Origin of the sequence: Ancylobacter sp. WKF20 (assembly GCF_029760895.1) — a bacterium.
Taxonomy (GTDB): Bacteria; Pseudomonadota; Alphaproteobacteria; order Rhizobiales; family Xanthobacteraceae; genus Ancylobacter.
The window spans coordinates 1-220,154 of the sequence record NZ_CP121679.1; the positions used below are offsets into that span (position 1 = coordinate 1).

Sequence of the window (220,154 nt, forward strand, 5' to 3'; positions counted from 1 at the left end):
ATGACGGCGACCGCTCAGGTCGAAGATGTTGCAGCCGAACTGCGTGAGCTGGCGGAGACCGCCGGCGCCTGGCCGTTCGAGGAAGCCCGCAAGATCGTCGAGCGCCTGAAGCGGAAACCCAAAGCCGAGGTCCTGTTCGAGACCGGCTACGGTCCCTCGGGCCTGCCCCATATCGGCACCTTTGGCGAGGTGGCGCGCACGACCATGGTGCGCCACGCCTTCCATGTGCTGACCGAGGGCAAGATTCCGACGCGGCTGCTGTGCTTCTCGGACGACATGGACGGGATGCGCAAGATCCCCGAGAACGTGCCGGACCCGGTGGCGCTGAAGCCCTATCTGCAGATGCCGCTCACCAAGGTTCCGAACCCGTTCGGCGGCGGCTATGAGAGCTTCGGCCACCACAACAACGCCATGCTCCGGCGCTTCCTCGACACGTTCGGCTTCGACTACGAGTTCGCCAGCGCCACCGACTATTATTTCTCCGGCAAGCTCGACCCGATCCTCTTGAAGGCGGCCGCGCATTACGAGGCCATCATGGAAGTGATGCTGCCGACGCTGGGCGATGAGCGGCAGGCGACCTATTCGCCCTTCCTGCCGATCTCGCCGACCTCCGGCCGCGTGCTCTATGTGCCGCTGAAGGCGGTGGACGCCACCGCCGGCACCATCACCTTCACCGACGAGGATGGGGTGGACAAGACCGTTCCGGTCACCGGCGGCAATGTGAAGCTGCAGTGGAAGCCCGATTTCGGCGCCCGCTGGGCGGCGCTCGACGTCGATTTCGAGATGTTCGGCAAGGATCACCAGACCAACGCGCCGATCTATGACGCGATCTGCAACATCCTCGGCGGCGTGGCGCCCGAGCACTTCGTCTATGAGCTGTTCCTCGACGAGAACGGCCAGAAGATCTCGAAGTCCAAGGGCAACGGCCTGACCATCGACGAGTGGCTGACCTATGCCAGCCCCGAGAGCCTGGCGCTGTACATGTTCCAGTCGCCGCGCTCGGCCAAGAAGCTGCATTTCGACGTGATCCCGAAGGCGGTGGACGAGTATTTCAATTTCCTCGCCCGCTATCCCCAGCAGGACTGGAAGACCCGGCTCGGCAACCCGGTCTGGCACATCCACTCCGGCAACCCGCCGGTGGAGGAACTGCCGCTCACCTTCGGGCTGATGCTCAAGCTCGCCTCGGCCGCCAATGCCGAGGACAAGGCGGTGCTGTGGCGCTTCATCGAGCGCTACGCGCCGGGCACCTCGCCGGAAAGCCACCCGACGCTCGACCAGCTCGCCGGCTATGCCGTGCGCTACTTCATCGACCGGGTGAAGCCGCGCCGCGCCTTCCGTCTGCCGGACGAGGTGGAGGCGAAGGCACTTGCCGCGCTCGACGCCGCGCTGGCGCAGGTGGATGGCGAGGACCGCGAGGCCATCCAGAACGCGGTGCTCGATGTCGGCCGCGCCGAGCCGCGCTATCAGGACCACAAGCGCAAGAGCCCGACCGGCGGGCCGGGCGTCACCTTCGCCTGGTTCAGCGCCCTCTATGAGCTGCTGCTGGGCGAGAAGGAAGGCCCGCGCTTCGGCTCCTTCGTCGCCGCCTATGGCATCCCGGAGACGCGCGCGCTGATCGCCCGCGCGCTGGCCGGGGAGCTGGCCAAGGGCGCAGCCTGATACGGCGCCGTCAGGCCCCTATCGTCTGAACGAACGGCGCGTCCTCACCCGAGGGCGCGCCGTTCGCGTGTCACGCCGGGCGGAAATCGGCGGCGAAGGTCTCCGCAATGGCGAGGATCGCCGCGTGGACCGGGCCGGAGGTGATGGTGGGGATCACCGAGGCATCGACGATGTGCAGCCCCTCGAAGCCGCGCAGCTTGAGGTTGGCGTCCACCACGCTCGCCTCATCCGCCCCCATGCGGCAGGTGCCGACCGGGTGGTGATGGGTGATGACGGCGCGGGCGAGAAAGGCGTCGATCTCCGCCTCGCTGCGCAGGTCGATGCCCGGATAGATCTCCTCCGCCCGCCAGTCATCCAGCGCCGCCGCATGGCCGATCTCGCGGGCGAGTTCCAGCGCCCGGCGGGCGAGGCGCCGGTCATGCTCGGTGGAGAGATAGGCGGGGTCGATGAAGGGGGCGTCGTCGAGATTCGGCCCGGTGACGGTGAGTCGCCCCCGGCTGGTCGGGTGGGTGACGCCCGACAGAATGGTGAAGGCCGAGCCATAGGCGGGGGCCTCGAAGCACTCCGAGACGGTGGGCGCGGCGACGCAGCCGAGCACGACATCGGGCGCGCCCTCCGCCCGCGTCGGATCGTCCGCGTTCAGATACATCAGCGATTCCGAGTGCTGGAGCTTCGAGGGCGGCACGGGCTTCTTGGCGCGGTAGACATTGCCGGCGGTGAGCAGGTGGTCGTGCAGATTGCCGCCGACGCCCGCCCGGTCCGCCACGCAGGCGATGCCCGCCGCCTTGAGGTCAACCGCCGGGCCGATGCCGGAGCGTATGAGCAGCAGCGGCGAGGCGATGGCGCCCGCGGCAAGCAGGATCGTGCCGGCGGAAAACATTTGTCGCGCGCCGCCCAGCTCCGCCTCGACGCCGGTGATGCGCGTGCCGGCCAGCACCAGCCGGTGGACCCGCACGCCGGTGATCAGGGTGAGGTTCGGCCGGTCGAGCACCGGCACGAGCCAGGCGTCGGCGGCACTGACGCGCTTGCCGTCGCGGATGGTCAGCGAGTTGGGCGCGACGCCGTTGAGCGGGCCGGCATTGTGGTCGCCGATCGCGGGCACGCCGCGCGCCACGCCGGCCGCCATATAGGCGCGCACCACGGGGCTGACTTCCTCATCGGGCAGATAGACGGTGAGGGGGCCGTCGGCGCCATGGGAGGCATCCGCCCCGCGGGAAAAAGCTTCACTGCGGCGGAAGGCGGGCAACAGGCCCTCATAGGACCAGCGCGCATCGCCGGTCGCCAGCGCCCAGGGCGCGAAGTCGTCCGCATGGCCGCGCACATGCGCCATGGCGTGCAGGCAGCTTGAGCCGCCGACAATGCGCCCGCGCGGCCAGGGGTGGATGCGGTTCGCCGTGCCGGGCTGGGGGATGGTGCGGTAGGCCCAATCATAAGGCCGATCCTGCAGCGCCGGCCATTTCTGCGGAATGGCGATGTCCGGGTCGCTCGGGTGCTCGCCGGCCTCCAGCAGGCCGACCGAGACATCCGGGTTCTCCGACAGGCGCGCGGCGAGCACGCTGCCGGCCGAGCCGGCGCCGATGATGAGGATATCGAAGGAAGTCATCGAAGGCGTCTCCGGGAGCGAACGGACAAGAAGGGGTGTTCCGCGTGCGGTGGCGCGCGGTGGGGAAGGCTCGGAAAGCGAAAGGGCGTGGGCGGGCTAGAGGGCGCCGCCCGGCGCGAGGCGTCCCATGATCTTCTGCTGCAGGGTCGCGAGGTGCTGCCACATGCCGCGCTCGGCCGCTTCCGGGTCGCGGGCGGCGATGGCCTCGGCGATCTGCCGGTGCTCGGCATCGCGCAGCCGCACGCGCTCGGGGACCAGCGTGGCGTCGCTATCGGTGAAGCGCAGGCGGCCGTCATTGGCGACGCGGTGCAGCAGCACATAGAGCTCGGAGGCCAGCGCGTTGCGGGCGCCGGCGGCGATGGATTTGTGGAACACCATGTCGGCGTCGATCGGGTCGGCATCGGGCGCGGTGGTGGCCGCGCGCAGGATGCGGTCGATCTCGACCGGGCTCGCCCGCAGCGCCGCGAGGCGGGCCAGCGAGGGCTCCAGCATCAGGCGCAGCTCCATCACCTCCAGCGGGTTGGTGGAGTTGACGAGATTGCGGTTGCTGTCGATGGCGGTGGAGGCGCGCCGGCCGGCCCGCGCCGGCTCCAGCTCGCCGCTCGCCCTGAGCACGCCGAGCGCCCGGCGCAGCGTGTGGCGCTTCACGCTCAGCTCTTCCGCCACCACGCGCTCGGGTGGCACGCCGCCGGTGCGGGCGATGATGGCGCGGATCGAGTCGACGAGTTCCTCGATGCCGGCGGCCTCGGCGGCGCCGATCCCTGCTTCGCTGCGCGTCCTGCGTCCGGTCTTGTCCGCTATCGCGTCCATCGAGGTCACTTCCGTTCTGCTGTTGGGCCGGCCCGCCGCGCCGCCGCACGGGCGAGCGCAGGGCTGATCGCGAGGCTCCACCGAACCCCGGCCCGCCGCCAAATGTATGGGCGGTGCGCCCCAGTTACAATATTGGTTGTCTTCTGGTCGAGAGCCTGCGGGGTATTGCGTACAATTTCGCCCGCCAAAGCGGAGCGGCCACCCCGGCCGCGGGCGCCTGGCGCGGAGCGCTGCATGGGGCAGAAGCGAGGCTCTGCATATGAAAGCCGCCCGCTGCGGTTCCCGGTTGCGGCGCAACCCGGCTGGTGCCAATCTGGAACCATTGTAGCCGGTTCGGTTGGATTTTGGTTGAAATCGTCCCCGGCTGCGTGTCCATCCCGTCGAACAGCCAGAGCAACGCCATGCGGTACGCGCCTTCCGACCTTCCGGTCTTCACCCTGACGACGGGCCCCGTCGACGCCTACCCGGCGGTGCTGCGCGGCCTCGCCGCGACCGTGCTGTACGATTACGACCCGGCCTTCCAGGCGACCTACCAGCGCGTCAGCGAGAAGCTCGCGACCGTGGTGAAGGCTGAGACGATCCCGGTCATCCTGCAGGGCGAGCCGGTGCTGGGGCTGGAAGCCGCCGCCGCTTCGCTGATCGGCCCCGATGATGTGGTGCTGAACCTCGTCAACGGCGTCTATTCCAAGGGCTTCGCGCCCTGGGCGGCGCGCAGCGGCGCCACCATCGTCGAGCTCGCCGTGCCCTATGACCGGGTGATCGACCCCACTGAGGTCGCCCGCGTGCTGGCCGAACGGCCGGACATCACCGTGGTCGCCGCCTGCCACCACGACACGCCGTCGGGCACCATCAACCCGATCGCCGAGATCGGCGCGGTGGTGGCGGCCCATGGCGCGCTGTTCCTGGTCGATGCCGTCTCGTCCTTCGGCGGCATGGCGGTCGATTCGGCCTCTGCCAAGATCGACCTGCTGATCACCGGCCCGAACAAGTGCTTGGGCTGCCCGCCCGGCCTGTCCATCCTCGGCGTGTCCAACCGTGCCTGGGCCAAGATGAAGGCCAACAAGCTGGCGCCGCGCGGCTCGATCCTGAGCATTCTCGACTGGGAAGACGCCTGGCGCGCCGACAAGCCCTTTCCCTTCACGCCCTCGGTCGCCGAGATCAACGGGCTGGAAGCGGCCATCGACCTTTATCTGGCGGAAGGGCCGGAGAAGGTCTGGGCCCGCCACGCGCTCACCGCCGCCGCCTGCCGCGCCGGGCTGAAGGCGATGGGGCTGGCGATCTGGGCGGCGGATGACGCCTTCGCTTCGCCCACCGCCACCGCCGTGCGCACGCCCGAAGGCATCGACGAGGCCGAACTGCGGGCGTTGGTGCGGGCGCGCTACGGCGTGGTGCTCTCCTCCGGCCGTGGCGAGACGCTCGGCAAGCTCACCCGCATCGGCCATATGGGCCCGACCGCCCAGCCGCTCTACGCCGTGGTGGCGCTGACCGCCTTCGCCGGTGCGCTCGGTGCGCTCGGCCATACGGTCGATGTCGGCGCCGGTGTCGCCGCCGCTCTGGCGGTGATCGACGCGGGCTGAGAGCAAGCGGGGCGTGTTCATCGCGCGCCCCGCACATAATGGGTGCCGAGCGCCGGCGGCAGGCTCGCCTTGCGGCCGAACAGCACCAGCACGGTGAGCACGGCAGCGAAGGGCAGCATCTGGATCACATCGGTCGGGATGCTGACGCCCGCCACCTGAAGCGCCGTGGTGGCCGAGAGGCACGCGCCGAACAACAGCGCGCCGCACAGGACCCAGAGCGGTTTGCCGCGCGCCTGCATGGCCAGCACGATGCCGATGAAGCCGGCGCCATTGGTCATGAAGGGCACGAAGATGCCGGCGCCGACCTCGGCCATGAAGGCCCCGCCGACCCCGGCGAGGCCACCGGTGATGAGCACGGCGATGGTGCGCACGCGCACCACGTCGACGCCCGCCGCATCCAGCGCCGCCGGCTTGTCGCCGGCCGCCTGAAGCGCCAGGCCGAACTGGGTCGAACGGAAGACGTAAGCCGTGACCGCCACCGCCAGCACCGCGAGATAGACGATGGGCGGCCGGTCGAACAAAGCCGGGCCGACGACCGGCAGGCTCGACAGGCCGGGAATCGGCAGCGTCTCCACCGCCGGCAGGCGCGGATAGCTCTGCGCGAACTGGAAATGATGCAGCAGGGCGGTGAGCCCTTCCGCGCCGAGGGTGAGCGCGATGCCGATGACGATCTGGCTCAGCCCCATGCGGATGCACAGCACCGCCATCGGCACCGCCACCGCCATGCCGCCCACGGCGCCGCCGAGAAAGCCGAGCCAGATGGAGCCAGTGTGATAGGCGACGAGGAAGCCGGCATAGGCGCCGAACAGCATCATCCCCTCAATGCCGATATTGAGCACGCCGGCCTTCTCGGAGATCTGCTCGCCGAGGCCCGCCAGCATTAGCGGGATGCCGGCGGTGAGCGCGCCGAGCACGAGGGAGGTGAGGAAGGCGTCGGTGAACAGAGCGGACATGGTCTCTCCCCCTCACTTGCCGGCGGCGCGGCGGCGCTGGTCGAGATATTCGGCGACGCCGAGCATCACGAGCAGGATGGCCACCACGACGAGGGTGAAGAAATTCGGCACGCCGGTGCGCCGGGCCGCGCTCTCGCCGCCGATCGACAGCACCGAGAACAGGAAGACGAAGGCGATGGTGGCGAAGCCGTTGAAGCGGGCGAGGAACACCAGCGGGATCACCGTCATCGCGTAATGCGGGTTCCAGTCGGCGCGCACATTGCCCTGCACGCCCAGGATCTCGACGGCGCCGGCAAGGCCGGCCAGCGCGGCGGAGATGGCGAAGACGGCGACGGTGAGCGCCGGCACCGGCAGGCCGGCATGGATCGCCGCGCGTGGATTGGCGCCGACGATGCGCAGCTTCAGCCCGAAGGCGGTGCGGGTCATGACGAGATGCACCGCGATGACCGCGACGAGGCCGATAAGGAGGCCGCTCGACACGGTGGTGTCGAACAGGCGCGGCAGACGGTCGGCGACCGCCAGCGTGCGGGTCTGCGGCACGGTCGTGGCGGGGTCGCGGAAGGCGAGCTTCACCAGCACATTGGCGAAGGAGACGCCGAGAAAGGTCATCATCAGCGTGGTGATGATCTCGTTGACGCCCTGATAGGCCTTGAGCAGCGCCGGCAGCACCGACCAGACGGCGCCGATGAGCGCGCCGACCAGAAGGCCGACCACCAGCACAAGCCACGCTGGCAGATGCGGCGCCAGCAGCGGGCAGAGCGCGGCGACCACCACGGCGCTGAGCAGGAACTGCCCGTCGCCGCCGAGATTCCAGATGCCGGCGCGGAACGCCACGATGAGGCCGGCGGCGAGCAGCAGCAGCGGCCCCATGCGGGTCAGCGTCGCCTGAAGGCCGTAAGGATTGATCAGCCCGCGCTCGATGACGAAGCCGTAATAGGCCAGCGGATCGACGCCCAGCGCCAGCAGCACGAGGGCCGACAGCAGCAGCGCGCCGATGACCGGGCCGATGCCGAGCAGGGCGACGCGGCCACGGGCGCGCCAGATCTCCGCACGAGCGGCGGACGCCGCCGCGCGGTCGAGCCGGGCGGCCTCGGTGAGATCGGGGGTGGAAGTGTGGGTATTGCTCATGCCGTCACGCCGCTCATCAGTTCACCGACCCGGCCACGGGCCGCGGCATCGTTCTCGACCACGCCGACCACCGCGCCGCGCGACATCACGGCGATGCGGTCGGACAGCTCCAGCACCTCCTCAAGGTCCGTCGAGATCAGGATGACGGCGAGCCCGCGATCAGCCGCCTCGCGGATGCGCTGGCGGGTGGCGCGGATATTGTTCACGTCCAGCCCATAGGTCGGCTTGGCGAAGATCACCGCCTTGGCCGCGCCGGAGAGTTCGCGGGCCAGCAGCGCCTTCTGGATGTTGCCGCCGGAGAGCTTGCCGATGGGCGTCTCGATGCCGGGCGTGCGCACGTCGAATTCGCCGACGAGCCGGCGGGCATGGGCGGCGATGGCGTCGGGCTGGTCGAATCCGGCGCGCCAGAAGGGCGACTCGCCCACCTGTTTCAGCAAAAGGTTGAGCGAGATGGCGAAGCCACCGACCGTGCCCTCGCCGAGACGATCGTCTGTGACATAGCGCAGGCCGCGCTCGCGCCGGGCGCCGACGTCGAGCCGCTCGATGGATTCGCCGCCGAGCAGGATACGGCCGGCCGAAAGCGGGCGCTGGCCAGCGAGCGCCTCGGCGAACTGTTTCTGGCCGTTGCCGTCAATGCCGGCGAGGCCGAGAATTTCGCCCGGTGCCACGGTGAGATCGACAGGCTCGACCGGCACGGCGGGATCGTCCACCGTCAGCCCTTCCAGCACCAGAAGCGGCGGCTGGGGCGCGCGGGGCGCGCGCGGGGCGGCGCTCGCCTGCGCGCTTGCATCGGTGCCGAACATCAGCCGGATGATTTCCGCCGTCGCCGCGGCCGGGCCGAGCGCGGCAAGCCGCTCCGGCGCGATCTCGCCGACCTTGCGGCCGAGCCGCAGCACGGTGATGCGGTTGCCGAAGGACAGCGCCTCATTGAGCTTGTGGGTGATGAAGACGACGGCGATGCCGAGCCGGGTCAGCCGGCCCATCAGCGCGCCGAGATCCTCCGCCCCCTTGGGCGTCAGCATGGCGGTCGCTTCATCGAGGATGAGCACGCGCGAGCCGCGCATCAGCGCGCGGACGATCTCCACCTGCTGCTGCTCGCCGAGCGAGAGCGTGCCGACCTTGGCGTCGGGGTCGATGGTGACGCCGATATCGGCGCAGACCTGCGCCATGCGGCGCGCGACGCCCGCGCGGTCGGGCCGCGACCACCAGGGGCCGCCGAGCGCCATGTTGTCGGCGACGCTCAGCGAGGGCACGAGCATGGAATGCTGGAACACCGTGCCGATGCCGAGTTCCAGCGCGCGGGCGGGGGAATTGATGCGCACCTCGTGATGGTCGATGAGAATGCCGCCCTCATCGGGCGTCTGCAGGCCGGAGAGCATGCCGACCAGCGTCGATTTGCCGGCGCCGTTCTCGCCGAGCAGCACATGCACCTCGCCCGGAAACAGATCGAAGGACACGCCATCATTGGCGACCACGCCGGGAAAGCGTTTGGTCACATGGTCGAAGGTGACGATCGGGCGGGGCGGCGCCGATGGGTCACTGTGCGGCGGGTGCGCGGGGGCGGGCTGGGTCATGATCTGCTGCTGGTCGTCCCGGCGCCGGAGGGAGCAGGGCAAAAATCGGTAAGGAAGGCCGGGCGATGAGACGTCGCGGGGCGTTCCGATGGGCAATGGCGGGAGGCCACGGCCGGCCCGACGGCAGGCCGTGGCCCGCTCGTCACGGCGTGGTGGTGAGCTGCGACACCATCTTGTGCACGGTGTCGGCATCGTAATGCGCGGTCACCTTGATCTTGCCGTCGATGATGTCCTTCTTTAGCGCCTCGATCTGCGCCCACACATCATCCGGGATGTGCTTGGTCTTGAGCAGCGTGACCGAGCCGTCCTTCAGGTTGATGTCGTAGTTGTGGGAGCCGTATTTGCCGGCCTTCACATCCGCGATCATCGCCGCATAGACCGGGGTGAGGTTCCACACCACGGAGGAGAGCAGGTTGCCCTTGTCGATGGCGGTCTTGTCGCCGATCACGTCGATGAAATAGACCTTGCCGCCATTGGTCGCCTTGTTGGTCTCGACCGCCTGCAGCATGCCGAAGCTCGAGCCGTTGCCCTGGCCGAAGATGATGTCGGCGCCGGCCGCGATCAGCGCCTCGGTGACGCGCTTGCCGCCCGCCGCGTCCGAATAGGCCGCCGGTCCGATCACCGCGTAGCGCACATTGATGCCGGGCTTCTCGGCCTTGGCGCCCTCGGCGAAAGCGGAGGACTGCGAGTTCCAGGACGGGGGCTCGCCGGAGACGACGATGCCGACCGTGCCGGTCTTGCTCATCTTGGCGGCGAGGCGGCCGGCGAGATAAGCGCCCTCATGGCCGCTGGCGGTATAGTCGGCGACCGCGCCGGGCTTGCGGGCGTCCGGCAGGTCGACGATGGCGACCGGCACCTTCATCTCGGCGCCGATTTCGGGGGCGGCGGTGTTGTAGCCGCTGGCATGGGCGATCAGCAGGCCCGCGCCGTCCTGCGCCATTTCGCGCAGGGTGGGACGCACATCGCCATAGCCGAGATTTTCGGCCACCAGCACCTCGACGCCCGCCGCCTTGCCGGCGGCCTTGGCGGCGTCCACGCCCTGCTGGTTCCAGCCATAATCCGTGCCCGGCTCAGGGGTGAGGATGGCGATGGACTTCAGCTCGGCGGCCTGCGACATCGGCGTCATCGCCGTCGACATCAGTGCAATCGACGTCAGGCTCAGAATGGTCAGGGCGGCACGTTTGATGGTAAACTTTCCCATGGAAGGCCCTCTTTATGTTATGATTTGATTTTTACTGTTGCACTTCTACGTTTCTGCGATCATCGATAGGTCGATTTGTCGGAGATTACGTAAAATGTATCGACTTGTGTTTGCCGTAACTGTCGGTCTGGCCGGATTGCTGCTTTCGCCCCTGCCGCGCGCCGGTGCCGAGGAGGCGCTGGTGGTCGAGCGCGGGGTGGAGGGGCTGGTCGCCGTGCCCTTCCAGGTCCGCAATGCGAGCGACCGGCCGCTCACCTGCGCCGCCGCCATCGCCCACTGGTATTCCGCCGACATCGGCACCGTCGCGCCGGGCCAGCGTCTCGACGCCCGGCTCTGGTCGAAGCCGGCGACCGGCGAGGTCTTCCTGCTCAACGCGCAGCAGGACCGGATGCCGATCCAGTCGCTCTGGTGCGGCTACGCGGGGGCGGACGTGTCCACCCGCAGCGTGATAGGCTTGCAGCGGCGCGCCGGGGCGGGCGAGCCGGCGATCAACCTGACCTGCCATGTGGGGAAGGGTGCGCCGGCGCTGGAGTGCCAGCGCGCGGCCGAGTGATCGGTCGGTTCCCTGTCCGGCGCTGCGCATGCCGACCTCTCCGGCGGTGACGAGTCCACCGCGCTGAAACTGTCCGTCGTCCTCAACCAAAAAGCCAGAACCAATTTTTTTGGTCAAGCGGCGAAACGGTTGAGATGCGTCGTTTTCAGGGAGATTTCGCTGCTGCATCGCAGCGACTGCATCATTTTTAATCGAAATTTTGGTGCTTCCCAAACGGAGAATCGAGCGGAATTCGCCAATTGGAAGCCTTTCTGCATAATAATCTTTCGTTTCGGCGGCATGTGCCCGAATTTTGTGCCGTGGAATGGCTTTGATTTGGGGCTTGACCATTTCGGCCAATCAATGGTTGGATCATCTCACCCGAGCCCGAGAGGCGACGCAGGCCAAGGTTTCGACCGCAAGGTTTCGACCTACCGCCTGCGGCGTTGCCGATGTGCCGACGAGTTGGATGAAGAAGAGCGTCCGGGGCGGGCCTTCCACAGGAGATCGGACGATGAACGCGCATACGGCGAAGCGGGATCTGCCCGTAGGCCACAAGCTCAAGACCGGTGAGGAATTCAAGAAGTCGCTCGATGACGGTCGCGCCTTGTGGGTTGGCGGCAAGCGCATCGCCCGCGTCTTCGACAACCCGGCGCTCTCCGCCGGTGTCGACCTAATTGCCTCGATGTTCGATGACCAGTTCACGCCGGAATTCGCCGACGCCACGACCTATATCGACGAGAGCGGCGCCGTGGCGAGCCGGTCCTGGCAGGTGCCGCGCACCAAGGAAGACCTCGCCGATCGTCGCAAGATGATCGAGTATACCAGCCTGAAGACCGCCGGCACTTTCGGCCGCCCGCCGGATCTCGCCCCGGCCATCGCGGTGGGCCTGCTGGCCTATCTGCCGACCTTCAAGTCGAAGAAGTCGATGATCGAGGGCTGCAATCCCGATTTCGCGGAGAATATCGAGCGCTATGTCGCCTATGGCCGCGACACCAACCTCACCGCCTCGGAAAGCCTGACCGGCCCGCAGAACGACCGCTCCAGCGCCAAGGGCGCGGAAGCCTCGCTGCTCAAGGTCAAGAGCGTCGAGAAGGGCGGCATCCGCGTTTCCGGCGCCAAGACGGTGGGCTCGATCTCGGCGCAGGCCAATGAGATCTTCTTCACCAATCTCGGCGGCATTCGCGAGACCCCGGCGGAAGCCTGCATCTGGGCCTCGGTGCCGATCAATGCCGAGGGCATCAAGCTGATCTCGCGCGAGATGGTCTCCCATCCCGGCGCCGACCCGTTCGATCATCCGGTCGCCCGCCTCGGCGAGGAAGCCGACCAACTCATCATCTTTGACAACGTCTTCGTGCCGACCGATCGCATCTTCAACCTCGGCGACCCGACGGCGATGTCCTATTACGGGCCGGTCTGCGTCTTCGCGCACTGGCACGTGCTGACCCGCCTCACGGTGAAGGCCGAGCTGTTCGTCGGCGCCGGCCAGCTGGTGCTCGACATTCTCGGCACCTCGCACATCCCGGCGGTGCAGGGGATGCTCGGCGAGATCATCCAGTACGCCCAGACGCTGCGCGCTTTCGTGACCGCCGCCGAGGCGCTGGCCAAGCCCACCGAGGGCGAGGTGATGGCGCCGGATGTCGGCATGCTCACCGCCGGCCGTCTGTACTCGATCGAGCACTATCCGCGCATCATCCACACGCTGCAGGAACTGTGCGGCCAGGGTCTCGTCATGCGCTTCGGCAAGGCGGCGTTCGACAACCCGGAGATCGGCCATCACCTGCATGACCTGCTACCCGGCAAGGGCGTCAGCGCCGAGGTGAAGGAACTGCTGATGAACTTCATCTGGGACATGACCTCGTCCTCGCTCGCCGGCCGCGTAGCCCTGTTCGAGAACGTCAATGCGAGCCCCGCCCCGCGCCTGCGCGAACGCCTCTATAATGAGGTGAAGCGCGATGCCTTCATCGGCCAGGTGAAGAAGCTCGCCGGCATGCCCTGATCAGGTGCGCCCGGCCTCATTGGCCGGGTTCCCTGTCGCGCCCGCCCCCCGTGCGCGTCGCCGGGCCCTCACTGAGGGTCCGGCATCCCCTTCGCTTGAACCGACCGGAGGCCGACATGGCACCGTCCATGGCCCCAAGCCCGGCCGCCCCCGCTGCCGGGCGTGCCGCTGACGCGCCCGACGTCGTGGACGTGTTCTACGCCGCCTATAACCGGGGCAATGTCGAGGCCGCGAGCGGCCTCTATCTCTGCGATGGTTGGCATGAGGAAGCCCATAACGGCACGCGCCGTCAGGGCCGCGAGGCGCTGCGCGAGGGGCTGGAGCGCTTCTTCGGCTTCATCACCGAGGCCCATTGGCAGGTGCGCGAGCGGATCGATTCCGGCCCGCGCGTCGCCGTCGTCTACACGCTGACCGGCCGGCTCGGCGTCGATCTGCGCGGCGCGCCGACGCGCGGCCTGCCGATCGAGCTGCGCGGTATCCACCTGTTCGACCTCGCCGACGGCGCCATCGCCGGCACGCGCGATTATTGGGATCCGGCTGAGTTCCAGCGGCAGATCAGTGGCGCCGGGGCACGGGTGGGGATGACGGCATGAGCACGGTGTCCAAACATGCCGGCTTCGCCGATTACGAGGATTATGACGCCATCGGCCTCGCCGAGCTGGTGCGCGCCGGCGAGGTGAAGCCGGTCGAACTGCTCGACGCCGCCCTGTCGCGCGCCGACGCGCATGAGCCGGTGCTCCATGCCCTGGTGCATCGCTTCGACGATCTGGCGCGGCAGGCCATTGCCGACGGGTTGCCGGACGGGCCGTTCACCGGCGTGCCCTTCATCCTGAAGAACACCGGTTTCGAGATGGCGGGCACGGTGCTGTCCACCGGCTCGAACCTGTTCCGCGACAATGTCTCGGCCCGCGACGGCACGCTGGTCGCCCGCTACAAGGCGGCGGGGCTGGTCATCCTCGCCAAATCCAACACGCCGGAATTCGCGCTGAGCTTCACCACGGAGCCGGACGCCTTCGGCCCCTCGCGCAACCCGTGGAACACGGCGCTGAGCCCGGGCGGCTCGTCCGGCGGCTCCACGGCGGCGGTGGCGGCGGGCTACCTACCCATGGCCAACACGTCGGATGGCGCCGGCTCGACCCGGCTGCCGGCCTCGCATTGCGGGCTGTTCGGCTTCAAGCCCAGCCGGATGCTCAACCCCCTCGGCCCGGTGGTCGTCGAGGCCATCGCTGGCATGTCGACCCCCCATGCTGCCAGCTGGAGCGTGCGCGACAACGCCGCGCTGCTGGATGCGACCGCCGGGCCGGACATTGGCGACCCTTATTTCGTGCCGGTGGGCAAGGAGAGCTACCTGTCGCAGGTGGCGCGCGATCCCCGCCCGCTGCGCATCGGCTTCACCCCCGATTCGCCGCTCGGCACCCCGGTCGACCCGGAATGCCGGCGCGTGGCGGAAGCTGCCGCGCGGCTGTGCGAAGCGCTCGGCCACAAGGTCGAGATCTGCGAGCCCGGTTATGACGCCCATGCCCTGAAGGTAGCCTGGCGCATCATCGTTGGCGTCAACGTCGCTCCGGCGGTCGAAGGGCGCGGCCGGGCACTGGGACTTGCCGAACCGCTCGATGGCATCGAGCCGGTGAACGCGGACTGGGTGCGTGAGGCGCGCGAGTTGCCGGCCACCGCCTATCTCGGCGCGGTCAACACGCTGCATCAGACAGCGCGCGCCCTCGGGCGCTTCTTCTCCCGCTACGACGTGCTGCTTTCGCCCACTGCCGCCGAACTGCCGCCCCCGCTCGGCAAGCTGGCGGGCGCGGGCAAGAGCCTCGACGCCTTCTATGACGCCTTCTGGACCCATGCGCCCTTCACCTGCGCCTTCAACGCCTCGGGCTGTCCGGCGATGAGCGTGCCGCTCGGCATGTCCGGCAACGGCCTGCCCATTGGCGTGCAGTTCGGCGCGGGGTTGGGCCAGGATGGCCTGCTGTTCAGCCTCGCCGGGCAGTTGGAGCGGGCGCGGCCCTGGTTCTGCACCCGGCCGCGCCTTTCCGCCGGAGTTGCCTGATGACCGACATGTCCCTCGCCGATCTCTCCGCCCGCGAGACCGCCCGTCGTGTGAGCGCGGGTGAGGTGACGGCCGAAGCCGTGGCCGCCGCCTTCGCGGACCGCATCGCGGCCGCCGAGCCCGAGGTGCAGGCCTTCGCCTTCTTCGACCGTGACCGCGCGCTGGCGGAAGCCAAGGCCGTGCCCGCCGGGCCGCTGGCCGGTGTGACCTTCGGCGTGAAAGACGTGATCGACACGGTGGATATGCCGACCAGCTATGGTTCGACGGTCTATGAGGGGCATCGCCCGTTGTGGGACGCGCCGTCCGTGGCGCTCACCCGCGCCTTTGGCGGCGTGGTGATGGGCAAGACCGTTACCGTCGAATTCGCCATGAAGAGCCCCGGCAAGACGCGCAACCCGCACAACACCGCCCACACGCCCGGCGGTTCGTCGAGCGGCTCCTGCGCGGCGGTGGCGGCGGGCATGGTGCAGGTTGCCTTCGGCACGCAGACGGCGGGCTCGATCCTGCGGCCGTCCTCCTATTGCGGCGTTGTCGGCTACAAGCCGAGCTTCGGCACGCTCAACCGCGCCGGGGTCAAGCCGCTCTCCGACACGCTGGACCATCTCGGCCTCGTCACCCGCGATGTGCGCGATGCCGCCTTCGTCACCGCGGCCCTCGCCGAGCGCCCTGAGCTGGCGCAGGGCTCCGCGCCGACGGCGCCGCGCATCGGCCTGTTCCGCACCTCCCGCTGGGCGCAGGCGGAACCGGCCACGCGCGACGCGCTCGCCCGCGCGGCGGCGGCCATCGAGGCGGCCGGCGGCACGGTGCGCGAATTGGAGGTGCCCGAGAGCTTCGAGCGGCTCTATGCGCTGTTCGACGCGGTGATGGGCTTCGAGACCCCGCGTACCCTCGCTTATGAGCATCGCGTGCTGGGCGCGCGCATCTCGCCGATCACGCTCGACTTCATCGAGACGCTGTCCCAAGCGACGCGGTCCGACTATGACGCTGCGCTTGCGGCGCTGAAGGACCGCGACGTGCTGGTCGAGGAACTGCTCGCCGGCTGCGATGGCCTCATCACCCCCGCCGCGCCCGGCGAGGCGCCGGTGGGCCTGCCGACGGGCGACCCGGTGTTCAACAAGCCGTGGACGCTGCTGCATGTACCGGCGCTGTCCGTTCCTGCCGGTGTCGGCCCGCTCGGCCTGCCGGTCGGCGTGCAGGTGATCGGGCGCATCGGGGCGGATGCGGAGACGCTGGCGCTCGCCGCCTTCATCGAAGACGCGCTGAAGGCGGCGGCGTGATGGGGGCGCTCGCCATATCATCCATCGAAGCGGTCGACCCGGCGCTGGTCGAGGCGTTCAAGCGCGCCATGGGGCTGACCGCCAGCGCTGTCACCGTCATCACGGCGGGCGAGGGCGAGGCGGTCCGGGGGCTTACCGCCACGGCGGTGTCCAGCGTCTCCATTGCCCCGCCGACCCTGCTCATCTGCGTCAACCGCGAGGGCGACGCGCACCGGGCGATCTCCCGCGCCGGCGCCTTCTGCGTGAATGTGCTGGCGGAAGCGAACCAGCCGGTGGCGGATCGCTTCGCCGGCCGGCAGGGCCTCACTGGGGCCGAGAAGTTTCAGGGCGCCGACTGGTCCCGCCTCGTCACCGGCGCGCCGGCGCTTGATGGGGCGCTGGTCAGCATCGACTGCACGCTGGCCGAGAGCGTCGAGGCCTACACCCACACCGTGTTCTTCGGCACCGTCCGGGCGGTGCGGCTCGGCCCGGCCGCGCCCCCGCTCATCCATTTCGACCGCGCCTATCGCTCGCTGGCGTGAGACGCCGGCGCGCAGGTAAATTTCGCAGGATTCCCAACAGGGAAGGCAGATATGGCTATCAGTGATCTGGCGCTCATCGAGGCGTGGAAGGACGTGCTCACCTTGTCGAAGCTGACGGCGGGCGAGCAGGTGTCGCTCCTCATCAGCGACGACAGCAACCCGCAGCTCGTCTCGACCGCGCGCACCGCGGTCGGCCAGCTCGGCGGCGTGCTCACCATCCTGCATTTGCCGCCGCTGAACGGCGACGTGGCGCTCTCGCGCGACAAGTCCGGCTATGTCGGCCACACCGCGCTGAAGGGCAACCGGGCGGCGCTGGAGGCGATGAAGCACTCCGATCTCGTCATCGACACCATGCTGCTGCTGTTCTCGCCCGAGCAGGACGAGATCCTGAAGACCGGCGCCCGGATGTTGCTCGCCTGCGAGCCGCCGGAGGTGATGCTGCGCATGAAGCCGACGCTGGACGATGCCCGCCGCGCCACCAACGCCGCCGCCCGCCTCGCCACGGCGAAGACGCTCACCGTCACCTCCAAGGCCGGAACGGATTTCCGCTGCGCCATCGGCCAGTACCCGGTGCTGAAGCAGCAGGGCTTCGTCGACAAGCCCGGCGGCTGGGACCATTGGCCGAGCTGTTTCGTCGCCACCTGGCCGGATGAGGGCTCGTGCGAGGGCACCATCGTCATCGACACCGGCGACATCCTGCTGCCGTTCAAGCGCTACGCCCGCGAGCCGATCCGTCTGACCATTGAGGGCGGCTGGATCCGCAAGATCGAGGGCGGCTTCGAGGCGGAGTACCTGAAGAGCTACATGGACAGCTTCGATGACCCGGACGCCTATGCGATGGCGCATGTCGGCTGGGGCCTGCACAAGCGCGCGCACTGGACGACGCTCGGCCTTTATGACCGCGAGGCGGGCCTTTCCATGGATGCGCGCTCCTTCTGGGGCAACTTCCTGTGGTCGAGCGGCCCGAACACCGAGGCTGGCGGCACCCGCAACACGCCCTGCCACATGGATATCCCGCTGCGCGGCTGCTCGCTCTCGCTGGATGGCGAGCCGATGACCATCGACGGCAAGGTGATCCCCGAGGATCAGAAGTAGGCGGCACTCCCTCTCCCCGTCGGGGAGAGGGTTGGGGTGAGGGGCCTTCGACCGCTCCGCGACCGGGCTCCCCCCTCACCGACCCGCTGCGCGGGCAAGCCCCAAAGCTCAGCCCTTTGCGGCGGTGGCCTTGGCGTCTTCCTCGGCGAACACCTCGCGGGCGACGCGGAAGCTGTCGAGCGAGGCGGGGACGCCGCAATAGATCGCCACCTGGAGGAACACCTCCCGGATTTCATCGCGCGTCAGCCCGTTATTGAGCGCGCCGCGCACATGGAGCTTCAGCTCATGCGGACGGTTCAGCGCCGCGATCATGCCGAGATTGAGCAGCGAGCGGTCGCGGCGAGCAAGCCCCTCGCGGCCCCACACCTCGCCCCAGCAATATTTCGTCACCAGCTCCTGCAGCGGGCGGGTGAAGTCGTCGGCCTCCGCCAGCGACTTGTCGACATAGGCGCTGCCGACCACGGCGCGGCGGATTTCCAGCCCCTTTTCGAAAAGGTCGTCGGTCATTGAGTGGTCTCCGGATCATGGGATGGGGAAGAAGCGGCGGGGCCAAGCGCGGCCTCAGCGGCCGCCATGACATGGCGTTCGGCGAGAGCTGCCGCGCGCGGGGCGTCGCGGGCGAGCAAGGCGCTGACGAGGGCGTCGATTTCCGCGACCGACGCGACCTTCCGGCCGGGATCGGCCAGCGAGCGGGCGCGCAGCAGGCTGATGCGGGCGTTGAGCCGGCCCAGCAGATCGCGCGCCACGCTGTTCGCCGCGCCGGCGCACAGCGCCTCGTAGAAGGCGAGCTTGGCATCGAGGATCGCGCCGAGATCGCCCGCCGCATAGGCGCGGGCGAGCGTGCCATGGGCGGCGGTCAGCGTGTCCCGCGCCGCCTCATCCGCCCGCTGGCAGAACTGGCGGGCGACCACCGCCTCCAGCGCGGCGCGCACGGCATAGATGTTCTCGGCCTCGCCGCGCGCGAGCACGGCGACGGAGAGCCCGCGCGGCCCGGCGGCGAGAAGGCCATCCGCCTCCAGCTCGCGCAACGCTTCGCGCAGCACGGTGCGGCTGACGCCCAGCTCGGCGGTGAGATCCTTCTCGATGAGGCGCTGGCCGGCGGCGAGCACGCCGGTCTCGATAAGCCGGCGCAGCGTCGCCACCAGTTTGCGGCGCAGCGGCGCGCTTTCCTGACTGAGGGGACCGATGCCGAGCGGTGCGCTCATCACGCGCGCTCAGCCCAGCAGGAAGGGGTCGACTGCCGCATGGAAGGCGGCCGGACGGTCGAGATTGGCCAGATGCCGCGCGCCTTCGATCTCGGCATAGGTAGCGCCGGGGATGAGCTGGACGATCTCCTGCGACAGGCGCGGCGGCGTGCGGTTGTCGCGCGAACCCACCACGACCTGCGTCGGCACCTTCACCGCTTTGTACAGCTCGACCACATCGGCGGTGAACACCGACTGGGCGGCCTCGACATAGGCGGCCGGCTCCATGCCGGCAATGCTGGCGACGAGCTCGGCGACATGGGTGGGGTCGTCCTCCACCAGCGTGTCGGCGGCATAGGCGCGGGCATAGGCGTCCATCGAGCCATTGGAGATGGTGCTGGCGATGGCGGCCGCGCGGGTCGCGCCCGCCTCGCCCTGCGTGGCGAAGCTGTCGGCGATCACCAGCCGGCTGACCAGATGCGGCGCGATATCGGTGAGATGGGCGGCGATCGGCCCACCCATGGAAATGGCGACGACGCGGGCCGGCGTGCGGCCAAAGGCCTCCAGTACGGCGGCGAGATCGCTCGCCACATTGCGCACGGTGAAACCACCGCGACGGCTGGAGCGGCCATGGCCGCGCGCATCCACCGCGATCACATCGAAGGACGAGGACCAGCGGCGGATCTGCTCGCGCCACATCCACGCGGCCGTGCCAAGGCTATGGATCAGCAGCAGCTTTTCGCCCGCACCCGCCCGGTCATAGCCGAGGCTTTCCCCGTTCAGCTCGATCAGCGCCATCGCCCCGTGTCCTTTCCTGCGTCCCGCTATGCATCTCGGCTCAGCGCGGCGCAGCATATTACTGTCGTACAATACGACAAGCGAAAACATGCCGGCAGTTCGACCGCCCGGCTGGTTCAAGGAGAGTGAGAATGAAGATCGAGGCGCATGGCGACGGCATTTACGGCGTCACCTTCACCCACACGGCGGATGGCAACCACATCTCCTCCGCCCAGCTCGCACAGTTCGCGGCCGCGCTGGACGAGGTGCTGGCCAAGCCCGATCTCACCAGCGTGGTGCTGGCGGGTGAGGGCGAGCATTTCTGCGCCGGGCGCGTGGGCCTGCGCGGCCTCACTTCGGCGGCGGATGTGCGCGATGATCTCGGCCTGATCCTGGAGGTGAACGCCCGGCTGCGCGCCTCGCCCGTGCCTTTCATCGCGGCGGTGGAGGGCAAGGCGCTCGGCTTCGGCTGCGGCTTCACCACCCAGTGCGACATCGCCATTGCCGCCGAGGATGCGGTGTTCGCACTGCCGGAAATGTCGCACGGGCTGCCGCCGCTGATCGTGCTGTCCTATTTCGCCAAGTTCGTGCCGTTCAAGCGCGCCTTCGAGCTGGCGCTGACCAGCCGGCATTTCGGCGCGGCGGAAGCGAAGGAAATCGGCATCTTGACCGAGGTGGTGCCGCGCGGCACCGCGCTCGCCCGTGCCCTCGACTTCGCCCGCACCATCGCCGCGCTGGATGGCGAATCCGTGCGTCTGCTGCGCGCCTTCTCCCGCCGGGTCGCCGGCCTGTCGGACGAGACGGAAGCGCGCAACGCGGTGGCCACCATGGCGATCTCGCTGGCGGCACGCGCGCATTGAACGGTGCGCGCAGGGCAGGGGAGGCAAGCATGAGCAAGGATAGCGTGCTCTTCATCGGCGCGGGCCGTATGGGTGGGCTGATGGCGGCGCGGCTGGCCGATCAGGGCGTGCCGCTGGCCGTGGTCGACCTGTCGGACGAGACGCTGGCCCCGTTCCGCGCGCGGGGCATCCCGGTCGCCACGGCGGCGGCGGGGATGCCGGGCGATGTCGTCATCACCATGCTGCCGACCGACCGTCATGTGCGCGCGGCGCTGCTGGGCCCGCAGGGCGCCCTCGCCGGGGCGCCGCGTTCCCTTGTGGTCGACATGTCCACCGCCGCGCCCGCCAGCATCGTCGCGCTTGCCGAGGAACTGGCGCCGCGCGGTATCGCCGTCGTCGATGCGCCGGTGAGCGGCGGCATGGCGGGGGCCCGCGCCGGCACGCTCACCGCCATGTGCGGCGGCACGCCCGAGGCGTTTACTCGTGTGCAGCCGCTGCTGGCGCTCATGTGCGGCGAGGTGGTGCGGGTGGGGCCGGTCGGCTCCGGCCATGTGCTCAAAGCGCTGAACAACTACCTCTCCGCCGCGACGCTGTGGACCGCGACGGAGGCGCTCATCATCGGCCAGCGGCTCGGGCTCGATCCGCAGGTCATGCTCAAGGTCTGGAGCGCTGGCTCCGGCAAGAGCCACGCGACAGAAGTGAAGCTGCCCAACCATGTGCTGACCGGCACCTATGATTTCGGCCAGACGCTCGAGCTGTTTTGCAAGGACATCTCCATCGCCGTCGATCTCGCCGCGCGTGCGAAGACCGAGACCCCGGCACTGGAGGCGCTGCTCGCCACCTGGTCCGCCGCGCGTGACGCGCTGGGCGGGCAGGAGGACATCACCGCCATCGCCCGCATGATCGGCGCCAGCGCGCGCGGCGCCGGCTCGATGTTCGATACGGAGGAGAGCGGGGACTGACCCGGCTTTAGCTCACCGAGCGCTCGCCGAGCGACTTCTCGCGCAGGGCGGTGAGGGTGGTGGAAGGCGTGATCGCCTCCGGGTCGAGCTTCACATGCACGATCGCCGGCAGCCCCGATCCGAAGGCGGCGTTGAGCGCCGGCACGAAGTCTTCGTCGCGCTCCACCGTCACGCCGAAGCCGCCAAAGGCGCGGGCATAGGCGGCGAAGTCCGGGTTCTTCAGGCTCGTGCCGAAGACGCGGGTGGGGTATTCGCGCTCCTGATGCATGCGGATCGTGCCGTACATGCCATTGTCGACGACAACCGCGACCACGGGCACGCCATACTGCACGGCGGTGGCGAACTCCTGCCCGGTCATCAGGAAATCGCCGTCACCGCACACCGCGACCACCGGCCGTTCCGGCTGCGCGCGCTTGGCGGCGATGGCGGCCGGCAGGCCATAGCCCATCGAGCCTGAGGTCGGCGCGAGCTGCGAGCCGAAGGAGCGGAAGCGGTGGAAGCGATGGACCCAGATGGCGAAATTGCCGGCGCCGTTGCAGATCGTCGTCTCCGGCGGCAGGGCGCGCAGATAATGCACCAGCGTCGCCATCTGCACCGCGCCGGGATTGGCCGGGGGCGCCTCGGTCCAGCCGAGATAATCGGCGCGCGCGCCCTCCCGCCACGCCCCCCAGACGATGCTGTTCGGCGGCTGCACGCCTTCCAGCGCGGCGGCGAAGGCGGCGGACGAGGCGTTGATCGCGAGGGTGGGCTGATAGACGCGGCCCAGCTCGTCCGGGTCGGCATGGACATGGACCAGCGGCACGCCGGGGTCAGGAATGCCGAAGAGGCTGTAGCCCTGCGAGGGCACCTCGCCGAAGCGCCCGCCGGCGAGGATGACGAGGTCCGCCTCCTTCAACCGCGCGCCGAGCTTCGGGTTGAGCGAGAAACCGATATCGCCGGCATAGGACGAATGGTCGGCCGGAAACAGCATCTGCCGGCGGAAGGACACGGCGACCGGTAGGTCGAAGCGCTCGGCAAAGCGCGTCACGGAGGCGATGGCCTTCGGGTTCCAGCGCGCGCCGCCGAGGATCATCAGCGGCTTCTTGGCCGCCCACAGCATCTTCTGCAGCCGCATCATGTCGGTGAGGCCCGGCCAGGTCTCGGCGGGCTCGACGGCAGGGGCGTCCGGCACCTCGGCGATCTCGCTCAGCACGTCTTCCGGCAGGGCGATGACCACGGGGCCGGGGCGGCCCTGCATCGCGACGCGGAAGGCGCGGGCGATGATTTCAGGAATGCGGGCGGCCTCGTCGATCTCCACCGCCCATTTGGCGAGCGGGCCGAATACGGCGCGGTAATCCACCTCCTGAAATGCCTCCCGCCCGCGCATGGAGCGGGCGATCTGGCCGACGAACAGGATCATCGGCGTGGAATCCTGCTGGGCGATGTGGACGCCCGCGCTGGCATTGGTCGAGCCCGGCCCGCGCGTGACGAAGCAGATGCCCGGCCGCCCGGTGAGCTTGCCGACCGCTTCCGCCATCATCGCCGCGCCGCCCTCCTGCCGACAAATGACGAAGTCGACGTCGGTGTCGGAGAGGGCGTCGAGCACGTCGAGATAGCTCTCGCCGGGCACGCCGAAGGCGCGGGTGACGCCATTGGCGACGAGCGCATCGACGAGAAGACGGGCGCCGGTGCGGGCGGAGGCGGAGAACACGGTCATGATGGCTCGGGACTCGCGGCAGACGGAAAGGCCGGCACTTTAGAGCCGGATGGGAGAGGAGGCGAGTAGGGCTTCAGGCGAAGCCGATCCAGCGCCCGGCGACCAGCACCGCGATCCACAGCAGGGCGGAGAAGGCGGCCAAGAGCCGTATGCCCGCGCTTGGCTCCGCTCCTGCCAGCACGTCTCGGGTCGCGAGCTGCCGGTGCTGGAGGCCCACATTCGCCAGCGCGAGCACGATGAGCCCGAGCTTGGCGAGGAAAGCGGGGTTGGCGAGATACTCTGCCGGGCGGACCGTGAACAGCCAGACGCCGGTGAACAGCGCCAGCCCCAGCCCGCCGGCGGCGACGCGGGTGAGCAGCGGCGTCAGAACCGCCAGCGGCACGCCGCGCCACAGCCCCAGAAGCCGTGCATCGAGCGTCAGGATCGGCCCGATGAGCAGGGCCAACCCGAGGATATGGGCGGCATTGACCAGCAGATAGGCCACCCAGGACGCATGCAGCGCCCGCGCGCCCGGCCAACCGGCGATGGTCGCGAGAAGCCCCTCCGGCGTCTCCACGGCGCGTCAGTTGCTGCCGAGACGCTCGGGATACATGTCGTAATTCTTACCCCCGATGGTGATGCGCACCGCTTTCATATGCGCCTCATTCGTCTCGCGCGAGCGGTTGCCCAGCACGGTGATGGCGTCGCCGGCCTTGGCCGTCTCGCCGGTGAAGCCGGAGGCGGCGGTCTGGCGGGGATTGCCGAGATCGACCTGCCAGTCCCGCCCGTCAGTGGCGCGCACGCGCAGTGTCGGGTGCGGCGGGGCCATGGAGATGGCCGTGATCGTGCCCTCGAGCGTCATCTTCTCCGATTCCGCCCAGCTCCAGCCGTGGTGAGCGAGGGCGGGCGCGGCGGCGATCATGAGGCCGGCGGCGAGGGCGGCAGCAAGGCGGGCGTGGATGAGGCGTGGCCGCGTGTGGTGAAGCATGGCGCGTCTCCTGTCGTAGCGGAAGGTTCGCAAGAGACTATGGCGCGCCCGGCGCCATCGGCGAGAGGCCGTCGGCTCACTTTTCCGCCAGAGATCCAAAGCCGGCGATCCTGCGTAGCAGAGCAAGGTTGGCATGTTCCATCACGCTGCACAGGAGGTTCCCATGCCGCTGAAGGCACAGACGCTCGCAGGTGTCGCTCTCATTCTGGCCGGTGCCGCCGCCACCGCACCCGCGCGCGCGTCCGAACTCAATGCGGAGGACATCCGCCGCGAGATCATCGGCCGGCAGATATTCCTCGCCGTGCCACTCGGTGGCGAGTTCCCGCTGAACTACTTCCCCAACGGCCGGGTGAATGGGGATGGCGACGCGGTCGGCCTCGGCCGGCTCGCCCAGCCCAAAGATGAAGGCCGCTGGTGGATCGCCGAGGACCGGCTCTGCCAACGCTTCGAGACCTGGTATGATAGCAAGCCGATGTGCTTCGTCATTACCCGCCTCGGCGACGGGCAGGTGGCCTGGCTTCGCGACAATGGCGAGAAGGGCACCGCCCGCATCGGCGGGCAGATTGCCTCGCGCTGACGGGAAGCCCCGTCAGCCGTCGACCGCGCGAGACCCCTACCGGACTAGACGTCCACGCTGGCGCGCAGCGCGTTCTCCTGGATGAACTCGCGGCGCGGCTCGACCACATCGCCCATCAGTCGGTTGAACAGGTCGTCGGCGTCCGCGACTTCCTTCACCTTGACCTGCAGCAGTGAGCGGGCGTTGACGTCCAGCGTCGTCTCCCAGAGCTGTTCGGCGTTCATCTCGCCGAGGCCTTTGTAGCGCTGGAGCGCGATGCCCTTGCGGCCGGCATCGGTGACGGCGTCGAACAGGTCCATCGGGCCATGCACGAGCGCCTCAGTGCCCTTGCGGCGCAGCGCGGCAGGCTCGGCATGCACTTCCTGCAGATCGGCGGCGAGGGCGTCGAGCCTGCGCGCCTCGGCGGAACCGACCAGAGCGGCGTCGAGCACCGCGACTTCCTTCACGCCGCGCACTACGCGCCAGAAGGTAAAGCCGGCGGCATCCGCCGTCCCGGTCCAGCCGCGCTCGGTGTCATCGGCGATGCCGTCGAGCCGCTTGGCGACGATGGTTGCCACCTCGGCGGCGCGCTCCTCGTCAATGAGCAGGCCGGGCGCGAAGGCGCCGGCAATGGCCGCCTGTTCCACCACGGCGCGGTTGTAGCGCGGGTGCAGGCCATTCATCACATTGCGGAAGGAGCGGGTGCTTTCCAGCACGTGATGCAGGTCGCCGCCAGCGCGCACTTCGCCCGAGGCGAGCACGAGCGAGGCATCTTCGAGGCCCTGGGTGATCAGGTAGTCTTCCAGCGAGCGCTCATCCTTGAGGTACTGCTCGGACTTGCCGCGCGTGACCTTATAGAGCGGCGGCTGGGCGATATAGATGTGCCCGCGCTCCAGAAGCTCCGGCATCTGGCGGAAGAAGAAGGTCAGCAGCAGGGTGCGGATGTGGGAGCCGTCCACGTCCGCGTCCGTCATGATGATGATCTTGTGGTAGCGCAGCTTGTCGACATTGAAGTCGTCGCGGCCGATGCCGGTGCCCAGCGCGGTGATCAGCGTGCCGATCTGGTCCGAGGACAGCATCTTGTCGAAGCGGGCGCGCTCGACATTCAGGATCTTGCCGCGCAGCGGCAGGATGGCCTGGAAGGCGCGGTTGCGGCCCATCTTGGCGGAGCCGCCGGCCGAGTCACCCTCGACGATGAAGATCTCGGACTTGGCCGGGTCGCGCTCCTGACAATCGGCGAGCTTGCCGGGCAAGGAGGCGACGTCGAGCGGGTTCTTGCGCCGGGTGAGCTCGCGGGCCTTGCGGGCGGCTTCGCGGGCGGCGGCGGCTTCCACCACCTTGGTGACCAGCGCCTTGCTCTCGCCGGGGTGCTCTTCCAGCCAGGAGCTCAGCGCCTCGTTCACAAGCGCCTCGACGACCGGGCGGACTTCCGACGAGACCAGCTTGTCCTTGGTCTGCGAGGAGAATTTCGGGTCCGGCACCTTCACCGAGAGCACGGCGGTCAGGCCCTCGCGGCAATCCTCGCCGGTGGGGTCGACCTTTTCCTTCTTGGCGATGCCCGAGCGCTCGGAATAGCCGATGATCTGGCGCGTCAGCGCGGCGGCGAAGCCGGTGAAGTGTGTGCCACGGTCGCGCTGCGGGATGTTGTTGGTAAAGCACAGCACGTTCTCGTGGTAGCTGTCGTTCCACGAGAGGGCGCATTCCACGGTGATGCCGTCCTTCTCGGCGCGGATCACGATGGGCTTGGGCAGCAGCGCCTGCTTGGAGCGGTCGAGATACTGCACGAAGGCCTCGACGCCGCCCTCATAGACCATCTCCTCGCGCTTCACCTCGGCATGGCGCGCATCGGTCAGCACGATGCGCACGCCGGAGTTCAGGAAAGCCAGCTCGCGCAGGCGGTGCTCCAGCGTGCTGTAGTCGAACTCGATCCGGGTGAAAGTCTTGGGCGAGGGCAGGAAGGTCACGCAGGTGCCGCGCTGCCCGGCCGGGGCGGGGCCAACCTGCTTCAGATCCTCGCGTGCATCGCCGTCGTGGAAGCGCATCGTGTATTCATGGCCGTTGCGCCAGATGGTCAGGTCGAGCCAGGTCGAGAGCGCGTTCACCACCGAGACGCCGACGCCGTGCAGGCCGCCGGAGACCTTGTAGGAGTTCTGGTTGAACTTACCGCCGGCGTGGAGCTGGGTCATGATGACCTGCGCCGCCGAGACGCCTTCCTCGGCATGGATATCGGTCGGGATGCCCCGGCCATTGTCGGTGACGGTAACCGAGCCATCCGCGTTCAGCGTGACGGTGACCTTGTCGGCATAGCCGGCCAGCGCCTCGTCGATGGCGTTGTCGACGACCTCATAGACCATGTGGTGCAGGCCCGAGCCGTCATCGGTGTCGCCGATATACATGCCCGGCCGCTTGCGCACGGCGTCGAGGCCCCGCAGCACCTGGATCGACTGCGCGCCATACTCTTCCCCGTCGGAGTTCGGGGAGGCGGCGTTGTCGGAATCGGCCATGGGTGCAGCCCTTCGAATCGCTTGAATTGACAGGTTCTTTTGTAGCGCAAACGCGCGTTTATTTCGTGGCTACCAGCACGGCGGCGCCAGCCATGGCGGTGCCGCAGGCCCGGTTGATCAGCTTGGCGCCCCAAGCGCTGCCGGCAAAGCCGCGCGCCCGGTGGGCGAGGGCGACATAGCTGCCGAACACGCCGGCGATCACCAGCGCGATGATGCCGCACAGTTCGGCAAAGCCGAGCAGGGTCAGCCGGTTAAGGTCGACGATGGTGGGCAGCAAGGCGAGGTAGAAGGCCATCGCCTTGGGATTTCCGAGCGTCATGCCGAGGCCGGTAAGGAACAGCCCAAGGCGGGAATCGCTCTCGCGGATCGGCACGGCCTCGGCCGGGGTGCCGGTCGACGTCCACAGCTTCCAGGCGAGATAGATCAGATAGGCGGCCGCCGCGAGCCGCACGATGACGAAGAACGAGCCCAAGGTGGCGGCGAGGGCGGCAAGGCCCATCACGGCGGCCGCCAGCCAGACCATGTCGCCCAGCACGATGCCGGCGACCAGCGGGCCGGCTCCCTCGCGTCCACGCACCAGCGTGCGGGCCACCAGCGCGATGACGCTCGGCCCCGGCGAGGCGGCGGCAAGAGCGAGGGCGGCGGCGAAGACGGCAAGGTCGAGCAGGTTCATGATGGCGCACTTCGTGCGCGCACGCGCGAAGGAGGTCAAGTGCTCATATCGGGGGGCTGTCCGGCCACCCATGCGGGGGCGGGCGCCGCGTGGCCCGGCGTGACGAGGAAGCGCTCGGCGCGGTCGCCCAGCGCGGCGAAGGCGGAGGGGTCGGCGCCGGTCATCCACACCTGCCCGCCCAGGCGCTCCAGCGCCTCGAACAGCGCGGCGCGGCGGGCGGGGTCGAGATAGGCCACGACATCATCGAGCAGCATGACCGGCGCCAGCCCCGCCATCTCGCCGACGAGGCGCGCATGGGCGAGGGCGAGGCCGATCAGCAGCGCCTTCTGCTCGCCGGTGGAGCCGAGGGAAGCCGGTATGCCCTTCGGTCCATGGCCGACGGCGAGGTCGGACAGATGCGGGCCGTCGAGCGTGCGGCCGGCGGCGCGGTCGCGGGGGCGGGCGGCGGCGAGCGCCAGCCGGTACTCGTCCTCCACCAGCGTCGCCGGGCGCTCGGCCAGCGCGCGCTCCACCTCGCCCTCCAGCGCGACGCTCGCCCAGGGAAAAAGCGAGGCATCGTCGCGCCCGCGGGCAATCCCGGCGGCGAGGCGGCGCACCGTCTCCAGCCGCGCGGCGGCGACCGCGATGGCGAGAGCGGCGAGTTCCTGCTCGACGGCGTCGAGATAGCGCGGGTCGGTGCCAGGCTCTTCCAGAAGCCGGTTGCGCGAGCGCAGGGCGCGTTCCAGCGCGTTGACCCGCGCGCCGTGCTCGGCATCGACCGCCAGCACCAGACGGTCGAGAAAGCGGCGGCGCTCGGAGGGTGGTCCGGTGAACAGTCCGTCCATATCCGGCGTCAGCCAGACCACGCGCAGATGCGCGGCAAAGGCGGTGGCCGAGCCGACGGTCTCGCCGTCGATGCGGCAACGGCGGGCCCGCGTCTCCTCGCCGCCGGCCTCGATGCCGGTGCCCAGCATCACCTCGCCATAGGCGCCGTCGACACGGGCCGACACCGCCCAGCCGGCGGCGCGCGTGCCATCGGGCGCGCGGGCGGCGAACTGGTCGAGATTCGCCCGGCGCAGGCCGCGTCCGGGCGAGAGCAGCGAGATGGCTTCGAGGAGATTGGTCTTGCCGGCGCCATTGGCGCCGATCAGCACCACCGGCCCATCGCCGGCGCGGATTTCCGCGGCGTGGTAGCTGCGGAAATCGGTGAGCTGCAACCGGGTGATGCGGGCGCGGGGGCCCCCGGCCGCGCTCACACGCGCATCGGCATCAGCACATAGAGCGCGCCGCGCTTCTCGGGATCCTGCAACAGGGTCGGGGAGCCCGGATCGGCGAGCTTGAGCTCGGCGGTGCCGCCTTCGATCTGCGAGGTGATGTCGAGCAGGTAGCGGCTGTTGAAGCCGATATCGATCGGCTCGGAGCCGTATTCGACTTCCAGTTCTTCCGTGGCGCTGCCCGAATCCGGGTTGGTGACGGAAAGCGTCAGCTTGCCATCGGCGATGGAGAGCTTGACTGCCCGGCCACGCTCGCTCGCCACGGTGGACACACGGTCGACGGCGGAGGCGAACTCGCTCTTGTCCACCACCAGCGTCTTGTCATTGCCCAGCGGGATGACCCGGCCATAGTCCGGGAAGGTGCCGTCGATCAGCTTGGAGGTCAGCACCACGCGGTCGAGCGAGACGCGGATCTTGGCGGTGGAGAGCTCCACCGTCACCTCGGCGTCGCCATCCTCGGCGAGGCGCTGGATCTCGGCCACCGCCTTGCGCGGCACAATGACGCCCGGCATGCCGATCGCGCCCGCCGGGGCGGAGGTCTGCGCCTGCGCGAGGCGATGCCCATCGGTCGCGACCGCGCGCAGCACCGGGCCATTGGCGTCGGCGACGTGGAAATAGATGCCGTTGAGATAGTACCGGGTCTCTTCGGTCGAGATGGCGAACTGCGTCTTGTCGACGAGGCGCTTCAGCTCCCCGGCCGGCAGGGTGAAGCGGTGCGTCATCTCGCCGGCGGCGAGATCGGGGAACTCGTTCTCCGGCAGGGTCTGCAGCGCGAAACGCGAGCGGCCGGCCCGTACGGTGAGCGTCCCACGATCACCGGAGGTCTCGAGCTGAACCTGCGCGCCTTCGGGCAGCTTGCGCACGATGTCATAGAGCGTGTGCGCGGGCACCGTGGTGGCGCCCTCCTGCCCGACCTCGGCGGAGATGGTCTCGACGATCTCGATATCGAGGTCGGTCGCCCGCAGCGCCAGCCCGCGCGCATCCGTGCGCATCAGCACGTTGGCGAGGATCGGAATGGTGTTGCGCCGCTCAACGACACGATGAACGTGGGCGAGGGACTTGAGCAGCTCGGCCCGCTCGACAGTGACCTTCATGGCCGCGACACCCGTGCATTACGAGAAACGGAAGACGCACGGGGCACACCGGCGAGGGCATCGCCCCGCGTCGCGCCCCGGGCGGACGGCGCGGGCGCGCCGCCGGGGGCGTCGACATTGCCGCCCCGGCCCCGCCAAGGCAAGCGGGGGGTGCTGCGATGCGGCGAAATAATGGGGATAGAAGCGGGGATAGCGGGCATGCCGCCTCCCCGGCGACGAGAGGCCTGCGCCTACTCGTCGCTGACGAGGCGCTTCAGCGTCTCGATCTCGTCGGCCACCGCGCGGTCGCTGCCGACGAGGCCCTCGATCTTGCGCACGGCGTGGAGCACCGTGGTGTGGTCGCGGCCGCCGAAGCGCCGGCCGATTTCCGGCAGCGAGCGCAGGGTCAGCATCTTGGCGAGGTACATCGCGATCTGGCGCGGCTTCACCACATTGGCGGTGCGGCGCTGCGAAAGGATGTCGGCGCGGGTGACGTTGTAGTGCTTGGCGACGATGCGCAGGATGTCGTCCACCCGCACGCGCTTGGGCTCGGAGGAACGCACGAGGTCGCGCACGGCGGTCTCGGCCATTTCCAGCGTGATGGCGCGGGAGGTGAGCTGGTTATGCGCCAGAAGCCGGTTCAGCGCGCCGTCAAGGTCGCGGCCGTTCTGGCCGCAATTGCGGGCGATGAAGCTCAGCACGTCCGGCGGCACGTTGAAGCCGGGATGCTGCTGGGACAGGGCGGCGACGCGGGCGGCGAGGATCTCGACACGCAGCTCCTCGTCGAGTGGCGCGATCTCCACGACCAGACCACCGGCAAGGCGCGAGCGCACGCGCTCTTCCAGCGCGTCCAGCTCCGCCGGCGGGCGATCAGCGGCGATCACAACCTGGCGGCCGGAATCCATCAGCGCGTTCAGCGTGTGGCAGAACTCCTGCTGCACGCTCTTGCCCTGCAGGAACTGCAGGTCGTCGATCACCAGCGTGTCGATGCCGCGCAGCTGTTCCTTGAAGGCGATGGCCGACTGGGTCTTCAGCGCGGCGACGAAGCCATACATGAAGCGCTCGGCCGTGAGGTACACGACGCGGCGGCCATGCTCCGGCCCGGCAGCGGCAATGGCCTGCAAAAGGTGCGTCTTGCCGAGGCCGACCGCGGCGTGGAGATAGAGCGGGTTGAACACCGGACCGCTGCCCGAGGGCGCGGCCGCGACCTTGAGCGCCGCCGCATGGGCGAGGCGGTTGGAATCGCCGAGCCGATAGGCCGCGAAGGTGAGGCGCGGGTCGAGCGGCGAGCCCCCGGCGACATCGCCCGAGGTGGTGGCCGGCGCGACGGGCGCGCTGGCGGCAAGGCGCGGCTCCGCCGCCGGGCGGACCATCGGCGTCGCCGCGACGCGCACGGGCGCGTTCGGCGCCCGCATCATGGCGGTGCGCACAATGAGGTCGACGCGGCCGACGCCCATTTCCTCAAGCCACAGCGTGGAAAGGCGCTCGATATAGTGCTGCTGGATCCAGGTCTTCAGGAAGCGGGTGGGCACCGAGAGGCGCACCGTGTCGCCAAAGATGCCGTCGAGCTCGAGGCGCGGGAACCAGCTCGAATAGACCTCTTCGCCGATCTCGGCGCGCAGGCGCCGGCGCACCTTTTCCCAGGCATCGCGGGGGGCGGTATCCAAATCGACAGAAGGGCCGGAGGCGGTTACCGGACCGGGAAAGGCTCCGCTGTCCGAAGACTGGAGGCTATTGGATTTGAACATCGTCGCTCCGCTGGTTTTTTGCGGTTCTTGGGAAGGCAAAGACATGGACCCACCACGGCCGAAGCACCGTGCGAGCACGGCAGGGCCGAGAGTGTCCAGGAACGTTGCCGATGGAAAGTGATGGCCGTCTGGGCCGCGGATGGCTGTCTAGCTTGTGAGATCAGCAGCGCGGCCGGACACGGGCGCGGTCAGGTCGGAGGCCCTGCCTCCGGCGACCGGGAACAAGCGCAGAAATCCAGAGGCTCGATCACCTCGCCGGTCGATGCCGGCCGGCTGCGGAGCAGCCCTGATCCTGAATCTCCGTTCACGCTCATTCGCGCAGTCATAGCAGCCCCTTCGCGGCAATTGTATTGCCGTCCCCGTCTCAAGATATCGTTTTTTGAAATTCTACTGGAAACAAACGCGGATAAAACTCATTCCGCCAAGTCTGCTCCTGACATGCCTGCCCCTGTCGCAGAACATGTCATGTAATGGCTGGCCATCTGAGGCCGTGCCGCGAGGAGCGGTAGTAAAACAGCCACGCAACTACCCCCTCACGCCGGAATGAGTTGAACCTAAACTCAACTTTTCGCTGAAGTGCCCGGCAGAACCGGATGACCACACCATACACAGGGCCCCCCCGTGGTGCAACGCCGTTGGCGGGTGAGGGGTGGCTCGCAGGGGCGAATCGACTGCCCAAATTTAGACCATCAGTCGGCAAATCTCTGACTCGCTTGCAAGATTCCCCGGTGCACCATGACGGGTGTTTCCTCACCTATTTTTCGCCCTCCGGTGAGGCAGGGGTGACCGGGTGCGGCGATTCCGGAGGCGCCGTAGGCTGTGGGATACAAGCATATGAAATAAAAGGAGAATTTCTGCGCGCCCGAGTCCGGGGTAGGCGGCCTTTTGGGGCGATTCGCCCCTGCGCCGGGCGGTCGGGTGAGTCAAGCGCCGCCGCCTGTGCATCTCGTGAATCATCCACATCCAACGGCGTGATGTGACGGATTTGCAACGCTGCCATGACGCCGCCGCGCCGCCGCGAAGCGGCGTGTGCACTTGCTGCACAGAGGCGGCCCGGCCCCGGCTGGGGCGGCTTTGCACAGCGCCAAAATGCAAAAAGCCCGGCGCGGGCGCCGGGCTTGCAAACTACTTGAAGTTGCTTTGCGTCGGGGGCCGTCAGGCGCCGAGCTTGGCCACGCGGCTGGCAAGGCGGGAGACCTTGCGCGACGCGGTGTTCTTGTGGAGCACGCCCTTCTGGGCAGCCCGCATGATCTCCGGCTCGGCCACCTTGAACGCGGTGGTCGCAGCTTCACGATCGCCGGTGGCGAGCGCGTCTTCGAGCTTACGCACAAAGGTCCGCATCCGCGAGCGGCGGTTCTTGTTGACCTCGGTACGGCGCTCGATCTTGCGAGCCGCCTTCTTGGCGGAGGGCGTATTGGCCATCGGCCGTCCTCTTCATCATCGCAAGCCCGGTACGAACCGTTACTTGCCAGAATTTGGTTGCAAAAGACAAAGCGGAGCCAACCCGGAGGAGCCCCGCGCGAGTGGCGGGCTTATAGTCGGCGCCCGCCGCCACGTCAATACGTAAGCGCCAGGCCAGCCCCTCTGGCAACGCTTCCTTTACCCATTGGTGAAGGAAGCAGAACGCTTTTCGACGAAAGCGGCCATGCCTTCCTTCTGGTCGGCGGTGGCGAACAGGGCCTGGAACAGCCGGCGCTCGAATCGGATGCCCTCGGCCAGCGTGGTCTCGAAGGCGCGGTTGACGCTCTCCTTGGTCATCATCACCGAGGCCAGCGAGAGGCCGGCGATGGTGTCGGCGACCTTCATCGCCTCGCTCTTCAGCTCGGCCAGCGGCACAACGCGTGAGACGAGGCCGTAGCGGTCAGCATCCTCCGCCGTGAGCTGGCGGCCGGTGAGGCACATCTCCATCGCCTTGGCCTTGCCGATGGCGCGGGTGAGGCGCTGCGAGCCGCCCGCGCCGGGCATGATGCCGAGCTGGATCTCCGGCTGGCCGAAGCGGGCATTGTCGGCGGCGAGGATGATGTCGCACATCATGGCGAGCTCGCAGCCGCCGCCCAGCGCGTAGCCCGCCACGGCGGCGATCACCGGCTTGCGGCAGCGCGACAGCCGCTCCCAGGAGGTGATGAAGTCCTCCGTATAGGTGGCGGGGAAGCCGAGCGCCTGCATCTCCTTGATGTCCGCACCGGCGGCAAAGGCCCGCTCGGAGCCGGTGAGGACGATGCAGCCGATGCCGGCATCCGCCTCGAAGCCGTCCAGCGCCCGCGCCAGTTCGGCGATCAGCGCCCCGTTAAGCGCGTTGAGCGCCTTGGGCCGGTTCAGCGTGACGATGCCGACCCGGCCATTGGTCTCCACCAGGATGTTGTCATAGGCCATGGGCGTTCCCTAGCGTTGGCAGGATGCACAATAGAAGGTGGAGCGCCCGCTCTGCACAAGCCGGGCGATGGTGCCCCGGCAGCCCGGCGTGAGGCAGGGCGCGTGCTCGCGGTCATAGGCGCGGAAGGTGTGCTGGAAATAGCCGAGCGTGCCATCGACCTGCGCATGGTCGCGCAAGGTGGAGCCGCCGGCCGCGATGGCCTCCTCCAGCACGAGGCGGATGGTCTCGACGAGCCGGCGCGTGGCCGCCGTCGGCTTGCCGGTCGCGGTCACCAGCGAGGCGGCGAGCCGATCCGGCGCGATGCCGGCGCGGTGCAGCGCCTCGCACACATAGATGTTGCCGAGCCCCGCCACGACCTTCTGGTCGAGCAGCGCCGCCTTGATCGGCGTGCGCCGCCCCGCCAGCGCGCGGGCGAGGCCCTCGGCGTCGAAGGCATTGCCGAGCGGCTCCGGCCCCAGGGCGGCGAAGAGCGGGTGGCTCTCCAGCGCCGTGCGCGCGGTGAGCAGCATGGCGCCGAAGCGACGGGGATCGTTGTAGACGACCTCATGCCCGCCCTCGAGGCGGAACACCACATGGTCATGCGCCTCCGCCTTGGAGCGCGGCAGGTGGAAATCGCCGGGGACCACGGCCGGGGCGTGCGCCTCCTCAATGCGGAACGAGCCGGACATGCCCAGATGCATCACCAGCACCTCCGCCTCGCCCGTGGGGCCGGCATCGAGATCGGCCAGCAGGTACTTGGCTCGCCGTCCGAGGCTGATGATGCGACGGCCGGTCAGCCGCTCGGCGAAGCGCTCGGGCAGCGGCCAGCGCAGATCGGGCCGGCGGGCGATGGCCTCGCGGATGAGGCGGCCCTCCATGACCGGCGCGAGGCCACGGCGGACGGTTTCGACCTCGGGAAGCTCGGGCATGGGTTTCCTGCTGGCGCGCGGGTTTTCTGCTGACGCGCACTGGCGCGTCCACGGCTCGCGGTGACGGTCCCTCTATATAAGAGAGAGAGCGTCGAGGAACGAGCGCAGCTCGCCGGCGCTGCGGAAGCTGTGGCCCGTGAGGCCCGCCGCGCGGGCGCCTTCGATATTGACGGGCTTGTCGTCGATCATCGCGGCTTCGGCAGGCGCGACGCCGTAGCGGGCGGCAAGCCGGGCATAGATCGCCGGGTCCGGCTTCTTGGTGCCGAACTCGGCGGCGACATGCATGGCCGAGCCGAACACGGCCCGCAGCTCCGGCACCAGCGCGTCGAAATGCTCGCCCATGATGAAGCCGTTATTGGTCAACAGCGCCAGCGCGGCCTTGTCCTTGACGGCCTGCGCGAGCGCGACCGCTTCCGGGTCCAATGTCATGGCGAGGGCGCGGGTGCGGAACCAGTCCGCGCGCCCGAAGGGAATACCGAGCGCCTGGGAGCAGGCGGCAAGGTAGGCGTCCGCCGACAGCCTTCCCGCGTCGGAGGCGTCCTCTATGCCGCTGTCCCAGATGAGACGCGCCACCTCATCGACCGTCAGCCCCGCCATCGCGGCGATAGCGGATTGCCGCGCCTCGACGTCGTAGTGCAGCAGCACGTCGTCCATGTCGAAGATGACGAGACGGATGGGGGAGGGGAGTGCCATCGCCGCGCCTCAGGGAAGCGCGTCGAAGCCCTCGCCAAACCCCTTGAGGCTGAGCGGGATGCCGATGCCTTCCTCAGGCGTCTGGAAGACGATGAAGGTGGCGTTCTGGCCGTTGCGGAGCTGGTTGATCAGCTTGTCGTCCATCACGACCTCGGCGACGCAGCCATTGGGCACGCAGCGCACGAAGCCGGCGCGGCCGACATCCGTGTCGTCGATCTTGAGGCCGAGGCCGGAAGGCAGCAGCACGCCGAGCGGGGCGAGCACGCGCAGAAGGCGGCTCTGCTGGTCGGCTGTCTTCAGCACGATGACGGTGAGGCCGACATTTGGCCGGTCATCGGCCTGCACGCTTTGCAGCAGCACGCACTGCTCGGACTGCGCACCGGGCGGTGTGTCGCAGCGAATCTGCCACTCACCATGGACCGAACGCACGACCCCCTGCGCCTGCGCCCCGCCGCTGGCCACCGCCATAAGGGCGAAGGCAGCGAAGGCCGCAAGAAAGGACGAACGGAGGGCCGCGAAACCGCGCATGGGCTGTCTCCCGAATAACTGACTGAGGAGTCTTCTAAAGAATCGCCACGGCGGGACAAGGCGAATCGTGCGTGAGCTGCGTATGAGCAGCACAGGAGGGGTGCCGGGCACCTCGCATCACATGCGTGTCAACAATGCGGCAGAGCAAGCCTTGCCCCAGCGGCATTGCAGATAGAACGGTTCCAGGCACCCGACGTCATGTCGCAGGAGCAGAAGGCCCCAGGCGCGTTGCCCGCGTGTTCTTTTTGTGTTTGATGAAGATCAAATGCCACTGGCCCGACGGGCGGCTTGGTTGTGCCTAGGCCGGGGTACAGGGGAGTTGATGGGAGTGACGATCGCGATGAAATCGTGGATCCGCAACGCTGGACGCACCGCCGCAGGCTTTATCGGTGCAATGGTCGCCGCGCTGGGCCTGACGCTTGTCGCCATGGGCGGCGCTGTCGCCGGCACGGGCCAGCCTTCGCCGTGGCAGATCAACCTGCAAGGCGCGGCCTCGCCGGTGATGGAGACGATGCACTCCTTCCACGCCTTCCTTCTCGCCATCATCGTGGCGGTGGTGCTGCTGGTGCTGGTGCTGCTGATCATCGTGGCGGTGAAGTTCAACGAGAAGGCCAACCCGGTGCCCTCGCGCACCACGCATCACACCCTGATCGAAGTGGTGTGGACCGTGGTGCCGGTGCTGATCCTGGTCGCCATCGCCATTCCGTCCTTCCGGCTTCTGTTCCAGCAGCTCGACATTCCGAAGGCGGACCTGACGGTCAAGGTGACCGGCCACCAGTGGTACTGGTCCTATGAGTATCCCGACAACGGCCAGTTCAGCTTCGACAGCCTGATGGTGCAGACCGCCGACCTCCAGCCTGGCCAGCCGCGTCTGCTCGCCGTCGACAACGAGGTCGTGGTGCCGGTCGGCAAGATCGTGCGCATCCAGGTCACCGCGGCCGACGTCATCCACTCCTTCGCCATGCCGTCCTTCGGCGTGAAGATCGACGCCCTGCCGGGCCGGCTCAATGAGAGCTGGTTCCAGGCCACCAAGGAAGGCGTCTATTATGGCCAGTGCTCGGAACTGTGCGGGCGTGACCACGCCTTCATGCCGATCGCCATCCGTGTCGTGAGCGAGGCCGACTTCGCCACCTGGGTGGAGGATGCCAAGAAGAAGTTCGCGTCGGCCGACCAGCCGGCCCGCGTCGTGGCGCAGAACGAGGTCGTTCCCGCCGGCGCGGCCGAGGCGCGCTGAGCGCCTCTCCCACGGGGCGCCGGTCGCCCCGTGCAATCAGAGTTTCGGTGCGTGTGAAAGCGCGCGAATGAGGGACGGTTCCATGGCATACGCAGCCGGTCACGCGGGCGATCCGACGGGTTGGAAGCGCTGGGTCTATTCGACCAACAACAAGGACATCGGTGTGATGTACCTGATCTTCGCCATCGTGGCGGGGATCGTGGGCGGCATCCTCTCGATCGGCATCCGTGCCGAGCTGCAGGAGCCGGGTCTCCAGATCTTCTCCGATCCGCAGACCTTCAACGTCTTCACCACCGGCCATGGCCTGATCATGATCTTCTTCATGGTCATGCCGGCGATGATCGGCGGCTATGGCAACTATTTCATTCCGTTGATGATCGGCGCGCCGGACACGGCCTTCCCGCGCATCAACAACGTTGCCTTCTGGCTGCTGCCGCCGTCCTTCGCGCTGGCGATCCTCTCCCTGTTCGTCGAAGGCGCGGCCGGCTCCAACGGCTTCGGTGGCGGCTGGACGATCTACCCGCCGCTCTCCTCCAAGCTCGGCCACCCCGGCCCGGCGATGGATCTGCTGATCCTCTCGCTGCACATTGCCGGCGCGTCCTCGATCCTCGGCGCGATCAACCTGATCACGACGATCCTGAACATGCGCGCCCCCGGCATGACGCTGCACAAGATGCCGCTCTTCGCCTGGTCGCAGCTCGTGACCGCCTTCCTGCTGCTGCTGTCGCTGCCGGTTCTGGCGGGCGCCATCACCATGCTGCTGACGGACCGCAACTTCGGCACGACCTTCTTCGATCCGGCCGGCGGCGGTGACCCGATCCTGTTCCAGCACCTGTTCTGGTTCTTCGGTCACCCCGAGGTGTACATCCTCATCCTGCCGGGCTTCGGCATCGTCTCGCACATCGTCTCGACCTTCTCGAAGAAGCCGATCTTCGGCTATCTCGGCATGGCCTATGCGATGGTAGCGATCGGCGTCGTCGGCTTCGTCGTGTGGGCGCACCACATGTACACGGTCGGCCTGTCCTCCTCGACGCAGGCCTATTTCGTGGCCGCCACGATGATCATCGCGGTGCCGACGGGCGTGAAGATCTTCTCCTGGATCGCGACCATGTGGGGCGGGTCCATCTCGTTCCGCGTGCCGATGCTCTGGGCGATCGGCTTCATCTTCCTGTTCACGGTCGGCGGCGTCACCGGCGTCGTGCTCTCCAACGCCGGCATCGACCGCGCGCTGCACGACACCTATTACGTCGTGGCGCACTTCCACTACGTACTCTCGCTCGGCGCGGTCTTCGCGATCTTCGCCGGCTGGTACTACTGGGCGCCGAAGATGTTCGGCTACATGTACAGCGAAGGCATCGGCAAGCTGCACTTCTGGCTGACCTTCGTGGGCGTGAACCTCGTGTTCTTCCCGCAGCACTTCCTCGGCCTCGCCGGCATGCCGCGCCGCTATGCGGACTACCCGGACGCGTTCCACGCCTGGAACTTCATCTCCTCGATCGGCTCGTACATTTCGGGCTTCGCGGTGCTGGTGTTCCTGTACGGCGTGTACCGCATGTTCGCCGCCAAGGTGCCGGCGGGTGCGAACCCGTGGGGTGAAGGCGCGACCACGCTGGAGTGGACCCTGCCGTCCCCGCCGCCCTACCACCACTTCGACGTCCTGCCGAAGATCAAGTGATCGGCTGGATGTGACGTGACTGGCCTCCGGCGGCTGGCCGCCGGAGGCTCCCCACCCCGACTGGACGTGCCTTTCCACCGTGCCGACCCGCAGCGACGCATCGCCACGCGCGATGCCGGAGTGACCTGATGACCGACCTCGCCTCGCGCGATTACGACCTGACCCGCACGGAGCAGCGCCCGCTCGAGGCGCCGCACTATGCGTCGGTGTCGGACTATGTCGCGCTGCTGAAGCCGCGCGTGATGTCGCTCGTTATCTTCACCGCGCTGGTGGGTATCGTGCGCGCGCCGGGCGACGTGCATCCGGTGATCGCCTTCACCGCCCTGCTGTGCATCGCCATCGGCGCCGGCGCGTCGGGCGCGCTGAACATGTGGTGGGATGCCGACATCGACGCGGTGATGAGCCGCACCAAGAACCGCCCGGTTCCCTCGGGGCGCGTGGCGCCGGGTGAGGCGCTGGCCTTCGGCATGACACTGTCCGTCGGTTCGGTGCTGGTGCTCGGCCTCTTGGTCAATGAGCTCTCGGCCGCGCTGCTCGCCTTCACCATCTTCTTCTATGCCGTCATCTACACGATGTGGCTGAAGCGCTGGACGCCGCAGAACATCGTCATCGGCGGTGCCGCCGGCGCCTTCCCGCCCATGGTCGGCTGGGCCGCGGCCTCGGGTGGCATCGGGCTGGAGAGCGTGCTGCTCTTCCTCATCATCTTCTTCTGGACGCCGCCGCATTTCTGGGCGCTGGCGCTCTACAAGTCCGGCGACTATGCGCGCGCTGGTGTGCCCATGCTGCCCGTCGTGGCCGGTACCGCCGAGACGCGCCGCCAGATCCTGCTCTACACGCTCATCCTCGTGCCGCTGGCCATGTCGCCCTTCTTCCTGGGCATGGCGGGCCTCGCCTATGGTGTCGTGTCGGGTGTCACGGGTGGTCTCATGCTGCTGCTCGCCATCCAGGTCTATCGCCGCCGCGAGGGTGCACCGGCAGAGCAGGCCGCCAAGCGGCTCTTCGCCTTCTCCATCCTTTATCTTTTCCTGCTCTTCGCCGTCCTCCTCATCGAGGCCGTCGCGCCGGCCGGGTTCGGGCTGTGAGCACATGGCACGGGGAGGAACGGTGATGGCAGACAAGGACAAGCGGCCCCGGCCTGAGAATGAGGGTGTCGTGCTCACCGACGAGCAGAAGCGCCGCCGTCGCCAGCGTTCGGTCGCCATCGCCGCCGTTCTCGCGGCGCTCTGCGTGCTTTTCTACGTCGTCACCATCGTGAAGCTCGGCCCGGCCGTGCTGATCCGGCCGCTGTGAGGCGTCATGGCGAACGAACCCGACATCCACACCGCTGAACCCGCCCCACGGGCCAGCACGCCGCGCAGCCACCGCATCGTCGCGCTGAGCTGCGTCGCCTTCGTCGCCACGATGGTGGGCGCGTCCTATGCGGCGGTGCCGCTCTACGAGATGTTCTGCCGCGTGACCGGCTTCGGTGGCGCAACGGTCGTCGCTGCCGCCGCGCCCGCCGAGACGCTGGAGCGGACGGTCGAGGTCCGCTTCGACGCCAATGTCGCGCCGGGCCTGAACTGGAGCTTCGCCCCGGAAATGCGCTCCATGCAGGTGCGCGTCGGCGAAACCAAGCTCGCCTATTACCGCGTGAAGAACCGCGGCACGACGCCCGTCACCGCCGCCGCCACCTATAATGTGACGCCCGCCCAGTCCGGCCCCTATTTCGCGAAGATGCAGTGCTTCTGCTTCACGGACCAGACGCTGCAGCCGGGCGAGAGCCTCGACATGCCGGTCATCTTCTTCGTCGATCCCTCGCTGGCCGAGGATCCGGAGATGAAGGCCCTCAAGACGATCACCCTGTCCTACACCTTCTTCCCGAAGGCGGCTCCGGTCGCCGCGGGCAAGCCGGAGCCGGGCAAGACCCCCTTGTGACCCGCACGGTCCCCGCGCCGGGGACAATGCGCGGACGCGACGTGATGCGAGCAGAACGCCACCTTGCCGCCACCCCGGTGACGGCGCGAGAATAAGACCGAACGGAGAGCGCGACCCATGGCCGAGGCCCACGCGAAACACCACGACTACCATCTCGTCGACCCGAGCCCGTGGCCCTTCGTCATCTCGGTCTTCGCCTTCGTCATGGCGGTCGGCGCGGTCTTCTGGATGCATGGCCAGCTCACCTCGCTGGTCATGATCGTCGGTCTGCTCGGCATCATCTACACGATGATCGTCTGGTGGCGGGACATCATCCGCGAGGCCGAGCACCAGCACGCGCACACGCCGGTGGTTCAGCTCCATCTGCGCTACGGCATGATCCTGTTCATCGCCTCCGAGGTGATGTTCTTTGTGGCGTGGTTCTGGGCGTTCTTCGACGCCTCGCTCTTCGCCGGCGAGGCGATCAACTACACCCGCGCCGAGTTCACTGGCGGGCACTGGCCGCCGACCGGCATCGAGGTGTTCAACCCGTGGCACCTCCCGCTGCTGAACACGCTGATCCTGCTCACCTCCGGCACCACGCTCACCTGGGCGCACCACGCGCTCGTCCATGGTGACCGTCAGGGCGCCAAGTGGGGCCTGTGGCTTACGGTCGGCCTCGGCTTCATCTTCTCGCTGCTGCAGGCCTATGAGTACAGCCACGCCGCCTTTGCCTTCTCGGGCAACATCTATGGCGCCACCTTCTTCATGGCGACCGGCTTCCACGGCTTCCACGTCATCGTCGGCACCATCTTCCTCGCCGTGTGCCTGGGCCGTATCTATGCGGGCCACTTCACGCCGACCCACCATTTCGGCTTCGAAGCGGCGGCCTGGTACTGGCACTTCGTCGACGTGGTGTGGCTGTTCCTGTTCACCTTCATCTATGTGTGGGGCGCGGCCGGCGCGGCTGCTGCCGCTGCCTGAGGGTGACCCCATCGCGTGAGATCAGGGCGGCGAGAGCCGCCCTTTTCTTTTGGCCCGAGCGCGAGCCGTTGCCGCGCGGGCAACCCTGCCTGCGGCATAGCGGCAGGGCCGATGGTCGGGATTTCACTTCTGCCGCCAAGCGGAGTAGAAGCCGGACATGGACCTGCAACCGTTCCATTCGGGCGTCTCGCCCTATCAGGCCGGCTTCACCTGCCGCTGTCCGCGCTGCGGGCGGGGCAAGCTGTTCAACGGCTTCCTCACCGTCGCACCAAGCTGCGAGTCCTGCGGTCTCGACTACAGCTTCGATGATTCCGGCGATGGCCCGGTGGTCTTCATCATCCTGCTCGCCGGCTCGCTCGTCGTGGGGCTGGCGCTCTGGGTGGAGATCGCCTTCGCCCCGCCCTTCTGGGTCCATGCCGTGCTCTGGACGCCGCTCGTGCTGATCTCGACGCTGGGCCTGCTCCGGCCGCTCAAGGCGACGATGATCGCCCTGCAATACGCCAAGAAGGCCCAGCAGGGCCGCCTCGATTCGGGTGATGCGTGACGTCCACTGCTGCCAACTCTGGGGCCAAGAGACCAGCCTCGCCGCTGCGCCGCCTCCTGCCCGTCAGTCTGGTGGTGCTCGCGGCCTTCCTCGTGCTGACGGGTCTCGGCACCTGGCAGTTGGAGCGGCTCGCCTGGAAGCAGGATCTCATCGCCAAGGTTGAGGCGCGCATCCACCAGCCGGTGCAGCTTGCGCCGGAAGAGGCGGACTGGCCGGCGATCGCCTTCGAGGCGGATGAATACCGCCCCGTACAGGCGCAGGGCCGCTTCCGGCACGATCTCGAGGTTCAGGTCTATGCGCTGGTGGACAAGACGTCCGACGGCGGGGGCGGGCCCGGCTATTGGGTGGTGACGCCGCTCGAAATGGCGGATGGGGCGACGATCCTCGTCAATCGCGGCTTCGTGCCGCTCGACCGGCGCGATCCCGCCAGCCGGGCCGAGGGGCAGGTGCCCGGCCTCGTCACCGTCACCGGGCTGCTGCGCATGCCGGAGGAGGCCGGGCTGTTCACCCCGGGCAACGAGCCGGAGAAGAACAGCTGGTTCGTGCGCGATCCCGTCGCCATCGCCGGGGCCAAGGGCCTGCTGCGCGTCGCGCCCTTCCTCATTGACGCGGATGCGACGCCCAATCCGGGCGGGCTGCCGCAGGGCGGGCTGACCCGTCTCAGCTTCTCGAACCGGCATCTGGAATATGCGCTGACATGGTACGGGCTTGCGGCAACGCTGCTGGGCGTGTTCGCCGCCTATGCCTGGCCGCGCCTGCGCCGGGGTTGACCGACGCCGCGTCGCGCTTGCCTCGCGCCCGCCGCACCACTAGTTTGCCGCGACTTTTCCAGCCGGAGGCGCGCGTGCGCTACATCTCGACCCGGGGCGAGGCGCCCATTCTCGCCTTTTCCGATGCCCTGCTCGCCGGTCTCGCCCGCGATGGCGGCCTTTATGTGCCGGACGCCTTCCCGGCGCTCAGCAAGGCTGACATCACTCATTTCGCCGGCCAGTCCTATGCGACGATCGCCGGCAAGGTGATCGCCCCCTTCGTGGATGCGGCCTTCACCCCCGCGGTGCTCCAGCCGATGCTGGAGGAAGCTTATGCCAGCTTCCGTCACCCGGCGACGACGCCGCTGGTGCAGATCGCGCCGAACCGCTTCGTGCTGGAGCTGTTCCACGGCCCGACGCTCGCCTTCAAGGATGTGGCGATGCAGCTGCTCGGGCGGATGATGGACCATGTGCTCATCCAGCGCGACGAGCGTGCCACCATTGTCGGCGCGACCTCCGGCGATACCGGCAGCGCGGCCATCGAGGCCTTCCGTGGCCGCGAGCGGACGGACGTGTTCATCCTCTACCCGACCGGCCGCGTCTCCGAGGTGCAGCGCCGGCAGATGACCAGCGTGCCGGATGCGAATGTCCACGCCATCGCCATCGAGGGCACTTTCGACGACTGCCAGGCGCATGTGAAGGCGATGTTCAACCATCATGCCTTCCGCGACAGGCTGCGCCTTGCCGGCGTGAACTCGATCAACTGGGCGCGCATCGTCGCGCAGGTGGTCTATTATTTCGTCGCCGGGGCCGCGCTGGGCAGCCCGCACCGCCCGCTGTCCTTCATCGTGCCCACCGGCAATTTCGGCGATGTGCTCGCCGGCTATGTCGCCAAGCGCATGGGCCTTCCGGTCGACCGGCTGACCATCGCGACCAATGTGAACGACATCCTCGTGCGCACGCTTGCCACCGGGCGCTATGAGGTGACGGGCGTCCACCCCTCGTCTTCGCCCTCCATGGACATTCAGGTCTCCTCGAATTTCGAGCGCGTGCTGTTCGATGCGCTGGACCGCGATGCCGGCGCGCTGCGCGGGCTGATGGCGAGCCTCGCCCAGTCCGGCGCCTTCGCCCCGCCCAATGAGGCGATGCGCGCCATTCACGCCGATTTCGACGCCGGCCGCGCCGACGAGGCTCAGACCGGCGAGACCATTGCCCGCGTTTGGCAGGAGACCGGCTATCTGCTCGACCCGCACACCGCGGTCGCGGTCTCCGTCGCCGAGCGCGCCGCGCATGATCCGCGTGTGCCGCAGGTCGTGCTCGGCACCGCTCACCCCGCCAAGTTCCCCGATGCCGTGGAGCGCGCCAGCGGCGTGCGGCCGGCGCTTCCCCCGCATCTGGCGGATCTGATGGAGCGGCCCGAGCGTACGCCGACGCTGCCGAACGACCTTGCCGCCATCGAGGCCTACATCGCCGCCCATGCGCGCGCGGCCGAGCACGCGGCATGAGCGGGATGAGCGACGACAAGGGACCGCGCATCACCCATCTCGACAATGGTGTGACCGTGGTGACGGACGCCATGCCGCATCTGGCTACCGCCTCGCTCGGCATCTGGGCGGGGGTGGGCTCGCGCGACGAGGAAAGCGACGAGCACGGCATCTCGCACTTGCTCGAGCACATGGCCTTCAAGGGCACGCGCCGGCGCAGCGCGCGGGGCATTGCCGAGGAAATCGAGGCGGTTGGCGGCGACATCAACGCGGCGACCAGCGTCGAGCACACCAGCTACAATGCGCGCGTCCTCGCCGAGGACATGCCGCTCGCCATCGACGTGCTCGCCGACATCCTGACCGAGCCGGCCTTCGATCCCGAAGAGCTGGAGCGCGAGCACAATGTGATCGTGCAGGAGATCGGCGCGGCGCTCGACACGCCGGATGATCTCGTCTTCGACCTGTTTCAGGAGCGGGCCTTCCCCGGCCAGCCGATCGGCCGCTCGATTCTCGGCACGCCGCAGACCGTGCGCTCCTTCGGGCCGGACAGGCTGCGCCGTTATCTCGACCGCAATTACCGCGCCCCCAAGCTCATCGTCGCCGCCGCCGGCGCCGTGGAACATGAGCGCGTGGTCGCGGAGGCGCAGGCGCGCCTTGGTGGAATTCCCAATGCTGACAAGCCCTTGCCGGTCCCCAGCCGCTATGAGGGCGGCGTCGAGATTGGTGGCGGGCGGGAGCTGGAGCAGGCGCATCTGCTGATCGGCCTGGAGGGTCTGTCCTACCGCGATCCCGGCATCCACGCGTTGCAGGTGTTCACCAATGTGCTGGGCGGGGGCATGTCCTCGCGCCTGTTCCAGGAAGTGCGCGAGGCGCGCGGGCTTTGCTACGCGGTCTACTCCTTCCACTGGGGCTATGGCGATACCGGCCTGTTCGGCATCTATGCCGGGACGGATGGCGGGGACGTGGACGATCTGGTCGATGTGGTGATCGATCAGATCGAAGAGACCATCGAAACGATGAGTGAGGCCGAGCTCGCCCGCTCCAAGGCGCAGGCCAAGGTGGGCCTGCTCGCGGCGCTGGAAAGCTCCGGCGCGCGGGCCGACCAGCTCGCCCGGCAGATGCTCGCCTTCGGCCGGCCGATCCCGCTCGAGGAGATCGTCGGCAAGGTGCAGGCGGTGACGCTGGAGGATGCCAAGGCCGCCGGCCGGGGGCTGATCGCCCGCGCCCGCCCCACCTTTACCGCTCTCGGTCCTGGCAAGGCTCTTGAAACGGCCGCGCGTATCGCGGAACGTCTGAGGCCGTCCTAACCTTTCCCGGCAGGCTCCATGGCCCTGTTCCGCACGGTCTCCTGGCCCGAGCCGCCCTCGCTGATCGAAGGCGAGGGCGTGGTGCTGCGCATGCCGCATATGTCGGACTTCGCGGCCTGGTCGAGCCTGCGCGAGCAGAGCCGGGCGTTCCTCACGCCGTGGGAGCCGATCTGGCCGCCTTATGATCTCACGCGCGGTTCGTTCCGCCGGCGGATCCGGCGCTATCAGCGCGATGTGCGCGAGGACAGCGCTTATCCCTTCCTCGTCTTCCGTGCGGGCGACCGCGTGCTGCTCGGCGGGCTGTCGCTGTCCAATGTCCGGCGCGGCGTGACTCAGACGGCCAGCCTCGGCTACTGGATGGGCGCGCCCTTTGCCGGCAAGGGGCATATGAGCGCGGCCGTGCGGGCGCTGCTGCCTTTCGCCCATGGCGCGCTCGGCCTGCGCCGCATCGAGGCGGCCTGCCTGCCGACCAACACGCCGTCGATCCGCTTGCTGGAGCGCTCCGGCTTCCGGCGCGAAGGGTATGGGCGCGAATATCTCTGCATCAATGGCAGCTGGCAGGACCATCTGCTCTACGCCCGCCTCGCCACCGATCCGGTCGGGACGAGTGAGGCAATGCCGCTTCTTTAGTGGCGTTCAAAAGTGGAGGCAGGCAAATACGGCCTCTATTCTGGAACGACTAAAAGCTGCGCGGGTATTCGTCGCCATTATGCATTTACGTGATCGGTAGATCGTGTTTTCCCGATTGACGCATGGCCGGTTTAGGGCGAAAAACTAAGCAGAAGGCTGTCTTTAGAATAATTCTAGACAGCTGGTCACTTGGGTTCAGCCCCGCGATGATCGTTTGCTCTTGTAATGTTCTGTCGGATCGGCAGATCCGCAACGCAGTGACGGAAACGCAGCCGACCGTGCGGACGGCTGGGCAGGTGTATCGTTGCCTGGGCTGCAGCGCGCAGTGTGGCCGATGCGCCCGCACGATCCGCCAGCTCATCGCCGATGTGAACGCCAGCGCCTGCGGCGCCTGCCCGCGCGAATGCCCGGCCAATCTCCAGAACGATGCCAGCCCGGGCCATGCCGGCCACGGCCATCCGGCGCATCATCACCCGCATCACAATCTTCTCGCCGCCGAGTGAGTCCGGCGCCGCGGTTCGCCTGTTGATGGCGTGTCCGTGATGCCTGCCGGTACCAGAAACCTCCTTGCCGGATTCTTGGAATTATTCTAAAAGTTCAACGGCTCAATTCCAAGGAGAGGTCGCGGCCATGAAGGGCGATCCCAAAGTCATCGAATATCTCAACCGTGGCGTCCGCTCGGAGCTGACGGCCATCAACCAGTACTGGCTGCATTACCGCATGCTGGACAACTGGGGGTACAAGAAGCTCGGTGCCAAGTGGCGGGCCGAGTCGATCGAAGAGATGCATCACGCCGATCGCTTCATCGACCGCATCCTGTTCCTCGAAGGCTTCCCCAACCTGCAGGTGCTCGATCCGCTGCGCATCGGCCAGGACGTCAAGGAAGTGATCGAGTGCGATCTCGCCGCCGAGATCGAGGCGCGCGCGCTCTACCAGGAAGCCGCGACCTATTGCGAGACGGTGCAGGACTATCCCAGCCGCGACATCTTCAAGGCGCTGATGGCGGATGAGGAAGGCCATATCGACTTCCTCGAGACCCAGCTCGACCTGATCGACAAGCTCGGCCTGCCGCTCTACGCCCAGCGCTATATCGGCGATCTCGACGACTGATTGCCGTCGCCACACCAGACAACACAAGGCCGGTCGCGAGACCGGCCTTTTTGTTTGCGTAGCGCCGACGGGTGATCCTGCGCCCGCCAGTCGGGCGATACCTGCGGTTATCGTCCCAGCTACCCCAATACCCACGCAGCTTCGGCGGCGCAGCATGCAGATTGGAGTCGTTCTGTTTTAGATCTTCTCTAAGGTATTGAAGTAACGCGCGTTTTTGTTGACCAATGTTGCCGGCTCTCGTACCGCCCACTGTACCTAAGGTAATGGCGGCACGACCGCCCCAACAGGAGGAGACGAGAATGGCGATTCGCCGGATCCTGGGAACGCGCCGTGGGGCGCTCGGCACGATCCTCGCCGCGAGCCTGGCGCTTGCCGCGCCGGCCTCGGCCGAAGAGGTCGTGAACGTCTACACCACGCGCGAGGTCGCGCTGGCCAAGCCTCTCTTCGACGCCTTCGCCGAGAAGACCGGCATCAAGGTCAATGCGGTATTCGTGAAGGACGGCCTCGCCGAGCGCGTGAAGGCCGAAGGCGCGGCCTCGCCGGCTGACCTGCTGATGACCGTCGATGTCGGCAACCTGATGGACCTGGTCGATCAGGGCGTGACGCAGCCGGTGACCTCCGACGTGCTGTCCAAGGCGATCCCCGCCAATCTGCGCGGCGCCAATGGCGAGTGGTTCGCGCTCTCCATGCGCGCCCGCGTCGCCTATGCCTCCAAGGACCGCGTGAAGCTCTCCGCCATCACCTATGAGGATTTCGCCGATCCCAAGTGGAAGGGCGAGATCTGCATCCGCTCAGGCAAGCATCCCTACAATGTGGCCCTGGTCGCCGCCTACATCGTCCATCACGGTGAGGCCAAGGCGGAGGAGTGGCTCAAGGGCGTGAAGGCCAACGTAGCCCGCAAGCCGGCCGGCGGCGACCGTGATGTCGCCCGCGACATTCTCGGCGACCTCTGCGACATCGGCCTCGCCAATTCCTACTATGTCGGCCTGATGCGCTCCGGCAAGGGCGGTCCCGATCAGGAGAAGTGGGGCGCGGCGATCAACGTGATCGTACCCACCTTCCAGAATGGCGGCACGCATGTGAACATCTCCGGTGCCTCGGTGGCCAAGGCCTCGCCGAACAAGGCGAACGCCGTCAAGCTGCTGGAATATCTGGTCTCGCCGGAAGCTCAGGCGATCTACGCCCAGGCCAATTACGAGTACCCGGTCGTTCCCGGCGCGCCGATCGACCCGATCATCGCCGCCTTCGGCCCGCTCAAGGTCGATCAGGTGGACCTCGTCGCCGTCGCCAAGGCCCGCAAGGCCGCGACCGATCTCGTCGACAAGGTCGGCTTCGACAATTGATCCACGCCGGCTTCCGGCTTAATCGCTCCCCCGCGTGGCCGAGAGCCGCGCGGGGGAGCCGCATGTCGGCACGAGGAACAGCGCATCCGCATGAGCAGCGCCGTCACCGATAGAAGCGACGCGGCGGACAGTGGGCGGGCGTTGCGCTGGGGAGCGATCGCCGTGGCGGTCGTCGTGCTGCTGCCGCTCGCCTCGCTCGTCTGGACGGCGGCGCATGGCTCGGGCGATCTCTGGCCGAACCTGCTGCGTCATGTTCTGCCCCATGCGCTCGGCCAGACGCTGCTGCTGGTGATCGGCGTTGGCATCATCGCCGGGGGCATCGGCACCGGCACGGCCTGGCTGGTCGCGGTGTGCCGCTTTCCCGGTCGCGGCATCTTCGAATGGGCGCTGCTGCTGCCGCTCGCCATTCCCACCTATATCCAGGCCTTCGTCTATGTGGACGCGGTGCATCCGCTCGGGCCGATCCCGACGCTGATCCGGGGCCTGCTCGGCATTTCAAGCCCGCGCGGCCTCTGGCTGCCGGAGGTGCGCTCACTGCCCGGCTGCATCGTGCTGCTCGGGCTTGTGCTTTACCCTTACGTCTATCTCACCGCCCGTGCGGCCTTTCTGGTGCAGGGCTCCTCGGTGCTGGAAGCGGCGCGCACGCTGGGGGCGGGGGCGTGGGAGACCTTCTTCCGCATCGCCCTGCCGCTCGCCCGCCCGGCGTTGGCGGTCGGCGTGACGCTGGCGCTGATGGAGACGGTGAACGATGTCGGCGCCTCCGAATTCCTGGGCGTGCAGACGCTGACGCTGTCGATCTACTCGACCTGGCTCAACCGTTCGAGCCTGCCCGGCGCGGCGCAGATCGCGCTGTTCATGCTGGTCATCATGATGGGGCTGGTAATGCTGGAGCGCTGGGGGCGCCGGCATCTGAGCGTTGCCAATGTCGGGGCGCGGCTGCGCCCGCCGGCGCGCCGTGACCTGACGGCGGGGGCGGCCGGGCTCGCCATGCTCGCCTGTTTCCTGCCGCTGCTGTTCGGCTTCCTGCTGCCGGCCGGCCATCTCGCGCATATGGCGTGGGCGCGCTGGCAGTTTCACGGTTTTCCGGTGAGCGTCGCGCAGGAGGCGCTGAACACCGCGCTGTTCGCCGCGGCGGGCACCTCGGTGGCGGTCGGGGCGGGGCTTCTCATCGCGCTGGCCTTGCGCACCGGGGCGCTGCGCTCGGGGCTGGTGCCGCGCCTCGCCGGGCTCGGCTATGCCGTGCCGGGCACGGTGCTGGCGGTGGGGCTCCTGGTGCCGCTCGCCGGCTTCGACAATCTCGTCTCCGCCGCCAGCGCCCAGCTTTTCGGCGTGCCCACCGGGCTGCTGCTCTCCGGTTCCGGCGCGGCGCTGGTGATCGCCTATGTCATCCGCTTCCTCGTCATCCCGGTCGGCGGGCTGGAGGCGGGCTTCGGCAAGATCACGCCCAGCCTCGACATGGCCGCGCGCAGCCTCGGCGAGCGGCCACGCGGGGTGATGCGGCGCATTCACCTGCCGCTGCTGCGCCCCGCGCTCGGCACGGCGGCGCTGCTGGTCTTTGTCGACTGCATGAAGGAACTGCCGGCGACGCTGATGCTGCGCCCGCTGAACTTCGAGACGCTGGCGAGCCATGTCTATGCCGAGGCGGCGCGCGGCACCTATGAGGACGGCGCCATCGCCGCCCTGCTCATCGTCCTTGTCGGCCTCGCGCCGGTGATCCTGCTGGCGCGGCTGAGCCGTCCCGCGCAGGGCTGAACGCTCACACCGCGAGCTGCGGCAGGTCGCGGTAGAGGTCGAGGCATTCCGGGTTGGCGAGCGCCTCGGTGTTCTTCACCGGCCGGCCATGCACCACTTCGCGCACGGCGAGTTCGGTAATCTTGCCCGAACGGGTGCGCGGGATATCGGTGACTGCGACGATCTTCGCCGGCACATGGCGCGGGCTGGCGCCGGTGCGGATCTGCGTGCGGATGCGCTTTTCCAGCGCCTCGTCCAGCACCGCGCCGGGCTTCAGCCGGACGAACAGCACGACGCGCACGTCGTTGTCCCATTCCTGGCCGATGGCGATCGCCTCGACGATCTCCGGCACCTGCTCGGCCTGAGCGTAGATCTCCGCCGTGCCGATGCGCACGCCCTGCGGGTTCAGCGTGGCGTCGGAGCGGCCATGGATGATGAGCCCGCCATGCACCGTCCACTCCGCGAAGTCGCCATGGCACCAGATGTTGGGGAAGCGGTCGAAATAGGCGGCGTGGTACTTCGCGCCTTCCGGGTCGTTCCAGAACATCACGGGCATGGAGGGGAAGGGCCGGGTGCAGACCAACTCGCCGCGCTCACCCGTGACGGGCTGACCCTCATCCGACCAGACCTCCACCGCCATGCCGAGCCCCGCGCACTGGATCTCCCCGCGATAGACCGGCGCCGTCGGGTCGCCCAGCACGAAGCAGGAGACGATGTCCGTGCCGCCGGAGATCGAGGCGAGGTGCAGGTCCGGCTTGATCGCCTCATAGACATAGGCGAAATCCGCCGGTGCCAGCGGCGAGCCGGTGGAGGTGAGCGTCTTCAGTGCTGAGAGGTCATGCGTGTCGACCGGCCGCAGCCCCTCCTTGCGCAGCGAATCGATGTACTTCGCCGAAGTGCCGAACAGTGCGAAACGCTCCTTGGCCGCATAGTCGAACAGCACGGACGGGCCGGGCGCGAAGGGCGAGCCGTCGAACAGGCAGAGCGTGAGCCCGCTGGCGAGGCCGCTCACCAGCCAGTTCCACATCATCCAGCCGCAGGTGGTGAAATAGAACAGCCGCTCGCCCGGATGCAGGTCGCAATGCAGCCGGTGCTCCTTGATGTGCTGGAGCAGCGTGCCGCCCGCCCCATGCACGATGCATTTCGGCACGCCCGTGGTGCCCGAGGAGAACAGGATGAACAGCGGGTGGTTGAAGGGCAGCCGCTCGAAAGTGAGCGGGGCCGGGGCGAAGGGCGCGATGAAGGCCTCAAGGCTCACCCCGTTGGGCAGGCCCGCCGCCACCTCGTCCGCCTCGCCGAGATAGGGCACGATGACGGTCTTCACGGCGCTCGGCAGATGCGGGACGACCGCCTTCAGCTTGTCGCCGATGCTGACGCGCTTGCCGGCATACCAGTAGCCGTCGCAGGCGACATAGACCTTGGGTTCGATCTGACCGAAGCGGTCGAGAATGCCGCGCTCGCCGAAATCGGGCGAGCAGGAGGAGAAGATAGCGCCGAGCGAGGAGGCCGCCAGCATCACCGCGATGGTCTCCGGCAGGTTCGGCAGGGTCGCGGCTACCCGGTCGCCGACACCCACGCCCGCCGCCTTCAGCGCCTGTTGCAGACGCGAGACGAGATCGGTGAGTTCACCGAACGAGATGTGGCGCTCGACCTTGTCCTCGCCGCGAAAGATGAGGGCGAGGCTTGCCGGGTCGCGCGGGCGCAGCAGGTTCTCGGCATAGTTCAGCTGCGCCTCGGGGAAGAATCGGGCGCCCGGCATCTTCTCGCCATCGACCAGGGCCACGTTCCCGCGTTCGCCGATCACCGCGCCGAGATCCCACACCTGCTCCCAGAAAGCGTCCGGCCGCAGGATCGACCAGGCGTGCAGGTCGCGGTAGGAGGCGAGGTCGGTGCCGTGCCGCTCATTGGTCGCCCGGAGGAAGGCGGTGACGGCGGCCCGCTCGATACGATCCCGGCTGGGGGTCCAGAGTGCTTCCTCGGTCGCGACGGCCATTCTGTGCTCTCCTCCCGCTGTGCCGGCCTATCTTCGCAGGCGCGGCAATCGCGACAATTCATAGCCGCGCGCTCGCTTTCTGTCAGGCCATCAAACAGACACAGACGCCCAACATGGTGCGCTGAACGAAGGATGGCTTTCCACCGGTTGGCGCGGCGCTTGCGCAGCCTGTCGTGGCTGCGCTAGGTCCACGTCCGGGTGGCATTATCGACATTTGATGAAAAGACTGGTCCCCATCCTGCTGCTGCCGGTGGCGCTCGTCCTGTTCGGGGCGGCGCTGGCGCCGAAGCTTGCCTCGGAGGAACGGCTGCGCACCGAGGTGGCGGCGCTCCTTGAGCATGCGGCCGGGCAGCCCCCGCGCATTGACGGTCCCGTCAGCTTCTCGATCTTTCCCTGGCCCGCGCTTGAGGTGAACGAGATTCGTTTCGGCGAGGGGGCGGCCACTCTCACCGTGCCCCGCGCCCGCGTCGTGCTCGACCTGCTGCCACTGCTGACCGGACAGGCGCGAGCCGACCATATCGAGCTCGACCAGCCGGAACTGGCGCTCGCTGGCGGGGTAGACATCGACCCCTTTTCCACCGGCGTGCTGCGCCTCGCCTCGGCCAAGTTCAACGCCGACCTCGTCGTTACCAATGGCCGCCTCGTCCTGACGCATGGCGGCACGCGCGACGTGGTGATTCCCGCGGCGGATCTGCGCATTGGCTGGCGCGGCGGACGCGATGCGGCGATCGAAGGCCGAGTGGTCTGGCGCGGCGAGCCGATCAATGTCGATCTCGCCGCCTCCAGTCTTGGCGTGCTGCTCACCGGTGGCGCCAGCCCGATGCGGGTCAAGCTCTCCGGCCCGCCCTTCGACATGGCCTTTGACGGCACCGGCAAGCTCGCCGGCGGCCCCGTGGCCAATGGCACCCTCACCGTCGCCTCGCGCCAGCTCCGCCAGACGCTCGCCTGGCTGGGTCTTGAAGCGCCGACCGCGCAGGGCTTCGGCAGCTTCTCGCTGCAGGCGCAGTCCGTCCTGTCCGGGCAGGGCGCGACGCTCTCCGGCGCGCGGCTGGAACTCGACGGCAATGTCAGCGAAGGCGGCTTCAACCTGCGGCTCGACGGCGCCCGTCCGGTGATCCAGGGCTCGCTGGCGGCGGACCGGCTGGACCTCAGCCCCTATGGCGAATTGTCGATCTCCGATGCCGCCGGCGACAATTGGAGCGCCGAGACGATCGACCTCTCCCGCCTGTCGCAGCTCGATGTCGATCTGCGCCTGTCGGCCACCGAGGTGCGCGCCGGAACCGGCCGCCTCGAGCGCATGGCGGCGAGCGCGACGCTGAAATCCGGTCGCCTCCTGCTGGCGATTGGCGAGGCCGAGGCCTGGAACGGGATTTTCCGGGCAGCTCTGCATGTTTCGCCCGCGACCAATGGCGCCGAGGCGCGGCTGGATCTGTCCGCCGACGATGTCGCGCTTGCCGGCGCTATGGGCGACCTGTTCCGCATGGGGCGGCTCGAAGGCACCGGCTCCTTCCGCTTCACCGCGGGTGGCACCGGCGCCAGCATCGCCGCCATTGTGGGCGGGCTGAACGGCAGCTTTTCCCTCTCCGGGGCCAATGGCTCGCTGGTCGGTTTCGATGTCGGGCGGATTCTGGCCCGGCTGGAGCAGCGCCCGCTCTCGGCCACTGGCGACCTGCGCGGCGGGCGCACGCCCTACAGCCAGATCGAGCTCGAGAGCACCATCCGCACCGGCATCGCCACCCTGTCGCGGCTCCATGTCGCCAGCGACCAGCTGCGCATCTCGCTGGCCGGGGAAAGCTCCATCGCCGACCGCGACCTCGATTTCGTCGGCGTGGCGCAACTGGTGAGCGCCGCCAAGACCGGTGACGCGCCGCCGCAGGGCGCGGCCAGCGCCTATGTCGCGGGCGCCGCCCCCGGCACGCCGCAGAACGTCTCGTTCGAGCTGCCCTTCATCGTGCGCGGTAATTGGGACCAGCCGGTGGTGCTGCCCGACCCGCAGGCACTGATCCGCCGCTCCGGCGCGGCGCGCCCGCTCTTCTCCAAACCTGCCGCCTACGGCTCGGTCGCTCCCGCGCCCTGACCTATTCGGCCAGCACGCGCGTCGAGGGGAAGGTGATCTCGACGATGGTGCCGACATCCACCGCGCTGCGGATGTTGAAGCTGGCGCGGTTGGCTTCGGCCAGCGCCTTGGTGAGCGGCAGGCCGAGGCCGGTGCCGCCGGAACCCGCGCGGCCGGACGTGGCGAGCTGGCGGAACGGCTCCATGGCGACGGAGATGTCCGCCTCCGACATGCCGATCCCGGTATCGCGCACGCGCAGCACCACCTCGCCCTCCTCGGTGAAGGCGGTGGAGAGGATGACCTGACCGCCCGGCCGGGTGAACTTGATCGAGTTGGAGACGAGGTTCAGCACGATCTGCCGGATCGAGCGCGCGTCCGCCACCACGGGCGGCAGTTCGCTCGCCAGCGAGGAGCGGATGATGATGCGCTCGCGGTTCGCCTGCGGCTGCATGATAGCCATGCTCTGCTGCACGATCTCGTTGAGCGGGACGCTGGTGAAGGCCAGGTCCAGCTTGCCGGCCTCGATCTTGGAGAGGTCGAGCAGATCATTGATCAGCGAGATGAGATGGCCACCGGAGGCGTGGATGTCGCGCAGATAGTCCCGGTAACGCTGGTTCTCGATCGCGCCGAAACGCTCCTCCATCATCACTTCCGAGAAGCCGATGATGGCGTTGAGCGGGGTGCGGATCTCGTGGCTGATCTTGGCGAGGAAGTCGGACTTGGCCATGTTGGCGCGCTCGGCGAGGCGCTTGGCTTCGGTCAGTTCCTCCTCGGCGCGCTTCCACTGGGTGATATCGCGCAGCACGGCGCAGAATTTGGTGGCGTCCTCACCGACGCGGCCAATGGTCATGAAGAGCGGGATGAGCCCGCCCTCGCGCACGCGGCCGATCACCTCGCGCCCGTCATTGAGCACGCTGGCGACACCGTTGGCGGCGAGCCCGTCGAGATAGTCCACCGCCGCGCGCTGGCTCTCGGGTGCGAAGAGCAAGGTGAAGTTCTCGCCCGTGACCTCCGGCGCGGAGAAGCCGAACAGCGCCTCCGCCGGGTGGTTCATGCTGAGCACGGTGCCGGCGGCGTCGATCAACACCACGCCATCGGTGGCGGTGTCGAGAATGGAGCGCAGCTCGCGGCTGGCGGTCTCGGCCTCGCGCAGGGCGAGTTCCGCCTGGCGCAGCTTTTCCTCGCCCGCTGCATCCGCCACCGGCTCGCTGCGGTGGAGGACATAGAGCATGGCCGTGCCGCCCTCCCAGGGGGAGGACATGAGGCGGGCGTCCACCGCGATGGTGCCGCCATCGGCGGCGGCGAGGCTCAGGGTGCGGCCGTTCTCCGCCCCCGGCGTCATCGCGCCGGTGAACAGGGTGGCGAGCCCGCCGGCCTGTTCGATGGCGGCGAGGTCCGGGTGGCCGATCCATTCCAACAAAGCGCGGTTGGCATAGAGCAGCCGGTCACCACGGAAAGCCAGGAGGCCGACCGGTAGACGGTCGAGAATGGGGCGCTCGCCCTCGGCCATAAGGCGTTGCAGCCCATCCGGCTCGCGGCGGGCGGGTTCCGGCGCGGGCAGGGGAGCGGTTTCGGCCGGATCGGCGACCCATGAGGTTTCGGCCGGGATGGCGGGTGCCGGCGTGTCCTTGGCCGGCACGTCCTGTTCCGTCGCGGGCACGGTGGAGGCGGGGGCATCGCTGGGGCGGGCGGGCTCGGGGAAATCCTCGACGCCTTCCAGCCGCGCGCCAAGGGCACGGGCGATCTCGCGAAACGCGTTGCGCTCGCCGGTGGACAGCCCCTCCCAGGAGGTACGCACGCCGTTCTCCGCCGGCCCGCGCAGCGGCACGACGTTCGGCGAGGAGGGCACGATGCTGAGCGTCACCCGTACCGGCGTGGGTTCCTCCGGCTCGGCCACCGGGGCACGGGGGGCCTCAACCACCGGTTCCGGCGGGAGCACGGGAGGCGGACCGACAGGGGCAGGGGGCGGCGGGACAGGCGTTGGCGCCACGCTGGCGGGAGCCATGACCGGCGGCAGATGCGGGAGCGTCGAGGCGCCCGGGGGTAGCGGGCGGCGGCCCTTGACGAGGCCATAGCCGCGCATTCCCTCGCCACGCACCGGTGCGCCACCAAGTTCGACTTCCAGCGCGTCGCCGCGCGGGGTGCGCAGCAGGACGGGCAGGCGGGTGAAGCTGCGGCCTTCGAGAATGGCGCGATGGGCGTCGAGAGCGCCGAGCAGGCTCCAGTCGCGGCCGATCAGGCTGTCCGCCGGCTGCTCCAGCGTCTCGGCCAGACGGGCGTCGAGCTGGGTGAAGCGCGCCTGAAGGTCCGTGCGCCAGGTGAAGCGCAGCGGCGCGGGGGCGGCCTCCGTCGCGGGCGGCGCGACCGGCGCCTCCGCCTCGGGGGAGGGCGTGGGGCGGCTGGCGGGGGCGGCGTCGAGAGAGATCATCAGCAGGGCGCGGGCGGAGCCGGCCGCGAGGAGCGAGCAGGCGAGCGTTGTGGGCGTGAGCCGGCCGGCGAGACGCAGACGCTCCAGCCGCGCCGGGCGGCCGGGGCGCAGCGTCGCGGCGATGCGAGCGGCGGCGGCGCTCACCTCGTCCGGCGGCGGTAGGCGCCCGAGCAAAGCGCCCCCGCCGGCATTGGCGGCGATCAGCGAACCGTCGAGGCGCAGCAGCACGGCCGGGGCGGGCGCGGCAAGGCTCGCGGCAGCGAGCGCACGCAAGGCGGCGTCCGCGCCAGCGGCCGAAGAAGGATGCCCGTCCGTCGGTATGCTCATAACCGCCCGAGTCGTGTCCCCAGGGGACATTGAAGGAAGCAGGCGCGCGTCCGGCGGACAGGCGCCCTTCCGCAAAGGATAATGCGCCCCCCGCCACGGCGCCACGCCGGCGGGCAAGACCACGCGCACCTTCGTACTTTCCGGTTAACCGGACGCCACCGATCCCGGTTAACCAGCCGTTGCACCGGACGGGGCTTTCGCGGCCGAATTTTGTTGCGCGGAGGCTGCGGGTCAATACTTTAGTCGTAGGCAGCAACGCGAATGGACCGCCCACAGGTTGCCGCTAGGATGATGGCTGCGACGCGCAGGAGAATGCACGATGGCCAATGGCTCGAAGCTGGACGTGCCGCCGGAACTTCGCAACCTCGCCGAGCAGGGCGTCGATCAGGCCCGTGCGGCGATCGATGGCTTCATCAGCGCCGCGCACAAGGCGCTGGACGATGCCGGCCGGCAGGTCGATGTCGCCCATGACAGCGCGCGCGATATGGGGCGCACGACCCTGAAATTCGCCGAGGACAACATCGCGGCCGGCTTTGACTTCGCCGCCCGGCTTGCCCGCGCCTCCAGCGTCGAGGAGTGGTCGCGGCTGCACGCCGATTATGTGAAGGAGCAGGCCGAGCGCCTGACCGAGCAGGCCAAGCTGCTGGGCTCCCAGGCGGCAGCGACGGCGCCTGGCGCCGCGCCGGCGTCACCCAAGCCCCGCGCGTCCAAGGCCAAGAGCCTCTGATCGCGTGCTCAGGCCGGCGACTTTCCCCTGCGTTCCGGCCTGTATGTGCCGTAACGTCAGTGTGTGCGCATTTTGGCGCCAGAGCGCAAAAAAATCGGCCAAACGGACTTGATTGTGCATTGCAATATGATATTGCATTGCACAATTAGAGTGTGCGACTTGGGTGGGCTCCTCGGGATGCCGTGTCGGCCAAGTCGAAGGCGGTCGCAGCCATGCGCGGATGCGCTGGCCGCCTTGTTTGTCACGACCCGCGAACGCGAGGAGAAAAATCATGGTTGACGCCACCACCGTTCCGCCGTCAGCGAAGAAGACTGCCAAGGCGGCCACCGCCGCTTTTGAATCCGCCCTGCCGAAGATCGACCTGGCCAATCTCGAAGTGCCGGCCGTGGTTCGCGAAATGGCGGAGAAGAGCGTCCAGACCGCTCGTGAGGCGTATGAGAAGATGAAGACCAACGCTGAAGAGACCACCGACCTGCTCGAGGACACCTACACCACCGCCTCCAAGGGCGTGGCCGAGTACAATGCGGTGGCGCTCGAGTCCCTGCGCGCCAATGTGAACGCGGCCTTCGACTATGTCGGCGCGCTGCTCGGCACCAAGAGCGTGTCCGAGGCTGTCGAGCTCTCGACCGGCCACATGCGCAAGCAGTTCGATGTTCTCTCGGCGCAGGCCAAGGAACTCTCGACGATTGCCCAGAAGGTCGCCGCCGAGACCGCCGAGCCGATCAAGGCCTCGGTCGAGAAGACCATCAAGAAAGCCTCCTGAGCTCCGGTCCGCCGGAACGCTCATGCCGCTTCGCAAAGCCCGGCCCGCCACGGCCGGGCTTTTTGCGTGAATAGCGCCTCGCCGCCGCTGCCTCGTCCCTATTTTCGCCGCAGCGGGCGGCTTGACTCCCCACCTGCCGCTACCTATCTCCGCACCGGCTTTGGCACTCGGAACGAAAGAGTGCTAAAGCCATTCCAACGGCGCCAACGGCGGCGCCAGAGCGGAAGATCCGAGGAGCGCCAGATGGCCAAGCTGAAGTTTCGTCCCCTGCATGATCGTATCGTGGTGAAGCGCCTCGATGCGGAAGAGAAGACCGCAGGCGGCATCATCATCCCCGACAGCGCCAAGGAAAAGCCGTCGCAGGGCGAGGTCATCGCCGTCGGCCCGGGTGCCCGCGACGAGGCCGGCAAGCTCGTCCCGCTCGACGTGAAGTCCGGCGACAAGGTGCTGTTCGGCAAGTGGTCCGGCACCGAAGTGAAGATCGACGGTCAGGACGTCCTGATCATGAAGGAATCCGACATTCTCGGCATCGTCGGCTGAGGCTCTGCCTCGCCTGACGAACCGACCCTGATGTCCCGTGCCGTGATGCCGCCCTCCGGGCGCCGCGCCGGGACTGACCCTCTTTCCAAGGAGTAGGCCTGATGGCTGCCAAGGACGTAAAATTCGGGAGCGATGCGCGCGACAAGATGCTGCGCGGCGTCGATATCCTCGCTAATGCCGTGAAGGTGACGCTCGGCCCGAAGGGTCGCAACGTCGTCATCGACAAGAGCTTCGGCGCTCCGCGCATCACCAAGGACGGCGTCACTGTCGCCAAGGAGATCGAGCTCGAGGACAAGTTCGAGAACATGGGCGCCCAGATGGTGCGCGAAGTGGCCTCGAAGACCAACGACCTCGCCGGTGATGGCACCACCACCGCGACCGTTCTGGCCCAGTCGATCGTCCGCGAGGGCGCCAAGTCCGTGGCCGCTGGCATGAACCCGATGGACCTCAAGCGCGGCATCGACCTCGCCGTGATCGAGGCCATCAAGGATATCCAGAAGCGCGCCAAGAAGGTGAAGAACACTGAGGAAATCGCTCAGGTCGGCACCATCTCGGCCAATGGCGATGCCACGATCGGCGAGATGATCGCCGGCGCGATGCAGAAGGTCGGCAACGAGGGTGTCATCACCGTCGAGGAAGCCAAGACCGCCGAGACCGAGCTCGACGTCGTCGAGGGCATGCAGTTCGACCGCGGCTACCTCTCGCCGTATTTCGTGACCAATCCCGAGAAGATGACGGTGGATCTCGAAGATCCGTACCTGCTCATTTTCGACAAGAAGCTCTCGGGCCTCCAGGCCATCCTGCCGGTTCTCGAAGCCGTGGTGCAGTCGGGCAAGCCGCTCGTCATCATCGCCGAGGACGTCGAGGGCGAGGCTCTGGCCACGCTCGTCGTCAACAAGCTGCGTGGCGGCCTCAAGGTCGCGGCCGTCAAGGCTCCCGGCTTCGGTGATCGCCGCAAGGCCATGCTGGAGGACATCGCCATCCTCTCGGGTGGCCAGGTGATCTCGGAAGAGCTCGGCATCAAGCTGGAGAGCGTCACGCTCGCCATGCTCGGCCGCGCCAAGAAGGTCGTGATCGAGAAGGAAAAGACCACGATCGTCGACGGCGCCGGCAAGAAGAAGGACATCGAGGGCCGCGTCGCCCAGATCAAGCAGCAGATCGAGGAGACCTCCTCGGACTACGACCGTGAGAAGCTCCAGGAGCGTCTGGCCAAGCTCGCCGGCGGCGTCGCGGTGATCCGCGTCGGCGGCGCGACTGAGGTCGAGGTCAAGGAGAAGAAGGACCGCATCGACGACGCCCTCAACGCCACCCGCGCGGCGGTCGAGGAAGGCATCGTCCCCGGCGGCGGCATTGCCCTGCTGCGCGCCAAGAAGGCGGTCGAGAAGATCACCTCCGACAACCCGGACATCACCGCCGGCATCAAGATCGTGCTGCGCGCGCTTGAGGCCCCGATCCGTCAGATCGCCGAGAATTCCGGCGTGGAAGGCTCGATCGTGGTCGGCAAGGTGCAGGAGTCGAAGGACCAGAACTTCGGCTTCAACGCCCAGACCGAGCAGTTCGTCGACATGATCGCCTCCGGCATCGTCGATCCGGCAAAGGTCGTGCGCACCGCCCTGCAGGACGCCGCCTCGATCGCCGGCCTGCTCATCACCACCGAAGCCATGGTTGCCGACCTGCCGAAGTCCGGCGGCGGCGCCCCGTCCATGCCGGGCGGCGGTGGCATGGGCGGCATGGACTTCTGATCGAAGCCCACCGGCACAGCCTGTGACAAGAATGAAGGGCGTCGCGCGAGCGGCGCCCTTTTTCGTTGTGGCGCGATGATACCGCTCCCGGAATTCTGATGTGCCCCTGCGTCGCCGCCGGGCCATGCTGCGCGCCGATCATCCGAGAGCAGCGGGAGGGCAGCTTGGACCAGCGCATCATCGATCTCTATGACCGCTTCACCCATGGCCAGTTGGACCGGCGCGAGTTCATGGACCGGCTGGCGACACTGGCCGGCTCGGTCGCGGCGGCAAGCGCGCTGCTGCCGGCGCTGATGAACGACTATGCCCGCGCGGCCATCGTCGAGGACAACGATCCCCGCGTGGAGATAACGACGGCGAGCTATGAGTCCGGCGGCGCGACGGTCAAGGGATACCTCGTGCGGGCCAGGCGCGTGGCGGCCAAGCGGCCGGGCGTCATCGTCATCCATGAGAATCGCGGTCTGAACCCGCACATCAAGGACGTGACGCGGCGCATGGCGCTTGCCGGCTATCTCGCCTTCGGCGTCGACTTCCTTTCCGTCGATGGCGGCACGCCGGAGAATGAGGATCGCGGGCGCGAGATGATCGCGGCGCTCGATCGCCCGACCACGGTGAAGCGCGCGGTGGATGCCGTGACCTTCCTTGCCGCGCACCCGGAATCGACGGGCGCCGTGGGGGCCGTCGGCTTCTGCTGGGGCGGGGCGATGGTGAACCTGCTGGCGGAGAACAGCACCGCGCTGAAGGCGGGCGTTGCCTATTATGGCATGCAGCCCCCGCTCGACCGCGTGCCGGACATCAAGGCCGCGCTGCTGCTGCATTATGCGGGCCTCGACAACCGCATCAATGAGGGCATCCCGGCCTATGAGGACGCGCTGAAGAAGGCGGGCAAGGAGTACACGATCTATGTCTATGAGGGCGTCAACCACGCCTTCAACAATGACACCAGCCCGACCCGCTTCGATCCCGCCGCCGCCGAACTCGCCTGGGGCCGCACGCTCGACTTCTTCGCCAAGCATCTCGGCGCGCCGCCGCCGGTGGAGACGTGACGGCGGCGGAGAGCTGAAGCCGGTTCAGATCGGCGGCAGGTGCAGCCAGTCCGCGGCGGCGCTCAGGCCGAGATCCACGGCGAGCGCCGCCAGGATCATGCCCATGACGCGGCTGATGATCGAGGCCCCGCCGCGCCCGATGAGCCGGCCGAGCGGGCCGGCGGCCAGCATGATGGCGAGTGTAATGAGCAGCACGATGCTGAACACGATGATGGTCAGCATCCGGTCGGGGAAATTGTGCCGGGCATTGTCCGTCAGCACCACTGCCGCCAGCATGGCGCCGGGGCTGGCGATGGAGGGGATCGCCAGCGGGTAGATGGCGATTTCCATCGGGCTGGTCTCGGCTGGCGCCTGCGCGTCGGTGTGGCTCTTGCCATGGATCATGGTGAGCGCGAACAGGAAGAGGACGATAGCGCCGGCGATCTGGAAGGAGTGGATGGACACATCCATCGCCCGCAGCAGCCAGTGGCCGGCCATGGCGAAGAACACCAGCACGCCGAAGGAGACCAGCGTCGAGAGCACCGCCGCCTTGCGCCTGGAGGCGGCGTCGAGCGTGGCGGTCACGGCGAGGAAGACCGGCAGCGTGCCGAGGGGGTCGATCACCACCCAGAGCGTGACGAATTCCTCAATGCGTTCCGACATGTTCATGGGGCTTCTCCCGCCGAAGGCGGCAGCCTTAGGCGTATTCCCGCGCCTTGCCAATGGTGCCGTTGCGTCTGTCGTGCGCCGGCGCCATGGTGCGCCCGCTCCCATCTCCGGGGGCGTGAGTCGTGCCGGTATCACGGAATCCGATGGCTGCGAGACCTAGGGCGGAGCCCCGCCGCAAACCTGATTTCTCCCATGAGCGCGCCGCCTGGGCGGCCGGCGAGGTGCCGGTGGCGGGCGCCGACGAGGTGGGTCGCGGGCCGCTTGCCGGGCCGGTGGTCGCCTGCGCGGTCGTGCTCGATCCCGAGCGCGTGCCGGAGGGGCTGGACGATTCCAAGCGCCTGACGCTGGCCCAGCGCGAGAAGCTGTTCGAGGTGATCTGCGCCACCGCCGAGGTGTCGCTCGCCTTCGCCCCGCCGGTGCGGATCGACACCCACAATATCCGGCAGGCGACGCTCTGGGCGCTGGCACGGGCAACCGCCGGCCTGCCGCGCCGGCCGCGTCTCGTGCTGGTCGATGGCAATGATATACCGCCGGTGAATTGCGCGGCCCGCGCCATCATCGGCGGGGACGGGCTTGTCGCCTCCATCGCCGCCGCCTCCATCGTCGCCAAGGTCACGCGCGACCGGCTGATGGCCTCGCTCGGCGTTGCCCATCCCGGCTATGGCTTCGAGCGGCACATGGGCTATGGCACGCCCGAGCATCAGGCCGCGCTAGCTGAGCTCGGCGTGTGTAGGCATCATCGCACCTCCTTCGCGCCGATCCGCGCGCGGATGACGCCGGCGGAGTGATCACCCGCCGGCGGGAGGTTCGTACGGGAAGCTAGTGGTAGCTCTCGCCCTCGCGTACCTTGCCGCGGAACAGCCAGTACACGAAGGCGACATAGCCCAGCACGATCGGCAGCATGAAGATGGTGCCGATCAGCATGAAGATCTGGCTGGCGGGTGCGGCGGCGGTCTCCCACACCGTCAGGCTCGGCGGGATGAGATAGGGGAAGATCGAGATCCCGATGCCGAGATAGCCGAGCAGGAACAGACCGATGACGCCGAAGAACGGCCGGTTCTCGCGCCCTTCCTCCAGCCAGCGCCAGACAAACCAGGCGAGCAGCAGCGTCAGCAGCGGCACGGGGGCGAGGTAGAACAGGTTCGGCGTGGTGAACCAGCGGTCGGCGATGCGCGGGAAGGCGATCGGCGTCCACAGGCTGACAATGGCCATGAACACCAGCACGGCCGGCAGCAGCATCTTGGCGTGCGCACGGGCATGGCGGGCGGCGGCGCCCTCGGTCTTCATGATGATCCAGGTGCTGCCGATCAGCGCGTAGCCGGCGACGACGCCGAGCCCGCAGAACAGGGCGAAGGGGGTCGCCCAGTCGAGCGGGCCGCCGGCAAAGGCGTTGTTCTCGACCTTGATGCCCTGCACGAAGCCGCCCAGCAGCACGCCTTGGAAGAAGGCCGCCAGCGTCGAGCCGCCGGCGAAGGCGATGTTCCAGATGAAGCGGCTGGTATCCGCCACATGGCGGAATTCGAAGGCCACGCCCCGGAACACCAGCGCCAGCAGCATGAAGATGACCGGCAGGTAAAGCGCGGGCATCACAATCGAATAGGCGAGGGGGAAGGCGACCAGCAGCCCGCCGCCGCCGAGGATCAACCAGGTCTCATTGCCGTCCCAGAACGGGGCGACGGAGCTCATCATCTGGTCCTTTTCCACGTCGCTCCGGGCGAAGGGGAAGAGGATGCCGATGCCGAGATCAAACCCGTCCAGCACCACATACATGGCGATGGCGACCGCCAGCAGCAGCGACCAGATGACGGGCAGGTACCAGACCATTCCGACGCTCATATCCATGGCTCATTCCCCCGGGGCGTTGATGGCGGCACGGGTCGCCTCGTGGGCCGAGGCGAGGGGACGGCTGGGCATGCCCTCATTGGGCGCGTCCACCGCTTCGTCTTTCGGGCCGCGGGCGATGAGGCGGTTGATGTAGTAGATGCCGCCGGAGAACACGACGGCATAGACCACGACGAACAGAGCGAGCGTAGTGGCCACCGCCCAGCCGGCGACGGGCGAGATGGCGTCCACCGTGCGCAGGATGCCCGTGGCGACCCAGGGCTGCCGGCCGACCTCCGTCACGAACCAGCCGGACAGCACGGCGATGAAGCCGAGCGGCCAGACGAACTGCGCCGGCGCCAGATACCAGTCGGTCTCGAACAGCCGCCGACGCCAGAGAAGCCAGGCGCCGCACCAGCCGATGCAGATCATCAGTATTCCGATACCAACCATGATGCGGAAGGCGAAGAACGGGATGACCACGGGCGGGCGGTCGTTCGGGGCGTATTCCTTCAGGCCCGGAAAGGTGCCCTCCCAGCTATGGGTGAGCAGCAAGCTGCCGAGATGCGGGATGGCGATCTGGTAATCATTGCGTTCGGCCGCCTCATTGGGAATGGCGAACAGCACCAGCGGGATGCCGTTCTCGCCCGGCACATTCTCCCAATGCGCCTCCAGCGCCGCGATCTTGGCCGGCTGGTGCTCCAGCGTGTTGAGCCCATGGGAATCGCCGATATAGGCCTGCATGGGGGCGAAGATGGCGATGAGGCCGATGGCCATGCGCATCATGGTGCGCCCGTCCTCGCCGAAGCGGCCCTGATAGACATAGCGCGCGCCCACCGCGAGCACCACGAAGGCGGTGGTGAGGTAGCAGGCCGTCAGCATATGGGCGAAGCGGTAGGGGAAGCTGGGGTTGAAGATGATGGCCAGCCAGTCCACCGGATGGGCGATGCCGTCGATCACCTCATGGCCCGCCGGGGTCTGCATCCAGCTATTGGCGGAGAGGATCCAGAAGGCGGAGAGCGAGGTGCCGAGCGCCACCATGATGCAGGAGAACACGTGCAGCCCGCGCGGCACCCGGTTCCAGCCGAACAGCATGATGCCGAGGAAGGTCGCTTCCAGGAAGAAGGCGGTCAGCACTTCATAGCCGATCAGCGGGCCGATGACATTGCCGACGACGCGGGAGAAGTGGCTCCAATTCGTGCCGAACTGGTAAGATAGTACGATGCCGGACACCACGCCCATGGCGAAGGACACGGCGAAGATCTTGGTGAAGAAGCGCGCGATGCGGTGATAGCGCTCCTGCCCGGTGGCGATCCACAGCACTTCCAGCGTCGCGACATAGGCGGCGAGGCCGATGGTGAAACCGGGGAAGATGACGTGGAAGGAGATCGTGAAGGCGAACTGGATTCGCGCCAGAAGGACGGGATCGAATTCCATCGTGCTCCCCATGCTTGTCGTCGCCGCGTCGGGCGTGACGTTGCGACAGTAAGCCGGGTTACCGCTGGATGGAATGACTCAAATGTGCTCGCCTATTCAATTCGCGCGGCCCTTCGACGCGCGCCGGCTCAGGGGCGCGGATTGGCGCCGAGTTCGGCGAGCTTCGACTCGATTGCCATAAGATCTCGCCACGCCATGCGTTTTCCCAGCGGGCTGCGCAACAGATAGGCCGGGTGGAAGGTCGCCAGCGCCGGAATGGTCCGCGTGCCGGTATTATATTCCTGCCAGCGTCCCCGCGCCTTGGTGATGCCGTCGGTGATGCCCAGCAGCGTCTGCGCGGAGGGGCCACCGAGGCACACGAGAATATCCGGGTCCGCCAGTTCGATCTGCCGGCGGATGAAGGGCAGGCAGATCGCGGTTTCCTGCGGTGTCGGCGTGCGGTTGCCCGGCGGGCGCCAGGGCACGACATTGGCGATATAGGCGCGCGTCCGGTCGATGCCGATGGCTGCGAGCATGCGATCGAGCAGCTTGCCGGAGCGCCCGACAAAGGGCTTGCCTTCGATGTCCTCGTCGCGACCCGGCGCTTCGCCGACCAGCATGAGACGCGCGCGCGGATTGCCGTCGGCGAAGACGAGACGGGTCGCCGTGTGCTTCAGCGGGCAGCCGTCAAACCCTTGCAGAAGCTCGAAAAGCGCCTCCAGCGTCGGGGCTGAGGCGGCGGCTTCGCGCGCTTCGATGGCGGCGATGTCCGGGGGCGGCGGGGCTTCGCTTGGCAGGGCGGGAGCGGTCGGGGCAGGGGCGCGGGAGGTAACATTTGCCGGGCGCGCGGGCGTCGGAGCGCTCGGCGTGGGCCGCGATTCGGCGACCTGCGGGCGCGGCCGGACCATGCTGCGCTCGCGGGCGCTTTCCTCGAAACGGTCCACCGGCGCGTCGCCAAGCGCGACATCGACGCCCGCCTCCACATGGAAGGCGAGGATGTCGGCAATCAGGTCACGCTCGTTAAGTCTCGGGTCCATAAGGGCCTTCTTCCGTCCAAGGGATGACCTTATCGCGCCGCGGGATGGTTGTCAGGGGGCGGCAAGCGTGGAAGAAGTCCAGAGAACATGCGGGAGCGCCGGAGGCAGCTATGGACGCGGCGGAATTGCCGGATCGCGAGGCCATGGAATTCGATGTCGTCATCGTCGGGGCGGGCCCGGCGGGGCTGGCGGCGGCGATCCGGCTGAAGCAAATCAACGCCGATCTCTCGGTCGTGGTGGTGGAAAAGGGCTCCGAGGTCGGCGCCCACATCCTCTCCGGCGCGGTGATCGATCCCATTGGTCTGGATAGGCTTTTTCCCGATTGGCGGGAGGATGCCGACGCGCCGCTGAAGACGGCGGTAACCGATGACCGCTTCTATCTGCTCGGGCCCGCCGGCGCCCTGCGCCTGCCCAACGCGCTGATGCCGCCCTTGATGAGCAATCACGGCAATTATGTCGGCTCGCTCGGCACTGTCTGCCGCTGGCTGGCGGCCAAGGCCGAGGGGCTCGGGGTCGAGATCTACCCCGGTTTTGCCGCCGCCGAATTGCTGGTCGACGAGTCCAGTGAGGTGACCAGTCAGGCCAGTGAGGTGGACAGTCAGGCCAGTGGGACCGGGAAAGGCCGCATCGTCGGCATCGCCACCGGCGATATGGGCATCGGCCGCGACGGGGCGATCACCGACCGCTACACGCGCGGCATGGAACTCAGGGCGAAGTATACCCTGTTCGCGGAAGGCGCGCGCGGGCAACTCTCCAAGCAGCTCATCGCCCGCTATGGGCTGGGCGAGGGGCGCGAGCCGCAAAAGTACGGGCTCGGCCTCAAGGAGCTGTGGACCGTGCCGCCGGAAAAGCACCGGCCGGGTCTCGTCCAGCACTCCTTCGGCTGGCCGCTCGACAATGCCACCGGCGGGGGCTCCTTCCTCTACCATATGGAAGACAACCAGGTGATGGTGGGCTTCGTCGTCCACCTCAACTACGCCAACCCGTATCTGTCGCCCTTCGAGGAATTCCAGCGCTTCAAGACCCACCCGCTGGTGCGCGAGACGCTCGCGGGCGGCAAGCGCATCTCCTATGGCGCGCGCGCCATCACCGAGGGCGGCTGGCAGTCGGTGCCGAAGCTGGTCTTCCCCGGCGGGGCGCTGATCGGCTGCTCGGCCGGCTTCATCAATGTGCCGCGCATCAAGGGCAGCCATAACGCCGTGCTCTCCGGCATCCTCGCCGCGGAGGAAACCGCGGCCGCGCTCGCCGCCGGGCGCGAGCATGACGTGCTCGCCGGCTATGAGGCGAGCTGGCGCGGCTCCGACATCGGCCGCGACCTGTGGAAGGTGCGCAACGTCAAGCCGCTCTGGTCGAAGCTCGGCACCTTTGCCGGCATCGCGCTGGGCGGGCTCGACATGTGGCTGAACACCGCCTTCGGCATCTCGCCCTTCGGCACGCTCAGGCATGGCAAGGCCGACCATGAGACGCTGCAGCCGGCGGCGGCCTCCCGGCGCATCGAGTACCCGCGCCCCGACAACATCGTCTCCTTCGACCGGCTCTCCTCGGTGTTCCTGTCCAACACCAATCACGAGGAAGACCAGCCGGTGCATCTGAAGGTCGCCGACATGGCCTTGCAGAAGCGCTCGGAGCACGATGTCTATGCCGGGCCGTCCTATCGTTACTGCCCGGCGGGCGTCTATGAGTGGGTGGAGAAGGATGGCGAGGAGGTCTATGTGATCAACGCGCAGAACTGCGTCCACTGCAAAACCTGCGATATCAAGGACCCCAACCAGAACATCACCTGGGTCGCCCCGGAAGGCGGCGGGGGGCCGAACTACCCGAATATGTGAGGCAATCATGCGGCGCGGCCTTCCCACCATCTTCGGAACGCTCATCGCCGCGTCCCTCCTGGTTTCCGCTCCGCTCGCCGCGCAGGAGGCGCCCGGCGGCGCGCCGGATTACAGCGCCTTCCGCGAGGGGCTGTTCCTGCGCTACCTCGATGCGCAGCCCGGCGGCATTGCCCGCGTGCCGCGCATCGGCCTGTCCTTCGGCGGCGAGGTGCTGAGCGCGGATCTCGATTCCGGCTCCACCGGCATCGTGGTCGCCGCCACCTACATCCCCGGCCTGAACCAGCTCCCCGTGCAGGGGCCGGGCGAGCTGACCTATACGAGTTCCGGCCGGGTGATGGTCGGCCAATGGGTGGTGACCCCGGTCACGCTCTCCGGCAAGGAAGGCGCGAGCCTCACCACCGCGCCGCTGCCGGTGCTGGCGGTGACTGAGGTGCGCTGCCTGTCGAGCGCGCGCGACTGCACGCCCTCCAGCGACCCGCGCCATATCGCCATGGTCGGCGTGGGCTTTGCCCGCGAGGCCGACCGGCAGAGCCAGAGCACGCCGGACAAGAACCCGCTGCTCAACATCGCGCCGGGCGAGCGCCCGCGCCGGCAGGGCTACATCCTCACCACGGAGGGCGTGCATATCGGCCTCACCGCCGCCAATACGCGCGGGCCCTTCCGCTACCTCAAGCTGGAGCGCCGGCCGGATGGCACGGACTGGCAGCCGACGCCCGCTTGCATCAGCCTGAATGGCGCGACCCCGCCCGCCTGCGGCAGCGCGCTGGTCGATACCGGCGTCGGCGCCATGTTCATGACCGTGCCCGCCGCGCAGGCCGGGGCCGCGGGGGTAGGTGCGGACGGGTCACCCGCCCGCACGCTGCCGGAGGGCACGCAGGTCGCCATCAGCGTCGGCGCGGGAGTGCAGGCTTTTCCGCTCTACGCCTTCACCGTCGGCGACGGCTCCCCGCTCGCCCCCGAGGCGATCCATCTGCGCGTCGCCCCGGACCGGGTGTTCGTGAACACCTCGTTCCACCTGCTGAACGGCTATGACGTGCTGTTCGACGGGGAGGGCGGCTATGTCGGGTTTCGCGGGCGGTAGGGCGAGCTAGCCCGTAAAGCCAAGAGCTGCCGCGACCTGTTCGGGCGTCTCCGCGACGTCCTGTTGTCCCCGGCTGCGAAACGTGACCCGCGTCAGGCCGGGCTTCGCCGCCGTATCTGGCGGCGCCTCCGCGAAAGACTGGATTTCATCGGCATTGATGAAGACGGCGGATTTGTCGGGTCGGGTCAATTTGATCAGGATCATGGCTCTGCCCCCATCTGACAGCTCATGAAACGCTACCACAGGTTGTTTTGCAATCCGTGTGCATTGCCCTGTGTCCACGGACCCTTGCCGAGTATAGTCCTCACACCAGGCTGAGCAGCAGTGCCGCCAGCAGGATGATCGCCGCCCAGAGGTCGGAATACATGGCGACCGTCTCGCGCAGGTTGCGGTGCGGGCGGCGGGCGTGGTTGAGGCCGGCGAGGCCGAGGAACAGGCCGCCGACCAGCGCCACCGGCAGCACCCAGGCGGAAAACACCAGCGACAGCAGGCCGGTCAGGCCGATGGCGACATTGGCGAAGCCAAGCTCCTGCGCCAGTACATGGGCGCGCGGCTCGTCGATGCCGAGAATGCCCTTCACGGTGAAGGCCGGCTTCCAGATCTGCGTGACGCCGGCGAGCAGCAGTCGCACGCCCACCGCCCAGAAGGCGAACCATTTGATGGCGACCACGACGAAGGCGCCGACGCCGCTGGTGGTCGCGAGTTCGCCGGCGATGCTCACCACTGGCAGGATCACCATGGTGAGCAGAATGATCGCGTAATACATGCGTCCCCCGATAGAAGCGTCCCTGCGCGGCCGCGCCGTCCGCGCCCTGCGGCGCGCGCCCCGCGCCATGGTGGGGGCGGGGAGAGCGGGGGTCAATGCGGGGAGGCAGCTCACCCGTTCCCCGGACAAGCCGCGCAGGGCGCGGCGATGATCCGGGGCCCAGGGGAGACTCCGCCGCAGGCGGCTTTGTTGTTCTCTGCCGTCACGAGAGACGGCCAAAGACTCGTCCGCTGGGTCCCGGCTCGCCTTCCGCTGGCGCTGCAGGCGTCCGGGACACGGGCCCCACAGCCGTCATCCCGGCCGGAGCGCAGCGGAGAGCCGGGATCGTACGCCACGCTTTCCTGGTCAGTGGCGGCTCGCGATCCCGGATCGGCCTTTGGCCGTCCGGGATGACGTTAGGTCCGGGAGGTTCACGGAACTGTCGCATGGGCTTCATCGACGTGTCATCGCCCGGGACTACCCCAAGCCGGTCTTTCACAGGCCGGCGGAGATCCGATGGCGGCAGCGCTTCAACTCGACCGTGTGAGCAAGACCTATGGCGCCATGCGCGCCGTGGAGAATGTCTCGCTGACCATCCAGCCGGGCGAGCGCGTGGCGCTCATCGGGGCCTCCGGCTCCGGCAAGTCGACGCTGATCCGCCTCGCCGCGGGCCTCATTCTCGCCGATCCGCAGGGGCAGGGCTCCGGCGCGGTGCATTCCTTCGGCGTGAAGGTGCAGGAAGGCGGCAGGCTCGCCGGTGATGTGCGCGCGGCGCGCCGGCATATCGGCCTCGTGTTCCAGCAATTCGCGCTCGCCGGGCGCATGTCGGTGCTGACCAATGTGCTGGTCGGCGCGCTCGGGCGCATCAGCGTGCTGCGCGGCACGCTCGGCCTGTTCAACGACGATGAGCGCCGCACCGCCTATGCCGCGCTGGCCGAGGTCGGCATCGCCCAGCACGCCATGAAGCGGGCGCGCGAACTCTCCGGCGGCCAGCAGCAGCGCGTCGCCATTGCCCGCGCGCTGGTGCAGGGCGCCAAGCTCGTGCTGGCGGACGAGCCCATCGCCTCGCTCGACCCGAAATCCGCCAAGCGGGTGATGGACACGCTGGTGACGATGAGCCGCGACCACGGCATCGCGCTGGTCGTCTCGCTGCACCAGGTGGACTACGCCACCGCCTATTTCGACCGCGTGGTGGCGATGAATGCCGGCCGCGTCGTGTTTGACGGCCCGGCGTCGCAGATCAACGCCGCGTTCCTGACCGAGCTCTACGGCGCCAGCGCCGAGGAGCTGATCCTGCCCAGCCAGTTCGTCGTCGGCGCCTCCGTGCCGGCCGAGACCCCCGACATCCAGACCGTATCCTGACAGGAGCGACATCCATGAAGCGCATTCTCGCGGCCGGCCTCGTGCTCGCCGGCCTGACCGCCCCGCTGGCGGCGCAGGAAGTCAAGGAGCTGAACTTCGGCTTCATCTCCACCGAGTCCTCGGCGAACCTCGCCAAGAGCTTCGAGCCCCTGCTCAAGGACATGGAAAAGGCCATCGGCGTGCCGGTGAAGCCGTTCTTCGTCGGCGACTATGCCGGCGTCATCGAGGGCATGCGCTTCAAGAAGGTCGATATCGGCTGGTTCGGCAACAAGTCGGCCATGGAAGCGGTGGACCGCGCCAATGGCGAAGTGTTCGTCAAGACCGCCAAGCCGGACGGTTCCTCGGGCTATTACTCGCTGATCGTCACCAATGTCGACCGCAGCGACATCAACAACCTCAAGGACATCCTTGATTGCTCGAAGGGTTATAACTTCGGCAATGGCGATCCGAACTCGACCTCGGGCTTCCTGGTCCCGAGCTACTACGTGTTCGCGATGAACAATGTCGACCCGGTGAAGTGCTACAAGCGCGTCGTCAGCGGCAACCATGAGAGCAACCTGCTCGCGGTGGCCAACAAGCAGGTCGACTTCGCGACCAACAACACCGAAAACATGACCCGCCTGCAGATGACCCGCCCGGAAGAGGCGAAGAAGATCAAGGAAGTGTGGCGCTCGCCGATGATCGCCGGCGACCCGATCGTGTGGCGCAAGGACCTGCCGGCCGACCTGAAGGCGAAGATCTACACCTTCTTCATGACCTATGGCCGCAACGGCACGCCGGAAGAGATCGAGGCGGCCCGCGCCGTGCTCGCCAAGACCTCGGACGGCTGGGGCCCCTTCCTCGCCTCCTCCGACGCCCAGCTGATCCCGATCCGCCAGCTCGAGCTGTTCAAGGCGAAGGTCAAGGCGCAGAACGACGAGAAGCTCTCGGCTGACGAGAAGGCCGCGAAGATCAAGGAAATCGACGCCAAGCTCGCCGCCCTCGACGAGCAGCAGAAGAAGCTCCCCTCCATGTGAGGTGGCATAGGGGCGGCGCCTGCGCCGCCCCGTTCTCTACCCAAGAAGCGGCGGCGTCTGCGCCGCCCCGTTTCTCGCCGATCCGGGGCGGCCCGCGTGCCGCCCCGTCTTCGTGGCAGCCGGTTTCGGCTGCTCCCGCCCTCGGATCTCCCGGACGGATTGTCTCGCCCCATGACCAGCTCTGCTGCCGCCCACCGCTCCGCCGTCGCCGCGCTGCCGGCCCCGCCGCACACGCCGCTGACCACGCGTCTCGCCCGCCTCGCCATCGCGGCGGCTGGCGTGACGGTGCTGGTGTTCTCCTGGCATGAGGCGGAGATGGACCCGGCGCAGCTGGTGCGCGACGCCGGCAACATGGCGACACTGGGCGCCGACTTCCTGCGGCCCGACTTCACCGACATCGACGTCTATTTCAACGCGATGCTGGAGACGCTGGCCATCGCCATCTGGGGCACGCTGCTGGCGGTGATCGCCGGCATCCCCTTCGGCATCCTCTCGGCCGACAATGTCGTGCCGCGCTGGGTCGCCTTCCCGATCCGCCGGGTGATGGATGCCTGCCGCGCCATCAACGAGCTGGTCTTCGCGCTGATCTTCATCGCCGCCGTCGGCCTCGGCCCCTTCGCCGGCGTGCTGGCGCTGTTCATCCACACCACGGGCGTCGTCGCCAAGCTGTTCTCCGAGGCGGTGGAGGCGATCGACCCCGCCCCCGTCGAGGGCATTCGCGGCACCGGCGGCACCTGGCTGCAGGAGATCATCTATGGCGTGCTGCCGCAGGTGCTGCCGCTGTGGATCTCCTACGCGCTCTACCGCTTTGAATCGAATGTGCGCTCGGCCACCGTGCTCGGCATCGTCGGCGGCGGCGGCATCGGCATGACCTTCAACGAGACGATGCGCGGCTTCCTTTACTCGCAGGCGGCGGCGATCCTCATCATCGTCATCCTCACCGTCTCGCTGCTGGACATGGTGAGCCAGAACATCCGCAAGCGTTTCATCTGAGCACGGGGTGACGCAGCGGGCCCAAGGCTCGGCGCTTCACCTAACGTCATGATATTTATGGATTTTCTGTCATAATCTTCAGGGTTTCGTGAGCGCCTCTGGCGCAGCGCCGTGCGTTTCCGACATGCTCCCCAGAGGGCGCGATGACGCCCCGAACACGGAGCACGTGATATGAACCGCCTTGCTCTCGCCGCCACACTGATCGCCGCCCTGGCCCTGCCGGCGCTTGCCACCTCGCCCGCCTCCGCCAAGGGGCGCTCGAAGGATGAGCGGATCGCCTTCTGGCAGACGCTGCATCAGGAGGCCGAACCGCTGAAGGCGCTGTTCGGCCTCAATCCCGCGCCGACCGCGCCGGCCGGGCCCCCCACGGCGCATGCCGCGAAAGCCGCGCCGCTCCACCCCGCCGGTTGATCGCCGCGCGCGGGGCGGGCGCCTCCACCCGTCCCGCCACGGCCATTCCCGCCATGCGCCCAACCCGCTGATGCCGCAGAGCGAGCCGATCTGCAACGTACAGCGCGACGCCTCGAACAGCGGCGGGACCGTCACCATCACCTTCCTCGGCTATAGCGACATCGCGTCCTGACGTGATGCGGTCGCCGAAAGGCGCCGGGACACCCGCCCTAAGTGCCCTTGCGGCACATGAGACGGCGGCCGGTCGTGTAATCAGCGGGCGTTTTGCTTTCCAAAGTTTAATGCATTCGCCACGATCCCGGCGGTATTGCTTCGGCTAATGGTCACGCGGCGTCGTTCGCGCCCGGCCTGAGCATCCAGCCCAAGCATCTTCCACGCATCCCTCCCGCCGGAGACTTTCCCTTGCGCGCCATTCTCTCTTTGCTCGCCGATGTCTGGCGGCTGTCCATTCCCTATTTCCGTGGCGAGGACAAATGGCGCGGGCTGGCGCTGCTCGGCGCGGTGATCGCGCTGGAAGTCGGCTGGGTCTATGCCACCGTGCTGATCAACTCTTGGAACAACGTGTTCTACAACGCGATCCAGGAGCGCGATTACCCCGCCTTCACCCATCAGCTCTGGCTGTTCTCCTTCTACGCCGCCGCCTCCATCGCCATCGCGGTCTACCAAATCTATCTGCGGCAATGGCTGCAGATCCGCTGGCGGACCTGGATGACCGACAAGTATCTGTCCGCCTGGCTGGCCAACGAGACCCATTACCGGCTGCGGCTGAAGGGCGATCAGGCGGATAACCCCGACCAGCGCATCGCCGACGACATCAGCGCCTATATCTCGCAGACGCTCAGCATCTTCATCGGCCTGCTCAATGCGGTGATGACGCTGGCCTCCTTCGCGGTGATCCTGTGGGGGCTGTCGGGCGACTTCGCCTTCAACCTGTTCGGCGGCGAATGGCGCATTCCCGGCTATCTTGTCTGGGCCGCCTTCGCCTATGCGGCGCTCGGCACCTTCCTCGCCCATCTCATCGGCCGGGTGCTGGTGAAGCTGAACTTCGACCAGCAGCGCTTCGAGGCCGATTACCGCGTCGATCTGGTGCGCGTGCGCGAGAATGGCGAGCAGATCGCGCTGATGAAGGGCGAGGGCGTGGAGCGCGCCCGGCTGCTCGATCGCTTCGGCCATGTCGTGCATAATTACTGGGGCATCATGATCGCCCAGAAGCGGCTGACCTGGTTCACCGCCGGCTATGGCCAGCTCTCCATCATCTTCCCCTTCGTGGTGGTGGCGCCGGCTTATTTCGCCGGCACCATCCAGCTCGGCCAGCTCATGCAGACCTCCTCGGCCTTCGGGCAGGTGCAGGGCTCCTTCTCCTTCTTCATCAACGCCTATGCGACGCTCGCCGAGTGGAAGTCGGTGGTCGACCGTCTCATCGGCTTCCAGCGCCATGTCGAGACCACGCAGGCCGAGACGCTGAAGGCGAGCTACCGGCAGGTGCCGGCCACCGGCGCGGCGCCGCTCGGCGTGCGCGACATGGAGGTGCGCCTGCCGGATGGGCGCGCGCTGGTCGCCATCGACGCGCTGGGCGTGAAGCCCGGCGAGCGGGTGCTGCTCACCGGCGCCTCCGGCACCGGCAAGAGCACGCTGTTGCGGGCCATTGCCGGCATCTGGCCCTATGGCCATGGCGTGGTGGAAACCGGCGGGCGCGTGCTCACTTTGCCGCAGCGGCCCTATCTGCCGGTCGGCTCGCTGCGCGGGGCGCTGGCCTATCCCGATCCGATGGAGCGCTTCGCCGACGAGGATCTGCGTGAGGTGCTGGAAGCGGTCGGCCTGCCCGCCTTCGCCGGTCGGCTCGACGAGCGCGGCCTGTGGGGCGCGGAACTCTCCGGCGGCGAGCAGCAGCGCTTCGCCATTGCCCGCGCGCTGCTGGTGAAGCCCGACGTGCTGCTGCTGGACGAAGCCACTTCGGCGCTGGACGAGGCGAGCGAGGCCGCGCTCTACCGCCTGCTGCGCGAAAGGCTGCCGCAGGCGGCGATCCTCTCCATCGGCCACCGCTCGACGCTGCTAGAGCTGCACGAGACCCATATCGCGCTGGAGCGGCGCGAGGACGGGCCGGCGCGCCTTGTCCCGCACGCGCTCGCCGCGGCGGAATAGGCGATCAGCCGTCGCTGACGGCGGTTATGGCGATCAGCCGCGCAGCGTGTTGGTGACGCCGCCTCCGGCGGCCGCGCCGTCGTCGAGGCTAGAGGGCGACGCGGTGGGGGGATGGGCTCCCTGCCGCGCCTTCGCCTCCAAGGCGAGGGTGCGCTCCAGCAGCACCTCATAGATCGGCCGGTTGCCCAGCGCGAGCGCGACCATGTTGGCGATGATGGTGGTGAGCATCACCGGCACCAGCGCCGTGTAGGCGCCGGTCAGCTCCATCACCAGCACCATGCCGACCAGCGGCGCGCCGATGGTGGCGGCGAACAGCCCGCCCATGGCGGCGATCGCCAGCACCACTTCCATGCGGTCCGGCAGCGGCAGGAAAAGCTCCAGCGCCGCGCCGTAGCAGAGGCCGATGGTGGTGGCGAGCGCGAGGATCGGGGCGAAGATGCCGCCGGCGACGCCGGTGGAATAGCTCGCCATGGTCATGACGAAGCGCAGCAGCACGATGAGCGCCAGCGCCAGTACGGTGCGGTTCTCCTGCGCGAGCTGCACGGCGAGCAGTTCCCCGCCCTGCGTCGCCTCCGGCAGGGCGAACATCAGCACGCCGACGACCATGCCGACCACGAGGGGGAACAGATAGAAGGAGCTGCGCTGGCCGAGGTCGCGCACCCGGTCGAGCGAACCGATGAGCGTGCGGTTGAACACCGTGCCGACGCCGCCGAGGATCAGCCCCAGCCCGGCGAAGGCCGGCAGCACGGCGAGCGGCAGCGTATCCACCGCAAGGCGCATATAGGGGATGTCGCCGGTGAACATCTGGGTGACGACCGCGCCGGTGAGCGAGGCCAGCACGACGCCGATATAGGTGCGGGCGCTGTAGGGAAATTGCCGGCGGGTTTCCTCGATGACGAAGAGCACGGCGGCGAGCGGGGCATTGAAGGCGGCGGCAAGGCCCGCCGCGCCACCGGCGGCGAGCAGGCCGCGCATGTCCTGCGCCACCATTTTGGTGAGGTCGGCGGCGGCCTTGGCGACCGAGGCGCCCATATGGATGGTCGGCCCCTCGCGCCCGAGCACCATGCCCGAGGAGAGCGCCAGCAGGCCGCCGAAGAACTTCACCGGCAGCACGCGATGCCAGCGCACCTCGCGCAGCCCCTCCATCGCGCCCTCGATTTCCGGCACGCCGGAGCCGCCGGCTTCCGGCGCGAAACGGCGCACGAGGAACAGCGCCGCCACCGCCATGCTGGCGCCGATGGCGGCGCCCGCCAGATAAAGCGGCGCGCCGCTGAGCCCGACGCTGCCGGACAGCCAGGCCGGCCAGGCGGCGCTCAGCCATTCCACGCTGAGATGGAAGGCGGCGCCGATGACGCCGACCACCGCCCCGACCAGAACCGCCACGCCATAATAGAAGCCGTTGCCCATCATCCCGCCCCATCCTGCGCACCCCGTTGGGGTTAGCATTGCCGGGCGGTATCGTCATCCCCGTGCCGGGGGGCGATCCCGGATCGGCCTTTGGCCGTCCGGGATGACGGCATGAAGGGCCGCGCCCCCGTTCCCCGGACGAGCTGCGCGAAGCGCGGCGATGATCCGGGGGCCAGGGAAGACTCTTCGGCCAACGACTCTCCCGCTGGGTCCCGGCTCGCCTTCCGCTGGCGCTGCAGGCGTCCGGGACACGGGCTGAGGCTGGTCGAGCGGCCTACTTGATCGCGGTGGCGTAGGTGGAGACCGGCTCCACCGTGTCGATCAGCTTGTGGCTCTTCATGAACTCCCCGAAGCGCGCATAGCGGCCCTCGTCCAGCGCGGCCGGCGCATGGGCGAAACGGCGCAGCGTGTCGGTCCAGGCGGTGCGGTTCAGCTCGTCGTCGAGCTTGGGGTTGGCCTTGACGAACACGCCCCATGCCTCCTGCGGGTGGTTGAGGATGTAGATCGTCGCCTCCTCGACCGCCGCGAGAAAACGCTTGAGGCGGGGATCGCCGACCTTGTCCTTGTGGGCGAGATAGATCAGCTCGTCGAACACCGGCACGCCGTGCTCCTCGGGGAAGAAGGCGATGCCCTCCTTGCCCTCGAGCTTGATCTGGGTGAGCTCGAAATTGCGGTAGGCGCCGATCACCGCGTCCACCTTGCCGGCGACCAGCGCCGGGGACAAGGCGAAATTGACGTTGATCATGGTGACGTCGTCCGGCTTCAGCCCGGCGCTCGCCAGCATGGTGCCGAGCAGCGCGTCCTCAAGGCCCGCCACCGAATAGCCAACGGTCTTCCCCTTGAGATCGGCGATGGACTTGATCGGCCCGTCCTTCAGCGCCACCAGCGCGGTGAGCGGGGTGGAGACGAGCGTGCCGAAGCGGATGAGCGGCAGCCCTTCCTTCACCGACAGATAGATGTTCGGCTGGTAGCTCACCGCGACATCCGCCTGCCCGGCGGCGACGAGGCGCGGCGGGGCGGAGGGGTCGGAGGGCGGGATCAGGTCGACATCGAGGTCGTGCGCTTTGAAGTAGCCCTTCTCCTGCGCGATGATCAGCGGCGCGTGGTCGGGGTTCACATACCAGTCGAGCAGGACGGTGAGCTTGTCCGCGGCGCGTGCGGGGGCGCTGGCGAAGGGGGCGGCGGTGAGTGCCAGCGCGAGCGCGGCGGCGGCGATTTTTTTGAACATGGATCTCCTCGCGTGTTGGAGATCCGGCGCATGAGCTGTCGGGGGAATCCGGCGCGGGTTGTCTGTGCCGACAGGGCCCCGCCGTCGTTCCGTCCCTTCGCCGGCATGACCCGGATCAGGTTCAAAGGGTCTGGCGGTTGCCATCTCAGCCCCTTGGCCCGTTCGGGCCGCGGGACACCCCTCGGACGCGGTCACGCTAGCAGAGCTGGCATGCCAGGGGAAGTGGGGGCTAAGAAGCGTGTGCGCCCGTGTCCCGGACGCCTGGAGCGCCAGCGGAAGGCGCGCCGGGATCCAGGGGGAGAGTCTTCGTCCGTGGTCTTCTTCGCGGGCGAGAGACATGGCCGCCTGCGGCGGGGTCTCGCGCTGGGCCCCGGATCATCGTTGCGCTGCGCGCAACGTGTCCGGGGAACGGAGAGCGCGCGTCGTCCGCGTCGTGCCTGCAACGTCTCCGCCATAACCACGTCATGGCCGGGCTTGGCCCGGCCATCCACGACTTGGGCACGTCGGTCGAGAAGAAAGTCGTGGATGCCCGGCCCAAGGCCGGGCATGACGGCATTCTGCGACGGCCGGGTCTCTCTCGTGCCGGGAAGGGCGGCGCCCTTACGCCAGCCAGCCCTCGGCATAGACGGTGCGTTCCACGCCGGCGAAGGTGCCGAGGCGGGTGAGTTCCGCGTCGAGCGCGTCGAGCCGGCCCTTGGAGGCGCGCACACCCGGCTCCAGCCAGAGGCGGCGCACGTCGAGCGTGCCGGCCTTGCGGTCGGCCTTCATGTCGATGCGCCCGATCAGCCGGTCGCCTTCCAGCAGCGGGAAGACATAGTAGCCATAGAGGCGCTTGGGCGCCGGCACGAAGACCTCGATGCGGTAGGAAAAGCCGAACAGCCGCTCCGCCCGGTTGCGGTCGCGCAGCGCCGGATCAAACGGGCTGAGCACGCGCAGCCGCGACGGTGGGGAGGGCAGCGCCGCGAAAGCCGCGCCGGCGCCGGCAAAGGCGTGGCTCGCCCGCTCGCGCCCATCCGCGCAGGTGATGAGCACGGGTTCCAGTCGGTCGCGGTTCGCCTCCACCCAGGCTTTCGCCTGTTCCGGCGAGACCAGATCCCAGAAGGCGGCGATCTCGCCATGGGTGGCAAAGCCCAGCCGCTCCAGCGCCGAGGTGCAGGCCCAGTCGATGAAGGCGCTCGCCTCCACCTCCGCGGCGCGGTGATGGGCGGGGATCACGCGCTCGGTGAGGTCATAGACCTTCTGGAAGCCCTCGCGCCCGGCAATGGCGAGCGCGCCGGTGCGCCAGTGATACTCAAGCGCGGTCTTTTCCGGGTGCCAGTTCCACCAGCCGCCGGGCGGGCGCTTCTCGGCCTCGAAATGCCGGGCCATCAGCCGGCCCTCCTGGCGCACGCGCGCCAGCACATGCTCAAAATAGCCCTCGAAGCCGTTCTCGTGCCAGCTGCGCCAGCGCTCCGCGAGGCTGGCGCGTTCCTGCGCGAAGCGGTGCTTCCAATAGGGGAAGAAGGCGGTCGGGATGATCGCCGCGTCATGCGTCCAGTGCTCGAACAGCGCGCCGTCCTTTTCCAGGAGCGCGGTGAGATGCTCGCGCCGGTAGGCGGGGGCGCGGCTGAACAGGATGTGGTGATGCGCCCGCTCGACCGTGGCGATGCTGTCCACCTGCACGAAGCCGAGCCGGGTGATGAGCGCGAGCAAGGCCGCCTTGCCCGCCGGCGCGCGTTCGCTCAGCCCCTGCATGGCGAGGAAGACGCGGCGGGCATCGGCATTGGCGAGGCGAATCGTCATGGCTCATCCTGCCGAAGTTCTCGCTTCGTTCCAAGCGGATCGGCATGCTGGATGGGTCAGGGAGCCGCGGTCTCCGGCGCCCAGGGCAGCAGGCGGGTCAGCGCCCGGTCGACCAGCGCGAACAGGATCAGCGCCACCGCGAGGAGGATGGCGAGGGCGGCGAACACCATGTCGGTCTGCATCCGCGCGTTGGAGTACAGCATGAGATAGCCGAGCCCGGCCGAGGCGCCGACCCATTCGCCGACCACCGCGCCGATCGGCGCGACGGCGGTGGCGACCCTGAGGCCCGAGGCGAGCTGGGGCAAGGCGGCGGGAATGCGGATGAAGCGTAGCGTCGTGAAGGTGCCGGCCCCGCCGAGCCGGGCGAGATCGAGCAGCCCCTGCTCGGTGCGCGCGAGCCCGTCATGAAAGGCCGAGGCGACGGGGAAGAAGATGATGAGGCTCGCCATCACGATCTTCGAGGCAAGGCCGAAGCCGAACCAGATCACCAAGAGCGGGGCGATGGCGAAGACCGGCAGAGCCTGCGCCACCAGCAGGACCGGGCGCATGGCGCGCCGGGCGAGCGGGGAGCTTGCCATGGCGAGCGCGCAGGCAATCCCCAGCGCCGACCCACAGACGAGACCGAGCAGCATCTCGCCCAGCGTGATCAGCGCATTGTGCCCGAGAATGGCGGCATTCGCCCAGCCGGTCGTCGCGATGCGCAGGGGCCCCGGCAGGATATAGGCGGGAATCGCCAGCACCCGCACCACGACCTCCCAGAGGCCGAGCAAAATGAAGGAGATGGCGAGCCCGCGCCCGATACCGGCCATGCGGTGAATTCCTAGATGAGGGTGAATGCTTATAGTGACCGGCGCGGGGCTGCGCGAGGGTAGGGATGCGCGGTTCATCGCGGGGGTCGCGAGGCTGACGTTTCAGGCTTGACGTTGATGGCCAGCGCGTCACTTGCATGGGGTCAAGCTGACCAAAAGGAAAAAGTGGAGGCGCCAATGATCAAGGACATTCTCGTCAGTCTTCGTCTGGGTTCGGGGCCGGATGCGACGGTCGACTACGCGGTCTCGGCCGCGACGGCCCTGAACGCTCATCTCACTGGCGTGGCGGTGAGCTATGAGATCGACATTCCCCCGGTCTATACCGAAGCCTTCTCGACCGATTTTCTTGAGGCGCAGCGAGCGGAGAGCAAGAAGCTGGCCGACCATGCCGTCGCCTATTTCGGCGAGGCGTCGCGCTCGGTCGGCCTCACCGGCGAGGTGCGGGTGATCGACGGCACGCCGGGCGGCGCGGCCGAGCAGATCGGCGTCATGTCGCGGCTCTACGACCTCACCATTGTCGGCCAGTCCGACCCGGAGAAGATGGGCGCGGAGGAGGTCATCGCCGAGGCGGTGATGTTCGATTCCGGTCGTCCGGTGCTCTTGGTGCCCTGCAAGCAGCAGAAGCCGTTCTCCGCCAAGCGCATCCTCGTCGCCTGGGATGGCGGGCGCTCGGCGGCGCGCGCGGTGGCGGAAGCCCGCCCGCTGCTCGCCCATGCCGATCTCGTCGAGGCGGTGGTGGTGGAGAGCGGGCGCACCCGCAAGCCGGATTCGCTGCCCGGCGCGGACCTCGCCCGCCATCTCGCCCGCCACGAGAAGACGGTGGAACTGCGCCGCCTCGTGCCCGGCGCCGGCGAGAGCGTGGCCGACGTGATCCTGAAGGAAGTGGCGGCGCGCGACATCGACCTGGTGGTGATGGGCGGCTACGGCCATTCGCGCCTGCGCGAATTCGTCCTCGGCGGCGTCACCCGCGACATGCTGGAGCGCATGCCCGTGCCGCTCTTGCTGGCGCATTGAGGCGGGGCTGCGGGTAAAGAAAAAGCCCGGCGCGCGAGCGCCGGGCTTTGTGGCAGCGTAGCCGCTCTCAATGCCGCCGGTCGATGCAAAGGGGCACGTCTACCTGTTGAGCTTATCGAAGGCATACTTCCAGAACGACTTTTCCCGCGCGAGCTGCAGACGACGCCTCGACCGACGGATGCGGTATGGCTGGCGCGCCGCCAAGGGCAGGCGGGTCGAGGTGCTTCCTGCGCCGTCTGAATGAGACAGGTCCGCTAAAAGTGCCATTTCTCGTGCGGTTGGGTCCGTTACCAGGCGCTCGAAGGGGCGCGACCAGGTAACAGAAGCGAGAATATCCGGATTGTAGATGTCCAGAAGAAATAGGTGGTCATCAAAAAACTTACGAATACCTGCTTGGACAGACATTGCGCGCTCGCGATATATTGCTTCTGCGGATTTCAATTCTTCCAGTACAGGAATGACAACGCCGTCTTCATTTATTTCGTATCCCAGCGTCGTTCCGTGGTCCGCGGTCAAAGCGAATTCAAGAAGTTCGACGCCACCCGACTGGAGATAGTGGTCGGCCGAGGGGTTGCTGCCGAAATTGGTAAGCCAGCCCTCCATATTCAGGCCGCTCTGCCGGTTGTTGGTGGCGCTGGAGAAGAGGCCAATAAAAAGGCCCATGAAATCCGCCTTGTCGAAGTCCGGTGGCAGGCAGTCCATCAGCAGGCGTTGAATGTTCCCGTTCCAGCCAATGTCGATAATGCCCGTGCGTTGACCCCTGCGGAAATGGGTCTCGAAGTACGACTGAAACTTGATTCGCCTGCGGTGAGCCTCGCGCAAGTCAGCCGCAAAGTTACAGCCAACCAGCGCCACGGCATCGAGAATGACGCTGTCGGAGATATGCTCGACCGTATCAAGCCCGTGCCTTTCCAGAAGGTGCTCGACCGAATGTCTCTCGTAGCCCAGCGTCTTGAGACTGTCGGTCAGCGGGCGGCCCGTGCGACTGGCGACGGGGAGGAAATTCATCGAAACATCCCAGCCCTTACGTCCGATCTGATAGCCAGTCGCGCGGGAGAAGTGGATATAGGTCGACGTCACGTCTCCGAAGAGGCCCCGCTGCTGTACTTTCTTAAAAAGAAGATAGGGTAGCCAGCCATCGCGTGCGACGAAAACGGCATGGTTCAGGCGATGCAAGCGGATATTCTTGAGTGTCCAGATCAAAAAACCGAAGATCAGCGGACCAGCTATCCGATAGCCAATCTCTTCATATTCGTTATTCGGTATTAGATGAGACGCTTGAGGCTGGTCAAGAAAATCAAGTATACTTGTTATCAGATAGTTGTCGCCGCGGTGGCGAGGGCGCTGGCGGCGGTTGTCGACAATCGCCCAGTCTGCAAGCTTCGTTTCAATGCCGCGCGCTTTTGCCTGGGCGATGTCCGCCACCGGATTGTCGCCGACATGCAGCCAGCGAGCTGTAGTAGGAAGCCGTAACGTCTCCCGAACTACATCATATAGAGCGCCTGTATGCTTGCTTTTGCGATGCTCTCCAGAAACGAAGATTGGTAGCTGTGGCGCGCCTGCGTAACCGACACGCTCCAATGTCTCTCCAAGCCAAGCCGACGGCAAATACATATCAGATATAAGGATTATTTCTTTATTAAATGCCTGCAACTCATTAAAGAGTCTAAGTCCGGCGATGCTGGCAAAAAGAAAAGATCGCTCTGCGTCCAGCTCGGTCTGTAGCAGAAAGTCCCTTAGATCATCTCCACACTGAGATATTTCTCGATATAATTCATATATCTCATCGAGCGTTACCTCTGTTTCTCCCCCAAGGGCCGTGGCATGTCGAGTGCGGGCCTCGCGTTCTGCATAGGAGCGCTGATGGCTGAATGACGCAATCTGGTCATGATAAATCAGTGCAAGTGGATGCTGCAGCGCCGCGACCCGCACCGCTTCAAAAATGTCCACCGGAGCTCTCAGTCGGCGATGAACTAGGGTATCGAAAATGTCAAAGGAGACCAAGTCATAGTCTACGAGTTTCATTGATATTATGCCTGCACGATGCGTTTGAATAGAGATTCAATACGCCTAGTTAACGACCTGAGTGGTTTGCGATGTGGTCGCTTTAGAGCATTTATTGAATTGTCAATTTGATATGATTTCCAGATCAGGTGTCCAAATTCCAATTTTAATGTTTCATATATTTCCATGGACATAATGAGGTTGGCTATGTCTGTGCCGCTATGATTGTTTGTCGTGCGGATTATTTTGTTACGTAATAACTGATTATAAAGTCGGTGTTTTTGCGCGCCATATAAAACATTATTGCCGAGTGAGCCTGTGGCGCTGCTGCGATGATGATGAAAACTTAAGAATTCGGGACACATCCATATATCGCTGTGCATAAGAAAGCGCGTATTGAAATCCCAATCGCCCAGAACAGGCAGGGATTCGTCGAAAAGTCCAATATTCCGGGCGACAGAAAGATCAAATATGAAGCATATAGATGGAAACAAGTTTCTTAGTATCATCGGCTGAATGCTAAGAATACCGTTGTATATATTGTCAAAGTCCCATGAATTATGAGGTTCGACGCGCTCAATTATAATCTCGTTCCCGATAACGGTTTCATGAACGCGGTTGGCTCGGCACGCTATTCCGCGAATGGAAGGAAATTCTCTCTGGCGATGTTGTAGGGTTGTGAGCATGGTCGCCAGGAACTCAGGCGCCCAGCTATCGTCATCGTCATGGATAGCGGCGTAATCGGTATCAAGCTGGGCGAGGCCAGCGTTGGATGCGGCTTCCATGCCCCGCGACGACGCGTGATGAATGACAAGGACGCGTGGATCATGCGCGAACATCCGGTCTACGAGCCAGTCCACCTGTTCAGGTGCACTGCCATCGTTGACGACGACAAGCTTCCAGTCGGCATGGGTTTGGTCGCGAACGCTTTCCAGAGCGCGGCGCAGGAGGACCGCCCGGTCCTTCGTGCGCATAACGATGCCGACCGTAGGCAGTCTGCTGGGCGTAGCAACAACCTGCTCGCCGTTAGAGGAATCCTGCTGGACAACCAGGCGGCGTGAGATCGGCTTGCGCGAAATTATAGACAGAGGAAGCGTTTCTGTTTTCTCTTTACGGGCGTCGCTGGTCGTCATTTCTGCAGGCATGATTGAAGCCAATCAAAATTTCTTTGTCGATGTAAACGGGGTCGGCAAAGAAGTAGAGCCCATGCGCGGCGAGTCATTCACTCGCCGGGAAGTGAGTTTAGCTGGTATCAAAGAGATGCAGTTCGTCGCAAACTCTCAGGGTACCCTTAGGGCGCCAATGATGGCATGGCAATGAATGTATTTTTTAAGCAATAAAAATCAATGTGTAGTAATTGCACATAGCAAGTGCATTTAATTCACATCATTATTATTGAGTCTGATTAAGTATTTGGAATTAAAAGGTAAATTAAAATGTTGCAAATTTGCAACTCGGCATAAAAAGTACCGTCTGGCGGTTCCCTGCCGATGCGCGAAGGAGTTGCATTTTGGCGCCCGCCCCAGCCCATCCGCCAGCGGCAAGCTCACTCCGCCGGGATGGCTTCCGGAAGCGGGAAGGTGACGGCGACGCAGGTGCCGCGGGGGCGGGGGCGCCATTCGAGGGCGCCGTTGATGCTGCCGGCCATGGAGCGGACGATGCGGCTGCCGAGGCCGCTGCCCACCGCCTTGCCCTCGCCGGTCCAGCCGATGCCGTCATCCTCGACCGACAGCTCGGCGGTGCCGGCCTCCGCATCGACCCGCAGGCGCACCCGCACCTCGCCGGCGCCGTCGCTGCCATAGGCGTATTTGAAGGCGTTGGTGACCAGCTCGGCGACCATGACGCCGATCGGCACGGCGCGGTCGGTCGGCAGGATCAGGTGATCGGTGGCGAGGGTGAGCTGCGAGGTGTGCCCGGCCTGGCGCATGGAGGCGCCGATATCCTCGATCAGCCCGTGCAGATACTCGTCGATGGCGACGACGCGCACATCGGCGGAAGTGTAGAGGCGGCGATGCACGCCGGCGATGGCGAGGATGCGCGCCTGCGTCTCGGCCAGCGCCGCGCGGCACTCCTTGTCCTCGATGGCGTTGGATTGCAGGCGCACCATGGCCGAGACCATGGCGAGGCTGTTGGCGACGCGGTGATTGACCTCGGCGAGTAGCGCCTCGGCGCGGTCGCGGGCCTCGCGCACTTCCTGCTCGGCCTGCTCCTTGGCGCGGCGCAGCCGTGCGGTCTCGATCGCCTGGTCGATGGCGGAGACCAGCAGCTCGATGAACTCGACCTCGATGGTCTTCGGCACATAGTCCACCGCGCCGGCCTTGAGCGCCTGCACCGCCACCGTCGTCTCGGAGGAGGCGGTGACATAGACCACGGGCGGCGCGCCGGGCCGGCCGCGCAGCGCCGCCAGCACGTCGATGCCGGTGCCGGTGGGCAGGAAATGGTCGAGCGCGACGACATGAATGCCGTCCTCGTCGATCCGCCGCAGGCCGCTCTCGGCGTCGCCCGCGAGTTCCACCTCATAGCCGCGGCGCGTCAGCGCCTTCTGCACCAGACGCCCCATGCCCGGATCATCGTCGATATAGAGCACACGGTGGGCGCTGGCGGCCATGGAGCGGGCTGTCCCGGTATCGGTCGTTGCAGAGGGGCGGTGTCGCGCGGGCCGCTTGCCGGATCAGGTCGTCTCGGGAACCTGCATCACCGAGAAGAACAGCCCGAGCTGGCGGATGGCGTGGGCGAAGCTCTCATAGTTCACGGGCTTGGTGATGTACACATTGGCCCCGAGATCGTAGCAGCGCTGGATCTCGCGCGCGTCGTCGGTGGTGGTGAGCACGACCACGGGGGTGCGCTTGGTGTGCGGGTTGCGCTTCACCTTTTCCAGGATCTCGATGCCGGTCATGTCCGGCAAATTGAGGTCGAGCAGGATGAGCAGCGAGCGCTTGGTGCTCACCTCGCCCGAGCCGTCCGGCCCGAACAGATAGGCAAGGCCGTCCGTGCCATTGGTGAAGGGCAGGATCTCGTTGTTGACGCCGGCGCGGCGGATGTTCTTCTCGATGAGGCGCGCATGGCCCTCATCGTCCTCGATCATGATGATCGTTACGGATTTGGCGTTCTCGGTCACGCGGCCACACTCCCTGCTACGGCCCGCGGATAGGCGGGCAGGCTCAGGGTGAAGACGCTTCCCTGGCCAAAGGTTGACTTAAGCGAAATATCGCCGCCGAGGTTCCGGGCCATGGTGCGCACATGGGCGAGGCCGATGCCCTCGCCCGGCTGGTCCTGCTGGCCGGAACGGCGGAAAAGTTCAAAGACGCGCTCATGGTCGCCGGGGTCGATGCCGCGGCCATTATCCTCCACCGCGATATCGACCAGCCCGCCGGGCCGGGCGGTGGCGCGGATGGCGATGCGCAGCGGCACATCGCGGCGGCGGTACTTCACCGCATTGTCCAGCAGATTGCCGATGATCTGCTCGACCGAGAGCCGGTCGGCGACGAGGCTGGAGACGCGCGCGTCGATGGTCACCTCGCCCTGCGCTTCCGTGACCTGATGCTGGATGGCGGCCGCCGAGGTGTCGAGCAGCGCCGGCAGGTCGATGCGCTCGGGCTTGGTGACGCGCCGGCCCTCGCGCGAGAGCTTGAGGATGGCGTTGATGAGCCCGTCCATCTTGCGGGTGGAGGAGCGGATGAAGCCGAGCGCCTCGGGCAGATCCTCGCGCGCGGCGAGGCGCACGGCTTCGAGGTCCGGCGTGTGGGCGTCCCCGTCATGGCGGTCGACGAAGGCCTGCAGCGTCGCCACGCTCTGCTCCAGCTCCGAGGTGAAGCCCATGATGTTGACCAGCGGCGCCCGCAGGTCATGCGTGACAATATAGGCGAAGCGCTGGATTTCCTCATTCGCCCGGCCGAGTTCGAAGGTGCGCTCGCGCACGCGCGCCTCGAGGCTGGCGTTGAGTTCCTCCACCTCGCGCCGGGTCTGCGCGAGCTGGCGCAGATAAACGAAGATGGTGGCCATGCCGGCGATGGTCACGCCGAGCACCAGCAGCCCGCCGCCGACCGAGACCCACCAGAGCGCGTTGGCGCTCGAGGCCTGTTCGGCGTTGATATCGAGCAGGTGGTCCTCCGCTTCCTTGACGATCGCCGCGAGGGAGTTTCGCGCCCGGTCCATCAGCTCCTTGCCGGTGTCGCTGCGCACGATGTCGACCGCCTGCGCGAGCTGGCCGGCCTCGGTGAGGTCCACCGTCTGCTTCAGCTCGGCCATCTTGGCCTTTGCCGTGGCGACGAGATCGGGCGCGAGCTCGCGGGCAACGGGATCGACCTGCGCCGCTTTCTCGAAAGCCTCCATCTGCGCGGGAAGCTTCTGCGCCGCGGCGCGGAACGGGGCGAGATAGGCCGGGTCGCTGGTGAGCAGATAGCCGCGCTGCCCGGTTTCCAGATCCTGCAGCAGCGACCGGAAATCCACCGTGGCCGCGCGCAGGCGGCGCATCTGCTGGACTTCGACCACCAGCGCCTGCGTGCGCTGGACCAGCCACACATTGCTCGCCACGACGCCCGCCAGCGCGACAAGGCCGAGCAGCAGGAGCAGCAGCGTCGAGACGATGAAGGAACCGCGCGAGATGGGCATGAAGGCTCCGGCGACGTATCATTCAAAAAGGCGGCGATGAGCCCGCGAAGGCCGATCCGGGAGGCTGACCCGATGGGATGGCGGCGTCCCGGCGCGGACGATAATCATCAATGCACGGTGGCGCCGATAACTGGCATCATCTAGCGAAGAAAATGACAAAACAGGAGGTACCCCAATGTTGCGCCTTGCGGCTACTGCGCTTTCGCTGCTCGCCATGGTGAATGCGGGCCTCGCCTGCACCGCTGTCGACATCATCGCCGCCGACAAATCGGTGGTGGCCGGTCGGACCATGGAATGGGCCTATGAGATGAAATGGACGCTGGTGAGCCAGCCCAAGGGCACCACGCTCACCCTGTCCGCGCCCAAGGCAACCGGCCTGCCGGACCTGAAGGTGACGACGAAGTTCTCCGTCGTCGGGGTGAGTGCCGGCATCATTCCCGGCGGCGCGCTGCTGGACGGGCAGAACGCCGAGGGCCTCTCGATGAGCGGCAATTTTCTGCCCGGCTTCACCCAGTACCAGACCGTGACGCCGCAGGACACGCAGTACCAGTCCGTGCTGACCTTCGGCGCCTGGGCGCTCGGCAGCTTCGCCAATGTGGCCGATCTGCGCGCCGGGCTGGCGACGATGAAGGTGTGGGCCGATGCCAGCCTGCCGAGCGGGCCGACGCCGCCGACCATCCATTTCGTCTTCGTCGACCGCAGCGGGGCGGGCATCGTCGTCGAATATGTCGGCGGCGAGGTGCGCATCCACGACAACGCCGCCCATGTGCTCACCAACGCGCCGACCTATGACTGGCACCTCAACAATCTGCGCAATTATCTGAGCCTGTCGACGGTGGCGGTGGCGCAGCGCCCTGTCGGCAACCTCAACGTGACCGAACTCGGCGCGGGCGGCGGCGGCATCGGCCTGCCGGGCGACTACACCCCGCCCTCGCGCTTCGTGAAGGCGGCGTTCCTGCGCCATTACGCCGAACAGCCGAAGGACGCGGCCGGCGCGGCGCAGATGGTCGGCCACATCCTCAACAATGTGGACATCCCCGTCGGCATCGCCCAGTTCAAGAATCCGGACGGCTCGCTGAGCTCCGACTACACGCAATGGGTCGTGGTGAAGGATCTCACCAACAACCGGCTGAGCATCGCCAACTACGCCAACCGGCTGAACTACCTGACCATCGACCTCAACCCGCTCTTCGCCGACGCGAAGCCCGGCGCGAAGCTGGTGGACGATCTGCCTTATCCCAAGCCGCTCGCCGCGCCCGGCGTGCTCGCTCCCTGACCGATGGGGCCGGCGGCGCGGCAGCTCTCGCGCCGCCGGCTTCCTCCGGACCGTGCCGTGGTGCGGTCTGGCCGTCCGCTTGCATGGCCGTTCCCGGACGTGAACCGCGACGTCCGGCAGTCGGGAGTGAAGTCATGTCGGCCGAGGAAGCCCACGCGGCGGATCAGTTCGCCGTCGCCTATGCCCGCAAATACGGATCGCGCCTGCGGGTGCGCGCCGATGTCTGGCTCAAGCTGAAGGAGGCGGGGGCGGACACGTCGCTCTATATCTGCCTGACGCAGACGGGCGGCTGAGCGTGCCGGACAAACATTCTGGTACAGCTGGGTGGGCTCGAACCACCGACCTCCGGTTCCACAGACCGGCGCTCTAACCAACTGAGCTACAGCTGCGTGCCAGAACGGCGCGGAACCTAATTGCGCGGCTTGCGCTTGGCAAGAGCGCCTGTGTGTAAGTTATGGCCCTGTCGGAGCCGCGCATGGTCGAAGATGTGGCGTTCCCACACACTGACTGAAAAATAGACTTGTTCACCGAGATTGTATGCAATCTAATACCATCCGGTGTGGAGGGCGACCATGGCGGACAGGGACATCACCGACGAGGCTCTGGCGGCGCTGCTGGATGGCGGGCTGGCGGTGCAGGCTCTGCCGCTTGAGGAGGCGCTGCGCCCGCGCGTTCTCATGCACCTCAAGACCGCCGTGGCCATGGCGGCGCTGGTGACGGACTTCCCGCTGCCCGACGAGGCCGAGCCCGCGCCGGTCTACCGGCCATGAGCATGACCGAAGTGGATAGCGACCGGGTGATCGAACTTCTGGGCGGCAGCGCCCTGGCTCTCGCCGCCGCCGTGCGGGCCGGCGAGGTGACCGCGCGCGCGGTGGTCGAGGCGGCGCTGGCCCGTATCGCCGTGATCGACCCGGTGCTCAATGCCTTCACCGACGTCACCGCCGCCCGCGCCCGTGCCGAGGCCGACGCGATCGACGCCCGCCGCGCCGCCGGCAAGCCGCTCGGCCCGCTGGCCGGCGTGCCCTTCGCGGTGAAGAACCTGTTCGACCTCAAGGGCCTGCCGACGCGGGCCGGCTCGAAGATCAACCGCGACCGCCCGCCCGCGCCGCGCGACGCGACGCTGGTGGAGCGGCTCACCGCCGCCGGCGCCGTGTGTCTCGGCGGCCTGAACATGGGCGAATATGCCTATGACTTCACCGGCGAGAATGTGCATGACGGCATTTCGCGCAACCCGCACGCCATCGGCCACATGGCCGGCGGTTCGTCCGGTGGTTCCGGCGCGGCGGTGGGCGGCAAGCTGGTGCCGCTCTCCCTCGGCTCGGACACCAATGGCTCGATCCGCGTGCCCGCCTCCTTCTGCGGCATTTTCGGCCTGAAGCCGACCTATGGCCGGCTGTCGCGCGCCCGCAGCTTCCCCTTCGTGGCGAGCCTCGATCATCTCGGCCCCTTCGCGCGCAATGTCGGCGACCTCGCCGCGAGCTATGACGCGCTGCTCGGCCCCGACGCGGATGACCCGGCGCTGGCCGACATGCCGGCGGAGCCAGTGCTGGAGCGACTGGACGCGCCGGGCGATCTCAAGGTCGCCGTGCTTGGCGGCTGGTTCGCGCGGCAGGGCTCATTGCAAACCTATGCGGCGGTGGCCGCCGCCGCGCGGGCGCTCGGTGCCACGCGCTCGGTGGAATTGCCGGAGGTGGAGCGGGCGCGGGCTGCCGCCTATCTCATCACCATGGCCGAGGGCGCGGCGCTGCATCTCGACCGCATGCGCACGCGGCCGGGCGATTTCGACCCGGCGGTGCGCGAGCGGCTGCTGGCCGGCGCGGTGCTGCCGGCCGCGTGGATCGCGCGGGCGCAGATCCTGCGCCGCTGGTTCCGCGAGCGGGCGCTGGAACTGTTCGCCGATCATGACGTGCTGATCGCCCCCGCTTCGCCCGTGCCAGCGCCGAAGAGCGGGCAGGTGACCTTCGTGCTCGACGGGCGCGAGATGCTGGTGCGGCCAAATATCGGCATCTACACCCAGCCCATCTCTTTCATTGGCCTGCCGGTGGTCGCCGCGCCCATCCCGCTCAATGAGCGTCTGCCGGTGGCGGTGCAGCTCATCGCCGCGCCCTGGCGCGAGGACGCGGCGCTGAAGGCGGCGCGGGTGCTGGAGCGCGCTGGTGTCGCCGTCGCGCCCGAGCCGGCGGTGTAGCGCGGGCCGTCAGGCCGCGCGGGCCTCCGCCGGGTTTACCTCGACGGTGACGTGCGAGAGCCCTTCAATATGCTCGAGCTCGTGCTTGTAGGCGGCCGGCGCGCGCGGCGTCGCGCTGCGCAGCGCCACCACCGCGGCGTGATGACCGGGGCCGACCTGCCAGACATGAAGGTCCGTCACCTCGGCGCCCTGCTCCTCCAGCGTCGCGCGGATGGTCTGCGGCAGGCCGGCGCGCGGGGTGAAATCGAGCAGCACGCCGGCCGTGTCGCGCAGCAGGCCGAAGGACCAGCGGGCGACGACCAGCGCACCGACGATGCCGATCACCGGATCGAGCCAGAGGAAGCCGTAAAGGCTGCCGCCGAGCAGAGCGAGGATGGCGAAGACCGAGGTCATCGCGTCGGTCAGCACGTGCAGATAGGCGGCACGCAGATTGTTGTCCCGCGGGCGCGCGGCGGGCGTCGTCGGGTTTGCGGCGTGCGGGTGGCCATGGTCATGCCCGCTATGATGGCTGTGCGCATGGTCTGCCTCGTCATGTGCGTGATGCTCGTCATGATCGTGCGCGGCATGGTGAGCGTGGCCGTGGGCCTCGGCATGATGATCGTGGTGGTCGTGGCCGTGACCGTGATGCCCCCCATGACCATGCCCGTGACCGTGCAGATGGTCGTGGTCGTCGCGCAGCAGCCAGGCGCAGACGAGGTTCACCACCAGACCGAAGGCGGCGACGGCCATCGCCTCGTTGAAGTCGATGGAGACGGGCGCGGTGAGGCGCAGGGCGCTCTCCCAGCCGATCAGGATCGCCACAATGGCGAGAACCACGGCGCTGGCGAAGGCGGCGAGGTCGCCCACCTTGCCGGTGCCGAAGCTGAAGCGCGGATCATTGGCGTGCCGCGTCGCGTAGCGATAGGCCAGCGCGGTGATCAGCATGGCGGCGGCGTGGGTCGACATGTGCCAGCCATCGGCCAGCAGCGCCATGGAGCCGAACAGCGAGCCGGCAACGATCTCCAGCACCATGACGCTCGCGGTGATGGCGATGACGATCCAGGTGCGGCGCTCATGGCGGCGGTGACCGTCGCCGAGGAAGTTGTGGGCGTGGCGGTCGGACAGCGGGCCGGCGGGTTGCAGCGCGGCGGGGGTGGGGGCGTGCATGGCGGGCTCCGGGCTCAGGTGAGGCGGCTTATTTGAGATAGGTGCGGATGACGTCCATCAGCTCGGCGGCGCCGCGCGCGCGGTCGCGGTCGGTGTCGGTCGCGGGATCGACGACATGGTGGCGCATGTGATCCTCGATCAGCTCCACCGTCAGCCCGTTCATCGCCCCGCGCACGGAGGCGACCAGCTGGAGCACGTCGGCGCAGCCAAGCTCCGCCTCCAATGCCCGCTCGACCGCTTCGACCTGGCCGCGAATGCGTCGCACACGTGCCAGCAGACGGGACTTTTCCTTGATGGTGTGGGACATGATCCGCTCAAATATAGGGTACCCCCCTATATTATGCCGATAGCGCGCCGAGTCATCCCTCTCGTTGCACCGGGCCTAAAATCAGTCGCGGCGGAAGGCGACGCTGGCGATGAAGCCGACGGCGAGGGCGCCCAGCGCGCTTGCGAGGCCATAGAGCCAAGGATGGTCGAGCGCGGCGGTGGCGACCGTCTGCTCGAAATCGACCTTGGCGACTTCCAGCGGCAGCAGGCCTCGGCTTTCAAGATCGCCGTCGATGAAGGTCTTCACCGAGACCTGATAGGTGCCGATCGGGGCGGTGCCGGGGATCGGGATGACTGCGCGGAACACATGCGGGGCGATGAATTCCACGCCCTGCTTGTTCTCCACATAGAGGTGCTCGGCCTGCTTGACCCGCAGGAATGCCTGCCGGAACGGGTCATCCGGCACGACATCCGCGTAGTCGGCGCCGACCCGCTGGAGGAAGCGGTTATTGGCGAGGCCCAGCTGCTCCTGCCGCAGCGTGTCGGCGTCCGACATCAGCGCCGGATCGCGGCTGCTCAGCACGGCGAGATAGGACGGCGCGGCCAGGAAAGCGCGGCTGTCGACATTGACCCAGATGCCGAAACGCTGCGCCTTGCGCCAGGCGACGAAGCTCTCCTCCGGCCCGCGCACGGTGACGACGACATCGCGCGGGCGGTCCGGCTCGCCGGGCGCGCGCTCGACCACGCCGAACAGCACGATGCTGTCGCCGGAAAAGCTGGAGGTGATGGTGATGCGCGATTTCGACAGCGAGAGCACCAGCGGGGGCGGTGTCTGCGCCAGCGCGAGGCTGGCGGGTGCCAGCAACAGGGCGAGGGCGAGAAGCAGGCGGCGGGCGGCGCTCATCACCGCGCCCGCTCATTGATGGTGACGCTGTACAGGTCCGCCGGCTGCCGCGTCTGGTCATAAGCGACGCGCAAGCCAACGCCGAGCACGAGCAGGCCGAGCAGCAGGCGCAGATTTTCCGCCTTGAGCGCCTGCCCGGCCCGGGTGCCGAACTGGGCGCCAATGGTGCCTCCGACCATGAGGATGAGGCCGAGCACCGCGTCCACCGTCTGGTTCAGCACCGCCTGCATGATGATCGCCGCCAGCATGGTGGCGAGCGTCAGCATCAGCGAGGTGCCGACCGAGGTGAGGGTGGGCACGCGCAAGAGGTAGATCAGAGCCGGCACCAGCAGGAAGCCGCCGCCAATGCCCATCAGCGCGCCGAGGAAGCCGATGAGGAAGCCGATGGCGAGCACCGGGATGACCGAGACATAGATGCGCGACTGGCGAAAGCGCATCTTGAACGGCATGCGCAGAAACCAGGGATGCGCGCCCGGCCGCTTCACCATGGGCGGCTCGCCCCGCCAGCGCCGGGTGAGCGCGCGCAGGCTCTCCACCACCATCAGCGTGCCGATGGTGCTGAGCAGCGCGATGTAGGAGACCGCGATCACCAGATCGAGCTGGCCGAAGCGCCGCAGCATCATGAAGGTGAGCACGCCCCCCAGCGTGCCGGTGAGGCCGCCAATCAGCAGGACGAAGCCGAGCTGCGTGTCCACCTGCTTGCGCCGCAGATAGTTCAGCGTGCCGGAGAAGGAGGACGCGGCCATGTGGGTCGAGACGCTCGCCACCGCCACGGCCGGCGAGACGCCGAGGAAGATGAGCAGCGGCGTCATCAGGAAGCCGCCGCCGACGCCGAACATGCCAGAAATGAACCCGACCCCGAGGCCCATCGCCAGCAGGGTGAAGATGTTCACCGGCAGTTCCGCGATCGGCAGATAGATCGTCATGCGCGCCGTGGCCTCCCGAGCCGGCGCCTCTTCGCGAGGCGAGGGGCTCTGCGCCAACGACTTAGCAGGATTCGCCGCCGGGAACATGACCAGCCGGTACGGGTCGGGGTGCGGTGGTATGCGTTATAATGTAGAAATCAAGTCATCGCGGCTCGATTGTAGTAGTGAAATGTTACATTGGCCGGAGATGGCAAGTTTCTTGGCCGCGGTAAAAAGAAATAACCAATAACGTCATCATGCCTGACTTAACGTCAGCGGCGCGCGTGCTAGCGTGCCGGCGCAACGGGCCCGTTCGAGGCCCGGCACTTAGGAGGAACCCCATGTCCAAGAACCGTTTCGGCGGGCGCGCTGGCGCGCTGCTGGCCTCGACCATGCTCGCCGGCGTGCTGGCGCTGGCCGCGACCGGCGCCGCCCGCGCCCAATCGACCGACAATCTGGAGAAGCTGTCCAACTTCCAGTCCACCGGCGCCTCCATGGAGATGGAGACGGTGCCGCAGACCGGCCCGCGCGTCGACGCCTTCAACAAGACGCTGGCCGGCATCAAGCTGCCCGATGGCTTCAAGATTTCGCTCTACGCCATCGTACCGGATGCGCGTGAAATGGCGATCGGGCCGACCACCGGCGTCGTCTTCGTGGGCACGCGCAAAGCCAAGGTCTGGGCGGTCACCGACCGCGACAAGGACCGCGTGGCTGACGAGGTGAAGGTCTTCGCGCCCTCCGTGCAGTTCAAGCTGCCGCACGGCGTGTGCTTCTCCAAGGATGGCTTCCTGTTCGTCGCCGAGCAGAACCGCGTGCTGCTGTTCCCGGCGGCGGAGTATTTCTATGAGGGGCCGGACGTCGCCGCCTTCCAGGTGGTCAAGCAGGGCGACCTGATTCCGAGGGCCGAAGAATCCTACAACCACACTACCCGCGTCTGCCGCATCGGGCCGGACGACAAGCTCTACATATCGCTTGGCCAGCCCTTCAACGTGTTCCCGCAGGAGAAGTACGACCTCTACAAGAAGGTCGGCATCGGCGGCATCATCCGCATGGACCGCGACGGCAAGAACCGCGAGGTCTATGCTTGGGGCGTGCGCAATTCCGTCGGCATGGACTTCAATGCCAAGGACAAGACGCTTTGGTTCACCGACAACCAGGTGGACGGCATGGGCGACGACATCCCGCCGGGCGAGCTGAACCGCGCCACCAAGGCCGGGCAGAATTTCGGCTTTCCCTATTTCGGCGGCGGCTCGGTGCGTACCGTCGAGTACAAGGACGCGACGCCGCCGGCGGATGCGGTGAAGCCGGAGGTCGAGATGGTCGCGCATGCCGCCGATCTCGGCATGACCTTCTATACCGGCCAGCAATTCCCGGAGAAGTATCGCGGCGGCATCTTCTCGGTGCAGCACGGCTCCTGGAACCGCACCGTGCCGGTGGGCGCGCGGGTGATGTTCACCACGCTCAACGAGGATGGCACGGCGGCCAAGGCCGAGCCCTTCGCCGAGGGCTGGCTGACCGGCAATGGCGAGTATCTCGGCCGTCCGGCGGCGGTAGCGCAGCTCAATGACGGCTCGCTGCTGGTCTCGGACGACACGTCGGGGGCGATCTACCGTATCTCCTACGGCAAGTAGCGCGCTCCATCAGATCGACGCCCGCGGCCCACCCCGGTCGCGGGCGTTCCTCACGCATCAATGCCGGGAAAGCCGATGCCATCTTCACCCCTCGCGCCGCTTGCCACGGCGGCGCTTCTTCTCGCCTCCACCGCACTGGCCACGACACCCGCCCATGCGCAGGACGCCAAGGCCGGGCGCGCCAAGGCTTCCGCCCAATGCGCGGTCTGCCATGGCGCCAACGGCCTGTCGCAGCATCCCGAGGCGCCGAACCTCGCCGGTCAGGTCGAGATGTATCTGATGAAATCGCTGGAGGATTTCCGCGCCGGCCGGCGCAGCAACGAGATGATGACGGTGGTGAGCAAGGATCTCACCGATGCCGACATCGCCAATCTCGCCGCCTGGTACGCCTCGATCCGCATCACCGTCGAGCCGCCGCAATAGGCGCCGCGCACCGCTGCGCGACCAGCCTCCGCAGCAGCGCCTCCAGCGCGCGGTGCATCTGCGCCAGCGTCAGGCCGGGGCGGGGCAGCGGGACATGGATGAAGACGGCGCGCCGTCCCTCGGCCCGCGCCCAGCCATAGGCGCGGTAGGCCAGCGCGTTGCAGATGTAGCGCCCGGCATCGCGCGACAGCCGGGCGGGTACGCCAGCGCCGGAGAGGGCGTGAAGCAGCGCAGCCGATGGGGCGGGGCAGGCGATGCGGGCCGGGCCACCGGGAGCGATGACGCGCGAGACGGGGCGCCGCCGGGCCACATCGGGAAAGCTGCCGCCACCATTGCGCCCGCTGATTTCGATGCACAGCGCCCGCCGCCGGGCGGCGAGGCCGATCATCAGCACGATGTCCGGCGCCTCCTGCGCCAGAAGCGCGGGAAAATCCTCGGCCGCCTTCCACTCGGTCGGCAGCGTCAGGGCGCTGAGCCGCACACCGGGCAGCCGGCGGCTGCGGGCGAGTGTCCGCGCCAGCGTCGCGGAGGGATTGGAGGGCGCGCCGGGGAAGGGGCCGAAGCCGGTGATCAACACCCGCAAGGGAGGGGGCGCCGGCGGCATGGCGGGAAGGGTCAGGCGGTCTGGGCGTCGAGCGCGCGCAGGAGAGCGCCTTCGAGCTCGGCGAGCTGGAACGGCTTGGTCAGCACCGGCCGGGTGCGCCAGTCCTCGATGAGGTCGTCATCGGCATAGCCGGTGGCGAACACCACGGGGATGCCATGACCGCTGGCCGCCGCGGCGACGTCATAGGACCGCTTGCCGTTCAGATTGAGGTCGAGCAGGGCCACGTCGATCTCGGCATGGCGCTCGGCGACGAAATTCAGCGCGTCGCTGACCGCCGATGTGGTGCCGACGACGGTGCCGCCGAGTTCCTCGACCATGGACTCGATCATCATGGCGACGAGGGCTTCGTCCTCGACGAGAAAGATGCGGCGTCCGCTGAGGTCCACCTTGCTCATGAAAGCCTCCGGCCTGCTTCGGTACGTTGAACCAAGCGGGCTGAACCTCCCGCTCCGGGCAGCATCCGATCGCCAGGATGGTGGAGAGCGGACCTTAACACGTTCAATCCGGCATTTTGAGGGTATGATTTCTCACAAACCCAGACGCAGGGCGATGCGGCCAGCGCCGAGGGATGGCGAGAGCCGGCCCGTGCCGACCTCCGCCTCGATCTGCGTGAGCTCGGCGCGCAGGGCGGCATCGGCGCGCAGCCGGGCGCGCAGGCGCTCATCGAACAGCGTCCACATCCACTTCACCTGCTGCGCGCTGCGCTTGGCCTCGAAGCTGCCAGCGGCCTGAGCGCGGCTGCGATGCAGCGTCACCTGCTGCCAGAGATCGTCGACCCCCTCGCTGGTGAGGCCGGAATAGGTGAGCACCGGCACGCTCCAATGCGCCTCGCGTCCCCCCAGCACATGCAGCGCGGCGCGGTACTCGGCCGCCGCCGCGCGGGCGCGCGTGGCGTTCTCGCCATCGGCCTTGTTCACCGCGACGATGTCGGCGAGTTCGATGATGCCCTTCTTGATGCCCTGAAGCTCATCGCCGGCGCCCGGCAGCATCAGCACCAGGAAGGTGTCGGTCATGTCCGCCACCGCCGTCTCCGACTGGCCGACGCCGACCGTTTCGACCAGCACGATATCGAAGCCGGCGGCCTCGCAGATCATTAGCGTCTCGCGGGTGCGGGCGGCGACCCCGCCCAGCGTGCCGGCGGCGGGCGAGGGGCGGATGAAGGCGCGCGCATCCATGGAGAGCCGCGCCATCCGCGTCTTGTCGCCGAGGATCGAGCCGCCGGATCGCGAGGAGGAGGGGTCGACCGCCAGCACGGCGACGCGGTGCCCCTGCGCGGTCAGGTGCGTGCCCAGCGTGTCGATGGTGGTGGACTTGCCCACCCCCGGCACGCCGGTGATGCCCACCCGCATGGCCGTGCCGGTGAAGGGCAGGAGCCGTTGCAGCAACTCCTCCGCCCGCGCGCGGTGCTCGGCCTTGCGCGATTCCACCAGCGTGATCGCCCGCGCCAGCATCGCCCGGTTGCCGGCGCGCACCCCCTCGACCAGCGCGTCGAGCGAAGGGAGGGCGTGCGCGGCGTCGGAGGCGCGGGTCATGGCGGGGGGCGGGAGCGGGTCAGCTATGGGCGAAGTCCCAGTAGAGCTTGCGGGCGCGGCGATAGACCGGGCCGGGCTGGAGCTCGCGCTCCTCGATGCGGGTGATCGGGGAGACCTTCGAGTAGTTGCCGGTGGTGAACAGCTCGTCCGCGCCGCGAAAATCCTCCCAGCGCAGCGAGGTCTCGACCACCTCGACGCCCGCCTCGCGCAGAAGGCCGATGGTGCGGGTGCGGGTAATGCCGGCGAGGAAGGTGCCGTTGGCGGCGGGAGTGAAGGCGACGCCGTCCTTGACCATGAACACATTGGCGGTGGCGAGCTCGGCGACATTGCCGAGCATGTCGCACAGCGCCGCATTGTCGAAGCCGCGCTTATGCGCCTCGACCAAAGCGCGGGCATTGTTCGGGTAGAGCGCGCCGGCCTTGGCGTCGGTCACCGCGCATTCCACCGTCGGCCGGCGGAAGGGCGAGAGGGTGATGGAGGTGCCGTGCGCCGGGTCGGGCATGCCGGCCTCATAGAGGCTGAGGCACCAGCGGGTCGACTCGGCGTCCGCATCCACCGTGCGCGCGCCGGGATATTCGGCCCAGTACATCGGCCGGATATAGAGCGCGGCGTCGGGCGCGAAGTGCTTGAGCCCCTGATGGGTCAGCTCGATCCACTTTTCTACCGGCACCACCGCCTTCAGCCCCATCGCCACCGCCGAGCGGTTGACGCGCAGGCAGTGCAGTTCGAGGTCCGGCGTCACGCCCTCAAAGGCGCGGGCGCCGTCGAACACCGAGGTGCCGAGCCAGGCGGCGTGGGTGCGCACGCCCATGATCGGCACATTGCCCTCATGCCAGGCGCCGTCGAGATAGGTGAAGGTGCGGGTCCAGCTATGGGACATCGGAAGGCTCCGCGCGTCGCGGCCGCCTCACGCGGCCGGCAGTTTCGGGTGAGCGGTTCTGGCATGGCGGGGAAGACCCCGCCACGCGACTTTAGATCTTTGGCGGGGAAGACTCCGCCACGCGACTTTCGATCCGGGGCGGGGGCCGTCCCCGCCTCGCAGCGTTCGGTGCCTCAGGCGGCCAGCGCCGCCAGCACGCGCACCCAGCTGCGAATGCCCTTGTGGAAGGAGGCGAGGTCGTACTTCTCGTTTGGCGAGTGGATACGGTCATCATCCAGCGCGAAGCCGATGAGCAGCGTGTCCTGATCCAGCGTCTTCTTGAAATGACCGACGATCGGGATCGAGCCGCCCGCGCCGACCGTCACAGCCGGCTTGCCCCATTCATCGCCCAGCGCGGCACTGGCCTTGGCGAGGTTCGGGTTGTCATGGGAGACGGCGACCGCCGGCGAGCCCTCGCCGCCGCGGAACTCGACTTTGCAGTCGGCCGGGATGAGGCTGCGCACGAAAGCGCGCACCGCGTCGCGCACATGCACCGGGTTCTGCCCGGCGACGAGGCGGCAGGAGATCTTGGCGGTGGCGATTGAGGGGATGACGGTCTTCGAGCCCTCGCCAATATAGCCGCCCCACATGCCATTGACCTCGAAGGTCGGGCGCGAGGTGGTCATCTCGACCAGCGAGCGGCCCTGCTCGCCAATCGGCTGCGACAGGCCGATCGGGCCGAGGAACACTTCGGGCGTCAGGCCGAGCGTGTTCCACTGTGCCTTCACCTCCTCCGGCGGCTCGACCACGCCGTCATAGAAGCCGGGAATCGTGATGCGCCCGTCCGGCCCGTGCACCGCGCCGATGACCTTGGAGAGCACATGCAGCGGGTTGGCGGCGGCCCCGCCATAATAGCCCGAATGCAGGTCGCGATTGGAGCAGGTGACGACGATCTCGTCATGCATCAGCCCGCGCAGCGAGACGGTGATGGCCGGGGTCGTCGCGTTCCACATCGAGGTGTCGCAGACCAGCGCGAGGTCGGCGGCAAGCACGTCGCGGTTCGCCTGCAGGAAGGGTGGCAGGTTGCCCGAGCCGTTCTCCTCCTCGCCCTCGACCATGATCGTGACGTCGACGGGCAGCGTGCCGGTGACCTTGAGATAGGCGCGGCACGCCTCGACGAAGGTCATGACCTGGCCCTTGTCGTCGGAGGAGCCGCGCGCGACGATGCGCTTCACCCCGTTCGGGCCTTCGACGATCTTCGGCTCGAAGGGCGGGTTCTCCCACAGTTCCAGCGGATCGACCGGCTGCACGTCGTAATGGCCGTAGAACAGCACGCGCTTGCCGGTGCCGAGCTGCGAGATGCCGGTGACGACCGGGTGACCGGGCGTGTCGTTTAGCTTGGCAGTGAGGCCGAGGCCGACGAGATCGTCCACCAGCCACTGGCCGGCGCGGCGGCACTCGCTCGCATAGGCGCTGTCGGTCGAGATCGAGGGAATGCGCAGGAAGGCGAAGAGCCGTTCCAGGGCGCCGTCGAGATCGGCATCGACGGCGGCGAGGACGCGATCGAGATCGCTCATCAGAAGATTCCTTGTGCGAGTGGCCCCGCCGGGACGGGGGTAGGGAAGGCTAGCGCCGACGCGCCCCGCCGAGAATGTTGCGCAGGATGGCCTTGGTGACCTGATTGGTCACCTCGCGCGTCACCTGCCTCGTGACCTGTTCGCTGATCGTCATGCGTCCGCGCGTGCGCCCGCCGCCGAACAGCCCGCCAAGCACATCGCTGATCCAGCCGCCGCCGGCGGCATCGGCCTGTGTGGGGGCGGGCGTCTCCGGGGCCGGGCTTTCGGCGGCGCGGCGGGCGAGCATCTCATAGGCGGAGTCGGCGTCGAGCGTCTCATCATAGATGCCCCGGACCGGGCTGCGCTGGATCGCCACCCGCCGCAGCTCCGGCGTGATCGGTCCGACGCGGCCGGCGGGCGGGGCGATGAGCGTGCGCTGGACGATGGAGGGCGTGCCATTGCCTTCCAGCGTCGAGACCAGCGCCTCGCCCTTGCCGAGCTCGGTGATGACGCGGGCGGTGTCGAGCGCCGGGTTGGGGCGGAAGGTGTCAGCGGCCGATTTCACCGCCTTCTGGTCGCGCGGCGTGAAGGCGCGCAGCGCATGCTGCACCCGGTTGCCGAGCTGGGCGAGCACGCTTTCCGGCACATCCAGCGGGTTCTGCGTGACGAAATAGACGCCGACACCCTTGGAGCGGATGAGCCGCACCACCTGCTCGATCTTCTGCAACAGCGCCTTGGGCGCGCCGTCGAACAAGAGGTGCGCCTCGTCGAAGAAGAACACGACCTTGGGCTTGTCGGGGTCGCCGACCTCGGGCAGTTCCTCGAACAGTTCCGACAGCAGCCAGAGCAGGAAGGTGGCGTAGAGCTGGGGCGCGCCCATCAGCTTGTCGGCGGCGAGGATGCTGATCGTGCCATAGCCCGAGCGCGGCTCGACGCGCATGAGATCGCTGATCTTCAGCGCCGGCTCGCCGAAGAATTTGTCGGCGCCCTGATTCTCCAGCACGAGGAGCTGGCGCTGGATGGCGCCGACTGTGGCCGTCGAGACATTGCCATAGCTGGTGGTGAGCTTGCCCGCATTCTCCGCCACGAAGGCGAGCATGGCGCGCAGATCCTTGAGGTCGAGCAGCAGCAGGCCCTGCTCGTCGGCGACGCGGAAGACGACGTTGAGCACGCCTTCCTGCACCTCGTTGAGGTTCATCAGCCGCGCCAGCAGAAGCGGCCCCATCTCCGAGACCGTGGCGCGCACCGGATGGCCCTGCTCGCCGAACAGATCCCAGAAGATCACCGGGAATTCGTCCGGCACATAGTCAATGCCGATTTCCGCGCAGCGCTTGACGATCCAGTCCGGCCCTTCGCCGGGCATGGCGATGCCGGAGAGGTCGCCCTTGATGTCGGCGGCGAAGACCGGGACGCCGGCGCGCGAGAAGCCTTCCGCCAGCGTCTGCAGCGTCACCGTCTTGCCGGTGCCGGTCGCGCCGGTGGCGAGGCCGTGCCGATTGGCGAGCTTGAGCGAGAGATATTCGGGTTTGTCGCTGCGGCCGAGAAAGATCTTGCCGTCGATGTCACCGGACATGGTGGTCCTCTGCGGGCGTGTCTGACGCCACTTTAGAGCGCGCCGCGTGCGGCGAGGCAAGCCGGGGAATGGCGGACGCACCGCCCAGGTGAGCTCCGGCCCTTGCCTTCCGCCGCGTGGCGGGCGATTTGGTGGGAACGACACGCGACGCCGGAACCGCCATGGCTGCACTTCCTCCGCCCACTGACCGCCTTTTCGATGCGCGTGGCCGCCGGCTCGATTATGCGGGCCGCACGCTCATCATGGGCATCCTCAATGTGACCCCCGATTCCTTCTCCGATGGCGGGCGCAGCGCGGCGCTGGACGATGCGGTGGCGAATGCGCACCGCCTGGTCGCGGAGGGCGCCGATATTCTCGATATTGGTGGCGAATCCACCCGGCCGGGCCACACGCCGGTACCGATGGAGGAGGAGCTGCGCCGCGTGCTCCCGGCCATCGAGGCGCTGGCGGGGCTGCCCGTGCCGATCTCCATCGACACGCAGAAGGCCGCCGTCGCCGAGGCGGCGCTGAAGGCGGGCGCGGTCATCGTCAACGACATCTGGGGGCTGATGGGTGACCCGGACATGGCGCGCGTCGCCGCCGCTCATGAGGCCGGCGTGGTCGCCATGCACAACCGGGCGAGCGTCGATCCGACCGTCGATATCGTTGCCGACATCATCGCCTTCTTCGAGCAGGCGCTGGAGCGGGCGGCGCGCGCGGGCATCCGGCCCGACCGCATCGCGCTCGATCCCGGCATCGGCTTTGGCAAGAGCTTCGAGCAGAATCTGAAGGCCATCGGCTCGCTGGCCGAGATCGGCAAGCTCGGCTTTCCGCTGCTGCTCGGCACTTCGCGCAAATCGCTGATCGGCAAGGTGATCGAGACCACGCCGGCCGAGCGCCTGCCCGGCACCATCGCCTCTAACGTCATCGGAATCATGGCCGGCTGCGCGATGATCCGCGTGCATGACGTGGCCGCCCATGTGCAGGCCGCGCGGGTGACGGAGGCGATCCGTGGCGCCACCTGACTTCTTCATCCGCCGGCCGCGCAAGGTCGAGAAACGCACCGCCTATCTCTGCCTCGGCTCCAATCTGGGCGACCGGGCGGGCACCATGGCGAAGGCGGTGGGAGTGATCGCCCGCACCGGGCTCACCATCATCGCCCGCTCCTCGCTCTATGAGACCCCGCCCTGGGGGCCGGTGCCGCAGGGGCCCTATCTCAACATGGTCGTGGCGGTAGAGACCGAGCTGTCGGCGCGCGAGCTGCTCCACATGCTGCTGGGGGTCGAGCACGCCTTCGGGCGGGACCGCACGCGGGAGGTGCGTTTCGGGCCGCGCACCATCGACATCGACATTCTGCTCTATGGCGAGGACCGGGTGGATGAGCCGGACCTCGAAATTCCGCATCCGCGCATGATGGAGCGCGCCTTCGCGCTGATCCCGCTGGCCGAGCTGGCGCCCGATCTGGTGGTCGGCGGCGTGGCGGTGCGCGCGGCGCTGGAGACGCTGGACCGCTCCGGCATCGTCAGCGTCGAGCCACAGCCGGTCATCTACTGACAACGAAGGCGGCGGATCGCTCCGCCGCCCTGTTCATCCGGTGCTGTATGGCTCAGCGGCACACTTCCACGTCGCGCGAGCGGGGGTAGCCCCAGCGATTATAGAAGGTCTGGGTCTCCACCCAGCAGCGCGGGCGGTAGGGGCGGTAGCCCGGCCCGTAGGCCGGCACATAGCGCGGGCCGTAGCCGCCACCATAGCCACCGCCGTAGCCGTAACCACCACCACCGTAGCCATAACGCGGCGGGGGAGGCGGGGGCGGGGCATAGTAGTTATTTCCGCGGTCATAGTCGCTGGCAGCGGCGGCGGCGATGCCGCCGAGCAGCAGCCCGCCGGCGATCCCGGCCGCCACGGCGGCGCCGGTGTTGTTGCGCGCATAGGACGCGGTGGGAACCGAGGCCAGCGTCGCCCCGATCAGGGCAAGCGCGGCGAGCTTGGTGGGCTTTGCGAGGCGGATCATGGCGGTCCTCGTCGGAACTCTGCGGGTCGCTCGCGGCCGGTATTGGCCGTTGATGAAGTCAAAGCTAGAACGGTGCCCCAGAACCCAAGCTGAACCGGCTGTTGCAATAGGTTCATCAAACTGAACGCATTCCAATGCAGCCGTTCATCGGCTGTTCATGCCGAGCCGGAGGAGTGCGCGCGTGCCCGATTTCGATACGGAAGGCCTGGTCAGCGCCTGGATCTTCGACGGTGCCGGCGGCGCGCGCCGCGCCGGCTGGGAGGAGATCCATCAGGGTTCGCCCCGCGCGCCGGCCTTCATCTGGATCAGCCTGCAGCAGCTCGACCACCGCCACGGCCAGAGCTGGCTGAACAACGCTGCCGGCATCGATCCCGGCATCGTTGAATCGCTGGTGGCGGCGGAGACGCGCCCGCGCTGCGCGCTCTATGAGCACGGCGCGTTCCTTAATCTGCGCGGCATCAACCTCATGCCCTATTCGCTGCCGGACGAGATGCATTCGGTGCGCTTCTGGGTGGAGCCGAACCGCATCGTCTCCGTGCGCAAGCGCCCGCTCTCGGCCATGGGCGATTTCGAGGACGCGATCCAGCGCGGCCGCGCCCCACGCACGCCCGGCGAGTTCGTGGCCGACATCTCCATGCGCCTCGTCGACCGGATGGACACCGTCATCACCGCGCTCGCCGAGCAGGCGGACGAGCTGGAGGAGCAGGTGTTCAAGGCGACGCTGTCCAATCTCAGCATGAAGGTTTCGGAGGTGCGGCGCGTCGCCATCATCCTGCGCCGCTACATCGCCCCCCAGCGCGAGGCGCTGAACCATTTCTCGCTGGAGGATGCCGAGTGGCTCTCCCCGCGCGACCGGAACCGGCTGCGCGAGGCGGCAGACCGGGTGACGCGCTTCGCCGAGGAACTCGACTCGGTGCGCGACCGCGCGGCGGTGATCTACGACCAGATGGTGGAACGCCGCGCCGAGCAGATGAACCATTCCATGCTGGTGCTGGCGGCGGTGACGGTGGTGTTCGCGCCGATGACGCTGATTACCGGGCTGATGGGCATGAATGTGGAGGGCATTCCCGGCGCGCAGGATCCGAACGGCTTCTGGGCGGTGACCCTCATCGCCGGGCTGCTCGGGGCGGGACTGGTGGCGCTGCTGCGGGCGGTGCGCTGGCTCTAGCCGCGCGTCGCCGGTCGCCAGCCTCCTGTGCCCCCGCTAGGATGGGGCATCCGGCAGGGAGGGCGTGTCATGCGGGCTATGATGGCGATGGTTGTTGCGGGCGCGGCGCTCGCCGCCGGCGCGGGCGCGGCGCGGGCCTATGAGTTTACCGGCGCGTTTCCCGGCGGCGACTGCAAGGTGATGGCCCAGACCATTCCGCCCAACAAGCTCTGGTACGGCCATTTCACCGGCCAGCGCGAATGGGGGCTCTATCTCAACCGCCTGCAGACCCGCACGGTGGAGGGTTGCTTCCGCACCAAGGCGGAATGCGAGAACTGGCTGTACCAGTGGCGCTCGACCTACCAGTACAATTTCTGGGCGGATTACTGCGTCATCAGCGACCAGCCGCGCCCGCGCCGGCCCTATGCCGGGTAGGGCGCAGCAAAAAGGCGCCGGCCGGTGGGGCCGACGCCTTGAAAATGCTGATCGTCGAGGTGATCAGACGGCCTTGGAATAGAGCTCGGCCACGTAGTCCCAGTTCACCAGGTTCTCGACGAACGCCTTGAGATAGTCGGGACGACGGTTGCGGTAGTCGATGTAGTAGGAGTGCTCCCACACGTCGACGCCGAGGATCGGGGTCGCGCCGGAAACCAGCGGGCTCTCGCCGTTCGGGGTCTTGGCGATGACGAGCTTGCCGTCCTTGACCGCGAGCCAGGCCCAGCCGGAGCCGAACTGCGTCACGCCGGCCTGGATGAAGTCTTCCTTGAACTTCTCCACCGAGCCGAGATCCTCGACGATCTTCTTCTCGAGCTCGCCCGGGATGGCGCCGCCGCCATTCGGCTTCAGCCAGTTCCAGAAGTGCAGGTGGTTGTAGTGCTGGCCGGCATTGTTGAAGAGGCCGGCATTCTTGCCATAGGAGCCCTTCACGATCTCTTCCAGCGACTGGCCTTCCCACTCGGTGCCCTTGAGCAGGTTGTTGCCGTTGGTGACATAGGCCTGATGGTGCTTGTCGTGGTGATACTCAAGCGTCTCGCGCGACATATAGGGGGCGAGGGCGTCGTAGGAGTAGGGAAGCTCGGGAAGCGTGAAGGACATCGAAACTGTCTCCGCGAAATGAAATCCGGCGCCGCTCCGGCATCGGTTGCGGGTGCGTCGGCACCACGCCCGGCGGCTCCGTCTAGATAGGGCGGACCGCCGCGCCCGACAACCAAAAGCATCGCGTGCGCCGAAATTCTTCTCCGCCGAAGGTCGTAGGGGTGAAGGCGGTGGATAGACTGTCCACGAATTACCCGTGGAGGGGTGCATTTTCCTGTGCAGCTTTTGTAAAAGCAGGTCTGGACGTAAAGTCGACGTGAACAAGGCCGAGCGCGAATCGGTCGGGCGGAGTGAGTTGATGGGTGCAATTGTCATCGGCGTCGGCATGGCGGTAGCCGTTATCGGCATCGTCTGCGGCGTGTTAGGCCTGAACAGCTCGGAAACGACTTCCGGCGCGGCGGTGCTCACATCCGGCAGCATCGTTTTTGTCGGCGGGTTGCTGCTGGTGGCGCTGGGCCTGGTGCAGCGGGCGCTGGTGGACGTTGCCAACCGGCTCGACGGCATCATCCAGTTCGAGGAGGAGGAGGCGACCCACCTGCATCATGAGTTGCAGGAGCACGCCCACGCGCATCCGCTGGCCCTCGACGCCGACGGTTTCGATCCCTTCGCCGCCGAGCCGGAGCCCGCCGTGCCGGCCCCGTCCCGTCCCGCGAAGCCGGCCCGGCCGGCTCACGCCGCCGAGCTGGAACCCATCCCCGTGCCCAAGCCGGCGTCCCGCCCGGAGCCGAAGCCCGAGGCCCGGCCTGCTCCGAGGAGCGAGCCCAAGCCCGAACCTAAGGTCGAGGCCAAGCCGGAGCCGAAGCTCGAGCCTAAGCCGGAGCCGCGCCTCGAGCGCGCGCCGGACCTCGCGGCCGAGGCCGAGAGCCCGGTCGAGGCGGTCGAGACCGACGAGCGTCCGGCCCCCGCCGCCGGTGGTCTTCCCTCCTGGTTCCGCCGCAAGCGCGAGGCCGAGCCGGTGGTCGAGCCGGAGCCGCTGGTCGAGCCCGAGGCCCCCGAGACGGCTCTGCCCTTCGAGCCGCTGCCGCCCCCGCGTCCCGCCTCCGAGGTGGTGCGGGAGCCCGAGCGCGAGGTTCCCGTGCGGCGCGACCCGCCGCCCTTCTTGCGCAGCAGCCTGCCCGAGCGCGCCCCGGCGCCGGAACGTCCCGCCGCGCCGGCCGAGCGCCCGTTCTTCCCCGGCCTGACGCCGGACAAGCTGGAGCCGCGTGCCGAACCCCGGCGGGCTGCCCCCGAGCCGCGTGCGCCGGAACCGCGTGCGCCGGAACCGCGTGCACCCGAGCCGCGCCTCGCCGAGCCGGCGGTGCGCGAGCCCGTGCTGCAGGAGCCGCTGGTGCGCGATCCCTTCCCCCGCGCCGATCTCGGCCCGGATCCGGGCGCCCCGCCCGCTTTCCTGCGCGAGGCGGATCTGCTGGGCGACGACGAACTGGCGCCCGAGCCGGAGATCACCGTGCTCAAGTCCGGTGTCATCGGCGGCATGGCCTACAAGCTCTATTCGGACGGCTCGATCGAGGCGGACCTGCCGGATGGCACGCTGCGCTTCGCCTCGCTTCAGGATCTGCGCGACCACGTCTCCGGCGTCGCCCCGCGCGAAGGCTGAGACCGCCGGTCATCACCCACGAAAAAAGGGGCGCCATTGGCGCCCCTTTGCTTTTGGGAGGTGTCGCGCGTTTATTTTCCGCCGGCGACCGCTAGCGCAAAGGCATAGACCTGCGCGGTTTCCTCCAGCCGGTCGAACCGCCCGGCGGCGCCGCCATGCCCGGCTTCCATGTTGGTGCGCAGGAGCAGCGGATGGCTGTCTGTCTTTGTCTCCCGCAGCCGCGCCACCCATTTGGCCGGCTCCCAATAGGTCACGCGCGGATCGGTCAGCCCCGCGAGGGCAAAGATCGCCGGATAATCCTGCGCGCTCACATTGTCATAGGGCGAATAGGACCGGATATACGCGAAGGCCTCCGCGTCGGTGATCGGGTTGCCCCATTCCGGCCATTCCGGCGGGGTCAGCGGCAGCGTGTCGTCGAGCATGGTGTTGAGCACGTCGACAAAGGGCACTTCCGCGACGATCCCGGCGAAGAGCTCCGGGCGCAGATTGGCCACCGCCCCCATCAGCATGCCGCCCGCCGAGCCGCCATGGGCGACGATGCGGTCGGGCGCGACGATCTTCTCGCGCACCAGATGTTCGCCGGCGGCAATGAAATCGTGGAAGGTGTTGGTCTTCGCCGCCAGCTTGCCCTCGCGATACCAGCGCCAGCCCTTCTCCGTGCCGCCGCGAATATGGGCGATGGCATAGACGAAGCCGCGATCGACCAGCGACAGGCGCGAAGTCGAGAAGCTCGCGGGGATCGAGATGCCATAGGCGCCATAGCCATAGAGCAGGCAGGGCGCCGTGCCGTCGAGCGGCGTATCCTTGGCATAGAGCAGCGACACCGGCACCAGTTCGCCATCGGCCGCCGGCGCGAGCAGGCGCCGGGTGACATAGCGCGCCGGATCATGGCCGGAGGGCACCTCCTGGCGCTTCCGCAGCACGCGGGCGCGGCTCGCCACGTCATAGTCCCACACTTCGGTCGGCGTGGTCATGGAGGCGTAGGTGAAGCGGATCTCGGTCTTGTCGAAGCCATAGCCGGCATCGAAGCCGAGCGAATAGGCTTCCTCGGCGAAGGCGACCGCCTGTTCGCTGCCATCGGCGAGGGCGCGCACGACGAGGCGCGGCAGGCCGTCCTCGCGCTCCAGCCGCAGCAGATGGCCGCGCAGCACGGCAACCGAGAGAATAAGCCGGCCAGGCTTGTGCGGCACGATTTCCCGCCAGTTGCTGCGGCCGGGCGTGGCGAGCGGGGTGGCGACGATCTTGAAGTCTTCGGCGCCATCGGCATTGGTCTCGATGACCAGGCTTTCCGTGCCGTCGAGATCGGGATGATGCTCGACACCGTACCGCAGGCCCGCCGCGCGCGGCTCCACCAGCACCAGCGGAGCCCGCGGGTCGTGCCGGTCGATGAGCCAGGTTTCGCTAGTGTCGTGGTCGCCGCAGGAGATGAGGCCGAAGCGGCCGGACTGGGTCTGGCCGAGCGAGACGAAGAAGCCCTTGTCCGGCTCTTCATAAATCAGCACGTCATCGGCTGGGTCGCCGCCCAGAAGGTGGCGGTAGACAAAGCTAGGCCGGTGCTCGGGATCGCGGCGGATATAGAACAGATACGCCCCATCGGCGCTCCACAGCACGTCGCCGGTGGTCTCCTCGATCACGTCTGGGAGGTCGGCACCGCTGGCGATGTTGCGGACCCGCAGCGTGTAATACTCCGAGCCCGCCTCATCCGCCGTCCAGGCATAGAGCGCGTGGTCGGGGGACTGGTGGGCGTCGCCGAACTGGAAATAGGCCTTGCCCTCGGCGAGCGCGTCGCCATCCAGCAGGATAGTCTCACCGGCGACCGCGCCAGCCGGGCGGCGGCAGATCAGCGGATGCTGGCCGCCTTCGCGGAAGCGGGTGAAATAGGCGTAGGGCCCATCGGTGGCGGGTACGGACGAATCGTCCTCCTTGATGCGCCCGCGCATCTCCTTCACGAGGTCGCGGCGCAGATCGCCGAGCGGGCCGAACCACGCCTCCGTCGCCGCGTTCTCCGCCTCCAGCCATTGGCGGATGTCTGGCGCCAGAAGCGAGGGATCGCGCATGACCTCGCGCCAGTTCTCGGCGCGCAGCCAGGCATGTGGATCGCTCAGGGTGACGCCATGGATGGTGCGCACCAGCGGGGGGTGAGCGAGAGCAGAGGGCGTCTCGCTCACGGCGTGGCGTCTCCGGCCCGGTCGGGCGTGAAGGTCATCGCCACGCCGTTCATGCAGTAGCGCAGGCCCGTGGGGCGCGGCCCGTCCGGAAATACATGGCCGAGATGGGCGTCGCAGGTGGCGCAGAGCACCTCGACCCGGTGCATGCCGTAGGAGAAATCGTGCTTTTCCGTCACGGCCTGAGCGTCGACCGGCTGCATGAAGCTCGGCCAGCCGGTGCCGGACTCGAACTTGGCATCGGAGCGGAACAGCGGCGCATCACAGCACACGCAGCGATAGAGACCCGGCTCCTTCTGGCTCAGATGCGGGCCGCCGAAGGCGCATTCCGTGCCGTGCTCGCGGGTCACGCGATATTGCTCCGGGGTGAGCTGGGCGCGCCACTCGGCATCGCTTTTTATCACCTTGGGTCGACGAATAGCCTCGTTCATGGGATTTCTTCCTGATGATCTTCCATGAGATAATTGGACAGCCCCCATGCCGCAAGTGGGTGCGCCGTGGCGGGATCGCTCCGCGGCCGATCTACGCCGCGCTCGCCTTGATAATTCGTCGTAGGCTGGCGAGCTTTGCATGAGGCGACATAAAACACGCGACGAAAAGATGCGAATTTAGGTCGAAATATCTTGCGTGACATGTTTTTGAATTTTATCTATCCATCCATGTATCCTGACTAAGTGGTCTAGGATTAGTATGTCACGTATTGTTACGGATCTCGGCGCGAGCCTGCAGCTGCTGTGCGCCGGGTGGACCAAATTCCGTATGTCATCCAAAGAATGAGCCATGAGCGACACTCCGGACGTTGCCAATTATATAGAGCTTGCCGCCGATATCGTCTCCGCTTACGTGAGCAACAATACCGTTCCGGCGAATGATCTGGCCAATCTGCTGAGCGAGGTGCACAGCGCGCTGCAGCGTGTGACCAAGGTGGACGCCGAGCCGCCGGCGGAGCCGCTGCGCCCGGCCGTGCCGATCAAGAAGTCCATCGCGCCGGAATATCTGGTGTGCCTGGAGGACGGCAAGAAGTTCAAATCGCTGAAGCGCCACCTGCGCACGCAGTACAATCTCACGCCCGAGCAGTACCGCGAGAAGTGGGGCCTGCCGGCCGACTATCCCATGGTCGCCCCGAACTACGCCGCCGCGCGCTCCGCGCTGGCGAAGGAAATGGGTCTCGGCCAGCAGCGCCGGCGCACCGCGCGCTGACCCAATCCGCGGCCGGCCCCGCCGCTGTCGCCTGAATGAACGGCCGTCGCGCTCATCCGCGGCGGCCGTTTTCGTGTGGCGCAGGGCTCCTCGCCCGGCACTCAGCCAGCAGGCGGTTCAATGCCGCGTGGCGGCAGGCATCGTAGCCCGCGCCCTGAGCGGCTGCCCGGCGCTCCTGCCGCAGCAGCCGCGAGATGGCGGTGATCCGCTCCGCTGGTGTGCGCCCGATGAACGGGCGCAGCGCCGCCGCTCGCGCGGCGATCTGGGTTGCCGGCTCCTCCACGCGCGTGGCCCGGATACGCCGTGACCTGTCTCCCATGCGCCGTCCTCCCTCGTTGGTGAAGACCCGAGGATACGGCGCGTGAGAGATGCGAGGATAAAAATCCTAGAATTATGACGCGTCGCCGGTACGACGTCGCCCATTGATGTGGCGTGCATAGATCCAGAATGTTCGTTATTTGTTCTTGTCTCTCCTGCCGCGCCGAACTAGGCTTAAATTCCTAGTTCGTGGAGGCTGTCATGTATCACGCGTCACAGGGGCCCGGCCATTCCTCCGAGCTTCCGCCGCCCGTCTTCGCCCTGCCCGTTCCATTCACTATCTGCGCCGAGGCCGCCGCTCGGGCCAGCGGCGTCGCGCTGGCTGATTTGCTGGCGGCCGGGCGCGGGCCGCGTCGTGTGTCGAGCGCACGGGCGCTGGCGCTCTATCTCGCCCATGTCGGCCTCGGCATTCCGCAGGCCGAGGTCGCCGCCGCCTTCGGGCGTCACCGCACCAGCGTCGACCATGCGTGCGGACAGATCGAGGAGCGGCGCGAGGTCGCTGGATGGGACGGCTGGGTCGGCCGGCTGGAGGACGAGGTGCGCGCCCGCCTCATGGGGGAGTGTGGCCATGGGGCGTGAACGGGCGCTGGAGACCATCGAGGTCATGGTGGATGGCGTGTGCGCCCGGGTCGAGATCGATCTCGATGAATCGCCGCTTGGCTGGCTCGCCCGGCGTCGGGGGCGCGACGGCAGGGCGTTGATCGCGCCCGCCCAGTTGCTGGCCGGCGAGCGGCTGCGGGTCGATTTCACCCGCGCGCAGATGACGCCGCGCCTCACCGCCGACTGGAACGCCCCCGCCCGGCGCGGGCGAGGCAGTTCGCCGGGGCTCACCTTTTCCGAGGCGGCGCTGGCGGCGCGCGAGCGGCTCGGCGGCGCCGTGGAGGCGGTCGGGCCGGAGTTTTCCGGCCTGCTGCTCGATGTGTGCTGCTTCCTCAAAGGTCTTGAGGAGGTCGAGCGCGAGCGCGCCTGGCCCGCGCGCACCGCCAAGGTCGTGCTGGCGCTCGGGCTCGACCGTCTCGCCCGCCATTATGGCCTCGGGGATGCGGCGCAGGGGCCATCCCGCACCAAGGTGCGCGGCTGGACGGCGCCGGAGGAGACCGGACCGGCCTGAGCGCGGACGCTTCAGGCGGCGGAGGTCGCTAGCGCCTGCCGGGCATCGGCGCGGATGCGCTCGACCATGGAGCGCAGCCCGTTCGAGCGCTGCGGGGTGAGATGATCCTTGAGGCCGATCCGCTGGAACACGGCGGCCGGGTCGGCGGCGAGGATGTCCGGCGCCGGTCGGCCGGAGTAAAGCGCCAGCAGGATGGCGATCAGCCCGCGCACGATATGCGCGTCGGAATCGCCGAGGAAGGCGAGGGCCGGTCCTTCGGGGGCGGCGGCCGTCTCGCTGACCAGCCATACCTGGCTGGCGCAGCCCTGCACCTTGGTGGCCTCGCTGCGCGCTTCCTCCGGGAAGGGCGGCAGGGCGCGCCCGAGCTCGATCAGGTAGCGGTAGCGGTCGTCCCAATTATCGAGGAGCTCAAAATCCTCGATGATGCTGTCGATCGTGCGTGTGCTCATCAGCGCCTCTCAGGGGGCGCATATAGGGGCGCGGCAGGGCCCGGCGCAATGGCCGTCGGCGTCTCAGGCGGGCCTTTTCGGCGGCAGCGGCACGGATGAGCCGGGGGCGCCGGGCGTCGCCTCGACCGGAGACTGGGTCGGCGTGTTCGCGCCCGTGGCGGTGGGAGCGGTGGGCAACCTCGGGCCCTGCCAGGCCGGGCTGAGATCATGGGTGGTCAGCGTGTCGCCCGCCGGGGCACCGAGCGCGCGCGCGGCGGCCTTGCGCTTCTCCTCGACCAGCTGCTCGCTGATATAGGCAAGGGCGAACTGCGCGCCCGCCTGAGCCCGCTCGCCGATCATCTCGATCAGACCGGCGCCGATGGCGCAGGCCTGCGGCTGGCGGGAGCAGAAGCCCCCGGCATCCGCCACGGCGGAGGAGGCGGCGGAGAGGGCCTCCATCGGGCTCACCTTCGGCTCGCCCGTCGGCGCATGGCTCGAGGAGCCGCCGGTGATGCCCGGCAGCAGCAGGAGCACAAGCCCCAACCAGAAACACATGCGCAACAGAAAGAACATGACGCGTCCTGCGGCCGTCACCCACTACCTCAATGGCGTATCCTAGCGGCAAGACATTGCCCAACCGATGTCGCAAAGGCGCGAAATCGCTGGATTTTCGCAAGGGCTTGTTAAGCACGGCGGATCTTTTAGGGTTCGCTTAAGCCCCGCATGACACAGTGCGGGATCAACGCGCCAGGGGGGCGCGCCGGTTGGGTGGACATGCCGCGTTCCTACGCCAGCGACCTGCTCGTCGACGACATTGACCTGCCCGGAGAGCGCTTCGCCGGGCAGCCCTATCGCTCGGGCCGTCGCCGGTCCGATCTGTTCATGCTGTCCCTCGCGGCGGTGGCCAGCGCCGGCTTCCTGTTCAACGCGCTGTGGCTTCAGGGCGCCCGCCGGGACGTGCCCAAGCCCGTCAGCGCCCCCAATGAGCTGCGCCACGTGCCGATCCCGCCCGCAGCCCAGCCGGCGACGGCGCCCGAGGCCGCGCCGGAGCCAATGAATGCGGAGCCTGCCGCGCCGCCGGCCGCCGCGCCCGTCGCCGCCCCGGCGACCCCGCTGCCGCCAGTAAAGCCCGCTGCCCCGCCGCGCCCGGCGGCGCCCGCCGCCCCGGCTGCCGCCGTGGCTCCCGCGCCCGCCGCCGCCATGGTGCCGCCGGCCGACGTGGCGGTGTCGGCCCGTGTGATGGAAGTGCAGAAGGCGCTGGCGCGGCTCGGTTATGGCCCAATCCGCATCGACGGGCGCACGGGAGACGCGACGCGCGACGCCATTCAGCGCTTCGAGCGCGACCGCCGCCTGCCCGTCACCGGCGATATTTCCGACCGGCTGGTGCGCGAGCTCAACGCCGTCGCCGGCCTCACCATCCAGTAGGAAAACGAGCGGATCGATGCGGCTCAAAAGTGCCATCTGGGTCTCGGCGCTGATCCGCCGGGCCAATGGCGCGGGGGCCTTCGCCGCCGTGCGTCGGCGCGGGGCGGAGGAGGCGGGGGCCGTCTTCGTCAAGGCGACGCGGCTCGACGGCACGGCGACGCTGTACGGGCCGGCCATGCCCTCGCTCGACGGCGATTATGAGCCCGGCGAGCGGCTCTTCGCCGCCATCGTTCCCGAAGGCTCGACCGAACTCGACTGCGAGGAGCGGATGCGCCGGGAGATCCGCTTCGATCCCGACTTGTGGTTCGTCGAGATCGAGGACCGTGAGGGCCGGCATTTCCTCGACACCGTCAGCCAGTAAGCTTCAGCCGCGCTCGCGCTGGCCCTCGGTCTCGCCCGTGGCGAGCGGCGCGGGCCGCGCCGCCGCATAGCTGCGGATCGGCGGGACATCCTCGGCGCGCTCGCTTCGCCCCCGGCGGGCGCCGCGCCACTGCGCGACGAGGTGCTGGGCGCTGCCGACCGGCAGGGAATCGAACATTTCCGCCAGCCGGGTCATCTCGCCCGCCGAGCGTCCGGTCGCCGGGTGGAGCCGGAACAACATGCGCGAGAGGATGGCGAGTGACAGGCCGAGCACGCGGGCGGCGACGGCCAGCGCCTGCCCGCTCTCATCCGCGACGATCCGCTGGCCGGTTGCCGGCGCAAGATCGAGCGCCTCAGCCAGCAGGCCGGCGAGCCGCGCCTTGTCGTCCCCCTTGGCGGCGTCCAGCAACGCCTCGGTCAACGCATCGCCGCCCCCGCTGACGCGCTCGGCCAGCGGCAGCGGGGGGAGGGTCACCAGCCGTGCGAGCAGGGTCGTGCGTTCTTCCGGGCTGGCGTTGAAGAAGGTAAGGTCGGGCGAGGCTTCCGGGGTACGTGGCATAGGAGCCTCCGCGCGGGCCGGCGCCGCTTCCTGCCGGGGAGAGGGCGCCGGGGGCGCAGGCGGCGTCGCTGTGGCGGCAGCCGACATCCCGGCCGTGTCGGCCTCGTGCGGGCGCTCTGCCGGCTCGGCCGTGGTGGGCATGGGCTCGGAGCCTGCCGCGGGTGCCGTGTCGGCGTGTACGGCCATCAGCGTGTCGGTCAGAGCGTGGAGGGCAGGGCCGTCTTTCACAGCGAGCGTCGCGCCCGCTGCAGTTTCGCCGGTTACGGTTTCGCCTGACACGGTTTCGCTCATCGCGGGAGCGGTCGCAATCGGAGGCTCATCCAGCAGCGCGGCGAGCCGCTTGGCGAGGTCCGGCGAGACATCCCGCCGGGCACCGATAGCGGCGCGGTGATCCGGCGCGGCGGTGCGGGCGAGTTCGACCAGATCGTCATCCGTCAGCACCGGTGAGAGGCGCAGCACCGGCCCGGCTACCGCCAACGGTCCACGGGCCAGATGCAGCATGAGCTGACGGGGCAGATCGGTGCGCGCGGCGATCTCGCGCACATGCTTGGCTGCTACCGGGATATCCACGGAATCGAACAGCCGCCGTGCCAGCGTGGCAAAGCGCGCCTGCTCGGCCGGGCCGTGATCGGGGGCCTGGATGTAGAGTTTCACCAGCGCGCGCAGCATCTCCGGCCGCGTGTCCTCGTGCCGGCGACGCGCATCGTCGATCAGGTCTTTGAGGCCGGAGCCGGGTGTGGAGGGCATGGGCAGGCTGGCTGGAGAATCGGGTGCGGCGGGCCACAACAGCCTCGCGAAACCAAGCTAGGGCTGGATCGTTAGCAAGCCGTTAACCATGACCCTTTGTTATGGTGGCGTGCGGTTGACGTAACGCAGCGTCCCGGCCGGGACAGACCGGTCACGGGGCGACAGCTACGGAGGGCGAGATGGGCTCGATCGTGCCGTTCCCCACACGTCGCAACCCGGCGGACGGCCGTCCGCGCCGGGTGATCCTCGGCGATGCGGCGGAGGTCATTATTCTGCCGGTGGTGCAGATGGTGCGGACATCCCCCGCGCTGGCAGCACCACTTGTCGCCTCGGCCGTCCCGCGCGAGACGCTATGAGGCGCTGCTGCAGCGGGCCATGTCGAGCCGCGTGCGCACCTGCTCGCGGGCGCCGCGCTCGCGCACCAGCGCGCGAATGAGCACGACGCCCTCCAGGCTCGGTGATTCCACCACGAGCCGGTCCGCCGCCGTCACATCCGCATCCTCCGGCAGCGCGGCGCGCTGCTTGGCGGTCATCAGGTCGAGCACGATCAGGCTGCGGCCGGCCGAGCGGTCATTGATGGCGTAAAACGGCAGGCCGTAGCGGGTGTAGAACGAGATCGAGGTGTAGTCGTCGGTTGGCGGCACCTGGATTTTCACCGGGCCGTCCGCGAGATCATAGAGGCAGACGGCGGTCACGAAGGCCGGGTCACTGGCCGGCAGAACCGCCCCGTCGACGCCCGGATCGTCGATCCCGGTAACGGTGTTGAGCTCGCCGACCGCCGCGAGACGGGCATAGGCGTCCTGGTCGGCGACATAGGGCATGAGCAGCACGCCGACGAGATGGACGATGCCGCCAAGCACCACGCCGGCGAGAATGGGCAGGATCAGCCGCTTCATGGACACCGCTCCGTCATGAGCTTCGGCATGGCCGGCGCGTCGCTGGTGCGGCTGGCGAGGCCGACGGGGGTGTCGTAGAGGCGGAGTGTCAGGACGATGTGTCCGCGCGCGCCGGTCGGCAGCCAGTTGCCCGCCCGGGCGCGAGGGCCAAGCGCGACATCAAGCGTGCCGTCGCGGTTCCATACCACCTCCGGGCTGGTGAAGCCGCTGCGCTGGGCGGCGTTCTCGATCAGCCGGCCGCGCTCGTCGGTGACGGTCAGCGTCCAGAAGCGCGCCTGCGGCACGGTGCCGGAGAGGCGCAGGTCGCAGCGCCCGTCAAGCGCCTTGCCGGCATCGTCCGTGGTGGCGACGAAGGCGATGCCATCGGCCAGTTCCAGCGGCAATTCGCCGGCGCGGGCGAGCGCGGCGCGCGCATAGGGGTCGGCATCCTCGGTCCCCGCCTTGGGCCAGGCCTCCCACGCGCCGGAGCGGATCGCCGTCGGGCCATAGCCGCGCACCGTGGTCACCCAGGTGAGGCCGAGGCCGATGACGGCGCCGATGGCCAGCGTCAGGAAGAAGAGCAGGGCGCGCAAGGGCGGATCAATCCGAGGCGGTGACGGGGCGCCCATGCATGGGCGCGCGGGTGCGGAAGGTCAATCCGGCCGACACGAACATCACCGCCCTCAATTGCTGCCCGTCGCCACCGGGGTGGCGATATCGGCGGCGGCGGTCGGGCGCCGAACCGGCTGGCTGGCGGCGTCGCGCATCCGGGCGGAGAGGCCCATCAGCCGCTCGGCGGCGGCGGGAGACAGGGTGACCGGCCGGCGCACGCCCTCGATCTGCAGGGCGGAGGCTTCCGCGACGGCGCCGTCGAGCACCGGCGGAGGCTGGTTGCCGAGGCCGGGCGTCGGCTTGATCTCGATGCCCTGATGGGCGAACGCCATCACCTTTTGCCACGTCATGGCCGGCAGCGAGCCGCCGGTCATCTTGCGGGTCGAGGTGTAGTCGTCATTGCCGAACCAGATGGCGCCGACATAGTTGCCGGTGAAGCCAACGAACCACGCGTCGCGATAGGCATTGGTCGTGCCGGTCTTGCCGGAGACCTTGGTGCCCGGGATCATCGCGCGTCGGCCGGTGCCGTTCTCCACCACGCTGTTCAGCATGGGGTTGATCATGGCGATGATGTTGGGCGGGATGACCTGCTTCGACTTCGGCCCGTCCTGCGCGAAGTTCCACACCGGCTCGCCGGCGGGGGTGCGCATCTCGATCACCGCATGGGGCGAGACCGACATGCCGCCATTGGCGAAGACGGCGTAGCCCGTCGCCTGGTCGAGCACCGTCACCTCGGCGGCGCCGAGGGGCAGGGCGCGGGTGATCTTGAGCTCGCTCTTCACGCCCATGGCATGGGCGAGATCGACGATGCGGCCGCGACCGATATTTTCGGCGAGCTTCACCGCCACCGTGTTCAGCGAGCGGGTCAGCGCGTTGATGAGGGTGATCGAGCCGGCATAGGAGCGGCCATAATTCTGCGGGCACCAGTTGCCGATGCAGATCGGCCCGTCCACCACGATGGTCTGCGGGGTGTATTTCCCGGTCATGAGCGCGGCGGTATAGACATACGGCTTGAAGGACGAGCCGGGCTGGCGCAGCGCGTCGGTGGCGCGGTTGAACTGGCTCTCGCCATAGTCGCGCCCGCCGACCATGGCGCGCACCGCCCCGCTCGGCTCCATCACCACCATGGCCGACTGGCTGGCGCCATAGTCCTTGCCGAACTGGCGCAGGCTGTCGCGAATGGCGGTGTCGGCGGCCTTCTGGATGTTCGGGTCCAGCGCCGTGCGTACGATGAAGGAGCGCTCGGCATAGCTCTTGGGCAGCGTGTCGACGATGCCCTTCACCTCGTTGAAGGCGTAGTCGAGGTAATATTCCGGGACGTCGTCCTGCTTGCGGTCCACCGGGGTGGCCGGGTTGCGGCGGGCGCCGAACACCTGGCCTTCGGTCATGAAGCCGGCATCGACGAGGTTGTCGAGCACCACCGAGGCGCGCCCGCGCGCCGCCGGCAGGTTCACATGCGGGGCAAATTTCGAGGGCGCCTTGAACAGGCCGGCCAGCATGGCGGCTTCCGCCAGATTCACGTCGCGGGCGGACTTGCCGAAATAATACTGCGCCGCCGCGTCCACGCCAAAGGCGCCGCCGCCCATATAGGCGCGGTCCAGATAGAGCTTCAGGATCTGGTTCTTGGTCAGGTGGAATTCGAGCCAGAGCGCGAGGAAGGCTTCCTTGATCTTGCGCTCCAGCGTGCGCTCATTCGACAGGAACAGGTTCTTGGCGAGCTGCTGGGTGAGCGAGGAGCCGCCCTGCACCACGCCACCGGCCCGCGCATTGGACAGAACCGCGCGGAAGGTGCCGGGGATGTCGATGCCGAAATGCTCGTAGAATCGCCGGTCTTCGGTCGCCAGCACCGCCTTGATGAGGTGGTCCGGGAATTCTTCCAGCGGCACCGTGTCATTGTGGCGGATGCCGCGTTCGCCGATGGTGTTTCCGTACCGATCAAGGAAGGTGACGGAAAGCTCGGCCCGCTTCAGCCAGTCGTCGGAGGTTTCCTTGAAGGCGGGGATGGCCAGCGCCAGCATGAGCACGGCGCCGACCGCGCCCCAGGTCATGCCTTCGGAAGCCAGCGCGATGGCCCAGCGGCCGGGTCCCTGCACGTTGAAGCGTTCGGTGAAGGCGACGAAGCTGTCCCAGCCCGAGCGCAGATTGACGCCGCTGGAATAGATCGTGCTGTCGATCCAGGAATCGATGGCGAGCAGGATATTGCGCAGGCGTCGTCCCCCGCGCGGGCGCGGTGCGTCCTGCCCGGCCGGGCTCTCCCCGGTCGCGTCCTCGTCCGGTCGACGCTCGCTCACGCCGTCGTCTCCATGCCACCCGCCCCCGCGCCCTTATAGCGAAGCCCGGCAGGGCAGGCGAGGGCTGTCGCGGATCGCCCGTGATGCCGGGGTGATCCCGATATTTCACAAACGTGAAAATATGTCTTGCGAATCTCTCCATGATTCCACGATGATGAAATTCAATAAGGGCAGGCGCGAGGGGCCGTCATGGAGGAGAGGGCAGAAACCCGCGAGGACGCCGCCGGCGCGGCCGATATCGGCACCCGGCTCGGGCAGATGATCCGCGCGTTGCGGCGGGACCGGAAGCTCACGCTGGCGGCGCTGTCGGAGGCGACGGGCCTCTCCCTCGGCCTCCTCAGCCAGATCGAGCGTGGCCTATCCGAGCCCTCGGTGAAGGCGCTGCACCTGATCGCCGGGTCGCTTGGCGTCACCGTCGGCTGGTTCTTCCGCGAGGACGCCGCGCCGGCCGAGCCCGCGCCTGATGAGGTGGTGGTGCGCCGGGGCGCCCGCCGCCAGCTCACCTATGCCGGCGGCATCAGCGACGAGTTGCTGACCCCGCAGATGGGCGGCCAGCTCGAATTCCTGCTCTGCCGCATCGCCCCCGGCGCGGGGATCGAGGAGGGCTATGCCCATGAGGGCGAGGAGGGCGGCTATGTCGTCGCCGGCACGCTCGAACTCACCGTCGAGACCCAGAGCTGGACCCTGCAGGCCGGCGACAGCTTCGGCTTCGCCTCGCACCGGCCGCACCGCTACCGCAACCCCGGCACGCACGAGACCGTGGTGATCTGGGCCGTCACGCCCGCCTCCTTCTGATCCCCTCACCACCGCCAGCCAGAGGCTTCGCCATGTCTGCCCGCCCCGCCAGTGCCTCACCCGCCTCCGCCGCCAGCGCGGCGCTTGCCGGCCGCGACTTCGATGCCGTCATCATCGGCGCGGGCCATAATGGGCTCGTCTGCGCCAATTATCTCGCCCGCGCCGGGCTGCGCGTGGCGGTGCTGGAGCGCCGCGACGTGGTCGGCGGGGCGGCGGTGACCGAGGAGTTCTCGCCGGGCTTCCGCGCCTCGATCTTCTCCTATCTGATGAGCCTGCTGCACCCGCGCATCATCCGCGACCTGCGCCTGCGCGAGCATGGCCTCGAGGTGCTGCCCTGCTCCGACATGGTCTCGCCCATTGGCGATGACGACTACATCGCCTTCTCCGACGATGTGGCCAAGACGCAGGCCTCCTTCGCCCGCTTCTCCGCCCATGACGCGGCGATCTATCCCGCCTTCAACGACTATCTGGTGGAAGCCACGCAGATCGTGCGCCGGCTGCTCTGGGAGACGCCGATCGACCCGGCGCGGCGCGACTGGAAGACCTTCCGCGACGGCGCGGCGCTGCTGTGGAAGTACCGCAAGGTCGGCCGCAAGATGTACCGCATCGTCGACATGCTCTCCATGTCGGCCTACGACTTCCTGCGCGAATGGTTCGAGGACGACCGCGTGATGGCGGTGCTCGCCTATTACGCCTCGATCGGCACCTTTGCGGGGCCGAAATCGCCCGGCTCGGCCTATGTCATCATGCACCATGTCATGGGCGAGCATGAGGGCGCCGGTGGCTGGGGCTTCATCAAGGGCGGCATGGGGGCGATCACCCAGGCGCTGGCCAGCGCCGCCCGCCAGTCGGGCGTGCACATCGTCACCGGCGCGCCGGTCGCCGAGATCCGCATCGCCAATAACCGCGCCACCGAGGTCGTCACTGCCGTCGGCGACATCTACCGGGCGCGGGCGATCATCTCCAATGCCTCGGCGCCGCATCTCTACCGCGATCTGGTGGGCGAGCAGCATCTGCCGGCCGAGGTGGTGCGCGAAATCCGCGGCTACCGCACCTTCAGCACCGCCTTCAAGATGAACATCGCCTGCGAGCGCCCGCCGCAATACCGCATCCTCGACCGCGTGCGGCGGGAGGGCGCCATCGGCTCCTTCAGCTACCCGACCTACATGCATATCGCGCCGGACATCGACTATCTCGAGCGCGCCTATGACGACGCCAAGCATGGCTGGTATTCGGCGGCGCCCTTCATCACCCCGGTGGTGCCGACCATGGTGGACGACACGCTCGCCCCGCCCGGCAAGCACGTGGTCAACCTTTTCGGCGGTCATGCGCCCCACACGCTGAAGGGCGGCGACTGGGCGACGGAGCGGGCGAATTTCGAGAAGAACGTGTTCGATGTGATCGAGCGCTTCGCCCCCGGCTTCCGCAATGACGTGATCGACGCCCAGCTTCTGCTGCCGCCGGACATCGAGCGGATCGTCAATCTGCCACAGGGGCACATCTTCCAGGGCGAGCTGTCGGCGGACCAGCTTTTCTTCCAGCGGCCGGTGTCCGGCTATGCCGATTACCGCACGCCGATCGGCGCGCTGTACATCTGCGGCGCCTCCATGCATCCGGGCGGCGGCGTCTCCGGCATTCCCGGCCACAATGCCGCTCGCGAAATCCTGAAAGACATGGGCCGCAAGATCGGCTAGCCACGCAGGCTCAAGCGGGCGGGCGCAGGGCGCCCGCCGCCCACCCCAGCCTGATGGACCCGCAATGACCCCGGCCGACGAACCTTTCTGGCGCGCCAAGTCGCTCGAAGAGATGGACGCGGCCGAGTGGGAGAGCCTGTGCGATGGCTGCGGGCGCTGCTGCCTCGTCAAGCTGCAGGACGAGGACAGCGAGGCGATCGCCTATACCGATATCGGCTGCAAGCTGCTGGACGATGATGGCTGTCGCTGCCGGGATTATCCCAACCGGCAGGCGCAGGTGCCCGATTGCGTGCGGCTGACGCCGGAGACGGTGCGCGCGCTCGGCTGGCTGCCGCCCTCCTGCGCCTACCGGCTGGTCGAGGAGGGGCGCGATCTCTACTGGTGGCACCACCTCGTCTCCGGCAACCGCGACACCGTCCATCAGGCCGGCGTCTCGGTGCGCGGCAAGGTGGCGGCGCTGGAGGACGACCTGCCGCTGGAAGATTTCATCGAGCACATGGTGCGCTGGCCGCTGCGCCTGCCGCGCGGCGCCGATACAAGGCTGCGGCCGGCCGCTAGCGCAGGAAGGGCGTCCCCAGCATCATCACCGCGAAAGCGCTGACCGCGGCGGCCCCGAGGCGCGGCACGAGGCTCGCGCGTCCCGCCGCCTGCGCGGCCCGGCCCATCGCGACGCCGACGCTGATCCAGCCCAGCGCGACGCCCGCCACAAGCGCGGCGAAGGCGCCCATGTAAGCCGGCCAGAGCGGGCTCTCGAAGGGCACGACGCCGAGCGCGAAGATGATCGCCTTGGGGTTCAGCAGCGTGGTCATGAAGATGCGGGCGGGGGTGATGACTGCCCCGTCGGCGAGGGGGCGTGACGCCCCGCGCCAGAGCTTCCACGCGACATGAAATAGGTACAAAGACACCGCAACGCGCAGCGCCATGCCGAGCGCCGGAGAGGCCGCGACCACCGGGCCGAGCGCGAGACCGATGGTGGTGATGGCGATGAGGTAACCGCCTGCCTCCGCCGGGATCAGCGGCAGCGCCCGGCGCATCCCCAGCCCCGCGCCCGCTGTGGCGAGCAGCGTGTTGGTCGGGCCGGGCGTCGCGAGAATGGCGAGCACGGCGAGGGCGAAGAGCAGCGGGTCGGTCATGCCCCTCGTCTAGCCGCTCGTGCCGCGCCCGACATCGGGAGCACCCCGTAGCGGCTCAGAGCGCCAGCACGCTCCGGTCGACCGTCTCGATGTCCTTGACGCCGGTCAGCGCCATGGAGACGTCGAGCTCCCGGCGCATGATGTCGATGGCCTGGGCGACGCCCGCCTGACCGCCCGCCGCCAGCGACCAGAGGAAGGCCTTGCCCATTAGGCAGCCGCGCGCGCCGAGCGCTCGCGCTTTCAGTATGTCCTGACCGGAGGTGACGCCGCCGTCGAACCAGATCTCGGTCCTGTCACCCACGGCTTCCACCACCTTGGGCAGCGCCGAGATGGAGGAGACGGCGCCATCCAGCTGGCGCCCGCCATGGTTGGACACGACGATGGCGTCGGAGCCGGTGGCGGCGGCGATCTTCGCATCCTCGACATCCAGCACGCCCTTGAGGATCAGCTTGCCCGGCCAGATCGAGCGCACCCACTCGACATCCTTCCACGACAGCGACGGGTCGAACTGACCGGCGATCCACTGCGAAAGGGTGGTGAGGCTGTCGGCCTCCTGGCGCACGGCGAGATTGCCGAAGGAATGGCGCTTGCCCATCAGCACGCTCATCGCCCAGCGCGGCTTGGTGGCGATGTCGAGCGCATTGGCCAGCGTCAGCTTGGGCGGTACCGCAAGACCGTTCTTGATGTCCATGTGGCGCTGGCCCTGGATCTGAAGGTCGAGCGTCAGCACCAGTGCCGAGCACTTCGCCGCCTTGGCGCGCTCGATCAGCGATTCCGAGAACTTGCGGTCGCGCATCACATAGAGCTGGAACCAGAACGGCTTATCGACGGCCGCTGCCACGTCCTCGATGGAGCAGATGGACATGGTGGAGAGGGTGAAGGGAATGCCCGCCGCATGGGCGGCGCGGCAGCCATGGATCTCGCCGTCGCCGTGGAACAGGCCGGTGAGGCCCGTAGGGGCGATGGCGAGCGGCAGCGAAACCTTCTCGCCGATCATCGTCGTCGCGGTGGAACGCTCGGACACGTCGATCATCACCCGCTGGCGCAGCGGGATGGCGGCGAGGTCCGCCTTATTGGCCTTGAGCGTCACCTCGTCATAGGAGCCGCGATCGGCGTAATGGAAAATGGCCCGCGGCACCCGGCGCTTGGCGATGGCGCGCAGATCCTGAATATTGGTGACGGTGCTCATATCGGGCCTTTCTCTGCGCCTGCCGCGTGACCGGGCGCCGCTCAAGGTTGAAGGAAGGCGCCCGGCCTCCCCTGATCCTGCGGAACGTCGCGTTCCCCGCTGTTCTGCCATCCCGCCGCGAGGGATGCCACCACCTTGGACGGGGCACCCATCCGGTCCGCATGGCTCTGCTCTGCGGGGAACTGATGCTGTTCTGGTAAAATTATTTGACCACTCCTGTCAATCGGCCAAGATCCCACTCCTTGGTTGAACGCACCGGCCCGCTGTCGCATACATCGGGAACCACCGACCCGAGCCCTTCCGGAGCCGCCATGATCGAGCCGCTGCGCACGCGAAAGCTCGCCGAGACCATCGCCGAGCATATCGAGCGCATGATCCTGGAAGGCGTGCTGCGGCCGGGCGAGAAGCTGGCGAGCGAACGCGACCTCGCCGAGCGGCTGGAGGTCTCACGCCCCTCGCTGCGCGACGCGCTGCAATTGCTGGAGGCGCGCGGCCTGCTCGCCACCAGCCGCGACGGCACGCGTGTCGCCCAGTTCCTGGCGCCGCTGACCGAGCCGCTGGTCGCGCTGCTGCAATCCAGCGAGCAGGTAACCGGCGACTATTTCGAGTACCGTGCGGCGGTGGAGGCCAAGGCGGCCGCGCTGGCGGCGGTGCGCGCCACGGATCCCGAGCGCGCCGCCATCGCCGCCTGCATCGAGGCGATGGAGGCCGCCCATGTCGCCGAGGACGCGACGCTGGAGGCGGAGGCCGACATCGAGCTGCACCGCCTCGTCTACGAGGCCTCGCACAATCTGGTCATCCTGCACGTCATGCGGGCCTTTTCCGACATGCTGAGGCGGGACATTTTCTTCAATCGCGAGAAGCTCTTCGCCCAGCCGGACTTCCGCGTGGCGCTGCTCGCCCAGCACAAGGCCTTCGCCGGCGCCATCATCGCCGGTGAGCCGGAGACGGCGGAGCGGGCGATTGTCGATCACCTGAACTATACCGGCGCGGCGGTCGAGGCGTTCCGCCGCGATGAGGCGCGGGCCGGGCTGGCGCTGCGCCGCCTCAACCGTTCGACGCTGCTGGCGGGGTAATCTCTTCGGGCCTCTTGCCGCGCGGCAGGCGGACGAGACCAAGCACCAGCGCGCAGCCGAGCCCGATCACCACCGCGCCGGCGATCTGCGGCACGGAAAGTGGCTCTCCAAGTAATATAGTACCGACAAGCACGGCGACGCCGGTAACGGCGAATTCGACGCTGATCGCCCGCGTCGGGCCGATGCTGTTGATGAGCCCGAAATACAGCACATAGGTCGCCGCGCTCATCACCACGCCCAGCGTCACCAGCGCGGCGATGTCGGCAAGGCCCGGCACGCCCGGCACGGGGGCGAGGATGAGCAGGGGCAGGGAGATCAGGCCGCCGGATATGAAGGCGCCGATGGTGGCTTCGCTGGTGCCGACGCCCTTCAGCCGGCGCCCGGCATAGACGCTGCCGAAGGCGGCGGAGAAGGTCGCGACCAGCGTCGCCGCGCAGCCGATGACGAAATCGGCGGTCACGGGCACGGCGGGGAAGCCCACCAGCAGCAGGATGCCGAGCGCGCCCAGCGCGATGCCGGCCACCGCCCCGCCATTCAGCCGCTCGACGCCCCAGACCCTGGCGATCAGCATGGAGAAGACCGGGATGGTGGCGACGAGGATCGCCGACATGGCGGTGCCGATGAGCGGCATGCCATAGGACAGGAACACAAGCTGGCCCGCCACGGTGGTTGCCCCCACGATAGCCAGCGGCTTGATCCCGCAGGAGAAATCCAGCCGCTTGCGGCGCAGGCGTGCAATCAGCAGCAGCGTGCCGGCGGCGATGAAGGCGCGGAACGCCACCGCGCCCGCCCAGCCGAAGCCGTGCACCGCCTGCACCACGCACATGAAGGACAGGCCCCAGGCGATGGCCAGGAACAGATAGGCGGAGACGTCTCTCGGTGTCATGCTACGGCCACGCGCGCCCGGCCCACCCAGCGGAATCGCCCGAGCGGCGGCAAGGCGCTCTCCCTTCCAGAAGATCGCGGGTTTTGAAACCGGGCGCGGCGATCAAATTTCGCGTCGCCCTGTGGCGCTGCCTCAAATCGGCGGGCAACACCAGCAAAATCGCCTTCCCCGGCTGTTAATCCGGCCGTTCTGGGGTTAAAGAACGCGCATGAAAACGATCGACTCTTTCCACGACCGCCAGAAGAACGCCGCTGCCGCCAAGGCCCGCCTGCTGGAACAACTCGCCAAGCGTCCCGCCGCCGATGATCCGGCCGTGCTTGCCCGCGCCGCCGAGCGCAAGGCGCAGGCTGAGGCCCGCGCCGCGGCCGCCGAGGCCAAGCGTATCGCCAAGGAAGCCCGTCTCGCCGAGGAAGCCGCCGCCCGCGAAGCCGCCGCCGCCGCTGAAATCGCCGCGCGCACGGCCGCGCTGGACGAAGCTAAGGCTGCCGTCGCCGCCGCCAAGGCCAAGCGTGACGAGCGCTACGCCGCCCGCAAGGCGCGCACCGGCAAGCGGTAATATAATCCGGTCAGCTTTCGGGCCGGATCAGCCGGCCGCCCGCTGGCCGGCGAATTGCCCGCCATAGCGGCGCTGGGGCACGCCCAGCGTCTGCTCCAGGATCAGCTGGCACACCTTCATACCGCTGCGCAGGCGGATCGGGCGCGGGCCGAGATTGATGATCTCGAGTTGGATGCGGCCGGTCGATCCGGCGTGGATGGTCGGTGCAGTCAGGTGGACGATCAGGCCGATGCGGGCGAGCGAGCTCTTGCCCTCGACGCGCGCGGCGAGCCGCGCCCCGGCGCCGAAATCGACCCGCTCCAGAGTCCAGCCCAGCACCAGCCGGCCGGGATCGAGCACGAAGCCCTCCTCGCCGATCTCGATGTCATCCGCCATCCGGGTGATGGCCTCGCGAAAACTGTAGCCCGGCCCCGCCGGGTCGATCACCGGATCTTCGCCCGGCCCCGGCTCCCGGTAGAGGGTGAGCCGGCTGTCGAGCCTGAGGTCCACGCCGTTCGGCGCGTAGAACTCCGCCGGGGGCGGGGGCTCGATGCTGAGCGTGCCGGCGGCGAGGGCGTCGAGAATGTCGCGGTCGGTCAGAATCACAAGCGGGCCTTCCTGCTGCGCAACTCCCGCGAATCGGTAGCACGCTTCGCGGAGCGGGCAAACGCGCGCCCCCGCCGCAGGTTCCCGCCGCGCGCCACGTCCTCAGCAAGCGCTTTATGGTCGTTGCCGCAAGGTCATGCGTTCCGCGCAAGCTTTTGTGTGCGGATTTGCAAACCTGCCCCCTTGAGTTCCGTCGGCGCGGCCGTGATCTTGCACGCGATCCGCGTTCCCATACCGGCGGCGCGCCGCCCAAGGAGTAGAGCTTTCATGACCGACCGCCCGAAGATCCTCGGCATTTCCGGCAGCCTGCGCGCCGGCTCCTTCTCCACCGCCGTCCTCGAGGCGCTGAAGGTCGCGCTCGCCGACACGGCGGACCTCACCGTGTTCCGCCTGAACGGCGTCGAGATGTACAATCAGGACGAGGACACCGAGACGCCGCCGGCCCATGCAGCGGCGCTGCGCGCGGCGATCGCGGCGGCGGATGGCGTCATCCTCGCCTCGCCGGAATATAATTACGGCACCTCCGGCGCGTTGAAGAACGCCATCGACTGGGGCTCGCGCCCCTATGGCAAGGGCGCGCTGCGCGGCAAGCCGGCGCTCGTGCTCACCTCCTCGCCCGGCTCCACCGGCGGCATCCGCGCCCAGGCGCAGGTCCGCGAGACGCTGAGCGCCGCCGGCTCGCGCGTCATCGACTACCCGCACCTCGCCATCCCCTCGGTCGGCGAGAAGGTGAAGGACGGGGTGTTCACGGACGACAAGACCAAGGCCTTCGTGCTCGGCGGCGTCGAGGCGCTCTTGAAGGAGATCAAGCTCCTCGCCCTCGCCAAGGCGCACGGGCTCTGAGACGACGGCCCTGAGGGCCGTTCACCTCTCCCTGTCGGGGAGAGGTCGGCGCGATCAGCTGGGTGAGGGGGAACGGCGGGTTCCGCTTGAAGCGTCCCGGCCCCTCACCCCACCCCTCTCCCCGACGGGGAGAGGGAGCCCGGCGCGCCCCGCGATGCGACGCGCCCGATGAAGGGGCGTCGGCCCCGCATGAGAGCTCCATTCCGAGCATCAGAGCGTCATCCCGGACATCGCCACTGGCGATGAGCCAGGATCGTGTTCCGTCTTCGTCAGCTCTTCCATGTGAACGCCCGCCCTTCACCTCTCCCCGGCGGGGAGAGGTCGGCGCCAAGCGCCGGGTGAGGGGGCGCTTGGGGGCCAAGGAAAGGCGTGGATGCCCGGGCCAAGCCCGGGCATGACGTTGCACCGAAATGATGAGTGTTCGTGCCTTCTGTCAGGCTGAGTTGTTCCGTCATGGCCGGGCTTGGCCCGGCCATCCACGACTTCGGCTCAGCATTCCGAAGACAGAAAACACATAATAGGAAAATAGTCCTTGACAGCGTGACGCTGGCGAGGTAGCTTTCGGTCATGCTCCACAGTTGCGTCGCGAGGCGGCCCGTCGGGCCGGCCATCAAGGCCGGGCGCGGCGGGGTGGTTCCCTCACGCGTCATCCCGCACAGCCGGCCCTCGGGCCGGCTTTTTCATGCCTGAACGTTCCCGCCGCCCCTGTGGCGGCCCCGTCCTCACCCCACGCTCAGGAGGCGCCATGTCGGTTCCTGCTCATGTCATCACGCCGGAAGCGCTTGATGAGGCGCGCCGGCTTTATGAGCGCAGCAATGTGCCGGTGCAGCAGATCGCCGACATGCTCGGCATCTCCAAATCCACCCTGAACACACGCATTCGCGGCTGGGGCTGGACCCGGCGGGCCGGGCGCATTCCCCCGCCCGACGCCGACCCCGCGCCCGCCCCGGCGCCCACCGAGGCGGCGCCGCCCCTGGTGCCCGCCATTCCTACGGCGGGCGGGGCGCTGCGCGGGAATCTCATCACCCGGCTGGTCGCCCGCATCGAGAGCGAGATCGGCGCGGTCGAGCGCATCGTCGCGCGGGCCGGGCTCGCCGCAAATGGCGTCACCCAGGCCGAACGGGCCGCGCGCACGCTGGCCATTCTCGTGCGCTCGCTGCGCGAACTCGCCGCGCTCGCCCGCCAGGAGCCGGAAGAGGAGGACGAGGATGCCGGACGCGACACCGACGCCTTCCGACGCGAGCTTGGCGCGACGCTTGAGCGCGTGCTGGCGGGCGGGAAAGCTCCCTGAGGCGCTCGCCGCCCTCGACCCCGCCGCCTGCCGCTGGCTGCTGCACCACTGGCCGCTGATCGGCCGCCCGGCGCAGCACCCGCCCGCCTGCGCGCAGGGCGGGGGCGACTGGCTGACCTGGCTGGTGCTGGGCGGGCGCGGCGCCGGCAAGACGCGGGCGGGCGCCGAATGGGTGCGCGCCCTCGTTCATGGCCGGGCCGGCCCGAAGGCGGGGCGCATCGCGCTCATCGCCGAGACCTTCAACGATGTGCGCGAGGTAATGGTGGAGGGCGTCTCCGGCCTTCTCGCCATTCACCCGCGGGCTGAGCGCCCGCGCTGGGAGCCAACCCGGAGGCGCCTCGAATGGCCGAATGGCGCGGTGGCGCAGGGCTTTTCCGCCGAAGACCCGGAGGCGCTGCGCGGCCCGCAATTCGACGCCGCCTGGTGCGATGAACTCGCCAAATGGCGCCAGGCGCAGGCGAGTTTCGACATGCTGCAATTCGGCCTGCGCCTCGGCGCCCGGCCGCGCCAGATGGTGACGACGACCCCGCGCCCGACCGCGCTGATCCGCGCTTTGCTGGCTGATCCGCGCACGGCCGTCACCCGCATGGGCACGGCGGAGAACGCCGCCCATCTCGCCCCGAGCTTCCTCGACACGGTGGTCGGGCGCTATGCCGGCACGCGGCTCGGCCGGCAGGAGCTGGCGGGCGAGCTGATCGAGGACCGGCCGGACGCGCTGTGGAACCGCACGGCGCTGGAGGCCGCGCGGGAAGACGCCGCGCCGGAGATGATGCGCGAAAAGCTGACCCGTATCGTCGTGGCGGTCGATCCGCCCGCCTCCTCGCGCCGCACGGCGGATGCCTGCGGGCTGGTCGCGGCGGGGATCGACCGCGACGGCGTCGTCCATGTGCTGGCCGATGAGAGCGCGCAGGGCCTGACGCCAACCGCCTGGGGCGCGCGGGCGGTCGGGCTGTTTCATCGTCTGTCCGCCGACCGCGTGGTGGTGGAGATCAACCAGGGCGGGGAGATGGTGCGCACCATCCTCGCCGGCATCGACCCCGCCGTGCCGGTGCGCGAGGTGCGGGCGACGCGCGGCAAATGGCTGCGCGCCGAGCCGGTCGCCGCGCTCTACGAGCAGGGCCGCGTGCGCCATGCCGGGGTGTTCCCCGCGCTGGAGGACGAGATGTGCGACTTCGCCCCCGAGGGCCTGTCCAATGGCCGCTCGCCCGACCGGCTCGACGCGCTGGTCTGGGCCGTGACGGCACTCGCGCTGGGCCCCCAGTCCGCGCCTCGGGTGCGGCGGGTGTGAGGGGCGGGAGGTGCGCCGCCGTGTCCCCGCCAAGTGACGGCGAAGCCGGAGCGCCGAGCCGGGACCCAGCGCAAGAGGCTTTGGCCAACGTGTCTCCCCTGGGCCCCGGATCATCGCCCCGCTGCGCGTGGCTTGTCCGGGGAACGGGTTCCCGCGCTCACGCGGTCATCCCCGGGCTTGACCCGGGGATCCACGACTTCAGCGGCGCACCCGGCGCAAGTCGTGGATGGCCGGGTCAAGCCCGCCATGACGGGACCGTGCAACCCCGTCCCGTGTCCCGGACGCCTGAAACGTGAGCGGAAGGCGAGCCGGGATCCAGCGCAAGAGGCTTTGGCCAACGTGTCTCCCCTGGACCCCGGATCATCGCTCCGTTGCGCGGGGCTCGTCCGGGGAACGGGTTCTCTTTTGGCGTCATCCCGGACGGCCGCAGGCCGAGCCGGGATCGCGTGCCGTCTGTGACGCACCCTTTCCAACCGGAGCCCTCTGATGCCGCTCTTTCCCTTCACCCGCCGTCGCGCGGCGTCCGGCGCGCCGGAGGCCAAGGCCTCGCGGACCCATCCGCTGGTGGCGTTCCTCGCCGGGAGCCGGCCGCAATGGACGCCGCGCGATTATGGCGCGCTGGCCCGCGAGGGCTATCAGCGCAACGCCGTCGCCCATCGCTGCGTGCGGCTGATCGCGCAAGGGGTGGCCGAGACGCGCTTCATCCTCAGCGACGGCGGACGCGAGATCGACGATCACCCGCTTATCGCTTTGCTCGCGCGGCCGGGCGGAAAACTCTCCGGGCCGGAGCTGCTGGAGGCGGTGGCGGCGCATCTGCTGATCGCCGGCAATGCCTATGTCGAGGCGGTGCAACTCGCCGGCGCGCCGCGCGAACTCCATGTGCTGCGCCCGGACCGTATGCGCGTCGTGCCCGGCGCGGATGGCTGGCCGGAGGCCTATGAGTACAGCGCCGGCGGGCGCAGCGTGCGCTTCGCGCAGAGCGGCGAGGTGCCGCCGATCCGCCATATCGCGCTGTTCAACCCGCTGGACGACCATTACGGCGCGCCCCCGCTCGAGGCCGCGCTCACCGCGCTCGACCTGCACAACGCCGCCGGCGCCTGGAACAAGGCGCTGCTCGACAATGCCGCCCGGCCCTCCGGCGCGCTGGTCTATGCCGGGGCGGGCAATCTGTCGGACGAGCAGTTCGACCGGCTGAAGGAGGAGCTGGAGGCGAATTTCTCCGGCACCGCCAATGCCGGGCGCCCGCTGCTCCTGGAGGGCGGGCTCGACTGGCGGCCCCTGTCGCTCAGCCCCAAGGACATGGATTTTCTGGAAGCCAAGAACGCGGCGGCGCGGGAGATCGCGCTCGCCTTCGGCGTGCCGCCCATGCTGCTCGGCATTCCCGGCGACGCGACCTACGCCAATTACGCCGAAGCCAGCCGCGTGCTGTGGCGCCAGACCATCCTGCCGCTCGCCCGCCGCATCGGCCATGATCTCTGCGGCTGGCTCGCCCCCGCCTTCGGCGGCACCGGCCTGAAGCTGGAGCCCGACCTCGACGCCGTCTCCGCGCTCCACGGCGAGCGCGAGGCGCTGTGGCGGCAGGTGAACGAGGCGAGCTTCCTCACCGAGGACGAGAAACGCCAGGCGGTGGGCTATGGGGTGCGCGGGTAGGGGGCGATGTGCCGCCGTTTCCCGGACGCCTGAAGCGCCAGCGGAGGGCGAGCCGGGATCCAGCGGAAGAGTCTTTTGCCGAAGAGTCTCCCCTGGGCCCCGGATCATCGCTGCACGCTGTGCAGCTCGTCCGGGGAACGGGGTTCGCGGTCACTCCATTACGTGGTCACGCTGTCACGCCGCCATCCCCGTCACCCCGTCATCCCCGGGCTTGACCCGGGGATCCACGACTTCCTGACCGCTCGCCCGGCCGAAGACGTGCATGGCCCGGCCAAGCCCGGCCATGACGGCGCTTTCAGGGGGGCATGGCCCTTCATGCCGTCATCCGGGACGGCCGCAGGCCGATCCGGGATCGCGTGCCGTCTTCACGCGGAGAACGCCCCGACGAGACGCCCCAAGGAGACCCCCATGGACACGCTGATCACCGCCTTCGCGGCCAGGGCGGACCTCGCTCATCTCGCGCTGCTGATGTGGGCGCTCGGCGCTTCGGCGCTGGCGGCGGGGGCGGTGCGCGAGCTTGCCCGCGCGGTGCGCCGCTTCGACGACTTCGTGCGCGAGATCGCGCGCTTCAACGCCCAGTTCGGAGACGAACCATGACCTCCACCCCGCGAATCCGGGCCTTTCTGCCCGGCCGCGTGCGTTTGCCTGTCCCCCTGCCGACCTCCAGCCGCGCCGGGCAGGCGCCGCAGGTGTTTCGCGAATTTGGCCAGACGCTCGGCCGGCTGGAGCGCGCCGCCGCCACCCGCCGCCCGCGCGGAGACGGCGCATGAGCGCGCCCGCATCCGCAGGCACGCCGCTGGAGATCAAGGCCGCCGGCAGCCTCGCCACCATCGCCGAGGACGGCACCTTCGAGGGCTATGCCGCGCTGTTCGGCCGGGTCGATCTCGGCCGCGATCTCATCCTGCCCGGCGCCTTCGCCGCCTCGCTGAATGAGCGCGGCACGGGCGGCGTGCGCCTGCTGTTCCAGCACGATCCGGCCGAGCCGATCGGTGTCTGGGAGGAGCTGCGCGAGGATGCGCTGGGGCTGAAGGTGCGCGGCCGCCTCACGCTCGAGGTCGCCCGCGCCCGCGAGGTGCTGGCGCTGATGCGCGCCGGGGCGATTGACGGCCTGTCGATCGGCTTCCGCGCCGTCGAGGGCCGCACCGAGCCGCGCATGCGGGTGCGCCGGCTCTCTCGCATCGATCTGTGGGAGATTTCCATCGTCACCTTCCCCATGCAGCCGGAGGCGCGCATCGCCGCGGTGAAGGGCGGCTGGAGCGCGGGACGCCTCGCCGCCACCATCCGCCGCGGCGCCCGCCGCTTGCGCGCGCTGCCGGCGCTCGCGCCGGTGGGGTAGGGGCGCCCGTGTCCCGGCCAAGCGACGGCGAAGCCGGAGCGCAGAGCCGGGATCCAGCGGAGAGTCTTTGGCCAAAGAGTCTCCGGTCAAAGAGTTTCTCCTGGGCCCCGGATCATCGCCACGCTGCGCGTGGCTCGTCCGGGGAACGGGTTTCCGCAGTCCCGTCGCCAACCCCGTCACGCCGTCATCCCCTCACACCGTCATCCCGGACGGCCGCAGGCCGATCCGGGATCGCGTGCCGCTCCTCCCTCCTCACGTGCCGGACGAGCGCGGCGGACGATCCCGGCTCTCCGCTTCGCTCCGGCCGGGATGACGGCGGGGAGGTCTCCACACCCCATCCCCTCAACAGGACACGCCCATGACCGCCATGTCCCTGCCCGCCACGTCCCAGACTGCGCCCGAAACCAAATCCGCCGGCCCGGAGGTCTCCGCCGCCTTCGAGGAGTTCATGAGCGCCTTCGAGGCGTTCAAGGATGCCAATGACCAGCGCCTCGGCGAGCTGGAGCGGCGCGGCGGCGACCCGATCACCGCCGACAAGGTGGAGCGCATCAACGCCGTGCTCGACACCCAGAAGGCGCTGATCGACGAACTGGTGCTGAAGGCCCGCCGCCCGGCGTTGGGCGGGGGCGACCTCGTGACCGACCTCGCCGCCCGCGAGCACAAGGCGGCGTTCGACACCTATGTGCGCACCGGCGAGGCGGCCGGGCTGAAGCGGCTGGAGGCGAAGGCGCTCTCCGCCGGCATCGGCGCCGATGGCGGCTATACCGTGCCGGTGGAGACCGAGCGCGAGATCGGCAAGCGCCTCGCCGCGCTTTCGCCGATCCGCGCGCTGGCCGATGTGCGCACCATCTCGCAGGGCACCTACAAGAAGCCCTTCATGACCTCCGGCCCGGCGGTCGGCTGGGTGGCGGAGACCGCCGCGCGCAGCCAGACCACGAGCCCGGTGCTGGACGAGCTGAGCTTCCCGGCCATGGAGCTCTACGCCATGCCGGCGGCGACGCAGACGCTGCTCGACGATTCCGCCGTGAATATCGATGAGTGGCTCGCCATCGAGGTGGAGGCCGCCTTCGCCAGCCAAGAGGGCACCGCCTTTGTCACCGGCGACGGCGTCGGCAAGCCCAAGGGCTTCCTCGCCTATGACACGGTGGCCGAGAGCGCGTGGGTCTGGGGCAAGCTCGGCTTCGTCGCCACCGGAACGGCGGGCGATTTCCCCGCCGCCAACCCCTCCGACCCGCTGGTCGATCTGGTCTACGCGCTGAAGGCCGGCTACCGGCAGAATGGCAGCTTCCTGATGAGCCGGCGCACGCAAGGCGCGGTGCGCAAGCTGAAGGACGAGAACGGCCAGTATCTGTGGGCCGCGCCGACCGCGCCGGGGGCCCAGCCGAGCCTGCTCGGCTTCCCGGTGTTCGAGGCGGAGGAAATGCCGAACCCGGCGGCCAACGCGCTCGCCATCGCCTTCGGCGATTTCCGCCGCGGCTATCTGGTGGTCGACCGTGCCGGTGTGCGGGTGCTGCGCGACCCCTATTCCGCCAAGCCCTATGTGCTGTTCTACACCACCAAGCGCGTCGGCGGCGGCGTGCAGGATTTCGACGCCATCAAGCTGCTGAAGTTCGCGGCGTGAGGGGCGCTCGCCCCCTCTCCCCGTCGGGGAGAGGGGTGGGGTGAGGAGCGCCTGACGCGACAGGCGGTCGGCTATGGGGTGCGGTGGTAGGGGGCGCGACGTGCCCCCGTGTCCCGGCCAAGCGACGGCGAAGCCGGAGCGCAGAGCCGGGATCCAGCGGAGAGTCTTTTGCCGAAGAGTCTCTCCTGGGCCCCGGATCATCGCTGCGCTGCGCGCAACTCGTCCGGGGAACGGGTTTTCGCACTCTCGCCGTCATCCCCGGGCTTGACCCGGGGATCCACGTCTTCCTCGCGCGTCCGGCCAAGTCGTGGATGGCCGGGCCTGATCCCCGGATCAAGTCCGGGGACGGCCATGACGGCCTGCTAATTCACACCGCCGCCTACCGCCCCATCGCCCGTGCGGTCGCGTCGATCCAGGCGCGCTGCGGGCCGATCAGCGTCGCGCCGGTGACGCCGCCGCAGCCGCGCGCGCCGCCGGCGGCGGTCGACCAGCCGATGATGCCGGCGACCGTGCCGTCGAGCAGCACCGGCCCGCCGCTGTCGCCGGTGCAGCCGCCCTTGGCGGCGCCATCCGACAGGCGGACCATGATGCCGCCCGTCGTGCCGATGCTCGGCAGGCTCGCCATGCGCAGCGTGCCGGCGGATTTGCCGTCGCCATCCTTCGTCACCCCGAAGCCGGCGATGACGAAGCCGGTGCGCTGGGCCGGCAGCGCGACCTCCGCCGTGAGCGTCGCCGGGCGGAAGCTCGCCGGCAGCGCTTCGGAGAGCCGAACCAGGGCGAGGTCCGGCGTCGGCCGGCGCGTCGCGAAGGAGTTCGGGTCGAAGCTCGGATGCACGGCGATGCGGCTGATGGGGATGAGGCGCGGCCCGGCGGCCTCGAACACCGCCACCGCATAATCGGCCGCCGGCTGCACGCAATGCGCCGCCGTCAGCAGCACCGTCGGCGCCAGCACCACGCCGGTGCAGGCGGCACCGCGCGTCGAGACGATCATCGCCGTCTCCGCCTTCAGATCGGCATCCGCCGGCACGCCGCCGACAATGGCGCGCGCGGGCAGGCTGAGGCAGGCGAGAGCGGCGAGGGAGAGGACGAGGCGGCGCATCGGCTTGTTCCGGCGAGAGGCGGGGGAGGAGCGGGCGAAGGGGGCGTGCCAATCGGGCGGGCCCTTGTCGCCGCGCGCGTCGGTCCCGTCAATCGGCCGGGCCGACCCGCCCGTGTCCCGCCCGTTTCCCGGCCAAGTGACGGTGAAACCGGAACGCCGAGCCGGGACCCAGCGGAAGAGTCTTTGGCCAAAGAGTTTCCCCTGGGCCCCGGATCATCGCTGCGCGATGCGCAGCTCGTCCGGGGAACGGGGCTCCATCTGGCTCACCGTCATCCCGGACGGCCAAAGGCCGATCCGGGATCGCGTGCCGCCCCGCCCTCCTCACGTGCCGAACAGCGCGGCGGACGATCCCGGCTCTCCGCTTCGCTCCGGCCGGGATGACAAGGTTCGTACCGCAAGCCGTGCCGTGCCGGGTCTGATCCCCGGATCAAGACGCTCCACACCCCCAACCACGAGGCACCCATGCCCGCTGTTCTTCTCGCCGGGCCGCCGGCGGAGCCGCTGACGCTTGCCGAGGCCAAGGCCTATCTGCGCGTCGACCATGAGGCGGAGGATGGGCTGATCGCCTCCCTCCTCACCAGCGCCCGCGCGACCGTGGAGGCGCTGACGCGGCGCGTGCTGATCGACCAGAGCTGGCGCCTCGCCCGCGATGCCTGGCCGGCCTCCGGCCTGATCCCGGTGCCGGTGAACCCGCTGCGCGTGGCTCGTCCGGGGAATGGGGCTCCATCTGGCTCACCGTCATCCCGGACGGCCAAAGGCCGATCCGGGATCGCGTGCCGCCCCTCCCTCCTCACGTGCCGAACAGCGCGGCGGACGATCCCGGCTCTCCGCTTCGCTGCGGCCGGGATGACAAGGTCCGGACCGCAAGCCGTGCCGGGTCTGATCCCCGGATCAAGACGCTCCACACCCCCAACCACGAGGCACCCATGCCCGCTGTTCTTCTCGCCGGGCCGCCGGCGGAGCCGCTGACGCTTGCCGAGGCCAAGGCCTATCTGCGCGTCGACCATGAGGCGGAGGATGGGCTGATCGCCTCCCTCCTCACCAGCGCCCGCGCCACCGTGGAGGCGCTGACGCGGCGCGTGCTGATCGACCAGAGCTGGCGCCTCACCCGCGATGCCTGGCCGGCCTCCGGGCTGATCCCGGTGCCGGTGAACCCGCTGCGCGAGTTGCTGGCCGTCAAGGTCATCGACGCGGCGGGCGGGGAGACGGCGCTGCCGCTGGGTGCCTTCACGCTCGACACCGCGCGCCTGCCCGGCCTGATCCGGGTGGACCGCGCCGCCGTGCCGGCGCCGGGTCGGGCGCTCGCGGGCATCGTGCTCGACATCACCGCCGGGCATGGGCCGACCGCCAACCATGTGCCTTCGCCGCTGATCGAGGCGGTGCGGGTGGTGCTGGCGCATTTCTACGAGCATCGCGACGTGCCGGGCGCCGGCGCCGCCTTTCCCGCCCGGCTCGATGCGCTGGTCGCGCCCTTCCGGGTGACGCGGCTATGAGCGCGCTCCCGGTTTCGGCGCTGCGCCACCGGCTGGTGCATGAGACGCCGATCGAGACGCCGGACGGGCAGGGCGGCGTGACCCGCACGTTTCTCTCGGTGGATGCGCTGTGGGGTGCGGTCGAGACCGTGGCGAGCGCGGGCGAGATCGCCGACCGGCCGGGCGCCGTGCTCGCCCATCGCGTGACCATCCGCGCGCCCGCCACGGTGCAGCCTGGCGACCGGCTGCGGCTGGGGGCGCGGCGCTTCACCGTCGAGGCGGTGAGCGACCCCGAGGGGCGCGGGCGCCGCCTCGTCTGCGACTGTCGGGAAGAGGCCCCGTGAGGAGGACGCCATGAAGTTCGAGGTGCGGATGAAGGGCCTCGCGGCGCTGGCCCGCCGGTTGGCGCAGATCGCCGCGCGGGGGCGCCGATGAGCGCGAGTTCTACCGTGAGCCCCGCCAATGCGCTGCGCGCCGCCGTCCATGCCGCGCTCATCGCGGATGCGTCGCTCACCGCCGCTCTGGGCGGGCCGCGCATCCATGATGTGCCGCCGGCGTCGCCGGAATTTCCCTATGTCACGCTCGGCGAGGCGCAGGTGATCGACTGGTCGACGGCGACCGAGACCGGCCATGAGCACCGGCTGACGCTCAACGTCTGGTCGCGCCAGGGCGGGCATGGCGAGGCGCATCATCTCGCCCATCTGGTGCAGGCCGTGCTGCATGATCAGCCGCTCGCCCTCGACGGCCACCTTCTGGTCAATCTGCGCGCGACCAGCGCTGAAATCCGCCGCGAGGCGGGCGGGCGCACCTATCGCGCGCTGCTGCGGCTGCGGGCGGTGACGGAAACCGGTTGAGGTTTTCCGGAGCTGTCAGCAAACCGCGCCAAGCGATTCCGCCGACTCGTGAATCCGCATGAAGTTGATTCAGAAGATGAGCTCACTTGCGGCGATTTCTTGAATCAAGCCGCGAAGCTGTGCGGCGGCGTCTCAGTGCCGTCACGTTCTTAAACTGCCACATCAGGGTTAACGCTCCCTGAATACACGCCATTACCAGCAAATGCCAGAGAAGGAGGCCCGCCATGGCGGCGCAGAAGGGCAAGGACCTGTTGCTGAAGCTCTCGGACGGCAGCGCCCTCGTCACCGTCGCAGGGTTGCGCTCGCGGCAGATCGCTTTCAACACCGAGCCGGTCGACATCACCCATGCCGAGAGCGCCGGGCGCTGGCGCGAGCTGCTCGCCGGCGCCGGGGTGAAGCGCGCCTCGATCGCCGGCTCCGGCCTGTTCAAGGACGCCGCGTCTGACGCGCTGATCCGCCAGAGCTTCTTCGACGGCGATGTGCGGCAGGGGCAGGTGGTGGTGCCGGATTTCGGCACGCTGACCGGCCCGTTCCAGATCACCAGCCTGGAAATCGCCGCCGAGCATGACCGCGAGGTGACCTTCGACATCACGCTGGAAAGCGCCGGCGAGATCGTCTTCGCGGCGCTGTGAGGAGCACCATGGCCAACCGGCATCGCGGCGAGATTGCCGCTGACCTCGACGGGCGCAGCCGCACCCTCGTGCTGACGCTGGGCGCGCTGGCGGAGCTGGAGGAAGCGTTCGGGGTGGACGACCTCGTGGCGCTGACCGAACGCTTCGGCCGCGGCCGGCTCGCCGCGCGCGACGCCATCCGCCTTGTCGCGGCGGGCTTGCGCGGGGCGGGGGAGGCGGTCACCGAGGAGGAGGTGGCGCGCATGACCACGCCCGGCGGCGCCGCCGGCTTCGCGCGCCTTGTGGGCGACCTCATCGCCGCGACCTTTGGCGGGGAAACGGCCGCGCCGGCGGCCGCGCCGGGAGACCCCGCCCGCCCTTTCTGAGCCCGCGCCCCACGCCGTTCCAGTCCTCCAAGCCGTTTCCTTGGGGCGCGGCGATGGGGTTCGGGCTCGGGCGCCTCGCTCTGCCGTCCGAGGCGTTCTGGCGCATGACCCCGCGCGAACTCGCTTGCGCCATGGAAGCCGTGCTCGGCCCCGCCCGCACCCCGCTCGACCGCGCGGGTCTTGCCGCGCTGATGACGCGGTTCCCGGATTGAGGGGAGCCATGAGCGCCGTCATCCCGGACGGCTGAAAGCCGATCCGGGATCGGTCTCAGGTTGGGAAGCGATCCCGGCTCTGCGGCTTCGCCTTGGCCGGGATGACGATGTCCATCATCCACGGGCGGGGCTGGCGAGGTGTCGCTGAAGACTCTCCCCTGGGCCCCGGATCATCGTTGCGCTCTGCGCAACTCGTCCGGGGAACGAGGTCCACACCTAGAGCAACGTCATCCCCGGGCTTGGCCCGGGGATCCACGACTTCTCCCGCTCCACCTGCGCACGCAAGACGTGGATGGCCGGGTCAAGCCCGGCCATGACGGCGCGCGGGCGGGCCCGGCGCCCCATCACCTTCCCCCCAACCCCCGGAGACCCCCATGGCCGAGGACAGCTTTGAGGCCGAGACCGTCACCGTCGCCATCGCCGCCGATACCAGCGCCTTTCGCCGCGAACTGTCGGAGGCGGAGCGACTGGCGCGGGGCTTCGGGCGGGTGGTGGGCGATGCGCTGACCGGTGCGGCGGTGAAGGGGCGCGAGGCGGACGATGTGTTCCGCTCGCTGGTCACGCGCCTCTCCAGCCTCGCCATCAACGCCGCCTTCCGCCCATTGGAGCAGGGCGTCGCTGGCCTGTTCCAGAATCTGGGCGGGTCGCTCGGCTTCGCGCAGGGCGGGGCGTTCCAGAGCGGGCGCGTCGTGCCCTTCGCCAGCGGCGGGGTGGTGGCGGCGCCGACCTATTTTCCGCTCGCCAATGGCCGCACCGGCTTGATGGGCGAGGCCGGCGCCGAGGCGATCCTGCCGCTGCGGCGCGGGCCGGACGGCACGCTGGGCGTCGCCTCCGGTGGCGGCGGGCGGGCCATGAACGTGACGGTGAATGTCGCGACGCCCGACGCCTCGTCCTTCCGCCGCTCCGACGCCTATCTCTCCGGCCTCGTCGCCCGCGCCGTGGCGCGCGGGGAAAGGAGCCTCTAGATGCCCGCCTTTCACGAGACGCTGTTCCCGCTCGACATCGCGCTCGGCGCGGCGGGCGGGCCGGAGCGGGCGACGGAGATCGTCACCACGCTCACCGGGCGCGAGGAGCGCAACACGCGCCTGAAACATTCGCGCCGGCGCTGGGATGCCGGCTATGGCGTGACCTCGCTGGCGCAGCTTCAGGCCGTGGTCGCCTTCTTCGAGGAGCGGCGCGGCCGGCTCTATGGCTTTCGCTGGCGTGACCGGCTGGACCACGCCTCCGCCGCGCCCGGCGCCACCGTCACGCCGCTCGACCAGGCCCTCGGCACGGGCGACGGGGCGCGGGCCAGTTTCCCGCTCATCAAGACCTATGGCGGCACCCACGCGCCCTATGCACGGCCCATCGTGAAGCCGGTGGCCGGCTCGTTGCGGGTGGCGGTGAATGGGGTGGAGAGTACCGCCGGCACCCATTTCGCGGTCGATGTGACCACGGGCCTCGTCAGCTTCCTCGCCGGCCATGTGCCGCCGGTGGGCGCGAGCGTCAGCGCCGGCTTCCTGTTCGATGTGCCGGTGCGCTTCGACACGGATTTTCTCGAAGTGAACCTCTCCGCCTTCGAGGCGGGGGCCATTCCGCGCATTCCGGTGGTGGAGATCCGGCTATGAGGGACATTCCGGCCGGGCTTTCCGCCGCGCTGGCGGAAGGGGTGACGACGCTCGCGCGCGGCTGGCGGATCACACGGCGCGATGGCGCGGTGATCGGCCTCACCGAGCATGATGACGACCTGTTCGCGGACGGCACCGTCTTCCGCGCCGCCGGCGGCGTCACCGGCTCGGAGGAAGCCTCCGCGCTCGGCTTCGCGGTGGGCGGGGGCGAGATGGCGGCCGCGCTGTCCTCCGATCTCATCGACGAAGCGGACCTGCTTGCCGGGCTCTATGACGGGGCGAGCGTCGAACTTGTGCTGATCGACTGGGCGGCCCCGGCGAATTTCCTGCGGCTGCGGCGCGGCACCATAGGCGACGTGCGCCGCGAGGGCGGCGCCTTCACCGCCGAGCTGCGAGGGCTCGCCAGCGCGCTCAATGTGGTGCGCGGGCGGCTGTTCACCCGCGCCTGCGACGCCGATCTCGGCGATGCCCGCTGCGGCGTCGCGCTCACCGGCGCGTTCCGCGCCGAAGGGACAGTGGCGGCGGTGGAGGGCGCGGGGCTGTTCGTCGCTGGCGGGCTCGGCGCTTATGCGGCCGGCTGGTTCACGCAAGGTCGGCTGGCGATGGACAGCGGCACCAATGCGGGCTTTGCCAGCGAGGTGAAGGCCCATGCGGTGGCTGGCGGCGTGGTGCGCGTTGAGCTGTGGCAGCGCCCGCCCGAGCCGCTCGCGGCTGGCGACGCCTTCACCGTCACCGCCGGCTGCGACAAGCGGCTTGCCACCTGCCGCGACCGCTTCGCCAACGCGCTGAACTTTCGCGGCTTCCCGCACATGCCCGGCAATGACGCCGTGCTGCGCGTCGCCACGCCCGGAGGGTGAGATGGAAAGCGAGAATGTGCGCGCCCGCCTCGTTACCGAGGCGCGGGAATGGATCGGCACGCCCTATCTGCACCGCGCCTCCTGCAGGAATGAGGGGGCGGACTGCCTCGGCCTCATTCGCGGCGTGTGGCGGGCGGTGATCGGCGCCGAGCCCGAGGGCCTGCCGGCCTATGCGCCGGACTGGGCCGAGGCACTGAAGGCCGAGACGCTGGCGGCGGCGGCGGGGCGCCATATGCGCGCCGTGCCGCTGGAGGCGATCCAGCCGGGGGATGTGCTGCTGTTCCGCTGGCGCGCGCACCTGCCGGCCAAGCACGCGGCCATTCTGGTGGCGGGATGGGAAGCGGGAGAGGGGCGCATGGTCCACGCCCATGACGGCGCGGCGGTGGCCGAGGTGTTCCTCGCCCCCTGGTGGCGCCGGCATCTGGCTTACGCCTTTGCCTTTCCGGGGACGTGAGGGGGTGCGCCCACCTCCGTTTCCCGGACGACTGTAGCGTGAGCGGAAGGCGAGCCGGGACCCCGCGCAAAACATTTTGGCGATGTCTCTACTGGGCGGCTCACGGAGGGCGGCCGAAGACTCTCCCCTGGACCCCGGATCATCGCTGCGCCTTGCGCAGCTTGTCCGGGGAACGAGGGCCTTTGCCGTCATCCCGGACGGCCGGAGGCCGATCCGGGATCGCGTGCCATGCTGGCTCCTTAGGCGGGGCGACGGCGGCCGACGATCCCGGCTCTCCGCTTTGCTTCGGCCGGGATGACGGTTCCTCGATCATCCCCGGGCTTGATCCGGGGATCCACGACTTGGGCCGGGTGCACTGGCAGGGAAGTCGTGGATGGCCGGGTCAAGCCCGGCCATGACGACGCTCAGAGGCGGCACCGCCGGGCGGCGGGGCAACGCTTTGGCCGTCATCCCGGACGGCCAGCGGCCGATCCGGGATCGCTCGAGGTCGTAGAGCGGTCCCGGCTCGGCGGCTTCGCCTGTGGCCGGGACGACGCCTTTCACGAATTGGAGCTTCCATGGCCACTCTCATTCTCGGTGCGGCGGGCGGGGCGTTGGGCGGGGGGCTGCTCGGGCCGGTGGGCGCGCTGGCCGGGCGGGCGCTGGGCGCTATCGGCGGCTCGGCGCTCGACAATATGCTCCTCAGCGGCAAGCGGGTCACCGGCCCGCGCCTCACCGATCTCGGCACGATGACTTCGACCGAGGGCGCGCCGCTGCCGCGCCTTTACGGCCGCGCGCGGCTCGCCGGTCAGGTGATCTGGGCGGCGCCGGTGGAAGAGGTGGTCTCGACGCAGACCCAGTCCTCCGGTGGCAAGGGCGGGATCGGCAGCGCGCTCGGCGGGTCGTCCACCACGACGACGACCTACAGCTATTTCGGCAGCTTCGCCGTCGGGCTGTGCGAGGGGCCGGTGAGCCGGATCGGCCGCATCTGGGTCGATGGCGAGTTGCTGGACGAGCCGGGCCTTGCCATCCGCCGGCATCTCGGCGGCGAGGGGCAGCTGCCCGACCCGCTGATCGAGGCACGCGAGGGGGCGGTGCCGGCCTATCGCGGCCTCGCCTATCTCGTCTTCGAGCGCCTGCCGCTGGCGCCTTACGGCAACCGCCTGCCGCAGGTGACGGTCGAGATCGTCCGCGCGGTCGGCGAGCTGGAGAGCCGCCTGAAGGCGGTGACGCTGATCCCCGGCGCCAGCGAGTTCGGCTATGACCCGCTGGAGGTGCGCCGCGTCGACCGGCCGGGCGTCTACCAGCCGGAAAACCGCCATGTGACGACCGCCGACAGCGACATCGACGCCGCGCTCGACGACCTGATGGCGCTGTGCCCGAACCTTGAGCGCGTCGCGCTGGTGGTGAGCTGGTTCGGCACCGATCTGCGCGCCGGCACCTGCCGCATCGAGCCTTCGGTGGAGCGGCGGGACAAGACCACGGAGGTCGCCGGCATGCGCGCCCCGCTCGCTTGGCGGGTGGCGGGGCGTACGCGCGCTACCGCCCGGCTGGTGACGCAGCATGCGGGCAAGCCCGCCTATGGCGGCACGCCGTCGGATGCGAGCGTCATCCGCGCCATTGCCGCGCTGAAGGCGCGCGGGCTCAAGGTCACGCTCTATCCCTTCGTGATGATGGACATCGCCGCCGGCAACGCCCTGCCGGACCCGTGGGGCGGGGCGGAGCAGGCGGCCTATCCCTGGCGCGGGCGCATCACCTGCCACCCCGCGCCGGATCGGCCGGGCTCGCCGGATGGGACGGCGGCGGCGGGCACGCAAGTCGCGGCGCTGTTCGGCACGGCGAGCGCCGTCCATTACGCGGTGACGGGCGAGGGTGTGAGCTATGCCGGCCCGGACGAGTGGACGCTGCGCCGCATGGTGCTGCACTGCGCGGCGCTGGCCGAGGCGGCGGGTGGGGTGGAGGCCTTCCTGATCGGATCGGAAATGGCCGCGCTCACACGCGTACGGTCGGCCTCGGGCGTCTATCCGGCGGTGCAGGCTTTCGCCGCGCTGGCCGGCGAGGCAAGGGCAATCCTGCGCGCCGGCACGCAGATCGGCTATGCCGCCGACTGGACGGAATATGGCGCGCATGTGCGGGAGAGCGGGGCGGAGCTGCGCTTTCCGCTCGACCCGCTCTGGGCCTCCCCGGCCATCGACTTCATCGGCATCGACTGGTACGCGCCGCTCGCCGACTGGCGCGAGGGCGAGACCCATGCCGACGCGGCGCTGACCACCAGCCCTTATGACCGCGCCTATCTCGCCGGCAACGTGACGGGCGGGGAAGGGTTCGACTGGTACTATGCCGACGAGGCCGGGCGCCTCGCGCAGGCGCGCCTGCCGATCACCGACGGCGCCTATGGTGAGCCCTGGGTGTTCCGCCAGAAGGGCATCGCGCAGTGGTGGGGTAGCGCCCATCACGAGCGTATCGGCGGCATCAGACAGGCGAGCCCGACCGCCTATGTGCCGGGCGTGAAGCCGATCCGCCTCACCGAGATCGGCTGCGCGGCGGTGGACAAGGGCGCGAACCGGCCGAGCGTCTTTCCCGATCCGAAATCGGCGGAGAACGGCCTGCCGCCCTTCTCCAACGGCCAGCGCGACGACCTGATGCAGCGCCGCCACCTTGAGGCAACGCTGGATGCCTTCTCGGGCGTTGCCGCCAACCCGCTCGCGCCCGCGCTGCCCGGCGGGCGGATGATCGACCCGGCGGCGATCTATGCCTGGACCTGGGACGCGCGGCCCTTCCCGGTGTTCCCGCTCGCCACCGATGTGTGGGCCGATGGCGCGAACTGGTCGAACGGCCATTGGCTCAACGGCCGGCTCGGCGGGGCGCCGCTGGCGGAACTGTGCGAACGCCTCGCCGCTGACGCCGGGGTGACGCTGGAGGCGGGCGCGCTCACCGGCGTGATCGACGGCTATGTCGTCGACCGGCCGATGAGCGTGCGGGCGGCGCTGGAGCCGCTCGCCCGCGCCTTCGGCTTTGACCTGATCGAGCGGGCCGCCGGCCTCACTCTGCGCCCGCGCGGCGGGGCGGTGGTGGCGCGGCTCACCGACGAGGATCTGCTGGCGGGCGAGGACGTGCCCGCGCCGAGCTTCACCCGCGCCGACGAGGCCGACTTGCCGCTGAGCCTGATGCTCGGCTTCACCGACGGCACCAGCGACTACCGCCGCGCCACCGCCGCCTCGCGCCGTCTCGCCGGGGCGGCGCGGGCGCAGACCGGCGAGGACGTGGCGATGGTGGCCGACCCCGCCCTCGCCGCCGCGCTGGCCGAACGCGCCTTGCAGGATGCCTGGGCGACGCGCGAGAGCGGGCGCCTCGCCGTGCCGCTGTCGCGGCTCGCGCTGGAGCCGGGCGATGTAGTCGAGCTTGACCGCGACGGCCGGGTGCGGCTGTTCGAGATCACCGCGACGGAAGACCGCGAGGCGCGCAGTCTCTCCCTGCGGAGCATCGACCCGTCGGTCTTCGCGCTCGCCGTGCGCACGGGCGAGACTGCGACGCCCGTCCTGCCGCCGAGCTACGGCCCGCCCGAACTCATGCTGCTCGACCTGCCGCTGCTCACCGCCAGCGAACCGCCGGTGCTGGCCTGGCTGGCGGCGGTGGCGGCCCCCTGGCCCGGCGCGCTTGCCGTGTGGCGGGCGGTGGACGGGGCGAGCTTCGAGCGGATCGGCACGATGGCCGCGCCCGCGCTGACCGGCGCGACGCTCACCGCCCTGTCGCCGGGCGCGCTTTGGCGCTTCAACCGCGCCGCCGTGCTGGAGGTGGAGCTCGACGCCGGGCTGATTGCCGGGGCGAGCGAGGAAGCGGTGCTCGGCGGGGCCAATGCGCTGGCGCTGATCGGCGCGGACGGCGTCGAGGTGCTGCAATTCATTGAGGCCGAGCTGATCGGCACGCGGCGCTGGCGCCTGTCGGGGCTGCTGCGCGGCCAACTCGGCACGGAGGCGCGCGCGGGCGCGGTCTGGCCCGCCGGCACGCGGCTGGTGCGGCTCGACCGCAATCTGTTCGCGGCGGCGAGCGGGCTCGACCTCGTTGGCCGCGCGGTCACCTACCGCGTCGGCCGGGCCGACCGCGACCACGGCGATGCCGGCGTGGCGGAGATCGCCGGAACCGTGGGGAGCACCGCGCTGCGCCCGCTCGCCCCGGTCCATGCGCGGGCGCGGCGGACCGTGGCTGGTGTCTCGTTGAGTTGGACCCGGCGCACCCGCCGCGACGGCGATTCCTGGGATCTCGCCGAGGTGCCGCTCGCCGAGGAGGCGGAAGCCTACCGGGTGGAGGTGCTGGCCGGTGCCACTGTCCGGCGCACGCTGACCACGGCCACGCCGCGGGTCGTCTACCCGGCGGCGGATGAGATCGCCGATTTCGGCGTGCCGCAGGCGACGCTTTCCGTCCGCATCGTCCAGCTCTCCGCCGCCATCGGCGCCGGGCAGCCGCTGACCGTGACCCTCACAATCTGACCGGGAACCATCATGAGCGAGATCACGCCGCTGCTCGCCCTGCCGCTCATTGCGGCGGCGCAGGCGCAGAAGCATGTCACCCATAATGAGGCGCTGGAAAAGCTCGACGCGCTGACCCAGCTCGCCGTGCTCGACCGCACCCGTGCGAGCCCGCCCGTCGCGCCTGTGGCGGGCGACCGCCATCTCGTCGCGGCGGGGGCGAGCGGCGACTGGGCGGGAAGGGACGGCGCCATCGCGCTTTATGGCAGCGATGGCTGGAGCTTCCTCACCCCCGCCGCCGGCTGGCGCGCCTATGTCGCGGCCGAACGCCTGACGCTGGTGCATACCGGCACCGGCTGGGCGGACCTGATCGCCGGCACACCCTCCGGCGGCGCGGTGAGCCTGCGCGCGGCCGAGATCGAGGCGGTGCTGAGCGGCGCCTCGGTCACTACCGCTCTCGTCATTCCCGCCCGGACCATCTGCCTCGCTGTGGCGAGCCGTACCGTCACCGCCATCACCGGCGCCAGCGCCTATGAGGTCGGAATAACCGGGGAGACCTCGAAATTCGGCGGCTCGCTCGGCATCGCCGCCGGCAGCAGCAATATCGGGGTGATCGGCCCGCAGGCCTTCTATGCCGACACGCCGCTGCGCCTCACCGCGCTGGGCGGCGCCTTCACCGGCGGGCGCGTGCGGCTCGCCCTTTTCACCCTCGCCTTCGCCCTCTGACCATCGGGAGACACCCATGCCCTATGATTCCGCCAAGGATCCCTGGCGCGGCAGCGCCGTCGGGCCGACCGGCCTCGGCCGCTCCGGCGCTGTCGTGACCCCGAGCGACACGGTGGACCTCGCCCGCTATGCCCGCATCCGCGTCTTCGCCCCGGCGAGCCTGTCGAGCGCGCAGCTGCGCATCCTGCCGGTCGATCAGGCGGATGACGCGCCGCTGACGCTTCAGGTGACGCCCGGCCAGCCGAGCGTGCTGGAGTTTCTGGTGCGCAGGGTGCTCGCCACCGGCACCACGGCCGGCCTCGACATCCATGCGGTGAACTGAGATGGCGGTGCGCATCGGCCCGTCCCTCGCCCTCGCGACGGCCCGCCGGCGCGCCGGCGCGCGCCGGGCGCCGCTCGACGGCATCGCACCCTATGCCGCGCACGGGTTGCAGCGGCTGCTCTCAAGCTATCGCGGGCCGCTCTTGCGGGCGCGGCGCGGGTCGGACAACGCGCAGGCGGATTTCTACCCGCGCGGCGATGGCTGGCTGGATGTCGCGGCGCTCACCGCCTGGGGTGGGAGCGCCAGCGTCTTCCTCGTCACGCTCTATGACCAGACCGGCAATGGCCGCCATGCGGGCCAGACCACGGTCGGGGCGCAACCGCGCCTCGCCCTCAGCGGCGTGGCTGATCTCGGGCCCAATGGCCGGCCCGTGGCGGTGTTCGACGGCGCGGATGACTGGCTGCTGCTGGCGGACAGCGTCGGCTTCTCGCCGGCGCAGGCGAACCTCACCCTCGCCACCGTCGCGGCGCGGGCTGGGGCGAACGCAGCGGCGGGCAACCAGCAGCTCGTCTATGCGCCGACGGGCGGGAGCACCGTGCTGACACGGGCGAGCCTCGCCTTTTTCTCGACCGACAGCTATCGCTGCGCGGCTGGCGGGCGACGGCTCGACACGGACAGCTTCGTTCGCGTCACCGCCGCCACGGCGCCGGCGGTGGGAAGCTGGAATCGGCTGGTCGGCCGGCTGCGCTACGGCGCGGCGCAGGCGGATATCGCCATCAATGGCGCCTCCACCAGCGGTGCCTTCCAGGCGGCCGGTTCGACCTCGGCCACGGCGCAGAGCGCCGGCGTGATGATCGGCGCCAACCATTCGCCGGCCGAGTTCTTCGCCGGGGCGCTGACGGGCACGGTCATCGCGCAAAGCGCGCTCGACCTGGCTGCGCTCGATACCGCGCTCACCCAGCTTCTTCCCTGATCCTTCCTCCAGCGGAGAGACACCATGACCGCGTCGAGTTTCGACGGGGCGCTGGCGCGCGTCCTCGTGCATGAAGGCGGCTATGCCGACCATCCCGCCGATCCCGGCGGGGCGACGATGAAGGGCGTGACCCAGCGCGTCTATGATGGCTGGCGCCGCCGCAACGGCCTTGCGCTCCGCCCGGTCCGGCGCATCGCCCAGGCCGAGCTCGCCGCCATCTACCGCGCGCAGTACTGGGACGCGCTGCGGGCGGACGACCTGCCGGCCGGGCTCGACTACTGCCTGTTCGACGCCGGGGTGAATTCCGGCCCGGCGCAGGCGGCGAAATGGCTCCAGCGCGCGCTGGGCGTTAGCGCCGACGGGCAGATCGGCGAGGCGACGCTGGCGGCGCTCGACGGGCGCGACGTGCCGGTGCTGATCGACGCCGTGTGCGAGCGGCGCCTCGCCATGCTGCGCACGCTCACCACCTTCCGCACCTTTGGGGCCGGCTGGACCCGCCGTGTCGCCGAGGTGCGGAGCGCCGCCATGGCGATGGTCGAGGGCGTCTCTTCCGCCGCACCCGAGGGGCCGGCATGCGGGCGCGCGCGGCCGGCGGACACCCGCCTGTCGCGCACGCCGGAAGGGGCGGGGAGCCTGATCGCCGGTATTGGCGGCCTCGGCGCGGTGGTGGCCGAGCAGGCCGACCGCCTCGCCCCGCTCGCCGCCTATGGCGGGCCGCTGAAATGGCTATTCGCCGCGCTGATGGTGGCGGGTGTCGCGCTGACGCTGAAGGCGGCACTCGCCCGGCTGCGGGCGGGGGAGGCGGCATGAGCCTAGTCCTCACCCTCTTTGCCTCGCCCGCTGGCCGGCTGGTGGGGCTGGTGCTGCTCGCCGCGCTTGCGGGCGGCGGGCTCTATCTCAAGGGACGCCATGAGGGCCGGGCGGCCTGTCTGGCTGAAGGAGAACGCGATGTTGTCGAGACGATCGCGCGGGCGGACCGCGCGCGGGCTGATGCTGATGAGCGCCTTGCCGATCCTCGCCGGCTGCGCGAGCCTGACGCCTTCCGCCGCGAGTAGAGGCGCGTGCGGCGCCTTCCGGCCGATCAGCTGGGCCGACGCTGACACGGATCCGACGATCCGGCAGGTGAAGGCGCACAATGCCGTTGGCCGCGCGCTGTGCGGGTGGGGCGGGGCAGGTTGATGGGATGGAGGTTTTCCGGACGCCTGTAGCGTGAGCGGAACGAGGCTCCCCCCTGTCACACGTCATCCCCGGGCTTGACCCGGGGATCCACGTCTTTCTCGCCCATCCAAGTCGTGGATGGCCGGGCTGATCCCCGGATCAAGTCCGGGGACGGCCATGATGGCGCAGGGCGGGGCGCGGTAGGTCGCGGGCTGTTCGCTCTCCCCGTTTCCCGGACGCCTGTAGCGTGAGCGGAAGGCGAGCCGGGATCCAGCGCAAGACTCTTCGGCGAAATCCTATTAGCGCGCATCAGCGGTCGCGGTGGTTCAGCCGAAGACTCTCCCCTGGGCCCCGGATCGGCCTTGCGCTGCGCGCAACTTGTCCGGGGCGCTGGGCGGCTCGCGCGGCGCGCCACCGTGCCGACCTGACATCGCCCTTTTGTGGTGGCATTCTCCGGCCGCCGCGCGAACCCTGCGCGGTGTGCCGAGGAAAAGCCGTGCGCCTGCTCGTTGTCGAGGACGATCCCGATCTGAACCGCCAGATGCATGAGGCGCTGGTCGATGCCGGCTATGCCGTCGACCGGGCTTTCGATGGCGAGGAAGGCCACTATCTCGGCGAGACCGAGCCCTATGACGCGGTGGTGCTCGACATTGGCCTGCCGAAGATGGACGGGCTCTCCGTGCTCGAATCCTGGCGCCGCGCCGGCAAGAAGATGCCGGTGCTGATCCTCACCGCCCGCGACCGCTGGAGCGACAAGGTGCAGGGCTTCGATGCCGGCGCCGACGATTATGTCGCCAAGCCCTTCCACATGGAGGAGGTGCTGGCGCGCATCCGCGCTTTGCTCCGCCGTTCCGCCGGCCATGCGGCGAGCGAGCTGACCTGCGGGCCGGTGATGCTCGACACACGCTCGGGCCGTGTCACCGTCAACGGCAACCCGGTGAAGCTCACCTCGCATGAGCACCGTCTGCTCGCCTATCTGCTGCACCATGCGGGCCGCGTGGTCTCGCGCACCGAGCTGGTCGAGCATCTCTACGATCAGGATTTCGACCGCGATTCCAACACGATCGAGGTCTTCGTCGGCCGCTTGCGCAAGAAGCTCGACGTGGACGTGATCCAGACCGTGCGCGGGCTCGGCTATCTCTTGGTGCCGCCGGAAGCCCCACGTTGATCCGCGCCCGCTCCATCGCGCTTCGCCTCTTCCTCTCCGCGACGGTGGTGATGGTGGTGGTGCTGGTGCTGACCGGCATCACGCTGTCCTCGCTCTACCGCGCGGCCGTGGAGCGCGCCTTCGACCAGCGGCTCGACGTGTACCTCAAGACCATCGTCGCCGATGTCGCCAATGCGCCGGCGGGCGTCATGCCCGAGCCGACCACGCTGGGCGATCCGCTGTTCAACTTCCCCATCTCCGGCTGGTACTGGCAGATCACCCGGCTCGACGGTGCCGCGCAGCAGGTGAAGACCTCCCGCTCGCTGCCCGAGGGCAAGCTGCCGCTACTGGTGGAGAGCGAGGGCAAGCCCGAACTGTCCGGCTTGCGCGAAGCCTATGCGCTGGGGCCCTCCAACCAGAATCTGCGCGTCGTCGAGCGCATCGTCGATCTCGGCGACGATGGGCGCTACGCCGTGGCGGTGGCGGCGGATGCCGGCGAGATCGAGGATGAGGTCGAGGGCTTCAACCGCTCGCTCGCCGTCACCCTCGCCGTGCTCGGCGGCGCCTTCCTGCTGACGCTGGCCTTTCAGGTGCTGTTCGGCCTGCGCCCGCTCAAGCGGATGCTCGCCGCGCTGTCCGCCGTGCGCGCCGGCAAGGCTGACCGGATCGAGGGCGACTATCCCATCGAGATCGCCCCGCTGGCGGCGGAGGTGAACGCGCTCATCGAGACCAACCGCGAGATTGTCGAGCGCGCCCGCACCCATGTCGGCAATCTCGCCCATGCGCTGAAGACGCCGATCAGCGTGCTGCAGAACGAATCCGCCCGCGCCGCCGCCCTCGCCCCCGGCGATGGCCTCGCCGCCAAAGTGGGCGAGCAGGCGGAGATCATGAAGGGGCAGGTGGCGCATCATCTGGAGCGTGCCCGCATGGCCGCCCGCGCCTCGGTCGTCACCTCGGTGGAGGAGGTCGGGCCCATCGTCGAGAAGCTCGCCGGTACGCTCGCCAAGGTGTATCGCGGGCGCGGCATCGAGGTGGAGACCGCGCCCCTGCCGGCGCTGCGCTTTCGCGGTGAGCGGCAGGATCTGGAGGAGATCCTCGGCAACCTCATCGACAATGGCTGCAAATGGGCCGAGCACCGCGTGGCGGTGTCCGTCGCCGCCTTGCCCGGCAGCGGCGGGCAGCGCGACTTCTTCGAGATCGTCATCGAGGATGACGGGCCGGGCCTGACCGAGGCGCAGCAGTCCGAGGCGCTCCAGCGCGGGCGCCGGCTCGACGAGACCAAGCCGGGTTCGGGGCTGGGGCTGTCCATCGTCACCGAGCTTGCCGCGCTCTATGGCGGCGGGCTCACGCTGGAGCGCGCCACGCTCGGCGGCCTGCGCTGCCGGGTGCGGCTGCCCTCTGCTTGAAACGGTTCGCAAGTACGGGTGACCGGGCCGTGGTTTCGCCCTATTCCTGACGCCATCTGCCGGCCGGTCGGCTGCTTCGCGTCAGGTTTCTGGAAGGACTGCTCATGCGCGCTACTCAACTCGTCGCCCTTGGCCTCATCGGCGCCACCCTCGCGGGCTGCACGGCCACGCAGGAGAACCCGAACATGGTCGGTGGCGCCACATTGGGCGCGGTGACCGGCGGCGTGATCGGCGCCATTGCCGGCCGTAACGTGGCGGGCGCCGCCATCGGCGCGCTGGCCGGCGGTCTCATCGGCGGAGCCATCGGTAGCGCGCTGGATGATCAGGACCGTCAGCGCGCCCAGCAGGCCGAGATCCAGGCGTTGGAATATGGCCAGCCCGGCGCGCCGGTGAGCTGGCGCGGCGATGACGGCGCCTATGGCACCATCGTTCCCGGCCCGGCCTATGCGCGGGGCGGCTCGCCGCGCTGCCGCGAATACACCCACACCATCTACATTAACGGCCAGCCGCAGACCGCGCGCGGCACCGCCTGCCGCAACCCGGACGGCACGTGGACGCCCGTCGCCGGCTGATGCCAGCATTCGGCGCCGGTCGCGGGCCAAAGGCCCGCCGCCATCACGCTCGCGTGACGGAACGCCGTGGACTCGCGCCTCTGTGAGCCTGCGGCGATCCGACTGAGGGTGATACTTATTGGCGGAACGCCGCGCGTCAGTTACCTCAGCGCATTAGAGGAAGCCTAATGTCGCTGTGGATCGCCCTTCTCCTGATGACCGCCGCCGCCATACTGGCGGTGCTCTGGCCGTTGCGCACCGGGCGCGCGGCCGATGACGCGGCGAGCGCCGCGCAGGCGGACCTCGCCGTCTACCGCGACCAGCTCGCCGAGATCGAGCGTGACCGCGCCACGGGACTCATCGGCGCGGCGGAAGGCGAGGCGGCGCGCACCGAGGTCGCCCGCCGCATCCTGCGCGCCAGCGCCGAGGCGGGGCACGATCCCGCGGCCGGCAGTTCGGATAGGCGGCGGCGCGTCACCGCTGTCATCGCCCTCGTCGGCATCCCGCTTCTCGCCGGCTCGCTCTACATCGCGCTAGGCTCGCCCGGCTACGGGCCGCAGCCGCTGGCGGCGCGGCTGGAAGCCAAGCCCGAGCAATCCGACATCGCCATCCTCGTCCGCAAGGTCGAGGCGCATCTGGAGGCCAACCCGCAGGACGGGCGCGGCTATGAGATCATCGCGCCGATCTATGCCCGTATCGGCCGGCTGGATGACGCGGCGCGCGCCTGGGCTAACGCGATCCGCCTGCTCGGCTCCAGCCCGCAGCGCCAGACCGGGCTCGGCGAGGCGCTCACCGCGCAGGCGGGCGGCGTCGTCACCGCCGAGGCGAGGGCGGCGTTTGAGGCGGCGCTGGCGGCCGACCCGAAGGATCCGAAGGCGCTCTATTTCGCTGGCCTTGCCGCCGAGCAGGATGGCCAGCCGCAGCAGGCCGCCGCCATCTGGACGAAGCTTGCCAGCGAGAGCCCGGCGGACGCGCCGTGGATGGGGCTTATCCAGCAGGCGCTCGCCCGCGTCGGCGCGCCCATGCCGGCGAGCACCGCGCCGGGACCGGACCAGGCGCAGGTTGCCGCCGCGGCCGAACTCACGCCTGAGCAGCGCCAGCAGATGGTGCGCGGCATGGTCGACCGTCTCTCCGCGCGGCTGGCGCAGAACGGCGATGATCTCGACGGCTGGCTCCGCCTGATGCGGGCCTGGACGGTGCTGGGCGAGGCCGACAAGGCCAAGGCCGCCGCCACCGATGCCCGCACCCATTTCGCGCGCGACGACGGCGCTCTCGGCCGTATCGACGCGCTCGCCCGCGAACTCGGCCTCGGGAGCTGACACCATGACCCGCAAAGGGCGCCGCCTCGTTCTCATTTCCGCCGCGCTCGGCGTGCTCGGCATCGCCGCCGGGCTGGTGCTGTTCGCGCTGAACGACACCATCGTGTTCTTCCGCGCTCCGAGCGAGATCGCCGCCGAGCGCACCGCGCCGGGCACGCGACTGCGCCTCGGCGGGCTGGTGAAGGATGGCAGCGTGGTGAAGCAGGACAACGCCCATGTGCGCTTCGTCGTCACCGATGGCGGCGCCGACATCGCGGTGGCCTATGCCGGCATCCTGCCGGACCTGTTCCGCGAGGGGCAGGGCGTCATCGCCGAGGGCGTCATGGAGGGTGACGGCAGCTTCCGCGCCGACACCGTGCTCGCCAAGCATGACGAGAAATACATGCCCAAGGAAGTCGCCGACGCGCTGAAGAAACAGGGCGTCTGGAAGGAAGGCGAGGCGACGCAATGAACCCGGAAATCGGCCAATACGCGCTGGTGCTGGCGCTGGCGCTGGCGATCCTGCAGACGGTGCTCCCCATCTGGGGCGCACGGGTGGGGGACGCGGCGCTGATGCGCACCGGCCCGGCGCTCGCCATCGGGTTCCTCGGCTTTGTCGCGCTGAGCTTCGCGGTGCTGACGACGGCCTATGTGCAGTCCGATTTCTCGGTGCTGAACGTGGTCGAGAATTCGCACTCGCTGAAACCCATGCTCTACAAGGTCACCGGCGTGTGGGGTAACCATGAGGGCTCAATGCTCCTCTGGGTGCTGGTGCTGGCGATCTTCGGCGCTCTGGTGGCGCTGTTCGGCTCCAATCTGCCGGCGAGTCTGAAGGCCAATGTGCTGGGCGTGCAGGGCTCGATCGGTGTCGCCTTCCTGCTGTTCATGCTGCTGACCTCCAACCCGTTCGCGCGGGTGGTGCCGCCTCCGGCGGAGGGGCAGGATCTGAACCCGATCCTGCAGGATATCGGCCTCGCCATTCACCCGCCGCTGCTCTATCTCGGCTATGTCGGCTTCTCCGTGACCTTCGCCTTCGCGGTCGCCGCGCTGCTCGACGGGCGCATCGACGCCGCCTGGGCGCGCTGGGTGCGGCCCTGGGCGCTCGCCGCCTGGGCCTTCCTCACCGTCGGCATCGCCATGGGTTCCTACTGGGCCTATTACGAGCTCGGCTGGGGCGGCTGGTGGTTCTGGGATCCGGTCGAGAACGCCTCGCTGATGCCGTGGTTCGCCGGCACCGCGCTGATCCATTCCGCCGTGGTGATGGAAAAGCGCGACGCGCTGAAGGTGTGGACCATCCTTCTGGCCATCCTCGCCTTCTCGCTGTCGCTGCTCGGCACCTTCCTGGTGCGCTCGGGCGTGCTCACCTCGGTCCACGCCTTCGCGACCGATCCCTCGCGCGGCGTGTTCATCCTCTGCATCCTGATCTTCTTCATCGGCGGCTCGCTCGCGCTCTACGCCCTGCGTGCGCCAATGCTGCGCCAGGGCGGCATCTTCGCGCCGATCTCGCGCGAGGGCGCGCTGGTGCTGAACAATCTGTTGCTCACCGCCGCCGCCGCCGCCGTGCTCGTCGGCACGCTCTACCCGCTGGCACTGGAATCCTGGAACGGCGCCAAGATCACGGTGGGCCCGCCCTATTTCAATCTGACGGTCGGCGCGCTGATGTTGCCCGTCGTCTTCGCCATGCCGTTCGGCCCGCTGCTCGCGTGGAAGCGCGGCGATCTCGCCGGGGCGGCGCAGCGGCTGATGGTGGCCTTCGGCGCCGCCATCCTCATCGCCGGCCTCGCGCTTTACATGCAGGGCGGCGGGCCGGCGCTGGCCCCTCTTGGCATGGGCCTCGCGGCCTTCATCGTCATCGGCGCGGTGGTGGACATCGCCGAGCGCGGCGCGGTCGGCCGCGTGCCGGCGGCGACCTCGATCGCCCGCTTGCGCGGCCTGCCGCGCGCCACCTGGGGCGCGGCCATCGCCCATGCCGGCGTCGGCGTCTGCCTGTTCGGCATCATCGCGGAAACCAGCTGGAACGCCGAGCGCATCACCGGCGTGAAGCTTGGGGAGAGCTTCGAGGTCGGCGGCTATGAGCTGACCCTCGCCCGGCTCGAGCCGCGCAACGGGCCGAATTACCGCGACCTCGCCGGCATCTTCACCATCCGGCGCGCCGGGGTGGAGATCGGCACCATCGAATCCTCCAAGCGCATCTTCCTCGCCCGCAACATGCCGACGACGGAAGCGGGCATCCGCACCTTCTGGTTCAGCCAGCTCTATGTGAGCCTGGGCGATGAACTGCCCGGTGGCGGTGTCGGCGTGCGTGCCTATTGGAAGCCGCTGGTGACGCTGATCTGGCTCGGCTCGGTGGTGATGGCGCTGGGCGGGGTGCTCTCGCTCTCCGACCGCCGCCTGCGCGTCGGCGCGCCCAAGCCCGCCAAGAAGCCGAAAGCCGCCCCGACCGCGGCGCCGGTAGCCGCGGAGTGAGGTGTGGCACGGCTTCGCTTCAGCGCCCATATCCTCGACGTAATGGAGGAGCGGAGCATAGAGGCGGAGTGGGTTGAACGCACCTTGTCGGAGCCCGAGTGGGTTGAACCTGATCTCGCGGATCCGGGGCTCCGTCGCGCCTTCCGGGCCATACAGGAGCGCGGCGACAGAATTTTGTGTGTAGTTTATCGCGATGACGGTGAAGCCCTTTTCGCTGTCACCGCTTTTTTCGATCGCGGAGCGCGGCGGCCATGAAGCTTAAATATGATCCCGAGGCGAACGCGCTCTATGTGCGGTTCAGCACGGGGGATGTCGTCGAAAGCGAGGAAGTCTCGCCCGGCGTCATCCTCGACTATGACGAGGCCGGGCATATTCTCGCGCTCGAGCTGCTGCAGGCGCGGGAGAAACTCTCGCCGGAAGTGCTGACGGAGGCCGCGGAGTGAGGGCGATGCGGCGCAGCTTGCTCGCTCTGAGCCTTTCCCTCGCTTTCTTGTCCGGGCCGGCGCTGGCCGTGCAGCCGGACGAGATCCTGCCCGATGCGGCGCAGGAGGCGCGGGCGCGCGAGCTCTCGAAAGAACTGCGCTGCCTCGTTTGCCAGAACCAGTCGATCGACGATTCCGACGCCCCGCTCGCCAAGGATCTGCGCCTGCTCGTGCGCGAGCGCATCGAGGCGGGCGACAGCAACCAGCAGGTTCTCGATTTCCTCGTCGCGCGCTATGGCGAGTTCGTGCTGCTGCGCCCGACTTTCCACGGCGCCAATCTGCTGCTCTGGGCCGCGCCCTTCGCGGTGCTGGTGATCGGCGCGGCCGGCGCTGTCGTCGCCTACAGGCGGCGCCGGGCGAGCACGGAACCCGCGACGCCGCTCTCCCCGGAAGAGGAAGCGCGGCTGCGCGCGGCGCTCGGTGAGGCCGGCGCAGCGGGTGGTGATGTTACAAAAGTTTAATCGCCCCGCCAGCCTGCGTTAAGGCGACGGCCTTTAGCTTCTCCTTCAACGCCTCCCGAGCCGGGGGGACAGACGTTGAACGAGGAACGCTACATGTCGCGCACCGCGCCTTCGCAGCCCACCACTTCCACCCTGCGCCGCAGCCGCACCCGCCTGCTCGCCGGCGTGTTCACCCTCGCCCTTGCCGGCGGCGCCGTTGGCGGCCTCCTGCTGCCGGAGAGCGTGACCCCGGCCAATGCCCAGATCTCCACCAACCAGCCGGCCGGCACTTTCTCCTTCGCCGACATCGTCGAGAAGGTTTCGCCCGCCGTCGTCAGCGTGAAGGTGAAGAAGGATGGCGACGACGAGGTCGCCATGAATGAAGAGGGCAACCAGAACGTTCCCCCGCAGATCGAGCGCTTCATGCGCCGCTTCGGCCTCGGCCCGAACGGTCCGGAGATGGGCCCGCGTCGCGGTGGCCCCGGCCATGGCCGCGTCGTCGGTCAGGGCTCCGGCTTCTTCATCTCGGCCGACGGCTATGTCGTGACCAACAACCACGTCGTCGACGGCGCGTCCGAGGTCGATGTGACCCTCACCGACGGCAAGACCTACACCGCCAAGGTGGTGGGCACCGATCCGCGCACCGACGTGGCGCTGCTGAAGGTGGACGGCAAGTCGGACTTCCCCTGGGTGAAGCTCGCCGGCAAGGCGCCCCGCGTGGGTGACTGGGTGGTCGCGGTCGGCAACCCGTTCGGCCTCGGCGGTACCGTCACCGCGGGCATCGTCTCGGCGCGTGGCCGCGACATCGGCTCGGGCCCCTATGACGACTTCATCCAGATTGACGCCCCGATCAACCGCGGCAATTCCGGCGGCCCGACCTTCAGCCTCGACGGCGACGTGATCGGCGTGAATACCGCCATCGTCTCCCCCTCGGGCGGCAATGTCGGCATCGCCTTCGCCATCCCCTCGGAGACCGTGCTCCAGGTGGTGGACGCGCTGAAGGCCGGTGGCCAGGTGGCGCGCGGTTATGTCGGCGTGCAGATCCAGCCGGTGAGCGACGAGGTCGCCGAAGCGCTGGATCTCAAGGATGCGCAGGGCGCGCTCGTCGCCCAGGTGCAGCCCGGCACGCCCGGCGAGAAGGCCGGCCTGAAGGCAGGCGATGTCGTGACCGCCATTGACGGCGCGATCATCAAGGACTCCCGCGAAATGTCGCGCGAGGTCGCCCGCAAGAAGCCCGGCACGACGATCAATCTGAGCGTGCTGCGTGACGGCAAGACGATCAACGTTCCGGTCACGCTGGAGCAGCTGCCCACCGACGTCGCCTCGAACGACGCTGCCAAGGGTGGCCAGCAGGAGGAAGGCGGCCGCGACGTGCCGCGTCTCGGCCTCAGCCTCGCCCCGGCCAAGGGCGTTGCCGGTGCCGGCGATCAGGGCGTGGTCATCACCGAGGTCGACCCGAACGGCCCGGCGGCCGAGCGCGGCCTGAAGGCGGGTGATGTCATCCTCGATGTCGGCGGCAAGCCGGTGATGAGCCCGCGTGACGTCCGCGACGGCCTCGCCGCCGCCAAGAAAGACAACCGCAAGGCCGTGCTGATGCGCGTGAAGTCCGATCAGGGCACCCGCTTCGTCGCGATCTCGCTGGGCGACCAGCGCGGCTGACCGTCGGTTCCGGACGCAGTCTGTTCCGTCGCCCCCCTTGGGCTGCGACCGGTCCGGTGGCGCGGGGAGTCCGAAAGGGCTTCCCGCGTCCTCGTTTCAAGCTCCCCGGCGGTCGCTGATGTAGCGCCGCGATAGGCGCGAGGGCCGAAATGACGTACATGGAGATGAGTTCCCACCGCGCCGATTCCGCTGCGGGCCGCGAGCCCCTGACGCTCGATCCGGCGGATATCAGGAAGAGTGCCGAAGACGCCATGCGCCTGCTCGTCGTGGAAGATGATCGCGATGCCGCCGACTATCTGCGCAAGGCATTCCGTGAGGCCGGCCATGTGGTGGACATTGCCGGCGACGGCGAGGAAGGCCTCGCTCTGGCGCTGGACGGTGGCTACGACGTCCTTGTCGTCGATCGTATGCTGCCGCGCCGCGACGGGCTCTCGCTGATTTCCGACCTGCGCGGGCGCGGCGACAAGACGCCGGCGCTGATCCTCTCCGCCCTCGGCCAGGTGGATGACCGCGTGACCGGCCTGCGCGCCGGCGGCGATGATTATCTGCCCAAGCCCTATGCCTTCTCCGAGCTTCTCGCCCGCGTCGAGGCCCTCGCCCGTCGCGGCGGGCCGCAGGCGACGGACACCGTGTACCGGGTCGCCGATCTCGAACTCGACCGGCTGGCCCACCGCGTCACCCGCGGCGGGCAGGAAATCGTGCTCCAGCCGCGCGAGTTCCGCCTGCTCGAATATCTCATGCGCCATGCCGGGCAGGTGGTGACACGCACCATGCTGCTGGAGAATGTGTGGGACTATCATTTCGACCCGCAGACCAACGTGATCGACGTTCACGTCTCGCGCCTGCGCTCGAAGATCGACAAGGGCTTCGATCCGCCGCTGCTCCATACGGTGCGCGGCGCGGGATACATTGTCCGTGACGTCGCTCGCTAGGCTGATCCGTTCCACCGCCTTCAAGCTGATCGCGGCCTATATCATCGTCTTTGCCGTCTTCGCCGGCTCGGTCATCGCCTATCTCGGCTGGCACACGCAGCGTCTCGTCACCCGCCAGGCGGTGGAAGCGATCGAGAGCGACATCCGCTTCATGCAGGGCCAGTTCGAGCGCGGTGGCGTGAACCGGCTCGTGCAGGTGGTCAACCGCCGCGCGCGCGCTCCCGATGCCGGCCTCCTGCTGGTCACCAGCTTCAATGGCGAGCCGCTCGCCGGCAATGTGCTGAACCTGCCGCTGAACTTCCTCGACAAGGAAGGCTGGCGCGAGATCGACTATGTCGGTTCGGACGAGCAGTCTGCCCCGCCCAGCCGCGCGCTGGTGAATGTCATCTTCCTTCCCGGAGAGTTCCGCCTGCTTGTCGGCCGCGACGTGGTCGAGCGTGAGGAACTGCGCAAGATCATCATCGGGCCGGCGCTGTGGGGGCTGGGGCTGCTCGTGCTCATGGGCATTGCCGGCGGCCTGTTCGTCACCCGGCGCGTGCTGAAGCGCATCGACCGGATGACCGCGACTTCCGAAGTCATCATGGCCGGCAATCTCTCGCGCCGGCTGGAGGTGGACGGCACGGGCGACGAGTTCGACCGGCTGGCCCTCAGCCTGAACGCCATGCTCGAGCGCATCGAGGCGCTGATGGCGGGGCTGAAGGAGGTCTCCGACAACATCGCCCATGACCTCAAGACGCCGCTTACCCGCCTGCGCAACCGGGCCGAGGACGCGCTGCGCACGGCGCGCAGCGATGGCGAGTGGCGCGCCGCCACCGAGCAGACCATCGACGAATCTGACGGGCTGATCCGTACCTTCGACGCCCTGCTGATGATCGCTCGCGCCGAGGCCGGGCAAGCCAGCGCCTCCATGGTCCGCGCCGACCTCGCCACCATGGTCGAGGGCGTCGCCGAGCTCTATGAGCCGGTGGCCGACGAGAACGGGCTCGACCTCGTGGTGGAGGCGCAGGCGCCCCTGCCGGTGCAGGCCGTGCGCGAACTGGTGGCGCAGGCGCTCTCCAACCTCATCGACAACGCGATCAAGTACAGCACGCCGGAGGTGCCGGGCGAGCGCCGGCAGATCCGCATCGAGGCCCGGCGGGTGGAGGGCAGGGCGCGTCTGGTGGTCAGCGATCAGGGCCCGGGCATTGCCGAGGCGGACCGCGCCCGCGTGCTGGAGCGTTTCGTGCGGCTGGAAGCCAGCCGGACGCGGCCGGGCTTCGGGCTTGGCCTCTCGCTGGTGGCGGCGGTGGTGCGCCTGCATGGCGGGACCATCGCGCTCGAAAGCAACGATCCGGGGCTCAAGGTGATTATCGAGCTGCCGCTCGATGCGGAGGAGGGGCCGGTCTGACCCGGGCAGTCTCCGCGCGTGCCGGAACGGAATGCCTCAGGATTCGGCAACCAAATCCCGCTACAGTCATTGGACAGGGTGGGAGGCCGAACACGACATGGCGGAGAAACACGCCAGCAGGGCGCCGGCGCAAGGGAATCTTCGGGCGGATGCGCTGGCGATAAGCGAGAGGGCGTCGGTGCATGGCAGCCTCGCCGTGCGGCTGCGGCTGGAAAAGGGCGCGCGGGTTCCCGCCAAACCGCCGGCCGCGCTGCGCGCGCTGTTCGACGACGCAGATCCCGCCATCCGTGATCGTCTGGACGCGCTGCTGGCCGCGTATCCCGGCGCGCGCGGCGTGCTGGCCCGTGTCGTTGCCCATTCGCCCTTTCTGACGGAACTGATCCGGCTCGATCCGGCGCGCCTTGTCGCCATCCTTGAGAGCGACCCGCTGGAAGCCCTCGCGGAGGGCCGCGCCGCGATGCAGGTGGCGGTGGCGGCGAGCAAGGACGATGCGGCGGTGGCGACAGCGCTGCGGCGCTTGCGGGCGCAGAGCGCGCTCACTATCGCGCTGGCTGACATTGGCGATGTGCTCGACCTCACGGCGGTGACGGCCGAACTCACCGCCTCGGCGGACGCTGCCATTGCCGCCGCCACTGATTTCCTGCTGCGGGAGGCGCATACGGACGGGAAGCTGCGCCGTGGCGAGGCCGCAGGCTGCGGCTACACGCTGCTCGCCATGGGCAAGCACGGGGCGGGCGAGCTCAACTATTCCAGCGATGTCGACCTGATCGTGCTGTACGACCCCGAGGCGGCGCCGCTGGCCGAGGGTGTGGAGGCGGCGCCCTTCTTCGTCAGGCTGACCCAGCGCCTCGTTCGCCTCATCCAGGAGCGCACGGCCGACGGCTATGTCGCCCGCGTCGATTTGCGCCTGCGTCCCGATCCGGCCTCCACGCCGGTCGCCGTCTCTGTGGAGGCGGCGCTCGATTATTACGAGCGCGAGGGCGCGACCTGGGAGCGGGCCGCGTACATCAAGGCGCGGCCCATCGCCGGCGATATCGCGCTGGGCGAGACCTTCCTTCGGCAGCTCTCGCCCTTCGTCTGGCGCCGCTCGCTCGACTGGGCGGCGGTGGCCGATGTCCACGCCATGAAGCAGGACATCCATGCCTTTCGCGGCCATGGCGCCATTGCGGTGGAAGGGCACAACGTCAAGCTGGGGCGCGGCGGCATTCGCGAGATCGAGTTCTTCGCCCAGACCCAGCAGCTCATCGCCGGTGGCCGCGACCCGGATCTGCGCACCCCGCGCACGCTGGAAGCGCTGGCCCGCCTCGCCAGGACCGGCTGGATCGGTGAGGAGGCCCGCGCCGAGCTGGACGAGGCCTATCATTTCCTGCGCCGGGTCGAGCACCGGCTGCAGATGGTGGCGGATGCGCAGACCCATTCCCTGCCGGAGGATGAGGAGGCGCTGGCCGGCTTCGCCCGCTTCATGGGCTACGCCAAGCTCCCCATCTTCGCCCGCGCGCTGACCGAGCGCCTCACCTGCGTGCAGGATCATTATGCCCGCCTGTTCGAGGACGCCCCGCCGCGCGCGGCGGTGGAGGGGCGGCTGGACTTCCCGCCCGACAAAGACGACCGCGAGACGCTGGCGACGCTGCACAAGCTCGGCTATGCCGAGCCACTCGCGGCGAGCGCGCTGGTGCGCGGCTGGATGAGCGGCGAATACCGGGCGCTGCGGCCGAAGCACGTCCGCGCCGAGCTTGCCGCCATCGTGCCGCTGCTGCTCGACGCGCTGGCGCGTGGCGGGGCGCCCGATGCCGCGCTGATCGGCGCCGACCGTTTCTTCCAGGAGATGCCGACCGCGCTGCGGCTCATGCCGGCGCTGGTCCACAATCCCGATCTGGTGCGCCTGCTCGCCACCATTCTCGGCACCGCGCCGCGCCTCGGCGAGATGCTGGCGCACCGCCCGTCGCTGATCGACGCGCTGCTCGACCCCAGCTTTTTCGGGCCGCTGCCGGACGAGGCGGCGCTGACCGAGCGGCTCAATCGCGAGCTGGAATTCGCCGAGAACGAAGAAGACCTGCTCGACCGCGCCCGTCGCTTCCGGCAGGAGCAGCATGTGCTGATCGGCGTGCGCATCCTCTCCGGCACGCTGCCCGCAGCCCGCGCCGGCGAGGCTTTCGCGCGGCTCGCCGATGTGCTGATCCGCGCGCTGGAGACGGCGGTGGCGGCACGCTTCCGCGAGGCCTATGGGCAGCTCGCTGGCGCCGAGATGGCGGTGCTCGCCATGGGCAAGCTCGGCGGGCGGGAGATGACGGCGGGCTCGGATCTCGATCTCATCGTGCTCTATGATTTCGACGCCGACCGCCCCGAGAGCGACGGGCCGAAGCCGCTCTACGGCGCGCAGTATTTTGCCCGTCTCACCCAGCGCCTTGTCAGCGCCCTGACCACCCCGACCAATGCCGGCCAGCTCTATGAGGTGGATCTGCGCCTGCGTCCCTCCGGGCGCTCCGGCCCGGTGGCGACCAGCCTGCCGCGCTTCGAAGTCTATCAGGCCGAGGAGGCCTGGACCTGGGAGCACATGGCGCTCACCCGCGCCCGTGTCGTCTCCGCATCCCCGGCCTTCCGTACGCGGGTGGAGGCCGCGATCACCGAGGTGCTGCGCCGCGAGCGCGATCCCGTCCGGCTCGCCGAGGACATTCGCGACATGCGCAGCGCCATCGCCGACGAAAAGGGCGACGAGGCCCGCTGGGATCTGAAATACGCCAAGGGGGGGCTGGTCGATATCGAGTTCATCGCCCAATATCTCGTCCTTGCCCATGGGCGGGCGCATCCCGCCATTGTCGAGACCTCGACGCTGAAGGTCATTACCCAGGCGGCGCAGGCCGGGCTCATCGCGCCGCAGGACGGGCAACTGCTCGCCGACACCGGCAAGCTGATGCACGACCTCACGCAGGTGCTGCGCCTGTGTATTGCCGGCGCCTTCAAGCCCGAAGAGGCGAGCCCCGCTTTGCGCCGGCTGCTGGCGCGTGCGGGCACGCTGCCGGACTTCTCAACCCTGGAGGCGCATCTGTTTGAGGCGCAGGACGCGGTGCGCGAGGCGTTCGAGCGCATCCTGTCGCAGCCACCGCTGCGCCAGCGCCGGCGGGCCTGACGCTCACGCGGTCGCGACGAGCTTTTCCGCCACCAGATCGCCAATGGCGAGGCTGGCGGTGAGGCCGGGGGACTCGATGCCGAAGAGCTGCACGAGGCCTGCCACGCCGTGCTCGGCCGGTCCGTCGATGCGGAAATCGGCGGCCGGCGCGCCGGGCGGCGTGATTTTCGGGCGGATGCCGGCATAGGCGGGGTTCAGCGCCCCGTCCGGCAGCGCCGGCCAGTAGCGACGGATCGCGTCATAGAACACCGCGCCACGTGCCGGGTTCACGTCATAGTCCATCGCCGCGATCCACTCCGTGTCCGGCCCGAAACGGGCCTGACCGCCGAGATCGAGGGTGAGGTGGACGCCAAGCCCCGCCTGTTCCGGCACGGGATAGATGAGGCGCGCGAAGGGCGCCTTGCCCGACAGCGTGAAGTAGCTGCCCTTGCAGAAATAGGCCGTAGGGATCGACTCCGGGGGAATGCCCTCGATGGCGCGCGCGATGGGCACGGCGCCATGACCGGCGGCGTTGATGAAGCTGCGGCAGCGCAGAGCCATTGGCTCCTCGCCGCCGACGCGCAGGACGATGCCGTCCGTCGTCACCTCGCCGCCAAGGATCGGCGCGTTGAAGGCGATCATGCCGCTGGCGTCTTCCAGATCGCCGCGCAAGGCGAGCATCAGGCCGTGGCTGTCGATGATGCCGGTCGCGGGCGAGAGCAGGGCCGCGACCGCGTTCAGGGCCGGCTCCAGCGCCCGCGCCTCCGTGCCGGTGAGCGGTTCGAGATTGGTGACGCCGCAGGCGCGGGCATGGGCGTCGATGGCGGCGAGCTTGGCCGTCTCCGCCTCGGTGGTGGCGACGATCAGCTTGCCGCACTTGCGGTGGGGAATGGCGCGCTCGGCGCAATAGGCATAGAGCGCCTCGCGCCCGGCGACGCAGAGCCGTGCCTTGAGCGTGCCGGCGGGATAATAGAGGCCGGCATGGATGACCTCGCTGTTTCGGGCCGAGGTCTCCGAGCCGACGAGACCGGTCGCCTCCAGCACCAGAACCTCGCGCCCGGCGCGGGCGAGCGCGCGGGCGATGGCGAGGCCGACCACGCCGGCCCCCGCCACCACACAATCAATGAAGCTCGGATCGTCGCTCATGAGCGGTGTTTAGCGCGCAGGCAGCGCCGGCGCATTACGATAATGCAGCGCCGGGCGGCCCTGCAGCGGCAGGCGGATCACCACCGTCGTGCCGACGCCTTCGGAGGAGCGCAGGCGCATCGTGCCGCCATGCAGCTCCACGAGCGACTTGGCGATGGCGAGGCCGAGGCCCGAGCCCTTGTAGGTCTTGGTGAACTGGCTCTCGACCTGCTCGAACGGCTTGCCGATCTTGGCCAGCGCGCTCTTGGGGATGCCAATGCCGGAATCCTCGATCACCAGCAGCGCCGCGCGGTTGGAGGCGCGAGTGCGAATGGTGATGCGTCCGTGCTCCGGCGTGAACTTGATGGCGTTGGAGATGAGATTGAGCGTGATCTGCTTCAGCGCGCGGCGGTCCGCCTCGATGGTGACGGCCTCATCTGCCTCGCTGACGATGGTGAGGTGCTTCTCATCCGCTCGCACCGACATGACGCGGATGGCGTCGGTGACGATCTCCTCGAGATTGGTCGGCTGCAGGTTGAGCTGCACCCGGCCCGCCTCGATGCGGGACATGTCGAGAATATCGTTGATGACGTCGAGCAGATAGCGGCCGGAATCGCGGATGTCGCGGCAGTACTCGTTGTATTTGTCGCTGCCGAGCGGCCCGAACAGGCCGCTCTCCATCAGTTCCGAGAAGCCGATGATGGCGTTGAGCGGCGTGCGCAGCTCATGGCTCATATTGGCGAGGAATTCGGACTTGGCGCGGTTGGCGTCCTCGGCCTTGGTCTTCTCGTCGGCGTAGTTCTGCGCGAGTTCGGCGAGCTGGAGGGCCTGCATTTCCAGCGTCTGCTGCGATTTTCGAAGGTCCGCGACCAGCGCCATCAGGCGCTTTTCGCTCTCCATCAGCCGTTCTTCGTGGCGCTTCAGCGCGGTGATGTCGGTGCCGACCGAGACGAAGCCGCCATCCTTGGTGCGACGCTCGGCGACCTTCAGCCAGCGCCCGCCTTCAAGCTGCGCCTCGAAGGCGCGGGCGCCTTCCTCCGGCCGGTCCTCGGTGCGCAGCGGAATGCGCACCACGGGCTGGCGGGCGATGGCGGCGATGGTCTCGAAGGGCGTGCCCGGCGCGACATTGGTGTCGCCGAAGCCGTGCAGCGACTGGAACTTGGAATTGCACAGCACCAGCCGGTTGGCGCTGTCCCACAGCACGAAGGATTCCGAGATGCTCTCGATGGCGTCGCGCAGCCGCATGTCGGCGGTGGCGGTGCGCTCGGCGAGGCGGCGCTCCTCGGTGACATCGACGGCGATGCCGACGAGATGCGGTGGCTCGCCATTCTCCTGCGCCACCACTTCTGCCCGCGCCCGCAGCCACACCCAATGGCCGTCCGCGTGCTTCATGCGGAAGACACGTTCGATAGTGCGGCCCGGCTTGTCGGCGATTTCCTTGGCGACGTCATAGAGGTTGGTGTCGTCGGGATGCACAAGCGCGGCGACCTCGCCGAAGGAGACGAGCTCGTCGCGCGGCTCATGGCCGAGCATCTCGAACATGGAGCTCGACCAGAACATGCGCCCGCGGCCCATGTCCCAGTCCCACAAACCGCAGCGACCGCGCGAGAGCGCGGTGTCGATGCGCGCGCGCACCGTATCGTAAATCCCGTCCGCCTCGCGCGCCCGCGTCGCCTGCCAGTGAAAGGCGAAGCCGAGGATCATCAGCACCGCGCCGGTGGTACTGAGGAGGGTGACGGTGAGGATGGTGTCGGATTGCCAGGTCGCCAGCGCGCTGCCGATCGGCTGGAGCGCCACGAGTTGCAGCGGCAACGCGTGGAGATTGTGGACCGTCGCAAGCGCCGGCGTGCCGTCGGGCAGCGAAACTTCGAGCACCCCGGCATCTTCGGCAAAGATGGCGAGGGCCTGCACATTGCTGATGAGGTGGCGGATCGCGTCGGCTGTGCCGCTGGCGCTGGTCCCGGCGCCGTCCGCGTCATGGGTGACGATGACCTTGCCGGCGGCATCGACAAGGCCATAGCGGCGCCGGTCGTCGACCGCGCGGGCAGGCAGGGCCGCAGCCAGCACGGCATCGGCGCCCGTGCCAGCGGCGCCGCGCCGGTCGATGTCGCTGGAGATGGCGGCGGAGAAGAGGGCGAGCTCGTCCTTGGCATTGGCGAGTGCATCCGCCCGGTAGGAGCGGATCTGGATGATCGCGGCTATGGCGACGATGGCGATGAACGCCACGATCAGCGCCGGCACCGCCTTGCGCATGAAAGGTTCGGCGTCGACCAGCCGCTGATATGCAGGTTTCGCTACCGAGCGCGCGAGGCCTTGCATGGCCTGCGCGCGCACGGATGCGCCTGCAGCGTTGGCGCGCGCCATCGCTGGTCTCCCCCGAAGTCCCAGTGCCCGATCCGATGAAGGAGGGATGTGCCGCATCTCTCCGAATCACCCCGATTTGAATCGAATCGCCCCCTCCCTGTCCAGAGTCCCGGGGAGTCAAGTTAAGGAATCGGCAATCTCTGGGTGGTCGCAGTGGTGCAGCGGTAATGTCGGTGAGGCGCATGGACGGAGCTAAAGCCCTGATGCTATGCGCTCTCCAGCGGCACGCGCACCCTGGAGAGAAAAATGAGTGAAATTTGGTTCCGCACCGGCGAGGCGACGGTGCTCGCGGCGGAAGGCCAGTACACCGATGCCATGCCCGAAGTGCTGATCGGCTCGGTGCGAGGCCCGGCCGGCCACGCCTTCGCGTCGATGATGGGCCAGGTGCAGGGTCACACCCGCATGTTCGTGGTCCGCGACCTGAACCAGCAGGTGCGGCCGGCGACGATGATGACCACCAAGGCGACCATCCACACGCTGGAATATGTCGACCTGCTCGGCGGCGTCGTGCAGGGCGCCATCGGCGATGCCATCGTCGACGCGCTGGCCGAGGGTATCCTGCCCAAGGACCAGGCGGATGAGCTCTGCATGATCGTGATGGTGTGGCTCGACCCGCGCTGCGCCGAGGATGCCAACCTCGACAAGGCGGATCTTTACCGCACCAATTACGAGGCGATGAAGATCGCGCTGGAGCGCGCCATGACCGGCAAGCCCACGGTCGACGAGCTCATCGCCAACCGCAAGACGGTCAAGCACTACGCCCTCGACGGCGTGGTCGAGTACTGAGCGGCAGCCCGGCCTCATTGAGGTCGGGCCAACCGATCGACGCCCCGCGCTCAGTCGAGCGCGCGGGCGGCGATGTCGGATACATCCGGCGACAGGCCCGGCGTGTCGGAGACGCGGCGCAGCGCGCTCTGCGCGCGCCCGGCGCGGACGGCTTCGAGCGCCCGCCAGCTCTTGAAGGCGGCGAGCAGCCGCGCCGCGACTTGCGGGTTGCGGCTGTCGAGGTTGAGCACCGTTTCCACCACGAACTCATAGCCGGCCCCGTCCGGGCGGTTGAACTGCGTCGGGTTGGCGCTCGCGAAAGAGCCGATGAGCGAGCGCACCCGGTTCGGGTTGGTCATGGCGAAGGCCGGATGGGCGCTGAGTTCGCGCACCCGCGCCAGCGTGCCCACCTCGGCGATCTGCGCCTGCAGCGCGAACCATTTGTCGATGACCAGCGGGTCGTCGCGGTAGCGCTCATAGAAGGCGGCAAGGGCCGCCTCCCGCGCGTCGGGCGCGTTGTGGGCGAGCACGGAGAGTGCGGCGAGGCGGTCCGTCATGTTGTCGGCGGTCTCGAAATGCGCCGAGGCCCGCGCGATGTCCGCCGTCCCGCCGGTGGCGGCCAGCAGGTCCAGCGCGGTGTTGCGCAGGGCGCGCCGTCCCGCCGAGGCGGCATCCGGCGCATAGTCACCCGTGGGCGCCACACGCGCATAGGCGGCTTCCAGCGGTCCGCGCAGCGCCTCGCCGAGTGAGCGGCGCAGCCATTGCCGGGTCTGGTGGATGGCGTCCGGGTCAACGTCCCGCCCGACCTCGCGGGCGACATCGGTCTCCGAAGGCAGGGCCAGGGTCTGGGCGAGGAATGCCGGGTCGAGCGTGTCGTCCGCCAGTGTGGCGGAAAGCGCCGTCACCAGCGGCACCGCCGAGGGGGACGGCTCACCATCCCGCAGCGCCCGCGTCGCCGTGACGAGATGGGCCAGCGCGAGGCTCTGCACCGCGTCAAAACGGTTGAACGGATCGCTGTCGTGACCGGCGAGGAACACCAGATCGTCCGTCGTCAGGTTCGAGGTCAGCTTGACGGGCGCCGCGAAGCCGCGATTGAGCGAGGGCACCGGCCGGTGCGGTAGATCGCGGAACACGAAGGTCTGCTTCGGCGCGCGGATCAGCAGCACGCCGCGCTCGGCATTGGAGCCGTCATCAAGGTTCAGCGGGAGGTCGGTGCCGTCGCGACCGACAAGGCCGAGCGCCAGCGGGATCACCATGGGCTGCTTGCTCGGCTGGCCCGGCGTCGGCCGCAGGCGCTGCTCGACATCGAGCCGCAGCGTGCGCGCCGCCTCGTTCCAATAGGATTCCACACGAAGCTCCGGCGTGCCGGACTGCGCGTACCACAGCGCGAACTGCGCGAGATCGACACCATTGGCGTCGGCGAAGCAGGCTAGGAACTCCTCCACCGTCGCGGCATCGCCGTCATGGCGGTCGAAATAGAGGTCCATGCCGGCCCGGAAGCCTTCCACGCCCAGCACGGTCTTGAGCATCCGCACCACCTCGGCGCCCTTCTCATAGACGGTCGCCGTGTAGAAGTTGTTGATCTCGCGGTACGTGCTCGGCCGCACCGGATGGGCGAGCGGGCCGGCGTCCTCGGAGAACTGATGGGCTTTCAGCAGGCGCACATCGGCGATGCGCTTCACTGGTCGTGAGCGCATGTCGGAGGAGAATTCCTGATCGCGGAAGACGGTCAGTCCTTCCTTGAGGCAGAGCTGGAACCAGTCCCGGCAGGTGATGCGGTTGCCGGTCCAGTTGTGGAAATATTCGTGGGCGATGATCGCCTCGATATTGGCGTAGTCCGCATCGGTCGCCGTCTCGGGCGTCGCCAGCACGTATTTATCGTTGAAGACGTTGAGACCCTTGTTCTCCATCGCCCCCATGTTGAAATCGGCCACGGCGACGATGTTGAACACGTCGAGGTCGTACTCGCAGCCAAAGACCTCCTCGTCCCAGCGCATGGAGCGCTTGAGCGCGTCCATGGCGTAGCCGGCGCGGCCCGTCTTGCCCGGCTCGACATAGATGCCGAGTTCCACCTGCTTGCCGGTGGCGGTGGTGAAATGGTCGCCGATGCGCTCCAGATTTCCACCCACCAGGGCGAAGAGGTAGCAGGGCTTCGGCCAGGGATCGTGCCAGATCGCGTAATGGCGGCTCGTGCCCTCGATGTCGCCCGCTTCCACCCGGTTGCCATTGCCGAGCAGCACGGATGCTTCGTCGCGTTCGGCTTCGATGCGGGTCGTGTAGACGGCGAGAACGTCCGGCCGATCCGGGAAATAGGTGATGCGGCGGAAGCCCTCCGCCTCGCATTGCGTGCAATAGGTGCCGCTCGAGCGGTAGAGGCCCATCAGCTTGGTATTGGCGGAGGGGTCGATCAGCGTCTCGATGGTCAGTTCGAGCGGCTGCTGCGGCGGGGCGAGGATGGTGAGCGACTCGGGGCTCGCGGCATAGGACGTGCCGGCCAGCGGCTCGCCATCCAGCGCGACTGACTTCAGCACCAGCCCGTCGCCATCCAGCACGATGGGCGAGCCGGCGCGCCCCTCCGGGTTCGGTCGAAGGGCGAGGCGGGCGACGACGCGCGTGGCGGTGGGATGCAGGCGCACATCGAGATGCACGGTATCCACGAGCCAGTCCGGCGGGCGGTAGTCGCTGAGGCGGACAGGCTGAGGCTCGGCATCACGCAACATGGAAAAGGCTCCGTACAGGGGTGCCCAAGAAGTAGAGCCTTGCGCCGCGATCTGAAAGCCCCCGCGCGCGACCACCTTTCAGGCATCAGGGAACCTGATCCGGCCCTCCCGGTTAATGGAGCGCTGGGTGAGAGCCCGGCGCGGTCAAGGCTGCGCCTGCGGAGGACACATGAGCATGAAGATGACGGCGACGAACGAACGGTTCGAAGCTCTCGATTCCTGGCGCGGTATCTGTGCCGTCATGGTCATCATCTACCATTTCATTTACATTGTACGACTGGATTATCTGCATTGGAGCGTGATCTCCAATGCGTATCTGTTCGTCGATTTCTTCTTCGTGCTGTCGGGTTTCGTGGTCTGCCACGCCTATCGCGACCGCCTGCGCAGCGGACGCCATGTCGGCGGGTTTCTGCTGCGGCGTGTCGGCCGGCTCTGGCCGCTGCATCTGGCGGTGCTGTTCGCCTTCATGCTGGCGGTCATGGCCATCAATATCTACGGCCGGCATCCCGACAATCTGATGATCGAAGCCGGCACCGGCAACTACTCCCTACGGGCGCTGCTGCTGAACGTGGCGCTGCTCAACTCCATGGGCTTTTACGGCGTCGCCTGGAACGGCCCGGCCTGGAGCATCGGGGCGGAGTTCTACACTTACGCGCTGTTTGCGGCGGTCACTCTTCTGGCGGGAGCCCGGCGGCTTGTGCCGGCGGCGATCACCGTCATGCTGCTGGCGATGGGCGCCATTCTGCTGGTCGCGCCGACCTATATGAACTCGACCGCCGATTACGGCTTCATCCGCTGCATCGCCGGCTTCTTTGGCGGGGTGCTGACCTATCATCTTCACCAAAGGCTGCGCCACCGCGCCTTGCCGATGGCGACGCTTTGGGAAGTGACGGTGGTCGTGCTGGCGGGGCTATTCATCGCCTCGGTCGGCATCGGACCGGACGAGGTGCGGCCATGGAGCGTTCTTGCCCCTGTCGCCTTCGGCGCGGCGATCCTTGTCTTCGCCCGCGAGGGCGGCATGGTCTCGGTGGCGCTGCGCACCCGCCCGCTGCGCGCGCTGGGCGGCTGGTCCTACTCGATCTACCTGATCCACATGCCGCTGCTGATCCTGATGGCTTATGGCATCTGGCTCTATGGCGACGTGGCGGGCGTGGCGGTGCGCCAGCAAGTGGATGTGCTCGGTCACGCCAAGACGCTGTACGACCTCGGCAATCCGCTGCTCACCACGGCGCTGCTCGCTGGCTTCGTCGGGTTGGTGATCGCGCTGGCCTCGTTCACCTATACGCGGATCGAGGAGCCGTGGCGCGACCGCTTCGCCCGCGTCGCCCGCAATTACGAGACGCGCGGGCGCAGCTACGCCCCGCTGCCCTCGCGTTCGGTGACCGGCATGACCGTTCCCGTGCGGATCCAGCGGCGCCGCTGAAGGCTCAGCGCTCGCGTGTGATCTCCACGCCGGCATCGCGGAAGATGCCGGCGATGGGGGCTGACGGTTTGTGCAGCTCGACCCGCACCTTCGTCACCGCCGCATAGCGCTCGAGCACGGCCTGACAGATCGCCTGCGCCAGCGCCTCCAGAATGTGGAAGCGGTGGCCGGACGAGACCTCGTGGACCAGCGCGAAGACCTTCTCATAGCCCACCGTCGCCCCGTAATCGTCGGCCACCGCGGCGGGTGCCGCGTCGAGCCACCAGTCGATGTCGACGATGAAGCGCTGGCCGAGCCGCGCCTCTTCCTCGTGCAGCCCATGGTGAGCGTGCAGTTCGATGCCTCGGAGGAAGATGCGGTCGGACATGAGCGTTCTCGAGCTTCAGGCGGTGAGGGCGGCGGCAAGGAGGCCGACGGCGACGGCGGGCGCGCAATCCGCCGCGGCGGCTGCGAGGCTCTCGTCGTCGGTGAGCACATTGGCAAGGTCGAGATAGGTCACATCCCGTCGCTCGGCGAGGCGGGCGGCGAGAAAACGTCCGACGCCGGCGCCGACGATCAGGTCGATCTCGTTCTCCTGCGCCGAGGCGACACAATCCATGGCGCGGCTGAGCCGGTGCAACTGCGCCTCCGACAGATGCCGGGCAAGTGCCCTGGCAGGGGCAAGGCCCCCGGGCGCGAGGTCGTGACCGACCATGCGCAGCAGACGGCGCGCGCTGGCTTCCTCGGTCTTCGGCCCGCCATCCGCGCTGGCATGCAGGTCCGCCCCCTCCGGCAGATCGCCGGTGAGGCGGTAGATATCCGCTGTGGTCGCGTAATGCTCGGCCATGAGCGGCAGCCAGCGCCCGCCAAAGGGAGCTTCCTGGGCCAGCGCCATGACGGGCGTGCGCGCCGCGCCGGTATAGATCAGCTCATTGCTGGCAAGGCGTTCGGCATCGGTGAAGCCGCGCGCCGTCACCCGGCCGGAGGAAAAGGGGATGATGTCGGCGGTGGTCGAGCCGATGTCGATCAGCAGCCCGCCCGGCAGCAGATGCGCCAGCACGGCGGCGGTGGCGTACCAGTTCGCCGATCCGATGCTGTCGGCATGGGCGACCGCCTGCTCGGCCGGCACGAAGCCTTCCGGTCCCGCGAACAGGGCCAGCGGGGCGCCGCTGAGTTCCTCCATGAGGATCGCCGCCGTGCCGATGACGCCGCTGCGCCGGTCCGGCCAGAGATCGGCGACTTCGGCCGTCATGGTCACGGCGGAAGGCACGTCGGCGGCGAATTCGGCGCGCAGGCTGCGGATCGCCTCACGCAGGTTATCGGCACCCTTCCAGACCGGACAGGGCACGATGCGCACGGCCTTGAGGCCTCCCTCGAATCCGAAGGCGGCAAGCTTCACATGGGCGCCGCCAACATCCCAACCAAGGCGGGCAATACGGGTCAAAGGCTGATCTCGACTGGGTGGGAGGGAGGAAGACTGTTCATGTCCGGCACCATCCCGTCCTGCACGAGCTCGGCGACGAAGGCCAGAGGGTTGATGCCGAGCGCGCGCCGCAAGCCGACATAGGCGGTGGTCAGCCGTGGGTTGATCTCGACGACGACAGGCCCGCTCGGCGTCGCGATATAGTCGACGCCGAGTATCCCATGCAGGCCGGGCAGGGCGGCGCCAATGGCATCCGCCAGCGCCCGCAGGGTATCATCGACCGGGAAGGCGCCGACCGTCAGGCCCCTGAAAAGGAGCTGTCCGTCGGCCTCGACCACATGCTGGCGGTTGGCGGTGAGTACCTGGGCTCGCCCCGACTGGCAGAGCAGGGTCAGGCTCGCGGCCGTGCCAACGATAAAGGGCTGGATCACCACCCCGGTGGGATAGGGACCGGGCGGCAGGCGCCGGAACACGTGCACGTCCATGGCGCCCGCGCCATCATCCGGCTTGATGACCAAGGGGCCGGACAGGCCCGCCGGCACCGTGGAGGGCGACCAACTTGGCACAAAGGGGATGCCCGCCGCGGCGAGGTGGGTTGCCGTCCGCAGCTTTGAGCTGCACGTCTGCAACGTCTCGACATCGCAGGCGATCACCCGGCGGTTGCGGGCGCCCAACTGCTCGACCAGGCTGTGCAGGATGCCCTCGCATTCCGGCGCGATCGGCCAGCAGCAATCGGTCTGCGCCGCAAGTTCGCTCCAGATAGCCCGCGTGTCCTCCCCCGGCCCTATGGCCCGGCTCTCCCCGCAGGGCGGGGCAGGCAGGCGGGCGTCGTGCGTGGTGAAGACGCGGACCCCCGGCAGATCCTCCAGATCAGCGATGAGCGCATCGCGCATCATCGCACCTTCGGCTATCAGCGTTTCGGGAAGATCGGTGCCGGCATAGTCGCCGCCGGAGACCGTTTCGCAGACGAAGACCCGCATCAGACTTTCAAGCCCGGATAGACACGTCCCGGAAGGATCGCGCCTTGGAACTTATACCTGTCCTCGACCTGATGGGAGGTGTGGTCGTGCATGCCCGGCGCGGCATGCGCGCCCACTACCGGCCGATCGCCACCCCGCTCTGCCCGAGCGCCGAGCCGGCGGAGGTCGCCGCGTCCCTCCTCGCTCTTGCGCCCTTCCGCACGCTCTACATCGCCGATCTCGACGCCATTGCCCGCAAGCAGGGGCATGGCACGACCGTGCGCGGGCTGATGGAGAGCCATCCGGGTGTGGACATGTGGGTCGATGCGGGCGAGGCCGCGCCTCAGGCGGTCGCGCGCCGCGCCGCGCAGGGGCCCGGTCGGCCGGTGGTTGGCAGCGAGGCGATGGCTGATCTCGCCACCGGGAGCGCGGCGCTGGCGGTCGGCGGGGCGATTCTGTCGCTCGACTACGGCCCGGAGGGACCGCGCGGGCCGGCGCTGTTCCATGAGGACGCCACGCTGTGGCCAGAGGCGGTGATCGTCATGACGCTCACCCGCGTCGGCGCCGGCGAGGGGCCGGATCTGGAGCGTCTGGGCGACATCATCCGCCGCGCCGGCAACCGGCGCGTCTACGCGGCCGGCGGGGTGCGTGACCTCGATGATCTCACGCGCCTTGCCGATGCCGGAGCGGCTGGCGTGCTGCTGGCCAGCGCGCTTCATGACGGGCGGCTTTCGCCCGATGCCATCGCCCGCTTCATGGGCTGAGCGCCGCCGCGAACAGGGTGGCGACCGTCAGATCAGCGGTCGTGCCCGGGTTGAGGCCGCGCTGCTTCAACGCCTGGTCGAAAGCGAGCAGGGGCGGGTGCCGCTCGGCCGCCGGAGCGGCGAAGTCGACCTCGCGGGCGATCTCCGCCGCCTCCCGGCGCACCGCCTCCGCAACCTCCGGGCCGAATTTGCGGGCGATATGGCTGTCGGGGAAGGCCGCGAGAAAGCCGAGATGCACCGCTTCCGCGCGGGCTTCCGGCTCGGCATCTTCGAGGTTTCTGAAGCGCGACAAGCCGAGATCGAAGACATCGGCAAAGCCGCTGGCATATTGCCGGGCGATGCGGTCGCGCCCCGCCGCCAGTGTCATGGCCTGGATCAGGCCGATGCGCGGGGGGGCCGCCACATCATGCGATTCATGCCGGCCGAGTCCGCCCGGATTGGCCTGCGCGATGGCCCGAAAAGTCGCCTGCGCGTCGGACGCATCGAGATCCTCCAGCACGACGTGAAGGCTGTCGCGCAGCGGCCCGCCCCGCTCGGCTGCCAACGCAAGTGGCGCGCAGAGCAGGACGATGCCGAGATTGGTGTTGAGCCCGGTCGCCGCGAGCGAGGCCGCCACTGCCCCCTCAATGCGCGCCCCGATCCGTTCGCCCGCGGCGGCGATGAACGGCGCGGCGGCCGCGGCCGCTTGCTCGAAATGGCGCACTTCCATCCCGTGACCGGGGCTGAAGCGGTGGACATTGCCCGCTTTCAGCGCGGCAAGCTCGGCCGCGCAGGCATGCTGAAAAGCCAGGGCGATGGCGTCGGGCGTCATCAGGCATCGATCCGGGTGTCGGCACGCTGCGCGATGCTTCGGGCCACATGCGCGGCGAGGGCGGCTGCGACGTCGACCTCGGTTGCCTTCTGCAAGCCCTTCCAGGCCGGCATGGAGTTGACCTCCAGCACCTGGAAGCGGCCTTCCGCATCCTCGATCAGGTCCACCCCGGCATAGTCCGCCCCGACGGCGGCGGTGGCGCGTATGGCGAAGTCGAATGCCTGTTCGTGGAAGGGTGCCGGCTCGCCGACCGCGCCCTGATGGATGTTGGTGATCCAGCGTGGCGAGCGGCGGATCATGGCGGCGGCAACATTGTCCCCGATGACAAAGACCCGCCAGTCGCAGAAGTCCGTGCGCGCCGGTTGGGCCACGAAGTCCTGCAGATAATAGACGCCACCGACCTTGTCGGGCTCCGGCAGTTCGGTGCGTGCCGGCACGCGGCGTATGCCCTTGCCCTGCGCACCGAAGAGCGGCTTCAGCACCAGATCGCCCGGCGCCTCGTCCACCAGCGCCTGCATCGCGGTGCGATCCTCACCGACGAAAGTGCGCGGTGTCGGCAGGCCGGCGCGGCCGACGAGAAAGCTGGTCATGCTCTTGTCGACGCAGCGTTCGACCGCCCGCGCATCGTTCATGACGAGAACGCCGAGCTCGCGCAGCGCGTGCAGCAGGCCGAGCCGCGCGGTGATCTGCTCGGTCGAGCCCTTGGCGATGAGCCGCACAAAGGCGGCGGCTGGCAGCTTGTCGCCGAAGCCGGGCAGCACCAGACCATGCGCGGTCTCGCCGATGGCGAAGCCGCAATCATTGAGCGAGAGTACGCTGACGCCGAGACCCTCGCGCTCCAGCGCCGCCTTCAGCGTGCGGGTGTGCCAGTCGGCATCCTCGGTGAAGATGACGACGCGGTCGCTGCGCGGGGCGCTCATGCGAAGGATCGGTCGAGCACCGCCTCATTATACGCGCCGTGGCTGAAGCTGCGGCCGGTTTCGAGCGCCGTGACGGTGACGCGCGCCGGGCTGAACAGCATCGGGTCCATGGCGTAGAAATCGCCATTATAGGCCGCGAAAATCTCCCCGAACGGCCGGCCATAGTCACGCGAACTGGCGCTTGGCAGGCCGGAGGCGAGCACGGCGGCTTCTTCTTCGGGACCATCGACGAAGAGATGCACATCGCCGCCATAGAGAGTGGCGTCGTTGGTGCGGCCCATGGCGGCGACGAAATCCGGCGCGGGCGGCGGCAGCGGCGCGCTGGCCAGCCCGTCGATGATGCGGTCCAGCGGGAAATGCAATGCGTGCGCCTTGTGCAGCGCCACTTCCATCACGCGGGCGACGATCTGCACCGTGCCGGCGAGGCTGCGCGTGGGCGTGAGGATGAGGGTCAGCCGGTCCACCGCCACGCCGCAGTCGAGGGCGATGCGGTCGATCAGCGGCTCGGGCGGGAACTGGTCGACCTCGAGCACCAGCGTGGCGCTGGCAGCGCTGTCGCGGTAGCCGAGTTCCTCAAACAGCTTCTCCTTGGCATGGAGCGCGCGGCCGGGACCGGAGCCGAGCGCGAAGAAGTCGCCCTCGGCAAGGCTCCAGCCGGCATATTGGCTGGCGAGGCAGCCCATGACCGGATCGGGCGAGCGCACGCTCACCAGCGTGCCCCAGCGGGCAAAGCGTGGGGCCGGGACGATTTCGACGCTGCCGAGGCCGCCAAGGCAGATCTCGGCAATCAGCCGACCCGCCTCGATGCCGCCCCGCGCGACAATGCCGGCGTCGACGATCCGCGCGCCCTTGGCGCTGTGCGTGACCGAGAGGCGCAAGGTTTCGGCGCGCGCGACCAGCGCCTCGACGAGCGGCGCGGCGAGGGCGGAGACGCTCGGGCGCGAGGGGTGGAAAGGGGTATCCATCAGAGTGTCACTCCGCAGCTTGGCGGCTGGCTGCGTTCAGCCCATGCCAGATGTGGTCGAGGCGCCCGGCGAGCACGGCACGGGCTTCCGAGACGGTGGAGCCGCCAGCGAACACGGTGCAGACCGGTTCGCCGGGGCCGATGGGTGTGCCGGGCGCCGGTCGATCGGCGGTCCAGTCGGGGAGAGGATCGGTGCCAGTCTCGACCGGCCGGTCGGCATAGAGGATGGCGGCGGCCTGGGCACCGCCGAACGTCTCGGCGTCAGCGAGTGCCAGCGCCGGAAGGCGCCCGGCACAGGCCTCGCTGTGAAGGCCCAGCAGCGGGGGCAGCGGCGCGCGGTCGAACAGGTCGAGCGTCGCGCCGGGGCGCGGGTTAATCTCGATAAGCCACCAGCGTCCGCCATCGACGATGAGATCGGCACTGGCCAGCCCGACCAGCCCGCTGGCGCCGGTGATGGCGTCGAGCGCATGGCCGACTTCGGCTTCAAGGCGCGCCGCGAGGCGGATCGGCCCGGCCGCGCCGCCATAGCGGAAAGGCGCGCCGGGGGCGGGCGCGCACCATTGCTCGGAAAAACCGATCAGCCGCGCTTGTCGGCCATTGCCCAGAAACAGCGCTGAGACGGCATGGCCCGCCACGAACTCCTGCAGGTAGTGGCCGGCTCCCCGCGCCGTATCCGCAAAACGCACATGCCCGCCGCCCGCGCCCCCCGCCTGCTTTTCAACCGTGCGTACACCGGCGGGTGCTGTCGTCTCGAACATGCGCGGGTGCGGCACGCGAAGATCGGCCAGCAGGCCGGCAAAGGCCTCCGGCGTCTTGAGCCAGGTCAGCGTGCGCCGGCCATTGGCGAGCAGCGGGAAGCGCGTCGCCAGCGTCTCCACCAGGTCAGGCCGATCCTCGAAGCCGCTGCCGAGCACGACGGGCATCCCCGCCGGCAGATACGCGCCGAGCTGCGCTATGAGATCGTCCGCGTCGAAGCTCAGCCCGCTCCCCGAGCGCAGCCGCACATATGTCGCGGCGAGCGCACGCGTGTCCTCGTCCCCGAACAGGTCGAAGACGAGAGGGCGCAGTCCCGCCCGGCGCGCGGAGGCGGCAAGCGCCCGCGCGCTGAGCGCGACAACCGCGATGTCGGCGTCCGTCTCAGGCGGCGAGGGAGCGTGCGAGCGCAAAGGCATCCTCGAAACCGAAGGTGAGGGCTTCCGTCGTAACCTTCATCCGCTTCAGCAATTCATGCTGCACGCGGTACTTCAGGTGCCCGATGGTGAGCGCGCCGATGCCCAGCGTTCCGTTCGCCAGCACCTTGCCATCCGCATGGGCGTCGATGCCCGCGATGCCGGCGGGCGGCACGGCGTTCACGTCGGCGGCGGCGATGAGATTGCGGGCGGAGGCGAGGGCGTCGGCCGAGAGGATTTCGACACCGGCCTTGCCGCAGGCGAGCACGACATGCGCCTCCGGCACCAAAGCGCGCTTCTCATCCTCGCTGGCAGCGCTGGCGCTGGCGATGTCGACATCGAAGCGGCGCTGGAAGTCGCGCGCCTTCACCGCCACCGCCTCGACGTCGCGATGGCTGACGAAGGTGACATGGGCGCCGGCCTGCGCGGCGATAACGCCGGCAATGCCGCCGACAACGCCAGTCGCGCCATAGACCTGAACTTTCAAGCCCTTGACGCCATCGGGATGCGTCGGGCGCAGCTTGCGCTCGACTTCCGCAACCATGGCAGCGGCGGTGGTGAAGGAGCCGGCCGGGTCGACGAAGACGGAAATCTCGAAGGGCGGAAACAGCACGCTCTTCGCCTTGGCCGCCATGTCGAGGGCGAGGCTCGCATCCTTGCCGCCGATGAACAGGCCGGTGCGCGGTGCCGCCTGCGGGGCGCGCGAGAACATCATGTCCTGCGTCAGGTCACCCATCTCATCGAGGGTGACGCCCGAATAGGGCAGGATGGTCGCGTAGCCGGCGTCGACGGCCATGTTCACGTCGAAAGGCGAGACGTGACGCAGTGGGGAGACGATGTGGAGAATCGGGGCGATGTCCGCCATTGGTTTCGATCCCTAGGCAAAAACGGGCCTTGCGGCCTCTGATGATGGGGAAGGAGCGACGCGGGCCCTAAGCCAAAGCCGTCGCTAGCGCTGCTCGACGCAGGCAAGCCATTCGATCCGTGCGCCGGCATTGCTGCCGCGTACACAGTCGAAAGCCAGAGCGGGCCGGTCGCCGAAAAGCGCGCGGGCCTCGCTGATCACCTGGTCCGCCTCTTCCGGGCTGCCGAGAATGGCAAAACCGGTGGGGCCCCAGGAACTCTGGCCGAGCCCGCGCAGACCGCGCGTCTCCAGCCAGTCCATCACCTCGGCGACGGCCGTGCTTGTATAGCGGCCACCTTGGGCGTCCGCATAGTGGTCGCCGAGGAGTCGTTGCATTTCGCCGATTGCGGCGGCGAAATAATCCACATCCGCTTCCGCCAGCGCCGGCAGTGCCACCATCACGGCAAGCCGCGCCATGTGGCTCGCCAGCGTGTCGGCGAAGGGCGGAAGATTGTCCATCGCCGAGACTTCGGCAGCGCCGCTAAGCCCCTGATGGGCGTTGTCATATACCAGCAGAATGCGCCAGTGATCGGGGAAGGGCAGGCGCGAGAGGATGGGCGGCGGCGCGTCGGAGCCGCGCTTCTTGCCGCCGTCCAGGATCACCCCGCCCTCGGTAAAGGCGCCGATGCCGATGGCCGAACGCGCCCCGCGACCCAAAGCCGCGCCGATCTCGCGGGGAGAGAGCGTCAGGTCGTTCAGCAGGCACAGACCGGTCGCCACGGCGATGCCGAGCTGGGTTCCCGAGCCGAGGCCCGAATGCGGCGGCAACGCTGATTCCACCGTGATTTCAACGGCTTTGTCGATCTGAAAACGCTGCGCCGCCCTCTCCGCCGCCGCCAAGGCGCGGCCCGCATCGGGGCCGGAGGCGGTCAGTGCGGCGCTTTTGCGCATCCGCACGATGGTCGAGGGGCGGTCGAGGGTGATGCCGAGGCTGCCGAAGCGGCGGCCGAGGGTGCCGGCGAGGTCGATGAAGCCGAGGTGCAGGCGTCCGGGCGCGGTGATGCGCACCACGTTCAGGCCGTCCTCCTGGCGCGCCGTCGGCGATTGGCGTGTTGTTTTGTTCACCGGCGTTTCCTCGTGCTGCATCGTAAGGCTCCCGTGGCACGCAGGACAAGCGCCACTGTGACCCTGTTGAACGCCTGCCGCGCGGATTTGCTGCCGATCTGGCGACAATTGTCCGCGAGTTGGGGTTTGCCGGGCGCCCCCGCCACGTGCTACCGAATCGTTAAAAGCTGCCCGCGACAGAACGGGTGGACCTGCCAGGAGGACGCCGGCGCATGGCCGTTGATCCCAAAAAAACCTTTACCTCCAAAGAGGTAGAGGATCGTCTCGCGATCGATCTGCCGCACTGGAAGCTCCAGGACGGGTGGATCCGGCGTACCTATCGCACCTCCAGCTGGAAGGGGACGCTGATGGTCATCAACGCCGTTGGCCATCTGGCGGAGGCGGCTTGGCACCATCCGGATATCACGGCGTCCTATGCCTGGGTGGAGGTGCGGCTGATGTCGCACGATGCCAAGGGCATCACCGAGCGCGATTTCCAGCTCGCCAAGAAGATCGAGGAGGTGGTCTCCTGGCAGCCCGCCCTTGAGCCCGGCAGCGCGCTGGAAGGCACGCCGCGCGGCGATCTGCGCTTCTCCTACATCAAATACGATTGACAGATCAGGTAGTTACCATGGCCGAGGTGCAGACGTTCGAGAATGTGGCCTGCGGCTTCTGCGGGCTCGGCTGCGATGATCTGACCCTCGAGGTGGAGGGCCGCGCCGTCCGCGCCAAGGCCGGGCCCAGCGGCGCCATCTGCCCCGAAGCGGCCCGGCTTTTCCGGCGTCTGGATACCGCCGAACCGGTGGCGCGTGTGGCCGGTGAGGTGACCAGTCAGGCCGATGTGTACAGAGAGGCGCACCGCATCCTCGCCGGCGCCACCGCCCCGGTGATTGCCGGCTTCGGCACCGACATGGCTGGGGCCGGCGCCCTGGTCGATCTCGCCATCCGCTTCGGTGGGGTGCTCGACCATCACGCCTCGCAGGGGCTGTTCCGCAACTATGCGGCGGTGCAGCGCACCGGCTGGCTCTCCACCACGCTCGCCGAGGTCCGCAACCATTGCGACCTGCTGGTCGTGGTGGGCGACGACCCGACCGCGAACTGGAGCCGGCTGTTCGAGAAGTTCTACCCGGCCACCCCGCTCTTCGCGACCGGGGAGCGGCGGGTGGTGTTCCTCGGCGGCTCCCCGTCGGAGAAGGCCCGCCGGCAGCTCGAAGGCATCACGATCTCGGAGCTTGCCGGCGATCCGGTCGAGGTGCTGGAGGCGCTCGCCCTTCTGGTGTCCGGGCGCACCCCGCCGGTGGCCGCCAGCGGCAGCCTGCCGCTCGCCGAGCTGGCGGCGCTGGCCGAGGCGCTGCGCGCCTCGAAATACGCCGTGGTGACGTGGAACGCGGGGGCGCTCGATGATGGCGACCTTGTCGCCGAGCGCGCCACCGCGCTGGTCGACGCGCTGAACGTGACCACCCGCGCCGGCGTGTTCCCGTTGGGCGGCGTCGACAACATCGTCGGCGTGAACCAGCTGCTGCTGTGGCGGCTCGGCTACCCGCTGCGCACGCTGGTGCGCGGGCAGGGCAGCGCCCATGACGGCACGCTCTATTCCACGCAGGCCGCCCTTCGGGATGCCGACGTGCTGGTCTGGGTCTCGGCCTTCCGGCCGGAGCCGCCGCCCGATTTTTCCGGCAAGGTGATCGCCCTTGCCCATCCCGATACGATTTTCCAGACAGAACCTGATGTTGTCATCCCTGTGGGCACGCCCGGCGTCGACCATGCCGGCACCGTGTTCCGCATGGATTCCATCGTAAGCCTGCCGCTCGGCGCCTTGCGCGTCGCGACGCTCCCCAGCGTTGCCGAGGCTGTGCGTCGCCTAGCGGAGGGGTAGATGAGACTGAGGCTGAAGGGCGGGCGTGTGCTCGACCCGGCCAATGGCGAGAACGGCGTCGTCAGCGGTGCCGTGCGCGATATCGAGATCGAGGACGGCCGCATCATTGCCGCCACCGATCAGAAGGCGGATGCCGAATACGATCTCGCCGGCGACGTGGTGATGGCGGGCGGCATCGACCTGCACAGCCACATTGCCGGCGGCAAGATGAACCTTGCCCGCCTGTTGATGCAGGAGGACCGCAAGGCCTTCCCCGAAATGCCCGGCAATTTCTGCGGCTGCGGCGGCGGACGGGCGGCCCCCACCGCCCATGCCACCGGCTGCCGCTATGCGGAGCTCGGCTACACCACGGTGTTCGAGCCGGCCATGGTCGGCGCCAATGCGCGCGGCGCGCATCTGGAAATGGCGGATATCCCCAATCTCGACACCGGCGCCTATCTGGTGCTCGGCAATGACGATTTCTTTCTGCGCCTGCTCGCCGCCGGCGCGCATCAGGAAACCGTCAACGCCTATGTCGGCTGGATGATCGAGGCGACGCAGGCCTTCGCCATCAAGATCGTCAATCCCGGCGGCATCAACGCCTTCAAGTTCAACGCCCGCAAGATGGAGCTGGACGAGGCGAACCCGCATTATGGCGTCACCCCGCGCAAGGTGCTGACGACGCTGATCCGGGCCGTGACGGAACTCGGCCTGCCGCACCCGATCCATCTGCATGGCTGCAATCTCGGCGTGCCCGGCAATGACGAGACGACGCTCGCCACCATCCGCGCGGCGGAGGGGCGGCGGCTGCACCTCACCCATCTGCAGTTCCATTCCTATGGCACGGAGGGCGACAAGCGCTTCTCCTCCTCGGCGGCGCGCATTGCCGAACTGGTCAACGCCAACCCGAACATCTCGGTCGATGTCGGGCAGGTGATGTTCGGCCAGACGGTGACGGCCTCGGCCGACTACATGTCGCAATACCGCAACCGCGCCATAGCCAGCCCGAACAAGTCCATCGGCATGGACATCGAGCTGGACGCCGCCTGCGGCGTGGTGCCGTTCGAGTACAAGGACAAGTCCTTCGTCAACGCGCTGCAATGGGCGATCGGGCTGGAGCTGTTCCTGCTGGTGGAAGACCCCTGGCGGATTTTCCTCACCACCGATCACCCCAATGGCGGGCCCTTCACCACATACCCGCATCTGATCCGCCTGCTGATGGACCGCGATTTCCGCAACGCCCAGCTCGCGACGCTGAACAAGGCGGCGCAGAAGCACACGATGCTGGCAGAGATCACGAGGCAATATTCGCTGGAGGAGATCGCCATCCTCACCCGCGCCGCGCCCGCGCGCATTCTCGGCCTCACCGACAAGGGCCATCTCGGCCCCGGCGCGGTGGCCGACATCGCCGTCCACCGCGAGGACAGCGACCGCGAGGCGATGTTCTCGACCACCCGCATGGTGTTCAAGAATGGCCGGCTGATCGTGAAGGACGGCGTGGTGGTGGAGCTGGCGCAAGGCACCACCCATGTCGCCCGCCCGACCTTCGACCGCGCCATCGAGACCGACATGAAGCGCTGGTTCGACGAGTCGGTGGGCCTGAAAGCGCAGCATTTCCGCATCAGTGACGGCGAGCTGCGAAACGGCGCCGGCCCGACCATCCTCACCTGCGAGCGGGGGGAGGGGTGATGGCTCACGACATGATGTTCGCTGCGTCGCCCTTCTTCACCACTCCCCGGTGGGGATCGGCGACAGAGTCTCTCCTGGGCCCCGGATCATCGCTGCACCATGTGCAGCTCGTCCGGGGAACGGGTCTCAGCATTGACGCCACGTGTCCCGGCCCAGCGACGCCGAAGGCGGAGCGCCGAACCGGGATCCAGGGAAAAAGCCGCCGCAGGCGTCCCTATCTCCCGATGGTCGAGCGCATGTTCAGCCGTCATGGCCGGGCTTGGCCCGGCCATCCACGCCTTTCGACGGCGCATGGGTCGGCGGCCAAGACGTGGATCCCCGGATCAAGTCCGGGGATGACGGTGCTTTGGCGGCTCACGGGTGCTTTCTCCTTCACCTCTCCCCGACGGGGAGAGGTCGGCGTGCAGCGCCGGGTGAGGGGGCTCGCGCTCGCCGCTCTGGCGCGTCGCTGCCCCTCACCCCACCCCTCTCCCCGACGGGGAGAGGGAGTTTGTCGCGCGGCCTTTGGTGGGCGTCCGTGCCTCGTGACCATGCCGGAGGGCGCGCGATGATCCTCAATGGCGTCGAGATCCGCGATACCTTCGCGGAAGCCTTTCCGATGGTGGGCACGCGGCTCATCGTCACCGCCGACACGCCGGACTGGGCGATGACGGCCGGGCGCGTCACCACGGGTTTTGCCACTTCCGTCATCGGCTGCGGCTGCGAGGCCGGGATCGAGCGCGTGCTGGCGCCCGAAGAGACGCCGGACGGGCGTCCGGGCGTGGCGCTCCTCATCTTCGCGATGGATTTTGGCTCGCTGAAGAAGGTCGTGCCACTGCGCCTCGGCCAGTGCGTGCTGACCTGCCCGACGACCGCCTGCTATGCCGGCGTCGAGGGCGGCAAGCGCGTGCCGCTGGCCAAGACGATCCGCTATTTCGGCGATGGCCACCAGATCTCCAAGAAGCTCGCGGGCAAGCGCTTCTGGCGCGTGCCGGTGATGGAGGGCGAGTTCGTCTGCGACGAGGACACGGGTTCCGTGGAGGGCGTGGGCGGCGGCAATTTCCTCATCCTCGCCCGCTCGCGCGGGCAGGCGCTGCACGCTGCCGAGCAGGCGGTGGCGGCGATGGGGACGGTGCCCGGCATCATCCTGCCGTTCCCGGGCGGCGTGGTGCGCTCGGGCTCCAAGGTCGGCTCGAAATATAAGGGCATGTTCGCCTCCACCAACGACGCCTATTGCCCGACGCTGCGCGGCGCCGTGCCGAGCCAGCTCTCCCCGGAGGTCGGCTCGGTGATGGAGATCGTCATTGACGGGGTGAGCTTCGAGGCGGTGGCCGAGGCGACGCGCGTCGGCATCGAGGCGGTTTGCGCGGTCGGTGCGGAAGGCGGCGTGCTGGCGATCGACGCCGGCAATTATGGCGGCAATCTCGGGCCGTTCCACTTCAAGCTGCGCGAGATCATGAGCGCGGGAGCGGGCAGCGCGGGAGGCGTGGCATGAGCGGCGTATCATTGAAGCCGCGCGCGGCCTTCGAGGCGCGGGTGGACCTGGCGGGGCTGACCCCGGCGCTCGCCTGCGCCACCTCGCTGCGCGAGCTGGAGCACCATTCGATCCCCTATGGCGCGAAGGCCGTGCCGATGGGCGAGCTGTTCTTTATCGAGGGCGCGCCGGAGGGCGTGCTGCTGGTCGAGATCGGCGATGAGCGGCTGGACGGTGTCGGCGCCGGCATGAGCGGAGGCGAGCTGATCGTCGATGGCCGCGTCGGCGCCTGGGCGGGCTTCGGCATGTCCGGCGGCATGCTGCGTATCTCCGGCGAGGCCGGGGACTTTCTCGGCGCGGAAATGTCCGGTGGGCGGATCGAGCTTGCCGGCAATGCCGGAGCGCACGCCGGCGGGGCCTCCTCCGGCTCGCGGCGCGGCATGTCGGACGGCGTGTTGAAGATCGCCGGTTCCGTGGGGCCGCGCGCGGGCGCCCGTCAGCGTGGCGGGCTGATCCTGATCGGCGGCGATGCCGCCGAGGGGCTGGCCACCGGCATGATCGCCGGCACGGTCAGCGTCGCCGGATCGGTCGGCCCGCTCGCCGGGCGCGGCATGAAGCGCGGCACGCTGCTGGTCAGCGCGCTGCCCGATTTGCCGGCCGGCTTTGCCGACACCGGCACGCACGACCTCGTCGCGCTGCGCCTGCTGGCCCGGCGCGTGCCGGACCTTGCCGGCGTGCTCAAGGATGTCACCCAAGCCCGCCGCCTCGTCGGCGACACGCTGATGGGCGGGCAGGGCGAGGTGCTGGTGGTCTAGCCGCCTATCGTCATCCCGGACGGCCCGAAGGCCGATCCGGGATCGCGTGCCAAGACGGCTGACGATCCCGGCTCGACGTTGTTCCTTCTAAAGCAACGTTCCGTGCAGGATGACCAAAGCGACGGTGAAGTAGATCACCAGCCCGGTCACATCGACGAAGGTGGCGACGAAGGGCGCGGAGGCGCTCGCCGGGTCGAAGCCGAGGCGGCGCAGGACGAAGGGCAGCATCGAACCGGTGAGCGAGCCGAAGGTGACGATGGCCACCAGCGCCGCGCCGACCGTCGCCGCCACCAGCACCCAGTGCTCGCCATAATCATGGAAGCCGGCGATCTGCCAGATGGCGATGCGGGTCATGCCGAGCGCGGCGAGAATGGAGCCGAGCGCGAGGCCCGAGGGCAATTCGCGCAGGGCGACGCGCCACCAGTCCTTCACCTTGATCTCGCCCAGCGCCAGCGCGCGGATGATCAGCGAGGTCGCCTGCGAGCCCGAATTGCCGCCCGAGCTCATGATGAGCGGGATGAACAGGGTCAGCACGATGGCGCGTTCCAGCTCGTCCTCGAAATGCTGCATGGCGTTGGCGGTCAGCATCTCGCCGAGGAACAGGATGGAGAGCCAGCCGGCGCGCTTCTTCAGCATGGCGAGGAAGCCCATCTCCATATAGGGCTCGTCCAGCGCCTCCATGCCGCCGAATTTCTGCACGTCCTCGGTGTTCTCCTCGATGATCGCGTCGATCATGTCGTCGACGGTGACGATGCCGAGCACATGGTCGTGCCCGTCCACCACCGGCACGGCGAGCAGGTCGTATTTCGAGATCAGCTTGGCCACTTCCTCGCGGTCGGTGAGCGGGGAGGTGGTGATCGGGTCGTGGCGCGGGGCGACCGAGAGGATCGGGTCTTCCGGCGCGCCGGTGATGAGACGGCGCAGCGTCACCGCCTTGAGCAAGGCCTGGCTGTCGGGGTCGAGCACATAGATGGCGTAGATGGTCTCGCGCGTGCGCTCGATCTCGCGCAGATGGGCGAGCGTGCGCCCCACCGTCCAGTCGGCCGGCACGGTGACGAATTCGGTGGTCATCAGCCCGCCGGCGCTGTGCTCGGGATAGGCGAGCAGCCGGTTCAGCTCGGCCTGCGTCTCGGCCGGCAGATGAGCGAACAGATGCGAGCGCGCCGGCTCCTCCATCCAGCGGAACAGGTCGGCGGCGCGGTCGGCGGACATGTCGGTGAGCAGGCGCACCGCCTCCTCGACCGGCAGCGCCTCGATCAGCTCGCTGGAGAGGTCGAAATCCGGCAGGTCGAGAATCTCGACCTGTTTCTCGCGCGGCAGGCTCGCCAGCACGGCGGAGGCGGTGTGAGGCTCTTCCTCGTCCAGCGCCTCGGCGATGTCGGCGGGGTGCTCCTCGGCGAGCTCGGCAGCCAGTTCCGCGGCAAGGCTGCCGGCGGCGTCCACGAATTCATCATCGCGGCGGGCATCGTCGCGGCGGTCATCCGCCGGGTTACGGATATCGTCCATCTTGGCTCTCTTTCCGACGTCCGGTCACCGGAGGTGGACGCAGAGAGCCGTGCCCTAACAGGGCCGCGGTCGGCTCAGAGCGCCGGCCGCCGGCGGCCGGACAATCGACTGGGACTGTCGCTGGGCATGGGTAAGGGGTTCCGATTGCGCCGCCGTGACGGGCGGCGCGGGGCAGATGGACCCGCGCGGACGGGAAGTCAAGCGGGGAGGATGCGACGGAGCGGCTGAGCTCCGCGAGGAGGGCGCGCAGGGGCTGTTGCGCGCGTGCAACCCGACGATTTTTTTCTCGGGAAGAAACACGACGTCATCGCGAGCGAGTCGTTATGACGGCAAAGCTGGCTTATCATACCTCTGGGTGTCAGCTTCCGGGTCCCGGAGCCGCAGCGCGAATGCCGCACACACCTTCGCTCATAGCCGTTGTAATCGCGAAACGTAGGTGCTGGGGGCACATGCGCATGATGCATTTGGTTCTGAACGGGCAGGCACCGCGGCGCGCGGAAACACCGTTGTCCCGATCACGTATCGTGGCGCGGCACCGATCATCGGCCCTGCGGTCCACGTCAGTGCGCAGGCTAGGCGAACTCGGGGCGCTGGGCTTGATGGCAGCGGTCCTGCTGCTCCCGGCAAAGGCCCTCGCGGAGGCGTCCGTCGTGTCGTTTGGGGCCGTCACCCGGGGCGCTGTTCAGGTCAATTCTGTCTCGCAGGGCGGGTTCACCACGCTGAACGACTATGCCAGCTTCAAGGATCAGACCTTCACTTTGCCGGCGTCGACGACGCTTACGGGGCAGCTGAGCTGGTTCGGTGCCATCATCCCCGGCAACCAGATTGCCGAGGACGCGAGCCATAACGGCGCCTCGCCCCTCGTCTACAGCTTTGTGCTCCCCTCTCTTGTCGATGGCGTCGCGGGGTTCACCACCTACGAGGTGGACAAGATCGGCGTCTTGAAGATTACGACGACCGACAACTCGGTGAAATTCAGCACAACCTTGTACGGAACGACCGCGGACGGTGAACAGATCACCTCCACGATATCGGGTGTTCTGGCCGCGCCGAGCGCCGAGTCTCTGGGGATTGTCAGCACGAGCTTTGCGGTCCGGTTCAGCGATGTCCTCATCACCGGCAAGGAAACCAGCCTTGTCATCCTCAGCGAGCAGCCCATCGCTCAGGGGTTCACCTTTGATTACGCGGTCAACGGCAGTGCGACAGCGGGCGAAGGCGCGCTCGTTGTTCCCGCCGTGCTCTACGACGCGGACCCTACCGCCCCCGGCAGCGTCATCATCACCAACTCGGCTGATCCCGGTGAGGGCAACGGGACGATCCTGTTCGGGCTCGACCAGCTCTACACCGGCGGGACGACGATCAATGCCGGCGCGACGCTTCAGCTCGGCAATGGCGGCACCAGCGGCTCGGTGCTCGGCGACATCACCGATAATGGCACGCTGGCTTTCAACCGCTCGGATGAGGTGACCTATGCCGGCGTCATCTCCGGCACGGGCGCGCTGGTGCAGGCGGGCACGGGCACGCTGATCCTCACCGGCGCCAGCACCTTCACCGGCGGCGCCAGCGTCACCGCCGGCACGCTGCAGATCGGCGATGGCGGCACCTCGGGGAGTCTGGCCACCGACATCGCGGTGGCGAGCGGCGCGACGCTGGCCTTCAACCGGGCCGACGAGGCCAGCTTCGGCTACGCCATCTCCGGCACCGGCGCGCTGGTGAAGGCCGGCGCGGGCGAACTGGAGCTGACCGGCGACAATTCCGGCTTCACCGGCACGACCACGGTGAGTGAGGGTCTTCTGTCGGTGAATGGCACGCTCGGCGGGTCCGTCACTGTCGCGGAGGGCGGCACGCTCGGCGGCAGCGGCACCACGGGCGCGGTCACGGTGCTGGCCGGCGGCACGCTGGCGCCGGGCAATTCCATCGGCACGCTCACCATCAATGGCGACGTCACCTTTGAGCCCGGCTCGACCTATCAGATTGAACTGGACAATGCCGGCAATAGCGACGGCATCAGCACGACCGGGCGCATCACCGTCAATGGCGCGACGCTGAATCTCGTCACGCTCGACCCGCTGGTCAGCTACGCCTCGGGCGTCACCTACACTATTCTGGAAGCGGCCGGCGGGGTCACCGGCTCCTTCAGCCAGGTGACGTCGTCCTCGATCTTCCTGAATGTGGAGGAGGATTCCACGGCGGTGGCGCTTTCCGTCGTGGTCAGCATCCCGCAGGAGACCTTCACCAGCGTCGCGGTGACGCCGAACCAGATCGCCACCTCGGCGGCGCTGGGCACGCTGCCGCAGACGGGGGCGTCGCTCGCGCTGTACAACTCGGTGCTGTTCCTCACCTCGGCCAGCGAGGCGCAGTGGGCCTATGACCAGCTCTCCGGCGAGGTGCATGCCTCGACGCAGAGCCTGTTCATGGAACAGTCCTCGCTCATTCGCGGCGCGCTGAATGATCGCCTGCGGGCGGCGCAGGGCGGTGTCGGGGCCTCCGCCGGCACGGTGGTCAATGTGGTCGAGACGTCCTCGGGGGCGCTAGCCTATGCCGCGCCCTCGCCCGTCAAGGTGGCGGCGGATCTCAGCATCCCCGTGAAGGCGGCGCCCGCCGTCGCGCCGGTGGAACGCTTCGCTTTGTGGTCGACCGCCTTCGGCAATTGGGGCGACATGGACGGCAACTCGAACGCCGCCGGCGTCTCCGATTCCACCGGCGGCTTCCTGATCGGCGCCGATACGCTGGTCGGCGACGGCTGGCGCCTCGGCGTGGCCGGTGGCTACAGCTACACCGATTTCTCGATCTCGGGCCGCAACTCCTCCGGCTCGAGCGACAACTGGCATATCGGCCTTTACGGCGGCAACGAATGGGGCCCGCTCGCGCTGCGCACCGGCCTAGCCTATACGTGGCAGGACATCTCGACCAACCGTAGCGTCGCCTTCACCGGCTACACGGACAGCCTGTCGGCCGATTATGACGCCGGCACGGTGCAGGCCTTCGGCGAACTCGGCTACCGCATCGACGCGGCCGGCATCGCCTTCGAGCCCTTCGCCAACCTCTCCTATGTCAGCCTGCACCAGGACGGCTACAGGGAAGAGGGCGGCGCGGCGGCCTTGACGGGCGATTCCCAGACCATGGACACGACCTTCACCACGCTGGGCGTGCGCCTTGCCAAGGAGATCGCCTTCGGCTCGACGGCGGCGACGCTGCGCGGCGCGCTGGGCTGGCGCCATGCCTTCGGCGACATCGACCCGACGGTGACGCAGGCCTTTGCGGGCTCGGACGCCTTCACCGTCACCGGCGCGCCGATCGCCGAGGACGCGGCGGTGGTCGAGGCCGGGCTCGACGTTCTGATCAGCGCCACCGCGACGCTGGGCATCGCCTATACCGGCCAGTATGGCGACGGCGTCAGCGAGAACGGCTTCAACGCAAGGCTGAGCGTGCGGTTCTGAGCGTCAGGTTGTCGGGACGCCTAGTCCCGCAGCGTGCCGGCGGCGGTGGTCAGGCGCTCGCGGGCCTGGGCGAGGCGTGTGGGGTCGAGCCGACCTGTGCGCCCGCCAGTGCAGAGCGCGCCGCGAAAGCCGAGATAATCCGCCCCCGCGCCGGCCAGCGCGGGGATGTCGTCCAGCGACAGCGAGCCGGCAAGGCCGGTCATCAGCCCCTGCGCCCGCGCCTCGCTGGTGAACTGGCTGAGGGTCAGCAGGTCGAGATGGCGGGTGAGCGGCCCGGCATGCTTGTCGGCGGTGTCGATCATGGCACCGGCGAAGCCCGCCGCGCCGAGGCGCGGCAGCACATCGAAATCGGGATCCTGATCGGCGAACAGCACGCCGATGAGCCGGCAGCGCGTGGCGAGCGGGGCCAGCGCCTCGATGCAGGCGCCCATATGCTCGGAGGCGAACAGCCCGACCTTGACGAGGGGCACGCCGCTGGCGGCGATGCTCTCCGCCGCGCTCCGCAGAATGGCCGGCACCATGGGCTGGTCGCCGGCGGTGGCGGAAAGCGCCGGGCGCCGCTCGCCCCAACCGTTCCACAGCATGACGGCGGCCGTCAGCGCGCCGGGGCTCCACGCGCCGAGCGCTCCATAGGCCGGCTGCTTGAGATCGACGATATCCGCACCGCCGCGCGCGGCCTGGTCCATCTCGCTGAGGTCGGCGACGCTGGCGAGCAGGCCCGGGGCACGCGCGCTCATAGGTGGCTCGGCAGCACGCGGGACTGCCGGTGCTCGGCGATGGCCTCGACCAGCCAGCTCCAGGCGTCGCGCTCGTCCGGCCCGGCGGTCTTCTCGATGGCGATGGCGAGATAGGCCATCTCCTCGTCGACCTTCTCCGGGCTGAGCAGGCGCAGGCGGCTCACCAGCACCGCGGCTTCCAGCACGGCGGCCTTGGCGCGGTTCAGCCCCTCGAAGCGGCGGTGGCCTTCGCTGTGGTGGGTGCGGCAGAAGAATTTCGGCCGCTCCGGGTGGTCCTCCATCCGCTCCACCGTGATCTCGTCATGCGACAGCGCCTCGGCGAGGCGCGGGCAGTCGAGATAGGTCGCCTTGCACACATCCACGGACATGCGCTTGCCGACGATGCTGCCGGCGAAGATGCGGACATCGTCGGTGAAGTTGACGACGCCGATGCTGGTGCTGGAGAGATTTTCCAGCGTGCGGGACGGGCGGAACGGCTGGAGCAGATAGCCGCCCTCGATCACCGTGGCGCCCATCGGCGCCAGATGCGGTTCGCCGCTCACCGAGCGGGTTGTGACAATGGCCTCACGGATCACGTCTCGGTCGCCTTTCCGGCTTCGGCCTCGGTCGCGCTGGCGGGCGCCTCCTCGGCCTTTGCGTGCTTATTTACTTCCTTCTTGGCCTGCAGCGTCGTGCCGGTTTCCTTGAATGTCAAACGGTGTGCTTGCTCGGGGCTTTCTTCGATTACAGCCGCGACACCCCATTTCAGCCCTTCATCCTGCGCGTAACGCTTGCCGAGCTTGTAGGCGATCTCCGCCCGCGCGGTTTCCACCCCGAGATAGAAGGCGTGCGCGCCATCCTCCTCCACCTTGAGATGGGGGAACAGCGCGAAGGGATCGGGCGCCACGTGGTGGCCGTCGCGGTTGTAGATGTGGATGCCGTCCTCGCTGACATCGATGCGGAAATTGCGGTCGCGCACCTCGCGCGCGAGGCCTTCGATCTCGGCGGGGCTGGCGGCATAGGGCTTGCGATCGCGCAGCGCCATCAGCCCGCCGCCGAAACCTTGCGGCAGGGCGCCGGCTTCGCGGGCGGCGTAGTATTCGCGCCGCGCCCGGTCGAACTCGCGCACGGCTGTCCGGCAATGCGGGCTGACCTGCACCGCCAGCACCGCGTTGAGCCGCATTTCCGAGATGAGCCCCATGAGAATGGCGTTGATGCCGGTGGTGTCGGCATCCGTCAGCTCGGTGACATTGCCGATGCCCATGAGAACGGGAATGTCCGGGAAGCGCCGGCGCAATTCGGCATAGCGCAGGATCGAGGCGGTGAAGCCGTAATGGATCGGGTCGAGAATCGGGTCGGCATAGAAGGGCTGGCCGCTGGCAAGGCAGGCCTCCACGGCGCGGATGAGCGAATCGAGATCGCCCTGCTTCGCCGGCACCAGCACCGGCACGGCCGGGCCTTCCTTGGCGATGTGCAGATTGGTCTCGTTGAGGCTGAGCAGGAAATCCGCCCCGGCGCGGGTGGCGCGGGCGAGCTCGGTCAGATCGAAGGAATCGACGCTGACCTTCAGCCCCTCGGCCTGCACGGCCGCAATCGCCTCCTCCAGATGCGGAAAGGCGGTGTCCGGCAGGCAGCCGAGGTCGATGACGTCAGCCCCTTCCGCCCGCAGGGCGCGGGCGCGGGCGACGATGCCCGCGACGCTCATCACGGTGGCGTCGACGATCTCGGCGAAGATGGTGACGTCCTGCCGGGTGAGGTCGGTGGCGCGGCGCTTTTGGCCGAAATAGTCCGGCAGGTCCGCCACCTCGTCCGGCCCGCGCGCGAAGGGCACGCCGAAGAACCGCTCCAGCCGTTCAAGATCGCCCCGGAAGCGGCCGGGCATCAGCACGCGGTCGGTGCCCTCCGGCAGCTTCAGCCGGCGCTCGACGATCTCCGCCGTCATCAGCGCGGCGACCTTGACGCCGACATTGACCACGACCGGCTCCAGCGTCGGGTCGGCGATCTCGCCGGCGATCTTTGTCAGGCGTGGCTCGGCCAGCGAGCCGGTGACGAGGGCGATTTTTTCCGGGCGGCGGGGTGTTTCGGGGGTGTCAGCCATCGGCCGGGGCGGTCCGTTCCGCCAGCAGACGGCGCCGGGCGCTAATGGCGGCGTCGAGATCGGCGAGGGATTCCACCACGGTGGTGTCGTCGAACTCCTTGAGCCGGGCGGTGTTCTCCAGGTCGATGCGGCGCGGATAGACCGGGTATTCGCCGCCCGGCGCCATGGTGATCATCTCCGGCGCGGTATCACAGGCGAAGACGATCGCATGAACGCGGCACTTGCCGGCCTGCGCGAAGCAGTTGGTCACCAGCGTGTCGGAGATGCCGTACACCGCCTTCGCCACCGTGTTGGACGAGGCGGGGGAGACCACCAGCGTGTGGTAGAGCTGCTCATAGAAGCGCCCGACCGGGGCGGAACTGGCCGTGGTCTCGCGGAAGATGCGGGTGTGCTTGGGCAGATCCTGCTTGTACATGCGCAGCACCTCGTCCGCCGCGCGCGAGACGAACAGGTCCACGGCGTCGAGCGACTGGATGAGCGCGATCGACTCGGTGAAGAAATGCCCGGAGCCGGTGAGCGCCCAGGCCCAGCGCGGATAGGTGCCCTTGTCGGCGCTCATGCGGCCAGACTCCCGTCGGTGAGGGCGGCACCGGCCGCTTCCAGGGTGAGAAGCTCGACCGGCCCGCCAAAGGCGGCTGCGTAACGCGGAAAGAGCAGATCGACCAGCCCGGCGGCGGCCCAGTCGGCGGGGCCGGTGCGCGCGGCGGCGGGGGCGGACTTCACCAGCGTCAGCCGCCCCGCCGTGAGGCGCGTGGCGAGCCAGGCGGCAAGGCTGTCGGAGGTGATGTCCCAGCTTTCCGGCAGGTCGGGGGCCTCAAGGGTCATCGCCGCCGGCAACCATAGCGCGGCGTGCCCGCTGGCGTGGAGGCGGGCAATGCCGGCGGGATCGGCGGCGGTGGGAATGCCCGAGAGGTCCGCCAGGGCCAGCGCCGTCTGCTCCATGGCGAGGATCGCCATGCGGTGGCAGGCGGCATCCGACAGGCCAAGCCGCGGCTGGAGATCACGCACCGTATCGGCCAGCGTCCCGCCGCCGGTGACCAGCACGAGCGGCGCGCCGTGCCGGGCAAGCGTCGCGAGCAGCGCCGGCAAAGAGGGGGCGGCGAGCAGGCTGCCGCCGAGCTTGACGATATGAGGCGCGGGAGCGCGGGAGGCAGCGGCATCGGACGGGCGGGGCGCGCGCGATCCGGGCATGGGACGGTTCCTGAAAGGGCGCCGCCAAGGGGAGGTCGGGCGACACCGTTTGCGGCAACCTAGCTCAAGGCGCGGCGCGATCAATGGAAACGGCGCCGCAGGCCCGGCGGCAATGAAAAAAAGGCCCGGGGGTGAGCCCGGGCCTTGATGAAGTCGACGGTCATTCAGACGGCGGCCCGTCTGATAGTCAGGCTGAAGCATGAGCCGACTCCGGGGCCGTGTCGAGGCTTGATTCGGCTGATCACGCCGCGTTTATCTGCGTCTGGCGCATGGCATGTAGTGCAATACCGCTGGTCGTCGCGACATTGAGGGAATCGAAGTTCCCGGCCATGTCGATGCGCACCGTGCGGGTGCGCGCGAGGATAGGCGCGGGCAATCCCGGCCCCTCCGCGCCCAGCAGAAGCGCGGCCCGGCGCGGGCGGGGCAGGGCACCGATCTCGCATTCTCCGGCCGGGCTGAGGGCCAGCAGGGTGAAATCATGCGCGGCGAGGAGATCGAGGATCGCCTCGGCCGATCCCTCGCGGGCAAAGGGCACCATGAGACTACCGCCGACCGAGACGCGGATCGCCTTGCGGTAGAGCGGGTCGCAGGAGGCGAAGTCGAACAGCGCCGCATCCGCCCCGAAGGCGGCGGCATTGCGCATGATGCCGCCGACATTGTCGTGATTGGTGATGCCGAGCGGCACGACCACCAGCGCCGTCTCCGGCAGCGATGCGACAAGCTCCGCCATGGTCGGCTCCGCCCCACGCAGTCCGATGCCGAGCAGGCCGCGATGAATGTGAAAGCCGGTGATGCCGTCAAGGATCGCCTGGCTCGCCGTGTAGATCGGCAGCCCTTCCGGCGCCTGCGCCAGCAGCGGGGCGAGCGCCTCCAGCCGGCTCTCCGCCAGCAGCAGCGATTCCAGCTTGAACCGGTTGCGCGGGGAGAGCGCCACGTCGAGCACGGTGCGCCCCTCGACGATGAAGCGGCCGCCGCGCCCGACAAGGTCGCGTTCCTTGATGACGCGGTAGGCGTCGATGCGCGGGTCGTCCGGCGCGGTGAGGGAAATGAGCAGGGCCATGGTCGCTTCATAGCCGTCAGACCGGCGCTTGTCGCGGGGCACCTATGCACCCCGCGGACAAGAAGCGAAAGCGCAACCGCGCCGGGCGGTCTATGTCGATCTAAAAAAACCGAAGCAAAAACAATGTTTTGTCGAGGGGTGCGCGACCCCTGAAAGCGCAGCCCGCTTTCGGGTCGCTTTCGTTCGCGCGCCCGTACTTCTACGGATGGCCGGGTTGTTTTGCCGCAGAGCGCCCGATAACGAGCCGGCGTCGGGGACCGCTCTGGAACAGGAAAAAGCCATGGTGATGCGTAGCAAGGACACTCTCCGGACCCCCTCCGCCCCCGTCGCGGGACCGTCGGTGAACCGCCGTCAGGTGCTCGGCGGCGCGGTCGGCGGTGTCGCGGCGGCCGGCCTCTCGGGTGGCATCGGCGCGGCTCTGGCGCAGGCGGGTGCGCGCAAGGTCGACGTGCTGCTGATCGGCGGCGGCATCATGAGCGCGACGCTCGGCGTGTGGCTCAACGAGCTGGAGCCGGACTGGAAGCTCGCCATGATCGAGCGGCTCGACGGCGTGGCGCTGGAAAGCTCCAATGGCTGGAACAATGCCGGCACCGGACATTCCGCGCTGGCCGAGCTCAACTACACGCCGGAAGACGACAAGGGCCAGGTCCATATCGACAAGGCGGTCGAGATCAACGAGGCCTTCCAGGTCACCCGCCAGTTCCTCGCCCGGCAGGTTGAGCGCGGCGTGCTGCGCAACCCGCGCTCCTTCATCAATTCCACCCCGCATATGAGCTTCGTCTGGGGCGACGAGAACATCGAGTTCCTGCGCAAGCGCCATGAGGCGCTGAAGGCGAGCCCGCTTTTCGCCGGCATGGAATTCTCCACCGACCGCGCCCGGATCGCCGAATGGGTGCCGCTGATGATGGAGGGCCGTGACCCCGCCCAGACCATCGCCGCCACCTGGTCGCCGCTCGGCACCGACGTCGATTGGGGCGAGGTCACCCGGCAATATGTGAGCTATCTGCGCAGCCAGCCGAATTTCGACCTGGAACTGTCCAGCGAGGTCGCCGACATCACCCGCAACGCCGATGGCAGCTGGCGCGTGACCTATGGCTATACCGGCACCGGCGAGACGCGCACGGTGGACGCCAACATGGTGTTCATCGGCGGCGGCGGCGGCGCGCTGCACCTCCTGCAGAAGTCCGGCATCCCCGAGGGCGAGGATTTCGCCGGCTTCCCCGTTGGCGGCTCCTTCCTCGTCAATGACAACCCGGATACGGCGCTGCGCCACCTCGCCAAGGCCTATGGCAAGGCCTCGGTCGGCGCGCCGCCCATGTCGGTGCCGCATCTCGACACGCGCTATCTCGACGGCAAGCAGGTGCTGCTGTTCGGCCCCTTCGCCACCTTCTCCACCAAGTTCCTCAAGGACGGCTCCTATCTCGATTTGCCGGCCTCGGTAACGCTGGAGAACATCTGGCCGATGCTCGATGTCGGCACCGAGCAGTTCGCGCTGGTGAAGTATCTCGCCGGCCAGCTCATGCTCTCCGACGCCGAGCGGCTGGCGGCGCTGCGCGAATATTTCCCGCAGGCCAAGGCCGAGGACTGGCGCCTGTGGCAGGCCGGCCAGCGCGTGCAGATCATCAAGCGCGACAAGGATGGCGGCGGCACGCTGAAGCTCGGCACCGAGATCGTCGCCGCCAAGGACGGCTCTATCGCCGCGCTGCTCGGCGCCTCGCCGGGCGCCTCGACGGCGGCGCCGATCATGCTGGGCGTGCTGGAGAAGGTGTTCAAGGCCAAGGTCGCGACGCCCGAATGGCAGGGCAAGATCCGCCAGATCGTGCCGAGCTACGGTACCAAGCTGAACGACAACCCGGCGATGGTGCAGCAGACCTGGGCCTTCACCGGCGAAAAGCTCCAGCTCGCCAGTGCCGCCCCTGCGCTCGACGTGTCGTCCTTCGGCGGCGCCTCCGCCCCGAGCGGCGTCGTCAAGCCCGTGCCAGACATGGCGCCCTGAGCGGACTTACCCGTGTCCCGGACGCCTGAAGCGTGAGCGGAAGGCGAGCCGGGATCCAGCGGGAGAGTCTTCGGCCAAAGAGCTTCCCTTGGTCCCCTGATCATCGCTGCACGCTGTGCAACCCGTCCGGGGAACGGGGGGTCTTGCTGGGCAGGCGCGCCGCCCGCGGCCTCAGCCGCCGACTTCCTCGCGCAGCATTTCCAGATTCAGCCACTCTTCCTCGGCCTTGGCGAGTTCCGCCTGGGTCCGGGTGAGCTCGGCGGTGGCCTTCTGGAAGCCGGCCGGGTCGCGCGTGTAGAAATTCGCCGTCGCCAGCGTGTTGTTCAGCCGCTTGATGTCGGATTCGAGCTGGGCGATGCGCTTGGGCAGCTGCTCCAGCGCGTGCTTCTCCTTGAAGGAGAGCTTGCGCTTGCTGCCGCTGGAAGCGGGTGCGGCGCTGGCCGGCGCGCTGGCGGAGGCCTTGGCGGTGCTCGTCGCGGCTGCCTGCGCCGCCGCGCGCGCCTTCACGCCATGGCCGCGCTGCGCCACCATGTCGGAATAGCCGCCGGCATAGACTTCCCAATTGCCGTCGCCCTCATAGGCGATGGTGGCGGTGACGGTGCGATCGAGAAAGTCGCGGTCATGGCTGACCAGCAGCACCGTGCCAGCATAGTCGTCGATCATCTCTTCGAGCAGGTCGAGCGTTTCGAGGTCGAGATCGTTGGTCGGCTCGTCCAGCACCATGAGGTTGGAGGCCTGCGCCAGCGCGCAGGCGAGCAGCAGCCGCCCGCGCTCGCCGCCCGAGAGCTTCGAGACCGCCGTGCCCGCCTGCTCCGGCGTGAACAGGAAGTCCTTCATATAGCCGATGACATGGCGAGGATTGCCGCCGACGAACACCTGGTCGCCGCGTCCGTCGGTCAGCGTCTCGCGCACCGAGCGGTTGGGATCGAGCGCGGCGCGGCGCTGGTCGAGCGTCGCCATCTCGATATTGGTGCCCATCTTGGCCTTGCCGCTGTCGGGGGCCAGTTCGCCGGTGAGCATCTTCAGCAGCGTGGTCTTGCCCGCGCCGTTCGGCCCGACAATGCCGATGCGGTCGCCGCGCTGGATGCGGATGGAGAGGTCGCGCACGATGACGCGATCGCCATATGTCTTCGAGATGTGCTCGGCCTCCATCACCAGCTTGCCGGAGACCTCGGCCTCGGTGGCGGCCATGGTGATGGTACCCACCGCGCCGCGATGGTCGCGGAACTTCGCGCGCAGCTCCGCCAGCTCGCCGACGCGCCGCACATTGCGCTTGCGCCGGGCGGTAACGCCGTAGCGCATCCAGTGCTCTTCCGCGACGATCTTGCGGGCGAGCTTCTGCTGGTCGCGCTCTTCCTCTTCCAGCACCTGGTCGCGCCATTCCTCAAAGAAGGCGAAGCCGCGCTCCATGCGCCGCGTCGTGCCGCGGTCGAGCCAGACGGTGGCGCGGGTCAGATCCTGCAGGAAGCGGCGGTCATGGCTGATGAGCACCAGCGCCGAGCGCAGCGAGGACAACTCGCTCTCCAGCCATTCGATGGCCGGCAGGTCGAGATGGTTGGTCGGCTCGTCGAGCAGCAGGATGTCCGGCTCGGGCGCCAGCACGCGGGCGAGCGCGGCGCGGCGGGCCTCGCCGCCGGAGAGATTGGCCGGGTTCTCCTCGCCGGTGAGGCCGAGCTCGTTCAAGAGGTACTGCGCACGGTATTCCTGGTCGCCCGGCCCCATGCCGGCCTCGACATAGGCGAGCGTGGTCTTGAAGCCGGAAAGGTCCGGCTCCTGCGGCAGATAGCGGATGGTCGCGCCGGGCTGGGCGAAGCGGTTGCCGCCATCGGCCTGCACGATGCCGGCGGCGATCTTGAGCAGCGTCGACTTGCCCGAGCCGTTGCGCCCGACAAGGCCGACGCGCTCGCCGGCGGAGACGGAAAGTTCGGCGCCATCAAGCAGCGGCGTGCCGCCAAAGGTGAGCCGCGTGTCCTGAAGCAGAAGAAGAGGAGGAGCCATGGCGCGGGGATAGGGGGAAAGCCGCGCCGGGGCAAGGGGCAGCCTCGTCTTGTGGGCGTCACAGAACGGTTGGCGCGTCCCGCGTCAGCCCTCCAGACCATAGCGGTGGAACACGCAGGCGAGCTTGTTGCCGTCGGGATCGCGCACATAGGCGACGTAGAAGCCCGGCCCGTAATGCGGCCGCACCCCCGGCGCCCCCTCATCCGTGCCGCCCTGCGCCAGCGCCGTCGCGTGAAATGCGTCGACCGCCGCCGCATCGGGCGCGCGGAAGGCGACCATGGTGCCGTTGCCGGCGGTGGGCGGCGCCCCATTGAAGGGCGTGCAGAGCCACAGGCTCACGCCATCATCATAATCCGGCCCGTAGCCTTCCCAGCCCTCGATCGCGTCGTCGCGGCGGGCATAGCCGAGCGGGGCGAGCACCGCGTCGTAAAAGGCGGTGGCGCGGCTGAGATCAGCGACGCCGAGCGTGGCGTAGAGGATGAGCGACATGGGGGCGGTCCGGTGTGGGCCCCGCATCCTGTCGCAGCCTTCGCGCGCCGTAAACATTGCGATGTGACCATAAATGTACATATAATTTGTACAGAAAAGAGACCCGTGATGACCACACGCAAAGTTGCCGCGACGCAATTCAAGGCGGAGTGCCTGCGGCTGATCGACGAGATCGGCGCGAGCGGGGAGAGCCTCACCATCACCCGGCATGGCAAGCCGGTGGCGATGCTCAGTCCCATCCCCGAGGCCGCGCCGGCCGGGCTGATCGGCGCGCGGCGGGGGCGGGTGATGCGCTATGTCGATCCCTTCGGGCCCGCCACACAGGCTGAGGATTGGGCCGCCACCGCGTGATCCTCCTCGACACCCATGTGCTGGTCTGGGCGCTGGAGGATGATCCGCGCCTTGGCCCTCTGGCGCGGGCCGCCCTTGACCGTCCGAGCGCGGCGGGCGCGGTCCATATCGCCGCCATCACCCCCTGGGAGATTGCCATGCTGGTCCAGAAGGGGCGGCTGGCGCTGACCGAGGATGTGGGCGCGTGGCTCGACGCGGTGCTCGCTCTCCCGGCCCTCCAGCTCGCGCCGCTGGAACCGGCTATCGCGGTGGATAGCGTCCGTCTGCCCGGCGCGCTGCATCCCGACCCGGCGGACCGCCTCATCATCGCCACGGCGCGGCATCTGCGTGTGCCGCTGCTGACTGCCGACCGGGCGATTCTCGATTATGGTGCGGCCGGCCACGTCGCCGTCCTCGATGCCGCCCGCTAGCCTTCAGGATTTCCCATGCCCGCTGATGCCGCCCTTCTCGCCACCCTCGCCCAGCGTATCGGCGCCGCTCATGTGCTGACCGATCCGGCCGACATGGCGCCGTATCTGCGCGAGGAGCGCGGGCTTTATCACGGGCAGGCACCGGCGGTGCTGCGGCCGGGCTCGACCGAGGAGGTCGCCTTCGTGGTGGAATCCTGCGCGCGGGCCGGCGTGCCGATCGTGCCGCAGGGCGGCAATACCGGGCTGGTTGGCGGGCAGATGCCGTTTGGCGAGGTGCTGGTCTCGCTGGCGCGGCTCGACCGCGTGCGTGCCGTCGATCCCGTCGACATGACCATGACGGTGGAGGCCGGCTGCATCCTCGACACTGTCCACAAGGCGGCGGAGGAGGTGGGCTGCCTCTTCCCGCTGCACATCGCCTCGCAGGGCTCCTGCCGCATCGGTGGCAACCTGTCCTCCAATGCCGGCGGCACCGCCGTGCTGCGCTATGGCAATGCCAAGGATCTCGTGCTCGGTCTCGAGGTCGTGCTGGCCGATGGGCGGGTGTGGAACGGGCTGAAGCGCCTGCGCAAGAACAATGCGGGCTATGACCTCAAGCAGCTCTTTCTCGGCACCGAAGGCACGCTCGGCCTCATCACCGCTGCCGTGCTGAAGCTGTTTCCGCAGCCGGCGCAGCGCACCACCGCTTTCCTTGCGGTGTCCGATCCGGCCTCCGCGCTTGCCCTGCTCAAGCGCCTGCGCGGCGAGGCGGGGGATGCGCTCACCACCTTCGAGCTGATGGCGGCTTTCGGCGTCGAGACCGTGCTGACCCACATGCCCGGCACGGTGCGTCCGCTCACGGAGCGTTACGACTGGTATGTGCTGGCCGAACTCTCCGCCCCCACCCGCGCCTTCGATCTCGGCGCGCTGATGGAGGAGACGCTGGGCGCCGCGATGGAAGCGGGCGAGGTGCTGGACGCGGTGATCGCGGCGAGCGAGGCGCAGGCGGCCAATCTGTGGCGGCTGCGCGAGGATATGAGCGAGGCGCAGAAGCACGAAGGCGGCTCGATCAAGCACGATGTCTCCGTGCCGGTGTCGCGCGTGCCGGAGTTTCTCGAGCGCGCGCTGCCCGCCTGCCTGGCGGCGCTGCCGGGGCTGCGGCCGTGCCCGTTCGGCCATGTCGGCGATGGCAATATCCACTTCAATCTCAGCCAGCCCGTCGGCATGGAAAAGGCCGCCTTCATCGGCATGTGGGAGACCTTCAACCGCATCGTCCACGACATCGTGAGCGATATGGACGGCTCCATCGCCGCCGAGCACGGCATCGGCATCCTCAAGCGCGAGGAACTGGCGCATTACGCCGATCCGGTGGCGCTCGATCTGATGCACCGGGTCAAGGCCGCGCTGGATCCGCAGGGGTTGCTCAATCCCGGCAAGGTGCTGGGCGTCGCGCGGTAGTAAAGTGCTTGTCTGGAATTATAACAAACAAGAATTACTAGGAAGATCGCAGTTTTGAGTGGTTCCACAATGCGTTGATGCGGCTTTTTGCTGTTGTCGACCTTGTACCTGAGGGGTATGGAAGCCGTTAACTGAGGGGCCGGCGTCCCGAGACCTTCCGCTTTCAGCGGTGGGAGAAGGAAGCTGGCCGGAACATCGGATGGCTGCCATGCTGACCTCTCGCCCCGCCGCTCCGCTCCGCCGTGTCGTCCCCGCGCTTCTGGCGCTGGCGTTGTTCAGCGGATCGGTGATTCCGGTGGTGGCGCAGCAGGCCGCGCCCCCGGCGCCGGCCGTTCAGCCCGCGCCGGCCGCTCCCGAGGCGCTGGTGCCGCCCATGCCTGCTCCGACGACGCCCACCGCCGCCGCCCCCTCGGCCTCCGCCGATGCGGCTGCTGTTACGGCTCCGGCGGGTGCCCCCGCTGCCGCCCCGGTTGCCGGCGAGGACAGTTCGGTGGCCGCCCAGCTGCCGCATGACCTGTCGCCCTGGGGCATGTTCATGGCCGCCGACTGGGTGGTGAAGGCGGTGATGATCGGCCTCGCCTTCGCCTCGGTCGTCACCTGGACGGTTGGGCTCGCCAAGTCGCTGGAACTGATGGTCGCGAAGGCGCGCCTGCGCCGGGCGCTCAAGGGCTATCTCGCCAGCGCCTCGCTCGATGCCGCCCGCGTTGTCGGCGCCGCCGGCCCGGCCGGGGCGATGCTGAAGGTGACCGATCTCGAATTGCAGCGCTCCGGCGACCTGCCGGCCGAGGGCATCAAGGAGCGCGTCTCCATCTCGCTGGGCCGCATCGAGGTCGCGACCGGCCGCGCCATCACCCGTGGCACCGGCGTGCTCGCCACCATCGGCGCCACCGCCCCCTTCGTCGGCCTGTTCGGCACGGTGTGGGGCATCATGAATTCCTTCATCGGCATCTCGAAGGCGCAGACCACCAATCTCGCCGTTGTCGCGCCGGGCATTGCCGAGGCGCTGCTGGCCACCGCCATCGGCCTCGTCGCCGCCATTCCCGCCGTGGTGATCTACAACCACTTCTCCCGTCAGGTCTCCGGCTACCGCGTGTTGATGGGCGATGCGGCCGCCGAGGTGCTGCGCCTTCTCTCGCGCGACCTCGACAAGCGCGACGCCATCGCCCGCCACAGCGCCGAGCTGCGGCACGCCGCTCCTCATGCTGCGTCCCATGGCGCGCCGGTCAGCGCCGTGCGCGTGCGCGCTGCCGCCGCCGAGTGACCGCCGATCCGGCTGTGATCGGACAGGAGTGAACCATGGGCGCCAAGCTCCAGAGCACGGACAGCGACGATCTCGTCGAGAACCACGAGATCAACGTCACCCCGTTCATCGACGTCATTCTGGTGCTGCTGATCATCTTCATGGTCGCGGCGCCGCTTTCCACCGTCGATGTCGCCGTGGACCTGCCGGCCTCCAATGCCGCCGTGCAGCCGCGCCCGGACAAGCCGGTCTACCTCACCGTGAAGGGCGATCTCGGCCTGGCGCTCGGCAATGACGACATTCCGCGCCCCGAACTCGGCGCCACGCTCGACCGCACGACCGAGGGCAAGCGCGACACCCGCATCTTCCTGCGCGCCGACAAGGCGGTGGCCTATGGCGATCTGATGGAGGTGATGAACCTCCTGCGCTCCGCCGGCTATCTCAAGATCGCGCTGGTCGGTCTGGAAATGGCGGGCGCGCCCGCGACCGGTGCCGCGCCGGTTCCGGGTGCCTTGCCCGGAGCACCCGCCGCAGGCGCCCCGGCTCCGGCCGCCCCAGCTTCACCCGCCGCAGGTTCACCCGCCCCATGAGCCTGATGCTGCTTCATGGCAACCGTCGGCAGGAAGTACTGCGGGCGGCAGGCTGGGCCCTGTGCGGCGTCGTGGTGCTGGCCGCCCATGGCGGGGCGCTCGCCTATATGCTGGCCGAGCCGCCGATCCACGCCGCCGACGAGCCCGCCGCCATCATGATCGAGCTCGCCGAGATGCCGGTGGCGCCTGCCGCCGATCCGGTCGAGCTGCCGCCCGGCCCGCAAATGGTCGAGGCGCCCGAGAAGGTCGAGGAGGAGGTTCCCCCGGACCCGCTCGCCAAGGAAGAGGACGTGCCGCCGCCCGAGCCGGAGCCCGAACAGGAACCGGTGCCGCAGGTGACGGAGAGCCCGGCGCCCGACATCGAGGTGCCGCTGCCGCCGCCCCCGCCGCTCGCCTCCGAGCTGACACCGCCGGAGAAGAAGCCGGAGCCGCCCAAGGAGCGCCCGAAGCCCAAGCCCAAGCCGAAGGAGCGGGAGAAGAGCGAGAAGCCGCCAGCGCCGCAGACCTCGGCCGCGCCGTCGCTGAACGCCGCCCCGTCCGACCGCGTCGCCGCCCCGACCTCGGGCTCGAGCGCCTCGTCGAGCCGTGCGCAGGCGGACTGGCGCTCGCGGCTGATGTCGCATCTCAACCGGCACAAGCGCTACCCGAATGAGGCGCGCGCCAATGCCGAGCAGGGCCGCCCGCGCGTCGCCTTCTCGATCGACCGCGCCGGCAATGTGACAAGCGTGCGGCTCGCCGGCTCCTCCGGTAGCGCCAGCCTTGATGAAGAGGCGGTGGCCATGGTGCGCCGCGCCTCGCCGCTGCCGGCCCCGCCGGCGGACATGCCCGGCGGCAGCTTCAGCTTTACCGTGCCGGTGCTGTTCAACCTACGCTGAGCCTTACAAACAAAAGGGCATCCCGTTGCCGGGATGCCCTTCGTTCAGAACAGTCGAGCGATGACCATCATTGCCGAAAGCCAATCGGGATGTATTTCACATCCCATAGCCAAACGACATGTTGACCCGTCCGACCGGCTGGCTTCGACATAGAAGAATGCACGCATGTGCAACTCCCATATCCCGCGCAAGGGTCCCTTACGGTAGCCGCCTTCGCGCGTTGGGCCAGCCTGGGGATTTCATTTAATGCCTTGGGATCCCCAACCGCTGCGGCTATTTCACATCGGTAACTAGATGGTGAGCGTTCTTCCCTTTGCAAGAGCCGGAAATCGCTCTTTTCACCTAGCGCTGAGGCGCTCCAGCAGGGCGGCGAGGTCGTCCCACAGCTCGGCGGGGTCTTCGAGCCCGATGCTGAGGCGCAGCAGCGGGCCGGCATGGGGCCAGGCCGTCGCGCTGCGGATCGCGGCGATCTCCTGCGGGGCAACGAGGCTATGCGTGCCGCCCCAGGAGGCACCGATCGCGAACACCTTCAGCCCCGACAGCGCGGCGCCGAGCCGGGCCTCGCAGCCCGCGTCCAGCACCAGGCTGAACACGCCGGAACCGCCCCTGAAATCGCGGTTATAGGCCGTGTGGCCGGGATGGCTTGGGAGCGCCGGGTGCAGCACCGCCGCGACGCCGGGCCGGCCGACGAGCCGCCGGGCAAAGTCCTCCGCCACCTGCCCGACATGGGCGAGGCGCACGGCCATGGTCTGGATGCCGCGCAGCGCCAGCGCGCAGTCATCCGGCGACACGCCGATGCCGAGCGTGCCCATCATCGCCCGCAATTGCCGGTGCAGCGCGATGTCGGCCACGGTGATCGAGCCGAGCAGCAGGTCGGAATGGCCGCCGACATATTTGGTCAGCGCCTCGCAGGCGAAGTCGGCGCCATGGGCCAGCGGCTTGAACAGCAGCGCCGTCGCCCAGGTGTTGTCGCAGCCGGTGAGCACGCCGCGCGCGCGGGCCGCGGCGATGAGGGCCGGCACGTCCGGCACTTCCATCGAGCCGGAGCCGGGCGCCTCGATCCAGAGAAGGCGTGTGCGGGCCTCGATCAGCCCGTCAATACCGGCGCCGATCATCGGGTCATAGACCGTGTGGGCGATGCCGCGCGGTTCGAGATAGTCGGCGCAGAGCGCGCGCACCGGCGGGTAGGCATTGTCGGGGATCAGCACATGATCGCCCGGCTTCAGCACGGCGAGCATGACCAGCGAGATCGCCGCTTGTCCCGACGGCACGATCAGCGTGCGCGCCCCGCCCTGCAGCCGGGTGAGCTGGTCTTCCAACGTGCGCGTGGTCGGCGTGCCGTGCAGGCCATAGGTGTAGCCGTCCGCCCCGCGCTCCGCGCGGCGCAGGAAGGCCTCGCCATCGGGATAGACGATGGTGGAGGCGCGGTAGGTCGGTACGGCGAGGCTGGCATAGCCTTCCATGGACGCGGCCGGTGGGTGGACGCAGAGCGTCGCGTCGTGCGTTGTGGCCTTGTCGGTGCTCATGGCTACTGCGCCGCCCAGCAGGCCACCAATTGGTCGCCCTTGCGCTCGGTCGGCGGCATTTCCACCCGGCAGCGGTCCATCACCAGCGGGCAGCGCGGGTTGAAGGGGCAGCCCTTGGGCGGATTGAAGGGCGAGGGGAGTTCGCCCTGCAGAACGATGCGCTCCTTCTTCGCCTCCGGGTCCGCCACCGGCGTCGCCGAGAGCAGCGCCCGCGTATAGGGGTGCTTCGGCGCGGTGAAGATGGCCTCGCGCGGGCCATGCTCGACCACGCGGCCGAGATACATCACCAGCACCTCGTCGGCCATGTGGCGGACAACGCCGAGGTCGTGCGAGACGAACACATAGGCGACGCCGAGCTGTTCCTGAAGCTCCACCAGCAGGTTCAGCACCTGCGCGCGCACGGAAACGTCGAGCGCGGAGACCGGCTCGTCCAGCACGAGGATCTTCGGGCGCAGCACCAGCGCGCGGGCGATGGCGATGCGCTGGCGCTGGCCGCCGGAGAACATGTGCGGGTATCGCCCGTGATGTTCCGGCCGCAGTCCGACGCGGGCCATCATGTCCAGCGCGCGGGCGCGCCGCTCGGCCGAGGACAGCTTGGTGTTGACCAGCAGCGGTTCCTCGATGGCGGTTCCCACTGTCTGGCGCGGGTTGAGCGAGCCATAGGGATTCTGGAACACCATCTGCACCTCGCCGCGGTAGCGGCGCAGCGTGGTGGCATCCGCTTCGGCGACATCCACATCGTCGAGCAGCAGCGAGCCGGCGCCCGGCCGCTCGATCATGGTGAGCATGCGCGCGAGCGTCGACTTGCCCGAGCCGCTCTCCCCGACCACGGCGAGCGTCGAGCGCGGGGCGAGGCGGAAGCTGATGCCGGCCACCGCTTTCACGGTGGCGGATTTGGCGAAAAGGCCGCGCGCCACCTCATAGCTCTGGGCGAGGTCGACGGCTTCCATCACCGCGTCGCGGGCACTCGGTTCGTGGGGAGCGATCTGGTTCATAGGGCAGGCTCCCGGTTGAGCGGCACGCCGTCCTTCAGCGGGTAATGGCACAGCGCGAGGCCCAGCTCCGCGCTGGCGCGCCGCGGCGGCACGGTGCGGCAGGTCTCGGTGGCGAAACGGCAGCGCGGCGAGAAGAGGCAGCCCACCGGCCGGTCGGCAAGGCCCGGCACCACGCCGGGAATGGAAGGCAGCAGGCGCCCGGTCGCCCGCTCCGGCAGCGCCGCCAGCAGCGCCGCCGTATAGGGGTGGTGCGGGTCGGCGAACAGGCCGCGCGTCGACTGCATCTCGATCTGCTGCCCGGCATATTGCACGCAGACCCGCTGCGAGGTCTCCGCCACCACGCCCATGTCATGGGTGATGAGCACGAGGCCGACGCCGCTCTCCTTCTGCAACCGCAGCAGGAGGTCGAGGATCTGCGCCTGGATGGTGACATCCAGCGCGGTGGTCGGCTCGTCGGCGATGATGAGCTTCGGGTTGCAGGCGAGCGCCATGGCGATCATCACCCGCTGGCTCATGCCGCCGGAAAGCTGGTGTGGGAAGGCTTTCAGCCGTCGCTCCGGTTCGGGAATGCCGACGAGGTCCAGCAGTTCGACCGCCCGCTTCTGCCGTTCCGCGCGGGAGAGGTCGAGATGGGTCGCCATCGCCTCGCGGATCTGGAAGCCGACGGTAAAGCACGGGTTGAGGCTCGACATCGGCTCCTGAAAGATCATGGCGATGTCGCGCCCGATGATCTTGCGCCGCTCGCGGGCGGAGAGGGTGAGCAGGTCGCGCCCGGCGAAGCTCGCCTGGTCGGCGGTCACCTTGGCGGTCCAGGGCAGCAGGCCCATCACCGCCAGCATGGCGACCGACTTGCCCGAGCCGCTTTCGCCGACAATGGCAACCAGCTCGCCCTCGGCCACGTCGAGATCGACCCCGTCGACCGCCTTGAACGGCCCGCGCGAGGTCGAAAACGTCACCGACAGGTTGCGGATGGAGAGCAGGGGAGCGGTGGTTCCGGTCATGGTTCCCGTCATGGCTCAGCTCCGCCGCAGCTTGGGATCGAGCGCGTCGCGCAGGCCGTCGCCCATCAGGTTGATGGCGACCACGGTGACGAGGATGGCGAGGCCCGGCAGCGTCACGATCCACGGCGCGGCGCGGATGAATTCGCGGCTGTCGGCGAGCATGGCGCCCCATTCCGGCGTCGGCGGCTGCGCGCCGAGACCGAGAAAGCCGAGCGCGGCGGCTTCCAGAATGGCGTCGGAAATGCCGAGCGCCGCCTGCACGATGAGCGGGGCGAGGCAGTTCGGCAGCACGGTGACGAACATCAGCCGCAGCTTGCCGACGCCGGCGACTTGCGCGGCGATGACATATTCCTTCGACAGCTCCGCCAGCGCCGCCGCGCGCACCAGCCGCACATAGCGCGGCAGATAGACGACGGTAACGGCGACGATGGTGTTGACGAGGCTCGGGCCGAGCACGGCGACGACGAGGATGGCGAGCACGAGGCTCGGGATCGCCACCACGAGGTCCATGATGCGCATCACGACCACCTCGACGATGCCGCGCAGGAAGGCGCTGGCGAGGCCCAGCACGATGCCGACCACGACCGAGACCAGCATCACCGACAGGCCGATGCCGAGCGAGATGCGCGCGCCATAGATCAGGCGCGAGAGCACGTCGCGGCCCACCGCATCGGTGCCGAAGGGGAACTGCCAGGTGCCGCCCGCCCAGACCGGCGGCTGCTGCACATGCTGGCGGAACTGCTCGATCGGCGAATGCGGAGCCACGAAGGGCGCGAACAGCGCGAGCAGGGCGATGAACACCACCACGGCGAGGCCGAGCACGGCGCCGCGATTCTCGCTGAAGGCGGACCAGAAGGCGCGCAGCGGCGATTGTTCCGCCGGCACGCTCTCGACCGGCGGCACCGCGCCCGGGAGGACCGGGGCGACGTTGAGGGCTTCATCCGCCATGCCGGATCCTCGGGTTGATCGCGACGTAGAGCATGTCGACGATGAGGTTGACGAGGATGACGATGCCCGAGATCAGCATGATGCCGCCCTGCAGCGCCGGGTAGTCGCGCCGGGCAATCGACTCGATCAGCCATTTGCCGACGCCGGGCCAGGCGAAGATGGTCTCGGTCAGCACCGCGCCGGCGAGCAGCGTGCCGGTCTGCAGGCCGATGACGGTGATGACCGGGATCAGCGCGTTGCGCAGCGCGTGCAGGCCCACCACGCGCAACGGCGACAGGCCCTTGGCGCGGGCGGTGCGCACATAGTCCTCGCCGAGCACTTCCAGCATGGAGGAGCGCGTCATGCGGGCGATCACCGCGAGCGGGATGGTGCCGAGCACGATGGAGGGCAGCACGAGATGCGCCAGCGCCGCGCCGAAGGCGCCTTCCTGATCGGAGAGCAGGCTGTCGATCAGCATGAAGCCGGTGACCGGCTCGAAATAGTAGTTGATCAGGTCCATGCGGCCGGAGACCGGGGTCAGCCCGAGATATTCCGACATGAACATGATGAGCAGCAGACCCCACCAGAAGATCGGCATGGAGTAGCCGGCGAGCGCCACGGTCATCACCGCATGGTCGAACACCGAGCCGCGCTTGACGGCGGCCAGCACGCCGGCCGGCAGGCCGAGCACGACGGCGAAGATCAGCGCGCAGAAGGCGAGTTCCAGCGTCGCCGGGAACAGCACGGCGAATTCCTGGATCACCGGCGTCTTGGTGACGATCGACACGCCGAAATCGCCATGCACGATGCCGTTGGCATAGTCGAGGAACTGCTTCCACACCGGCTGGTCGAGGCCGAGTTCATGGCGCAGCAGGGCGAGGCGTTCGGGCGCGATGCCGCGCTCGCCGGTACGGGCCTCGATCGGGTCGCCGGGCACCAGGCGCACCGCGACGAAGGTGACGAACATCAGCGCCACGAAAGTCGGCAGCGTCAGCGCGACGCGGCGGAGAATGAAACGGAACATGGAATTCCCGGGCTTGGGATCGCCGGCGTCACACGCGGGAGGGCGCTCCGCGACGGGCGGGGGCGATCATGACGGGCACATCAGGACAGGCGCATATCGCCGGCCGTCTCGGGACGCGCCACAGAGGTCGATGCGCAGGGCCGCCCGAGGGCCGGCCGCAGGCCGGCCGACAACCGCGCCGGCATCGCCGTGCGTCTAGAGGCGGACACGCCGCGTGTCTTGCCGAAAGGCACGGTGCCGGCGGCGCTCCCGCCGCCGGCACCGCGTTCGTCACTTCAGGTCGACGCCATAGAACTCGTGGCGGCCGAGCGGGCTCACCTTGTAGTCCACGACTTCCTTGCGGGTCGGCTCATAGACCACCGAATGGGCGATGGTGAACCACGGCGCCTCTTCCTTCACGATGACCTGCGCCTGCTCATAGAGCTTGGTGCGCTCGGCGACGTCCGAAATGGTCTTCGCCTTGTTGATCAGGTCGTCGAACTCCTTGTTGCACCACTTGGACAGGTTCTGCCCGCCCGGACGGGCGGCGGCGCAGCCAAGCAGGAAGAAGAAGTTGTCCGGGTCGCCATTGTCGCCGGTCCAGCCGAGCTGGCCGGTCATGTGCTCGCCCTGCTGCAGGCGCTTGCGGTACTCGCCCCACTCATAGGAGACGAGCTTGGCATTGACGCCGATCTTGGCGAGGTCCGACTGCATCATTTCGGCGATGCGCTTGGCGTTCGGATTGTAGGGGCGCTGCACCGGCATCCACCACAGGTCGATGTCGAGCGGCGTCTTAACGCCGGCCGCCGCGAGCATGGCCTTCGCCTTCTCGGGGTCGAACGGGTAGTCCTTGATGGTCGTGTTGTAGGACCAGATGGTCGGCGGGATCGGGTTGATCGCGGCCTGGCCGGCGCCCTGGTACACGTCCTTGATGATGGCGGCCTTGTCGATCGCCATGTTGAAGGCCTGACGGACCTCCTTCTTGTCGAAGGGCGGCTTCTGCGTGTTGAACGACAGATAGCCGATGTTGAGGCCCGGCTGGGAGATCAGGTTGACCACCGGATCGGTCTTCAGCGCGGCGATGTCGGCCGGGTTCGGCGCGATCATCACATGGCACTCGCCCTTCTTCAGCTTGGCGTAGCGCGCGGTCGGGTCGGGGGTGATGGCGTAGACGAGGTTGTCCACCTTGGCCGGGCCGCCCCAATAGGCCGGGAAGGCCTTGAAGCGGATCACCGCGTCCTTCTGATAGGCGACGAACGAGAACGGGCCGGTGCCGACCGGGATCTGGTCGAACTGTTCGGGCGTGCCCTTCTTCAGCAGGAAGTCGGCATATTCCTTCGACATGATGGTGCCGAAGTCCATGGCGAGGTTCGCCAGCATGGGCGCGTTCGGCTCGGTCAGGGTGAACTTGACCGTGTAGTCGTCCACCTTGTCGATCGACTTGAGCAGGTCGGGCATGCTCATGTCGTTGAAGTAGTCATACGCGCCGCCCGTGACCTTGTGGTACGGGTTCTCCGGCTTCCACTGCCGCTCGAACGAGAACAGCACGTCATCCGCGTTGAAGTCGCGGGTGGGGGTGAAGCCGTTGACGCCGGAGTGGAATTTCACGCCCTTGCGCAGCTTGAAGGTGAGTTCCTTGCCGTCCGGGCTCACGGTCCAGCTCTCGGCGAGGCTGGGCACCACCTTGGTCGAGCCGCGCTCAAATTCGACGAGCTGGTTGTAGACCGGGCGGGCCGCATCGAAGCTGGTGCCGGTGGTGTTGAGCGCCGGGGTGAAGTTCTCCGGGCTGCCTTCGGAGCAGTAGACCAGCGTCTTGGCGGCGAAAGCCGGCGCCGACAGGACCGTGAGCATCGCGGCGGCAAGCGCCACCTTGGGAGTGATTACCCGCATAGAAAAGACCCCTCTAATGGAACGAAGCGGCGCCCTGCCCATTGTGTGGGCCGGCCTGTTGTTTGATCTCCGTCGCTCCTGCGTGAAATCAATCACGTGTCCGAGGGTTGCGCAATCGCGCTCTGCCCCCCGACCTAAGTCGTAGGACCCAAGGCCGCGCCTTCCCGCGAGGCCTCCCGACGTGCATGGCGCCGTGCGAAGTTGTAAGAGCATGGCATCCGGCGCGCTCCGCCGGCTGATGGGAGAACTCCGCTCATGAGTGCCGCGCCTGCCGCTGTTTCCAACGCCCCGGCCGAGACCAAGGCCCCCCGCGCCAGCTTCGACTGGGCCGACCCGTTCGACCTCGACGGCCAGCTCACCGAGGAAGAGCGCCTCGTCCGCGACACGGCGCGCGACTATGCACAGGAAAAGCTGCTGCCGCGCGTGACCTCCGCCTATATGGAGGAGCGCTTCGACCGCGACATCATGAACGAGATGGGCGAACTCGGCCTGCTCGGGCCGACCATCCCCGAAGAATATGGCGGCGCCGGCCTCGGCTATGTGTCCTATGGCCTCGTCGCCCGCGAGGTGGAGCGCGTCGATTCCGGCTACCGCTCGGCCATGAGCGTGCAGTCCTCGCTGGTCATGCACCCGATCAACGCCTTCGGCACCGAGGCGCAGAAGCGCAAATTCCTGCCGAAACTCGCCACCGGCGAATGGGTCGGCTGCTTCGGCCTCACCGAGCCGGATGCGGGCTCGGACCCGTCGGGCATGCGCACCCGCGCCGAGAGGATCGACGGCGGCTATCGCCTCTCCGGCACCAAGATGTGGATCACCAACTCGCCCATCGCCGATGTCGCGGTGGTCTGGGCGAAGTCGGCGGCGCATGACGGGGAGATTCGCGGCTTCCTCGTCGAGCGCGGCATGAAGGGGTTCACCACGCCGAAGATCGAGGGCAAGCTCAGCCTGCGCGCCTCCGTCACCGGCGAAATCGTGCTCGATGGCGTCGAGCTGCCGGAGGAAAACATCCTGCCCGGCGCTTCCGGCCTCAAGGGCCCGTTCTCCTGCCTCAACCGCGCCCGTTACGGCATTGGCTGGGGCACGATGGGCGCGGCGGAAGCCTGCTACGCCGCCGCGCGCGGCTACACGCTCGAGCGCAAGCAGTTCGGCAAGCCGCTGGCAGCCACCCAGCTGATCCAGAAG

General features: G+C 68.6%; 210 protein-coding genes, 1 tRNA gene and 1 riboswitch (1 of these 212 running past the window's edge). Of the genes, 119 read left to right on the plus strand and 92 right to left on the minus strand.

Annotation, left to right across the window (positions count from 1 at the left end):
* Window positions 1-1,659, plus strand: a complete 1,659-nt coding sequence (locus AncyloWKF20_RS00005; protein WP_279315941.1) for a lysine--tRNA ligase — start codon at window positions 1-3, stop codon at window positions 1,657-1,659.
* Between the two features lie 70 nt (window positions 1,660-1,729).
* Here AncyloWKF20_RS00005 and AncyloWKF20_RS00010 read toward each other — a convergent pair whose 3' ends face one another.
* Both AncyloWKF20_RS00010 and AncyloWKF20_RS00015 read right to left on the minus strand, forming a co-directional pair.
* Entirely contained in the window at window positions 1,730-3,262 is a 1,533-nt protein-coding gene (locus AncyloWKF20_RS00010; RefSeq protein ID WP_279315942.1) for a GMC family oxidoreductase N-terminal domain-containing protein, read from the minus strand.
* 96 nt (window positions 3,263-3,358) lie between these two features.
* A complete protein-coding gene (locus tag AncyloWKF20_RS00015) occupies window positions 3,359-4,072 on the minus strand; it encodes an FCD domain-containing protein (protein WP_279315943.1) in 714 nt (237 codons plus the stop codon).
* A gap of 401 nt (window positions 4,073-4,473) precedes the next feature.
* Here AncyloWKF20_RS00015 and AncyloWKF20_RS00020 point away from each other — a divergent pair, with 401 nt between their 5' ends.
* Entirely contained in the window at window positions 4,474-5,649 is a 1,176-nt protein-coding gene (locus tag AncyloWKF20_RS00020; protein ID WP_279315945.1) for an alanine--glyoxylate aminotransferase family protein, read from the plus strand.
* A 17-nt stretch (window positions 5,650-5,666) separates the two neighbouring features.
* Here the strand turns inward: AncyloWKF20_RS00020 and AncyloWKF20_RS00025 are convergent, their stop codons facing one another.
* The 4 genes from AncyloWKF20_RS00025 to AncyloWKF20_RS00040 form a co-directional block, all read right to left on the minus strand.
* Window positions 5,667-6,602: an ABC transporter permease gene (locus tag AncyloWKF20_RS00025; RefSeq protein ID WP_279315946.1), complete on the minus strand. Its 936-nt coding sequence runs from the start codon at window positions 6,600-6,602 to the stop codon at window positions 5,667-5,669.
* A 12-nt stretch (window positions 6,603-6,614) separates the two neighbouring features.
* Complete coding sequence (locus AncyloWKF20_RS00030; RefSeq protein ID WP_279315947.1) at window positions 6,615-7,730, minus strand: ABC transporter permease; 1,116 nt, start codon at window positions 7,728-7,730, stop codon at window positions 6,615-6,617.
* On the minus strand, window positions 7,727-9,304 hold the full coding sequence (locus AncyloWKF20_RS00035; protein WP_279315948.1) for an ABC transporter ATP-binding protein: 1,578 nt from the start codon (window positions 9,302-9,304) through the stop codon (window positions 7,727-7,729). Before AncyloWKF20_RS00035 ends, AncyloWKF20_RS00030 begins: the two co-directional genes overlap by 4 nt.
* Before the next feature lie 142 nt (window positions 9,305-9,446).
* Window positions 9,447-10,505, minus strand: a complete 1,059-nt coding sequence (locus tag AncyloWKF20_RS00040; RefSeq protein ID WP_279315949.1) for a BMP family protein — start codon at window positions 10,503-10,505, stop codon at window positions 9,447-9,449.
* A 94-nt stretch (window positions 10,506-10,599) separates the two neighbouring features.
* On the opposite strand from AncyloWKF20_RS00040, the gene AncyloWKF20_RS00045 reads away from it, so the two are divergent.
* The 7 genes from AncyloWKF20_RS00045 (at window position 10,600) to AncyloWKF20_RS00075 (ending at window position 17,979) form a co-directional block, all read left to right on the plus strand.
* On the plus strand, window positions 10,600-11,058 hold the full coding sequence (locus AncyloWKF20_RS00045) for a hypothetical protein (RefSeq protein ID WP_279315951.1): 459 nt from the start codon (window positions 10,600-10,602) through the stop codon (window positions 11,056-11,058).
* A gap of 493 nt (window positions 11,059-11,551) precedes the next feature.
* A complete protein-coding gene (locus AncyloWKF20_RS00050) occupies window positions 11,552-13,036 on the plus strand; it encodes a 4-hydroxyphenylacetate 3-hydroxylase N-terminal domain-containing protein (protein ID WP_267583501.1) in 1,485 nt (494 codons plus the stop codon).
* A 116-nt stretch (window positions 13,037-13,152) separates the two neighbouring features.
* Window positions 13,153-13,629 carry an ester cyclase gene (locus AncyloWKF20_RS00055; RefSeq protein ID WP_279315952.1) on the plus strand — a complete coding sequence of 159 codons (477 nt, stop codon included), beginning with the start codon at window positions 13,153-13,155 and terminating at the stop codon, window positions 13,627-13,629.
* The gene (locus AncyloWKF20_RS00060) at window positions 13,626-15,086 is read left to right on the plus strand and encodes an amidase (RefSeq protein ID WP_279315953.1); all 1,461 of its coding nucleotides are present in this window, start codon (window positions 13,626-13,628) and stop codon (window positions 15,084-15,086) included. The genes AncyloWKF20_RS00055 and AncyloWKF20_RS00060 overlap by 4 nt, the downstream gene beginning before the upstream one ends.
* Entirely contained in the window at window positions 15,086-16,363 is a 1,278-nt protein-coding gene (locus AncyloWKF20_RS00065) for an amidase (protein WP_279315954.1), read from the plus strand. The genes AncyloWKF20_RS00060 and AncyloWKF20_RS00065 overlap by 1 nt, the downstream gene beginning before the upstream one ends.
* Entirely contained in the window at window positions 16,363-16,884 is a 522-nt protein-coding gene (locus tag AncyloWKF20_RS00070) for a flavin reductase family protein (protein WP_279315955.1), read from the plus strand. Before AncyloWKF20_RS00065 ends, AncyloWKF20_RS00070 begins: the two co-directional genes overlap by 1 nt.
* A 51-nt stretch (window positions 16,885-16,935) precedes the next feature.
* On the plus strand, window positions 16,936-17,979 hold the full coding sequence (locus tag AncyloWKF20_RS00075; RefSeq protein ID WP_279315956.1) for a 2,5-dihydroxypyridine 5,6-dioxygenase: 1,044 nt from the start codon (window positions 16,936-16,938) through the stop codon (window positions 17,977-17,979).
* A gap of 108 nt (window positions 17,980-18,087) precedes the next feature.
* Here the strand turns inward: AncyloWKF20_RS00075 and pcaC are convergent, their stop codons facing one another.
* The 3 genes from pcaC to AncyloWKF20_RS00090 are packed head-to-tail and all read right to left on the minus strand — an operon-like array spanning window position 18,088 to window position 19,961.
* Window positions 18,088-18,486 carry a 4-carboxymuconolactone decarboxylase gene (pcaC, locus tag AncyloWKF20_RS00080; RefSeq protein WP_279315958.1) on the minus strand — a complete coding sequence of 133 codons (399 nt, stop codon included), beginning with the start codon at window positions 18,484-18,486 and terminating at the stop codon, window positions 18,088-18,090.
* Complete coding sequence (locus AncyloWKF20_RS00085; RefSeq protein ID WP_279315959.1) at window positions 18,483-19,184, minus strand: GntR family transcriptional regulator; 702 nt, start codon at window positions 19,182-19,184, stop codon at window positions 18,483-18,485. Before AncyloWKF20_RS00085 ends, pcaC begins: the two co-directional genes overlap by 4 nt.
* A 9-nt stretch (window positions 19,185-19,193) precedes the next feature.
* Complete coding sequence (locus tag AncyloWKF20_RS00090) at window positions 19,194-19,961, minus strand: alpha/beta fold hydrolase (RefSeq protein WP_279315960.1); 768 nt, start codon at window positions 19,959-19,961, stop codon at window positions 19,194-19,196.
* Window positions 19,962-20,092: 131 nt separating this feature from the next.
* Here AncyloWKF20_RS00090 and AncyloWKF20_RS00095 point away from each other — a divergent pair, with 131 nt between their 5' ends.
* The gene (locus AncyloWKF20_RS00095; protein ID WP_279315961.1) at window positions 20,093-20,800 is read left to right on the plus strand and encodes an enoyl-CoA hydratase/isomerase family protein; all 708 of its coding nucleotides are present in this window, start codon (window positions 20,093-20,095) and stop codon (window positions 20,798-20,800) included.
* Window positions 20,801-20,829: 29 nt separating this feature from the next.
* Window positions 20,830-21,741: an NAD(P)-dependent oxidoreductase gene (locus tag AncyloWKF20_RS00100; RefSeq protein ID WP_279315962.1), complete on the plus strand. Its 912-nt coding sequence runs from the start codon at window positions 20,830-20,832 to the stop codon at window positions 21,739-21,741.
* Between the two features lie 7 nt (window positions 21,742-21,748).
* Here the strand turns inward: AncyloWKF20_RS00100 and AncyloWKF20_RS00105 are convergent, their stop codons facing one another.
* The 3 genes from AncyloWKF20_RS00105 to AncyloWKF20_RS00115 all read right to left on the minus strand — a co-directional run bounded on the left by AncyloWKF20_RS00105 (window position 21,749) and on the right by AncyloWKF20_RS00115 (window position 24,404).
* Window positions 21,749-23,437, minus strand: a complete 1,689-nt coding sequence (locus AncyloWKF20_RS00105; protein WP_279315963.1) for a thiamine pyrophosphate-binding protein — start codon at window positions 23,435-23,437, stop codon at window positions 21,749-21,751.
* Window positions 23,438-23,510: 73 nt separating this feature from the next.
* Window positions 23,511-23,993, minus strand: coding sequence for a DUF6644 family protein (locus tag AncyloWKF20_RS00110; protein WP_279315964.1), 483 nt, complete (start codon window positions 23,991-23,993; stop codon window positions 23,511-23,513).
* A gap of 6 nt (window positions 23,994-23,999) precedes the next feature.
* The gene (locus AncyloWKF20_RS00115) at window positions 24,000-24,404 is read right to left on the minus strand and encodes a DUF6152 family protein (RefSeq protein WP_279315965.1); all 405 of its coding nucleotides are present in this window, start codon (window positions 24,402-24,404) and stop codon (window positions 24,000-24,002) included.
* A 163-nt stretch (window positions 24,405-24,567) separates the two neighbouring features.
* Between AncyloWKF20_RS00115 and AncyloWKF20_RS00120 the strand changes: the two genes are divergently transcribed.
* Window positions 24,568-24,981: a hypothetical protein gene (locus AncyloWKF20_RS00120; protein WP_279315966.1), complete on the plus strand. Its 414-nt coding sequence runs from the start codon at window positions 24,568-24,570 to the stop codon at window positions 24,979-24,981.
* Window positions 24,982-25,025: 44 nt separating this feature from the next.
* On the opposite strand, the gene gyrB is transcribed toward AncyloWKF20_RS00120, so the two are convergent.
* The 10 genes from gyrB to AncyloWKF20_RS00170 all read right to left on the minus strand — a co-directional run bounded on the left by gyrB (window position 25,026) and on the right by AncyloWKF20_RS00170 (window position 36,714).
* Entirely contained in the window at window positions 25,026-27,464 is a 2,439-nt protein-coding gene (gene gyrB, locus AncyloWKF20_RS00125) for a DNA topoisomerase (ATP-hydrolyzing) subunit B (RefSeq protein ID WP_279315967.1), read from the minus strand.
* Window positions 27,465-27,522: 58 nt separating this feature from the next.
* Window positions 27,523-28,137, minus strand: a complete 615-nt coding sequence (locus AncyloWKF20_RS00130) for a LysE family translocator (protein WP_279315968.1) — start codon at window positions 28,135-28,137, stop codon at window positions 27,523-27,525.
* 35 nt (window positions 28,138-28,172) lie between these two features.
* Complete coding sequence (gene recF, locus AncyloWKF20_RS00135; RefSeq protein WP_279315969.1) at window positions 28,173-29,372, minus strand: DNA replication/repair protein RecF; 1,200 nt, start codon at window positions 29,370-29,372, stop codon at window positions 28,173-28,175.
* Window positions 29,369-30,484 (minus strand): DNA polymerase III subunit beta, encoded by a 1,116-nt coding sequence (gene dnaN, locus AncyloWKF20_RS00140; RefSeq protein ID WP_279315970.1) that lies wholly within the window; start codon window positions 30,482-30,484, stop codon window positions 29,369-29,371. Before dnaN ends, recF begins: the two co-directional genes overlap by 4 nt.
* 230 nt (window positions 30,485-30,714) lie before the next feature.
* Complete coding sequence (dnaA, locus tag AncyloWKF20_RS00145) at window positions 30,715-32,130, minus strand: chromosomal replication initiator protein DnaA (RefSeq protein WP_279318047.1); 1,416 nt, start codon at window positions 32,128-32,130, stop codon at window positions 30,715-30,717.
* A 1,236-nt stretch (window positions 32,131-33,366) separates the two neighbouring features.
* Window positions 33,367-33,633: a 30S ribosomal protein S20 gene (gene rpsT, locus AncyloWKF20_RS00150; protein WP_279315971.1), complete on the minus strand. Its 267-nt coding sequence runs from the start codon at window positions 33,631-33,633 to the stop codon at window positions 33,367-33,369.
* A gap of 177 nt (window positions 33,634-33,810) precedes the next feature.
* Window positions 33,811-34,584, minus strand: coding sequence for an enoyl-CoA hydratase (locus AncyloWKF20_RS00155; RefSeq protein WP_279315972.1), 774 nt, complete (start codon window positions 34,582-34,584; stop codon window positions 33,811-33,813).
* A 9-nt stretch (window positions 34,585-34,593) separates the two neighbouring features.
* A complete protein-coding gene (gene mutM, locus AncyloWKF20_RS00160; protein ID WP_279315973.1) occupies window positions 34,594-35,493 on the minus strand; it encodes a bifunctional DNA-formamidopyrimidine glycosylase/DNA-(apurinic or apyrimidinic site) lyase in 900 nt (299 codons plus the stop codon).
* A 72-nt stretch (window positions 35,494-35,565) separates the two neighbouring features.
* Complete coding sequence (locus tag AncyloWKF20_RS00165) at window positions 35,566-36,186, minus strand: HAD family phosphatase (protein WP_279315974.1); 621 nt, start codon at window positions 36,184-36,186, stop codon at window positions 35,566-35,568.
* A 9-nt stretch (window positions 36,187-36,195) separates the two neighbouring features.
* Window positions 36,196-36,714, minus strand: coding sequence for an invasion associated locus B family protein (locus AncyloWKF20_RS00170; protein WP_279315975.1), 519 nt, complete (start codon window positions 36,712-36,714; stop codon window positions 36,196-36,198).
* Window positions 36,715-37,108: 394 nt separating this feature from the next.
* Here AncyloWKF20_RS00170 and coxB point away from each other — a divergent pair, with 394 nt between their 5' ends.
* From coxB to AncyloWKF20_RS00245, 15 genes are all read left to right on the plus strand, one after another.
* On the plus strand, window positions 37,109-37,948 hold the full coding sequence (coxB, locus tag AncyloWKF20_RS00175; RefSeq protein ID WP_279318048.1) for a cytochrome c oxidase subunit II: 840 nt from the start codon (window positions 37,109-37,111) through the stop codon (window positions 37,946-37,948).
* 82 nt (window positions 37,949-38,030) lie between these two features.
* Window positions 38,031-39,623 (plus strand): cytochrome c oxidase subunit I, encoded by a 1,593-nt coding sequence (gene ctaD, locus AncyloWKF20_RS00180; RefSeq protein ID WP_279315976.1) that lies wholly within the window; start codon window positions 38,031-38,033, stop codon window positions 39,621-39,623.
* A gap of 128 nt (window positions 39,624-39,751) precedes the next feature.
* Entirely contained in the window at window positions 39,752-40,705 is a 954-nt protein-coding gene (locus AncyloWKF20_RS00185) for a heme o synthase (RefSeq protein ID WP_279315977.1), read from the plus strand.
* A 25-nt stretch (window positions 40,706-40,730) separates the two neighbouring features.
* On the plus strand, window positions 40,731-40,913 hold the full coding sequence (locus AncyloWKF20_RS00190; protein ID WP_279315978.1) for a hypothetical protein: 183 nt from the start codon (window positions 40,731-40,733) through the stop codon (window positions 40,911-40,913).
* Window positions 40,914-40,919: 6 nt separating this feature from the next.
* The gene (locus AncyloWKF20_RS00195) at window positions 40,920-41,537 is read left to right on the plus strand and encodes a cytochrome c oxidase assembly protein (protein WP_279315979.1); all 618 of its coding nucleotides are present in this window, start codon (window positions 40,920-40,922) and stop codon (window positions 41,535-41,537) included.
* 117 nt (window positions 41,538-41,654) lie between these two features.
* The gene (locus AncyloWKF20_RS00200) at window positions 41,655-42,500 is read left to right on the plus strand and encodes a cytochrome c oxidase subunit 3 (protein WP_279315980.1); all 846 of its coding nucleotides are present in this window, start codon (window positions 41,655-41,657) and stop codon (window positions 42,498-42,500) included.
* Window positions 42,501-42,657: 157 nt separating this feature from the next.
* Window positions 42,658-43,044, plus strand: coding sequence for a DUF983 domain-containing protein (locus AncyloWKF20_RS00205; protein WP_279315981.1), 387 nt, complete (start codon window positions 42,658-42,660; stop codon window positions 43,042-43,044).
* Window positions 43,041-43,814: an SURF1 family protein gene (locus AncyloWKF20_RS00210; protein ID WP_279315982.1), complete on the plus strand. Its 774-nt coding sequence runs from the start codon at window positions 43,041-43,043 to the stop codon at window positions 43,812-43,814. The genes AncyloWKF20_RS00205 and AncyloWKF20_RS00210 overlap by 4 nt, the downstream gene beginning before the upstream one ends.
* 74 nt (window positions 43,815-43,888) lie before the next feature.
* Entirely contained in the window at window positions 43,889-45,298 is a 1,410-nt protein-coding gene (gene thrC / locus AncyloWKF20_RS00215; protein WP_279315983.1) for a threonine synthase, read from the plus strand.
* Window positions 45,295-46,584 carry a pitrilysin family protein gene (locus tag AncyloWKF20_RS00220; protein WP_279315984.1) on the plus strand — a complete coding sequence of 430 codons (1,290 nt, stop codon included), beginning with the start codon at window positions 45,295-45,297 and terminating at the stop codon, window positions 46,582-46,584. Before thrC ends, AncyloWKF20_RS00220 begins: the two co-directional genes overlap by 4 nt.
* An 18-nt stretch (window positions 46,585-46,602) precedes the next feature.
* Window positions 46,603-47,214: a GNAT family protein gene (locus AncyloWKF20_RS00225; protein WP_279315985.1), complete on the plus strand. Its 612-nt coding sequence runs from the start codon at window positions 46,603-46,605 to the stop codon at window positions 47,212-47,214.
* A gap of 206 nt (window positions 47,215-47,420) precedes the next feature.
* On the plus strand, window positions 47,421-47,717 hold the full coding sequence (locus AncyloWKF20_RS00230; RefSeq protein WP_279318049.1) for a (2Fe-2S)-binding protein: 297 nt from the start codon (window positions 47,421-47,423) through the stop codon (window positions 47,715-47,717).
* Between the two features lie 127 nt (window positions 47,718-47,844).
* The gene (gene bfr / locus AncyloWKF20_RS00235; protein ID WP_267583460.1) at window positions 47,845-48,324 is read left to right on the plus strand and encodes a bacterioferritin; all 480 of its coding nucleotides are present in this window, start codon (window positions 47,845-47,847) and stop codon (window positions 48,322-48,324) included.
* 299 nt (window positions 48,325-48,623) lie between these two features.
* A complete protein-coding gene (locus tag AncyloWKF20_RS00240) occupies window positions 48,624-49,667 on the plus strand; it encodes a Fe(3+) ABC transporter substrate-binding protein (RefSeq protein ID WP_279315986.1) in 1,044 nt (347 codons plus the stop codon).
* A 90-nt stretch (window positions 49,668-49,757) separates the two neighbouring features.
* Window positions 49,758-51,419, plus strand: a complete 1,662-nt coding sequence (locus AncyloWKF20_RS00245; RefSeq protein ID WP_279315987.1) for an iron ABC transporter permease — start codon at window positions 49,758-49,760, stop codon at window positions 51,417-51,419.
* Between the two features lie 4 nt (window positions 51,420-51,423).
* On the opposite strand, the gene AncyloWKF20_RS00250 is transcribed toward AncyloWKF20_RS00245, so the two are convergent.
* On the minus strand, window positions 51,424-53,391 hold the full coding sequence (locus AncyloWKF20_RS00250; RefSeq protein WP_279315988.1) for an acetoacetate--CoA ligase: 1,968 nt from the start codon (window positions 53,389-53,391) through the stop codon (window positions 51,424-51,426).
* 217 nt (window positions 53,392-53,608) lie between these two features.
* Here AncyloWKF20_RS00250 and AncyloWKF20_RS00255 point away from each other — a divergent pair, with 217 nt between their 5' ends.
* Window positions 53,609-55,468, plus strand: coding sequence for an AsmA family protein (locus AncyloWKF20_RS00255; protein ID WP_279315989.1), 1,860 nt, complete (start codon window positions 53,609-53,611; stop codon window positions 55,466-55,468).
* Window position 55,469: 1 nt separating this feature from the next.
* Here the strand turns inward: AncyloWKF20_RS00255 and AncyloWKF20_RS00260 are convergent, their stop codons facing one another.
* The gene (locus tag AncyloWKF20_RS00260; protein WP_279315990.1) at window positions 55,470-58,148 is read right to left on the minus strand and encodes an ATP-binding protein; all 2,679 of its coding nucleotides are present in this window, start codon (window positions 58,146-58,148) and stop codon (window positions 55,470-55,472) included.
* A gap of 373 nt (window positions 58,149-58,521) precedes the next feature.
* Between AncyloWKF20_RS00260 and AncyloWKF20_RS00265 the strand changes: the two genes are divergently transcribed.
* The 5 genes from AncyloWKF20_RS00265 (at window position 58,522) to AncyloWKF20_RS00285 (ending at window position 63,020) form a co-directional block, all read left to right on the plus strand.
* Window positions 58,522-58,929, plus strand: a complete 408-nt coding sequence (locus tag AncyloWKF20_RS00265; protein ID WP_279315991.1) for a phasin family protein — start codon at window positions 58,522-58,524, stop codon at window positions 58,927-58,929.
* Between the two features lie 271 nt (window positions 58,930-59,200).
* Window positions 59,201-59,692: a phasin gene (locus tag AncyloWKF20_RS00270; protein WP_279315992.1), complete on the plus strand. Its 492-nt coding sequence runs from the start codon at window positions 59,201-59,203 to the stop codon at window positions 59,690-59,692.
* Between the two features lie 243 nt (window positions 59,693-59,935).
* Window positions 59,936-60,232, plus strand: coding sequence for a co-chaperone GroES (groES, locus tag AncyloWKF20_RS00275; RefSeq protein WP_267583450.1), 297 nt, complete (start codon window positions 59,936-59,938; stop codon window positions 60,230-60,232).
* Between the two features lie 101 nt (window positions 60,233-60,333).
* Window positions 60,334-61,974 carry a chaperonin GroEL gene (gene groL / locus AncyloWKF20_RS00280; RefSeq protein ID WP_267583449.1) on the plus strand — a complete coding sequence of 547 codons (1,641 nt, stop codon included), beginning with the start codon at window positions 60,334-60,336 and terminating at the stop codon, window positions 61,972-61,974.
* 164 nt (window positions 61,975-62,138) lie between these two features.
* On the plus strand, window positions 62,139-63,020 hold the full coding sequence (locus tag AncyloWKF20_RS00285) for a dienelactone hydrolase family protein (protein WP_279315993.1): 882 nt from the start codon (window positions 62,139-62,141) through the stop codon (window positions 63,018-63,020).
* Window positions 63,021-63,044: 24 nt separating this feature from the next.
* Here the strand turns inward: AncyloWKF20_RS00285 and AncyloWKF20_RS00290 are convergent, their stop codons facing one another.
* Window positions 63,045-63,668: a MarC family protein gene (locus AncyloWKF20_RS00290; protein ID WP_279315994.1), complete on the minus strand. Its 624-nt coding sequence runs from the start codon at window positions 63,666-63,668 to the stop codon at window positions 63,045-63,047.
* 143 nt (window positions 63,669-63,811) lie between these two features.
* On the opposite strand from AncyloWKF20_RS00290, the gene AncyloWKF20_RS00295 reads away from it, so the two are divergent.
* On the plus strand, window positions 63,812-64,456 hold the full coding sequence (locus AncyloWKF20_RS00295) for a ribonuclease HII (protein WP_279315995.1): 645 nt from the start codon (window positions 63,812-63,814) through the stop codon (window positions 64,454-64,456).
* A gap of 31 nt (window positions 64,457-64,487) precedes the next feature.
* Here AncyloWKF20_RS00295 and cydB read toward each other — a convergent pair whose 3' ends face one another.
* The 3 genes from cydB to AncyloWKF20_RS00310 all read right to left on the minus strand — a co-directional run bounded on the left by cydB (window position 64,488) and on the right by AncyloWKF20_RS00310 (window position 67,942).
* On the minus strand, window positions 64,488-65,510 hold the full coding sequence (cydB, locus tag AncyloWKF20_RS00300) for a cytochrome d ubiquinol oxidase subunit II (RefSeq protein WP_279315996.1): 1,023 nt from the start codon (window positions 65,508-65,510) through the stop codon (window positions 64,488-64,490).
* A gap of 3 nt (window positions 65,511-65,513) precedes the next feature.
* A complete protein-coding gene (locus tag AncyloWKF20_RS00305; protein ID WP_279315997.1) occupies window positions 65,514-66,926 on the minus strand; it encodes a cytochrome ubiquinol oxidase subunit I in 1,413 nt (470 codons plus the stop codon).
* Between the two features lie 128 nt (window positions 66,927-67,054).
* Window positions 67,055-67,942, minus strand: coding sequence for a uracil-DNA glycosylase (locus AncyloWKF20_RS00310; RefSeq protein WP_279315998.1), 888 nt, complete (start codon window positions 67,940-67,942; stop codon window positions 67,055-67,057).
* A 110-nt stretch (window positions 67,943-68,052) separates the two neighbouring features.
* Here AncyloWKF20_RS00310 and AncyloWKF20_RS00315 point away from each other — a divergent pair, with 110 nt between their 5' ends.
* Together AncyloWKF20_RS00315 and AncyloWKF20_RS00320 are read left to right on the plus strand one after the other, a co-directional pair.
* Entirely contained in the window at window positions 68,053-69,771 is a 1,719-nt protein-coding gene (locus tag AncyloWKF20_RS00315; RefSeq protein ID WP_279315999.1) for an electron transfer flavoprotein-ubiquinone oxidoreductase, read from the plus strand.
* Between the two features lie 7 nt (window positions 69,772-69,778).
* Window positions 69,779-70,852: a hypothetical protein gene (locus AncyloWKF20_RS00320; protein ID WP_279316000.1), complete on the plus strand. Its 1,074-nt coding sequence runs from the start codon at window positions 69,779-69,781 to the stop codon at window positions 70,850-70,852.
* A gap of 6 nt (window positions 70,853-70,858) precedes the next feature.
* On the opposite strand, the gene AncyloWKF20_RS00325 is transcribed toward AncyloWKF20_RS00320, so the two are convergent.
* Together AncyloWKF20_RS00325 and AncyloWKF20_RS00330 are read right to left on the minus strand one after the other, a co-directional pair.
* Window positions 70,859-71,056 carry a hypothetical protein gene (locus AncyloWKF20_RS00325; RefSeq protein ID WP_279316001.1) on the minus strand — a complete coding sequence of 66 codons (198 nt, stop codon included), beginning with the start codon at window positions 71,054-71,056 and terminating at the stop codon, window positions 70,859-70,861.
* 100 nt (window positions 71,057-71,156) lie between these two features.
* Window positions 71,157-71,618: a hypothetical protein gene (locus tag AncyloWKF20_RS00330; protein ID WP_279316002.1), complete on the minus strand. Its 462-nt coding sequence runs from the start codon at window positions 71,616-71,618 to the stop codon at window positions 71,157-71,159.
* A 495-nt stretch (window positions 71,619-72,113) separates the two neighbouring features.
* Between AncyloWKF20_RS00330 and phnC the strand changes: the two genes are divergently transcribed.
* From phnC to AncyloWKF20_RS00355, 5 genes are all read left to right on the plus strand, one after another.
* Window positions 72,114-72,959 carry a phosphonate ABC transporter ATP-binding protein gene (gene phnC, locus AncyloWKF20_RS00335; RefSeq protein ID WP_279316003.1) on the plus strand — a complete coding sequence of 282 codons (846 nt, stop codon included), beginning with the start codon at window positions 72,114-72,116 and terminating at the stop codon, window positions 72,957-72,959.
* 14 nt (window positions 72,960-72,973) lie between these two features.
* Window positions 72,974-73,975, plus strand: a complete 1,002-nt coding sequence (phnD, locus tag AncyloWKF20_RS00340; RefSeq protein WP_279316004.1) for a phosphonate ABC transporter substrate-binding protein — start codon at window positions 72,974-72,976, stop codon at window positions 73,973-73,975.
* Window positions 73,976-74,146: 171 nt separating this feature from the next.
* The gene (phnE, locus tag AncyloWKF20_RS00345) at window positions 74,147-74,968 is read left to right on the plus strand and encodes a phosphonate ABC transporter, permease protein PhnE (RefSeq protein WP_279316005.1); all 822 of its coding nucleotides are present in this window, start codon (window positions 74,147-74,149) and stop codon (window positions 74,966-74,968) included.
* Window positions 74,969-75,139: 171 nt separating this feature from the next.
* Window positions 75,140-75,379 (plus strand): hypothetical protein, encoded by a 240-nt coding sequence (locus tag AncyloWKF20_RS00350; protein ID WP_279316006.1) that lies wholly within the window; start codon window positions 75,140-75,142, stop codon window positions 75,377-75,379.
* Between the two features lie 402 nt (window positions 75,380-75,781).
* Window positions 75,782-77,521 (plus strand): ABC transporter ATP-binding protein/permease, encoded by a 1,740-nt coding sequence (locus AncyloWKF20_RS00355; RefSeq protein ID WP_279316007.1) that lies wholly within the window; start codon window positions 75,782-75,784, stop codon window positions 77,519-77,521.
* Between the two features lie 33 nt (window positions 77,522-77,554).
* On the opposite strand, the gene clcA is transcribed toward AncyloWKF20_RS00355, so the two are convergent.
* The 4 genes from clcA to AncyloWKF20_RS00375 all read right to left on the minus strand — a co-directional run bounded on the left by clcA (window position 77,555) and on the right by AncyloWKF20_RS00375 (window position 82,747).
* On the minus strand, window positions 77,555-78,931 hold the full coding sequence (clcA, locus tag AncyloWKF20_RS00360) for a H(+)/Cl(-) exchange transporter ClcA (protein WP_279316008.1): 1,377 nt from the start codon (window positions 78,929-78,931) through the stop codon (window positions 77,555-77,557).
* 271 nt (window positions 78,932-79,202) lie between these two features.
* Window positions 79,203-80,156, minus strand: coding sequence for an ABC transporter substrate-binding protein (locus tag AncyloWKF20_RS00365; RefSeq protein WP_279316009.1), 954 nt, complete (start codon window positions 80,154-80,156; stop codon window positions 79,203-79,205).
* A 75-nt stretch (window positions 80,157-80,231) separates the two neighbouring features.
* Window positions 80,232-80,348: riboswitch (TPP riboswitch) on the minus strand.
* A 408-nt stretch (window positions 80,349-80,756) separates the two neighbouring features.
* Window positions 80,757-81,938: a winged helix-turn-helix domain-containing protein gene (locus AncyloWKF20_RS00370; RefSeq protein ID WP_279316010.1), complete on the minus strand. Its 1,182-nt coding sequence runs from the start codon at window positions 81,936-81,938 to the stop codon at window positions 80,757-80,759.
* A 56-nt stretch (window positions 81,939-81,994) separates the two neighbouring features.
* Window positions 81,995-82,747: an ABC transporter permease gene (locus AncyloWKF20_RS00375; RefSeq protein ID WP_279316011.1), complete on the minus strand. Its 753-nt coding sequence runs from the start codon at window positions 82,745-82,747 to the stop codon at window positions 81,995-81,997.
* Between the two features lie 177 nt (window positions 82,748-82,924).
* On the opposite strand from AncyloWKF20_RS00375, the gene AncyloWKF20_RS00380 reads away from it, so the two are divergent.
* The gene (locus AncyloWKF20_RS00380) at window positions 82,925-83,761 is read left to right on the plus strand and encodes a universal stress protein (protein WP_279316012.1); all 837 of its coding nucleotides are present in this window, start codon (window positions 82,925-82,927) and stop codon (window positions 83,759-83,761) included.
* Between the two features lie 99 nt (window positions 83,762-83,860).
* On the opposite strand, the gene AncyloWKF20_RS00385 is transcribed toward AncyloWKF20_RS00380, so the two are convergent.
* The 5 genes from AncyloWKF20_RS00385 to AncyloWKF20_RS00405 form a co-directional block, all read right to left on the minus strand.
* Window positions 83,861-85,711, minus strand: coding sequence for a hypothetical protein (locus tag AncyloWKF20_RS00385; RefSeq protein WP_279316013.1), 1,851 nt, complete (start codon window positions 85,709-85,711; stop codon window positions 83,861-83,863).
* Window positions 85,712-85,791: 80 nt separating this feature from the next.
* Complete coding sequence (locus AncyloWKF20_RS00390; protein WP_279316014.1) at window positions 85,792-86,922, minus strand: glycosyltransferase; 1,131 nt, start codon at window positions 86,920-86,922, stop codon at window positions 85,792-85,794.
* Between the two features lie 389 nt (window positions 86,923-87,311).
* Window positions 87,312-88,373: a response regulator gene (locus AncyloWKF20_RS00395; protein WP_279316015.1), complete on the minus strand. Its 1,062-nt coding sequence runs from the start codon at window positions 88,371-88,373 to the stop codon at window positions 87,312-87,314.
* A gap of 63 nt (window positions 88,374-88,436) precedes the next feature.
* Complete coding sequence (locus AncyloWKF20_RS00400) at window positions 88,437-88,850, minus strand: response regulator (protein WP_279317834.1); 414 nt, start codon at window positions 88,848-88,850, stop codon at window positions 88,437-88,439.
* Between the two features lie 29 nt (window positions 88,851-88,879).
* Window positions 88,880-90,376: a CHASE3 domain-containing protein gene (locus tag AncyloWKF20_RS00405; protein WP_279316016.1), complete on the minus strand. Its 1,497-nt coding sequence runs from the start codon at window positions 90,374-90,376 to the stop codon at window positions 88,880-88,882.
* Between the two features lie 175 nt (window positions 90,377-90,551).
* Here AncyloWKF20_RS00405 and AncyloWKF20_RS00410 point away from each other — a divergent pair, with 175 nt between their 5' ends.
* A complete protein-coding gene (locus tag AncyloWKF20_RS00410; RefSeq protein WP_279316017.1) occupies window positions 90,552-91,652 on the plus strand; it encodes a choloylglycine hydrolase family protein in 1,101 nt (366 codons plus the stop codon).
* A 134-nt stretch (window positions 91,653-91,786) separates the two neighbouring features.
* Window positions 91,787-91,945 (plus strand): hypothetical protein, encoded by a 159-nt coding sequence (locus AncyloWKF20_RS00415; RefSeq protein WP_267583414.1) that lies wholly within the window; start codon window positions 91,787-91,789, stop codon window positions 91,943-91,945.
* Window positions 91,946-91,964: 19 nt separating this feature from the next.
* On the opposite strand, the gene AncyloWKF20_RS00420 is transcribed toward AncyloWKF20_RS00415, so the two are convergent.
* Window positions 91,965-92,041 (minus strand) — tRNA-His (locus AncyloWKF20_RS00420).
* A 183-nt stretch (window positions 92,042-92,224) separates the two neighbouring features.
* Here AncyloWKF20_RS00420 and AncyloWKF20_RS00425 point away from each other — a divergent pair.
* Both AncyloWKF20_RS00425 and AncyloWKF20_RS00430 read left to right on the plus strand, forming a co-directional pair.
* On the plus strand, window positions 92,225-92,422 hold the full coding sequence (locus tag AncyloWKF20_RS00425; protein WP_279316018.1) for a DUF4089 domain-containing protein: 198 nt from the start codon (window positions 92,225-92,227) through the stop codon (window positions 92,420-92,422).
* 2 nt (window positions 92,423-92,424) lie between these two features.
* A complete protein-coding gene (locus AncyloWKF20_RS00430) occupies window positions 92,425-93,840 on the plus strand; it encodes an AtzE family amidohydrolase (protein ID WP_279317835.1) in 1,416 nt (471 codons plus the stop codon).
* Between the two features lie 9 nt (window positions 93,841-93,849).
* Here AncyloWKF20_RS00430 and dmeF read toward each other — a convergent pair whose 3' ends face one another.
* The 4 genes from dmeF to AncyloWKF20_RS00450 form a co-directional block, all read right to left on the minus strand.
* Window positions 93,850-94,986 carry a CDF family Co(II)/Ni(II) efflux transporter DmeF gene (gene dmeF / locus AncyloWKF20_RS00435; protein ID WP_279316019.1) on the minus strand — a complete coding sequence of 379 codons (1,137 nt, stop codon included), beginning with the start codon at window positions 94,984-94,986 and terminating at the stop codon, window positions 93,850-93,852.
* Window positions 94,987-95,014: 28 nt separating this feature from the next.
* Complete coding sequence (locus AncyloWKF20_RS00440; protein WP_267583409.1) at window positions 95,015-95,293, minus strand: metal/formaldehyde-sensitive transcriptional repressor; 279 nt, start codon at window positions 95,291-95,293, stop codon at window positions 95,015-95,017.
* 81 nt (window positions 95,294-95,374) lie between these two features.
* Entirely contained in the window at window positions 95,375-96,157 is a 783-nt protein-coding gene (locus AncyloWKF20_RS00445) for a TIGR02186 family protein (RefSeq protein ID WP_279316020.1), read from the minus strand.
* Window positions 96,157-97,083, minus strand: coding sequence for a sulfite exporter TauE/SafE family protein (locus AncyloWKF20_RS00450; protein ID WP_279316021.1), 927 nt, complete (start codon window positions 97,081-97,083; stop codon window positions 96,157-96,159). The genes AncyloWKF20_RS00445 and AncyloWKF20_RS00450 overlap by 1 nt, the downstream gene beginning before the upstream one ends.
* 371 nt (window positions 97,084-97,454) lie before the next feature.
* Between AncyloWKF20_RS00450 and AncyloWKF20_RS00455 the strand changes: the two genes are divergently transcribed.
* Together AncyloWKF20_RS00455 and AncyloWKF20_RS00460 are read left to right on the plus strand one after the other, a co-directional pair.
* Window positions 97,455-98,693, plus strand: a complete 1,239-nt coding sequence (locus AncyloWKF20_RS00455; RefSeq protein ID WP_279317836.1) for a PQQ-dependent sugar dehydrogenase — start codon at window positions 97,455-97,457, stop codon at window positions 98,691-98,693.
* Window positions 98,694-98,768: 75 nt separating this feature from the next.
* On the plus strand, window positions 98,769-99,116 hold the full coding sequence (locus AncyloWKF20_RS00460) for a cytochrome c (RefSeq protein WP_279316022.1): 348 nt from the start codon (window positions 98,769-98,771) through the stop codon (window positions 99,114-99,116).
* Here the strand turns inward: AncyloWKF20_RS00460 and AncyloWKF20_RS00465 are convergent.
* The 6 genes from AncyloWKF20_RS00465 to AncyloWKF20_RS00490 all read right to left on the minus strand — a co-directional run bounded on the left by AncyloWKF20_RS00465 (window position 99,094) and on the right by AncyloWKF20_RS00490 (window position 105,240).
* The gene (locus AncyloWKF20_RS00465) at window positions 99,094-99,693 is read right to left on the minus strand and encodes a peptidase C15 (protein ID WP_279317837.1); all 600 of its coding nucleotides are present in this window, start codon (window positions 99,691-99,693) and stop codon (window positions 99,094-99,096) included. The genes AncyloWKF20_RS00460 and AncyloWKF20_RS00465 overlap by 23 nt on opposite strands.
* A 38-nt stretch (window positions 99,694-99,731) precedes the next feature.
* Window positions 99,732-100,115: a response regulator gene (locus AncyloWKF20_RS00470; RefSeq protein WP_279316023.1), complete on the minus strand. Its 384-nt coding sequence runs from the start codon at window positions 100,113-100,115 to the stop codon at window positions 99,732-99,734.
* Window positions 100,116-100,247: 132 nt separating this feature from the next.
* Window positions 100,248-101,252: a methylmalonyl Co-A mutase-associated GTPase MeaB gene (gene meaB / locus AncyloWKF20_RS00475; RefSeq protein ID WP_279316024.1), complete on the minus strand. Its 1,005-nt coding sequence runs from the start codon at window positions 101,250-101,252 to the stop codon at window positions 100,248-100,250.
* Window positions 101,253-101,271: 19 nt separating this feature from the next.
* Complete coding sequence (locus AncyloWKF20_RS00480; protein WP_279316025.1) at window positions 101,272-102,132, minus strand: branched-chain amino acid aminotransferase; 861 nt, start codon at window positions 102,130-102,132, stop codon at window positions 101,272-101,274.
* Between the two features lie 173 nt (window positions 102,133-102,305).
* Window positions 102,306-103,688: a dipeptidase gene (locus AncyloWKF20_RS00485; RefSeq protein ID WP_279316026.1), complete on the minus strand. Its 1,383-nt coding sequence runs from the start codon at window positions 103,686-103,688 to the stop codon at window positions 102,306-102,308.
* Window positions 103,689-103,737: 49 nt separating this feature from the next.
* A complete protein-coding gene (locus tag AncyloWKF20_RS00490) occupies window positions 103,738-105,240 on the minus strand; it encodes a helicase HerA-like domain-containing protein (RefSeq protein WP_279316027.1) in 1,503 nt (500 codons plus the stop codon).
* 161 nt (window positions 105,241-105,401) lie between these two features.
* Between AncyloWKF20_RS00490 and folP the strand changes: the two genes are divergently transcribed.
* Together folP and folK are read left to right on the plus strand one after the other, a co-directional pair.
* A complete protein-coding gene (gene folP, locus AncyloWKF20_RS00495; protein ID WP_279316028.1) occupies window positions 105,402-106,244 on the plus strand; it encodes a dihydropteroate synthase in 843 nt (280 codons plus the stop codon).
* Complete coding sequence (gene folK / locus AncyloWKF20_RS00500) at window positions 106,231-106,773, plus strand: 2-amino-4-hydroxy-6-hydroxymethyldihydropteridine diphosphokinase (protein ID WP_279316029.1); 543 nt, start codon at window positions 106,231-106,233, stop codon at window positions 106,771-106,773. The genes folP and folK overlap by 14 nt, the downstream gene beginning before the upstream one ends.
* Window positions 106,774-106,825: 52 nt before the next feature.
* Here the strand turns inward: folK and AncyloWKF20_RS00505 are convergent, their stop codons facing one another.
* Window positions 106,826-107,230: a hypothetical protein gene (locus AncyloWKF20_RS00505; RefSeq protein WP_279316030.1), complete on the minus strand. Its 405-nt coding sequence runs from the start codon at window positions 107,228-107,230 to the stop codon at window positions 106,826-106,828.
* A 181-nt stretch (window positions 107,231-107,411) separates the two neighbouring features.
* Here AncyloWKF20_RS00505 and AncyloWKF20_RS00510 point away from each other — a divergent pair, with 181 nt between their 5' ends.
* Both AncyloWKF20_RS00510 and AncyloWKF20_RS00515 read left to right on the plus strand, forming a co-directional pair.
* Entirely contained in the window at window positions 107,412-108,398 is a 987-nt protein-coding gene (locus tag AncyloWKF20_RS00510) for a zinc transporter ZntB (RefSeq protein ID WP_279316031.1), read from the plus strand.
* 69 nt (window positions 108,399-108,467) lie between these two features.
* Window positions 108,468-108,812: a hypothetical protein gene (locus AncyloWKF20_RS00515; protein WP_279316032.1), complete on the plus strand. Its 345-nt coding sequence runs from the start codon at window positions 108,468-108,470 to the stop codon at window positions 108,810-108,812.
* Between the two features lie 63 nt (window positions 108,813-108,875).
* Here AncyloWKF20_RS00515 and AncyloWKF20_RS00520 read toward each other — a convergent pair whose 3' ends face one another.
* The gene (locus AncyloWKF20_RS00520; protein WP_279316033.1) at window positions 108,876-109,472 is read right to left on the minus strand and encodes a superoxide dismutase; all 597 of its coding nucleotides are present in this window, start codon (window positions 109,470-109,472) and stop codon (window positions 108,876-108,878) included.
* A 298-nt stretch (window positions 109,473-109,770) separates the two neighbouring features.
* Between AncyloWKF20_RS00520 and AncyloWKF20_RS00525 the strand changes: the two genes are divergently transcribed.
* Entirely contained in the window at window positions 109,771-111,066 is a 1,296-nt protein-coding gene (locus tag AncyloWKF20_RS00525) for a hypothetical protein (protein ID WP_279316034.1), read from the plus strand.
* 71 nt (window positions 111,067-111,137) lie between these two features.
* Here AncyloWKF20_RS00525 and AncyloWKF20_RS00530 read toward each other — a convergent pair whose 3' ends face one another.
* Window positions 111,138-113,234 (minus strand): S9 family peptidase, encoded by a 2,097-nt coding sequence (locus tag AncyloWKF20_RS00530; protein WP_279316035.1) that lies wholly within the window; start codon window positions 113,232-113,234, stop codon window positions 111,138-111,140.
* Window positions 113,231-113,662: a peptide-methionine (R)-S-oxide reductase MsrB gene (msrB, locus tag AncyloWKF20_RS00535; protein WP_279316036.1), complete on the minus strand. Its 432-nt coding sequence runs from the start codon at window positions 113,660-113,662 to the stop codon at window positions 113,231-113,233. The genes AncyloWKF20_RS00530 and msrB overlap by 4 nt, the downstream gene beginning before the upstream one ends.
* A gap of 349 nt (window positions 113,663-114,011) precedes the next feature.
* Between msrB and AncyloWKF20_RS00540 the strand changes: the two genes are divergently transcribed.
* The 3 genes from AncyloWKF20_RS00540 to AncyloWKF20_RS00550 all read left to right on the plus strand — a co-directional run bounded on the left by AncyloWKF20_RS00540 (window position 114,012) and on the right by AncyloWKF20_RS00550 (window position 115,860).
* Window positions 114,012-114,431 (plus strand): MucR family transcriptional regulator, encoded by a 420-nt coding sequence (locus AncyloWKF20_RS00540; protein ID WP_279316037.1) that lies wholly within the window; start codon window positions 114,012-114,014, stop codon window positions 114,429-114,431.
* Between the two features lie 519 nt (window positions 114,432-114,950).
* Complete coding sequence (locus tag AncyloWKF20_RS00545) at window positions 114,951-115,328, plus strand: chromosomal replication initiator DnaA (protein ID WP_279316038.1); 378 nt, start codon at window positions 114,951-114,953, stop codon at window positions 115,326-115,328.
* Window positions 115,318-115,860 carry a DUF6456 domain-containing protein gene (locus AncyloWKF20_RS00550; protein WP_279316039.1) on the plus strand — a complete coding sequence of 181 codons (543 nt, stop codon included), beginning with the start codon at window positions 115,318-115,320 and terminating at the stop codon, window positions 115,858-115,860. The genes AncyloWKF20_RS00545 and AncyloWKF20_RS00550 overlap by 11 nt, the downstream gene beginning before the upstream one ends.
* An 11-nt stretch (window positions 115,861-115,871) precedes the next feature.
* On the opposite strand, the gene AncyloWKF20_RS00555 is transcribed toward AncyloWKF20_RS00550, so the two are convergent.
* A complete protein-coding gene (locus tag AncyloWKF20_RS00555) occupies window positions 115,872-116,309 on the minus strand; it encodes a SufE family protein (protein ID WP_279316040.1) in 438 nt (145 codons plus the stop codon).
* Window positions 116,310-116,372: 63 nt separating this feature from the next.
* Window positions 116,373-116,861, minus strand: coding sequence for a DUF5330 domain-containing protein (locus tag AncyloWKF20_RS00560; protein WP_279316041.1), 489 nt, complete (start codon window positions 116,859-116,861; stop codon window positions 116,373-116,375).
* A gap of 201 nt (window positions 116,862-117,062) precedes the next feature.
* On the opposite strand from AncyloWKF20_RS00560, the gene AncyloWKF20_RS00565 reads away from it, so the two are divergent.
* Both AncyloWKF20_RS00565 and AncyloWKF20_RS00570 read left to right on the plus strand, forming a co-directional pair.
* Window positions 117,063-117,713: a peptidoglycan-binding domain-containing protein gene (locus AncyloWKF20_RS00565; protein ID WP_279316042.1), complete on the plus strand. Its 651-nt coding sequence runs from the start codon at window positions 117,063-117,065 to the stop codon at window positions 117,711-117,713.
* A gap of 16 nt (window positions 117,714-117,729) precedes the next feature.
* A complete protein-coding gene (locus AncyloWKF20_RS00570; protein ID WP_279316043.1) occupies window positions 117,730-118,074 on the plus strand; it encodes a DUF1491 family protein in 345 nt (114 codons plus the stop codon).
* 3 nt (window positions 118,075-118,077) lie between these two features.
* Here AncyloWKF20_RS00570 and AncyloWKF20_RS00575 read toward each other — a convergent pair whose 3' ends face one another.
* Window positions 118,078-119,379 carry a DUF2336 domain-containing protein gene (locus tag AncyloWKF20_RS00575; protein ID WP_279316044.1) on the minus strand — a complete coding sequence of 434 codons (1,302 nt, stop codon included), beginning with the start codon at window positions 119,377-119,379 and terminating at the stop codon, window positions 118,078-118,080.
* A 179-nt stretch (window positions 119,380-119,558) separates the two neighbouring features.
* Between AncyloWKF20_RS00575 and AncyloWKF20_RS00580 the strand changes: the two genes are divergently transcribed.
* On the plus strand, window positions 119,559-119,735 hold the full coding sequence (locus AncyloWKF20_RS00580; RefSeq protein ID WP_279316045.1) for a hypothetical protein: 177 nt from the start codon (window positions 119,559-119,561) through the stop codon (window positions 119,733-119,735).
* Here the strand turns inward: AncyloWKF20_RS00580 and AncyloWKF20_RS00585 are convergent.
* The 3 genes from AncyloWKF20_RS00585 to AncyloWKF20_RS00595 all read right to left on the minus strand — a co-directional run bounded on the left by AncyloWKF20_RS00585 (window position 119,730) and on the right by AncyloWKF20_RS00595 (window position 123,073).
* Window positions 119,730-120,275 carry a DUF1254 domain-containing protein gene (locus tag AncyloWKF20_RS00585; protein ID WP_279316046.1) on the minus strand — a complete coding sequence of 182 codons (546 nt, stop codon included), beginning with the start codon at window positions 120,273-120,275 and terminating at the stop codon, window positions 119,730-119,732. The genes AncyloWKF20_RS00580 and AncyloWKF20_RS00585 overlap by 6 nt on opposite strands.
* Window positions 120,272-120,847 carry a DUF1214 domain-containing protein gene (locus AncyloWKF20_RS00590; RefSeq protein WP_279316047.1) on the minus strand — a complete coding sequence of 192 codons (576 nt, stop codon included), beginning with the start codon at window positions 120,845-120,847 and terminating at the stop codon, window positions 120,272-120,274. The genes AncyloWKF20_RS00585 and AncyloWKF20_RS00590 overlap by 4 nt, the downstream gene beginning before the upstream one ends.
* Before the next feature lie 90 nt (window positions 120,848-120,937).
* A complete protein-coding gene (locus AncyloWKF20_RS00595; protein ID WP_279317838.1) occupies window positions 120,938-123,073 on the minus strand; it encodes a PBP1A family penicillin-binding protein in 2,136 nt (711 codons plus the stop codon).
* A 273-nt stretch (window positions 123,074-123,346) separates the two neighbouring features.
* On the opposite strand from AncyloWKF20_RS00595, the gene AncyloWKF20_RS00600 reads away from it, so the two are divergent.
* The 3 genes from AncyloWKF20_RS00600 (at window position 123,347) to AncyloWKF20_RS00610 (ending at window position 126,247) form a co-directional block, all read left to right on the plus strand.
* On the plus strand, window positions 123,347-123,952 hold the full coding sequence (locus AncyloWKF20_RS00600) for a cupin domain-containing protein (RefSeq protein WP_279316048.1): 606 nt from the start codon (window positions 123,347-123,349) through the stop codon (window positions 123,950-123,952).
* 32 nt (window positions 123,953-123,984) lie between these two features.
* On the plus strand, window positions 123,985-125,646 hold the full coding sequence (locus AncyloWKF20_RS00605; RefSeq protein ID WP_279316049.1) for an NAD(P)/FAD-dependent oxidoreductase: 1,662 nt from the start codon (window positions 123,985-123,987) through the stop codon (window positions 125,644-125,646).
* Window positions 125,647-125,710: 64 nt separating this feature from the next.
* The gene (locus AncyloWKF20_RS00610; protein ID WP_279316050.1) at window positions 125,711-126,247 is read left to right on the plus strand and encodes a YcgN family cysteine cluster protein; all 537 of its coding nucleotides are present in this window, start codon (window positions 125,711-125,713) and stop codon (window positions 126,245-126,247) included.
* Here AncyloWKF20_RS00610 and AncyloWKF20_RS00615 read toward each other — a convergent pair.
* Both AncyloWKF20_RS00615 and AncyloWKF20_RS00620 read right to left on the minus strand, forming a co-directional pair.
* Entirely contained in the window at window positions 126,201-126,779 is a 579-nt protein-coding gene (locus tag AncyloWKF20_RS00615; protein WP_279316051.1) for a lysine transporter LysE, read from the minus strand. The two genes, AncyloWKF20_RS00610 and AncyloWKF20_RS00615, sit on opposite strands and share 47 nt — an antisense overlap.
* Before the next feature lie 55 nt (window positions 126,780-126,834).
* On the minus strand, window positions 126,835-127,968 hold the full coding sequence (locus AncyloWKF20_RS00620; RefSeq protein ID WP_279316052.1) for an alpha-hydroxy acid oxidase: 1,134 nt from the start codon (window positions 127,966-127,968) through the stop codon (window positions 126,835-126,837).
* 311 nt (window positions 127,969-128,279) lie between these two features.
* Here AncyloWKF20_RS00620 and AncyloWKF20_RS00625 point away from each other — a divergent pair, with 311 nt between their 5' ends.
* On the plus strand, window positions 128,280-129,044 hold the full coding sequence (locus tag AncyloWKF20_RS00625; protein WP_279316053.1) for an FCD domain-containing protein: 765 nt from the start codon (window positions 128,280-128,282) through the stop codon (window positions 129,042-129,044).
* Here AncyloWKF20_RS00625 and AncyloWKF20_RS00630 read toward each other — a convergent pair.
* A complete protein-coding gene (locus AncyloWKF20_RS00630; RefSeq protein ID WP_279316054.1) occupies window positions 129,016-129,930 on the minus strand; it encodes a DMT family transporter in 915 nt (304 codons plus the stop codon). The genes AncyloWKF20_RS00625 and AncyloWKF20_RS00630 overlap by 29 nt on opposite strands.
* Window positions 129,931-130,138: 208 nt before the next feature.
* On the opposite strand from AncyloWKF20_RS00630, the gene AncyloWKF20_RS00635 reads away from it, so the two are divergent.
* On the plus strand, window positions 130,139-130,486 hold the full coding sequence (locus AncyloWKF20_RS00635) for a DUF6481 family protein (RefSeq protein ID WP_279316055.1): 348 nt from the start codon (window positions 130,139-130,141) through the stop codon (window positions 130,484-130,486).
* A 27-nt stretch (window positions 130,487-130,513) separates the two neighbouring features.
* On the opposite strand, the gene dcd is transcribed toward AncyloWKF20_RS00635, so the two are convergent.
* On the minus strand, window positions 130,514-131,071 hold the full coding sequence (gene dcd / locus AncyloWKF20_RS00640) for a dCTP deaminase (protein ID WP_279316056.1): 558 nt from the start codon (window positions 131,069-131,071) through the stop codon (window positions 130,514-130,516).
* A gap of 267 nt (window positions 131,072-131,338) precedes the next feature.
* On the opposite strand from dcd, the gene AncyloWKF20_RS00645 reads away from it, so the two are divergent.
* From AncyloWKF20_RS00645 to AncyloWKF20_RS00680, 8 genes are all read left to right on the plus strand, one after another.
* Window positions 131,339-131,914 carry an NAD(P)H-dependent oxidoreductase gene (locus AncyloWKF20_RS00645; protein ID WP_279316057.1) on the plus strand — a complete coding sequence of 192 codons (576 nt, stop codon included), beginning with the start codon at window positions 131,339-131,341 and terminating at the stop codon, window positions 131,912-131,914.
* A gap of 745 nt (window positions 131,915-132,659) precedes the next feature.
* Window positions 132,660-133,205: a hypothetical protein gene (locus AncyloWKF20_RS00650; RefSeq protein ID WP_279316058.1), complete on the plus strand. Its 546-nt coding sequence runs from the start codon at window positions 132,660-132,662 to the stop codon at window positions 133,203-133,205.
* Window positions 133,171-134,493 carry a terminase family protein gene (locus tag AncyloWKF20_RS00655; protein WP_279316059.1) on the plus strand — a complete coding sequence of 441 codons (1,323 nt, stop codon included), beginning with the start codon at window positions 133,171-133,173 and terminating at the stop codon, window positions 134,491-134,493. Before AncyloWKF20_RS00650 ends, AncyloWKF20_RS00655 begins: the two co-directional genes overlap by 35 nt.
* 486 nt (window positions 134,494-134,979) lie before the next feature.
* Window positions 134,980-136,143: a phage portal protein gene (locus AncyloWKF20_RS00660; RefSeq protein WP_279316060.1), complete on the plus strand. Its 1,164-nt coding sequence runs from the start codon at window positions 134,980-134,982 to the stop codon at window positions 136,141-136,143.
* Between the two features lie 408 nt (window positions 136,144-136,551).
* Complete coding sequence (locus tag AncyloWKF20_RS00665; RefSeq protein WP_279316061.1) at window positions 136,552-136,740, plus strand: hypothetical protein; 189 nt, start codon at window positions 136,552-136,554, stop codon at window positions 136,738-136,740.
* Complete coding sequence (locus AncyloWKF20_RS00670; protein WP_279316062.1) at window positions 136,737-136,913, plus strand: hypothetical protein; 177 nt, start codon at window positions 136,737-136,739, stop codon at window positions 136,911-136,913. Before AncyloWKF20_RS00665 ends, AncyloWKF20_RS00670 begins: the two co-directional genes overlap by 4 nt.
* Complete coding sequence (locus AncyloWKF20_RS00675) at window positions 136,910-137,479, plus strand: HK97 family phage prohead protease (RefSeq protein WP_279316063.1); 570 nt, start codon at window positions 136,910-136,912, stop codon at window positions 137,477-137,479. The genes AncyloWKF20_RS00670 and AncyloWKF20_RS00675 overlap by 4 nt, the downstream gene beginning before the upstream one ends.
* Window positions 137,480-137,846: 367 nt before the next feature.
* A complete protein-coding gene (locus tag AncyloWKF20_RS00680; RefSeq protein ID WP_279317839.1) occupies window positions 137,847-139,100 on the plus strand; it encodes a phage major capsid protein in 1,254 nt (417 codons plus the stop codon).
* Window positions 139,101-139,479: 379 nt separating this feature from the next.
* Here the strand turns inward: AncyloWKF20_RS00680 and AncyloWKF20_RS00685 are convergent, their stop codons facing one another.
* Window positions 139,480-140,199 (minus strand): trypsin-like serine protease, encoded by a 720-nt coding sequence (locus AncyloWKF20_RS00685; RefSeq protein ID WP_279316064.1) that lies wholly within the window; start codon window positions 140,197-140,199, stop codon window positions 139,480-139,482.
* A gap of 462 nt (window positions 140,200-140,661) precedes the next feature.
* Here AncyloWKF20_RS00685 and AncyloWKF20_RS00690 point away from each other — a divergent pair, with 462 nt between their 5' ends.
* From AncyloWKF20_RS00690 to AncyloWKF20_RS00835, 30 genes are all read left to right on the plus strand, one after another.
* Window positions 140,662-141,168, plus strand: a complete 507-nt coding sequence (locus AncyloWKF20_RS00690) for a head-tail connector protein (protein WP_279316065.1) — start codon at window positions 140,662-140,664, stop codon at window positions 141,166-141,168.
* On the plus strand, window positions 141,126-141,692 hold the full coding sequence (locus tag AncyloWKF20_RS00695; RefSeq protein WP_279316066.1) for a head-tail connector protein: 567 nt from the start codon (window positions 141,126-141,128) through the stop codon (window positions 141,690-141,692). The genes AncyloWKF20_RS00690 and AncyloWKF20_RS00695 overlap by 43 nt, the downstream gene beginning before the upstream one ends.
* Entirely contained in the window at window positions 141,689-142,015 is a 327-nt protein-coding gene (locus AncyloWKF20_RS00700; protein WP_279316067.1) for a phage head closure protein, read from the plus strand. Before AncyloWKF20_RS00695 ends, AncyloWKF20_RS00700 begins: the two co-directional genes overlap by 4 nt.
* Window positions 142,016-142,102: 87 nt before the next feature.
* Window positions 142,103-142,525, plus strand: a complete 423-nt coding sequence (locus AncyloWKF20_RS00705; RefSeq protein ID WP_279316068.1) for a DUF3168 domain-containing protein — start codon at window positions 142,103-142,105, stop codon at window positions 142,523-142,525.
* Window positions 142,526-142,749: 224 nt separating this feature from the next.
* The gene (locus AncyloWKF20_RS00710; RefSeq protein ID WP_279316069.1) at window positions 142,750-143,157 is read left to right on the plus strand and encodes a phage major tail protein, TP901-1 family; all 408 of its coding nucleotides are present in this window, start codon (window positions 142,750-142,752) and stop codon (window positions 143,155-143,157) included.
* An 8-nt stretch (window positions 143,158-143,165) separates the two neighbouring features.
* Entirely contained in the window at window positions 143,166-143,522 is a 357-nt protein-coding gene (locus AncyloWKF20_RS00715; RefSeq protein WP_279316070.1) for a gene transfer agent family protein, read from the plus strand.
* On the plus strand, window positions 143,519-143,734 hold the full coding sequence (locus AncyloWKF20_RS00720) for a rcc01693 family protein (RefSeq protein WP_279317840.1): 216 nt from the start codon (window positions 143,519-143,521) through the stop codon (window positions 143,732-143,734). Before AncyloWKF20_RS00715 ends, AncyloWKF20_RS00720 begins: the two co-directional genes overlap by 4 nt.
* 374 nt (window positions 143,735-144,108) lie before the next feature.
* A complete protein-coding gene (locus AncyloWKF20_RS00725) occupies window positions 144,109-144,699 on the plus strand; it encodes a phage tail tape measure protein (RefSeq protein WP_279316071.1) in 591 nt (196 codons plus the stop codon).
* A complete protein-coding gene (locus tag AncyloWKF20_RS00730) occupies window positions 144,700-145,341 on the plus strand; it encodes a DUF2460 domain-containing protein (RefSeq protein ID WP_279316072.1) in 642 nt (213 codons plus the stop codon).
* On the plus strand, window positions 145,338-146,198 hold the full coding sequence (locus AncyloWKF20_RS00735) for a DUF2163 domain-containing protein (protein WP_279316073.1): 861 nt from the start codon (window positions 145,338-145,340) through the stop codon (window positions 146,196-146,198). Before AncyloWKF20_RS00730 ends, AncyloWKF20_RS00735 begins: the two co-directional genes overlap by 4 nt.
* Window position 146,199: 1 nt before the next feature.
* Entirely contained in the window at window positions 146,200-146,652 is a 453-nt protein-coding gene (locus AncyloWKF20_RS00740) for an NlpC/P60 family protein (RefSeq protein ID WP_279316074.1), read from the plus strand.
* Between the two features lie 557 nt (window positions 146,653-147,209).
* Window positions 147,210-151,118 carry a glycoside hydrolase/phage tail family protein gene (locus AncyloWKF20_RS00745; RefSeq protein WP_279316075.1) on the plus strand — a complete coding sequence of 1,303 codons (3,909 nt, stop codon included), beginning with the start codon at window positions 147,210-147,212 and terminating at the stop codon, window positions 151,116-151,118.
* Window positions 151,119-151,130: 12 nt separating this feature from the next.
* Window positions 151,131-151,823 carry a DUF2793 domain-containing protein gene (locus AncyloWKF20_RS00750; RefSeq protein WP_279316076.1) on the plus strand — a complete coding sequence of 231 codons (693 nt, stop codon included), beginning with the start codon at window positions 151,131-151,133 and terminating at the stop codon, window positions 151,821-151,823.
* A gap of 16 nt (window positions 151,824-151,839) precedes the next feature.
* Window positions 151,840-152,145 (plus strand): hypothetical protein, encoded by a 306-nt coding sequence (locus tag AncyloWKF20_RS00755; protein WP_279316077.1) that lies wholly within the window; start codon window positions 151,840-151,842, stop codon window positions 152,143-152,145.
* Between the two features lies 1 nt (window position 152,146).
* Window positions 152,147-153,058, plus strand: a complete 912-nt coding sequence (locus AncyloWKF20_RS00760; RefSeq protein WP_279316078.1) for an arabinofuranosidase catalytic domain-containing protein — start codon at window positions 152,147-152,149, stop codon at window positions 153,056-153,058.
* A 24-nt stretch (window positions 153,059-153,082) separates the two neighbouring features.
* Window positions 153,083-153,868, plus strand: a complete 786-nt coding sequence (locus tag AncyloWKF20_RS00765; protein WP_279316079.1) for a glycoside hydrolase family 108 protein — start codon at window positions 153,083-153,085, stop codon at window positions 153,866-153,868.
* Window positions 153,865-154,113: a hypothetical protein gene (locus AncyloWKF20_RS00770; protein WP_279316080.1), complete on the plus strand. Its 249-nt coding sequence runs from the start codon at window positions 153,865-153,867 to the stop codon at window positions 154,111-154,113. The genes AncyloWKF20_RS00765 and AncyloWKF20_RS00770 overlap by 4 nt, the downstream gene beginning before the upstream one ends.
* Before the next feature lie 599 nt (window positions 154,114-154,712).
* A complete protein-coding gene (locus AncyloWKF20_RS00775; RefSeq protein WP_267583342.1) occupies window positions 154,713-155,384 on the plus strand; it encodes a response regulator transcription factor in 672 nt (223 codons plus the stop codon).
* Window positions 155,384-156,769: a sensor histidine kinase gene (locus AncyloWKF20_RS00780; RefSeq protein WP_279317841.1), complete on the plus strand. Its 1,386-nt coding sequence runs from the start codon at window positions 155,384-155,386 to the stop codon at window positions 156,767-156,769. The genes AncyloWKF20_RS00775 and AncyloWKF20_RS00780 overlap by 1 nt, the downstream gene beginning before the upstream one ends.
* A 104-nt stretch (window positions 156,770-156,873) precedes the next feature.
* Window positions 156,874-157,341 carry a glycine zipper domain-containing protein gene (locus AncyloWKF20_RS00785; protein WP_267583341.1) on the plus strand — a complete coding sequence of 156 codons (468 nt, stop codon included), beginning with the start codon at window positions 156,874-156,876 and terminating at the stop codon, window positions 157,339-157,341.
* A 167-nt stretch (window positions 157,342-157,508) separates the two neighbouring features.
* Complete coding sequence (gene ccmI, locus AncyloWKF20_RS00790) at window positions 157,509-158,639, plus strand: c-type cytochrome biogenesis protein CcmI (RefSeq protein WP_279316081.1); 1,131 nt, start codon at window positions 157,509-157,511, stop codon at window positions 158,637-158,639.
* A 4-nt stretch (window positions 158,640-158,643) separates the two neighbouring features.
* A complete protein-coding gene (gene ccmE, locus AncyloWKF20_RS00795; RefSeq protein WP_279316082.1) occupies window positions 158,644-159,090 on the plus strand; it encodes a cytochrome c maturation protein CcmE in 447 nt (148 codons plus the stop codon).
* A complete protein-coding gene (locus AncyloWKF20_RS00800; RefSeq protein WP_279316083.1) occupies window positions 159,087-161,084 on the plus strand; it encodes a heme lyase CcmF/NrfE family subunit in 1,998 nt (665 codons plus the stop codon). The genes ccmE and AncyloWKF20_RS00800 overlap by 4 nt, the downstream gene beginning before the upstream one ends.
* 3 nt (window positions 161,085-161,087) lie before the next feature.
* Window positions 161,088-161,339: a DUF4258 domain-containing protein gene (locus AncyloWKF20_RS00805; RefSeq protein ID WP_279316084.1), complete on the plus strand. Its 252-nt coding sequence runs from the start codon at window positions 161,088-161,090 to the stop codon at window positions 161,337-161,339.
* Window positions 161,336-161,527, plus strand: coding sequence for a DUF2283 domain-containing protein (locus AncyloWKF20_RS00810; protein ID WP_267583337.1), 192 nt, complete (start codon window positions 161,336-161,338; stop codon window positions 161,525-161,527). The genes AncyloWKF20_RS00805 and AncyloWKF20_RS00810 overlap by 4 nt, the downstream gene beginning before the upstream one ends.
* 5 nt (window positions 161,528-161,532) lie before the next feature.
* Entirely contained in the window at window positions 161,533-162,027 is a 495-nt protein-coding gene (locus AncyloWKF20_RS00815) for a cytochrome c-type biogenesis protein CcmH (protein ID WP_279316085.1), read from the plus strand.
* Window positions 162,028-162,120: 93 nt separating this feature from the next.
* Window positions 162,121-163,665 (plus strand): Do family serine endopeptidase, encoded by a 1,545-nt coding sequence (locus tag AncyloWKF20_RS00820; protein WP_279316086.1) that lies wholly within the window; start codon window positions 162,121-162,123, stop codon window positions 163,663-163,665.
* 251 nt (window positions 163,666-163,916) lie between these two features.
* Window positions 163,917-164,597, plus strand: coding sequence for a response regulator transcription factor (locus tag AncyloWKF20_RS00825; RefSeq protein ID WP_279316087.1), 681 nt, complete (start codon window positions 163,917-163,919; stop codon window positions 164,595-164,597).
* The gene (locus AncyloWKF20_RS00830; protein ID WP_279316088.1) at window positions 164,581-165,984 is read left to right on the plus strand and encodes an ATP-binding protein; all 1,404 of its coding nucleotides are present in this window, start codon (window positions 164,581-164,583) and stop codon (window positions 165,982-165,984) included. The genes AncyloWKF20_RS00825 and AncyloWKF20_RS00830 overlap by 17 nt, the downstream gene beginning before the upstream one ends.
* Before the next feature lie 97 nt (window positions 165,985-166,081).
* Window positions 166,082-169,111 carry a bifunctional [glutamine synthetase] adenylyltransferase/[glutamine synthetase]-adenylyl-L-tyrosine phosphorylase gene (locus AncyloWKF20_RS00835; RefSeq protein WP_279316089.1) on the plus strand — a complete coding sequence of 1,010 codons (3,030 nt, stop codon included), beginning with the start codon at window positions 166,082-166,084 and terminating at the stop codon, window positions 169,109-169,111.
* A 3-nt stretch (window positions 169,112-169,114) separates the two neighbouring features.
* Here AncyloWKF20_RS00835 and AncyloWKF20_RS00840 read toward each other — a convergent pair whose 3' ends face one another.
* Together AncyloWKF20_RS00840 and AncyloWKF20_RS00845 are read right to left on the minus strand one after the other, a co-directional pair.
* The gene (locus AncyloWKF20_RS00840) at window positions 169,115-170,236 is read right to left on the minus strand and encodes an NAD(P)/FAD-dependent oxidoreductase (RefSeq protein ID WP_279316090.1); all 1,122 of its coding nucleotides are present in this window, start codon (window positions 170,234-170,236) and stop codon (window positions 169,115-169,117) included.
* A 9-nt stretch (window positions 170,237-170,245) separates the two neighbouring features.
* Entirely contained in the window at window positions 170,246-172,468 is a 2,223-nt protein-coding gene (locus tag AncyloWKF20_RS00845) for a PAS domain-containing sensor histidine kinase (RefSeq protein ID WP_279316091.1), read from the minus strand.
* A 357-nt stretch (window positions 172,469-172,825) separates the two neighbouring features.
* Here AncyloWKF20_RS00845 and fae point away from each other — a divergent pair, with 357 nt between their 5' ends.
* A complete protein-coding gene (fae, locus tag AncyloWKF20_RS00850) occupies window positions 172,826-173,365 on the plus strand; it encodes a formaldehyde-activating enzyme (RefSeq protein WP_279316092.1) in 540 nt (179 codons plus the stop codon).
* 50 nt (window positions 173,366-173,415) lie between these two features.
* Here fae and pepN read toward each other — a convergent pair whose 3' ends face one another.
* Window positions 173,416-176,064: an aminopeptidase N gene (gene pepN / locus AncyloWKF20_RS00855; protein ID WP_279316093.1), complete on the minus strand. Its 2,649-nt coding sequence runs from the start codon at window positions 176,062-176,064 to the stop codon at window positions 173,416-173,418.
* Window positions 176,065-176,233: 169 nt separating this feature from the next.
* Between pepN and AncyloWKF20_RS00860 the strand changes: the two genes are divergently transcribed.
* Window positions 176,234-177,487, plus strand: a complete 1,254-nt coding sequence (locus tag AncyloWKF20_RS00860; protein WP_279316094.1) for an acyltransferase — start codon at window positions 176,234-176,236, stop codon at window positions 177,485-177,487.
* A gap of 4 nt (window positions 177,488-177,491) precedes the next feature.
* On the opposite strand, the gene folB is transcribed toward AncyloWKF20_RS00860, so the two are convergent.
* From folB to AncyloWKF20_RS00875, 3 genes are read right to left on the minus strand one after another with little or no spacing between them, the layout of a single operon-like run.
* Entirely contained in the window at window positions 177,492-177,854 is a 363-nt protein-coding gene (folB, locus tag AncyloWKF20_RS00865; RefSeq protein ID WP_279316095.1) for a dihydroneopterin aldolase, read from the minus strand.
* A 15-nt stretch (window positions 177,855-177,869) separates the two neighbouring features.
* Window positions 177,870-178,910, minus strand: coding sequence for a hydantoinase/oxoprolinase family protein (locus tag AncyloWKF20_RS00870; protein ID WP_279316096.1), 1,041 nt, complete (start codon window positions 178,908-178,910; stop codon window positions 177,870-177,872).
* Window positions 178,907-179,869 (minus strand): ATP-grasp domain-containing protein, encoded by a 963-nt coding sequence (locus AncyloWKF20_RS00875; protein ID WP_279316097.1) that lies wholly within the window; start codon window positions 179,867-179,869, stop codon window positions 178,907-178,909. The genes AncyloWKF20_RS00870 and AncyloWKF20_RS00875 overlap by 4 nt, the downstream gene beginning before the upstream one ends.
* A 44-nt stretch (window positions 179,870-179,913) precedes the next feature.
* Here AncyloWKF20_RS00875 and AncyloWKF20_RS00880 point away from each other — a divergent pair, with 44 nt between their 5' ends.
* Window positions 179,914-180,612 carry a HisA/HisF-related TIM barrel protein gene (locus tag AncyloWKF20_RS00880; protein ID WP_279316098.1) on the plus strand — a complete coding sequence of 233 codons (699 nt, stop codon included), beginning with the start codon at window positions 179,914-179,916 and terminating at the stop codon, window positions 180,610-180,612.
* Here AncyloWKF20_RS00880 and AncyloWKF20_RS00885 read toward each other — a convergent pair.
* The 6 genes from AncyloWKF20_RS00885 to AncyloWKF20_RS00910 form a co-directional block, all read right to left on the minus strand.
* Complete coding sequence (locus AncyloWKF20_RS00885) at window positions 180,602-181,423, minus strand: triphosphoribosyl-dephospho-CoA synthase (protein ID WP_279316099.1); 822 nt, start codon at window positions 181,421-181,423, stop codon at window positions 180,602-180,604. The genes AncyloWKF20_RS00880 and AncyloWKF20_RS00885 overlap by 11 nt on opposite strands.
* Window positions 181,423-182,343: a RimK family alpha-L-glutamate ligase gene (locus AncyloWKF20_RS00890; RefSeq protein ID WP_279316100.1), complete on the minus strand. Its 921-nt coding sequence runs from the start codon at window positions 182,341-182,343 to the stop codon at window positions 181,423-181,425. Before AncyloWKF20_RS00890 ends, AncyloWKF20_RS00885 begins: the two co-directional genes overlap by 1 nt.
* Entirely contained in the window at window positions 182,340-183,308 is a 969-nt protein-coding gene (gene mch / locus AncyloWKF20_RS00895) for a methenyltetrahydromethanopterin cyclohydrolase (protein WP_279316101.1), read from the minus strand. The genes AncyloWKF20_RS00890 and mch overlap by 4 nt, the downstream gene beginning before the upstream one ends.
* Before the next feature lie 7 nt (window positions 183,309-183,315).
* The gene (locus tag AncyloWKF20_RS00900; protein WP_279316102.1) at window positions 183,316-184,479 is read right to left on the minus strand and encodes an ATP-grasp domain-containing protein; all 1,164 of its coding nucleotides are present in this window, start codon (window positions 184,477-184,479) and stop codon (window positions 183,316-183,318) included.
* Window positions 184,445-185,341, minus strand: coding sequence for a methylenetetrahydromethanopterin dehydrogenase (locus tag AncyloWKF20_RS00905; RefSeq protein WP_279316103.1), 897 nt, complete (start codon window positions 185,339-185,341; stop codon window positions 184,445-184,447). The genes AncyloWKF20_RS00900 and AncyloWKF20_RS00905 overlap by 35 nt, the downstream gene beginning before the upstream one ends.
* Before the next feature lie 84 nt (window positions 185,342-185,425).
* The gene (locus tag AncyloWKF20_RS00910; RefSeq protein WP_279316104.1) at window positions 185,426-186,466 is read right to left on the minus strand and encodes a beta-ribofuranosylaminobenzene 5'-phosphate synthase family protein; all 1,041 of its coding nucleotides are present in this window, start codon (window positions 186,464-186,466) and stop codon (window positions 185,426-185,428) included.
* Window positions 186,467-186,657: 191 nt separating this feature from the next.
* On the opposite strand from AncyloWKF20_RS00910, the gene AncyloWKF20_RS00915 reads away from it, so the two are divergent.
* The 5 genes from AncyloWKF20_RS00915 to AncyloWKF20_RS00935 all read left to right on the plus strand — a co-directional run bounded on the left by AncyloWKF20_RS00915 (window position 186,658) and on the right by AncyloWKF20_RS00935 (window position 192,236).
* On the plus strand, window positions 186,658-187,038 hold the full coding sequence (locus AncyloWKF20_RS00915) for a 4a-hydroxytetrahydrobiopterin dehydratase (protein WP_279316105.1): 381 nt from the start codon (window positions 186,658-186,660) through the stop codon (window positions 187,036-187,038).
* 17 nt (window positions 187,039-187,055) lie between these two features.
* Window positions 187,056-188,300, plus strand: coding sequence for a formylmethanofuran dehydrogenase (locus AncyloWKF20_RS00920; RefSeq protein WP_279316106.1), 1,245 nt, complete (start codon window positions 187,056-187,058; stop codon window positions 188,298-188,300).
* A complete protein-coding gene (locus AncyloWKF20_RS00925; protein WP_279316107.1) occupies window positions 188,301-189,968 on the plus strand; it encodes a formylmethanofuran dehydrogenase subunit A in 1,668 nt (555 codons plus the stop codon). It begins immediately after the preceding gene.
* Window positions 189,969-190,515: 547 nt separating this feature from the next.
* Window positions 190,516-191,442 (plus strand): formylmethanofuran--tetrahydromethanopterin N-formyltransferase, encoded by a 927-nt coding sequence (gene fhcD / locus AncyloWKF20_RS00930; protein ID WP_279316108.1) that lies wholly within the window; start codon window positions 190,516-190,518, stop codon window positions 191,440-191,442.
* Window positions 191,439-192,236 (plus strand): formylmethanofuran dehydrogenase subunit C, encoded by a 798-nt coding sequence (locus tag AncyloWKF20_RS00935; RefSeq protein ID WP_279316109.1) that lies wholly within the window; start codon window positions 191,439-191,441, stop codon window positions 192,234-192,236. Before fhcD ends, AncyloWKF20_RS00935 begins: the two co-directional genes overlap by 4 nt.
* 87 nt (window positions 192,237-192,323) lie before the next feature.
* Here the strand turns inward: AncyloWKF20_RS00935 and mgtE are convergent, their stop codons facing one another.
* Window positions 192,324-193,742, minus strand: coding sequence for a magnesium transporter (gene mgtE, locus AncyloWKF20_RS00940; RefSeq protein WP_279316110.1), 1,419 nt, complete (start codon window positions 193,740-193,742; stop codon window positions 192,324-192,326).
* Between the two features lie 650 nt (window positions 193,743-194,392).
* Here mgtE and AncyloWKF20_RS00945 point away from each other — a divergent pair.
* Window positions 194,393-197,182, plus strand: coding sequence for an autotransporter domain-containing protein (locus AncyloWKF20_RS00945; RefSeq protein WP_279316111.1), 2,790 nt, complete (start codon window positions 194,393-194,395; stop codon window positions 197,180-197,182).
* A 20-nt stretch (window positions 197,183-197,202) separates the two neighbouring features.
* On the opposite strand, the gene AncyloWKF20_RS00950 is transcribed toward AncyloWKF20_RS00945, so the two are convergent.
* From AncyloWKF20_RS00950 to AncyloWKF20_RS00975, 6 genes are all read right to left on the minus strand, one after another.
* Window positions 197,203-197,919 (minus strand): (5-formylfuran-3-yl)methyl phosphate synthase, encoded by a 717-nt coding sequence (locus AncyloWKF20_RS00950; protein WP_279316112.1) that lies wholly within the window; start codon window positions 197,917-197,919, stop codon window positions 197,203-197,205.
* Window positions 197,916-198,494: a DUF447 domain-containing protein gene (locus tag AncyloWKF20_RS00955; protein ID WP_279316113.1), complete on the minus strand. Its 579-nt coding sequence runs from the start codon at window positions 198,492-198,494 to the stop codon at window positions 197,916-197,918. The genes AncyloWKF20_RS00950 and AncyloWKF20_RS00955 overlap by 4 nt, the downstream gene beginning before the upstream one ends.
* Window positions 198,491-199,996, minus strand: a complete 1,506-nt coding sequence (locus AncyloWKF20_RS00960) for a DUF6513 domain-containing protein (RefSeq protein WP_279316114.1) — start codon at window positions 199,994-199,996, stop codon at window positions 198,491-198,493. The genes AncyloWKF20_RS00955 and AncyloWKF20_RS00960 overlap by 4 nt, the downstream gene beginning before the upstream one ends.
* A complete protein-coding gene (locus AncyloWKF20_RS00965; protein WP_267583306.1) occupies window positions 199,989-200,555 on the minus strand; it encodes a flavoprotein in 567 nt (188 codons plus the stop codon). Before AncyloWKF20_RS00965 ends, AncyloWKF20_RS00960 begins: the two co-directional genes overlap by 8 nt.
* Window positions 200,552-201,187 (minus strand): aspartate kinase, encoded by a 636-nt coding sequence (locus tag AncyloWKF20_RS00970; protein ID WP_279316115.1) that lies wholly within the window; start codon window positions 201,185-201,187, stop codon window positions 200,552-200,554. Before AncyloWKF20_RS00970 ends, AncyloWKF20_RS00965 begins: the two co-directional genes overlap by 4 nt.
* Window positions 201,188-201,428: 241 nt before the next feature.
* Window positions 201,429-202,247, minus strand: a complete 819-nt coding sequence (locus AncyloWKF20_RS00975; RefSeq protein WP_279316116.1) for an RNA methyltransferase — start codon at window positions 202,245-202,247, stop codon at window positions 201,429-201,431.
* Window positions 202,248-202,533: 286 nt separating this feature from the next.
* On the opposite strand from AncyloWKF20_RS00975, the gene mqo reads away from it, so the two are divergent.
* Entirely contained in the window at window positions 202,534-204,243 is a 1,710-nt protein-coding gene (gene mqo, locus AncyloWKF20_RS00980) for a malate dehydrogenase (quinone) (RefSeq protein ID WP_279317842.1), read from the plus strand.
* Window positions 204,244-204,414: 171 nt separating this feature from the next.
* On the opposite strand, the gene AncyloWKF20_RS00985 is transcribed toward mqo, so the two are convergent.
* A complete protein-coding gene (locus AncyloWKF20_RS00985; protein WP_279316117.1) occupies window positions 204,415-206,241 on the minus strand; it encodes an ABC-F family ATP-binding cassette domain-containing protein in 1,827 nt (608 codons plus the stop codon).
* An 84-nt stretch (window positions 206,242-206,325) separates the two neighbouring features.
* The gene (locus AncyloWKF20_RS00990) at window positions 206,326-206,730 is read right to left on the minus strand and encodes a VOC family protein (protein WP_279316118.1); all 405 of its coding nucleotides are present in this window, start codon (window positions 206,728-206,730) and stop codon (window positions 206,326-206,328) included.
* 108 nt (window positions 206,731-206,838) lie between these two features.
* On the opposite strand from AncyloWKF20_RS00990, the gene AncyloWKF20_RS00995 reads away from it, so the two are divergent.
* The 6 genes from AncyloWKF20_RS00995 (at window position 206,839) to AncyloWKF20_RS01020 (ending at window position 211,630) form a co-directional block, all read left to right on the plus strand.
* Window positions 206,839-207,081: a prevent-host-death protein gene (locus tag AncyloWKF20_RS00995; protein ID WP_279316119.1), complete on the plus strand. Its 243-nt coding sequence runs from the start codon at window positions 206,839-206,841 to the stop codon at window positions 207,079-207,081.
* Complete coding sequence (locus AncyloWKF20_RS01000) at window positions 207,078-207,491, plus strand: type II toxin-antitoxin system VapC family toxin (RefSeq protein ID WP_279316120.1); 414 nt, start codon at window positions 207,078-207,080, stop codon at window positions 207,489-207,491. The genes AncyloWKF20_RS00995 and AncyloWKF20_RS01000 overlap by 4 nt, the downstream gene beginning before the upstream one ends.
* Before the next feature lie 15 nt (window positions 207,492-207,506).
* Window positions 207,507-208,925 carry an FAD-binding oxidoreductase gene (locus AncyloWKF20_RS01005; protein WP_279316121.1) on the plus strand — a complete coding sequence of 473 codons (1,419 nt, stop codon included), beginning with the start codon at window positions 207,507-207,509 and terminating at the stop codon, window positions 208,923-208,925.
* A gap of 208 nt (window positions 208,926-209,133) precedes the next feature.
* Window positions 209,134-210,186, plus strand: a complete 1,053-nt coding sequence (gene exbB, locus AncyloWKF20_RS01010) for a tonB-system energizer ExbB (protein ID WP_279316122.1) — start codon at window positions 209,134-209,136, stop codon at window positions 210,184-210,186.
* 35 nt (window positions 210,187-210,221) lie between these two features.
* Entirely contained in the window at window positions 210,222-210,755 is a 534-nt protein-coding gene (gene exbD / locus AncyloWKF20_RS01015) for a TonB system transport protein ExbD (protein WP_279316123.1), read from the plus strand.
* On the plus strand, window positions 210,752-211,630 hold the full coding sequence (locus tag AncyloWKF20_RS01020) for an energy transducer TonB (protein ID WP_279316124.1): 879 nt from the start codon (window positions 210,752-210,754) through the stop codon (window positions 211,628-211,630). Before exbD ends, AncyloWKF20_RS01020 begins: the two co-directional genes overlap by 4 nt.
* 338 nt (window positions 211,631-211,968) lie before the next feature.
* On the opposite strand, the gene AncyloWKF20_RS01025 is transcribed toward AncyloWKF20_RS01020, so the two are convergent.
* The 6 genes from AncyloWKF20_RS01025 to AncyloWKF20_RS01050 form a co-directional block, all read right to left on the minus strand.
* Window positions 211,969-213,156, minus strand: a complete 1,188-nt coding sequence (locus tag AncyloWKF20_RS01025; RefSeq protein WP_279316125.1) for a PLP-dependent transferase — start codon at window positions 213,154-213,156, stop codon at window positions 211,969-211,971.
* Window positions 213,157-213,158: 2 nt separating this feature from the next.
* Window positions 213,159-214,151: a dipeptide ABC transporter ATP-binding protein gene (locus tag AncyloWKF20_RS01030; protein ID WP_279316126.1), complete on the minus strand. Its 993-nt coding sequence runs from the start codon at window positions 214,149-214,151 to the stop codon at window positions 213,159-213,161.
* Window positions 214,148-215,164: an ABC transporter ATP-binding protein gene (locus AncyloWKF20_RS01035; RefSeq protein WP_279316127.1), complete on the minus strand. Its 1,017-nt coding sequence runs from the start codon at window positions 215,162-215,164 to the stop codon at window positions 214,148-214,150. The genes AncyloWKF20_RS01030 and AncyloWKF20_RS01035 overlap by 4 nt, the downstream gene beginning before the upstream one ends.
* 3 nt (window positions 215,165-215,167) lie before the next feature.
* Entirely contained in the window at window positions 215,168-216,100 is a 933-nt protein-coding gene (locus tag AncyloWKF20_RS01040; protein ID WP_279316128.1) for an ABC transporter permease subunit, read from the minus strand.
* Entirely contained in the window at window positions 216,090-217,103 is a 1,014-nt protein-coding gene (locus AncyloWKF20_RS01045; protein ID WP_279316129.1) for an ABC transporter permease subunit, read from the minus strand. Before AncyloWKF20_RS01045 ends, AncyloWKF20_RS01040 begins: the two co-directional genes overlap by 11 nt.
* A gap of 270 nt (window positions 217,104-217,373) precedes the next feature.
* Window positions 217,374-218,972: an ABC transporter substrate-binding protein gene (locus AncyloWKF20_RS01050; RefSeq protein ID WP_279316130.1), complete on the minus strand. Its 1,599-nt coding sequence runs from the start codon at window positions 218,970-218,972 to the stop codon at window positions 217,374-217,376.
* Window positions 218,973-219,227: 255 nt separating this feature from the next.
* Between AncyloWKF20_RS01050 and AncyloWKF20_RS01055 the strand changes: the two genes are divergently transcribed.
* Window positions 219,228-220,154 carry the 5' portion of an acyl-CoA dehydrogenase gene (locus AncyloWKF20_RS01055; protein ID WP_279316131.1) on the plus strand. The gene runs 306 nt beyond the window's last position, so only the first 927 of its 1,233 coding nucleotides appear in the window; its start codon is at window positions 219,228-219,230; its stop codon lies off the right edge, out of view.

What these genes read in the sequence shown, in the direction of transcription:
- AncyloWKF20_RS00155 (WP_279315972.1), bottom strand. Translation starts at nt 34,584, where the DNA reads ATGGCCTATGACAACATCCTGGTGGAGACCAATGGCCGGGTCGGCATC.
- AncyloWKF20_RS00130 (WP_279315968.1), bottom strand. Translation starts at nt 28,137, where the DNA reads ATGAACCTGCTCGACCTTGCCGTCTTCGCCGCCGCCCTCGCTCTTGCC.
- AncyloWKF20_RS00050 (WP_267583501.1), top strand. Translation starts at nt 11,552, where the DNA reads ATGAACGCGCATACGGCGAAGCGGGATCTGCCCGTAGGCCACAAGCTC.
- AncyloWKF20_RS00365 (WP_279316009.1), bottom strand. Translation starts at nt 80,156, where the DNA reads ATGTTCAAAAAAATCGCCGCCGCCGCGCTCGCGCTGGCACTCACCGCC.
- AncyloWKF20_RS00615 (WP_279316051.1), bottom strand. Translation starts at nt 126,779, where the DNA reads ATGACCGACCCGCTGCTCTTCGCCCTCGCCGTGCTCGCCATTCTCGCG.
- AncyloWKF20_RS00820 (WP_279316086.1), top strand. Translation starts at nt 162,121, where the DNA reads ATGTCGCGCACCGCGCCTTCGCAGCCCACCACTTCCACCCTGCGCCGC.
- AncyloWKF20_RS00525 (WP_279316034.1), top strand. Translation starts at nt 109,771, where the DNA reads ATGGGTGCAATTGTCATCGGCGTCGGCATGGCGGTAGCCGTTATCGGC.
- AncyloWKF20_RS00890 (WP_279316100.1), bottom strand. Translation starts at nt 182,343, where the DNA reads ATGAGCGCCCCGCGCAGCGACCGCGTCGTCATCTTCACCGAGGATGCC.
- ctaD (WP_279315976.1), top strand. Translation starts at nt 38,031, where the DNA reads ATGGCATACGCAGCCGGTCACGCGGGCGATCCGACGGGTTGGAAGCGC.
- AncyloWKF20_RS00120 (WP_279315966.1), top strand. Translation starts at nt 24,568, where the DNA reads ATGCCGCTGAAGGCACAGACGCTCGCAGGTGTCGCTCTCATTCTGGCC.
- AncyloWKF20_RS00725 (WP_279316071.1), top strand. Translation starts at nt 144,109, where the DNA reads ATGGCCGAGGACAGCTTTGAGGCCGAGACCGTCACCGTCGCCATCGCC.
- AncyloWKF20_RS00840 (WP_279316090.1), bottom strand. Translation starts at nt 170,236, where the DNA reads ATGAGCGACGATCCGAGCTTCATTGATTGTGTGGTGGCGGGGGCCGGC.
- AncyloWKF20_RS00070 (WP_279315955.1), top strand. Translation starts at nt 16,363, where the DNA reads ATGGGGGCGCTCGCCATATCATCCATCGAAGCGGTCGACCCGGCGCTG.
- gyrB (WP_279315967.1), bottom strand. Translation starts at nt 27,464, where the DNA reads ATGGCCGATTCCGACAACGCCGCCTCCCCGAACTCCGACGGGGAAGAG.
- groES (WP_267583450.1), top strand. Translation starts at nt 59,936, where the DNA reads ATGGCCAAGCTGAAGTTTCGTCCCCTGCATGATCGTATCGTGGTGAAG.
- pcaC (WP_279315958.1), bottom strand. Translation starts at nt 18,486, where the DNA reads ATGACCGACGACCTTTTCGAAAAGGGGCTGGAAATCCGCCGCGCCGTG.
- AncyloWKF20_RS00815 (WP_279316085.1), top strand. Translation starts at nt 161,533, where the DNA reads ATGCGGCGCAGCTTGCTCGCTCTGAGCCTTTCCCTCGCTTTCTTGTCC.
- AncyloWKF20_RS00065 (WP_279315954.1), top strand. Translation starts at nt 15,086, where the DNA reads ATGACCGACATGTCCCTCGCCGATCTCTCCGCCCGCGAGACCGCCCGT.
- AncyloWKF20_RS00845 (WP_279316091.1), bottom strand. Translation starts at nt 172,468, where the DNA reads ATGCGCAAGGCGGTGCCGGCGCTGATCGTGGCGTTCATCGCCATCGTC.
- AncyloWKF20_RS00115 (WP_279315965.1), bottom strand. Translation starts at nt 24,404, where the DNA reads ATGCTTCACCACACGCGGCCACGCCTCATCCACGCCCGCCTTGCTGCC.
- AncyloWKF20_RS00370 (WP_279316010.1), bottom strand. Translation starts at nt 81,938, where the DNA reads ATGACGATTCGCCTCGCCAATGCCGATGCCCGCCGCGTCTTCCTCGCC.
- AncyloWKF20_RS00315 (WP_279315999.1), top strand. Translation starts at nt 68,053, where the DNA reads ATGGACGCGGCGGAATTGCCGGATCGCGAGGCCATGGAATTCGATGTC.
- AncyloWKF20_RS00015 (WP_279315943.1), bottom strand. Translation starts at nt 4,072, where the DNA reads ATGGACGCGATAGCGGACAAGACCGGACGCAGGACGCGCAGCGAAGCA.
- AncyloWKF20_RS00700 (WP_279316067.1), top strand. Translation starts at nt 141,689, where the DNA reads ATGAGCGCGCTCCCGGTTTCGGCGCTGCGCCACCGGCTGGTGCATGAG.
- AncyloWKF20_RS00470 (WP_279316023.1), bottom strand. Translation starts at nt 100,115, where the DNA reads ATGAGCAAGGTGGACCTCAGCGGACGCCGCATCTTTCTCGTCGAGGAC.
- AncyloWKF20_RS00760 (WP_279316078.1), top strand. Translation starts at nt 152,147, where the DNA reads ATGGCGGTGCGCATCGGCCCGTCCCTCGCCCTCGCGACGGCCCGCCGG.
- clcA (WP_279316008.1), bottom strand. Translation starts at nt 78,931, where the DNA reads ATGATGGGCAACGGCTTCTATTATGGCGTGGCGGTTCTGGTCGGGGCG.
- AncyloWKF20_RS00650 (WP_279316058.1), top strand. Translation starts at nt 132,660, where the DNA reads ATGTCGGTTCCTGCTCATGTCATCACGCCGGAAGCGCTTGATGAGGCG.
- AncyloWKF20_RS00290 (WP_279315994.1), bottom strand. Translation starts at nt 63,668, where the DNA reads ATGAACATGTCGGAACGCATTGAGGAATTCGTCACGCTCTGGGTGGTG.
- AncyloWKF20_RS00965 (WP_267583306.1), bottom strand. Translation starts at nt 200,555, where the DNA reads ATGAGCGCCGACAAGGGCACCTATCCGCGCTGGGCCTGGGCGCTCACC.
- AncyloWKF20_RS00410 (WP_279316017.1), top strand. Translation starts at nt 90,552, where the DNA reads ATGTTGCGCCTTGCGGCTACTGCGCTTTCGCTGCTCGCCATGGTGAAT.
- AncyloWKF20_RS00755 (WP_279316077.1), top strand. Translation starts at nt 151,840, where the DNA reads ATGCCCTATGATTCCGCCAAGGATCCCTGGCGCGGCAGCGCCGTCGGG.
- AncyloWKF20_RS00320 (WP_279316000.1), top strand. Translation starts at nt 69,779, where the DNA reads ATGCGGCGCGGCCTTCCCACCATCTTCGGAACGCTCATCGCCGCGTCC.
- AncyloWKF20_RS00715 (WP_279316070.1), top strand. Translation starts at nt 143,166, where the DNA reads ATGGCCAACCGGCATCGCGGCGAGATTGCCGCTGACCTCGACGGGCGC.
- msrB (WP_279316036.1), bottom strand. Translation starts at nt 113,662, where the DNA reads ATGAACGAGGCTATTCGTCGACCCAAGGTGATAAAAAGCGATGCCGAG.
- fhcD (WP_279316108.1), top strand. Translation starts at nt 190,516, where the DNA reads ATGATCCTCAATGGCGTCGAGATCCGCGATACCTTCGCGGAAGCCTTT.
- AncyloWKF20_RS00060 (WP_279315953.1), top strand. Translation starts at nt 13,626, where the DNA reads ATGAGCACGGTGTCCAAACATGCCGGCTTCGCCGATTACGAGGATTAT.
- phnC (WP_279316003.1), top strand. Translation starts at nt 72,114, where the DNA reads ATGGCGGCAGCGCTTCAACTCGACCGTGTGAGCAAGACCTATGGCGCC.
- AncyloWKF20_RS00860 (WP_279316094.1), top strand. Translation starts at nt 176,234, where the DNA reads ATGAGCATGAAGATGACGGCGACGAACGAACGGTTCGAAGCTCTCGAT.
- AncyloWKF20_RS01050 (WP_279316130.1), bottom strand. Translation starts at nt 218,972, where the DNA reads ATGCGGGTAATCACTCCCAAGGTGGCGCTTGCCGCCGCGATGCTCACG.
- AncyloWKF20_RS00480 (WP_279316025.1), bottom strand. Translation starts at nt 102,132, where the DNA reads ATGTCCCATAGCTGGACCCGCACCTTCACCTATCTCGACGGCGCCTGG.
- AncyloWKF20_RS00395 (WP_279316015.1), bottom strand. Translation starts at nt 88,373, where the DNA reads ATGGCCGCCAGCGCCCACCGTGTGCTCTATATCGACGATGATCCGGGC.
- AncyloWKF20_RS00455 (WP_279317836.1), top strand. Translation starts at nt 97,455, where the DNA reads ATGCTCGCCGGCGTGCTGGCGCTGGCCGCGACCGGCGCCGCCCGCGCC.
- AncyloWKF20_RS00900 (WP_279316102.1), bottom strand. Translation starts at nt 184,479, where the DNA reads ATGCCTTTGCGCTCGCACGCTCCCTCGCCGCCTGAGACGGACGCCGAC.
- AncyloWKF20_RS00025 (WP_279315946.1), bottom strand. Translation starts at nt 6,602, where the DNA reads ATGTCCGCTCTGTTCACCGACGCCTTCCTCACCTCCCTCGTGCTCGGC.
- AncyloWKF20_RS00045 (WP_279315951.1), top strand. Translation starts at nt 10,600, where the DNA reads ATGTATCGACTTGTGTTTGCCGTAACTGTCGGTCTGGCCGGATTGCTG.
- folB (WP_279316095.1), bottom strand. Translation starts at nt 177,854, where the DNA reads ATGTCCGACCGCATCTTCCTCCGAGGCATCGAACTGCACGCTCACCAT.
- AncyloWKF20_RS00255 (WP_279315989.1), top strand. Translation starts at nt 53,609, where the DNA reads ATGAAAAGACTGGTCCCCATCCTGCTGCTGCCGGTGGCGCTCGTCCTG.
- mqo (WP_279317842.1), top strand. Translation starts at nt 202,534, where the DNA reads ATGCGTAGCAAGGACACTCTCCGGACCCCCTCCGCCCCCGTCGCGGGA.
- AncyloWKF20_RS00100 (WP_279315962.1), top strand. Translation starts at nt 20,830, where the DNA reads ATGAGCAAGGATAGCGTGCTCTTCATCGGCGCGGGCCGTATGGGTGGG.
- AncyloWKF20_RS00450 (WP_279316021.1), bottom strand. Translation starts at nt 97,083, where the DNA reads ATGACGATCTATCTGCCGATCGCGGAACTGCCGGTGAACATCTTCACC.
- AncyloWKF20_RS00295 (WP_279315995.1), top strand. Translation starts at nt 63,812, where the DNA reads ATGGCTGCGAGACCTAGGGCGGAGCCCCGCCGCAAACCTGATTTCTCC.
- exbB (WP_279316122.1), top strand. Translation starts at nt 209,134, where the DNA reads ATGCTGACCTCTCGCCCCGCCGCTCCGCTCCGCCGTGTCGTCCCCGCG.
- AncyloWKF20_RS00835 (WP_279316089.1), top strand. Translation starts at nt 166,082, where the DNA reads ATGGCGGAGAAACACGCCAGCAGGGCGCCGGCGCAAGGGAATCTTCGG.
- AncyloWKF20_RS00090 (WP_279315960.1), bottom strand. Translation starts at nt 19,961, where the DNA reads ATGGCGCTGATCGAGCTGAACGGGGAAAGCCTCGGCTATGACCGGGCG.
- AncyloWKF20_RS00885 (WP_279316099.1), bottom strand. Translation starts at nt 181,423, where the DNA reads ATGACGCCCGACGCCATCGCCCTGGCTTTTCAGCATGCCTGCGCGGCC.
- AncyloWKF20_RS00680 (WP_279317839.1), top strand. Translation starts at nt 137,847, where the DNA reads ATGTCCCTGCCCGCCACGTCCCAGACTGCGCCCGAAACCAAATCCGCC.
- AncyloWKF20_RS00960 (WP_279316114.1), bottom strand. Translation starts at nt 199,996, where the DNA reads ATGGCTGACACCCCCGAAACACCCCGCCGCCCGGAAAAAATCGCCCTC.
- AncyloWKF20_RS00950 (WP_279316112.1), bottom strand. Translation starts at nt 197,919, where the DNA reads ATGAGCGCGCGTGCCCCGGGCCTGCTCGCCAGCGTCGCCGACCTCAGC.
- AncyloWKF20_RS00690 (WP_279316065.1), top strand. Translation starts at nt 140,662, where the DNA reads ATGCCCGCTGTTCTTCTCGCCGGGCCGCCGGCGGAGCCGCTGACGCTT.
- AncyloWKF20_RS00800 (WP_279316083.1), top strand. Translation starts at nt 159,087, where the DNA reads ATGAACCCGGAAATCGGCCAATACGCGCTGGTGCTGGCGCTGGCGCTG.
- phnE (WP_279316005.1), top strand. Translation starts at nt 74,147, where the DNA reads ATGACCAGCTCTGCTGCCGCCCACCGCTCCGCCGTCGCCGCGCTGCCG.
- AncyloWKF20_RS00205 (WP_279315981.1), top strand. Translation starts at nt 42,658, where the DNA reads ATGGACCTGCAACCGTTCCATTCGGGCGTCTCGCCCTATCAGGCCGGC.
- AncyloWKF20_RS00920 (WP_279316106.1), top strand. Translation starts at nt 187,056, where the DNA reads ATGGCCGAGGTGCAGACGTTCGAGAATGTGGCCTGCGGCTTCTGCGGG.
- AncyloWKF20_RS00400 (WP_279317834.1), bottom strand. Translation starts at nt 88,850, where the DNA reads ATGATCGAGGACGATGAGGGCCATGCGCGCCTCATCGAGAAGAACATC.
- AncyloWKF20_RS00545 (WP_279316038.1), top strand. Translation starts at nt 114,951, where the DNA reads ATGTATCACGCGTCACAGGGGCCCGGCCATTCCTCCGAGCTTCCGCCG.
- folP (WP_279316028.1), top strand. Translation starts at nt 105,402, where the DNA reads ATGGCTGCACTTCCTCCGCCCACTGACCGCCTTTTCGATGCGCGTGGC.
- AncyloWKF20_RS00605 (WP_279316049.1), top strand. Translation starts at nt 123,985, where the DNA reads ATGTCTGCCCGCCCCGCCAGTGCCTCACCCGCCTCCGCCGCCAGCGCG.
- mutM (WP_279315973.1), bottom strand. Translation starts at nt 35,493, where the DNA reads ATGCCCGAGCTTCCCGAGGTCGAAACCGTCCGCCGTGGCCTCGCGCCG.
- AncyloWKF20_RS00585 (WP_279316046.1), bottom strand. Translation starts at nt 120,275, where the DNA reads ATGAAGCGGCTGATCCTGCCCATTCTCGCCGGCGTGGTGCTTGGCGGC.
- AncyloWKF20_RS00750 (WP_279316076.1), top strand. Translation starts at nt 151,131, where the DNA reads ATGAGCGAGATCACGCCGCTGCTCGCCCTGCCGCTCATTGCGGCGGCG.
- mch (WP_279316101.1), bottom strand. Translation starts at nt 183,308, where the DNA reads ATGGATACCCCTTTCCACCCCTCGCGCCCGAGCGTCTCCGCCCTCGCC.
- AncyloWKF20_RS00540 (WP_279316037.1), top strand. Translation starts at nt 114,012, where the DNA reads ATGAGCGACACTCCGGACGTTGCCAATTATATAGAGCTTGCCGCCGAT.
- AncyloWKF20_RS00170 (WP_279315975.1), bottom strand. Translation starts at nt 36,714, where the DNA reads ATGCGCGGTTTCGCGGCCCTCCGTTCGTCCTTTCTTGCGGCCTTCGCT.
- AncyloWKF20_RS00925 (WP_279316107.1), top strand. Translation starts at nt 188,301, where the DNA reads ATGAGACTGAGGCTGAAGGGCGGGCGTGTGCTCGACCCGGCCAATGGC.
- AncyloWKF20_RS00685 (WP_279316064.1), bottom strand. Translation starts at nt 140,199, where the DNA reads ATGCGCCGCCTCGTCCTCTCCCTCGCCGCTCTCGCCTGCCTCAGCCTG.
- AncyloWKF20_RS00265 (WP_279315991.1), top strand. Translation starts at nt 58,522, where the DNA reads ATGGCCAATGGCTCGAAGCTGGACGTGCCGCCGGAACTTCGCAACCTC.
- AncyloWKF20_RS01020 (WP_279316124.1), top strand. Translation starts at nt 210,752, where the DNA reads ATGAGCCTGATGCTGCTTCATGGCAACCGTCGGCAGGAAGTACTGCGG.
- AncyloWKF20_RS00190 (WP_279315978.1), top strand. Translation starts at nt 40,731, where the DNA reads ATGGCAGACAAGGACAAGCGGCCCCGGCCTGAGAATGAGGGTGTCGTG.
- AncyloWKF20_RS00240 (WP_279315986.1), top strand. Translation starts at nt 48,624, where the DNA reads ATGGCGATTCGCCGGATCCTGGGAACGCGCCGTGGGGCGCTCGGCACG.
- AncyloWKF20_RS01030 (WP_279316126.1), bottom strand. Translation starts at nt 214,151, where the DNA reads ATGAACCAGATCGCTCCCCACGAACCGAGTGCCCGCGACGCGGTGATG.
- AncyloWKF20_RS00905 (WP_279316103.1), bottom strand. Translation starts at nt 185,341, where the DNA reads ATGGCGGACATCGCCCCGATTCTCCACATCGTCTCCCCACTGCGTCAC.
- AncyloWKF20_RS00350 (WP_279316006.1), top strand. Translation starts at nt 75,140, where the DNA reads ATGAACCGCCTTGCTCTCGCCGCCACACTGATCGCCGCCCTGGCCCTG.
- AncyloWKF20_RS00740 (WP_279316074.1), top strand. Translation starts at nt 146,200, where the DNA reads ATGGAAAGCGAGAATGTGCGCGCCCGCCTCGTTACCGAGGCGCGGGAA.
- AncyloWKF20_RS00415 (WP_267583414.1), top strand. Translation starts at nt 91,787, where the DNA reads ATGTCGGCCGAGGAAGCCCACGCGGCGGATCAGTTCGCCGTCGCCTAT.
- AncyloWKF20_RS00515 (WP_279316032.1), top strand. Translation starts at nt 108,468, where the DNA reads ATGCGGGCTATGATGGCGATGGTTGTTGCGGGCGCGGCGCTCGCCGCC.
- AncyloWKF20_RS00055 (WP_279315952.1), top strand. Translation starts at nt 13,153, where the DNA reads ATGGCACCGTCCATGGCCCCAAGCCCGGCCGCCCCCGCTGCCGGGCGT.
- AncyloWKF20_RS00230 (WP_279318049.1), top strand. Translation starts at nt 47,421, where the DNA reads ATGATCGTTTGCTCTTGTAATGTTCTGTCGGATCGGCAGATCCGCAAC.
- AncyloWKF20_RS00675 (WP_279316063.1), top strand. Translation starts at nt 136,910, where the DNA reads ATGAGCGCGCCCGCATCCGCAGGCACGCCGCTGGAGATCAAGGCCGCC.
- AncyloWKF20_RS00040 (WP_279315949.1), bottom strand. Translation starts at nt 10,505, where the DNA reads ATGGGAAAGTTTACCATCAAACGTGCCGCCCTGACCATTCTGAGCCTG.
- AncyloWKF20_RS00825 (WP_279316087.1), top strand. Translation starts at nt 163,917, where the DNA reads ATGCGCCTGCTCGTCGTGGAAGATGATCGCGATGCCGCCGACTATCTG.
- AncyloWKF20_RS01035 (WP_279316127.1), bottom strand. Translation starts at nt 215,164, where the DNA reads ATGACGGGAACCATGACCGGAACCACCGCTCCCCTGCTCTCCATCCGC.
- AncyloWKF20_RS00770 (WP_279316080.1), top strand. Translation starts at nt 153,865, where the DNA reads ATGAGCCTAGTCCTCACCCTCTTTGCCTCGCCCGCTGGCCGGCTGGTG.
- AncyloWKF20_RS00990 (WP_279316118.1), bottom strand. Translation starts at nt 206,730, where the DNA reads ATGTCGCTCATCCTCTACGCCACGCTCGGCGTCGCTGATCTCAGCCGC.
- AncyloWKF20_RS00705 (WP_279316068.1), top strand. Translation starts at nt 142,103, where the DNA reads ATGAGCGCGAGTTCTACCGTGAGCCCCGCCAATGCGCTGCGCGCCGCC.
- AncyloWKF20_RS00010 (WP_279315942.1), bottom strand. Translation starts at nt 3,262, where the DNA reads ATGACTTCCTTCGATATCCTCATCATCGGCGCCGGCTCGGCCGGCAGC.
- AncyloWKF20_RS00225 (WP_279315985.1), top strand. Translation starts at nt 46,603, where the DNA reads ATGGCCCTGTTCCGCACGGTCTCCTGGCCCGAGCCGCCCTCGCTGATC.
- mgtE (WP_279316110.1), bottom strand. Translation starts at nt 193,742, where the DNA reads ATGGACGATATCCGTAACCCGGCGGATGACCGCCGCGACGATGCCCGC.
- AncyloWKF20_RS00810 (WP_267583337.1), top strand. Translation starts at nt 161,336, where the DNA reads ATGAAGCTTAAATATGATCCCGAGGCGAACGCGCTCTATGTGCGGTTC.
- AncyloWKF20_RS00670 (WP_279316062.1), top strand. Translation starts at nt 136,737, where the DNA reads ATGACCTCCACCCCGCGAATCCGGGCCTTTCTGCCCGGCCGCGTGCGT.
- AncyloWKF20_RS00380 (WP_279316012.1), top strand. Translation starts at nt 82,925, where the DNA reads ATGATCAAGGACATTCTCGTCAGTCTTCGTCTGGGTTCGGGGCCGGAT.
- AncyloWKF20_RS00310 (WP_279315998.1), bottom strand. Translation starts at nt 67,942, where the DNA reads ATGGACCCGAGACTTAACGAGCGTGACCTGATTGCCGACATCCTCGCC.
- AncyloWKF20_RS00005 (WP_279315941.1), top strand. Translation starts at nt 1, where the DNA reads ATGACGGCGACCGCTCAGGTCGAAGATGTTGCAGCCGAACTGCGTGAG.
- AncyloWKF20_RS00710 (WP_279316069.1), top strand. Translation starts at nt 142,750, where the DNA reads ATGGCGGCGCAGAAGGGCAAGGACCTGTTGCTGAAGCTCTCGGACGGC.
- AncyloWKF20_RS00520 (WP_279316033.1), bottom strand. Translation starts at nt 109,472, where the DNA reads ATGTCCTTCACGCTTCCCGAGCTTCCCTACTCCTACGACGCCCTCGCC.
- AncyloWKF20_RS00075 (WP_279315956.1), top strand. Translation starts at nt 16,936, where the DNA reads ATGGCTATCAGTGATCTGGCGCTCATCGAGGCGTGGAAGGACGTGCTC.
- AncyloWKF20_RS00245 (WP_279315987.1), top strand. Translation starts at nt 49,758, where the DNA reads ATGAGCAGCGCCGTCACCGATAGAAGCGACGCGGCGGACAGTGGGCGG.
- AncyloWKF20_RS00305 (WP_279315997.1), bottom strand. Translation starts at nt 66,926, where the DNA reads ATGGAATTCGATCCCGTCCTTCTGGCGCGAATCCAGTTCGCCTTCACG.
- AncyloWKF20_RS00625 (WP_279316053.1), top strand. Translation starts at nt 128,280, where the DNA reads ATGATCGAGCCGCTGCGCACGCGAAAGCTCGCCGAGACCATCGCCGAG.
- AncyloWKF20_RS00995 (WP_279316119.1), top strand. Translation starts at nt 206,839, where the DNA reads ATGACCACACGCAAAGTTGCCGCGACGCAATTCAAGGCGGAGTGCCTG.
- AncyloWKF20_RS00620 (WP_279316052.1), bottom strand. Translation starts at nt 127,968, where the DNA reads ATGAGCACCGTCACCAATATTCAGGATCTGCGCGCCATCGCCAAGCGC.
- AncyloWKF20_RS00270 (WP_279315992.1), top strand. Translation starts at nt 59,201, where the DNA reads ATGGTTGACGCCACCACCGTTCCGCCGTCAGCGAAGAAGACTGCCAAG.
- cydB (WP_279315996.1), bottom strand. Translation starts at nt 65,510, where the DNA reads ATGGATATGAGCGTCGGAATGGTCTGGTACCTGCCCGTCATCTGGTCG.
- AncyloWKF20_RS00375 (WP_279316011.1), bottom strand. Translation starts at nt 82,747, where the DNA reads ATGGCCGGTATCGGGCGCGGGCTCGCCATCTCCTTCATTTTGCTCGGC.
- rpsT (WP_279315971.1), bottom strand. Translation starts at nt 33,633, where the DNA reads ATGGCCAATACGCCCTCCGCCAAGAAGGCGGCTCGCAAGATCGAGCGC.
- AncyloWKF20_RS00200 (WP_279315980.1), top strand. Translation starts at nt 41,655, where the DNA reads ATGGCCGAGGCCCACGCGAAACACCACGACTACCATCTCGTCGACCCG.
- AncyloWKF20_RS00910 (WP_279316104.1), bottom strand. Translation starts at nt 186,466, where the DNA reads ATGCAGCACGAGGAAACGCCGGTGAACAAAACAACACGCCAATCGCCG.
- groL (WP_267583449.1), top strand. Translation starts at nt 60,334, where the DNA reads ATGGCTGCCAAGGACGTAAAATTCGGGAGCGATGCGCGCGACAAGATG.
- fae (WP_279316092.1), top strand. Translation starts at nt 172,826, where the DNA reads ATGAGTGAAATTTGGTTCCGCACCGGCGAGGCGACGGTGCTCGCGGCG.
- AncyloWKF20_RS00730 (WP_279316072.1), top strand. Translation starts at nt 144,700, where the DNA reads ATGCCCGCCTTTCACGAGACGCTGTTCCCGCTCGACATCGCGCTCGGC.
- AncyloWKF20_RS01025 (WP_279316125.1), bottom strand. Translation starts at nt 213,156, where the DNA reads ATGAGCACCGACAAGGCCACAACGCACGACGCGACGCTCTGCGTCCAC.
- AncyloWKF20_RS00445 (WP_279316020.1), bottom strand. Translation starts at nt 96,157, where the DNA reads ATGAGCGCCGCCCGCCGCCTGCTTCTCGCCCTCGCCCTGTTGCTGGCA.
- AncyloWKF20_RS00430 (WP_279317835.1), top strand. Translation starts at nt 92,425, where the DNA reads ATGACCGAAGTGGATAGCGACCGGGTGATCGAACTTCTGGGCGGCAGC.
- AncyloWKF20_RS00975 (WP_279316116.1), bottom strand. Translation starts at nt 202,247, where the DNA reads ATGGCCCTGCTCATTTCCCTCACCGCGCCGGACGACCCGCGCATCGAC.
- AncyloWKF20_RS00405 (WP_279316016.1), bottom strand. Translation starts at nt 90,376, where the DNA reads ATGCCCATCTCGCGCGGTTCCTTCATCGTCTCGACGCTGCTGCTCCTG.
- AncyloWKF20_RS00645 (WP_279316057.1), top strand. Translation starts at nt 131,339, where the DNA reads ATGACCGACCGCCCGAAGATCCTCGGCATTTCCGGCAGCCTGCGCGCC.
- AncyloWKF20_RS00765 (WP_279316079.1), top strand. Translation starts at nt 153,083, where the DNA reads ATGACCGCGTCGAGTTTCGACGGGGCGCTGGCGCGCGTCCTCGTGCAT.
- AncyloWKF20_RS00460 (WP_279316022.1), top strand. Translation starts at nt 98,769, where the DNA reads ATGCCATCTTCACCCCTCGCGCCGCTTGCCACGGCGGCGCTTCTTCTC.
- AncyloWKF20_RS00970 (WP_279316115.1), bottom strand. Translation starts at nt 201,187, where the DNA reads ATGCCCGGATCGCGCGCGCCCCGCCCGTCCGATGCCGCTGCCTCCCGC.
- AncyloWKF20_RS00020 (WP_279315945.1), top strand. Translation starts at nt 4,474, where the DNA reads ATGCGGTACGCGCCTTCCGACCTTCCGGTCTTCACCCTGACGACGGGC.
- AncyloWKF20_RS00550 (WP_279316039.1), top strand. Translation starts at nt 115,318, where the DNA reads ATGGGGCGTGAACGGGCGCTGGAGACCATCGAGGTCATGGTGGATGGC.
- AncyloWKF20_RS00575 (WP_279316044.1), bottom strand. Translation starts at nt 119,379, where the DNA reads ATGCCCTCCACACCCGGCTCCGGCCTCAAAGACCTGATCGACGATGCG.
- AncyloWKF20_RS00035 (WP_279315948.1), bottom strand. Translation starts at nt 9,304, where the DNA reads ATGACCCAGCCCGCCCCCGCGCACCCGCCGCACAGTGACCCATCGGCG.
- AncyloWKF20_RS00600 (WP_279316048.1), top strand. Translation starts at nt 123,347, where the DNA reads ATGGAGGAGAGGGCAGAAACCCGCGAGGACGCCGCCGGCGCGGCCGAT.
- ccmE (WP_279316082.1), top strand. Translation starts at nt 158,644, where the DNA reads ATGACCCGCAAAGGGCGCCGCCTCGTTCTCATTTCCGCCGCGCTCGGC.
- AncyloWKF20_RS00105 (WP_279315963.1), bottom strand. Translation starts at nt 23,437, where the DNA reads ATGACCGTGTTCTCCGCCTCCGCCCGCACCGGCGCCCGTCTTCTCGTC.
- AncyloWKF20_RS00745 (WP_279316075.1), top strand. Translation starts at nt 147,210, where the DNA reads ATGGCCACTCTCATTCTCGGTGCGGCGGGCGGGGCGTTGGGCGGGGGG.
- AncyloWKF20_RS00485 (WP_279316026.1), bottom strand. Translation starts at nt 103,688, where the DNA reads ATGAGCGATCTCGATCGCGTCCTCGCCGCCGTCGATGCCGATCTCGAC.
- AncyloWKF20_RS00325 (WP_279316001.1), bottom strand. Translation starts at nt 71,056, where the DNA reads ATGATCCTGATCAAATTGACCCGACCCGACAAATCCGCCGTCTTCATC.
- AncyloWKF20_RS00635 (WP_279316055.1), top strand. Translation starts at nt 130,139, where the DNA reads ATGAAAACGATCGACTCTTTCCACGACCGCCAGAAGAACGCCGCTGCC.
- AncyloWKF20_RS00935 (WP_279316109.1), top strand. Translation starts at nt 191,439, where the DNA reads ATGAGCGGCGTATCATTGAAGCCGCGCGCGGCCTTCGAGGCGCGGGTG.
- AncyloWKF20_RS00555 (WP_279316040.1), bottom strand. Translation starts at nt 116,309, where the DNA reads ATGAGCACACGCACGATCGACAGCATCATCGAGGATTTTGAGCTCCTC.
- ccmI (WP_279316081.1), top strand. Translation starts at nt 157,509, where the DNA reads ATGTCGCTGTGGATCGCCCTTCTCCTGATGACCGCCGCCGCCATACTG.
- AncyloWKF20_RS00610 (WP_279316050.1), top strand. Translation starts at nt 125,711, where the DNA reads ATGACCCCGGCCGACGAACCTTTCTGGCGCGCCAAGTCGCTCGAAGAG.
- AncyloWKF20_RS01045 (WP_279316129.1), bottom strand. Translation starts at nt 217,103, where the DNA reads ATGTTCCGTTTCATTCTCCGCCGCGTCGCGCTGACGCTGCCGACTTTC.
- AncyloWKF20_RS00085 (WP_279315959.1), bottom strand. Translation starts at nt 19,184, where the DNA reads ATGAGCGCACCGCTCGGCATCGGTCCCCTCAGTCAGGAAAGCGCGCCG.
- AncyloWKF20_RS00565 (WP_279316042.1), top strand. Translation starts at nt 117,063, where the DNA reads ATGCCGCGTTCCTACGCCAGCGACCTGCTCGTCGACGACATTGACCTG.
- AncyloWKF20_RS00665 (WP_279316061.1), top strand. Translation starts at nt 136,552, where the DNA reads ATGGACACGCTGATCACCGCCTTCGCGGCCAGGGCGGACCTCGCTCAT.
- AncyloWKF20_RS01040 (WP_279316128.1), bottom strand. Translation starts at nt 216,100, where the DNA reads ATGGCGGATGAAGCCCTCAACGTCGCCCCGGTCCTCCCGGGCGCGGTG.
- AncyloWKF20_RS00490 (WP_279316027.1), bottom strand. Translation starts at nt 105,240, where the DNA reads ATGTCCGGTGACATCGACGGCAAGATCTTTCTCGGCCGCAGCGACAAA.
- AncyloWKF20_RS00560 (WP_279316041.1), bottom strand. Translation starts at nt 116,861, where the DNA reads ATGTTCTTTCTGTTGCGCATGTGTTTCTGGTTGGGGCTTGTGCTCCTG.
- AncyloWKF20_RS00505 (WP_279316030.1), bottom strand. Translation starts at nt 107,230, where the DNA reads ATGATCCGCCTCGCAAAGCCCACCAAGCTCGCCGCGCTTGCCCTGATC.
- AncyloWKF20_RS00875 (WP_279316097.1), bottom strand. Translation starts at nt 179,869, where the DNA reads ATGCGGGTCTTCGTCTGCGAAACGGTCTCCGGCGGCGACTATGCCGGC.
- dnaN (WP_279315970.1), bottom strand. Translation starts at nt 30,484, where the DNA reads ATGAAGGTCACTGTCGAGCGGGCCGAGCTGCTCAAGTCCCTCGCCCAC.
- exbD (WP_279316123.1), top strand. Translation starts at nt 210,222, where the DNA reads ATGGGCGCCAAGCTCCAGAGCACGGACAGCGACGATCTCGTCGAGAAC.
- AncyloWKF20_RS00095 (WP_279315961.1), top strand. Translation starts at nt 20,093, where the DNA reads ATGAAGATCGAGGCGCATGGCGACGGCATTTACGGCGTCACCTTCACC.
- pepN (WP_279316093.1), bottom strand. Translation starts at nt 176,064, where the DNA reads ATGTTGCGTGATGCCGAGCCTCAGCCTGTCCGCCTCAGCGACTACCGC.
- meaB (WP_279316024.1), bottom strand. Translation starts at nt 101,252, where the DNA reads ATGACCCGCGCCTCCGACGCCGCGCACGCCCTCCCTTCGCTCGACGCG.
- AncyloWKF20_RS00580 (WP_279316045.1), top strand. Translation starts at nt 119,559, where the DNA reads ATGGGCTCGATCGTGCCGTTCCCCACACGTCGCAACCCGGCGGACGGC.
- AncyloWKF20_RS00660 (WP_279316060.1), top strand. Translation starts at nt 134,980, where the DNA reads ATGCCGCTCTTTCCCTTCACCCGCCGTCGCGCGGCGTCCGGCGCGCCG.
- AncyloWKF20_RS00915 (WP_279316105.1), top strand. Translation starts at nt 186,658, where the DNA reads ATGGCCGTTGATCCCAAAAAAACCTTTACCTCCAAAGAGGTAGAGGAT.
- AncyloWKF20_RS00440 (WP_267583409.1), bottom strand. Translation starts at nt 95,293, where the DNA reads ATGTCCCACACCATCAAGGAAAAGTCCCGTCTGCTGGCACGTGTGCGA.
- AncyloWKF20_RS00695 (WP_279316066.1), top strand. Translation starts at nt 141,126, where the DNA reads ATGCCCGCTGTTCTTCTCGCCGGGCCGCCGGCGGAGCCGCTGACGCTT.
- AncyloWKF20_RS00220 (WP_279315984.1), top strand. Translation starts at nt 45,295, where the DNA reads ATGAGCGGGATGAGCGACGACAAGGGACCGCGCATCACCCATCTCGAC.
- AncyloWKF20_RS00030 (WP_279315947.1), bottom strand. Translation starts at nt 7,730, where the DNA reads ATGAGCAATACCCACACTTCCACCCCCGATCTCACCGAGGCCGCCCGG.
- AncyloWKF20_RS00985 (WP_279316117.1), bottom strand. Translation starts at nt 206,241, where the DNA reads ATGGCTCCTCCTCTTCTTCTGCTTCAGGACACGCGGCTCACCTTTGGC.
- AncyloWKF20_RS00735 (WP_279316073.1), top strand. Translation starts at nt 145,338, where the DNA reads ATGAGGGACATTCCGGCCGGGCTTTCCGCCGCGCTGGCGGAAGGGGTG.
- AncyloWKF20_RS00785 (WP_267583341.1), top strand. Translation starts at nt 156,874, where the DNA reads ATGCGCGCTACTCAACTCGTCGCCCTTGGCCTCATCGGCGCCACCCTC.
- AncyloWKF20_RS00250 (WP_279315988.1), bottom strand. Translation starts at nt 53,391, where the DNA reads ATGGCCGTCGCGACCGAGGAAGCACTCTGGACCCCCAGCCGGGATCGT.
- phnD (WP_279316004.1), top strand. Translation starts at nt 72,974, where the DNA reads ATGAAGCGCATTCTCGCGGCCGGCCTCGTGCTCGCCGGCCTGACCGCC.
- AncyloWKF20_RS00185 (WP_279315977.1), top strand. Translation starts at nt 39,752, where the DNA reads ATGACCGACCTCGCCTCGCGCGATTACGACCTGACCCGCACGGAGCAG.
- AncyloWKF20_RS00330 (WP_279316002.1), bottom strand. Translation starts at nt 71,618, where the DNA reads ATGTATTACGCGATCATTCTGCTCACCATGGTGATCCTGCCAGTGGTG.
- coxB (WP_279318048.1), top strand. Translation starts at nt 37,109, where the DNA reads ATGGTCGCCGCGCTGGGCCTGACGCTTGTCGCCATGGGCGGCGCTGTC.
- AncyloWKF20_RS00195 (WP_279315979.1), top strand. Translation starts at nt 40,920, where the DNA reads ATGGCGAACGAACCCGACATCCACACCGCTGAACCCGCCCCACGGGCC.
- AncyloWKF20_RS01005 (WP_279316121.1), top strand. Translation starts at nt 207,507, where the DNA reads ATGCCCGCTGATGCCGCCCTTCTCGCCACCCTCGCCCAGCGTATCGGC.
- AncyloWKF20_RS00165 (WP_279315974.1), bottom strand. Translation starts at nt 36,186, where the DNA reads ATGGCACTCCCCTCCCCCATCCGTCTCGTCATCTTCGACATGGACGAC.
- AncyloWKF20_RS00570 (WP_279316043.1), top strand. Translation starts at nt 117,730, where the DNA reads ATGCGGCTCAAAAGTGCCATCTGGGTCTCGGCGCTGATCCGCCGGGCC.
- bfr (WP_267583460.1), top strand. Translation starts at nt 47,845, where the DNA reads ATGAAGGGCGATCCCAAAGTCATCGAATATCTCAACCGTGGCGTCCGC.
- dmeF (WP_279316019.1), bottom strand. Translation starts at nt 94,986, where the DNA reads ATGCACGCCCCCACCCCCGCCGCGCTGCAACCCGCCGGCCCGCTGTCC.
- AncyloWKF20_RS00425 (WP_279316018.1), top strand. Translation starts at nt 92,225, where the DNA reads ATGGCGGACAGGGACATCACCGACGAGGCTCTGGCGGCGCTGCTGGAT.
- AncyloWKF20_RS00630 (WP_279316054.1), bottom strand. Translation starts at nt 129,930, where the DNA reads ATGACACCGAGAGACGTCTCCGCCTATCTGTTCCTGGCCATCGCCTGG.